General features: G+C 59.9%; 158 protein-coding genes, 2 tRNA genes and 2 pseudogenes (1 of these 162 running past the window's edge). 101 read left to right on the top strand and 61 right to left on the bottom strand.

All coding sequences use genetic code 11. From position 1 onward, the window contains the following. A partial coding sequence (locus V6F91_RS15555) for a retention module-containing protein (protein WP_332765870.1) occupies window positions 1-2,596 on the bottom strand: 2,596 nt, incomplete at its 3' end. Between the two features lie 359 nt (window positions 2,597-2,955). On the opposite strand from V6F91_RS15555, the gene V6F91_RS15550 reads away from it, so the two are divergent. From V6F91_RS15550 to pgaD, 23 genes are all read left to right on the top strand, one after another. Further along, on the top strand, window positions 2,956-4,308 hold the full coding sequence (locus tag V6F91_RS15550; protein WP_332765868.1) for a TolC family outer membrane protein: 1,353 nt from the start codon (window positions 2,956-2,958) through the stop codon (window positions 4,306-4,308). A gap of 33 nt (window positions 4,309-4,341) precedes the next feature. Continuing rightward, window positions 4,342-6,498, top strand: a complete 2,157-nt coding sequence (locus V6F91_RS15545) for a type I secretion system permease/ATPase (protein ID WP_332765867.1) — start codon at window positions 4,342-4,344, stop codon at window positions 6,496-6,498. Then, window positions 6,488-7,855, top strand: a complete 1,368-nt coding sequence (locus V6F91_RS15540; protein ID WP_332765865.1) for an HlyD family type I secretion periplasmic adaptor subunit — start codon at window positions 6,488-6,490, stop codon at window positions 7,853-7,855. The genes V6F91_RS15545 and V6F91_RS15540 overlap by 11 nt, the downstream gene beginning before the upstream one ends. 371 nt (window positions 7,856-8,226) lie before the next feature. Further along, complete coding sequence (locus V6F91_RS15535) at window positions 8,227-9,123, top strand: TauD/TfdA family dioxygenase (protein WP_332765863.1); 897 nt, start codon at window positions 8,227-8,229, stop codon at window positions 9,121-9,123. A 21-nt stretch (window positions 9,124-9,144) separates the two neighbouring features. Beyond that, entirely contained in the window at window positions 9,145-10,005 is an 861-nt protein-coding gene (locus V6F91_RS15530) for an ABC transporter ATP-binding protein (RefSeq protein ID WP_332765861.1), read from the top strand. Between the two features lie 20 nt (window positions 10,006-10,025). Next, window positions 10,026-10,892 (top strand): ABC transporter permease, encoded by an 867-nt coding sequence (locus V6F91_RS15525; RefSeq protein ID WP_332765859.1) that lies wholly within the window; start codon window positions 10,026-10,028, stop codon window positions 10,890-10,892. A 175-nt stretch (window positions 10,893-11,067) separates the two neighbouring features. Next, window positions 11,068-11,985, top strand: a complete 918-nt coding sequence (locus V6F91_RS15520; protein WP_090288096.1) for a LysR family transcriptional regulator — start codon at window positions 11,068-11,070, stop codon at window positions 11,983-11,985. A 220-nt stretch (window positions 11,986-12,205) separates the two neighbouring features. Then, window positions 12,206-13,744, top strand: a complete 1,539-nt coding sequence (locus V6F91_RS15515) for an MFS transporter (protein WP_332765856.1) — start codon at window positions 12,206-12,208, stop codon at window positions 13,742-13,744. A gap of 26 nt (window positions 13,745-13,770) precedes the next feature. Then, complete coding sequence (locus V6F91_RS15510; protein ID WP_332765853.1) at window positions 13,771-14,838, top strand: HlyD family secretion protein; 1,068 nt, start codon at window positions 13,771-13,773, stop codon at window positions 14,836-14,838. Next, window positions 14,835-16,412, top strand: a complete 1,578-nt coding sequence (locus tag V6F91_RS15505) for an efflux transporter outer membrane subunit (RefSeq protein ID WP_332765851.1) — start codon at window positions 14,835-14,837, stop codon at window positions 16,410-16,412. The genes V6F91_RS15510 and V6F91_RS15505 overlap by 4 nt, the downstream gene beginning before the upstream one ends. Window positions 16,413-16,490: 78 nt before the next feature. Further along, window positions 16,491-16,736 carry a DUF2789 domain-containing protein gene (locus tag V6F91_RS15500; RefSeq protein ID WP_332765849.1) on the top strand — a complete coding sequence of 82 codons (246 nt, stop codon included), beginning with the start codon at window positions 16,491-16,493 and terminating at the stop codon, window positions 16,734-16,736. A 100-nt stretch (window positions 16,737-16,836) separates the two neighbouring features. Further along, window positions 16,837-18,306, top strand: coding sequence for a Fic family protein (locus tag V6F91_RS15495; RefSeq protein WP_332765847.1), 1,470 nt, complete (start codon window positions 16,837-16,839; stop codon window positions 18,304-18,306). A 176-nt stretch (window positions 18,307-18,482) separates the two neighbouring features. After that, window positions 18,483-18,911: a MarR family winged helix-turn-helix transcriptional regulator gene (locus tag V6F91_RS15490; protein ID WP_332765889.1), complete on the top strand. Its 429-nt coding sequence runs from the start codon at window positions 18,483-18,485 to the stop codon at window positions 18,909-18,911. Next, window positions 18,908-20,971 carry an FUSC family protein gene (locus tag V6F91_RS15485; protein ID WP_332765845.1) on the top strand — a complete coding sequence of 688 codons (2,064 nt, stop codon included), beginning with the start codon at window positions 18,908-18,910 and terminating at the stop codon, window positions 20,969-20,971. Before V6F91_RS15490 ends, V6F91_RS15485 begins: the two co-directional genes overlap by 4 nt. After that, entirely contained in the window at window positions 20,968-21,177 is a 210-nt protein-coding gene (locus tag V6F91_RS15480) for a DUF1656 domain-containing protein (RefSeq protein WP_016772264.1), read from the top strand. The genes V6F91_RS15485 and V6F91_RS15480 overlap by 4 nt, the downstream gene beginning before the upstream one ends. Next, on the top strand, window positions 21,174-22,064 hold the full coding sequence (locus tag V6F91_RS15475; protein ID WP_332765843.1) for an HlyD family secretion protein: 891 nt from the start codon (window positions 21,174-21,176) through the stop codon (window positions 22,062-22,064). Before V6F91_RS15480 ends, V6F91_RS15475 begins: the two co-directional genes overlap by 4 nt. Continuing rightward, complete coding sequence (locus V6F91_RS15470; protein ID WP_332765841.1) at window positions 22,061-23,503, top strand: TolC family protein; 1,443 nt, start codon at window positions 22,061-22,063, stop codon at window positions 23,501-23,503. Before V6F91_RS15475 ends, V6F91_RS15470 begins: the two co-directional genes overlap by 4 nt. Before the next feature lie 93 nt (window positions 23,504-23,596). Continuing rightward, entirely contained in the window at window positions 23,597-24,232 is a 636-nt protein-coding gene (locus tag V6F91_RS15465) for an NADH:ubiquinone oxidoreductase subunit N (RefSeq protein WP_332765840.1), read from the top strand. 282 nt (window positions 24,233-24,514) lie between these two features. Then, window positions 24,515-26,020 carry a YdgA family protein gene (locus V6F91_RS15460; RefSeq protein ID WP_332765838.1) on the top strand — a complete coding sequence of 502 codons (1,506 nt, stop codon included), beginning with the start codon at window positions 24,515-24,517 and terminating at the stop codon, window positions 26,018-26,020. A gap of 258 nt (window positions 26,021-26,278) precedes the next feature. Beyond that, window positions 26,279-28,759: a poly-beta-1,6 N-acetyl-D-glucosamine export porin PgaA gene (gene pgaA, locus V6F91_RS15455; RefSeq protein ID WP_332765836.1), complete on the top strand. Its 2,481-nt coding sequence runs from the start codon at window positions 26,279-26,281 to the stop codon at window positions 28,757-28,759. A 12-nt stretch (window positions 28,760-28,771) separates the two neighbouring features. After that, window positions 28,772-30,769: a poly-beta-1,6-N-acetyl-D-glucosamine N-deacetylase PgaB gene (pgaB, locus tag V6F91_RS15450; protein WP_332765834.1), complete on the top strand. Its 1,998-nt coding sequence runs from the start codon at window positions 28,772-28,774 to the stop codon at window positions 30,767-30,769. Window position 30,770: 1 nt separating this feature from the next. Next, window positions 30,771-32,126, top strand: a complete 1,356-nt coding sequence (pgaC, locus tag V6F91_RS15445; RefSeq protein WP_332765832.1) for a poly-beta-1,6-N-acetyl-D-glucosamine synthase — start codon at window positions 30,771-30,773, stop codon at window positions 32,124-32,126. Further along, window positions 32,123-32,650, top strand: a complete 528-nt coding sequence (pgaD, locus tag V6F91_RS15440) for a poly-beta-1,6-N-acetyl-D-glucosamine biosynthesis protein PgaD (protein WP_332765830.1) — start codon at window positions 32,123-32,125, stop codon at window positions 32,648-32,650. Before pgaC ends, pgaD begins: the two co-directional genes overlap by 4 nt. 140 nt (window positions 32,651-32,790) lie before the next feature. Here pgaD and V6F91_RS15435 read toward each other — a convergent pair whose 3' ends face one another. Beyond that, window positions 32,791-34,314, bottom strand: coding sequence for an FAD-dependent oxidoreductase (locus V6F91_RS15435; RefSeq protein WP_332765828.1), 1,524 nt, complete (start codon window positions 34,312-34,314; stop codon window positions 32,791-32,793). A gap of 137 nt (window positions 34,315-34,451) precedes the next feature. Between V6F91_RS15435 and V6F91_RS15430 the strand changes: the two genes are divergently transcribed. The 8 genes from V6F91_RS15430 (at window position 34,452) to V6F91_RS15395 (ending at window position 40,320) form a co-directional block, all read left to right on the top strand. Next, complete coding sequence (locus V6F91_RS15430; protein ID WP_332765826.1) at window positions 34,452-35,012, top strand: YbhB/YbcL family Raf kinase inhibitor-like protein; 561 nt, start codon at window positions 34,452-34,454, stop codon at window positions 35,010-35,012. Between the two features lie 64 nt (window positions 35,013-35,076). Beyond that, the gene (locus V6F91_RS15425; protein ID WP_332765824.1) at window positions 35,077-35,256 is read left to right on the top strand and encodes a hypothetical protein; all 180 of its coding nucleotides are present in this window, start codon (window positions 35,077-35,079) and stop codon (window positions 35,254-35,256) included. A 94-nt stretch (window positions 35,257-35,350) separates the two neighbouring features. Next, window positions 35,351-36,376, top strand: coding sequence for a glycosyltransferase (locus V6F91_RS15420; RefSeq protein ID WP_332765822.1), 1,026 nt, complete (start codon window positions 35,351-35,353; stop codon window positions 36,374-36,376). Then, the gene (locus V6F91_RS15415) at window positions 36,376-37,524 is read left to right on the top strand and encodes an FAD-dependent oxidoreductase (RefSeq protein WP_332765820.1); all 1,149 of its coding nucleotides are present in this window, start codon (window positions 36,376-36,378) and stop codon (window positions 37,522-37,524) included. The genes V6F91_RS15420 and V6F91_RS15415 overlap by 1 nt, the downstream gene beginning before the upstream one ends. Continuing rightward, window positions 37,525-38,307: a pyridine nucleotide transhydrogenase gene (locus tag V6F91_RS15410; protein ID WP_332765818.1), complete on the top strand. Its 783-nt coding sequence runs from the start codon at window positions 37,525-37,527 to the stop codon at window positions 38,305-38,307. After that, the gene (locus V6F91_RS15405; RefSeq protein WP_332765816.1) at window positions 38,304-39,140 is read left to right on the top strand and encodes a sugar phosphate isomerase/epimerase family protein; all 837 of its coding nucleotides are present in this window, start codon (window positions 38,304-38,306) and stop codon (window positions 39,138-39,140) included. Before V6F91_RS15410 ends, V6F91_RS15405 begins: the two co-directional genes overlap by 4 nt. Then, the gene (locus V6F91_RS15400; RefSeq protein WP_332765813.1) at window positions 39,137-39,493 is read left to right on the top strand and encodes an EamA family transporter; all 357 of its coding nucleotides are present in this window, start codon (window positions 39,137-39,139) and stop codon (window positions 39,491-39,493) included. The genes V6F91_RS15405 and V6F91_RS15400 overlap by 4 nt, the downstream gene beginning before the upstream one ends. Window positions 39,494-39,504: 11 nt before the next feature. Beyond that, complete coding sequence (locus V6F91_RS15395; RefSeq protein ID WP_332765811.1) at window positions 39,505-40,320, top strand: glycosyltransferase family 2 protein; 816 nt, start codon at window positions 39,505-39,507, stop codon at window positions 40,318-40,320. A gap of 92 nt (window positions 40,321-40,412) precedes the next feature. Here V6F91_RS15395 and V6F91_RS15390 read toward each other — a convergent pair whose 3' ends face one another. Together V6F91_RS15390 and V6F91_RS15385 are read right to left on the bottom strand one after the other, a co-directional pair. Beyond that, window positions 40,413-42,200 (bottom strand): hypothetical protein, encoded by a 1,788-nt coding sequence (locus tag V6F91_RS15390; protein WP_332765810.1) that lies wholly within the window; start codon window positions 42,198-42,200, stop codon window positions 40,413-40,415. Between the two features lie 325 nt (window positions 42,201-42,525). After that, window positions 42,526-42,602: transfer RNA gene (locus V6F91_RS15385), tRNA-Arg, on the bottom strand. Between the two features lie 430 nt (window positions 42,603-43,032). Here V6F91_RS15385 and gabD point away from each other — a divergent pair. The 3 genes from gabD to V6F91_RS15370 all read left to right on the top strand — a co-directional run bounded on the left by gabD (window position 43,033) and on the right by V6F91_RS15370 (window position 47,289). Beyond that, window positions 43,033-44,475, top strand: a complete 1,443-nt coding sequence (gene gabD, locus V6F91_RS15380; protein WP_332765809.1) for an NADP-dependent succinate-semialdehyde dehydrogenase — start codon at window positions 43,033-43,035, stop codon at window positions 44,473-44,475. 185 nt (window positions 44,476-44,660) lie between these two features. Beyond that, entirely contained in the window at window positions 44,661-45,938 is a 1,278-nt protein-coding gene (gabT, locus tag V6F91_RS15375) for a 4-aminobutyrate--2-oxoglutarate transaminase (RefSeq protein ID WP_332765807.1), read from the top strand. 139 nt (window positions 45,939-46,077) lie between these two features. Further along, window positions 46,078-47,289, top strand: a complete 1,212-nt coding sequence (locus V6F91_RS15370) for a response regulator (protein WP_332765805.1) — start codon at window positions 46,078-46,080, stop codon at window positions 47,287-47,289. 137 nt (window positions 47,290-47,426) lie between these two features. Here the strand turns inward: V6F91_RS15370 and V6F91_RS15365 are convergent, their stop codons facing one another. Together V6F91_RS15365 and desA are read right to left on the bottom strand one after the other, a co-directional pair. Beyond that, window positions 47,427-48,416 carry a sensor domain-containing diguanylate cyclase gene (locus V6F91_RS15365; protein ID WP_332765803.1) on the bottom strand — a complete coding sequence of 330 codons (990 nt, stop codon included), beginning with the start codon at window positions 48,414-48,416 and terminating at the stop codon, window positions 47,427-47,429. A 145-nt stretch (window positions 48,417-48,561) separates the two neighbouring features. Continuing rightward, entirely contained in the window at window positions 48,562-49,746 is a 1,185-nt protein-coding gene (gene desA / locus V6F91_RS15360) for a delta-9 fatty acid desaturase DesA (protein WP_090288158.1), read from the bottom strand. A gap of 146 nt (window positions 49,747-49,892) precedes the next feature. On the opposite strand from desA, the gene dibA reads away from it, so the two are divergent. The 6 genes from dibA to V6F91_RS15330 all read left to right on the top strand — a co-directional run bounded on the left by dibA (window position 49,893) and on the right by V6F91_RS15330 (window position 56,121). Beyond that, window positions 49,893-51,815, top strand: coding sequence for a phosphodiesterase DibA (gene dibA, locus V6F91_RS15355; protein WP_332765802.1), 1,923 nt, complete (start codon window positions 49,893-49,895; stop codon window positions 51,813-51,815). Window positions 51,816-51,940: 125 nt separating this feature from the next. Continuing rightward, window positions 51,941-52,123, top strand: coding sequence for a sulfur starvation response protein OscA (gene oscA / locus V6F91_RS15350; RefSeq protein ID WP_007917682.1), 183 nt, complete (start codon window positions 51,941-51,943; stop codon window positions 52,121-52,123). Between the two features lie 133 nt (window positions 52,124-52,256). Continuing rightward, a complete protein-coding gene (locus V6F91_RS15345; protein WP_332765798.1) occupies window positions 52,257-53,270 on the top strand; it encodes a sulfate ABC transporter substrate-binding protein in 1,014 nt (337 codons plus the stop codon). 154 nt (window positions 53,271-53,424) lie between these two features. Then, the gene (cysT, locus tag V6F91_RS15340; protein ID WP_090288164.1) at window positions 53,425-54,243 is read left to right on the top strand and encodes a sulfate ABC transporter permease subunit CysT; all 819 of its coding nucleotides are present in this window, start codon (window positions 53,425-53,427) and stop codon (window positions 54,241-54,243) included. Window positions 54,244-54,255: 12 nt separating this feature from the next. Further along, the gene (cysW, locus tag V6F91_RS15335) at window positions 54,256-55,128 is read left to right on the top strand and encodes a sulfate ABC transporter permease subunit CysW (RefSeq protein ID WP_090288166.1); all 873 of its coding nucleotides are present in this window, start codon (window positions 54,256-54,258) and stop codon (window positions 55,126-55,128) included. Window positions 55,129-55,131: 3 nt separating this feature from the next. Continuing rightward, a complete protein-coding gene (locus V6F91_RS15330; protein ID WP_332765794.1) occupies window positions 55,132-56,121 on the top strand; it encodes a sulfate ABC transporter ATP-binding protein in 990 nt (329 codons plus the stop codon). A 91-nt stretch (window positions 56,122-56,212) separates the two neighbouring features. Here the strand turns inward: V6F91_RS15330 and V6F91_RS15325 are convergent, their stop codons facing one another. Then, on the bottom strand, window positions 56,213-56,737 hold the full coding sequence (locus V6F91_RS15325; RefSeq protein WP_332765792.1) for a DUF962 domain-containing protein: 525 nt from the start codon (window positions 56,735-56,737) through the stop codon (window positions 56,213-56,215). 85 nt (window positions 56,738-56,822) lie between these two features. On the opposite strand from V6F91_RS15325, the gene V6F91_RS15320 reads away from it, so the two are divergent. Further along, the gene (locus V6F91_RS15320) at window positions 56,823-57,500 is read left to right on the top strand and encodes a Crp/Fnr family transcriptional regulator (protein ID WP_332765790.1); all 678 of its coding nucleotides are present in this window, start codon (window positions 56,823-56,825) and stop codon (window positions 57,498-57,500) included. Window positions 57,501-57,623: 123 nt separating this feature from the next. On the opposite strand, the gene uraH is transcribed toward V6F91_RS15320, so the two are convergent. Together uraH and V6F91_RS15305 are read right to left on the bottom strand one after the other, a co-directional pair. Next, window positions 57,624-58,034 carry a hydroxyisourate hydrolase gene (gene uraH, locus V6F91_RS15310; protein WP_332765788.1) on the bottom strand — a complete coding sequence of 137 codons (411 nt, stop codon included), beginning with the start codon at window positions 58,032-58,034 and terminating at the stop codon, window positions 57,624-57,626. 11 nt (window positions 58,035-58,045) lie between these two features. Continuing rightward, window positions 58,046-58,531: a heme-binding protein gene (locus tag V6F91_RS15305; RefSeq protein WP_332765786.1), complete on the bottom strand. Its 486-nt coding sequence runs from the start codon at window positions 58,529-58,531 to the stop codon at window positions 58,046-58,048. A gap of 136 nt (window positions 58,532-58,667) precedes the next feature. Here V6F91_RS15305 and V6F91_RS15300 point away from each other — a divergent pair, with 136 nt between their 5' ends. The 3 genes from V6F91_RS15300 to V6F91_RS15290 all read left to right on the top strand — a co-directional run bounded on the left by V6F91_RS15300 (window position 58,668) and on the right by V6F91_RS15290 (window position 61,080). Continuing rightward, a complete protein-coding gene (locus V6F91_RS15300; RefSeq protein ID WP_090288178.1) occupies window positions 58,668-59,348 on the top strand; it encodes a heavy metal response regulator transcription factor in 681 nt (226 codons plus the stop codon). After that, window positions 59,338-60,726: a heavy metal sensor histidine kinase gene (locus V6F91_RS15295; protein WP_332765783.1), complete on the top strand. Its 1,389-nt coding sequence runs from the start codon at window positions 59,338-59,340 to the stop codon at window positions 60,724-60,726. The genes V6F91_RS15300 and V6F91_RS15295 overlap by 11 nt, the downstream gene beginning before the upstream one ends. 108 nt (window positions 60,727-60,834) lie before the next feature. After that, entirely contained in the window at window positions 60,835-61,080 is a 246-nt protein-coding gene (locus V6F91_RS15290; protein ID WP_186632139.1) for a helix-turn-helix domain-containing protein, read from the top strand. 37 nt (window positions 61,081-61,117) lie between these two features. Here the strand turns inward: V6F91_RS15290 and V6F91_RS15285 are convergent, their stop codons facing one another. Then, window positions 61,118-62,122: an AraC family transcriptional regulator gene (locus V6F91_RS15285; RefSeq protein WP_332765778.1), complete on the bottom strand. Its 1,005-nt coding sequence runs from the start codon at window positions 62,120-62,122 to the stop codon at window positions 61,118-61,120. A gap of 100 nt (window positions 62,123-62,222) precedes the next feature. On the opposite strand from V6F91_RS15285, the gene V6F91_RS15280 reads away from it, so the two are divergent. After that, window positions 62,223-63,293, top strand: coding sequence for a fatty acid desaturase (locus tag V6F91_RS15280; protein ID WP_332765776.1), 1,071 nt, complete (start codon window positions 62,223-62,225; stop codon window positions 63,291-63,293). A gap of 177 nt (window positions 63,294-63,470) precedes the next feature. Here the strand turns inward: V6F91_RS15280 and V6F91_RS15275 are convergent, their stop codons facing one another. The 3 genes from V6F91_RS15275 to V6F91_RS15265 are packed head-to-tail and all read right to left on the bottom strand — an operon-like array spanning window position 63,471 to window position 67,506. After that, complete coding sequence (locus V6F91_RS15275; RefSeq protein WP_332765774.1) at window positions 63,471-65,081, bottom strand: arylsulfatase; 1,611 nt, start codon at window positions 65,079-65,081, stop codon at window positions 63,471-63,473. Window positions 65,082-65,095: 14 nt separating this feature from the next. After that, a complete protein-coding gene (locus V6F91_RS15270) occupies window positions 65,096-65,911 on the bottom strand; it encodes an ABC transporter ATP-binding protein (protein WP_332765772.1) in 816 nt (271 codons plus the stop codon). Then, window positions 65,908-67,506, bottom strand: coding sequence for an ABC transporter permease (locus V6F91_RS15265; RefSeq protein WP_332765770.1), 1,599 nt, complete (start codon window positions 67,504-67,506; stop codon window positions 65,908-65,910). The genes V6F91_RS15270 and V6F91_RS15265 overlap by 4 nt, the downstream gene beginning before the upstream one ends. 293 nt (window positions 67,507-67,799) lie before the next feature. Between V6F91_RS15265 and V6F91_RS15260 the strand changes: the two genes are divergently transcribed. Then, window positions 67,800-68,813, top strand: a complete 1,014-nt coding sequence (locus V6F91_RS15260) for an ABC transporter substrate-binding protein (protein ID WP_332765768.1) — start codon at window positions 67,800-67,802, stop codon at window positions 68,811-68,813. A gap of 96 nt (window positions 68,814-68,909) precedes the next feature. On the opposite strand, the gene V6F91_RS15255 is transcribed toward V6F91_RS15260, so the two are convergent. Continuing rightward, window positions 68,910-69,830, bottom strand: a complete 921-nt coding sequence (locus V6F91_RS15255) for a LysR family transcriptional regulator (protein ID WP_332765766.1) — start codon at window positions 69,828-69,830, stop codon at window positions 68,910-68,912. A gap of 180 nt (window positions 69,831-70,010) precedes the next feature. On the opposite strand from V6F91_RS15255, the gene V6F91_RS15250 reads away from it, so the two are divergent. Next, entirely contained in the window at window positions 70,011-70,919 is a 909-nt protein-coding gene (locus V6F91_RS15250; RefSeq protein WP_332765764.1) for a TauD/TfdA family dioxygenase, read from the top strand. Window positions 70,920-71,129: 210 nt separating this feature from the next. Here V6F91_RS15250 and V6F91_RS15245 read toward each other — a convergent pair whose 3' ends face one another. Further along, window positions 71,130-72,746 (bottom strand): alkaline phosphatase family protein, encoded by a 1,617-nt coding sequence (locus tag V6F91_RS15245; protein WP_332765762.1) that lies wholly within the window; start codon window positions 72,744-72,746, stop codon window positions 71,130-71,132. A 145-nt stretch (window positions 72,747-72,891) separates the two neighbouring features. Continuing rightward, entirely contained in the window at window positions 72,892-73,836 is a 945-nt protein-coding gene (locus V6F91_RS15240) for a LysR family transcriptional regulator (RefSeq protein WP_332765760.1), read from the bottom strand. Between the two features lie 165 nt (window positions 73,837-74,001). Between V6F91_RS15240 and V6F91_RS15235 the strand changes: the two genes are divergently transcribed. The 20 genes from V6F91_RS15235 to V6F91_RS15140 all read left to right on the top strand — a co-directional run bounded on the left by V6F91_RS15235 (window position 74,002) and on the right by V6F91_RS15140 (window position 94,177). Continuing rightward, window positions 74,002-76,362 carry a TonB-dependent receptor gene (locus V6F91_RS15235; protein ID WP_332765758.1) on the top strand — a complete coding sequence of 787 codons (2,361 nt, stop codon included), beginning with the start codon at window positions 74,002-74,004 and terminating at the stop codon, window positions 76,360-76,362. Between the two features lie 196 nt (window positions 76,363-76,558). After that, complete coding sequence (locus V6F91_RS15230; RefSeq protein WP_090288206.1) at window positions 76,559-76,885, top strand: hypothetical protein; 327 nt, start codon at window positions 76,559-76,561, stop codon at window positions 76,883-76,885. A 384-nt stretch (window positions 76,886-77,269) separates the two neighbouring features. Beyond that, entirely contained in the window at window positions 77,270-78,079 is an 810-nt protein-coding gene (locus tag V6F91_RS15225; RefSeq protein ID WP_332765755.1) for an energy transducer TonB, read from the top strand. A 45-nt stretch (window positions 78,080-78,124) separates the two neighbouring features. Further along, the gene (locus tag V6F91_RS15220; protein ID WP_332765753.1) at window positions 78,125-78,850 is read left to right on the top strand and encodes a MotA/TolQ/ExbB proton channel family protein; all 726 of its coding nucleotides are present in this window, start codon (window positions 78,125-78,127) and stop codon (window positions 78,848-78,850) included. A 1-nt stretch (window position 78,851) separates the two neighbouring features. Next, window positions 78,852-79,253, top strand: coding sequence for a biopolymer transporter ExbD (locus V6F91_RS15215; protein WP_332765751.1), 402 nt, complete (start codon window positions 78,852-78,854; stop codon window positions 79,251-79,253). Between the two features lie 351 nt (window positions 79,254-79,604). Next, complete coding sequence (locus V6F91_RS15210) at window positions 79,605-80,186, top strand: alpha/beta hydrolase (RefSeq protein WP_332765749.1); 582 nt, start codon at window positions 79,605-79,607, stop codon at window positions 80,184-80,186. A 53-nt stretch (window positions 80,187-80,239) separates the two neighbouring features. Beyond that, complete coding sequence (locus V6F91_RS15205) at window positions 80,240-81,172, top strand: sigma 54-interacting transcriptional regulator (protein WP_332765747.1); 933 nt, start codon at window positions 80,240-80,242, stop codon at window positions 81,170-81,172. 167 nt (window positions 81,173-81,339) lie between these two features. Next, complete coding sequence (locus V6F91_RS15200; protein WP_332765745.1) at window positions 81,340-82,137, top strand: MetQ/NlpA family ABC transporter substrate-binding protein; 798 nt, start codon at window positions 81,340-81,342, stop codon at window positions 82,135-82,137. A 338-nt stretch (window positions 82,138-82,475) separates the two neighbouring features. Further along, window positions 82,476-83,276: a cystine ABC transporter substrate-binding protein gene (tcyJ, locus tag V6F91_RS15195; protein WP_332765743.1), complete on the top strand. Its 801-nt coding sequence runs from the start codon at window positions 82,476-82,478 to the stop codon at window positions 83,274-83,276. Beyond that, window positions 83,276-83,941, top strand: coding sequence for a cystine ABC transporter permease (gene tcyL / locus V6F91_RS15190; RefSeq protein ID WP_320329434.1), 666 nt, complete (start codon window positions 83,276-83,278; stop codon window positions 83,939-83,941). Before tcyJ ends, tcyL begins: the two co-directional genes overlap by 1 nt. Window positions 83,942-83,945: 4 nt before the next feature. Continuing rightward, a complete protein-coding gene (tcyN, locus tag V6F91_RS15185; protein ID WP_258450911.1) occupies window positions 83,946-84,695 on the top strand; it encodes an L-cystine ABC transporter ATP-binding protein TcyN in 750 nt (249 codons plus the stop codon). Between the two features lie 461 nt (window positions 84,696-85,156). After that, window positions 85,157-85,921: a hypothetical protein gene (locus V6F91_RS15180; protein ID WP_332765737.1), complete on the top strand. Its 765-nt coding sequence runs from the start codon at window positions 85,157-85,159 to the stop codon at window positions 85,919-85,921. 232 nt (window positions 85,922-86,153) lie between these two features. Further along, entirely contained in the window at window positions 86,154-87,395 is a 1,242-nt protein-coding gene (locus V6F91_RS15175; protein WP_332765736.1) for an SfnB family sulfur acquisition oxidoreductase, read from the top strand. 38 nt (window positions 87,396-87,433) lie between these two features. Continuing rightward, window positions 87,434-88,627 carry an SfnB family sulfur acquisition oxidoreductase gene (locus V6F91_RS15170; RefSeq protein WP_332765734.1) on the top strand — a complete coding sequence of 398 codons (1,194 nt, stop codon included), beginning with the start codon at window positions 87,434-87,436 and terminating at the stop codon, window positions 88,625-88,627. Beyond that, the gene (locus V6F91_RS15165) at window positions 88,627-89,985 is read left to right on the top strand and encodes an LLM class flavin-dependent oxidoreductase (protein ID WP_332765732.1); all 1,359 of its coding nucleotides are present in this window, start codon (window positions 88,627-88,629) and stop codon (window positions 89,983-89,985) included. The genes V6F91_RS15170 and V6F91_RS15165 overlap by 1 nt, the downstream gene beginning before the upstream one ends. 119 nt (window positions 89,986-90,104) lie before the next feature. Next, window positions 90,105-90,914 (top strand): MetQ/NlpA family ABC transporter substrate-binding protein, encoded by an 810-nt coding sequence (locus V6F91_RS15160; protein WP_134176188.1) that lies wholly within the window; start codon window positions 90,105-90,107, stop codon window positions 90,912-90,914. A gap of 2 nt (window positions 90,915-90,916) precedes the next feature. Further along, window positions 90,917-92,038 carry a methionine ABC transporter ATP-binding protein gene (locus tag V6F91_RS15155; RefSeq protein WP_332765730.1) on the top strand — a complete coding sequence of 374 codons (1,122 nt, stop codon included), beginning with the start codon at window positions 90,917-90,919 and terminating at the stop codon, window positions 92,036-92,038. Beyond that, window positions 92,028-92,672, top strand: a complete 645-nt coding sequence (locus V6F91_RS15150; RefSeq protein WP_332765728.1) for a methionine ABC transporter permease — start codon at window positions 92,028-92,030, stop codon at window positions 92,670-92,672. The genes V6F91_RS15155 and V6F91_RS15150 overlap by 11 nt, the downstream gene beginning before the upstream one ends. Window positions 92,673-93,085: 413 nt before the next feature. Then, window positions 93,086-93,442 carry a DUF6124 family protein gene (locus tag V6F91_RS15145; RefSeq protein ID WP_332765726.1) on the top strand — a complete coding sequence of 119 codons (357 nt, stop codon included), beginning with the start codon at window positions 93,086-93,088 and terminating at the stop codon, window positions 93,440-93,442. A gap of 108 nt (window positions 93,443-93,550) precedes the next feature. Further along, entirely contained in the window at window positions 93,551-94,177 is a 627-nt protein-coding gene (locus tag V6F91_RS15140) for a class I SAM-dependent methyltransferase (RefSeq protein ID WP_332765724.1), read from the top strand. Between the two features lie 199 nt (window positions 94,178-94,376). Here V6F91_RS15140 and V6F91_RS15135 read toward each other — a convergent pair whose 3' ends face one another. Genes V6F91_RS15135 through V6F91_RS15125 form a run of 3 tightly spaced genes read right to left on the bottom strand, consistent with a single transcriptional unit; the run spans window position 94,377 to window position 99,585 of the window. Next, entirely contained in the window at window positions 94,377-97,424 is a 3,048-nt protein-coding gene (locus tag V6F91_RS15135; protein WP_332765722.1) for an efflux RND transporter permease subunit, read from the bottom strand. Next, window positions 97,421-98,485 carry an efflux RND transporter periplasmic adaptor subunit gene (locus tag V6F91_RS15130; protein WP_090288229.1) on the bottom strand — a complete coding sequence of 355 codons (1,065 nt, stop codon included), beginning with the start codon at window positions 98,483-98,485 and terminating at the stop codon, window positions 97,421-97,423. Before V6F91_RS15130 ends, V6F91_RS15135 begins: the two co-directional genes overlap by 4 nt. Then, a complete protein-coding gene (locus tag V6F91_RS15125) occupies window positions 98,482-99,585 on the bottom strand; it encodes an efflux RND transporter periplasmic adaptor subunit (protein WP_332765719.1) in 1,104 nt (367 codons plus the stop codon). The genes V6F91_RS15130 and V6F91_RS15125 overlap by 4 nt, the downstream gene beginning before the upstream one ends. 145 nt (window positions 99,586-99,730) lie before the next feature. On the opposite strand from V6F91_RS15125, the gene V6F91_RS15120 reads away from it, so the two are divergent. Next, on the top strand, window positions 99,731-100,927 hold the full coding sequence (locus tag V6F91_RS15120) for an AAA family ATPase (protein ID WP_332765717.1): 1,197 nt from the start codon (window positions 99,731-99,733) through the stop codon (window positions 100,925-100,927). Between the two features lie 213 nt (window positions 100,928-101,140). Here the strand turns inward: V6F91_RS15120 and V6F91_RS15115 are convergent, their stop codons facing one another. From V6F91_RS15115 to V6F91_RS15095, 5 genes are all read right to left on the bottom strand, one after another. Beyond that, window positions 101,141-102,013 (bottom strand): transporter substrate-binding domain-containing protein, encoded by an 873-nt coding sequence (locus V6F91_RS15115; RefSeq protein WP_332765715.1) that lies wholly within the window; start codon window positions 102,011-102,013, stop codon window positions 101,141-101,143. Next, complete coding sequence (locus V6F91_RS15110) at window positions 102,010-102,792, bottom strand: amino acid ABC transporter ATP-binding protein (RefSeq protein ID WP_332765713.1); 783 nt, start codon at window positions 102,790-102,792, stop codon at window positions 102,010-102,012. Before V6F91_RS15110 ends, V6F91_RS15115 begins: the two co-directional genes overlap by 4 nt. Further along, on the bottom strand, window positions 102,789-103,448 hold the full coding sequence (locus V6F91_RS15105; protein ID WP_332765710.1) for an amino acid ABC transporter permease: 660 nt from the start codon (window positions 103,446-103,448) through the stop codon (window positions 102,789-102,791). Before V6F91_RS15105 ends, V6F91_RS15110 begins: the two co-directional genes overlap by 4 nt. Beyond that, window positions 103,429-104,094, bottom strand: coding sequence for an amino acid ABC transporter permease (locus V6F91_RS15100; protein WP_332765708.1), 666 nt, complete (start codon window positions 104,092-104,094; stop codon window positions 103,429-103,431). The genes V6F91_RS15105 and V6F91_RS15100 overlap by 20 nt, the downstream gene beginning before the upstream one ends. Before the next feature lie 418 nt (window positions 104,095-104,512). Beyond that, the gene (locus tag V6F91_RS15095; protein WP_332765706.1) at window positions 104,513-105,505 is read right to left on the bottom strand and encodes a D-cysteine desulfhydrase; all 993 of its coding nucleotides are present in this window, start codon (window positions 105,503-105,505) and stop codon (window positions 104,513-104,515) included. Window positions 105,506-105,694: 189 nt separating this feature from the next. Between V6F91_RS15095 and epsC the strand changes: the two genes are divergently transcribed. Together epsC and betT are read left to right on the top strand one after the other, a co-directional pair. Further along, the gene (gene epsC / locus V6F91_RS15090) at window positions 105,695-106,621 is read left to right on the top strand and encodes a serine O-acetyltransferase EpsC (protein ID WP_332765704.1); all 927 of its coding nucleotides are present in this window, start codon (window positions 105,695-105,697) and stop codon (window positions 106,619-106,621) included. A gap of 401 nt (window positions 106,622-107,022) precedes the next feature. Then, entirely contained in the window at window positions 107,023-108,984 is a 1,962-nt protein-coding gene (gene betT, locus V6F91_RS15085) for a choline transporter BetT (protein ID WP_332765887.1), read from the top strand. Window positions 108,985-109,007: 23 nt separating this feature from the next. Here the strand turns inward: betT and V6F91_RS15080 are convergent, their stop codons facing one another. After that, window positions 109,008-109,268, bottom strand: a complete 261-nt coding sequence (locus tag V6F91_RS15080) for a hypothetical protein (protein ID WP_332765702.1) — start codon at window positions 109,266-109,268, stop codon at window positions 109,008-109,010. Between the two features lie 397 nt (window positions 109,269-109,665). Here V6F91_RS15080 and V6F91_RS15075 point away from each other — a divergent pair, with 397 nt between their 5' ends. Both V6F91_RS15075 and V6F91_RS15070 read left to right on the top strand, forming a co-directional pair. Beyond that, window positions 109,666-109,848: a type II toxin-antitoxin system HicA family toxin gene (locus V6F91_RS15075; RefSeq protein WP_332765700.1), complete on the top strand. Its 183-nt coding sequence runs from the start codon at window positions 109,666-109,668 to the stop codon at window positions 109,846-109,848. Beyond that, entirely contained in the window at window positions 109,845-110,309 is a 465-nt protein-coding gene (locus tag V6F91_RS15070; RefSeq protein WP_423815330.1) for a type II toxin-antitoxin system HicB family antitoxin, read from the top strand. The genes V6F91_RS15075 and V6F91_RS15070 overlap by 4 nt, the downstream gene beginning before the upstream one ends. Before the next feature lie 15 nt (window positions 110,310-110,324). Here the strand turns inward: V6F91_RS15070 and V6F91_RS15065 are convergent, their stop codons facing one another. Further along, window positions 110,325-111,362, bottom strand: coding sequence for a LacI family DNA-binding transcriptional regulator (locus V6F91_RS15065; protein WP_332765698.1), 1,038 nt, complete (start codon window positions 111,360-111,362; stop codon window positions 110,325-110,327). A gap of 206 nt (window positions 111,363-111,568) precedes the next feature. Here V6F91_RS15065 and V6F91_RS15060 point away from each other — a divergent pair, with 206 nt between their 5' ends. The 3 genes from V6F91_RS15060 (at window position 111,569) to mgrA (ending at window position 116,262) form a co-directional block, all read left to right on the top strand. Further along, the gene (locus V6F91_RS15060; protein ID WP_332765885.1) at window positions 111,569-113,794 is read left to right on the top strand and encodes a TonB-dependent receptor; all 2,226 of its coding nucleotides are present in this window, start codon (window positions 111,569-111,571) and stop codon (window positions 113,792-113,794) included. A gap of 1 nt (window position 113,795) precedes the next feature. Continuing rightward, entirely contained in the window at window positions 113,796-115,115 is a 1,320-nt protein-coding gene (locus tag V6F91_RS15055; protein WP_332765696.1) for an LLM class flavin-dependent oxidoreductase, read from the top strand. Window positions 115,116-115,224: 109 nt separating this feature from the next. Beyond that, window positions 115,225-116,262: an L-glyceraldehyde 3-phosphate reductase gene (mgrA, locus tag V6F91_RS15050; RefSeq protein ID WP_332765694.1), complete on the top strand. Its 1,038-nt coding sequence runs from the start codon at window positions 115,225-115,227 to the stop codon at window positions 116,260-116,262. A 201-nt stretch (window positions 116,263-116,463) separates the two neighbouring features. Here mgrA and tauD read toward each other — a convergent pair whose 3' ends face one another. The 7 genes from tauD to V6F91_RS15015 all read right to left on the bottom strand — a co-directional run bounded on the left by tauD (window position 116,464) and on the right by V6F91_RS15015 (window position 124,961). Next, window positions 116,464-117,306 carry a taurine dioxygenase gene (gene tauD / locus V6F91_RS15045; protein ID WP_332765692.1) on the bottom strand — a complete coding sequence of 281 codons (843 nt, stop codon included), beginning with the start codon at window positions 117,304-117,306 and terminating at the stop codon, window positions 116,464-116,466. A gap of 141 nt (window positions 117,307-117,447) precedes the next feature. Continuing rightward, window positions 117,448-118,287: a taurine ABC transporter permease TauC gene (gene tauC / locus V6F91_RS15040; RefSeq protein ID WP_332765690.1), complete on the bottom strand. Its 840-nt coding sequence runs from the start codon at window positions 118,285-118,287 to the stop codon at window positions 117,448-117,450. After that, on the bottom strand, window positions 118,284-119,078 hold the full coding sequence (gene tauB, locus V6F91_RS15035) for a taurine ABC transporter ATP-binding subunit (RefSeq protein ID WP_332765688.1): 795 nt from the start codon (window positions 119,076-119,078) through the stop codon (window positions 118,284-118,286). Before tauB ends, tauC begins: the two co-directional genes overlap by 4 nt. Window positions 119,079-119,094: 16 nt before the next feature. After that, window positions 119,095-120,072 (bottom strand): taurine ABC transporter substrate-binding protein, encoded by a 978-nt coding sequence (tauA, locus tag V6F91_RS15030; RefSeq protein WP_332765686.1) that lies wholly within the window; start codon window positions 120,070-120,072, stop codon window positions 119,095-119,097. 327 nt (window positions 120,073-120,399) lie between these two features. After that, window positions 120,400-121,983 (bottom strand): glutamate--cysteine ligase, encoded by a 1,584-nt coding sequence (gene gshA / locus V6F91_RS15025; RefSeq protein WP_332765684.1) that lies wholly within the window; start codon window positions 121,981-121,983, stop codon window positions 120,400-120,402. A gap of 270 nt (window positions 121,984-122,253) precedes the next feature. Next, window positions 122,254-122,637 (bottom strand): PaaI family thioesterase, encoded by a 384-nt coding sequence (locus V6F91_RS15020; protein ID WP_332765682.1) that lies wholly within the window; start codon window positions 122,635-122,637, stop codon window positions 122,254-122,256. Next, window positions 122,637-124,961 carry a Tex family protein gene (locus V6F91_RS15015; RefSeq protein WP_332765680.1) on the bottom strand — a complete coding sequence of 775 codons (2,325 nt, stop codon included), beginning with the start codon at window positions 124,959-124,961 and terminating at the stop codon, window positions 122,637-122,639. The genes V6F91_RS15020 and V6F91_RS15015 overlap by 1 nt, the downstream gene beginning before the upstream one ends. Window positions 124,962-125,319: 358 nt before the next feature. Here V6F91_RS15015 and ompR point away from each other — a divergent pair, with 358 nt between their 5' ends. Together ompR and V6F91_RS15005 are read left to right on the top strand one after the other, a co-directional pair. Next, window positions 125,320-126,060 (top strand): two-component system response regulator OmpR, encoded by a 741-nt coding sequence (gene ompR / locus V6F91_RS15010; protein ID WP_332765678.1) that lies wholly within the window; start codon window positions 125,320-125,322, stop codon window positions 126,058-126,060. 112 nt (window positions 126,061-126,172) lie between these two features. Next, the gene (locus tag V6F91_RS15005; protein WP_090288293.1) at window positions 126,173-127,486 is read left to right on the top strand and encodes an ATP-binding protein; all 1,314 of its coding nucleotides are present in this window, start codon (window positions 126,173-126,175) and stop codon (window positions 127,484-127,486) included. A gap of 96 nt (window positions 127,487-127,582) precedes the next feature. Here V6F91_RS15005 and rimK read toward each other — a convergent pair whose 3' ends face one another. The 3 genes from rimK to V6F91_RS14990 are packed head-to-tail and all read right to left on the bottom strand — an operon-like array spanning window position 127,583 to window position 129,760. After that, a complete protein-coding gene (gene rimK / locus V6F91_RS15000; protein WP_007949201.1) occupies window positions 127,583-128,488 on the bottom strand; it encodes a 30S ribosomal protein S6--L-glutamate ligase in 906 nt (301 codons plus the stop codon). Next, complete coding sequence (locus tag V6F91_RS14995) at window positions 128,485-128,946, bottom strand: ATP-dependent zinc protease (protein ID WP_172833355.1); 462 nt, start codon at window positions 128,944-128,946, stop codon at window positions 128,485-128,487. Before V6F91_RS14995 ends, rimK begins: the two co-directional genes overlap by 4 nt. 34 nt (window positions 128,947-128,980) lie before the next feature. Further along, a complete protein-coding gene (locus tag V6F91_RS14990; protein ID WP_332765883.1) occupies window positions 128,981-129,760 on the bottom strand; it encodes an EAL domain-containing protein in 780 nt (259 codons plus the stop codon). A 119-nt stretch (window positions 129,761-129,879) separates the two neighbouring features. Between V6F91_RS14990 and V6F91_RS14985 the strand changes: the two genes are divergently transcribed. Then, window positions 129,880-130,287: an RNA-binding S4 domain-containing protein gene (locus V6F91_RS14985; RefSeq protein ID WP_332765674.1), complete on the top strand. Its 408-nt coding sequence runs from the start codon at window positions 129,880-129,882 to the stop codon at window positions 130,285-130,287. A gap of 144 nt (window positions 130,288-130,431) precedes the next feature. Here V6F91_RS14985 and V6F91_RS14980 read toward each other — a convergent pair whose 3' ends face one another. Further along, on the bottom strand, window positions 130,432-131,232 hold the full coding sequence (locus V6F91_RS14980; RefSeq protein WP_332765673.1) for a phosphatase PAP2 family protein: 801 nt from the start codon (window positions 131,230-131,232) through the stop codon (window positions 130,432-130,434). 105 nt (window positions 131,233-131,337) lie between these two features. On the opposite strand from V6F91_RS14980, the gene hslO reads away from it, so the two are divergent. Both hslO and V6F91_RS14970 read left to right on the top strand, forming a co-directional pair. Further along, window positions 131,338-132,240 (top strand): Hsp33 family molecular chaperone HslO, encoded by a 903-nt coding sequence (gene hslO, locus V6F91_RS14975; RefSeq protein WP_332765672.1) that lies wholly within the window; start codon window positions 131,338-131,340, stop codon window positions 132,238-132,240. Between the two features lie 181 nt (window positions 132,241-132,421). Further along, window positions 132,422-133,963: a phosphoenolpyruvate carboxykinase gene (locus V6F91_RS14970; RefSeq protein ID WP_090288305.1), complete on the top strand. Its 1,542-nt coding sequence runs from the start codon at window positions 132,422-132,424 to the stop codon at window positions 133,961-133,963. Window positions 133,964-134,023: 60 nt separating this feature from the next. On the opposite strand, the pseudogene V6F91_RS14965 reads toward V6F91_RS14970, so the two are convergent. The 6 genes and pseudogenes from V6F91_RS14965 to V6F91_RS14940 all read right to left on the bottom strand — a co-directional run bounded on the left by V6F91_RS14965 (window position 134,024) and on the right by V6F91_RS14940 (window position 137,591). Then, window positions 134,024-134,504: pseudogene (locus V6F91_RS14965) on the bottom strand (helix-turn-helix domain-containing protein). An 82-nt stretch (window positions 134,505-134,586) separates the two neighbouring features. Beyond that, entirely contained in the window at window positions 134,587-134,859 is a 273-nt protein-coding gene (locus V6F91_RS14960; protein ID WP_206414664.1) for a type II toxin-antitoxin system RelE/ParE family toxin, read from the bottom strand. Further along, complete coding sequence (locus V6F91_RS14955) at window positions 134,859-135,302, bottom strand: hypothetical protein (RefSeq protein ID WP_332765669.1); 444 nt, start codon at window positions 135,300-135,302, stop codon at window positions 134,859-134,861. The genes V6F91_RS14960 and V6F91_RS14955 overlap by 1 nt, the downstream gene beginning before the upstream one ends. Before the next feature lie 131 nt (window positions 135,303-135,433). Next, on the bottom strand, window positions 135,434-135,733 hold the full coding sequence (locus V6F91_RS14950) for a hypothetical protein (protein WP_332765667.1): 300 nt from the start codon (window positions 135,731-135,733) through the stop codon (window positions 135,434-135,436). A 345-nt stretch (window positions 135,734-136,078) separates the two neighbouring features. Then, on the bottom strand, window positions 136,079-137,221 hold the full coding sequence (locus tag V6F91_RS14945; RefSeq protein WP_332765665.1) for a hypothetical protein: 1,143 nt from the start codon (window positions 137,219-137,221) through the stop codon (window positions 136,079-136,081). A gap of 94 nt (window positions 137,222-137,315) precedes the next feature. Beyond that, the gene (locus tag V6F91_RS14940; protein WP_332765882.1) at window positions 137,316-137,591 is read right to left on the bottom strand and encodes a hypothetical protein; all 276 of its coding nucleotides are present in this window, start codon (window positions 137,589-137,591) and stop codon (window positions 137,316-137,318) included. Between the two features lie 447 nt (window positions 137,592-138,038). On the opposite strand from V6F91_RS14940, the gene V6F91_RS14935 reads away from it, so the two are divergent. The 3 genes from V6F91_RS14935 (at window position 138,039) to V6F91_RS14925 (ending at window position 141,897) form a co-directional block, all read left to right on the top strand. After that, window positions 138,039-139,973: an ATP-dependent DNA helicase RecQ gene (locus V6F91_RS14935; RefSeq protein WP_332765663.1), complete on the top strand. Its 1,935-nt coding sequence runs from the start codon at window positions 138,039-138,041 to the stop codon at window positions 139,971-139,973. A 127-nt stretch (window positions 139,974-140,100) separates the two neighbouring features. Then, window positions 140,101-141,327 carry a 3-hydroxyacyl-CoA dehydrogenase gene (locus V6F91_RS14930; RefSeq protein ID WP_332765661.1) on the top strand — a complete coding sequence of 409 codons (1,227 nt, stop codon included), beginning with the start codon at window positions 140,101-140,103 and terminating at the stop codon, window positions 141,325-141,327. Between the two features lie 138 nt (window positions 141,328-141,465). Beyond that, entirely contained in the window at window positions 141,466-141,897 is a 432-nt protein-coding gene (locus V6F91_RS14925; protein ID WP_332765658.1) for a thioesterase family protein, read from the top strand. 55 nt (window positions 141,898-141,952) lie between these two features. Here V6F91_RS14925 and V6F91_RS14920 read toward each other — a convergent pair whose 3' ends face one another. The 4 genes from V6F91_RS14920 to V6F91_RS14905 form a co-directional block, all read right to left on the bottom strand. Beyond that, complete coding sequence (locus V6F91_RS14920; protein ID WP_332765656.1) at window positions 141,953-142,435, bottom strand: glycine zipper domain-containing protein; 483 nt, start codon at window positions 142,433-142,435, stop codon at window positions 141,953-141,955. Between the two features lie 331 nt (window positions 142,436-142,766). After that, window positions 142,767-145,115 carry an FdhF/YdeP family oxidoreductase gene (locus V6F91_RS14915; protein ID WP_332765654.1) on the bottom strand — a complete coding sequence of 783 codons (2,349 nt, stop codon included), beginning with the start codon at window positions 145,113-145,115 and terminating at the stop codon, window positions 142,767-142,769. Continuing rightward, complete coding sequence (gene fdhD, locus V6F91_RS14910) at window positions 145,112-145,951, bottom strand: formate dehydrogenase accessory sulfurtransferase FdhD (protein WP_332765652.1); 840 nt, start codon at window positions 145,949-145,951, stop codon at window positions 145,112-145,114. The genes V6F91_RS14915 and fdhD overlap by 4 nt, the downstream gene beginning before the upstream one ends. 92 nt (window positions 145,952-146,043) lie before the next feature. Next, on the bottom strand, window positions 146,044-146,931 hold the full coding sequence (locus V6F91_RS14905; RefSeq protein ID WP_332765650.1) for a LysR family transcriptional regulator: 888 nt from the start codon (window positions 146,929-146,931) through the stop codon (window positions 146,044-146,046). A 138-nt stretch (window positions 146,932-147,069) separates the two neighbouring features. On the opposite strand from V6F91_RS14905, the gene lysM reads away from it, so the two are divergent. Continuing rightward, the gene (gene lysM, locus V6F91_RS14900) at window positions 147,070-147,510 is read left to right on the top strand and encodes a peptidoglycan-binding protein LysM (protein WP_332765647.1); all 441 of its coding nucleotides are present in this window, start codon (window positions 147,070-147,072) and stop codon (window positions 147,508-147,510) included. 93 nt (window positions 147,511-147,603) lie between these two features. Here lysM and yrfG read toward each other — a convergent pair whose 3' ends face one another. Beyond that, entirely contained in the window at window positions 147,604-148,266 is a 663-nt protein-coding gene (yrfG, locus tag V6F91_RS14895; RefSeq protein WP_332765645.1) for a GMP/IMP nucleotidase, read from the bottom strand. 88 nt (window positions 148,267-148,354) lie between these two features. Between yrfG and nudE the strand changes: the two genes are divergently transcribed. Further along, the gene (gene nudE / locus V6F91_RS14890; protein ID WP_090288331.1) at window positions 148,355-148,924 is read left to right on the top strand and encodes an ADP compounds hydrolase NudE; all 570 of its coding nucleotides are present in this window, start codon (window positions 148,355-148,357) and stop codon (window positions 148,922-148,924) included. 1 nt (window position 148,925) lies between these two features. Then, window positions 148,926-149,759, top strand: a complete 834-nt coding sequence (gene cysQ, locus V6F91_RS14885; RefSeq protein ID WP_332765881.1) for a 3'(2'),5'-bisphosphate nucleotidase CysQ — start codon at window positions 148,926-148,928, stop codon at window positions 149,757-149,759. Between the two features lie 205 nt (window positions 149,760-149,964). On the opposite strand, the gene V6F91_RS14880 is transcribed toward cysQ, so the two are convergent. From V6F91_RS14880 to rfbC, 4 genes are read right to left on the bottom strand one after another with little or no spacing between them, the layout of a single operon-like run. Beyond that, window positions 149,965-150,420, bottom strand: coding sequence for a YiiD C-terminal domain-containing protein (locus tag V6F91_RS14880; RefSeq protein ID WP_332765643.1), 456 nt, complete (start codon window positions 150,418-150,420; stop codon window positions 149,965-149,967). Beyond that, the gene (locus V6F91_RS14875) at window positions 150,417-151,799 is read right to left on the bottom strand and encodes a sigma-54 dependent transcriptional regulator (protein WP_332765641.1); all 1,383 of its coding nucleotides are present in this window, start codon (window positions 151,797-151,799) and stop codon (window positions 150,417-150,419) included. The genes V6F91_RS14880 and V6F91_RS14875 overlap by 4 nt, the downstream gene beginning before the upstream one ends. Then, a complete protein-coding gene (locus V6F91_RS14870; RefSeq protein WP_332765639.1) occupies window positions 151,796-153,604 on the bottom strand; it encodes a sensor histidine kinase in 1,809 nt (602 codons plus the stop codon). The genes V6F91_RS14875 and V6F91_RS14870 overlap by 4 nt, the downstream gene beginning before the upstream one ends. Window positions 153,605-153,646: 42 nt before the next feature. After that, window positions 153,647-154,192, bottom strand: coding sequence for a dTDP-4-dehydrorhamnose 3,5-epimerase (rfbC, locus tag V6F91_RS14865; protein ID WP_034151902.1), 546 nt, complete (start codon window positions 154,190-154,192; stop codon window positions 153,647-153,649). A 166-nt stretch (window positions 154,193-154,358) separates the two neighbouring features. Here rfbC and V6F91_RS14860 point away from each other — a divergent pair, with 166 nt between their 5' ends. The 9 genes from V6F91_RS14860 to V6F91_RS14820 all read left to right on the top strand — a co-directional run bounded on the left by V6F91_RS14860 (window position 154,359) and on the right by V6F91_RS14820 (window position 164,208). Next, window positions 154,359-157,271 carry an aminotransferase gene (locus V6F91_RS14860; protein WP_332765636.1) on the top strand — a complete coding sequence of 971 codons (2,913 nt, stop codon included), beginning with the start codon at window positions 154,359-154,361 and terminating at the stop codon, window positions 157,269-157,271. Window positions 157,272-157,575: 304 nt separating this feature from the next. Further along, on the top strand, window positions 157,576-158,454 hold the full coding sequence (gene aguB / locus V6F91_RS14855) for an N-carbamoylputrescine amidase (protein ID WP_332765634.1): 879 nt from the start codon (window positions 157,576-157,578) through the stop codon (window positions 158,452-158,454). Between the two features lie 5 nt (window positions 158,455-158,459). Next, the gene (gene aguA / locus V6F91_RS14850; RefSeq protein ID WP_090288348.1) at window positions 158,460-159,566 is read left to right on the top strand and encodes an agmatine deiminase; all 1,107 of its coding nucleotides are present in this window, start codon (window positions 158,460-158,462) and stop codon (window positions 159,564-159,566) included. Between the two features lie 246 nt (window positions 159,567-159,812). Beyond that, window positions 159,813-160,025: a hypothetical protein gene (locus V6F91_RS14845; RefSeq protein ID WP_332765631.1), complete on the top strand. Its 213-nt coding sequence runs from the start codon at window positions 159,813-159,815 to the stop codon at window positions 160,023-160,025. Between the two features lie 453 nt (window positions 160,026-160,478). Continuing rightward, window positions 160,479-161,765 carry an OprD family porin gene (locus V6F91_RS14840; RefSeq protein WP_332765629.1) on the top strand — a complete coding sequence of 429 codons (1,287 nt, stop codon included), beginning with the start codon at window positions 160,479-160,481 and terminating at the stop codon, window positions 161,763-161,765. A 230-nt stretch (window positions 161,766-161,995) separates the two neighbouring features. Beyond that, complete coding sequence (locus V6F91_RS14835) at window positions 161,996-162,742, top strand: 2OG-Fe dioxygenase family protein (RefSeq protein WP_332765627.1); 747 nt, start codon at window positions 161,996-161,998, stop codon at window positions 162,740-162,742. Between the two features lie 79 nt (window positions 162,743-162,821). Next, entirely contained in the window at window positions 162,822-163,199 is a 378-nt protein-coding gene (locus tag V6F91_RS14830) for a GNAT family N-acetyltransferase (RefSeq protein WP_093107005.1), read from the top strand. Then, the gene (locus V6F91_RS14825; RefSeq protein WP_332765625.1) at window positions 163,196-163,912 is read left to right on the top strand and encodes an AzlC family ABC transporter permease; all 717 of its coding nucleotides are present in this window, start codon (window positions 163,196-163,198) and stop codon (window positions 163,910-163,912) included. The genes V6F91_RS14830 and V6F91_RS14825 overlap by 4 nt, the downstream gene beginning before the upstream one ends. Next, complete coding sequence (locus tag V6F91_RS14820) at window positions 163,891-164,208, top strand: AzlD domain-containing protein (RefSeq protein WP_090288359.1); 318 nt, start codon at window positions 163,891-163,893, stop codon at window positions 164,206-164,208. Before V6F91_RS14825 ends, V6F91_RS14820 begins: the two co-directional genes overlap by 22 nt. Here the strand turns inward: V6F91_RS14820 and V6F91_RS14815 are convergent. Continuing rightward, window positions 164,125-165,051, bottom strand: coding sequence for a LysR family transcriptional regulator (locus V6F91_RS14815; RefSeq protein ID WP_332765621.1), 927 nt, complete (start codon window positions 165,049-165,051; stop codon window positions 164,125-164,127). The two genes, V6F91_RS14820 and V6F91_RS14815, sit on opposite strands and share 84 nt — an antisense overlap. A gap of 444 nt (window positions 165,052-165,495) precedes the next feature. On the opposite strand from V6F91_RS14815, the gene V6F91_RS14810 reads away from it, so the two are divergent. The 6 genes and pseudogenes from V6F91_RS14810 (at window position 165,496) to V6F91_RS14785 (ending at window position 168,992) form a co-directional block, all read left to right on the top strand. After that, complete coding sequence (locus V6F91_RS14810; RefSeq protein WP_332765617.1) at window positions 165,496-166,005, top strand: PBECR2 nuclease fold domain-containing protein; 510 nt, start codon at window positions 165,496-165,498, stop codon at window positions 166,003-166,005. A 307-nt stretch (window positions 166,006-166,312) separates the two neighbouring features. Continuing rightward, a complete protein-coding gene (locus V6F91_RS14805) occupies window positions 166,313-166,723 on the top strand; it encodes an MbcA/ParS/Xre antitoxin family protein (RefSeq protein ID WP_332765615.1) in 411 nt (136 codons plus the stop codon). Window positions 166,724-166,734: 11 nt separating this feature from the next. Then, the gene (locus tag V6F91_RS14800; protein WP_423815335.1) at window positions 166,735-167,400 is read left to right on the top strand and encodes an RES family NAD+ phosphorylase; all 666 of its coding nucleotides are present in this window, start codon (window positions 166,735-166,737) and stop codon (window positions 167,398-167,400) included. 84 nt (window positions 167,401-167,484) lie between these two features. After that, window positions 167,485-167,910, top strand: a complete 426-nt coding sequence (locus V6F91_RS14795; protein ID WP_332765610.1) for a type II toxin-antitoxin system HicB family antitoxin — start codon at window positions 167,485-167,487, stop codon at window positions 167,908-167,910. A 104-nt stretch (window positions 167,911-168,014) separates the two neighbouring features. After that, window positions 168,015-168,113: pseudogene (locus V6F91_RS14790) on the top strand (helix-turn-helix domain-containing protein); the annotation flags it as partial. A gap of 237 nt (window positions 168,114-168,350) precedes the next feature. Beyond that, on the top strand, window positions 168,351-168,992 hold the full coding sequence (locus tag V6F91_RS14785) for a BRCT domain-containing protein (RefSeq protein WP_332765608.1): 642 nt from the start codon (window positions 168,351-168,353) through the stop codon (window positions 168,990-168,992). A 147-nt stretch (window positions 168,993-169,139) separates the two neighbouring features. Here the strand turns inward: V6F91_RS14785 and V6F91_RS14780 are convergent, their stop codons facing one another. From V6F91_RS14780 to V6F91_RS14745, 8 genes are all read right to left on the bottom strand, one after another. Further along, window positions 169,140-170,297, bottom strand: a complete 1,158-nt coding sequence (locus tag V6F91_RS14780; protein ID WP_332765606.1) for an AAA family ATPase — start codon at window positions 170,295-170,297, stop codon at window positions 169,140-169,142. A gap of 222 nt (window positions 170,298-170,519) precedes the next feature. After that, window positions 170,520-170,595: transfer RNA gene (locus V6F91_RS14775), tRNA-Thr, on the bottom strand. 75 nt (window positions 170,596-170,670) lie between these two features. Beyond that, the gene (locus V6F91_RS14770) at window positions 170,671-171,507 is read right to left on the bottom strand and encodes an FkbM family methyltransferase (protein WP_332765604.1); all 837 of its coding nucleotides are present in this window, start codon (window positions 171,505-171,507) and stop codon (window positions 170,671-170,673) included. 344 nt (window positions 171,508-171,851) lie between these two features. Next, window positions 171,852-173,087, bottom strand: a complete 1,236-nt coding sequence (locus tag V6F91_RS14765) for a methyltransferase (RefSeq protein ID WP_332765602.1) — start codon at window positions 173,085-173,087, stop codon at window positions 171,852-171,854. Next, window positions 173,068-173,757, bottom strand: coding sequence for an ABC transporter permease (locus V6F91_RS14760; RefSeq protein WP_332765600.1), 690 nt, complete (start codon window positions 173,755-173,757; stop codon window positions 173,068-173,070). The genes V6F91_RS14765 and V6F91_RS14760 overlap by 20 nt, the downstream gene beginning before the upstream one ends. After that, entirely contained in the window at window positions 173,754-174,449 is a 696-nt protein-coding gene (locus V6F91_RS14755) for an ABC transporter permease (RefSeq protein WP_090288376.1), read from the bottom strand. The genes V6F91_RS14760 and V6F91_RS14755 overlap by 4 nt, the downstream gene beginning before the upstream one ends. 77 nt (window positions 174,450-174,526) lie before the next feature. Beyond that, the gene (locus V6F91_RS14750; RefSeq protein ID WP_093106037.1) at window positions 174,527-175,279 is read right to left on the bottom strand and encodes an ABC transporter substrate-binding protein; all 753 of its coding nucleotides are present in this window, start codon (window positions 175,277-175,279) and stop codon (window positions 174,527-174,529) included. 13 nt (window positions 175,280-175,292) lie between these two features. Then, a protein-coding gene (locus tag V6F91_RS14745) for an ABC transporter ATP-binding protein (RefSeq protein WP_039756564.1) crosses the window boundary here: on the bottom strand, window positions 175,293-175,378 show its 3' portion. It continues 688 nt past the right edge of the window; 86 of the gene's 774 nt are visible here — the last part of the coding sequence; the start codon falls outside the window, past its right edge — the gene reads right to left on this strand; it ends in the stop codon at window positions 175,293-175,295.

Below are 175,378 nucleotides of genomic sequence, written 5' to 3'. Positions count from 1 at the left end.
TCACCGCTGGGGTCGGATTCGGCACCAGGTTTTCGAAGTTGCCGCCGGTAGCACCGGTGATGGTGGTGCTGACGGTGCTGCCGTTGTTATAGACGTCATTGGCCGCAGTCGGCACGTTGACGGTGCCAACGGTTTCGCCAGCCGCGATGGTGATGGTCGAACCGTTGGACAGGGTGACGGTCACCGGAGTCTGTGCCGGGTTGGTCAGGGTCGCGGTGTAAGTGATCTGGCCGCCTTCAACGATGTTGTTGGTCGCGGTCAGGGTCAGACCGGTGTTGTCGACCGAGTCGGTGATGGTGGTCACGGCTGGCGTGGTGTTCGACACCAGGTTTTCGAAGTTGCCGCCGGTAGCGCCGGTGATGGTGGTGCTGACGGTGCTGCCGTTGTTATAGACGTCATTGGCCGCAGTTGGCACGTTGACGGTGCCGACGGTTTCGCCAGCCGCGATGGTGATGGTCGAACCGTTCGACAGGGTGACGGTCACCGGGGTTTGCGCCGGGTTGGTCAGGGTCGCGGTGTAGGTGATCTGGCCGCCTTCAACGATATTGTTGGTCGCGGTCAGGGTCAGACCGGTGTTGTCGACCGAATCGGCAATAGTGGTTACCGCAGGTGTGGTGTTCGGCACCAGGTTTTCGAAATTACCGCCGGTAGCGCCAGTGATCGTGGTGCTGACGGTGCTGCCGTTGTTATAGACGTCATTGGCCGCAGTCGGCACGTTGACGGTGCCGACGGTTTCGCCAGCGGCAATGGTGATGGTCGAACCGTTGGACAGGGTGACGGTCACCGGAGTCTGTGCCGGGTTGGTCAGGGTCGCGGTGTAGGTGATCTGGCCGCCTTCGACGATGTTGTTGGTCGCGGTAAGTGTCAGGCCTGTGTTATCGACCGAATCGGTGATGGTGGTCACCGCTGGGGTCGGATTCGGCACCAGGTTTTCGAAGTTGCCGCCGGTAGCACCGGTGATGGTGGTGCTGACGGTGCTGCCGTTGTTATAGACGTCATTGGCCGCAGTCGGCACGTTGACGGTGCCGACGGTTTCGCCAGCGGCAATGGTGATGGTCGAACCGTTGGACAGGGTGACGGTCACCGGCGTCTGCGCCGGGTTGGTCAGGGTCGCGGTGTAGGTGATCTGGCCGCCTTCGACGATGTTGTTGGTCGCGGTCAGGGTCAGGCCGGTGTTATCGACCGAGTCGGTGATGGTGGTCACCGCTGGGGTCGGATTCGGCACCAGGTTTTCAAAATTACCGCCGGTAGCGCCTGTGATGGTGGTGCTGACAGTGCCGCCGTTGTTGTAAACGTCATTCGGCGCAGTCGGCACATTGACGCTGCCAGTGGTCTGGCCAGCGGCAATCGTGATCGTCGAACCGTTTGACAGGGTGACGGTCACCGGGGTTTGCGCCGGGTTGGTCAGGGTCGCGGTGTAGGTGATCTGCCCGCCTTCGACGACGTTGTTGGTCGCGGTCAGGGTCAGGCCGGTGTTATCGACCGAGTCGGTGATGGTGGTCACCGCTGGGGTCGGATTCGGCACGAGGTTTTCGAAGTTGCCGCCGGTAGCGCCGGTGATGGTGGTGCTGACGGTGCTGCCGTTGTTATAGACGTCGTTTGCCGGTGTCGGCACGTTGACGCTGCCAGTGGTCTGACCGGCGCCGATGGTGATGGTCGAACCGTTCGACAGAGTGACGGTCACCGGGGTTTGCGCCGGGTTGGTCAGTGTCGCGGTGTAGATGATCTGCCCGCCTTCGGTAACGTTCGGGGCCGTCGTCAGTGTGACGGTGGTGGTATCGACGGTATCGGTGACCTGGGTGGTAGCCGGAGTGGTCGGCGGCGTCACGGTGATGCCGTTGCCGCCGGTGGTACCGGTGACCGTCACGTCGATCTGCGTCGGGTCGTTGTAGACCGTGTCGTTCGGCGCCAGCGGCACGTTGACGCTACCGGTGGTGGAGCCGGCCGGAATGATGATCACCGAGCCGTTGGACAGGGTGATGGTCAGGTCAGTCAGCGGCGCCTGGGTCAGGGTCGCGGTGTACACCAGCACGCCGCCGGCTTCGGTAATGGTCGGCGTGGCGCTCAGGCTCAGGGTCGAGGCGCGCAGGGCGTTGGTGGTGGTATCAGTGGTCAGGCCACCGGTGGTGTCCTGGGCGACTTGCCCGGCAGCGTTGATCCCGGCAGTCGGGAAGCCAATGGTCGGGTCGACGCGGCCAGCGGTGGCGTCGAGCATGACAAAGCTGTGACCGCCTCCGGCTGCACCACCGGTACCCGCGGCGCTTGGGCCGGCAGCGGTGGATTCAAGGGCGGTGGTCGGGTCGACGCCGGCGGCGATCGCTTGCTGCAGTTCTTCAACCGACGGCGCAGCCTGGGCGGTGGCTTCAGCCAGGTCGGTGCTGGAGTCAGGCGCGCTGGCGCTCCACTGCGTATCGCGACCCAGATCCAGGGTACGGCCATCGGCCAGTTCCAGCGATACGGCGCCGGACAGACCGGTGTCGATCTGATCGCCGACGTACAGCCGATCGCCTTCAACGAGTACGCGTCGCACGCCCTCTGGGGACACCACGAAAACCTGACCGACAATGCTTTTGACGATGGCAACAACACTGCTCATTGAAGACTCTCCGGGGTGTCGCGTTCAGTTGACTTCCATGGACCTGACGGGCGTCGGCGCCACTTCAGTCTGGACGTGTTTCTATAAAATGGATAACTTGTTGACGCTGTATTTAGTCAATAAATTGGCTATAAATTTTCGCGATTAACTTAATGCCAAACTATTGACCTTCTGGGTGCCATCCTAAACAATCGTCCCACTAATGTCACATTGATATTTCCGCGGCGACCTGTCCTTCAGCCTGTCATCCAGTTCCTCTTTTGAACTTTCCGACATACGGTCTTTCGGGTTGCCATCATCCGACGCAGCGCCACGTTTTTGCTGTGATTCAAGACAAGAAGTTCTGGGAAATTCCAACCATGCGTTCGCTTTTGCTCCTCGTTGCTCCCTTCGCTTTCGCCGCTTCATTCGTACAAGCACAATCCTTACCAGAAGCCATGCAACAGGCACTGGATGTCCATCCGGAGATTCAGGCGGGGGTCAACAGTCGTTTGGCGGCGGATTATCAGTTGAAAGCGGCGAAGGGCGGATACCTGCCCAAGGTCGATTTGCTCGGCGGTTACGGCCGTGAAGGCACTGATAGCGTGACCACTCGCGCCAACGGCGGTGGCAATCACTGGGAGACCTTGAATCGCAGCGAGTCAAGTTTACGTCTCTCGCAAATGGTTTTTGACGGTTTTGCGACCTCCAATGAGGTTGCGCGTCAACAAGCCAACGTCAGCTCACGTGCCTACTCGTTGCTCGGCACGTCCGAGCGCACCGCGCTGACCGTCGCTCAGGTTTATCTGGATGTGCTGACACGCCGTGAATTCGTGCGTCTGGCCGAGGAAAACCTCAAGAGCCACCAGCGCATTTACGACCAGATCCAGTTGCGCACCCAGCGCGGCGTGGGCAGCGGCGCTGACCTCGATCAGGCCGAAGCGCGGATGGCCCAGGCCCGCAACAACCTGATCACCGAGCAGACCAACCTGGCCGACTCGGAAACCAACTTCCTCAGCGCCGTCGGCCAGATGCCCGATCAACTGGAGCGCCCGGCGCCGTTCATGGCGATGATGCCGGCCAACCTTAATGAGGCCCGTGCGCAGATGCTGGAAAACAGCCCGATCCTGCGTTCGGCCGAGTCCGATATTGCCGCTGCCGAGAAGCAGTACGCCACCGCCAAGTCGACCTTCTATCCACGTTTCGATGCCGAGCTGGGCCGCACCGCCGACAACGACCTCGATGGTCAGAACGGTCATAATAATGAATGGCAAGCCATGCTGCGCATGCGCTTCAACCTGTATTCGGGTGGCAGCAACAAGGCTGATCTGGAATCCAAGTCGTACCTCGCCAACCAGGCGCTGGACATCCGCAACAACGCCCTGCGCCAGTTGAACGAAGAGCTTGGCCTGGCCTGGAACGCGCTGAACAACGCCAATGCGCAGGTGCCGATCGCCCAGCAATACGTCGATCACAGCACCTCGGTGCGCACCGCCTACCAGCGTCAGTTCAGCCTCGGCGAACGGACCCTGCTGGACTTGCTCGACAGCGAAAACGAGCTGTTCACCGCGTCGCGCCGTCTGGCCGAAATCAAGAACATTCAGTTATTTACTCAATACCGAATCAAGGCGACCATGGGCGAATTGCTCAGAAGTCAGGGCGTGGTCGCGCCGTTGGCATCCGTTGTGCAGAACGATGTGAAGCCCAAGGTCCAGCTGCCTGGGATGAATTGAGTTATCCCTTTCAACTGTCAAAGAGTGTCGAGCGTGGAATCAGAAGTCAGTCGAGTTCAACTCAGCCATGATCCACGCGCGTTGCATGACGATCCGTTGCTGGACGGTCTGCTCGCCCTGTGCATGCTGCACCAGAAGCCGGCCAGCGCAGCGATGCTGACCACCGGCCTGCCGCTGCCCAAACAACGCCTGAGTGTCGAGTTGCTGCCGCGTGCGGCGGCTCGCGCCGGCCTGCAAGGGCGGGTGCTGCAGCGCAAACTCGAAGAAATCCCGGCGATCGCCATGCCGGCCTTGCTGCTGCTCAAGGACGGCCGCAGTGCCGTTCTGCTCGGCTGGCAGGGTGACAACGACGCTCGGGTACTGCTCAGCGAAAGCGATGGCGGCGAGTCGGTTGTCAGCCGCGAAGTGCTCGCGGACGACTACATCGGCAAAGTCTTCTTCGCTCAGCCGCAACATAAATTCGACGTCAACCACGGCACGCTGATCCCGCGTGCGCGCTCGTGGTTTCGCGACACCCTAAAGCGCTCGCGCTGGCTCTACGCCGACGCGATCGCCGCGAGTTTCCTGATCAACATCATCGCCATGGCCGCGCCGCTGTTCGTGATGAACGTGTATGACCGCGTGGTGCCGAACCAGGCCGAAGCGACCCTGTGGGTGCTGGCGCTGGGCATTACCGGCGCGTACATCTTCGATCTGATCCTGAAAAGCCTGCGCAGTCTGTGCCTGGACCTGGCCGGGAAGAAAACCGACCTGATCATCTCGGCGACGCTGTTCGAACGCATCGTCGGCATGGCGATGAAGTACCGCCCGGCGCGGGTCGGCAGCTTCGCCCAGAACATCCATGAGTTCCAGAGCCTGCGCGACTTCCTCGCCTCGCTGACCCTGACCAGCCTGATTGATCTGCCATTCACCATCCTGATCTTCATCGTGATCGCCATTCTCGGCGGGCATCTGGTGTGGATCCCGGTGCTGGCCTTCCCGATCGCCTTGCTGATTGGCTACGCGTTGCAGAAGCCATTGGTCGCGACCATGGAGCGCACCATGGCCCTCGGTGCCGAGCGCCAGTCGAGCCTGATCGAAACCCTCGCCGGCCTCGACGCGGTCAAGGTCAACAACGCCGAAAGCGAGCGTCAGTATCAGTGGGAGCAGACCATCGGCACCCTTAGCCGCCTCGAGCTGCGGGTGAAAATGCTTTCCGGTCTGGCGATGAACATCACCCTGCTGATCCAGCAACTGGCCGGGGTGATCATGATCGTCTTCGGCGTCTACCAGATCATCGCCGGCAACCTGAGCATGGGCGGGCTGATCGCCTGCTACATGCTCAGCGGTCGCGCGCTTAGCCCGTTGGCCTCGCTGTCCGGTCTGCTCACGCGTTACCAGCAGGCACGGGTGACCATGACCTCGGTCGACCAGATGATGGAGCTGCCGCAGGAACGCAATTTCGAAGAACGCCCGCTGAGCCGCAAGGTGCTGCAAGGCGCCATCGAGTGCCGTCAGCTGAGCTTCACCTACCCGGAGCAACAGAACCCGGCGCTGAAAAACATCAACCTGGTGATCCGTCCCGGCGAGAAGATCGGCATCATCGGCCGCAGCGGCTCGGGCAAGAGTTCACTGGCCAAACTGTTGGTCGGCCTCTATCAACCGGACGACGGCGCGCTGCTGGTCGATGGCGTCGACATCCGCCAGATCGACGTCAGCGAACTGCGCTACAACATCGGCTACGTCCCGCAAGACATCCAGCTGCTGGCCGGCACCTTGCGCGACAACCTGGTGTCCGGCGCGCGTTATGTCGAAGACGAACTGGTTTTGCAAGCGGCCGAACTGGCTGGGGTTCACGAATTCGCTCGTCTGCATCCGCAAGGTTACGAACTGCAGGTCGGTGAGCGCGGGCAGAACCTCTCTGGCGGCCAGCGGCAGAACGTTGCCCTGGCCCGGGCGCTGCTGCTCAATCCGCCGATTTTGCTGATGGATGAGCCAACCAGCGCCATGGACAACACCGGCGAAGAACGCCTCAAGCAACGCCTCGCGGCGGTGATCGAAAACAAGACCGTGGTGCTGGTGACGCACCGGGCCTCGCTGTTGTCGCTGGTTGATCGCCTGCTGGTGGTCGATCGCGGGCAGATTCTCGCCGATGGCCCGAAAGCCGCGGTGATGGAAGCGTTGAAGAAGGGGCAGATCAGTGTTGCTTAAGTCCGGTGTCAAGGAATCGATCCGTCGTTACTTCAAGGGTTCTGCTTCGCTGCAGGGCCAGCCGCTGCCTGAGGTCAACAAGGCGCTGATCGAAGACGCCCCGCGCGTCGTGCGCCTGACCATCTGGGCGATCATCGGCTTCTTCGTGTTCCTCATGCTCTGGGCCAACTTCGCCGTGATCGACGAAGTGACCAAAGGCGACGGCAAGGCGATTCCGTCGTCGAAGATCCAGAAAATCCAGAACCTCGAGGGCGGCATCGTCTCGGAGCTGTTCGTCAAGGAAGGCCAGATCGTCGAAGCCGGCGCGCCGCTGATTCGTCTCGACGACACGCGTTTTGCTTCCAACGTGGGCGAAACCGAGGCCGATCGCCTGTCGATGCTGCTGCGTGTCGAACGCTTGAGCGCGGAAGTCGACGACCGTCCGCTGAGTTTCCCCGAGGACGTGCTCAAAGCCGTGCCGGGTCAGGCCAAAAGTGAAGAGTCGCTGTACATCAGCCGTCGCCAGCAGCTGCACGACGAAATCGGCGGCTTGCAGGAGCAGTTGATCCAGCGTCAGCAAGAGCTGCGTGAGTTCAGCTCCAAGCAGGCGCAGTATCGCCAGCAACTGGGCCTGCAACGGCAGGAAATCAACATGTCCGAGCCGTTGGTGGCGCAAGGTGCGGTGTCGCCGGTGGAAGTGCTGCGGCTCAAGCGCGCGGAAGTCGAAACCCGTGGTCAGCTCGACGCAACCACCCTGGCCATCCCGCGTGCCGAATCGGCGATCAAGGAAGTGCAGCGCAAGATCGACGAGACCCGCGGCAAATTCCGCAGCGAAGCGCTGACCCAGCTCAACGAAGCGCGCACCGATCTGAACAAGGCCCAGGCCACCGGCAAGGCGCTGGAAGACCGCGTCAGCCGTACGCTGGTTACCTCACCCGTGCGCGGCATCGTCAACAAGTTGCTGGTCAACACCATCGGCGGCGTCATCCAGCCGGGCAGCGACATGGTCGAAATCGTACCGCTGGACGACACCCTGCTGGTCGAAGCGAAGATCCGTCCGCAGGACATCGCCTTCCTGCATCCGGGACAGGAAGCGATCGTCAAATTCACCGCGTACGACTACACCATTTATGGCGGGCTCAAGGCGCAGCTCGAGCAGATCGGCGCCGACACCATCACCGATGAAGACAAGAAAACCACCTATTACATGATCAAGGTGCGCACCGAGCGCAGCCATCTGGGCACCGATGAAAAGCCGCTGCTGATCATTCCGGGGATGGTCGCTTCGGTGGATATCATCACAGGCAAGAAGTCGGTGTTGAGCTACCTGCTCAAACCGATCATTCGCGCGCGGGCAGAGGCGTTGCACGAACGCTAGGTCTTCAGCGCGGCTTGCGGCCTCTTCGCGAGCAAGCTCGCTCCCACATTGGTCCTTTACCGAACACAAAATGTTCGGTCACTGGAGATCCACTGTGGGAGCGAGCTTGCTCGCGAAGGCGTCAGTCGGATCGATGCATCTGTCAGTAAGTGACAAAAACCGTCACTCATCATTCCATCCATTCCTCACCATTCGCCATATCGTTATTCTCTAACGGTATTTAATTTCCAATTCTTATATCTATAAAGTCATCCCCCTGCGTACCTGCCGACCAATCGGCGCGCCGCACGACCTGCACCGACACGCAATCAAGCGTAAGTGTCTGATCGACGAGCGCGCCCCTGAGCGCGCCGTGCGTGGGAGATGGAAAGATGTCCGCAGCTACTGCCACCCCGAGCGCCGCGACCGCCGCGCCGCAAACTTTTGAAATTCGCCCGTTCAGCGGTGCCGTCGGCGCCGAAATCGTTGGCCTCGACCTGAGCCGACCGGTCAATGATGAGGATTTCGCGCGCATTCATCGCGCGCACCTCGATCACCATGTCGTGGTGTTTCGCGACCAACAGATCAGCCCGCAACAGCAGATCGATTTCAGCCGCCGCTTCGGTGTGCTGCAGATCCACGTGCTCAAACAGTTCCTGCTGGCCGATCACCCGGAAATCCTCATCGTCTCCAACATCATCGAGAACGGCCAGAACATCGGCCTCGGTGACGCCGGCAAGTTCTGGCATTCCGATCTCTCCTATAAAGAGCTGCCGAGCCTCGGTTCGATGCTTCACGCTCAGGAGTTGCCAGAGGAGGGCGGCGACACGCTGTTCGCCGACATGCACAAAGCCTGGGACAGCCTGCCCGCCGCGTTGCGCAAGGCTGTCGAAGGCCGCTTCGCTGCGCACTCGTACACCGCGCGTTACAGCGAAACCAGGTTCGAGGGCAACTGGCGCCCGACCCTGACTCCGGAACAACTCGCTCAAGTCGCCGAAGTCGTGCATCCGGTGGTGCGCACCCACCCGGAAAACGGCCGCAGGGCCCTGTTCGTCAGCGAAGGCTTCACCACGCGCATCGTTGGCCTGCCGGAAGACGAAAGTCAGCAACTGCTGAGTGAGCTCTACGCCCACAGCGTGCTGCCGCAAAACATCTACCGCCATCAGTGGCAACCCCATGACCTGGTGTTCTGGGACAACCGCTCGCTGATCCACCTCGCTGCCGGCTGCCCTGCACACCTGCGCCGCAAGCTGTATCGCACGACCATTCAGGGCGATGCGCCTTTCTGATTCGCGGAGATTGATCAAACCATGAACGCTCCCTTGCCAGGCCACGCGGCCAGCAACCCGGTCGCCCGCAGCGAAGTGCTGCTGGCGGTCGATCACGTCAGCCTTGAATACCGCACGCCGCAACGCGTGGTGCGCGCCACCCATCAGGTCAGTTTTGAAATCGACCCGGCCGACCGCTACGTGCTGCTCGGCCCGTCCGGCTGCGGCAAGTCGACCTTGCTCAAAGCCGTCGCCGGTTTCATTCAGCCGTCTGAAGGCGAGATTCGCTTGCAAGGCCAGCGTGTCGATGCGCCGGGGCCGGACCGGATTGTGGTGTTCCAGGAATTCGATCAACTGCCGCCGTGGAAAACCGTCAAACAGAACGTGATGTTTCCGCTGCTGGCCTCGCGAACGTTGAACAAAAAACACGCCGAAGAACGTGCGCGGCACTATCTGGAAAAGGTCGGGCTGGCGGCGTTCGCCGATGCCTACCCACACACCCTGTCCGGCGGCATGAAAGCACGGGTGGCGATTGCCCGGGCGCTGGCGATGCAGCCGAAAATCCTCCTGATGGACGAACCGTTCGCTGCGCTGGACGCGCTGACGCGGCGCAAGATGCAGGAGCAATTGCTGCTGCTCTGGGAAGAAGTGCGCTTCACCTTGCTGTTCGTCACGCATTCGATCGAAGAGGCGCTGGTGGTCGGCAATCGCATTCTGTTGCTGTCGCCCCATCCGGGGCGCGTGCGCGCCGAAGTGCACAGCCATCAATACGATCTGCACAGCCTTGGCGGTGTGGCGTTTCAGGAGTCGGCGCGGCGCATTCACCGGCTGCTGTTCGATGAAGGCCAGTCGCCCGACACCGACCGTGATCACGACTTCAACGACATTCGCATCGCCTATTGAGCGGCCAGGAGGATTACCCGATGAGCCATTCATCATCCGTGCGGGAAGAATTCGAAATCGAGCTGGAGCCGCTGACGGCAGTGCCGGTCGAGCGTGAACTGGCGCTCGGTACGCGGCTGTGGCAACAGGGCTGGCTGCGCAAAGGTTTGATCCTGATCGTTCTGGCGATCATCTGGGAAGTGGTTGCGCGGATCCAGAACAACGACCTGATGCTGCCGAGTTTTCTGCAGACCAGCCATGCGCTGCTCGACGGCTTGCTCAGCGGTGAGCTGTTGGCCAAGGTATGGATTTCCCTGGTGGTGCTGATCAAGGGTTATCTGATCGGTATCGTCCTCGCCTTCGCCCTGACCACGCTGGCGGTGTCGACGCAGTTGGGCCGCGATCTGCTCAGCACGATGACTTCGATGCTCAATCCACTGCCGGCGATTGCCCTGTTACCGCTGGCGCTGCTGTGGTTTGGCCTGGGGCAGAACAGCCTGATTTTCGTGCTGGTGCATTCGGTGCTGTGGGCGTTGGCGCTGAATACCTATGCCGGGTTCATGGGCGTCTCCGAAACCCTGCGCATGGCCGGGCGCAATTACGGTTTGAAGGGCTTGCGCCTGGTGCTGTTCATTCTGATTCCGGCGGCGCTGCCGTCGATTCTGTCTGGGCTGAAAATCGGCTGGGCGTTTGCCTGGCGCACCCTGATCGCGGCAGAACTGGTGTTCGGCGCCACCAGCGGCAAGGGCGGGCTCGGCTGGTACATCTTCCAGAACCGCAACGAGCTGTACACCGACAAGGTGTTTGCCGGGTTGGCTGTGGTGATTCTGATCGGCTTGCTGGTGGAAAATCTGGTGTTCGATTCGCTGGAGCGGGTGACGGTGAAGCGTTGGGGTATGCAGCGCTGAAATTTGCGATAGCAGGGCCGGCCCTTTCGCGAGCAGGCTCGCTCCCACAGGGAAACGCATTCCAAAGGTGGGAGCGAGCCTGCTCGCGAAGGCGTCAGTCCTGCCACCGCCGAACATGAAGGATATTTGCTAGCATTGCGCCCAGATCAATCCCGATCAGCCAAGAGTGCTCAGCATGCAACTCCCGGACATGAACCTGCTGGTCGCCCTCGACGCTCTGCTCGACGAGGGCAGTGTGGTCGGTGCGGCGCGGCGAATGAATCTCAGCCCGGCGGCGATGAGCCGCACGTTGACGCGGATCCGCGAAGCCATCGGCGATCCGATTCTGGTGCGCGCCGGCCGCGGTCTGGTGCCAACGCCCAAGGCGCTGGAGTTGCGCGAACAGGTGCGCGACGTCGTCGAGCAGGCCGCGCTGCTATTCCGTTCTGCCGACAGCGTCGAGCTGGGCACCCTGCGTCGGCGCTTCAGCATTCGCGCCAATGACTTTTTCGTCGGCGTCTACGGCGGCAAGTTGTTCGACACCCTCGACAAACTCGCCCCGCACTGCGAACTGCGCTTCGTCCCGGAAGGCGACGGCGACGACGAGGCGCTGCGCGAAGGACGCATCGACCTGAGCGTCAGCAATACCCGGCCGGTGACCCCGGAAGTGAAAGTGCAGAACCTGTTCTCGACGCATTTCGTCGGGCTGGTGCGCGAAGATCACCCACTGCTCGACGGTGAAATCACCGCTGAGCGCTACGCCGGGTTTTCCCATATCAGCATGTCGCGCCGGGGCATCGCGCGGGGGCCGATCGATACGGCGCTGAATGCGCTGGGCCTGGAGCGGCGGGTGGCGGTGATCGCACCGAGCTTCCATGCGGCGATGTTCGCCCTGCCGGATTCCGACCTGATTTTGCCGGTGCCCAAGGAAGCCCTGCTGAGCGTCCGCCGCCTGGGCCTGAAGCTGCGCTCGTTCAACCTGCCGATCCCCTTGCCGATGCTGATGCTGACCCAGGCCTGGCACCCGCGCTTCGACAAGGACCCGGCACACCGCTGGCTGCGCGAAACCCTGAAAACCTGCTGTGATGAAACGTGGCTGGCGGCGCAGCCCTGATTCACGAACCCACATCAAACCCTGTGGGAGCGAGCTTGCTCGCGAAAACGGTGGATCAATCACAAATGATGTTGGCCTGACGCCTTCGTGAGCAAGCTCGCTCCCACAGGGAAGTTAATTACTGCACCAGATGCACTTATAACCTGCCAATAAGTCAATTTTCGGCATTGCCAAGCCCCACTAAAATGCTCCGGTATTTTTCTCTCCGGAGTGTGTATTCATGACATCCCTGACGGCTGCGGCGCCTATCGCGGCGGCCACTCCGGCGACGGCGGCCGCGCCACCGGTGTTCGGGGCGCGGATCATCATCGGTCTGGTCGGTGTGCTGCTGGCGGTGCTGGTGTCGGGCCTCAACGAAATGGTGACCAAGGTCGCCCTCGCCGATATTCGCGGCGCGCTGCACATCGGTTACGACGAGGGCACCTGGCTGGTCGCCAGTTACACCGCCACCTCGGTCGCGGCCATGGCGTTTGCGCCGTGGTGTTCGGTGACTTTCTCGCTACGGCGTTTCACCTTGTGCGCGATCAGCCTGTTCACCTTGCTCGGTGTGCTGTGCCCGTTCGCGCCGAACTATGAAAGCCTGTTGCTGATGCGCACCTTGCAGGGGTTGGCGGGCGGGGCTTTGCCGCCGATGTTGATGACCGTCGCGCTGCGCTTTCTGCCAGCGAACATCAAGCTGTACGGACTGGCCGGTTATGCGCTGACCGCGACCTTCGGCCCGGGACTGGGCACGCCGCTGGCCGGTTTGTGGACCGAGTACGTCGGCTGGCAATGGACGTTCTGGCAAATCGTGGTGCCGTGCGTGATCGCCATGGCGGCGGTGGCCTATGGTATTCCGCAGGATCCACTGCGCCTTGAGCGCCTGAAAACCTTCAACTGGAAAGGCTTGCTGCTGGGGTTTCCGGCGATCTGCATGCTGGTCATCGGCCTGCTGCAAGGCAATCGCCTGGACTGGTTCGAATCGAACCTGATCTGCGCCTTGCTCGGCGCCGGCTCGCTGTTGCTGGTGGCGTTTCTGATCAACGAGTGGTCGCAGCCGATTCCGTTTTTCAAATTGCAGATGCTCGGCATTCGTAATCTTTCGTTCGCCCTGATGACCTTGGCCGGTGTGCTGGTGGTGTTACTCGCCGTGGTGCTGATTCCGTCGAGTTATCTGGCCCAGGTGCAAGGTTATCGCCCGGTGCAGACCGCGCCGATCATGCTGATCGCAGCGTTGCCGCAGTTGCTCGCGCTGCCGCTGGTGGCGGCGCTGTGCAACCTGCGCTGGGTCGATTGCCGCTGGGTGCTGGGGATCGGTTTGAGCCTGCTGGCGCTGTCGTGCCTGGGCGGGTCGCACCTGACTTCGGCGTGGATTCGCGATGATTTTTATGTGCTGCAGTGGTTGCAGATTTTCGGCCAGCCGATGGCCGTGCTGCCGTTGCTGATGTTGTCTACCGGCAGCATCACTCCGCTGGATGGGCCGTTCGCCTCGGCGTGGTTCAACACCGTCAAAGGGCTATCGGCAGTGATCGCTACCGGGGTGATCGAGGCGCTGACCACTTCGCGCCTGCATTTTCATTCGAGCATGTTGGTCGACAGCCTCGGCAATTCGCCGCTGGCCGATCATAGCGATCCGGGCCTCGCCCATCGCCTGCACGAACAGGCCGTGGTGCTGACCTCGTCGGATCTTTACATATGCATGGCCGGCGTCGCGCTGGCGCTGATTCTGCTGATTTTCTGGCTGCCGACGCGGATCTATCCGCCGCGCGCGCCGACTTGATTGCTGCACTGGAACTGAAGGTTTTTATGACGACTCAAGCAAAGCAAAAACTCGCAGTGGCTGTCGCCGCTGCGCTGGCCGTCGGCGTGCTGGTGTACCTGGCGCTGCCCGGCCTGTTTGGCAAACGGACCGAGCAAAGCACCAACGATGCCTTTGTCTCGGCGGATTACACGCTGGTGGTGCCACGCGTCGCCGGGTTCATCAAGCAAGTGCTGGTCGAGGACAACCAGCAGGTCAAGGCCGGGCAATTGCTGGCGCTGATCGATGACCGCGATTTACGTGCCGCGGCTGAAGCGGCGGACGCGCAAACCCTGGTCGCACGGGCGCAACTGCAAAATGCCCAGGCGACGCTGGAGCGCCAGACCTCGCTGATCGCCCAGGCCCAGGCATCGGTGGTGTCGGCCAAGGCTGAGATGGCCTTCGCCCAGCAGGAACTGAACCGCTACAACCACCTCGCCGGTGTCGGTGCCGGCACGGTGCAGAACGCGCAACAGGCGCGTACGCGGATCGATCAGGCCTCGGCGCGGCTCGACACGGCGACGGCGAAACTGGCTGCCGAGCGCAAGCAAGTGGAAATCCTCGCGGCCCAGCGTGACGCCGCCGAAGGCAGTCTGAAACATGCGCAAGCGGCGCTGGAAATCGCCAGTTTCAACCTCTCCTACACGCGCATCACCGCGCCGCAGGACGGCATGATTGGCGAGCGCGCGGTGCGTGTCGGTGCCTATGTAACGCCGGGCAGCAAACTGCTGGCGGTGGTGCCGTTGCAGCAGGCCTACGTGGTGGCGAATTTTCAGGAAACCCAGTTGACCGACGTGCAGCCGGGGCAGGACGTACAGGTGCGCGTCGACAGTCTTGGCGGCGAGGCATTGAGCGGTCGCGTCGAAAGTATTGCACCGGCGACCGGTGTGACATTTGCCGCGGTGAAGCCGGACAACGCCACCGGTAACTTCACCAAAGTCGTGCAGCGAATTCCGGTGAAAATCATGCTGGAGCCGGGCCAGCCATTGGCCGAACGGTTGAGGGTGGGGATGTCGGTGGAGGCGAGGATTCATACCGCGGATGTGAAGGCCGATCGCGAGGTGGTACAGCGATGATTTGCGTTGAATCGACTGCCGCTTTCGCGAGCAGGCTCGCTCCCACAATTAATCTCGGCAACACCACAAAACCCCTGTGGGAGCGAGCCTGCTCGCGAAGAGGCCAGTGGCAGCGAATCACTTCAAGTGCCTTGCTCACCCTGTGCCTCAGCGCCTGCACCGTCGGCCCCGATTTCCAGAAACCCGAAGCCACGCAAATCGCCGACTGGGCCAAACCCGCCAAATCCGCCCCCAGCCAGGCCGTCAGCGAACCGCTCAACGAACGCTGGTGGGAGGTCTTCAACGACCCGCAACTCTCGGCACTCACCCAGCGTGCTGTGCGCAGCAACCTCGATCTGCAACTGGCCAGCAGCCGCCTGCAGCAAAGCCGCGCGGCCCGTCAGGTGATCACCGCCGAGCGTTACCCGAACACCGCCGCCAGCGGCAGCTACGCACGCAAGCGCAACAGTGGCAAAGGCCTCAACGATCCTTCCGGGCATGACGGCGATTCGGCTTTCAACCTGTGGGACGCCGGGTTCTCTGCGTCCTGGGAGCTGGATTTCTGGGGCCGCGTGCGCCGCGAAACCGAAGCCGCCGACGCCAACCTGCAAGTCGCCGAAAACGACCGCCGTGGCGTCTTGCTGACTGTGCTGGCCGATACCGCGCAAAACTACATCCAGTTGCGCGGCGTGCAGAATACCCGCGCCGTCACCGAACAGAACCTCGACGTCGCCCGCCATAGCCTCAAGCTTTCGCAACTGCGGCTGGCCGACGGCGTGGCAACGGATCTGGACGTCGCCGAAGCCGCCGCGCAAGTCGCCGCCATCGAGGCGCGCCTGCCGGCGCTGGAGCAGCGTCAGGCGCAACTGATCAACGCAATCAGCCTGTTGATGGGTGAGCCGCCGCAGGCCTTGGCCGAAGAGTTATCCACCGACGCAGCGGTGCCGCAGTCGCCGTTGCAAGTGGCGATCGGCCTGCCATCGCAACTGGCCGAACGACGCCCCGACATCCGCCAGGCCGAAGCACGCTTGCACGCCGCCACCGCCACTATCGGCGTGGCCAAGGGTGATTTCTATCCGCGGATTACCTTGTCCGGCAACCTTGGCTCGCAAGCTATGCAACTCAGCGATTTCGGTTCATGGGGCTCGCGCGCGTTCGGCATTGGCCCGCAATTCAGCCTGCCGCTGTTCGACGGCGGACGCCTGCGCGGCATGCTGCAACTGCGTGAAGCGCAACAGCAGGAAGCGGCCATCGCCTATCAGCAAACCGTGCTGCGCGCCTGGCATGAAATCGACGATCAGCTCACCGCGTACAACGCCAGCCAGCGCCGCCGCGACAGCCTCGCCGAAGCCGTGCGCCAGAACCAGATCGCCCTGCGCACCGCGCAGCAACAATACGTCGAAGGCGTGTCCGACTTCGTCAACGTCCTCACCGTGCAGAGCGCCTTGCTGGCGACCCAGGAACAGTGGGTCGAAAGCTCCACTGGCGTCTCGCTGGCAATGGTTGGCTTGTACAAGGCGCTGGGCGGCGGATGGCAGTCGGTGTATCAGGCGCAGCAGATGGCTGAGGCCACGCCGGACGTCGCAAAGCCCTGAACCAACAGCGCCAGCTATGCTCAACTCCACTGGATCAAGCGGTTCAACGCCGCGCCTGAATGCCAGAGGAGTTGCAGCATGGAAAATCCACAACACAGCCTCCCGGCCTTGTTCAAACAGCTCGGTCTGGCTGACGACCCGATCAGCATCGACCAATTCATTGCCAGCCATTCCCCGCTCAAGCCGGATTTGCATCTGGCCGATGCATTTTTCTGGTCGCAGAGCCAGGCGCAGTTCTTGCGCGAAGACATTCTAGAGGATGCGGATTGGGCGGAAGTGGTGGATCAGTTGGATGTGATGTTGCGTAAGGGGCGTAGCGTGTAAAAAAAATTGTAGGAAAGGGCTGAAATGTAAAAAAAACATGCGCGATGTAAAAAAAACTGGGCTTTAATCGTCGCAATGAATTTTTCTGCGGTAGACGATGATGCCAACTGTTGGATATGCCCACCTGCGTGATTCGCTAAAGCTAAGGGCGTTTACCCCCAAGCGCATTGCGATGGTGAAACCGGTCACCCGCATCACCTTGATCGGTGAGTGTCTCGCAGTCCCTGGCGCCGTCGCGCCAATGCAAGGTTCAACGCTTGAGCACATCCTGTTTGCGTTGAAACATGAAGGAATAAACCTGTGCATCCTTGCTCAGGCGCTTGAATACGTTGATGCAAAGGAGTTGTTACGTGAGCTAGGAAGATCCCCAAACGGAGTTTTTATCCGTAAGGCCTGTTTTTTATGGGAAAGCTTTACTGGGAAAGAGCTGAAATATTCCGTCCCGGTTCGAGGCAGCGTGGTCGCCTTATTTGATCCCAAGCGTTACGTCACCGGGCCTGCGATTCGAAATAGTCGTTGGCGAGTCGACTTCAATGGCTTGGGTTCATTGCGCTATTGCGCCACCGTAGAACGGACGGCGAAGCTTCAGGAGCTCCTCGATCTGGACATTATCGGGCGAGCCCGGAATTTCATGGCGACGTTGCCGCCGGAGATGATGGATCGCGCGATCAGTTGGGCCTATCTGCATGAGACTCGCGATTCTTTCGCTATCGAAAAAGAGGAGCCAAGCGAAGAAAAGTCCCAGCGTTTCGTGCGACTTTTGCGTCAAGCCCATGAGCGGACAGAGTTGAGCGAAGACTATCTGGTCGAATTGCAAAACAGCACGGTATCGAACCCTTTCGATAAAGCTGTGCTTTTCAGGCACGAACAGAACCATCTACATAACGGCTTGAGAGGCGCAGCGGGAGTCAGCTATGTGCCGCCAGCTGCGCAATTGTGTCGTGAACTCATGGACGACTTGATGGCGTTCGCCAATCACTCAGCAAAGCAGGTCGATCCGTTGATAGCGGCATCAGTTGTGGCTTTCGGATTTGTTTTTCTTCACCCGTTCATGGATGGCAACGGGCGACTCTCACGTTTCCTGATTCACCAGATCCTTTGCCAGTCCGGTGCTCTGCAAAATGGCTTGTTGTTGCCGGTTTCGGTAGCGATGAAGCACGAGGAGTCCAGCTATCTGGAAGCGCTAAAGGAGTTCTCGAAACCAGCAAGGGAGTTTTGGAATGTCACTTGGCTGGACTCCGACCAACTGACGTTTGACTTCATCGGTCACGACGCTATCTATCAATTTTGGGACGCTACCCAGTGTGCAGAATTTACCCTGCAGATGGCCCTGCGAGCATTGGAAGTGGAGCTACGCGAGGAAACCGAATTTCTTGAAAAATACGACTTTGTGATCAAAGCGGTGAATGACCGTTTTGACGTTCGGGGTAGCGACCTCTCGAAGCTGGTGATGATGTGCCTGGACAACGAAGGCAAGGTTTCAAAGCATCGCCGCAAGCAATTTCAGTACAGCGTGCCCGAGGAGGTGTTCAATTATATCGAGCGGCTATCCGAGGAGTTCGGAAGGTAATGGATTGCGGGCTGACAGCGTGTCATTCCGTACGAAGGCGTGACTAATGGATAAGCAAGCTGCAGTTCGGAAGATTTGTTTCAAAACTTGACTGAATTTCCTCTCCAATGCGATATTGATAGTTAGCAAACTAACAGTGTCCGTTTCCCGTGTCCGATTCCCTCGACAATCTCCAGATGAACATCAGCAGCGCCATGGTGGTGGCCGCGCGGCATTGGCGGAAAATCTGCCAGACCACGCTGGTGAACTATGGAATTTCCGAAGCCTGCGCCGTTCCATTGTTGATGATCGGGCGTCTTGGCGAAGGTGTGCGCCAGGTTCAGGTGGCTCAGGCCGCTGGCATGGAGAGCCCGTCGCTGGTGCGCCTGCTCGATCAGCTGTGTCATTCCGGTTACGTCTGCCGTACTGAAGATGCCCAGGATCGCCGCGCCAAATGCCTGAGCCTGACCGACCGCGGTCGCGAGCTGGTGCAAGCGGTGGAGGTCGAGCTGGTGCGCTTGCGCCATGAAGTGCTCGATGGCATCGAGCGCAGTGATCTGGAAGCTACGCTTCGGGTACTCAGGGCTTTTGAGGCGGCCAGTCCGCCTGTGGTGGTCAATTCTTGAACGGTTTTTTCACTGGCATTCCGCCGGCCCGGGACTGGTTCTACGGGGTCCGTACCTTTGCAGCGTCGATGATTGCGCTGTACATCGCCCTGCTCATGCAGATGCCGCGTCCGTATTGGGCGATGGCTACGGTGTATATCGTCTCCAGCCCGTTCCTCGGGCCGACCAGTTCCAAGGCCCTATACCGCGCGATCGGCACGTTCCTCGGTGCGACAGCGGCGGTGCTGTTCGTGCCGATGTTCGTGCAGAGCCCGTATGTGCTGGTAGTGGTGATCGCCTTGTGGACCGGGATCCTGCTGTTCATGTCCCTGCACCTGCGTACCGCCAACAGCTACGCGTTGATGCTCGCCGGTTACACCCTGCCGCTGATCGCCCTGCCGGTGGTCGATAATCCACTGGCGGTGTGGGATGTGGCCGAGGCGCGGACTGAAGAGATTTTTCTCGGCATTGCCGTTGCTGCCGTGGTCGGTGCGATGTTCTGGCCGCGTCGTCTGGCACCGGTGTTCAACGATGCGGTGGGCAAGTGGTTTGCCGACGCCACCACCTACAGTCAGAAGTTTCTCAGCCGTGATGTGCAGCCCGAAGAAGTTACGGCTTTGCGCATGGCCATGGTCGCCAGTTTCAACAGTCTTGAATTGATGATCGGCCAGTTGCCCCACGAAGGCGCGCGTGCGCAGACCGTGCGCAACACCAAGGAACTGCGTGGGCGGATGATTCACTTGTTGCCGGTGATCGATGCGCTGGAAGATTCGCTGTATGCCCTCGAGCGGCGAACCCTGGAACTGGTCGAGCAATTTCAGCCGCTGCTGACGGCGACCCGTGAATGGCTGAGCCATGCAGATGCTGACCTCGGTCGCTGGCAAGCGCTGAAAGATCAGCTCGACGCGTTGCAGCCGAGCGCTGAGGCGCTGGAGGACCGCAAACAGTTGCTGTTCTCCAACGCGCTGTATCGCCTCGGTGAATTCATCGACCTGTGGCAGGACTGTCGCAGTCTGCAGGACGCGATTCTGTACGAACGCCAGGACAGCTGGCGCGCGGTGTATCGCCACTGGCGCCTCGGCCGGTTGACGCCGTTTATCGATCGCGGGCTGATGCTGTATTCGGCGGCTTCGACGATTCTGGCGATCATCGTCGCATCGGTGCTGTGGATCCTGCTCGGCTGGCCAGACGGCGGCAGCGCGGTGATTCTGGCGGCGGTCGCGTGCAGTTTCTTCGCCTCGATGGATGACCCGGCACCGCAGATTTACCGGTTCTTTTTCTGGACCGGCATGTCGGTGCTGTTCGCCAGCCTTTATCTGTTTCTGATCCTGCCCAACCTGCATGACTTTCCCATGTTGGTACTGGCGTTTTCCGTGCCGTTCATCTGCGTCGGCACGCTGACCGTGCAGCCGCGTTTTTATCTCGGCATGCTGCTGACGCTGGTCAATACCTCGTCGTTCATCAGCATTCAGGGCGCTTACGATGCCGACTTTTTCGCCTTCGTGAATTCCAATCTGGCGGGGCCGTTGGGGCTGTTGTTCGCATTTATCTGGACCCTCGTGGCGCGGCCGTTCGGCGCGGAGCTGGCGGCCAAGCGCCTGACCCGTTTCAGCTGGAAGGACATCGTCCGTATGACCGAGCCGGCCAGCCTCGCCGAACACCGGCAACTGGGCGTGCAACTGCTCGATCGACTGATGCAGCATTTGCCGCGTCTGGCCCTGACCGGCCAAGACACCGGCATCGCCATGCGCGAAGTGCGCGTGGGGCTGAATGTGCTCGACTTGCTGGCCTACACCCCGCGGGTGAGCGGTGCGCCCAAGGCCTTGCTGCAGCAAGTGGTCAGCGAGGTCGGCGAGTATTTCCGCGCCTGCCTCAAGGCTGGCGAGCGCTTGCCAGCGCCGAGTGGTCTGCTGATGACGCTAGACCGTACCCGCCGTGCGCTCAATGGCCAGGGCGACGATGAAACCCGCCTGCACCTGCTGCACGCCTTGAGCGGTTTGCGTCTGGCGCTGCTGCCGGGCGTCGAATTCGTCTCCAGCGCCGAGCCCGAAGAACCGCTGCCCGATGGAGCGCCCCTATGATCGGTGATCTGGACATCAGCGGCATTTTTCTGCCGACGCTGCTGGTGTTGATGGGCATCACTTACGTGTTGTTTTTGCTGGTGCATGGCGTGCTGCAACGCCTGCACTTTTACCGTCTGGTCTGGCACCGGGCATTGTTCAACGTGGCGCTCTATGCCGTGCTGCTGTACGGCGTGGACTCACTCAGTCGATACCTGATGACATGAAAAAACCGTTTCTGACTATTGGTCGCGTGGTCCTGACCCTGCTGATCGTGACGTTTGCCGTGGTTCTCGTCTGGCGCATGGTGATGTATTACATGTTTGCGCCGTGGACCCGCGACGGCCATATCCGCGCCGACATCATCCAGATCGCCCCGGACGTGTCCGGGCTGATCCAGCAGGTGGAAGTGAAGGACAACCAGCTGATCAAGCGCGGGCAGGTGTTGTTCAGCATCGACCAGGACCGTTTCAAACTGGCCCTGCGCCAGGCCAAGGCTGCTGTCGCCGATCGCGAAGAAACCCTCGCCCAGGCGCAGCGTGAAGCCAAGCGTAACCGTGGCTTGGGTAATCTGGTGCCGGCCGAGCAACTGGAAGAAAGCCAGTCGCGCGTGGCCCGTGCGCAATCGGCGCTGGCCGAGGCGTTGGTGGCGGTGGACAGCGCGCAGCTCAACCTCGACCGTTCGGTGATCCGCAGCCCGGTCGACGGTTACGTCAACGACCGCGCGCCGCGTCCACAGGAATTCGTCACCGCTGGGCGTCCGGTGTTGTCGGTGGTCGACAGCAATTCTTTCCACATTGACGGCTACTTCGAAGAAACCAAACTCGACGGCATTCATGTCGGTCAGTCGGTGGATATCCGCGTGATCGGCGACCGCGCCAGGCTGCGCGGCCACGTCGAAAGTATCGTTGCCGGCATCGAAGACCGCGACCGCACCAGCGGCAGCAACCTGTTGCCCAACGTCAACCCGGCGTTCAGCTGGGTGCGTCTGGCGCAGCGGATTCCGGTGCGTATCGCGTTTGATGAGGTGCCTGCGGATTTCCGCATGATCGCCGGGCGTACCGCCACCGTATCGATCATTGAGGATGATCAACAGCAGGAGCCTGCGCAATGAACAGGGCGCTGATCATCGCCGGGCTGGGCCTGATGCTCTCGGCGTGTCAGATGGTCGGGCCGGATTATCAGGTGCCGGGCGACGCGGCGATTCAGCGCAAGGACATTCAGGGCGAACTGGCGGTGGCCGGCAAACCGGTGGTGTCGGCGCCAGTGCCGGCGGACTGGTGGCGGCTGTATCAGGATCCGCGGCTGGATCAGCTGGTGCAGCAGGCCATGGCTTCCAATACCGATTTGCGCGTGGCGGCAGCCAACCTGCAGCGCGCGCGTGCGCAGGTCGATGAGGCCGAAGCTGCGGGCGGCTGGAGCGGCGGGGTGAAAATGGGCGCCCAGCGTTTGCAGGAATCCGGACAGGCATTCCTGCTGCCGGAAAAAGTGCCAGTGGCCAACATTGCCGATATCGGCATCAGCGCCTCGTATCAGTTCGATCTGTGGGGCACGCTGCAACGTGGCATCGAAGCGGCAAAAGCCAATGCCGATGCGACTCAGGCCGCCGCCGATACCGCGCGCATCACATTGGTAGCGGATGTTGTGCGCGCGTACACCCAGGTCTGTGCCGCCAACGAAGAGCGCGAGATCGCTCAGCATTCCCTCGACCTGCAATCGCAAAGCACGTCGTTGATCCAGCGTTTGCGTGATGCCGGGCGCGGCGATGAAACCCAGGTCACCCGTTCGCAAACCCAATTCAAATCCCTGCGCGCCGATATGCCGCGCTACGAAGCGGCGCGTCAGGCCGGTCTGTTCCGGCTGTCGATGCTGCTGGCCAAACCGGTCGATCAATTGCCGGCGGGCACCGCCAGTTGCGCCGAGCTGCCGAAAATCGCTCAGCTGCTGCCAGTCGGTGATGGCGCCGCGTTGCTCAAGCGGCGCCCGGATATCCGTCAGGCCGAACGGCGTCTGGCCGCGGCCACGGCCGGCATTGGCATCGCCACCGGCGAGTTGTACCCGGACATCAGCATCGGCGCGACGATCGGCACGGTCGGCATCATCGATGACCTCGGTGATCCGTCGACCAACCGCTGGGGCTTCGGTCCTTCGCTGAACTGGAAAGTGCCGACCAACGGCGCTCGCGCGCGCATCCGCGAAGCCGAGGCCAACACCCAGGGCGCGCTGGCGCATTTCGATGGCGTGGTGCTCAACGCCATCCGCGAAACCCAGACCGGCCTGGCTCAGTACAGCGCGCTGCTGCAACGCCGCGACGCCTTGGCCGAGGCCGAGCAATCGGCAAAGCTGGCTGCCGAGCAGACTCACCGCTTCTTCCAGGCTGGCCGCGAGTCGTTCCTCGCCGACCTGCAAGCGACCCGCACTTATACGGATGTCACGGCGCAACTGGCCGCCGCCAACACGCAAGTCGCCATGAGCCAGATCGATTTGTTCCTCGCCTTGGGCGGCGGCTGGGAAAGCGGACGAACGCACGCTCCAAGACCCGGCAAACCCTGAGGTCATTGCTATGCTTTGAAGTGTGGGAGGGGCGCCCCGTGCAACGCGCTCCTCTCACAGGCATCGCTAGCGCTGGTCCGGGGGAAACCAATAATGAAAAACCCTTATGCTCTGGGCTTCTGGTGCGCCTTGATAGCGCTGGTGCTGCTATCGGCCACCTATTTCTACGGCATCATGCTGGCCCACCAGATCGACACGGCCATGATCTTCCTCGACAGCGCCGTGGCGCTGATCGCGGTGATGGCGATCGTCGTGGTCGCGTGGGCCTCGGTTCAGGTGCAGCGGGTCAAGAAACGCCAGCTGGAACGAGGCAAGGTCCTGGTGCTGATCTGGGACACCAAAGTCGCCCTGCGCCGGGTCGAAACCGTGTTCGACCGGTATTTCTGGGGCAGCTACTGGCAGCCCGGGCGCACCTTCGCTGAAGTCATGGGCGAACTCACCGGCACTCCGCTGGAAAAAAGCCTCGAAGCCCTGAAGAAACAGTGTCTGGAACTCGACAAGCAGATCGCCGACGAGGGCTGGCACTGGCTGAGCAACGCCCGCGAACTGTCCGACGTTGCTACCGCCATGGCCCGCGAACGCTATCAACTGGATTTCTGCGACCCACGCGCCGAGGGGCCAGAGGGTGCGGTGATCGATCGTGACTTTGAAGTGCTGGTTTATACCTGGACGGCGCGGCTCAAGAGCTTTGATCATCAACTGGATGAGATCGAGGCCGAGTATTCCTGATCTTCGCCGGCCCCTTCGCGAGCAGGCTCGCTCCCACAGGCTCAGCGCTGGCCTTGTGGGAGCGAGCCTGCTCGCGAAGGCGGCGTGACAAACGCTGAAACTCTCCAACCTTGTCAGCGGTCAATTTCCCCCATGGACACTCTTTAACCTTTAAACATTGGGCCCAACCCCGTGCCCGGTGCTAATCTCCATCGCTGAATTCAGCGCAGTCGAGCCGCGACCCGGTCACGGGTTCAGGGAAGACGACCACACTCACAGCCACGGAAATCGATCAGGTCATTCATGAATAAATCAGCAGGCGTGCTTCTCGGAATTGTTGTTGCCATCGGCGCGATCAGCGCGGGCGGGGCCTGGTACACCGGGACCAAGATCGAGGGCGTGTTGAACAACGCCGTCAGCAACGCCAACAAAGAGCTGCAGACCGCCATGGCCGGCTCCAACGGCACGGCGTCGCTGGAACTGGTGTCGCTGGAGCGCCACACCTTTACCAGCACCGCGCACTACCGTCTCAAAGGTGAAGGCGAGATGTTTGGCGATGCGCCGGTCGAGCTGCTGTTTGTCGACCACATCGAGCACGGCCCGCTGCCATTCTCGCGGCTGGTGTCGCTGAAGTGGCTGCCGGTCATGGCCACCAGCAACTACGAGCTGGAAAAAAGCCCGACCACGGAAAAATGGTTCGCCGCGACCAAGGGCGCCGCACCGCTCAAAGGCGTGACCAACATCGGCTACGACGAATCGACCACCAGCACGCTGGACCTGGTGCCGTTCGAAACCGCGCTGGATGCTCAGTCGAACCTGAAGTTTTCCGGCCTGACCATGGACATTTCCGCCAGCGCCCAGGCGCAGAAGGTCAAGGCGGACGGTTACATGGACAACCTGAAACTGGTCACCGTGGCCGAAGACCAGACACCGGTGCAGGTCGAAATCAACGGCCTGACCCTGGCCAGCAACCTCGCCAAGAGCAGCTATGGCTACTACACCGGTGAAAACACCCTGGAAGTGACCAGCAGCAAAACCACCTTCGGTGCGCAGCCGATGGTGCTGGGTATGAAGAACTTCGAAATGAAGAACCGCACCGAAGAAAACGCCAGCAATGCCTCCGGCCGCGCTGACTACAAGATTGGCGAAGTGACGCTCAACGACAAGAAAGTCGGCTCGGCAGCCATGGCCATGAGCCTGAAGAACCTCGACATTCCGTCGACGATGTCGCTGATGCAGATCTACCAGACCAAGTTGCAGCCTTATGAAAAAGCCGCCGCCGAAGCGGCCGCGCAGGGCTTGCCGGCACCGGAGCTGAACCTGACCGAAGCGGAAAATGCGCAGGTCAAAGCCGACCTGCAGAAACTGCTCGCGGCCGGCCCGCAACTGGCGCTGGAGAACCTTTCGTTCAACACCGCCAACGGCGAAAGCCGCGCCAATCTGGTCATTGACCTGACCAAGCCGCAGTCGATGGATCTGCCACCGGATCAACTGGGCAAGCAACTGATCGCACTGCTGGATCTGAATATTCAGGTATCGAAACCGATGCTGGTGGATCTGCTCAGCGTGCAGGCGCAACTGGATGGTCAGACCGACGCCAAAGCCATTGTCGATCAGTCCAAGGAAGCAGCAGACATGTTTGCTGGTATGGCCGTCGGTTCGCAATTGGCGGTGGTCGACGGCACCAACGTCGTAACCAAACTGCACTACGCCGCCAATCAGGTCGAATTCAACGGCCAGAAAATGACCGTTGAGCAGTTCGTCGGCTTCCTGATGAGCAAGTTCGCCGGCGTCACGCAAGTGCAGTGATCCAGCGGCATTAATAGAAACGCCCGGCCTCTGTCACCCACAGACGCCGGGCGTTTTGCTGTCTGGCGTTCGGGATTTGCGCAGCCTCCTACCCCGCATTACGTGGATTCTGAACAATTATTGCGTTGCGGAAACTGGTCTGCGCTTGCGTGCAACACTGCCTGACTAAGCGTGGCCATGGATGTTGCCATTGGCCACCGTTACGAATGGGCAAAGAGGGGCATCGCGACCCGGCTGGCCATGTAAGGATGCTGACGAATGCCGCGTATTGATGGTTCTGTATTACATCGTGGTTTACGCCCTTTGTTTCGAGTCGCGCTGTGCAGCCAGTTGCTCTGGCCGGCCCTGGCGTTCGCCGACACACCCTATGATCAGATGGTGCGCGACGCCCGTGTCGGGCATTACACGCCTGCGCTGACGCTGCTTCGCCAGATGCCGCCGGGTCAGGCGAGCACCGGGCAAATCAGCGATCACCTGCAAATCGCCAGTTGGGCCGGATTCGACGCCGAAGTGGTGCAGGTCTACGAGAGCCAGGGCCGCGACCGCGTGCTGCCGGTGCAGGCGCTGACGGCCACCGCGCGGGCCTATCGCAACCTCAAGCGCTGGGATAAAGCCACTGAGATCTACAACAAGGCCTTGGCCCTGGAGCCGGACAACGCCGACCTGCAACTGGGCCTGGCCCTGACCCAGGCGGATGCCGGCAAACCCGATGAAGCGGTGACACACGCCAAAGCGCTGGTCGCCGCCAAACCCGATGATCCTGCGCGGCGCCTGGCGCTGGGCTATGCGTTGACCCGCGCCGGCAAACAGTACGACGCCTTGTTCGAATACGATCAGGCGTTCATCCGCGCCGGCAGCAAACCGGAGGTCGCCCGCGAATATGTGGTCGCGCTGCAAAAGGCGCGCTTGCCAGAGCCGGCGCTACGCCTGGCCAGACAACGTCCGGGGCTGATCGATCCGGTCACCTTGCGCCGCCTCGAAGGCGATCTGGCTGCCGAACGCGTGCGCCTCGCCGAACTTGCCACGCGCAGCGAAAAAGAACGCTACGTCATCGCCGACCGCGCCTTGGCCGATTACGACCAGTTGCTCGCCACCTGGACGCCGGATGCTACGGCTCACGACGACGTGGTCCGCTGGCGCATCGACCGCATGGGCGCGCTCAAGGCGCGGGCACGCACGGCTGAGGTCATCAGCGAATACCAGAAGCTGCAAGGCGAAGGCGTGAAAATACCGACCTACGCGTTGCGCTGGGTCGCGGCGTCCTATCTTGATCAGCGTCAGCCGGAAATCGCCACCGACCTGTATCGCCAGGTGCTCTCGGCACCGGACGCCGATAGTGGTGATCGCCTCGAAGACACCACGGCACTGTATTACTCGTTGCTGGAAAGCGATCGCGCCGAAGAAGCGCGCAAGGTCGCCGAAGACCTTGCCAAATCACAGCGCCCGCGCGTCGAGCTCAAGGGCCTGCCGATTGGCAATCCCAACGATGAATGGATAGACGCCCAGCAACTGGCGGCGCAGGCCGGCACTTACAGTTCCGACCTGCCCCACGGCGAGGAACGCTTGCAGACTCTGGTCGATCAGGCGCCGGGCAATGTCGGGTTGCGTCTGGCCCAGGCCGACCTGTACCTGGCCCGGCAATGGCCGCGCCGCGCGGAAAACCAACTCAAGGAAACCGAGAGTATCGCCCCGCGCGACATCGGTCTGGAGGTTGCGCAAGCGCGCACCGCCATGGAATTGCAGGAATGGCGGCAGAACGATGCGCTGGTCGATGACGTGCTGGCGCGTAACCCGGACAACCGTCAGGTGCAGCGTCTGGCTCGTGAACGCGAAGTCCACGACATGGCCGAACTGCGCGTCGAAGCCTACGGCGGCAAGGCCAACGGCGGCGGCAGTGGCGATGCCGGCGCGGTCAGTGGCAGTCGCGACTTCGGCATCCAGAGCACCCTGTACAGCCCGCCGATCAATGAAGACTGGCGCGTGTTCGCCGGAGTCGGTTATGCCACCGGCGATTTCGCTGAAGGCACCGGCCATCATCGCTTTCAGCGTGTCGGTCTGGAGCGGCGCACCCGTGACATGACCCTTGAAGCCGAAGTGTCCAACCACGACTACGGTTTCGGCGACAAGCAGGGCGCACGGCTGGCGCTGGCCCGCGACATCAACGATCACTGGCAGTACGGCGGTAGCCTCGAATACCTGTCGGCCGAGACGCCTTTGCGCGCGCTCAACAGCGATATCAAGGCCAATGGCGGCAGCGCGTTCCTGCGCTGGCGCGCCAACGAAAGCCGCGAGTGGCGCCTGTCGGTGAGCCCGTCGCACTTCAGCGATGGCAACAGCCGCGTCGAAGCCTTGCTGACCGGTCGTGAGGGGGTCTATAGCTCGCCGAAACTGCAGGTCGATGCCGGTCTGGAAGTCGGCAGCAGCCACAACTCGAAATCCGATGACGTGCCGTACTTCAATCCCAAATCCGACTTCAGCGTGATGCCGCTGGTCAACGTCAATCACGTGCTCTACCACCGCTACGAAACGGCCTGGAGTCAGCAATTCCAGGCCGGTGCGGGGACATACAGTCAGCGTGATCACGGTACCGGCGCCATGGCCCTGCTTGGCTACGGCCAACGCTATGCATGGAACGACGTGTTCGAGGTCGGCGGCCTGTTCAGTGTTATCAACCGGCCCTACGACGGGGATCGAGAGACCGATCTGCGTCTGCTCGTCGACCTGACTTTGCGCTTCTAGAAGAGTTTTAAGATGCCTTTTACCTCGCGTTTGATCCTTCTGCTGGGAGCGCTGCTGATCAGCGCCTGTGCCCAGCAGGCCCCGGCCTTCACGCCGCCCTCCGAACGCCCGGTGGTCGCCAGTGAAAAGCCGTGGCCGAAAAACCATGTTTTCGGAATCGCCTATCACGATGTCGAAGACCGTGATCCCGATCAGGCCGTGGTGGCGGTACGCACCGAGCGCATGATCGAACAACTGGCGTGGCTGCGCGAAAACGGCTACCAGCCGGTGACGGTCGACCAGATCATGGCCGCACGCAACGGTGGCCCGGAGCTGCCGGCGAAAGCCGTGCTGCTGAGTTTCGACGACGGTTATGCGAGCTTCTACACCCGCGTACTGCCGGTGCTGCGCGCCTACAACTGGCACGCGCTGCTGGCGCCGGTCGGCAGCTGGGTCGACACGCCGCTCAATCAACCGGTGGATTTCGCCGGCACGCCGCGCGCGCGTTCCGACTTCCTGACCTGGGATCAGGTGCGCGAGATCTCGCAATCCGGTCTGGTGGAAATCGCCGCGCACACCGATGCCAACCACAAGGGCATCCTCGCCAACCCGCAGGGTAACCTGCAGCCGGCCGCCGCGGCCCGACGTTACGACCCGGTCACCAAGCGCTATGAATCCGAAGCTGAATTCCGCGCACGGATTCGCACGGACGTGAGTGATATTTCCGAGAAGATCCGCAAGACCACCGGCAAGAAACCGCGGGTGTGGGTCTGGCCGTATGGTGCGGCGGACGGCACGTCACTGGCGGTGGTCGGCGAGCAGGGCTACGAAATGGCCCTGACGCTGGACGATGGTCTCGACGCCCTCGACAATCTGATGAGCAGCCCGCGTTTCCTGGTCGCCTCCGACCCGGACGGCGAGCATTTCGCCAACAGCGTGGTCGGTGTGCAGGCGCAGCAGGCCATGCGCGTGGTGCATGTCGATCTGGACAACGTCTACGACCCGGACCCGGCACAGCAGGACATCAACCTCGGCAAACTGGTGCAGCGCATGGCCGACCTGGGCGCCAACACGGTGTTCCTGCAGGCCTTCGCCGATCCCAAGGGCGACGGTCTGGTGCACTCGCTGTATTTCCCCAATCGTCACTTGCCGATGCGCGCCGATCTGTTCGACCGTGTCGCTTGGCAGTTGCGTACCCGGGCTCACGTAAAAGTCTACGCGTGGATGCCGGTGCTCAGCTTCGAGCTGGACGCCGCGCTGCCGCGGGTGACGCGCTGGGACCCGAAAACCGCCACCACTTCGGTGGATCCGGATCAGTACAAACGCCTGTCACCGTTCGACCCCGAGGTGCGGCGGATCATTGGCGAGATCTACGAGGACGTGGCGCGACTAACCTCGGTCGACGGCATTCTCTACCACGATGACGCGGTGCTTTCGGACTTCGAAGACGCCGGTCCGCAAGCGCTGAACGCGTACGCCGCTCAGGGTCTGCCGGGTTCGATTGCCGCGCTGCGCGATGACCCGGCAGCGATGCAACGCTGGACGCGCTTCAAGAGCCGCTACCTCATCGATTTCACCAACGAGCTGACGGCCAAGGTCCGCGCTATTCGCGGTCCGCAAGTGCAGACCGCGCGCAACATTTTTGCTGAACCGATGCTCAACCCCGACAGCGAAGCCTGGTTTGCGCAGAACCTCGATGACTTCCTCGCGACCTATGACTGGACCGCCCCGATGGCGATGCCGCTGATGGAGAAGCAGACTCAGGCAGAGTCGGGCCCGTGGCTGGAAAGATTGGTCGCCACGGTCAGCAAACGTCCCGGCGCGCTTAACCGCACCGTGTTCGAATTGCAGGCGCGGGACTGGACCAGGAAGGACCAGGCCGATATCGACGCTGCACAGTTGGCCGACTGGATGGGCCGTCTCAAGCGTCAGGGTGCGACCAGCTTCGGTTATTACCCGGACAATTTTCTCGACAACCTGCCGGACCTGAAAACCGTACGGCCTGCACTCTCCAACAAATGGAATCCCTGAGATGCTGGATAGACTGTTAGCCCTGTTGGTTCTGGCGCTCGTCCTCGGCGTGCCGCTGGGCCTGATCTTCCTGGTCACCGGGCAGTTCCTGATGGACTTCGTGTTCTTCTACCCACTGTTCATGTCGGGCCTGTGGATTGCCGGCGGCCTGTATTTCTGGCTGCACTGGGAGCGCCACTGGCCATGGAAAGACGACACCTTGCCGCCGCCGCTGGCAGGCGAGCCGCTGATCTCGATCCTGATCCCTTGCTACAACGAAGGTGAAAACGCCGCTGACACCATTCACGCGGCGCTGGCCCAGCATTATCCGAACATCGAAGTCATCGCGATCAACGACGGTTCCAGGGACAACACCGCCGAAGTCCTCGATGCGCTGGCCAAGGAAGATCCACGCCTGCGCGTGCTGCATCTGGCGGAGAACCAGGGCAAGGCCGTGGCTCTGCGCATGGGCGCCATTGCCGCGCGCAGTGAGTATCTGGTGTGCATTGACGGTGACGCGCTGTTGGCGCCGAACACCGCAGCCTATCTGGTCGCACCGATGCTGGATAACGCACGCCTTGGCGCGGTGACCGGCAACCCGCGGATTCGCACGCGATCGACGCTGGTCGGGCGGGTGCAGGTCGGCGAGTTCTCGTCGATTATCGGCCTGATCAAGCGCACGCAACGGGTGTTCGGGCGGATCTTTACCGTGTCCGGTGTGATTGTCGCGTTCCGCCGCACGGCGCTGAACCGGGTCGGCTACTGGAGCCCGAACATGATCACCGAAGACATCGATATCAGCTGGAAGCTGCAACTCGATCACTGGAGCATCTTCTATGAGCCGCGAGCGCTGTGCTGGATTCTGATGCCGGAAACTCTCGCTGGTCTGTGGAAGCAGCGCCTGCGCTGGGCTCAGGGCGGTGCCGAAGTGCTGTTCAAGAACATTCGTGGCATCTGGCAGTACCGCCATCGTTATCTGTGGCCGCTGCTGTTCGAATACTGCCTGTCGACCGGTTGGGCATTCACCTTCCTGCTCTCGGTGATTTTCTGGGGCGTGGGCAAGTTCATGGTCTTGCCCGAAGCGATCGCGGTGCATCATTTGATGCCACCGGCGTTTACCGGACTGCTGCTGGCGTTCGTCTGCCTGGTGCAGTTCGCCGTCAGCATCATCATTGATCGCCGCTACGAGCCGGGTTTGGGCAAGACGATGTTCTGGGTGGTCTGGTACCCGATCGCGTTCTGGTTCGTCAGCCTGCTGACCACGCTGGTCAGCTTCCCCAAAGTCTTGTTCGGCCAACATCAGCAACGTGCGCGCTGGGTCAGTCCTGACAGGGGCATCAAACCGATCGGCGACGACGAAGAGGAGGTCATCAAATGAAAATCATCCGGACCCGCCAGCGACCTTTTTTGGTCGTGATCGATGTGCTGGTCACGCTGGTGGCGTGGATCGGCCTGCTGTTCCTGCTGATTCGCGGCCTGTGGCCGTTGGTCGAAACGCACGTCGGCGGGCCGCGCATCGACAACTCGGCATTCGATGCGCTGGGCACTCTGCAGATCTATTTATGGGTGGCGCTGGCCAATGCGGTGGTGCTGATTGGCTGGGCGCGTTATCAACAGCGAAAAAGCCGCAGCTTCGCCCAGCGCCGTTTGCCCTCGCCAGTGATCGACGATCAAGGGCTGAGCAAAAGCTTCAAGCTGTGTGATGATCGCTTGCAGAAACTGCGCACGCCGGGGGTGATGACCATCCACAACGATCAGGACGGCGACATCAGTCATGTGGAAACGCATTTCTGGCCGGTACAACCGGCAGAGCTGCCGCCACCGCTGGCGCCGCTGGAGCATCCGCGGGTGATCTTTTTGCATGCCGAAGATGACGACCAGCGCGAAACCCTGATCCATTAACCGCACCAACCTGATCGTTCCCACGCTCCGCGTGGGAATGCCTCCTGGGACGCTCCGCGTCCAGTGACGCGGAGCGTCACGGGCTGCATTCCCACGCAGGAGCGTGGGAACGATCAGTTCGCGAGAAACGATCGGTGCAGCTAATTGCGAATCAGCTTCCACGCTTCGGCCATTGAAAGCGGCTGTTTCATCCGCTCGGCAAGCAGCGCAATCGCGCGTTGCCTGTCGCACGCCACCGCCGCGACCACGACGCCGTCTTTGGCGAACAGGCCAATGAACGGTGGTTTCTCCGGCTCGCCATCAAACTCGACTTCCTCCCACGCCCCGGCGTGACCGAGATAGTCGTAGTTCTTGCCAAAGTGGAAGGTCCAGAAATACGGCACATCCAGGTAATGCTCATCGCCACCGAGCATGTTGGCGGCCGCAATACGCGCGTGTTGTTGCGCCAGGCGCCAGTGCTCGATGCGTTGCGGCTGGCCGTTCAACGGGAACGTAGCGATGTCGCCGGCGGCCCATAACCCCTCGCTAACGCGCATGCCGCCATCGACGCGCAATGATTGGTCGTCTTCCCTGGGCAATGACGCGAACGCTTCGGTGGCCGGGTGCACGCCGATCCCGGCGAGCACCAGGTCAGCCGCGAGACGCAGACCGTTGTCCAGCAGCACCGCCTCGACCCTGTCCTCACCAAGAATTTCCGTGGCCTCATGGTCAGTGATGAACTTCACCCCATGCGCCTCGTGCAACGCGCGAATCGCCTTGCCGACGGCTTCGCCGAACTGCTTGGCAAAAGGAGTCTCATGGCGGGCCAGTACCGTAACGTCGAGGCCGTGCTGACGCAGCGCCGAAGCGCATTCGAGGGCGATGAAGCTGTCGCCGATGATCACCGCGCGCTGATCCGCTTGAGCGGCGCCGATGATCTGTTCGGCGTGGGTTTTCGAGCGCAGCACGAAGACATTGGCCAGATCGGCGCCAGGCAGCTTCAGCGGGTTCGGCGCGCCGCCGGTAGCCAGTACCGCAGCGTCGTAACGCAGAACTCCGCCGTTATTCAGATGAAGGGTTTTATTCGGCGCCTCGAGTGAGCTGACTTCGCCTTGCACCCGTTCGATGCGCTGCGCTTGGTAGAACGCCTCATCACGCAAGGGCGGTACTTCTTTTGGCGACATCTCGCCGGCGAGAACGAATTTGCTCAGCACCGTACGGTCGTAGCCCGCATCCGCTTCGCCGTCGACCAGTACAATTCGTCCGCCAAAACCTTTCTCCCGCAGCGCGGCTGCACACGCGGTACCTGCCGCACCGGCTCCGACCACGACAAACGTTCTCGGATCGTCGGCAGGCGGCATGTGTGGATCGTGCAGCGGCTGGTCATCGACCCACACTTCATCGCCGCGCAACTCCAGAGGATAACGCTTGAGACTGTCGAGTGAAGGCGGCTCGCACAGGGCACCATCCTCGGCGCGGTACGCGGCTTTATGCCAAGGGCAGATCAACCGCCCATGGCACAACGCGCCCTCCGCCAACGGCGCACCGGCATGCGGACACAGCCCCTGAAACGCGCGCAATTGGCCGTTGGTCCGCAACAGCACGATCTTGCAGTCGCCGATTTCTACTTGCAGGCCTCGATCTTGCGGAACATCGGTGAAACGGGCGACACGGTGCAGGGGCATGGTGATTTCCTCACAGACGTTTTTGTTGTGAACGCGTGCGGCAATTCGAGGTTCAGCCATTTGCTACTGCCACGGCACGAACGGTACGGCTATAGTTTGCAGGCCGACGACGGCCCCACTGCACAAGGTGCTCCCGGATGACCCGATTGACCTCTATCAACCCTTGGCTGGCGGCGGCTGCCGTCGCCCTTTGCGTGCAGTTTCCGGCGCAGGCCCAGGAACGCTTTACCCTGAGCATTCCGGGGGTTTCCGATAACCGCCTGTTCACCTCGGCCGCCGCCAGCGACGCTCCAGGTTGCGGTGGCAAGAACCAGTCGCCCGCGCTGAGCTGGAACGCCGGCCCGGCCGGAACTCAGAGCTACGCCATCGTCATGCATGACCCGGACGGCCAGAAAGGCCTGGGCGTTGACCACTGGATTCACTACGGCATCAAACCGGCGACCCGCCAGATCGCCGCCGGCGTCGGCGCCAAATCCGCCCTCGAAGGCGTCGGCGGCACCAACAGCAAAGGCAACACCCACTACATGGGCCCATGCCCGCCTGTGGGCGACAGCGCGCACCATTACATCATCCAGATCTACGCTCTGGATCTGGCCCCCGATGCATTGCCCGCCGGCCTGACCCGCGCCGAACTGATGGAAAAAATCAAAGGCCATGTCCTGCGTAACAGCAGCGCGGTGCGGCGTTATCACCGCTGAGCATTGGCCTGAGCAGGAAAAAGCGCGCACTATTAAGATACTTTTCAGTGCGCCAGAGGCTGGCATGACACAACGAGTCGACCGAATTGCCCAATTGCTCAACTGCCCGGTCAAAGGCAAGGAGATTCGTCAGGCAATCCTCGAAACCCGAAAGGAAGCGGAGGCGACCGACGAGGAATCTGACGATGCTCAAGCCGGGCCAAACCTGGCGGATACAGGGCAGGACGGCGAGGATGACGTTTGAATCTGACTGCATTTGTATAAAATGCGATACTTCGATTCCGGCGCGTCAAAAGTTCCTCGTTTATTATCAGCCAGCTTAAAAAGTGAAAAATTAAATGGATTTTTATCCGTGCTTCCTTTCTGTCGTGTTTGTCGTTCGCAACCAGTCTCAATCCATCGAGTCGATTCTTACCAGGGCGACCTCGGTGATTGCGCCGATTGTCAGTGATTTCGAATTCATCATTGTCGACAATGCTTCCGAAGATGACACCATCACGGTCATGAAACGCCTGACTAGTGAGCAAGGCATGGCTAATCTGCAAGTTTACGCGCTGACCAAGGAAGTCGACGCCGATTCAGCTTCCTGGGTCGGCATGGAAAGTGCGTTGGGCGATTTTGTCGCAGTCATCGACCCACTGGCGGACGACATACGGTTCCTCCCCCAAATGCTCGACAAGTCGGTCAAAGGGGCCGACGTGGTTTTTGCCAACAATCGCGAAAAACCACAGCAGAGCCTGGCTTACCGTACGGCCTTCACCCTGTTTCATACGTTGTACAACTGGTGCAACGGAGTACATTTGGCCAAAGAGGCGCCGTCCTATCGCATTCTCAGCAAAACCGTAATCAACTACATTCTTCAGCATCCCCAGCCGACGCTTTCCTATCGTCACCTTCCGGCCACCGGTGGTTTTGCGCGCGCCTACCTTGAATACCATGCTGCCGCCCAATCCGCCCCGAAAAAAAGCCTGAGCGACAGTATTGATCGGGGGATGCGTCTTCTGGTGTCGACCACTCGGGCGCCCATGCGTCTGGTGACCGGACTCTCGATGTTCGGTGCCTTGGCGAATCTGGTCTACGGTGTCTATGTAATGATCATTGCCATGCTGAAAATCGATGTCGCGCCGGGCTGGGTCAGTCTTTCACTGCAACAATCGGGCATGTTCTTTCTGATTTCGCTGGTGCTGCTGGTATTGGGTGAGTACATCCTCAACATGGTCAGTCTTTCGAATGAGGGGCCGCGCTACCATGTTGGCCAGGAATTCACCAGCGCGCGCATGACCCGGCTGGAAAAGCTCAACATAGAAGAAGTTGCCGACAAGGCAGCCAAGTCGCCGTTCACTGTTAGCGAACAGGCCTCTTGATGGATCATCCTCATAAGGATGTGGTGGTCATCGGCGGCGGGTTCTACGGTGCCGCGATCGCGATTTATATGGCCAAACAGCGGAATCTGAAGAATGTGGTGTTGATTGAACGAGAGGAGCGTCTGATGCAACGCGCCTCTTACAACAATCAGGCCCGAGTGCATAACGGTTTCCACTATCCGCGCAGCTTCACGACGGCTTACCGCAGTCGTATCAATCTGCCCAGGTTCGTTCGCGATTGGCCAATGGCGGTGAAAACCGATTTCACCAAGCTCTATGCAATCGCGCGTCGTAATTCAAAATGCACGGCGGGGCAATTCGAGCGTTTCTGCCGCGAGATCGGCGCAGCCATCGAACCTGCTGCACCGCCATTGCGAGCGTTGTTCGAGCCCCGTCTCATCGAGGACGTGTTTCTGGTGGAAGAGCATGCGTTCGATTCCACCCGTCTGGCCGCCTGGGCAGAGCGGGAGCTTGCCGAGAGCGGGGTGAAAATTCGTTATCAGACGTGCGTCAAAGCCATTTCCAGAGCTACCGATGCGTTGCAGGTCACGTTGGCCAGACCCGACGGTGTGAGCGAGCAAATGACTGCTCGCTACGTGTTCAATTGCAGCTACAGCGGGTTGAACCAACTGGGTGGCGACTTTCCCGGCGTCAGCACAGGACTGAAGCAGGAAGTCACAGAAATGGCTCTGATGCAGATGCCCGACGCCCTGGTGAATCTGGGGGTTACCGTAATGGATGGGCCGTTCTTCTCGATGATGCCTTTTCCGGCGCGCGGTCTGCATACGCTGTCCCACGTCCGCTATACCCCGCATTTGCACTGGACCGACGCGAAGGGGATCGATCCATACCGGAAACTGGCGGAATACGAGCGCCTCAGTCGCGTAGACCGGATGGTTCGTGACGTCGCTCGTTATATACCGGCAGTGTCGCAAGCCAAGTACAAGGATTCGCTTTTTGAAGTAAAAACCGTGCTGGTTAAAAACGAAGGCGATGACGGTCGGCCGATTCTATTCGAACAGCATGTAGCATTGCCGGGATGCTTTTCGATCCTGGGCGGCAAAATTGACAATATTTACGACGTTCTGGAACGGCTCGATTCGCTTGTGTTCATTTCGAGCGAGCCCCGGAACATGCAGGAGCGGTAAATGAACAACGCACTGATTGGTTTTTCCGGATTCGTGGGCACCACTCTGCTCAAACAGGCGCAATTTCAGTCTCTTTATCGTTCGACCAATATCGCCGATATCGCAGGACAATCATTCGACACCGTCGTATGTGCCGGCGCGCCGGCACAAAAGTGGATCGCCAACCGAGAACCTGAAGCAGACCGCTCGAAGATCGAAGGGTTGATTGCGCACCTGAAGACGCTCAAGTGCCGCCGTTTTATCCTCATCAGTACGGTTGACGTCTTCAAGTCATCGGTAGGTGTCGATGAAGATTCCCCGGTGGACGAGTCCGGTTTGCACGCCTATGGCTTGAACCGTCGTCTGCTGGAAAAGTTTGTGGAGGCGCACTTTCCCGAGCACTTGATCGTACGTCTTCCCGGATTGGTAGGGCCAGGTCTGCGCAAGAATGTCATTTTCGACTTCCTCAATGATAACAATCTGCGTGCCATTGATAGCCGCGGCGTCTTTCAGTTTTACCCGATGATCAATCTCTGGTTCGATATTCAGCTGGCACTCGAGGCGGGCATCAAACTAGTCCATCTGACAGCGCAACCTGTCAGTGTGGCTGCCATTGCGAAGGACGGTTTTGCGCGAGAGTTCGCCAACGCCCTGGACAATCCCGTCGGCTTTTACGACATGCAGACCAAGTATGCGCATGTGTTCGGTGGCGAAGGTCGTTATCAGTACAGCGTGCGCGAGACCCTGTTGGCCGTCAGAGCGTATGCCCAATCCGAGCCGCGCGGGGCGGTTGTAAAACCATGAGACTGGCCATTTCCAACATCGCCTGGGATGTCATTGAAGACGATGCCGTTGCGCAGCTGCTGCGAGCCTATGGCATTGATGCAATCGACATCGCTCCTGGCAAATACTTTCCCGACTGCAGCAAGGCAACCGATGCGGATATTGCACGGGTGAAGGCCTGGTGGGCTCAACATGGCGTCGAGATTACCGGCATGCAGTCATTGCTATTCGGTACCAGTGGTCTCAACGTGTTCGGTGACCCGCAAAGCCAGTCGGCATTGTTGCAGCATCTGACCGGCGTATGTCGTGTCGCGGGACGTCTGGGCGCCACCCGACTGGTGTTCGGCTCGCCGAAGAACCGTGATAGAAGCGGTTTGACCGATCAGCAGGCGCTGGAGGCAGCGGTGGTGTTCTTCCGTCAGTTGGGCGATATCGCCAGGACATGCGGCGTATTCATCTGTCTGGAGCCGAATCCGACCTGTTACGGCGCCAACTTCATGACCACCAGTGCTGAAACGGCTGCTGTGGTCAGGCAAACCGCACACCCGGCCATCCGTATGCAATTGGATACCGGCGCTTTGACAATCAACGATGAGCGGCCCATGGCAGTGCTTGAGGACAGCGCCTCATTGATTGGCCATATCCATGCGAGTGAGCCGAACCTGCTGCCATTGGGCGATGGTTCTACAAACCACGAGAGCATGAGTGCCGCGGTACGGCAATATCTGCCGAATCATCTGGTATCCATCGAAATGGTCGCCACTTCTGCCGAGCCACACCTGGCTTCGATCGAGCGTGCATTGATCAAGGCCGTAGACTGCTACCGGGTCCGGGACGAGGAGCGCAGGCCATGAAATGGATGATCCTGTTGCTGGGAATCATGTCCAACGCGTCAGCGAGTGTCTTGATCAAGATTGCAATGACCCCGCCACGCCGCTTCCCTTCTCCAACCGATCCGCTGGGAGCCTTGAGCAATTGGCCGTTCTGGCTTGGACTGGGTTTGTACGGCACGGCGTTCTTGTTGTACGCCGCCGCGCTTGCACGTTTGCCCTTGAACGTTGCACACCCGGTGCTGACTGCAGGCGCCGTGGCGGCTGTGGCGCTGTCTTCGGTGTTGATTTTTCGAGAGCCCTTTCACTGGACAACCGGTGCAGGGATTTTATTGGTAATCGCCGGCGTGGCTTTGATCACTGCGCGCGTGGCCTGATGGAACACAAGATGACGTCCTCCCTGATTGATCCTGTCGTGCGTAGCTCCTGGCACGTACCCACTTTCGATACACCGCTGTGGCTGGGCCGGCAGCGTGATTTCTGCGTGGTTATTCCGCTGATCAACGAAGGCGAACGGATCAAGAATCTACTGGCGAGAATGGCCGCATGCGATATTCCTTCCCACGCTGACATCATTATTGTCGACGGGGGCAGCACCGATGGCTCGCTGGCGCTGGATGCGTTGCAGCAGGCAGGTGCGCGCGGGTTATTGGTCAAGACCGGTCCAGGCAAGCTCAGCGCGCAGTTGCGTTGCGCCTACGCTTTCGCTCTGGATCAGGGTTACGAAGGCATTGTAACCATTGACGGTAATGACAAGGATGACCCGGATGCCATTCCTCGCTTCATCGAAGCGATGAAGCAAGGGGTGGATTTTGTTCAGGCATCACGTTTCGTGGCAGGGGGCGTCGCAGAAAACACGCCTGCCTCGCGAGATTTTGCGATCCGTTTCATCCATGCGCCGTTGCTGAGCCTGAGCTCCGGGTTCAAATGGACCGACACCACCCAGGGTTTTCGCGCCTACAGCCGCAAACTGCTGCTCGATCCACGCGTGGCGCCTTTTCGTGATGTATTCATGACGTATGAACTGTTGGCCTATCTGTCCTATCGCGCTCCGAAGCTGGGCTTTCAGTGCGTCGAGTTGCCGACGGTACGTCGTTATCCAAAAGGTGAAGTGCCCACCAAGATCAGCGCCTTCAAGGGCAATCTGTCGGTATTGGAGATTCTGTTCAGGGCGTGCCTGGGACAATTCAACCCTAAAAGTTGAGTGCCGCAGCCGTCATCAACATTGAAAACAAAGACCCCGCCTATGGCGGGGTCTTTGTTTTTGTCAGTTGAACGCTTTAGCGGGTGTGCGAGTCATTTCTCCAGCAGTGTGGCAGTGCAATACTTCGAGTCTTTACGGACGACTTTATAGACATGGCCGCCAACAATATCGAAAGCTTCGCCATTGCGCTTCCAGAAATCTTCCGGGGGGCTGTCGGCATAAACGTAATCAGCCTGACAAAGCGTGCGTTTGAACAGATCAATGTTCTTGGCGTTGTCGGTCGTTGGCTGGTTCATGAACCATGTGCGGGTGTACGGCAAGTAGCGTAGCGGTTGAGTTTTCAATCTGAAAATGAAATGACCGAAGCTTGAATCCTTGCCATCAATGTAAATGATCAGCTCGGTACCGGTCGTGTATTTAAGCAACGGCGCTGCTTTCAACCGGTATTCTTCGTGAAGTGGAACGGGTGGTCGTTTTTCCTGAACGAAGAACGAGCTCAGTGGTGGAGCGCTGACATACGCGGCGCCAATCATGATGACTGCAATCAGCAGGCAGCGCAGGATTGAAAGGCCGTCTCTTGCAACGAAATATTGAAGAAAGAATGTGGCAAACAAGGTGACGATGAAGTATCTGGAAAACGACACATGGTCGTTGAACCATCCTGAGGCCACAGCTACATAAGACAGGAAAAGCAGATAGCCAACGGTGGTCAGCAAAAGGAAAGCGAATGTGAGCGCCAGTTCCTTTTGGCTACTGCTCCGGTTGTAAGTCAGCACCAGCGCGGCGGCCGCTGTGATGCAGATGAACATCCACAGCGGGATCCCCGGTGTCAAAAACTCCACTGGATAGGCGGGTGGCAAGAACGCTGAGTGGGGAAACAGGTTGCCCAGAACATGATGCAATCCGATGGAGACATTGCTTAGCAGCCCCGCGCCTGTAAGCATCACCGACATGCCTTCGAACTTAATCGTCAAGTCATGTATCGCGACATACCACTCCCAGGATAAATAAGTCAGCAGAGTCACTGCCAATAATCCCAGCGACCGAGGGAGAATGGTTTTGATCTCCAGTTTGTCGGCAAACATGCGCATGCCGACGTAATAGGCACATGCGAATACTGCGAGGATGATGCCGACATGTTTGAGCAGCACTACCGCTATGACCGCCAGCAAGGCAATCGTGAAGCTGTCGCGGTCATTTTTGTAGGCAAAGCGTAATGCGCACAAGAACAGTAGCGATTGCAACGGGTCAATCAGCAATGTCAGCGTCAATGCCTGATAAAAAGCCAGGTAGGCAAAAAACAGGGTAATGGTGGTGATTGCCCACTTGATACGAGACTCGGAGTTCGACACGCAGTAAATGGTGGAAAGACCCAGAAGCCAAGTAATGAAGTAGGCCGAGGCGACACCGCTACCATGTAGCAAGCTCTCGCCAAAATACCGCAGCAACGATATTCCTGGGATGTAGTTGGGGAAAACCTGGACTTCCTTGTTCGTAGGAAGATTATTCGTCAGAGACAGATACTCGGCTTCAGCACCCCAATGGGAAAACTCATCCCATACCCAGTACTGCGAACCCCATGACAGGACCAGCGCCAGTGCGAACAGTACCGCCAGTTCTATTGCCTGGCGCGCTATGGAAAAACGCTCTGCTCCTCCCCTCACCAGTGTCCATACGCCGGCAATACCGCCAATGGCTGCGCAGGCAAGCACTACCTTCACCCCGACGCCAAGCAGTTGAACACATCCGAAGAGGTAAAGAATGATCATCGCCAATATGAGCGACACAGGATGCTCGCCCCGAAATTTGTTGATGACAAATCTAGAGGTAAACGCTGTTAGTCCAAGAAACACAAAATATGTCAGCAGAACATATTGCACTGGTCCCTCCCTAGGAACTCCAGAGTAAAAATGCGGTGAGTGTTGTTCTCAAGAACCGATAGCCAAAAAGTCGGTTCGGTATTTTTATTATTTGATCACCCTCTGTGGCTGCTTGGTGAATGCACAGGCCCCTTGCGGAGTAACGAGGCTGCCATTAGCCCAGCCGCGCGTTGCGCAGGCAATCACATGGATGATATCGGGGCGGAATACTAACTTAAAACATTGGAGTATTCAGAGGGCGCCAGGCACTGACCGGCGTGTGCAGCAGAATCGTTCAAAAAAACGAAAAAAAACCTCCGGTGTGATCACCCGAGGCTTCGTTATATGGTGCACCAGGCGGGATTCGAACCCACGACCCCTGCCTTCGGAGGGCAGTACTCTATCCAGCTGAGCTACTGGTGCAGCGGGCGACATCATACCTAGGTCGACTCGGGGCGTCCATGCCGGGTTTCGGCGGGTTTTGTCAGGGGGCGTGTCGGTGAAATCGCTGCATTCCAGAAAGCGGTAACGTCCTGCAAAACCCTCGCTTGGCGCTTTGCCGGGGTTGATCTAAGGTTTTTCCTGCGGTACGGGTTTCTGGTGCGTTGATCTGAAAAACGGCGTTTTTGTTCTTTTTTTCGAACGACCTATTGTCCTTTAACCCCTTTGATCCTACGATCCGTTTGAGATTTCAAACGCTCTTTGCTGGGTGTCGAAGCGCTGGTGTATTGAATCGTGCACTGTTGATGCGCCACACCCGGTCACTGATTTCCCTGACGGCAGCCTCTCGAGGCGCCTTTCTACAATCATAATTTGCTCCGCGCTGGCCGCGGTGCTGTTAAGGAAAGCCGACATGCAGCTTAAAGACACCCAGTTGTTCCGCCAGCAAGCCTTCATTGATGGCGCTTGGGTCAATGCGGACAACGGTCAGACGATCAAGGTCAACAACCCGGCCACTGGCGAAATCCTCGGCACCGTGCCGAAGATGGGCGCTGCCGAGACCCGTCGTGCCATCGAAGCCGCTGACAAGGCGCTGCCGGCCTGGCGTGCGCTGACCGCCAAAGAGCGTGCCGGCAAGCTGCGTCGCTGGTTCGAACTGATGATCGAAAACCAGGACGACCTCGCGCGCCTGATGACCCTTGAGCAGGGCAAGCCGCTGGCCGAAGCCAAGGGCGAAATCGTTTACGCCGCGTCGTTCATCGAATGGTTCGCTGAAGAAGCCAAGCGCATCTACGGTGATGTGATTCCGGGCCACCAGCCGGACAAGCGCCTGATCGTGATCAAGCAGCCGATCGGCGTCACCGCCGCGATCACGCCATGGAACTTCCCGGCGGCGATGATCACCCGCAAGGCCGGTCCAGCCCTGGCCGCCGGTTGCACCATGGTGCTCAAACCAGCTTCGCAAACCCCGTTTTCCGCTTTCGCACTCGCCGAACTGGCCCAGCGCGCGGGCATTCCGGCGGGCGTGTTCAGCGTGGTGTCCGGCAGTGCCGGCGACATTGGCAGCGAGCTGACCAGCAACCCGATCGTGCGCAAGCTGTCGTTCACCGGCTCGACCGAAATCGGTCGCCAGTTGATGGCCGAATGCGCCAAGGACATCAAGAAAGTCTCGCTGGAACTGGGCGGCAACGCGCCGTTCATCGTGTTCGACGACGCGGACCTGGATAAGGCCGTCGAAGGCGCGATCATCTCCAAGTACCGCAACAACGGCCAGACCTGCGTCTGCGCCAACCGTCTGTACATTCAGGACGCGGTCTACGACGCGTTCGCCGAGAAGCTGAAAGTGGCCGTGGCCAAACTGAAAATCGGCAACGGTCTGGAAGACGGCACCACCACTGGCCCGCTGATCGACGAAAAAGCCGTGGCCAAGGTGCAAGAGCATATCGCTGACGCGGTGAGCAAAGGCGCGACCGTTTTGGCCGGCGGCAAGGCGATGGAAGGTAACTTCTTCGAACCGACCATCCTCACCAACGTGCCGAAAAACGCTGCGGTGGCCAAGGAAGAAACCTTCGGCCCGCTGGCGCCACTGTTCCGCTTCAAAGACGAAGCCGAAGTGATCGCGATGTCCAACGACACTGAATTCGGTCTGGCCTCGTACTTCTATGCGCGCGACCTTGGCCGTGTGTTCCGCGTCGCCGAAGCGTTGGAATACGGCATGGTCGGCGTCAATACCGGGCTGATCTCCAACGAAGTCGCGCCGTTCGGCGGCATCAAGGCTTCGGGCCTGGGCCGTGAAGGCTCCAAGTACGGCATCGAAGATTATCTGGAAATCAAATACCTCTGCCTGGGCATCTAAGCCCTGCAAGAGATCGTAGTAAACGCAAAGGGCACGAGAGCGCTGTCCCTTTGCGTGGTTTGAAACCTGCATTTTCTCTGCGGCCGGGAACGCCGTGGCAGTCGATCATCGCATGCTGCCACCGCCGATTCCTCCCGCTTCATCCTTGAACCACGCCGCCCGATGAGCGGCGAATGAGGACTGTAATGAGCAAGACTAACGCTGAACTGATGGCCCGTCGTACCGCCGCTGTACCACGCGGTGTTGGCCAGATTCACCCGATCTTCGCCGAGTCCGCGAAGAACGCGACCGTAACCGACGTTGAAGGTCGTGAGTTCATCGACTTCGCCGGTGGTATCGCGGTACTCAACACCGGCCACGTGCACCCGAAAATCATCGCCGCCGTGACCGAGCAGCTGAACAAGCTGACCCACACCTGCTTCCAGGTACTGGCCTACGAGCCGTACGTTGAGCTGTGCGAAAAAATCAACGCCAAGGTCCCGGGTGATTTTGCCAAGAAAACCCTGCTGGTCACCACCGGTTCCGAAGCCGTCGAAAACGCCGTGAAGATCGCCCGTGCCGCCACTGGCCGCGCTGGCGTGATCGCTTTCACCGGCGCCTACCACGGCCGCACCATGATGACCCTGGGTCTGACCGGTAAAGTCGTACCGTACTCGGCCGGCATGGGCCTGATGCCAGGCGGCATCTTCCGCGCGTTGTACCCGAACGAGCTGCACGGCGTGAGCATCGACGATTCGATCGCTTCCATCGAACGCATCTTCAAGAACGACGCCGAGCCGAAAGACATCGCTGCGATCATCATCGAGCCGGTACAGGGTGAAGGTGGTTTCTACGTCGCGCCGAAAGAATTCATGAAGCGCCTGCGCGCGCTGTGCGACCAGCACGGCATCCTGCTGATCGCTGACGAAGTGCAGACCGGCGCTGGCCGTACCGGTACGTTCTTCGCCATGGAGCAGATGGGCGTTGCTGCCGATCTGACCACCTTCGCCAAATCCATCGCTGGCGGTTTCCCGCTGGCCGGTGTGTGCGGCAAAGCCGAATACATGGACGCCATCGCTCCAGGCGGCCTGGGCGGCACCTACGCCGGTAGCCCGATCGCTTGCGCCGCTGCGCTGGCGGTGATGGAAGTGTTCGAAGAAGAACACCTGCTGGACCGCTGCAAGGCCGTCGGCGAGCGTCTGGTCACTGGCCTGAAAAACATTCAGGCCAAATACCCGGTCATTGGCGAAGTGCGCGCTCTGGGCGCAATGATCGCAGTCGAGCTGTTCGAGAACGGTGACAGCCACAAGCCAAACCCGACTGCCGTAGCGGCCGTGGTGGCCAAGGCTCGCGACAAGGGGCTGATCCTGCTGTCCTGCGGCACTTACGGCAACGTGCTGCGCGTACTCGTACCGCTGACCTCGCCGGACGAGCAACTGGACCAAGGTCTGGCAATCATCGAAGAATGCTTCTCGGAGCTATAAGCCCGGTATTGTGTGATCGGTTCGACAAAAAACCCGCTTCGGCGGGTTTTTTCATGCCGGCGCAAACATATCGGCGTTTAGCGCTGTCTCGATTGGCCAGCATTGGCTAAGGTTCAAGGCATTGCCAGGGAGTGCGTGCATGATTGCCGTTGAATTACCCGCCGTACCGCGCGTGTTGATTGCCGAGGCCGACCCATGGTCGCGCGATCTGCTTAAACAAGTGCTACTGAACGTGCGTTGCGATGCGCGGCTGGATCTGTGTGCCGATGGTCAGCAAGCGCTGTCAATGCTCACCGAAATTCCCTATGACCTGGCCATCGTCGATTGGGAATTGCCCGGCGTCGATGGTTTGAACGTGCTGCGCAGCGTGCGTCAGCGCAAGCGCAACCCGCCGCTGCCATTCATTTTGATGAGCAGCCGCAACGACAGTGCCAGCGTGCGCGAAGCCATCCCGCTCGCACCGACGGCGTATCTGACCAAACCATTGAACATGGAGGGCCTGACCGAGCGTCTGCAGGGTTTGCTGCTCAACGCCGGGCAGGAGGTGTTCTGTGAAGTGCCGGCCCTTGCGCCGGGCATGACCCTGGCGGTGTTTCTTGAGCGGCGCCGTGAGCAAACCGACGGCGCGCCGTTGATGACCGATGTGCAAGTGGCGGTGAAGCGCAGCCTCAATCCCGATGGCCTCGACCTGAAGCTGCTCGAAGAAGAGGTTCGCACCGATCCGCAGATCACGGCTGTACTGATCGCCGCGGCGAACAGCGCGGCGCAGCACCATGGCGCGCCGGTGCAGACACTGGCGCAAGCCCTGCATCGGCTGGGCACCGGGCAAAGCATGAATCTGATCCTCGGCCTGGCGCTCAAGCGCAGTGCCCGGCTCAGCGATCCGTGTCTGGCGGACTACGCCGAGCGTTATTGGGGTTTGTCCCTGCACACTGCTGAATATGCGCGCACTCTGGCGCGGTTGCTCGATCTGGATCAGGAGCGCTGCTATTGCGCCGGCATGCTGCACCGCCTCGGCGATCTGGCCCTGCTGCGCTGTCTGCAGGAGTGGCAGCAGTCGGGCGGGGCACTGGACGAGCAGGAGGAAGTCGGCGAAGCGCTGGCACAGTTCGGTGCGGCCTATGGCTCTGCGCTGCGCACGCGCTGGCGTCTGCCGCTGGAACTGCGCGAGCTGATCGCCTCGGTTTATCAACTCGGCGGAGGCGTGTATTCGCGCGAGGCGCTGGTGATGAACATGGCAGCGCAGATGGCGCGGCTGACCGAGCATGAGGGTGTCGAGGAACTGGCGAAGAGTCGTACCGCGCGGTTGTTGAAGATTGGTTTGCCGGAGCTGATGCGGATGCGCAAATAACCGGAGCGCATAAATCCCAATGTAGGAGTGAGCCTGCTCGCGATAGCGGAGGGTCAGTCGAAGGGTTATTGCCTGATACTCCGCTATCGCGAGCAGGCTCACTCCTACAGTTAATCCGGGTGGGGCTGTGTATTGCGTCAGGCAGAGATGATGCGGTTCTTGCCTTGGCGCTTGGCTTCATACATCGCCGCATCTGCACGGGCGAACAGGTTGTCGAGGCTTTTGTCTTCGTCGGTGAGGCTGGTCAGCCCTTGGCTCACGGTGATGCCGAACGTCTGGCCGTCATGGCTGAACCGTAAACGCTGAATCTCCAGCTGCAAGCGTTCCGCCACTTGCATGGCCATCTCTGGGGCGCATCCGGGGAACACCGCGGCAAACTCCTCACCACCAATTCGCCCGAACAGATCGCCCCGGCGCAATGAGCTGCGTCCGCACTCGGCTATCCGTTGCAACACGTTGTCGCCTTCCGGGTGGCCGTAGCTGTCGTTGATCGCTTTGAAGTCATCGATATCCAGCAGCAAAAACGCCATCGGCGTACCGCGCAGGCGTGCTTCTTCGAATTCGCGGTTGGCGCATTCGAAGAAGTGTCGGCGGTTACTGCTTTGCGTCAACACATCGGTGGTTGCCAGGCGTTGCAGCTCGGTTTCCATGTGCTTCTTGTCGGTGATGTCTTCGGCGATGCCGACGATGATCACTGGTTGGTCTGGATCGTCCTGGCGATTGATGAAGCATTTGTCGCTGAGCCAGCGCACCTGACCGTCGGCGGCGATGATCCGGTACTCGCGATCTTCCACCGCGCCCTTGTGCAGCACCTCGGCGAGGCTGCGCTCGGCATAGTCCAGATCATCGGGGTAAATGCTGTCGCGCCACTGGTTGTAGTCACCGAGCAGCAGCCCGGCAGAGCGACCGAAAATCCGTTCATAGGCGGGGCTGACGTACAGCACCTGACGGGTCTCCCAGTTGAATGCCCAGAGCACAGCGTTGACGCTGACCAGCAAGGAACTGAACAACTGTTCGCGCTCGCTCAGGCGTGCAACCTCACCTTGCGCATGCATCAGCGCCATCAGGGTTTGCGCGGCCTCGGGCCACTGCGGGACGGATGAGTCTTTTGGATTGTTGTTGACCATCGGCACAAATCTCAAAGGGCGTGCCGCGATTTCGACAGCGGCCACAATACAGCCCGCCGGGGTGGCGAAGTGTCTTTGAGATAGGTGATTTTCGGCGAAGTTCAAAACGGTGCACTCGCCTGGGCGAGTGCACCGATCAACGGTCTCAGACTGCTGCAGGACGCAGCGAGTAGGTTTTCAACTGGTCGGCGAATTCACGCAGGGACTGAATGCCGCTGGCCTCGGCCTCGTGAATCCAGTCCTTGATGGCGGCGAGCATGTCATGGCCATTCGAACTGGTCTTGACCCAGATCTGTTGCAGGGCCAGACGTTTTTCGTAAATGACTTTCAATGCCTGGCTGTGCTCGAGCATGGTCTGGATGCGTAGATGATGACGGTCTTCCAGCAGGCTGGTCTCGCGCGACAGCAGGCGCTTGGCGCGGTGGAACTGGTGGCGGACCGAGTGATCGACCTTGGCCAGCTCCTGCTTGACCAGCGGACCGATCACCAGCTTGCGGTACTGGGCCATGATCTGGAAGCGGTTGTTGAGGATCGCCATGGCGGTGTCCATGTCCAGGCTGCCCTTGCCTTCGACCCGGTGCGCGATCGGCGCAACTCGCTGAACCCTGGCCAGACCGAGGAAGCTGAAGACCTTGATCCACGCCCAGCCGAGGTCGAATTCCCACTTTTTCACCGACAGCTTGGCCGAGTTGGGGTAGGTGTGATGGTTGTTGTGCAGTTCTTCGCCGCCGATCAGGATGCCCCAAGGCACCAGATTGGTCGCGGCGTCGCGGCATTCGAAGTTGCGATAGCCGACCGCGTGGCCCAGACCGTTGATCACACCGGCGGCCCACACCGGGATCCACATCATCTGGATCGCCCAGATGGTGATGCCGATGGTGCCGAACAGCAGCAGATCGATAACGCCCATGATTGCCACGCCCAGCAGCGGGAAACGACTGTAGAGGTTGCGCTCGATCCAGTCTTCCGGGCAGTTCTTGCCGTAGATGCGCAGGGTTTCCGGGTTCTGCGCTTCGGCGCGGTACAGCTCGGCACCGGTGCGCAGCACCGTGGACAGGCCTTTGATTACCGGGCTGTGCGGGTCATCTTCGGTTTCGCATTTGGCGTGGTGTTTGCGGTGGATGGCCGTCCACTCGCGGGTGTTCTGCGCTGTGGTCAGCCACAGCCAGAAGCGGAAAAAGTGTTTCAGACCGGCATTCAGCTCCAGCGAGCGATGCGCTGAATAACGGTGCAGATAGACCGTGACGGCAACAATCGTCACATGAGTCATCAGCAGGGTGACCGCGACCAGCGACCAGGCCGACAAGCCAAGAAAACCTTCGTACCACATAGGCTATAGGGCCCTCGATAAAGATAAAAACAGCCGTTGCATTATCACCAAGCACACGGATAAAACCAGTCGCCCTTCAAGGAAAGCGTCGCTGGATGTTTCTTGACCTATAATTCCAACCTTTTTGTAGGGACATGGACAGTCGAATGCCTGCCACTTACCGCGATGCCTTGCGCGTAGCGCTGCTCTATCTCGTGATCGCTGCTGTTTGGCTGCAAGGTGTTGATCATTTATTAAACAGTTTCTTCAATGACTCCGTCGATATCGCGCGATGGAAACTGATCAACGGTTACCTGTTTGCCGCGGTGAGTGCCGGCTTGATCTTTCTGGCGCGGGCGCGCCTGTACGGTTTTCTCGGCATCGGCGCACGGTTGCGCGAGCGTCACGCCGATCGCGAGCGTTTGCGTCAGGCGGCAGCGGTGTTCGACTGCACTCGCGAAGGCGTGCTGGTCACCAATCATCAGGGGCTGATCGTCCACGTCAATCGCGCGTTCATGGCGATCACCGGTTATCAACGCGAAGAAGTTATCGGCCAGCAGCCGAGCCTGTTCAAGTCCGGCCATCATCCGCCGGGTTTCTATCAAGCCATGTTCGCCACGTTGCAGGCGCAGGGCGAATGGAGCGGGGAGATCTGGAACCGGCGCAAAAGCGGCGAAATTTATCCACAGTGGCAAACCATCCGCGTGATTCACGATGATCACGGTCGGCTCAGCCATTACGTCGCGGTGTTTTCCGATATCAGTGCGATCAAGCATTCCGAGGAGGAACTCAAACACCTCGCCCACCATGATCCGCTGACCGATCTGCCCAATCGCCTGCTGTTCGGCGACCGCACCGAACAGGCGCTGGCCTGGGCGCAAACCCACAAGCGCGGTTGCGCGCTGCTGATGCTCGATCTCGATCACTTCAAAATGATCAATGACAGCCTCGGCCATAACGTGGGCGATCGCTTGCTCAAGGCCGTGGCGGCGCGTTTGCAGGGGTTGTTCGGTCCTGGCATCACCCTGGCGCGGCTCGGCGGAGACGAGTTCGCCGTGCTCGCCGAAAGTTGTCCACAGCCGGTGCAGGCGGCGGCGCTGGCGCAACGCATGCTCGATACATTCAAGGACGCGTTCCGCGTGGATGTCCACGAATTGTTGATCAACGCCAGCATCGGCATCAGCCTGTTCCCCAGCGATGCCTTGAGCGCCGAGCAACTGCTGCGCAATGCCGATGCCGCTTTGTTCAAGGCCAAAAGCAGCGGGCGCAACGGGTACGCCTTGTACACCGAAGAACTCACTGCCCACGCCCAACAACGCGTGGAACTCGCCTTTGAATTGCGCCGCGCGCTGGCGCAACAGGAGCTGCGGGTTTACTACCAACCGGTGCATGACCTGCCAAGCGGCCGCCTGATCGGCGTAGAAGCCCTGGTGCGCTGGCAGCATCCGCAACGCGGTCTGGTCTCGCCCGCAGAATTCATCCCGATTGCCGAGCGCACCGGGCTGATTGCTGAAATCGATGCCTGGGTCATGCAGCAGGCTTGCCGGCAGATGTGCCAGTGGCAGCAGGCCGGCGTGGTGCTGTCGTTTGTCGCGGTGAATGTGTCGTCGCGACTGTTTGCCCGCCGCGAGCTGTACCAGCAGGTGGCGCAGGTGCTGCACGACACCGGACTGGAACCGGCGTTTCTGGAGCTGGAAGTGACCGAAAGTGCGGTCATGGACGATCCGGAAGTCGCGCTTGAGCAGATGCATCGTTTGCGTGAGCTGGGTATCCGCCTGGCGATTGATGACTTTGGCACCGGCTATTCATCGCTGTTGCGGCTCAAGCGTTTGCCGGTACAGAAACTCAAGATCGATCAGGGCTTCGTCGCCGGTTTGCCGTGGGATGAGGATGACGTGGCGATTGTCCGGGTGATCATCGCACTGGCGCGCAGCATGGGCATGCAGGTGCACGCCGAGGGTATTGAGCAGGTTGAGCAGGCGAAATTTCTGCTCGAACAGGAATGCGATCTGGGGCAAGGCTACTGGTTTGGCCGGCCAGTGCCGGCGCAGGAGATTGAGCATTCCCTCGGGATGGGTGGGAAGAGCTGATTTTCTGGTTATATAAACATTCTTAAATAGTCTTTTTAAGAATATCCGTACCTCTCTTATATTGCTCCCACGCCGAACGCAGTGCCGCCCACTGCCAGGCATATCCCCTTCAAAGGAGCAGCACCATGAGCGCATCCCTTCGCAGCGTTGACGGTCAGGACGAAAGCACGATCTTGCGGGAAATCCAGAGCGCCCTGCGCGATCTGCGTTTTGGCGCGGTGGAAATCACTGTGCACAACGCCCAGGTCGTGCAGATCGAACGCAAAGAGAAATTCCGCTTGCAGCAACCCGGCAAGCAACCGGGCTGAAAGATTGCAGCCTGCGTCAGCTCCTGCGGGGAGCTTCAGACAAGAGCTGGCGCAGGCGGCGATCTTTAACCGGCAGCCGATTACGCAGTCCATAAGAACAAAGCCACCACCGAGAACTCCAGGAGCTTTCACCATGTCGTCGATTCGCCGTTACGCTTTGGCCGCGCTGGCCAGTGCCGTGTTTGCCGGTTCCGCGGTTGCCAAGGATTACGAACTGCTCAACGTCTCGTATGACCCGACTCGCGAGCTGTATCAGGACTACAACGCCGAATTCATCAAGTTCTGGCAGAAAGATCACGCCGGCGACACCGTGAAAATCCAGCAATCCCATGGTGGCTCGGGCAAACAGGCGCGTGCGGTGATCGACGGTCTGCGCGCCGACGTCGTAACCCTGGCCCTGGCCGGCGACATCGACGAAGTGGCCAAGCTCGGCAAGAGCCTGCCTGCCGATTGGCAGAAGCGTCTGCCGGAAGCGAGCACGCCGTACACCTCGACCATCGTCTTCCTGGTGCGCAAGGGCAACCCGAAAGGCATCAAGGACTGGGGCGATCTGGTCAAGAACGACGTCTCGGTGATCACGCCCAACCCGAAAACCTCCGGCGGTGCGCGCTGGAACTTCCTCGCAGCCTGGGCCTACGGCCTGAAAGCCAACGGCGGTGACGAAGCCAAGGCCAAGGAATACGTACAGACCCTGTTCAAGCACGTGCCGATTCTCGACACTGGCGCACGCGGTTCGACCATCACGTTCGTCAACAACGGTCAGGGTGATGTGCTGCTGGCGTGGGAAAACGAAGCGTTCCTGGCACTGAAAGAAGACGGTGGCGCCGACAAGTTCGACATCATCGTGCCTTCGCTGTCGATCCTCGCCGAGCCGCCCGTGGCCGTGGTCGACAAGAACGCCGAGAAGAAAGGCAACGAGCAGATCGCCGAAGCCTATCTGAAGCACCTGTACAGCCCGGCCGGTCAGGAGATCGCGGCGAAGAACTTCTACCGTCCGCGTGACAAGGACGTGGCCGCGAAATACGCCCAGCAGTTCCCGAAACTGGAGCTGGTGACCATCGACAAGGACTTCGGTGGCTGGAAATCCGCGCAGCCAAAATTCTTCAACGATGGCGGCGTGTTCGACCAGATTTATCAGGCGCAGTAATCTCATCTAAACCGGCCTGATGTCTGGGCACATGACATGTGGGAGCGAGCCTGCTCGCGAAGGCGGTATTTCAGGCGGCAGGGATGTTGGCTGATACTGCCCCTTCGCGAGCAGGCTCGCTCCCACATTGATGCGTTTTTAACCAGGGACTTTTATGTCGCGTCGTATCTCCCCCGTCATACCCGGCTTCGGGCTGACGCTGGGCTACACCTTGGTGTACCTCAGTCTGATTGTGCTTATCCCGCTGGCGGCGATGTTCGTCCACGCCGCTCAGCTGACCTGGGAGCAGTTCTGGGCGATCATTTCCGCACCGCGGGTGCTGGCGGCGTTGAAGCTGAGCTTTGGCACGGCGCTGTGCGCGGCGATCATCAACGGCATTATCGGCACGTTGCTGGCCTGGGTGCTGGTGCGCTACACCTTCCCCGGGCGCAAGGTGATCGACGCGATGATCGATCTGCCGTTCGCGCTGCCCACGGCCGTGGCCGGTATCGCGCTGACCGCGCTGTATGCCCCGACCGGACTGGTCGGGCAGTTCGCCACCGATCTGGGTTTCAAGATCGCCTACACGCCGCTGGGTATCACCCTGGCGCTGACCTTTGTGACTCTGCCGTTCGTGGTGCGCACAGTGCAACCGGTGCTGGCCGACATTCCTCGCGAAGTCGAAGAAGCCGCCGCGTGCCTCGGGGCCAAGCCGATCCAGGTGTTTCGCCATATCCTCGTACCGGCGCTGCTGCCTGCATGGCTGACCGGTTTTGCCCTGGCGTTTGCCCGTGGCGTTGGCGAGTACGGTTCGGTGATCTTCATCGCCGGCAACATGCCGATGAAAACCGAGATCCTGCCGCTGCTGATCATGGTCAAGCTCGACCAGTACGATTACACCGGCGCCACGGCCATCGGCGTGTTGATGCTGGTGGTTTCCTTTGTCCTGTTGCTGCTGATCAACTTGCTGCAGCGGCGCATCGAAACCCCATAAGGAGGCGCGCACATGTCCCAATCGTCTATTGCGGCCGCCTCGGCGGCCAACGCTGCGCGGCGTGGCAGTGCCACTTCACGCAGAGTCCTGATCGGTCTTGGCTGGCTGATCTTTTTCCTGTTTCTGCTGCTGCCGTTGTTCATCGTCGTCTCGCAGGGTTTGAAGAACGGCCTCGGTGCGTTCTTCACGGCGATCTTCGAGCCGGATGCGCTGTCGGCGCTGAAACTTACGGTGTTCGCGGTGCTGATTTCGGTGCCGCTGAACCTGGTGTTCGGCGTCAGCGCCGCGTGGTGCGTGAGCAAATACTCGTTCCGCGGCAAGAGCATGCTGGTGACGCTGATCGACCTGCCGTTTTCCGTGTCGCCAGTGATCGCCGGTCTGGTCTACGTGCTGATGTTCGGCGCGCAGGGCCTGTTCGGGCCGTGGCTGCAGGATCACGATATCCAGATCGTCTTCGCCCTGCCGGGGATTGTGCTGGCGACGATTTTCGTCACGGTGCCATTCGTGGCTCGCGAGCTGATTCCGCTGATGCAGGAACAAGGTACCCAGGAAGAGGAGGCCGCGCGTCTGCTCGGCGCCAATGGCTGGCAGATGTTCTGGCATGTCACCGTGCCCAACATCAAATGGGGCCTGATCTATGGCGTGGTGCTGTGTACCGCGCGCGCCATGGGTGAGTTCGGTGCGGTGTCGGTGGTGTCCGGACACATTCGCGGGGTGACCAACACCTTGCCGCTGCACGTCGAGATCCTCTACAACGAATACAACCACGTGGCCGCGTTCGCCGTGGCGAGCCTGTTGCTGATCCTGGCGCTCTTCATCCTGCTGCTCAAGCAGTGGAGCGAAAACCGTATCAACCGCCTGCGCGCCAGCGCCGCGGAGGAATAATTCATGTCGATCGAAGTGCGTAACGTCAGCAAGAATTTCAACGCGTTCAAGGCGCTGGACAACATCAGCCTGGACATCCAGAGCGGAGAACTGGTCGCGCTGCTGGGCCCGTCGGGCTGCGGCAAAACCACTCTGCTGCGGATCATTGCCGGTCTGGAAACCCCGGATCAGGGCAACATCGTTTTCCACGGTGAAGACGTCTCCGGCCACGACGTGCGTGATCGCAACGTCGGTTTCGTGTTCCAGCATTACGCTCTGTTCCGGCACATGACGGTATTCGACAACGTCGCGTTCGGCCTGCGCATGAAACCGAAAAACCAGCGCCCGAGCGAAAGCCAGATCGCGACCAAGGTTCACGAACTGCTGAACATGGTGCAACTGGACTGGTTGTCGGATCGCTACCCGGAGCAACTGTCCGGTGGTCAGCGCCAACGCATCGCGCTCGCCCGTGCGTTGGCGGTGGAGCCGAAAGTGCTGCTGCTGGACGAGCCGTTCGGCGCCCTCGACGCCAAGGTGCGCAAAGAGCTGCGCCGCTGGCTGGCGCGCTTGCACGAAGACATCAACCTGACCTCGGTATTCGTGACTCACGATCAGGAAGAGGCGATGGAAGTCGCGGACCGTATCGTGGTGATGAACAAGGGCGTGATCGAGCAGATTGGCTCACCGGGCGACGTCTACGAAAATCCGGCCAGTGATTTTGTTTATCACTTCCTCGGCGATTCGAATCGTTTGCTGCTCAGCGACGACAACCACGTGCTGTTCCGCCCGCATGAGGTGTCGTTGTCCAGACATGAGCTGGAGGATCACCATGCCGCTGAAGTCCGCGATATCCGGCCGTTGGGCGCGACCACGCGGGTGACGTTGAAGGTTGAGGGGCAGAGCGATCTGATCGAGGCCGAAGTGGTGAAGGATCACGACAGCCTGATCGGCCTGGCCAAGGGTGAAACCCTGTTCTTCAAACCGAAGGTCTGGCAGAAAGTCGCCAACCTTTAAAGTCAAAAGCTTCGCGAGCAGGCTCGCTCCCACACTGGATCTGTGATCGCCACAAGTCCCCTGTGGGAGCGAGCCTGCTCGCGAAAGCGATTCAGACAGCCGCACGATTCGGATTGACCCGCACCCCTCCGGACCGCGCCTCGATCTGCGCTTTCAGTTCATGCCGCATCCCGAGCATGAACGCCAGCTCGGCCACCACAAACAACGGGCCGACAATCAGCCCCGACACATCATCGACAAACGCCGGTTTGCGCCCTTCATAGTGATGCCCGACAAACTGGATCACCCAGCCAATCACGAACATCCCCAAGCCGCTGCTCAGCCAGACCATCGTGCTCTGCTGCGCCAGTACATGCCCGGCCCAGACCGACAGCCCCATCAGCACCGTCATCAGTACGCCGAGCTTCAGTTCCAGGCGCAGATAAAACCACGCCGAGGCCAGCGCCAGCAGAACGGCGGGCGAGATCCACAAGCCGCCCAGCGACCATTCGGGGCGCGACAACAACACCGCCACCGCGACGACGATCAGCGGAATGCCGACAAAGTGGCTGGCGATGTTGCGCGGGTCGCGGTGGTAGGCGGCGTATTGGCTGAGATGGTCGACGAGGCTTTTCATTGTTGTTCCTCCAGTGGGATTAGTCGCATCATCCCTCGACAACAGGGTTCGCTCTGTCGGGCAGGCGACAATCCAGGAGGGTTTTATGCACATACGTTCACGGCTGCTGACCGGGCACTGGTTCAGTCATCTGCCGGCATCCTTTCAGGATAGTCTGCTGGCGGCGAGCCGTGAGCGGCGGCTGACGGCGGGACAGCGCCTGTTTCAGCGCGGTGACGCACCGTGCGGCTTGTACGCGGTGCTCGATGGCGCCGTGCGCATTGGCGCGGTGAGCGAGCAGGGCAAAGAGGCGTTGTTGAGTCTGGTCGAGGTGCCGCACTGGTTTGGCGAAATCTGCCTGTTCGATGGTCAGCCACGCACCCATGATGCTTATGCAGTCGGGGCCTGCACTTTGCTGAACATTCCGCAGGCGGCATTGTTGAAATTGCTCGACGAGCAACCCGTATATTGGCGGCATCTGGCGCTGCTGATGAGCCACAAGTTACGTCTGGCATTCATCAGTCTCGAACAGCTGAGCCTGCTGCCGGCCCCCGCGCGGCTGGCCCATCGTTTGCTGATGATTGCCGAAGGCTACGGCGAACTCGACGCACCGCGCCGAGTGCTGCAACTGCCGCAGGAGCAATTGGCCGCGATGCTGTCGCTGTCGCGGCAGACCACCAACCAGATCCTCAAGGATCTGCAGGGGCAGGGGGTCATTGGTCTGGCATACGGCGAGATCGAAATCCTCGATGTCGCGCGATTGCGTGCCTTGGCCACACTCTGAATAACACCAATTATCCGTGTGGGAGCGAGCTTGCTCGCGAATGCGGTGAATCATTCAACAGAAATGTTGACTGACCTGACGCCTTCGCGAGCAGGCTCGCTCCCACAGGGTTCTGTGCTGTTTTCAGGAACCGCGATAGGTCGAGAAACCATACGGGCTGAGCAGCAGCGGGATGTGGTAATGCTGGTCGGTCTGCTTCACTTGGAAGATCACCGGGATTTCCGGGAAGAACGTGTCGTGCTTGATCTTCTTGTAGTACTCGCCGGTCTTGAACACCACGCGGTATTCACCCGCTTCAAAGGGCTGCCTTGCCGGAAACAATTCGGCGATTCGCCCCTGTTCGTTGGTGGTGCCTTGCGCCAGCGGCTGCCAGTCCGTGCCGACATGCTTTTCCAGCGAGACGTTGATGCCCGGCGAGGGCAGGCCGTTTTCCAGGTTGAGCACGTGTACGCTCAACGGGTTGCCGGCGGCCAGCGCCAGGCTCGAAACAGCGCTCAGGCCAAGGGCGGCGAGGGTCATGCGCAGGGTGGTCATGGTGGTTCTCCTTAGTGGGAAGGGGTGATGCTCAGGCCAGCCTTGTCGGCGGCCGCGAGGGCACAGTTTTCGTCCTGCTCGCCGCCGCCGGAACCGGCTACGCCCATGGCGCCGACCAGTTCGCTGCCGGCGAACAACGGGATGCCGCCGCCCAGCAACAGCAGTTCATCGAGGGTGTTGAGGTTGGCGGTTTCCGGGTTGCTGCGGGCACGCTCGGCGAACAGTCGCGTCGGCGTCTTGGTCGACAGCGCGGTGTAGGCCTTGCGCTGGCTGGCGGCGGTGTTGTGCGGGCCGATGCCATCGCCGCGCAGGGTCACCAGCAGATTGCCGCCACGGTCGAGCACCGACACCGTGCCGGTACAGGTGCTCATCGCCTTGTCGGCGAGCCAGCGGGCGGTTTTCAGATCGAGGTCGGCGTGACGCGGCAATTCCGGGCTGGCGACAGCGGCGCCACTCAGGCCGATCATCAGGCTTGCAACGAGGTATTTGACGGTCATGGACAAGCTCCAGAAGCGAAGGTCGTCACCTTAACGGCCGGTCCTCGTCAGAACCTCGTCAGTTGGATTACAAGTTTGTAATGGGCAACGCCGCCGAAGGCGCCTAGCCTGTGTGCCTTAATGAACGAGGTGTGCCATGCGTTTGCTGGTTGTAGAAGACGAAGCCAAAACCGCGAATTTCCTCGCCAAGGGTCTGGGCGAGTCGGGTTTTGCCGTGGACGTGGCGCTCAATGGCCTCGATGGCCGCTACTTTATCGAGCAGCAGGAATATGACCTGATCATCCTCGACGTAATGCTGCCTGGTCTCAACGGCTGGCAATTGCTGCAACTGATCCGCCAGCGCGGCGCCACTCCCGTGTTGTTTCTCACGGCCAAGGACGCCATTGAAGACCGCGTACGCGGCCTCGAACTGGGTGCCGACGATTACCTGCTCAAACCCTTCGCCTTCGCCGAACTGCTCGCGCGGGTGCGCACCTTGCTGCGCCGCGGGCCGATGCGCGAGGCCGAGTCTTACCAGATCGCCGATCTGGAGATCGATGTGCTGCGCCGCCGCGTCAGTCGTGGTGGCCAGCGCATCGCCCTGACCAACAAGGAATTCGCTCTGCTGCAATTGCTCGCCAGCCGCCAGGGCGAAGTGTTGTCGCGCACGCTGATCGCCTCGCAGGTGTGGAATCTGAATTTCGACAGTGACACCAACATGGTCGAAGTGGCGGTGCGCCGTCTGCGCTCGAAGGTTGATGATCCGTATATGCCAAAACTTATCCACACCGTGCGCGGTGTCGGTTATCAGCTGGAAGCGCCCGACGATGTGGAGTAAGTCGATCGCCTGGCGTCTGGCGATGGCCTTCGCCATCGTCTGTGCCTTGGTGCTGAGCGCGATTGGCGTGTTCCTCTATCGTTCGCTGGCCTCGGAGCTGGCCTTCCGTGACGATATGGCCCTGCTCGGTCGCCTCGAACAGGTGCGCGCGTTGCTCGCCGACAGTGACAGCCTTGATGCCCTGCAAGCGCGGCCGCGGCTGTACCAGAACATGCTCGGCAATCTCGACAGCCTGCTGCTGGTGCGCCGCGCGGACGGCTCCAGCGTGATCGCGATCAACCCGCGTCAGCGCGAGTTGCCACGCTTGGAGGCGATTGCTCGCGAGCAGATGCCACAACGTCGCGACGTGCTGACGTGGCAGGCCGCTGACGGTGCCGAAGTGGCGCTGTTGTCCGGTCAGGCGCAGGGCCCGAACGGTGAATCCCTTACCGTAATCGCCGGCAAGGTGCTGAGCGAGCGTGAGCAGATGCTTTCCAGTTACCGCTTGCGCCTGTATCTCTCCGTCGGCCTCGGCGCGTTGCTCGCTTTTGCGCTTGGCCTGTTGCTGTTGCGCCGCGGCCTGCGACCGTTGCGCCAGTTGAGCGCAGCGGTGCGCGGCATCGATCTGCGTAGCCTTGATCAACGCTTACCTGCCGAGGGCACACCGACAGAACTGCGCGAACCGGTGCAGGCGCTCAACGGCATGCTCGCGCGGCTGGATGACAGCGTGCAGCGCCTGTCGCAATTCTCCGCCGACCTCGCCCACGAAATCCGCACGCCGTTGCACACCTTGCTGGCGAGCAATGGCCAGGCGCTGAATCATCCCCGTAGCACCGCGGAATATCAGGAAGTGCTGGCCTCGAACATGGAAGAGTTCGAACGACTCAAGCGCATGGCCGAGAACCTGATGTTCCTCGCCCGCGCCGAACAGGCCGAGCGCGCATTGAACCTGCAAAAGCTGGATTTACGCAGCGTTGGCGATGAGCTGTGTGATTACTTCGAAGCCCTGGCGGACGATCGCGACCTGCGCCTGGACAACCAACTGCACGGCGAACTGCTCGCCGATCAACAGTTGCTGCAACGGGCGCTTGGCAACCTGCTGGCCAACGCCGTGCGCCATGCCAACCCCGGCACCGTTATCAGCCTGCGCCGCCGCGACGAGCCAGGCCAGGCCTGGCTGCAAGTACACAACCACGGCCCCATTATCGCGCCCGAGCATCTAGGCAAACTGTTCGACCGCTTCTACCGCGTTGATCCGTCGCGGGCGGAACCGGGGGATTCGGGTGGGTTGGGGTTGGCGATCGTGCAGTCGATCATGCAGTTGCATGGGGGGCAGGTGGGGGTGAGGAGTGATGCGGCGGGCACTGTGTTTGAGTTGGGTTTTTTGGTGCGACATTGATCATTTGAAAAGAGGATGATGGTCATTTTTTCGCAAGAAAATGCATTCAATAGAATGCATATCGGCTGAAAATAAAAAAATGCATCGTAAATAATGCAGGCGGCTCAGATGGAAAACATAGGCAAATTAATTAGAACTCTCCGAAAAGCGAATGGGCTGTCTCAGCAAGCCCTCGCTCTGAAGTACGGTATGAGTCGCGCGACCATCTCCGGCATCGAGAACAACACGGTCTCTGACATTGGTCTGCGTAAGGTAGAGGTAATCTTGAATGGCTTCGGCTATGTACTAGACGCGGTTCGTCGACCAGCCCGTCCCACTCTCGATATGCTCAAGAAGGAAAATTTCCACACTTGAGTCCTTCCACTGACTCATAGCTTGTGCTGGTTGTAACTCAACGCAAGCCATCACGAAACTGCCCCGGCGTCATCCCGGTCCAGCGCTTGAAGGCGCGGCTGAAGCTGCTGGTGTCGGCGAAGCCGAGCAGATAACTCACCTCGCTCAACGAACACTGCGGATCGCGCAGGTGCAGCAGCGCGAGGTTTTCGCGGCTTTCGTTGAGCAGGGTGTCGAAGCGGCAGCCTTCATCGGCCAGATGCCGTTGCAGGCTGCGCAAGCTCAGGTGCAAGGCCTGGGCGATGCGCTCGGCGCTGGGTTCGCCTTCGGGCAATTGTTCTTCGATGGCGTCGCGGACCTTGCGCTCCCAGGTCAGCGGTTGCAGCTGGGCCAGGGTGCGCTTGAGTACCGCTTCGTTGTGTTCGGCCAGTTCCGGGTTAGCGTCGTCGAGGTGGCTGTCGAAGTCGGCGAGGGCGAACTCCAGGCGATCTTCGACGCAGCCGAAATGCACCGGTGCGCGAAAGACTTTGTGCCATTGATGGGCATCGGTCGGTTCAGGGCGGCGCAGATAAACCGCCAGCGGCGCGTAATCGCGGCCGAGGCGATTGCGGCAGGTGCGCACGTAGATCGCCGTGAAGGCATCGATGGCTTCGAAGGCCGGCGCCGGATTGCCCACAGGGACTTTCAAACGGAATTGATAGCGATCGTCACTGCGGCTCAGCTGCAGTTCCAGCGCATCGCTGACCACCGGGTGATAGCGCACGATACGTTCGAACACCTCGCGCAAGCTGCCGCTGGCGACCAATGCATAGCCGAGGGCGTGGAAAGTGGTCGGGCTGACGAAGCGCGACACGCGCAAGCCCAGCGCCGGATCGCCGCTGGCCTCAACGGCGAGCGCCCACAGCCGTGTGGTGCCGGACAACGGATAGCGCGCATTGGGATCGTCCATCAGGCTCGGGTCAAGGCCGGCCTGTTGGCACAGGGCGATGCTGTCCAGCCCCAGCGCATCGAGTTGCTTGCGCAAGGCACGGGTCCAGCTGGCGAGGGAGGTCGGTTCCTTCATGCTGATTGGCGCGTCCGGTCAACAGGTTGGCGTTCTTGGCTAGCGCGATTGGCGCCCCGGCAAGGCACGATTCACACATCTTAGACCCGAGGATGGAAGCATGGACGGTACTTCTGCAAGCCCCCAGCGGCTCAATGCGGCGCAGCGCTCAGCGCATATTCGCGAGGTGGTGCTGGCCAAAGGTGTGGAGCTGCGCGAGCGCTACCCGATTCTTCAGCATCAGGACGCCTTGGGCGCAGGGATTCTGGCGTTTGCTTTGGTCGGCATGATCGGCTCGGCTGCCTTGTATATCAGTGGTCACATGGCGTGGTGGGCGTGCCTGTTGCTGAACGCGTTTTTTGCCTCGCTGACTCATGAGCTGGAACACGACCTGATCCACAGCATGTATTTCCGCAAGCAGCGCGTGCCGCACAACCTGATGATGGGCCTGGTGTGGCTGGCGCGGCCGAGTACGATCAACCCGTGGATTCGGCGCCAGTTGCACCTCAATCACCACAAGGTTTCCGGCACCGAAGCCGACATGGAAGAGCGTGCAATCACCAACGGTGAGCCTTGGGGTTTTGCGCGGTTGTTGATGGTGGGCGACAACATGATGTCGGCCTTTATCCGCCTGCTGCGGGCCAGGACCTGGGCGCACAAGCTCGGCATACTCAAGCGGGTGTTCAAGGTCTACGCGCCGTTGGCGCTGCTGCACTGGGGCGCGTGGTATGTGTTTCTCGGTTTCCACGCAGCGAACGGCGTTGCCGCTCTGCTGGGGGCGCCGATCGAATGGTCGGCGAGCACGTTGGCGGTGATGCAGGTCATCGATATTGCCGTGGTGGTGATCATCGGCCCGAATGTGCTGCGCACGTTTTGCCTGCACTTCATCAGTTCGAATATGCATTACTACGGCGACGTCGAGCCGGGCAATGTGCTGCAGCAATGTCAGGTGCTGAACCCGTGGTGGCTGTGGCCGTTGCAGGCGTTCTGCTTCAACTTCGGCAGCAGCCACGGGATCCATCATTTCGTGGTCAAGGAGCCGTTTTACATCCGCCAGATGACCGTGCCGGTGGCGCACAAGGTGATGCGCGAGATGGGGGTGCGGTTCAATGATTTCGGTACGTTTGGGCGGGCGAACCGGTTTGTGCGCCGGGAAGAAAGTGCGGCGTCCGGGGAGGCGGTGCAGGCCTGACAGATTTCCCTCACCCTAGCCCTCTCCCAAAGGGAGAGGGGACTGACCGAGGTGTTTGTGCGTGTTACATCGACCTGAAACCCCGAGCCGAACTCAGGTTTGAAAAGCTTGAAAATCTGCTCCCTTTCCCCCTCTCCCTCTGGGAGAGGGCTGGGGTAAGGGGCTTTTGATCTTGTTTCAATCGGGCTGAAACGGCGAAGCACTCAAGATCACCCCGGTCTCCTCCACATACCGCTGCCAATGCCCGATCAACTCAGCGAGCTTGCCCGGCTGACTCAACGCCAGATCGTGGATCTCCCCCGGATCACTGCTCAAATCATAGAGCTGCCACGTCGCTGGCCCCACCGGCCCAGGAATCCAGACCGCTTTCCACGACCCTTGCCGAATCGCCCGGCGTCCGAACAGTTCCCAACCCGTGACCGTGTGCTCGTCATGCACCTGCGCGGTCTCGCCGGACAAAAAGCCCAGCCACGATTTGCCGCGCAACGACGCTATCGCTTTGCCTTTCCACTGTTTGCCCGGGTGACGCACGCCAGCCAGATCAAGAATCGTCGGAGTGATGTCCATCACCGTGCCGAAGCCGTGGCTGATCTGCCCTTTGAGCGCCAGTTGTGGATAGTGCAGCAACGCCGGCACACGAATGCCGCCCTCGGTGGTGAAGGCCTTGAACAACCGCGACGGCGCGGTCGCCACCTGTGCCCAGTTCGGCCCGTACCAGACGTAGGAGTTGGCGCGGCCAATGTTGTCGAGGCTGTTGTCGTAATGCTGGTTCAGATAAGTCATCAGTTCCGGGCCGAACTTGGGGAACGCTTCCAACAGCGCGCCTTCGGCACCGTTGTCGGACATGAACAGAATGAACGTATTGTCGAGCTGGCCCTGCTGGCGCAGGTAATCGACGACGCGGCCGATGTTCCAGTCCATGCGCTCGACCATCGCCGCGTAGACCTCCATGGCCCGCGCGGAAATCTGCTTCTGCTCCTCGCTCAACGCCTCCCACTGCGCGCTGAGCTGAATCAACGGATGCGGCTCGACGTCCGCTTCGATCAGGCCGAGGACCTTGAGTTTTTCCAGGCGTTCGAGGCGCAGCACGTCGGGGCCGGCGTCGTAGCGGCCGCGGTATTTCTCGACGATTTCGGCAGGCGCTTGCAGCGGCCAGTGCGGGGCGGAGAATGGCAGATAAGCGAAGAACGGTCGGGTCTGGTCGCGCTCCTTGAGGTACTGCAGCAGCTTGTCGCCAAAGGCATCGGAGGAATAGAAATCCTTGGGCAGTTCGTCGATGAATCGATCGTCTTCGATGTACAGCGCCGGGGTGGATTTCAGCAGGCCCGGCGTTTGCTCATCGTAGGTCGGCTCGAAACCATAGTGGTTGGCCGCGCCCGGCAACAGCGAAAACGAGCGCTCGAAACCGCGCGCATGCGGCGCCAGTTCGGCCGTCAAGCCGAGGTGCCATTTGCCGCTCATCAATGTTTGATAACCGGCCTCGCGCAGCAACTCCGGCAACGCCACCACGCGGTCGTTGAGATAGCCTTCGTAACCCGGTTTGCCGATCAGTTCGGGCGTCAGGGCTTCGGCCATCGTGCCGATGCCGGCGATATGGTGGTCGGTGCCGGTGAGCAGCATCGAGCGGGTCGGCGAGCAGGTCGGTGCGGTGTGAAAGTCGGTCAGGCGCAAACCGTTTTGGGCCAGCGCGTCGAGGTTCGGTGTGGCGATTTCGCCGCCGAACGCACCGATGTCGGAAAAGCCTAGATCGTCGGCCAGAATCACCAGAAAGTTGGGACGTTGCGGCATTGCAAAACTCCTGTTCAGCAGGCAATGAACGTCAGCGGCAGATCGCGGATCTGCACCGGTACGCTCGCTTGGTAATGGTCATTACGGGTCAGTTCGTGCAGCAGCTCTTCACGCAACTGATGAAAATCGAAACTGCTGCGCTGGCGCGGATGCGCCAGGGCAACGTCGACCACTTGCTTGATCCGCCCCGGACGCGGCTCCATCACCACCACGCGGTCAGCGAGGAAGATCGCTTCTTCGACGTCATGGGTGACCAGAATCGTGGTGATTTTTGCGCGTTCGCGGATCGCCAGCAGTTCGTCCTGCATCTGCTGGCGGGTCAGTGCGTCGAGGGCGCCGAAGGGTTCGTCGAGCAGCAGAATCCGTGGGCTGGCAACGAGTCCGCGGGCGATCGCCACACGCTGCGCCATGCCGCCGGACAACTGGTGCGGATAGGCGCGGGTGAAGTCGCGCAGGCCGACCAGATCGATGAAGTCGTTGATCCGCTGTTGCTTCTGAGCGGCGCTCAGCGGCTCGTTGACCAGGCCCAGACCGATGTTGTCGGCGACGCTCAACCAGGGAAACAAACGGTGCTCCTGAAAGACGATGCCGCGTTCGCGGCCGATGCCCTCCACGGGCTGGCCGTCCACGCTGATCTGCCCGCGAAACTGCGTGTCGAGTCCAACCAGCAAGCGCAGCAAGGTCGATTTTCCGCAGCCGCTGGAACCGACGATGGCGACGAATTCGCCCTCGGCAATGTCCAGATTGAATTCACGAATCGCCTCCAGTTCGAAGCCATCAACGTCGAAAGATTTGCCTACGTGGGTGAAGCTGACAATCGGTGCGTTCATGCGTGTCTCCAGCGGGTCGCGCGAATTTCCAGGCGTTGGCCGATCAGGTTGAGCAGGGCGCCGGTAAGGCCGACCAGCAGCATGCCGGCCATGATCAGGTCCATGCGCAGCAGTTGCTGCGCGCCGATCATCTGGCTGCCGATGCCACCGTTGGACGGCATGAAATATTCGGCGCCGATCGTGCCGAGCCAGGCGTAGATCAGGCTCAGCCTGAGGCCGGCGAAAATGCCCGGCGCAGCGCCGGGCAACACCAGGCGGCGCAGGCGTTGGCCGAGGCTCAGGCGCAACACGTGCGCGGCTTCGTTGAGTTGCGGCGAGAGGTTGGCGACGCTGCGTTGCGTGGCGATGAACAATGGAAAGAACGCGGCGAGGGCAACGAATACCCACTTGGCCAATTCACCGAGGCCGAACCACGCCGTGAGCAGCGGCACCCAGGCAAAAATCGCAATTTGCCGGATCGCCGCCAGCGTCGGGCCGAGCAAGCGTTCGCTGGTGCGCGACAGGCCCAGCAGCAAGCCGACGGCGAAACCGAGCCCGCCGCCGAGCAGCAAGCCGCCGACTGTGCGACCGAGGCTCAGGGCCAGGCCGCTGCTCAGCGTGCCGTCGCGCAGACCTTCCCATGCGGTGAGCACAACCGTCAGTGGGCTGACCAGAATATTGCTGTCGACCCATTGCTGCTCAGTCGCCAATTGCCACAGCGCCAGCAAGCTCAGCGGCAGCAGCCACGGTTGCAGTCGTTGCCAGCCTTCGTAACGCGGGCCTCGACGAATTTCGGCAGTCGCTGGATGCGGCCAATGCACCAGTTTGCGATCGAGCAGCCCGATACCGCGGTCCATGGCTACGCCAATCAAACCGATGACCACGATGCACACGGACACGATGTCGAGCATGAACAACTGCCGCGCCCAGACCATCAGGTAGCCGATGCCTTCGCTGGAAGCCAGCAGTTCGACGGCCAGCAGCGAGGTCCACCCGGCGGCCAGTGCCAGACGTACACCTGCCATGAACGCGGGCAGGGCGGCGGGCAAAACCAGGCGGCGGATCAACAGGTGTGGCGGCAGGCGCAGGACCTCTGCGGCTTCACGCAGTTTCGGTTGCGCATCGCGCACCCCGACCAGCGTGTGCAAGGTCACCGGCACTACGATTGCTTTGATCAGCACCACCAGTTTCAGCACTTCGCCAATGCCGAAAAACACCATGAACAAGGGAATCCAGGCCAGTGTCGGCACCTGCGCCAGTCCGGCAAATGTCGGCAGAATCAACCGCTCCAGCCGTTGGCTGAAACCCAGCGCAGCGCCTAGCGCGGCACCCATGGAAATCCCTGCGAGCAGGCCCCAGATCAAGCGTTGCAGACTGATCCACAGATGACTCCAGAGTTCGCCTTGCGCCAGCTCGACGGCGCTGTCCCAGACCAGCGAAGGCGCCGGTAAAATCTGCTCGCTCATCCAGGCGTTGCGTGCGGCCAGCCACCACAGCGCGAACAGAGCGAGCGGCAGCAGCCACGGCAAAACACGCTGGTTGAGACCAGGCCATATCGGTTGACGCTTGAGCGGTGGCGCCGGTAGCGGCAGGCTGAGTTGGGAGTGTCGGGCCATGGTTGACCTCCGTTGTCGGATGCAGACGGACCGTATGCAAAATTGATCTAACAAATAACGAGTCAATGCTATTGGGAGATAAGCCAGACCATTTAAGGCCTCCAGCACAGGCGCATCCAATGCATTCGAAGAATATTTTCGATGCTGCCCATGCATACACCGCTGCAAGCCTTGGCCGTGCTCGCTTAGCTCTTAAAGTTATAAAAATGTGCATTTATAGTATTTAAGCGCAGGTCCTGCTTCGGCCTACTTTCGGCTCCTCAACGCCCAGTCGTGATCAAGGAGCTGCATCCATGAACCTTCCCTTCAAACGAGTTTTCAGTCTGATTGCCGTTCCCGCGCTGGCTGGCCTGCTGGCGTTCAGCGCCCACGCGGAAGAGCTGAAGGAAATCCGCATTGCCGTGCCTGACCTGAGCGCCGGTACCCAGCACAGTGGCGGCGGCGTGGTCGATGTGCTGCGCGATCAGCAGATCTTCGAAAAGGCCTTTGCCGAACAAGGCATCAAGATTCAGTGGAGCTTTTTCAAAGGCGCAGGGCCGGTGATCAATGAAGCGTTCGCCAACGGTCAGGTCGATCTGGCGTATCTGGGCGATCTGGCGGCAATCATTGGCAAATCCAACGGGCTGGACACCCGCCTGCTCAGCGCCACGGCGCGCGGGGTCAAGCAGTACCTTGGCGTGGTGCCGGGGTCGGGGATCAAGACCCTGCAGGATCTCAAAGGCAAACGCGTGGCGATCTTCCGTGGCACCGCGACACAGCTTTCCTTCGACGCGGCGCTGGCCAGTCAGGGCTTGAGCGAAAAGGATTTGAAGGTCATCAATCTGGACTTCAACGCGGCGGTCGCAGCGTTGGCGGCCAGGCAGATCGATGCTTCATGGGGCAGCTCCGCGCTATCGGCGCTACAAGCCAAAGGACTGGCGGAGTTGCCGCTCAATACCAAGGACCTGGGCGGGGCCGGGAGTGTGCAGGCCGTGCTGCTGGGCACGGCAAAGTTTGTCGACGCGCACCCCGAGGTGGTGGCGAAACTGCTCAAGGCACAGCAGCAAGCATTTGCGTGGCTGAGCGAAGAAGGCAACAAGGGCGCTTACGTGCAACTGGTGTCGGGGCTGGCCAGTTACCCGCCGGTGATCCTCACCCAGGATCTGCAGGATCAGAATTTGAGTGAAGTGTTCCAGTCGACGCTTGACCCGGTGTTCCTCGGCAAACTGCAGGATTCGGTGGACCTGGCGGCGCAGCAGAAGCTGATTCGCAAGCCGTTCAAGGTGAGCGATTGGGTGGCGCCTGAACTCTCTGCCGCCAGGCTCTGATTATTCAGCGGCTGATCGGACGCTTTCGCGAGCAGGCTCGCTCCCACCTGGAAATGCATTTGAAGGGTGGGAGCGAGCCTGCTCGCGAAGAGGTCCTCAAACAGCGACGCTTATCTGTTGGTTATCCACCGCCACCAGCGTTTCGATCATCGCCCTTGCCGCCGGCGACAGGCGAAACCCGGTGCGGCTGACGATGCCGCAGCGTGCGTTCATGCTCTCCAGGTTATGCGGCAAATTCCGCCAGTGCAGCAGCACCAGCGAACCCTTGGCAATGTCCTCGACAAACGCCTCCTCCGTGCCCACGCCGATCGCATTCGATTGCAGCACCACTTTGACCAATGCCGGGAAATGCTCGGTTTCGATGGTCGGGGAAAAATCGGTGCGTCCGCTGAGGTTCGCCAACAGTTTGCGAATCCCCGGCGGGATCAGCGTGGTCGCCAGCGGATAGTCGAACATGTCGTTGGTCGACAGGCTTTCCTTGGCTAGCAACGGATGCCCCGGACGGCAGAAAAATACCCCGCGTTTGGGGGTCAGCGCCTGGGTCTGAAAATTCGGGTCGGACTCGAAATGACGAATGTCGGCGATGAAAAATTCGATCTCCTCGCGGCTCAGCGCGCGGCTGAGCTTTTCCCAGTTATCTACCTGAAAACAGGTGCGCACTTTCGGGTGCGCATTGATGAATTGCGCCACCGCATCCGGCACCAGTTTCACCGCCGGCGCCGGGCCGCAACCGAAGTGCACTTCACCGGCATCGAGCTTGGTCATTTGCGTCACTTCGGCGCTGAGCAGAGCCGCGCCCTGCACCAGGCTCAGGGCGTGCTGCAGCACTACCTGGCCTTCGGGAGTGGGGCGCAGATCCTTGTTGCCGCGGTCCACCAGCACACAGCCGAATTCCTGCTCCAGCCCCTGAATGCTACGGCTGAACGCCGGTTGAGTGATGCCCATGGCGTCCGCCGCACGGACAAAACTGCGGTGTTCGTTAAGGGCGATGAAGTAGCGCAACTGGCGAAGATCCATATGCTTTTCCGGCATCCTAAAAATAGCTCGAAGGCATTTGCGGCGAGGGTTGCCTGAGGTTTTAAATGCAAGCTCTTATTCCGTCAACGAAGCATACGAATATCTGTTAGATGTAAATAGCATATAGATAGAGCGTTGTTTCGCTGCCGCCAACCGCAAGCAGTCGATGAGGGTCTACCCATGAGCAATGCCGCACTCGCTGTAAAACCCGCTGTCCACGCGCTGGAAATCCACCCGGTGGCCGGTCGTATCGGCGCCGAGATCCGTGGCGTGCACCTGTCCGGTGAGCTGGACGCCGCCACGGTCGAAGCCATCCAGCAGGCACTGGTCGAGTACAAGGTGGTGTTCTTCCGCGAGCAGACCCAGCTTGACGATCAGCGTCAGGAAGCCTTCGCGCATTTGCTCGGCGAACCGGTGGCGCACCCGACCGTGCCGTCGCGCGAAGGCACCCGTTATCTGCTCGAACTGGACGGCGCCGAAGGTCAGCGCGCCAACTCCTGGCACACTGACGTGACCTTCGTAGATGCTTACCCGAAAGCCTCGATCCTGCGCTCGGTGGTGGCCCCGGCGTTCGGTGGCGACACGCTGTGGGCCAACACCGCCACGGCGTACAACGGCCTGCCGAGCGAGTTGCGTGAACTGGCCGACAAACTGATCGCCGTGCACAGCAACGAATACGATTACGCCAGCGCCAAGCCGGACGTCTCGGCAGAGAAGCTTGAACGCTACCGCAAGGTCTTCACCTCGACGGTGTACGAGACTGAGCACCCGGTCGTCCGCGTGCATCCGATCAGCGGTGAAAAGAGCCTGCTGCTGGGGCATTTCGTCAAACGCATCAAGGGTTATTCGCAGGCAGACTCGGCGCATCTGTTCGGGCTGTTGCAAAGCCATGTGATCCGCCAGGAAAACACCGTGCGCTGGCGCTGGAAGGCCGGTGACGTGGCGATCTGGGACAACCGCTCGACGCAGCATTATGCGATCGATGATTACGGCACGCAGGATCGGGTGGTGCGTCGGGTGACGCTCAAGGGTGAAGTGCCGGTGGGCGCGAATGGGCAGCGCAGTCAAACCATCAAAGGTCGTGACTGAAGATCAACAGCCCCTCATCGGAACGCCGCCCGCCCAGCCCTCTCCGAGAGGGAGAGGGAGCCGACCGAGTTGTCTCGCGTTATGCATCGACCTGAAAGACCTTATCGATTATGGATTGGTGAAGCTGGATCAGGTCGGTGCACCTCTGAAATATCCCCCATTCAGTTCCCTCTCCCTCCGGGAGAGGGTTAGGGTGAGGGGCTCTTCCCGCTACCAGACCCCAATCTGAACAACCTTTTCGGTCTCCGGCTCTCCATAACGAAACCGTTGCCCGCGCAAATCGATCTCCTCATGGCTGATCGTCGTGCGCCGCTTCAACCCGCGCAGCCATTCAAACAAATACCCCGCATGCTCCTCGCGCACGGCCGCGTACGCCGGGTCATCGCCCAGATCGCGCAGCTCGTGCGGATCATTCAGCAGATCAAACAATTGTGGCCGGAAGCCGTCGTACGCCAGGTATTTCCAGCGCTCGCTGCGCACCATGGTCATGCGGCAGCGGTCGATCAGTTGGCCCAGACGCTCGCGCGCCGGCGCCTGGAAGGCGTAGTCGTATTCGCTGATTGCATAGCGGCGCCAATCGGAATTCTCCCCGTGCAGAAGGGGAATCAAGGAGCGCCCTTCAAGACGATGCTCAGCGCCCGGCAATCCCAGCGCAGCAAGAAATGTCGGCAGTGCATCGATGGTTTCCACGAGTCGCTCATCAACCGTGCCGCGGGTGACATTCGCCGCCGCGCGCGGATCGCGCACGATCAGCGGCACGCCGACCGCTTGCTCGAGCAAAAACTCCTTCTCGCCCAGCCAGTGATCTCCGAGAAAATCGCCGTGATCGCTGGTGAACACGATCAGCGTGTCGTCCCAACGGCCGTTGCTCTGAAGAAAATCGAACAGCTTTCCGAGTTGGTCATCCACCTGCTTGATCAGGCCCATGTAGGTAGGGATTACAGTCAATCGTACTGAGTCCCGGGATAAGTTGAGGCTTTCCTCATGTTGACGAAACGCCTTGTATACCGGGTGTTTGCTGGCTTCGGAGGGTGCTGCGCGGATCGGTTCGAGAATCGATTTCGTACTGTACAAGTCATGGTATGGCGCCGGTACGATGTAAGGCCAGTGCGGTTTGATGTACGAGAGGTGTAAACACCACGATTTCTCGCCTTGCTCGGTGATGAAGTCGATGGCTCGATTGGTAGTGTAGACAGTCTCTGAGTGTTGCTCGGGAATTCGTGCTGGCAAATTCGCATGACGCATTTTCCAGCCACTGAGGATTTCGCCGTTCGCGCCTTCAGCAGCGTTGGCCCAGTCATGCCAAGGATTGCGGCCGTCGAAACCCTGTTCGCGCAGGTAACGGGTATAGGGGGCGGATTCCCGTTTGTCGTCGAACTGCGGATCGTCGGGGTAGATGCCGTCATGACGCATGAACGGTTCGAATCCGACTTCGTTGAGGATTTCGGCCTGTTGGCTGTCCGGGTTGATTGCCAGGCGCTGCAAGGCGTCGATGTTTGCGGTCGCGTGAGTCTTGCCGACCAGAGCGGTACGAATGCCGTGCGGGCGCAGGTAATTGCCGATGGTCAGTTCATCCAGCGGCAACGGCACCGCGTTCCACGCTACTTGATGGCTACTGACATAGCGCCCGGTGTAGGCCGACATTCTCGAAGGACCGCAGATCGTGCCTTGGGTGTAAGCGCGGCTGAACCGTACGCCGGCGGCAGCGAGGCGATCGATGTTCGGCGTGTGCAGATGCGGATGGCCGTAGCAGGACAGGTAATCGCGGCGCAGTTGGTCGCACATGATGTACAGCACGTTGCGCACGGGGTTGGGCGGGGTGGGCATGAGGTTCACCGGTCAATGGGACAGGTGAGGGTTTTCGCTGTCGGCGAGGGTGTTCGGCAAGTGCGTTTGGGGAATGGGTTTTATGCAGGGCATGCATCGCGGCCTGCACTGACGCCATCGCTGGCTTGCCAGCGATGGCGGTAAATCAGACTGCAAAATTCTCCAGCGAACACACCTCTTCATCCACCGTATCAATCGCCTTGATCTGCTCAATCATCGCCTCCGCCAGCGGCGATAACCGGTACCCGGCGCGGCTGACAATTCCGTAGCGGGTATACAGCTCCTCAAGATCATCAGCCAAGCCTTCGATTTTCAGACACACCAGTTCACCCTTGGCCAGATGCAACGCATCGGAATAGGCCCCGACAATCCCGATCGCATCCGAGCGCAACACCACGCTGAGCAGGCTCGAACTGTTCTCACATTCGACGCTCGGGGTGAAATCCTGCCGACCGCTAAGGTCAACGATGACTTTGCGCAGGTTTGGCGGACGAATGCTCACTGCCAGTGGATAGCTCATCAGTTGCTTGGCGCTGATCCGTTCAAACGCCGCCAGCGGATGCCCCACCCGGCAGCAAAAATGCCATTTGCGCGCGCGCAGGCGATGGGTCAGGTAGTCCGGGTCCGCCTCGAACTGCCGGGTGTCGGCGACGAAGAATTCGAACTCCTCATTCAACAGTCGCTTGCTCAGGCTCTGCCAGTCATCCACCTGAAACTGCACACGCGCTTTCGGGTAGCGCCCGATGAACGCGCCGATCGCCCGCGGAATCAGCCCCGCCGCGGGCGCCGGCCCGCAACCGAAACGTAACTCCCCGGCTTCGAGCCCGTTGAACTGGTTGATCTCGTTGGCCATTTGCTGTGCGCCACTGACCAGCCGCCGCGCATGTTCGAGCAAGACCTGGCCCTGTTTGGTCGGCGGCAATTCCTTGCGCCCGCGATCGACCAACTGACAGCCGACACTGTGTTCCAGCGCTTGAATGCTGCGGCTGAACGCCGACTGCGACAGGTTCACCGCCTGCGCGCCAGCAACGAAGCTGCGTTGTTCAGCCAAGGCGATGAAGTGACGAAGTTGGCGCAGATCGATATGCATTTTTCACATAAAAAATATCCGGGAAATGCATTGGATATGCATTAGGTCGACTCCTTATAAAGGCAATCTCTTATGCAGTAAATATTTGTGAATCCATAAATAAATAACCTAAAAGAATATGCAGTGCTGATGAAGCCCGTGTGTTTTTTGACCAGGAGCCGCGCCATGAGCCCGTTGAACCACGTTTCAACCCAACCACCCCGACGGCTCAAACGCCTGCCCCTTGCGCTGTTTCTTGCCGGCAGCGCGAGCTGGACTCACGGCTACGCCGCCGAAGCCGAAACCCCGACGCCTGTTCCTCCGGGCCAAGCTTCGGCCAGCAGTTCGCAGTTGGAAACCGTGACCGTGACTACCCGTCGACGCGAGGAAAGTTCGCAGGATGTACCGACGCCAATGAGTGTGGTCAGCGGACAGAATCTGGAGACTCAGCGGGTCTATCGGATTCAGGATCTGCAGCAACTGGTGCCCAGCGTCAACGTCGCCTACATGCATGCGCGGCAGTCCAGCGTGTCGATTCGCGGTCTGGGCAACAATCCGGCCAGTGATGGTCTGGAAGGCAGCGTCGGCCTGTACATCGACAACGTTTATCTGGGCCGCCCGGGGATGGCGGTGTTCGACTTGATGGATATCGAACAGCTCGAAGTCTTGCGCGGGCCGCAAGGCACGCTGTTCGGTAAAAACACCACCGCCGGGGTGATCAATATCAGCACTCGTGCGCCGACCTTTACCCCTGAGCGCAGCATCGAAACCTCGGTCGGCGAGGACGGTTATTTCCAGACCAAGGGCACAATTTCCGGGCCGCTGAATGATCAACTGGCCGGGCGTTTTTCCGCGTATCGCACACGCAGCGACGGCGACATCAAGAACGAATACGACGGCCACGACTTGAATGGCGGCTCGCGCGAGGGCTTTCGCGCGCAACTGCTGTTCAAGCCCAACGAAAATTTCAACCTGCGCTGGATCGGTGACTACAACGAAGAGGATTCCAGCGCCGGCACTCGCGTGCTGTACAACACCGGCCCGACCATCAACGGCGTCAACCTTTATCAATCCCGCGCCAGCGCGGCCGGCGCGACGCTGGTCAACGGCACACATCGCAAGGTTAATCTGGATAACGATCAGCACGTCACCGTGCATCAGGGCGGCACTTCGGTAGAAGCCAACTGGACGTTGCCAAGCGATTTCACCCTGACCTCGGTCAGCTCGTATCGCTTCTGGAATTTCACCCCGCGCAACGACGACGGCCTCAACGTGCCGGCCAGTTACAACGCTGGGGTTTCGGTGGAAGACAAACAGTATTCGCAGGAATTTCGCCTGGCCTCGCCCAAGGGTGAATTCTTCGATTACGTGGTCGGTGCCTACTATTTCGGTTCTGATCTGGATAACAAATCCTTCGCCTATTACGGCCCGCAGGCGGACATCTGGAACGGCACGCCGGCGGGTGCGCTGGCCAATGTCACCAGCGTTGGCAAGGGCCACATCAAGACCGACAGCTTTGCTCTGTTTGCCCAAGGCACCTGGCACCTGACCGAGCGGCTGGATTTCACCGCCGGGGTGCGTGGCACCTACGAAGAGAAAAATGCCTGGGTCAACCGCAATGCCCCGGTTGGCGGTACGGCCGTGGCCGGCGCGGCAGCCAATGCGCGTCGCGGCCGCGCCGGCGCCTACGATTCCGGAGACTTGAATCAGTACAGCTCAAGCCCGTCGGGGCTGCTTAATCTCAGCTATCGCATCACCGATGACGTGCTGGGCTACGCGACATTGTCCCACGGCGAAAAGTCCGGCGGGGTCAACCTTGCGGTCGGCTCCGCGCCAACCGCGGGTGCCGACTCGCTGCTGATCGGCACTGAGCGCGCCAACAACGCCGAGCTTGGCTTCAAAAGCACCTTGTGGGATCACCGTTTGCAGCTCAACGCCAACGTGTTCTGGACTCAGGTCAACGCCTACCAGACCAACGCCTATGACGCCGACAACCGCGTGCAATACCTGACCAACGCCGGTTCCGTGCGCTCGCGCGGCATCGAGTTCGAAAGCACCGTGGTGCCGCTGCGTGGCCTGACGCTGAACTTCAACGGCTCGTACAATGACGTCAGCTATCTCTCCTACAAGGATGCGCCGTGCCCGCCGGAAGTCAGCCAGGCGCCGGGTGCGCCGGCCTCTTGCGACCTCAGCGGCCATCAAGTGGTCGGCGCATCGAAATGGATCGGCAACGCCAACGGCGAATACAAATGGAATCTGGACAACGGCTTCGAACCTTATGTCACTGGCAGCTATGCGTTCCGCTCCAAAGCCGTGGGCACGGTTGAAGACTCCGACTACGGCCAGATCCCAAGCTACGCCGTGGTCAACTTTTCCACAGGCCTGCGTGGCGATTTCAATCAGGGCCAGTGGGATGTTTCGTTGTGGCTGAAAAACGCCTTCGACAAAACCTACTACACGACCCTGTGGACCGGCGGCAATGGCGGTTATGAAGGCCTGCTCGGCACGCCGCGTACGCTTGGGGTTACTGGGCGTTATGATTTTTAATCGTAACCAATCGGAATATGCTTACAGTTATTTCGCAATAACTTAGACGTCTCTTGAATAGTGTTTATGCCGATTCAGTTAGTTGCTCCCGTGGACAATCAATCGATGTCGAACCATGATCTGTGTCGCGAGTTTCCAGGAAAGAAACTTGCTCTCATCGGAAGATACCCATTTAAACGATAAAGGAAATCGCATCATGTCGAGCATCAATGGCAATTATGTAAACGCCAACGCGGGCGCCAAGCTGACAATTACCGATGGCAACGATTCCAACGGCACATTCAGCGGGAAATTCAGCCAGAACGGCGTGAACTACGACATCGCGTATGGCCATTACCATTTCCAGAACAGCACGGGGCAGCCTACGGTCATCACCTTCGCAGCTTTGAACGAGGGCTCGGGTTATCAGGCATGGACATTGTTTTCGCCAGATCACAATTATTCAAAAGTTCGCGCGGTTGGCGCGCGCACCAACTTTGACGGTGATGTGGTAGGTCTGGCGGGAGAATTCATCAAGCAATAACAGCTGATCAAACAAAAAGGCCGGTACGCGAAAGTGTATCGGCCTTTTTTGTTGCTCGGATGAATGTAATTTTTAGACTAACAACGCTGTTTTGGTCCTGTCCTTTGAAACCGGGTCAGCTGAATCCGATGCGCTGAATGAATACTTTCAATGCCGGCAAGGCATGCGATTTTTTACGCCTCGCTGCAGCCCGCGTGGCGCAAGGCTTTGGCGAAAATGATCGTTTTTCATATTCCATACAGACCTATCCATAACATTAAAGATTACTTTCGGAGATAAGCAGCAAGACCAATGATTCACCCAGCGCTCAACCGTGAGGGGATTCAACAAACGGTTGTTCAGCTGTTGTGCAAGAACCGTAAAAAGACCGCAGGGAGTCAAACAATGGGCAATGTCCAGACCGCCGCCAGCGCAGGGGAATGGCTGTGGCGGCAAACGCCGGGTGGCGAACTGATCGACCTCGGCCGGCCGCACCGTGTGCCGTTGGGGCAGCTGCGTTTGCAGCGTGCGCCCAAGGGCGTTCTGAGTCGCCGCGAAACCGTTTTGCTCGCGGTGCTGGCGTTGGTGGTGCATGGCGCGGTGATCTACTGGATCAATCAGCACCCGACCCCTGCGCTGCCAATCGTGCCGCCAGAAATTCCGCTGATGACCATCGAATTCTCACGCCCGGCACCGCCCGCGCCGCCGGTTGTGGTGCCGCCGCCACCCGCACCTGTGGTCGAACCACCGCCGCCGGTGGAAGACGAGTTGGCGGTGAAGCCGCCACCGCCCAAACCCGTGCCGAAACCCAAACCGGTGGCCAAGCAGCCACCCAAACCGGCGCCTAAAGCGGTCGAGCAAGCGCCGGCGCCGCCCAAACCGACAGCCCCGGTCGCCGCGCCAGCGCCACCGGCGCCATCCGCTCCGGCCCCGGTCACCCCGGCCTCGGCCAGCGCCGCTTACCTGAAAAATCCGGCGCCGGAATATCCGTCGCTGGCCCAGCGTCGCGGTTGGGAAGGCACGGTGTTGTTGCGCGTACACGTGTTGGCCAGTGGCAAACCGGGCGAGATCCAGATTCAGAAAAGCAGCGGTCGCCAGCAACTCGACGATGCGGCACTCAACGCCGTGAAACGCTGGAGTTTCGTCCCGGCCAAGCAGGGCGATGTCGCCCAGGACGGTTGGGTCAGCGTGCCCATCGATTTCAAGATTCACTAAACCGCAATCAAATTCGCGCGAAACGTTTACACGAGGGAATACATCATGACGTTACTGGCTTCTCCACTGGAATCCATCGAAAGCGCGGTGATCTGGCTGCTGGTGGTGTTTTCCGTCGCCACCTGGGGGCTGGCACTGCTCAAGGCGTTGCAGTTCGGGCGTTTAAAGGCGCAGGACCGCCGTTTCCATAAACGCTTCTGGGCGGCGTCGAGTCTTGATGCGGCCGCCGAGTTGAGCGAAACCCAGCCCGGCGCTGCGGCGCGTGTGGCGCAGGCCGGTTACGCAGCGATTCAGGTGGGCGAGACGCCACAGGCCAATGACCTGAGCCAGGCGATCAACCATCAGGATCGTCTGGAGCGTGCCCTGCGCCAGCAGATCGTCCGTGAGCGGCGTTCGCTGGAAACCGGTCTGGCGGTGGTCGCGAGTATTGGCAGCACCTCGCCGTTCATTGGTCTGTTCGGCACGGTGTGGGGAATCATGGAGGCGTTGAAGGGCATCAGCGCGGCGGGTTCAGCGAGCCTGGAAACCGTGGCCGGGCCGATCGGTGCTGCATTGGTTGCAACCGGTGTGGGCATCGCCGTCGCGGTACCGGCGGTGCTGGTTTACAACTACTTTTTGCGCCGTCTGAAACTGACCGCGGCGGACCTGGACGACTTCGCCCACGACTTCTATAGCCTGGCGCAGAAGAGCGCGTTTCGCGTGTTGATTCACCCGACCGCACACAAAGCTTCTGCGCCGGGCAACACGGCAAAAGTGAAGGAGGCCTCCTGATATGGCGTTCTCCACGCAAGACACTGATGAGGTACTCAGCGAGATCAACGTGACGCCGCTGGTGGACGTGATGCTGGTGCTGCTGGTGGTGTTTATCGTTACTGCGCCGCTGCTGACCAACGCGATACCGATCAACCTGCCCAAGACCGAAGCGGTGGCGCCGGTCGAGCAGAAGGACCCGCTGGTGGTCAGTATCGACGGAGCCGGCAAGCTGTTTATCAACAAGGACGAAATTCAGCCGGAGGTGTTGGAATTCAACCTCAAGTCGGCCAAGGCCGAGGACCCGGAGGTGCGCGTGCAACTGCAGGCCGACGACGGGGTGAACTACGGCGAAGTGGCGCGGGCCATGGCTTCGATTGAGCGGGCGGGAATTACCAAATTGTCGGTGATTACTGCGCGGTGACAGATTCAACAGTTTTCCGGGGCCGTTTCCTTGGCAGGGTGCGGCCCTTTTTTTGTATATGACTTTAGAAGAGCCCCTCACCCTAACCCTCTCCCAGAGGGAGAGGGGACTGACCGTGAGGGATGGGAGAGTTACGCCGACGTGGAATACCGAGTCGTACGCAACTTCAAAGCCCACGCAAATCGGCGCCCTCTCCCTCCGGGAGAGGGCTGGGGTGAGGGGAAAAAACAAAAGCCATGCGAAAATCTGATATTCAATTTGGGTATTAATAAATAGCTTCTTATTCCTTAACGAATATAAATCCCGTCCCTATACTCGACCGAGAACAGACACGACGCAGGAGAGCTTCCCATGCGCAACGAATCAATCCGCTACCTGATTGTGCCGGGCTGGCAAGGATCGCCAGAAGATCATTGGCAGACCCACTGGCAGAACAGCCTGCCGAACAGTGCGCGGGTGGAGCAGGCCGACTGGCTGACGCCGCGCCGTGAAGACTGGGTCGCGGCGCTCGCCGAGGCGATTGCCGCCGACAGCACGCCGGTGATCCTCATCGCTCATAGCCTGGGTTGCATCACCGTTGCGCATTGGGCGGCGACCGCGCCCCTGCAATACCTGCGTCAGGTGCGCGGTGCGTTGCTGGTCGCCCCTGCGGATGTGGAGCGTCCTGCATGCTCACCGGCGCTGCGCAACTTCGCGCCGATTCCCACCGATCTGTTGCCGTTCCCGAGCCAGGTCGTCAGCTCCGATAACGACGCTGCCGTCAGTGCGCCGCGCGCCTTGGAGTTGGCACGCAACTGGGGCGCGGAAGCGGGGATTCTCGCCGGCGCCGGGCATATCAATGTCAAATCCGGACATCAGCGCTGGGAGCAGGGTTTTGCCTATCTGTATCGCCTGCAAAATCGCTTGGAACATCACGCCCGCCGTCGCGCCTGACTTTTATATTTCAACGCCCCCGTCTGCCAGGCGGTTCAGGGCGGGAGCCTGCCATGAGTTTCGAAACTTTCGGTCAGCCATTGCTGACCTTTCCCGATGCGGAAAAAAGCCCGCTGAGCATTCGCGCCAAAGCGTTGGTGTTCGTCGATCCACGCTCGCGCCAACTGCGTGAAGAGCTGGAGCAACTGGCGCCACGCGCGATATCGGTATTGATCCGTGGCGAGACGGGCACCGGTAAGGAGCTGCTCGCGCGGCATATCCATCGCGCCAGTGATCGCAGCGGGCTGTTCGTGTCGGTGAACTGCGGTGCGATCAGCCCAACGTACGCCGACGCTGAACTGTTCGGCTACGCGGCCGGCAGCTACAGCGGTTCGGCCAGCAGTCGCGCCGGCTGGTTCGGCTCGGCCAATGGCGGCACGTTGTACCTCGACGAAATCGGCGATTTGCCGCTGCCGATCCAGGTCAAATTGCTCGCCGCGCTGGAGAATCACGAAGTCACTCGCGTCGGCGCGCATCAACCCAGCCCGGTCGACGTGCGTCTGGTGGCTGCGACCAGCATCGATCTGGCACAAGCCGTCGATGCGGGGAAATTCCATGAGCGGCTCTATCACTATCTCAGCGAGGGCCAACTCGAGCTGCCGGCACTGCGCGCGCGAACGGGCGATATCCTGTCGCTGGCCGAATATTTTCTCGGCATCTACAGCCAGCGTCTTGATCTGCCCGTGCCCTTGATCAGCGAAGCCGCGCAGCATGCGCTCGAACAGCACAGCTGGCCGGGCAATACGCGAGAGCTGGAAAATGTCATCCACTTTGCCCTGCTGGTCAGCACCGGCGAAGAAATCCTGCCGCAGCATCTGAACCTGCCCGAGGTGTCTGGGCCGCAGCAGCAGATCGAACGGCTGGCCGCGCAAATCCATATCGGCGGCAGCCCGGCGGAACGTAAAACCTTGAAAGATTTGCTGATTCGCTTGAGCGACGGGTTATAGCCATCTTGTTCAACATGAACGAAATGGAATATGAAGCTGAATAAACGTTATTGTCCGGGAATAAAAAATCCGGGTATTGTCCGCCTCACGCCAGCGATATCACTTCACTGGCACACGTATTAGATGCCGTCGTCGATGACGACCGTGATTTTCGATAAGGACACTGCATGAAAAAGGTTCTGTTGTTTACCGCATTGGCGGCTGCTTTGACTGCTTCTTTCGCACACGCCGGTGAAAAACTGGTGGTCGCCGCGACCCCGGTTCCGCACGCTGAAATTCTTGAGCTGATCAAACCGACCCTGGCCAAAGAAGGCGTGGATCTGGAGATCAAGGTTTTCACCGACTACGTGCAGCCGAACGTGCAAGTGGGCGAGAAGCGTCTGGACGCGAACTACTTCCAGACTCTGCCGTACCTGAACAGCTTCAACGAGGGTAAGTACAAGGACGACAAGTCCAAATACCTGGTGACCGTGCAGGGCGTACACGTTGAACCGTTCGGTGGCTACTCGAGCAAGTACAAGACTCTGGCTGAATTGCCGGACGGCGCCACCATCGCCATCCCGAACGAAGGCAGCAACAGCGGCCGTGCGCTGATCCTGCTGCAGAAGGCTGGCCTGATCGAACTGAAAGATCCGAAAAACGCCTTGGCAACGCCAAAAGACATCGCCAAGAACCCGCACAACTTCAAGTTCAAGGAACTGGAATCGGCCCTGCTGCCGCGCGTGCTGAAAGAAGTTGATCTGGACATGATCAACACCAACTACGCGCTGGAAGCCAAGCTGAACCCGCAAAAAGATGCGCTGGTGATCGAAGGCGCTGACTCGCCTTACGTGAACTTCCTGGTTGCCCGTGAGGACAACAAGAACAGCGACGCCATCCAGAAACTGGCCAAGGCGCTGACCAGCCCTGAAGTCAAAGCGTTCATCGAGAAGAAGTACAGCGGCGCGGTATTGCCGGCGTTCTGATTTGACGCTCGATTAATTCGCTGCAGATATGAAAACGCCGAGGGCCAGTGATGGTCATCGGCGTTTTTGTGTGTGCCTTGAAAAGCCCCTCACCCTAGCCCTCTCCCAGAGGGAGAGGGGACTGATTGGGGGGCGTGGGAACGATCCATATACTAAAAAAGAATAACAATTAAAATATCGAGTATTTTCAAGTCTATATCCGACATCCTATAGTCACGCCGCAGGCGAATTTCGGCGAGACGCATAAGCTGCTTTGAGGCAGGATAGCGCTGTCGTCAAATTCCCGAATGTGCCTACATTCCTTAAGCGTCTTCCATAAGAAAACACAGGGGCTTGTCATGAATTTTTCCGCACTACGTCGCACTCTGCTGGTCGGTTCGCTGGGTCTTGCGCTGGGCGCCGGTCTGATCGGCCAGGCCGTGGCCGGTGAGCAACTGCAACAGATCAAGGACAAAGGCGTGCTCAACGTCGGCCTGGAAGGCACTTATCCACCGTTCAGTTTCGTCGACGAGAACGGCAAACTGTCCGGCTTCGAGGTGGAACTGTCCGAAGCGCTGGCGCAAAAACTCGGCGTCAAAGCCAAGGTTCAGCCAACCAAGTGGGACGGCATTCTCGCCGCGCTGGAATCCAAGCGTCTGGACATCGTGGTCAACCAGGTGACCATCTCCGAGGAGCGCAAGAAGAAGTATGACTTCTCCAAACCGTACACCGTCTCCGGGATTCAGGCGCTGGTGCTGAAAAGCAAAGAAGCCGCGCTGAACATCAAGACCGCCGCTGACCTGTCCGGCAAGAAAGTCGGCGTCGGCCTGGGCACCAACTATGAACAATGGGTTCGCGCCAACGTGCCAGGTGCTGACGTACGCACCTACGATGATGATCCGACCAAGTTCGCCGACCTCAACAACGGCCGCACCGATGCGATCCTGATCGACCGTCTGGCCGCGCTGGAATACGCCAAGAAAGCCCCGAAAACCGTCGCCGCCGGTGAAGCGTTTTCGCGCCAGGAATCCGGGATTGCCCTGCGCAAAGGCGAGCCAGAACTGCTGGCGGCGGTGAACAAGGCTCTCGACGAACTGCGCGCCGACGGCACGCTGGAAAAGCTGTCGAAGAAATACTTCAACGCTGACGTCACTCAATAATGGAAGAAGCTTTCCAACTCGCCCTGGATTCCGCGCCCTTCCTGCTCAAGGGCGCGTATTACACGGTAATCCTCAGCCTCGGCGGCATGTTTTTCGGCCTGCTGCTGGGCTTCGGTCTGGCGCTGATGCGCCTGTCACGCTTCAAATCGGTCAGCTGGCTGGCGCGCATCTACGTGTCGTTCTTTCGCGGCACGCCGTTGCTGGTGCAATTGTTCGTGATCTATTACGGCTTGCCGCAATTGGGTCTCGAGCTTGATCCGCTGCCGGCGGCACTGATCGGCTTCTCGCTGAACATGGCCGCCTATGCCTGTGAAATCCTCCGCGCCGCGATCGGTTCGATCGAACGTGGTCAATGGGAAGCGGCTGCGAGCATCGGCATGACCCGCGCGCAGACCTTGCGCCGGGCCATCCTGCCGCAAGCGATGCGCACGGCGCTGCCGCCGCTGGGCAACAGCTTCATTTCGCTGGTCAAGGACACTGCGCTGGCCGCCACCATTCAGGTGCCGGAGCTGTTTCGCCAGGCGCAACTGATCACCGCCCGGACTTTTGAAGTCTTCACCATGTATCTTGCCGCCGCGCTGATCTACTGGATTCTGGCCACGGTGCTGTCGCACCTGCAGAACAAGCTGGAAGAGCGGGTCAATCGGCACGACCAGGAGTCCTGAGCCCATGATTGTCGTGGAAAAACTGACCAAGCAATTCAAGCAGCAGGTCGTGCTCAACGGCATCGATCTGGAGGTCAAGGAAGGCGAGGTCGTGGCGATCATCGGCCCCAGCGGTTCGGGGAAAACCACGTTCCTGCGCTGCCTGAATTTCCTTGAACAACCCACCAGCGGCCGGATCAAGGTTGGCGACATCGAAATCGATACCAGCCGCCCGCTGAACCAGCAACAGAGCCTGGTGCGCAATCTGCGCCAGCACGTGGGTTTCGTGTTTCAGAACTTCAACCTGTTCCCCCATCGCACCGCACTGGAAAACGTCATCGAAGGCCCGATCGTGGTCAAGAAGATCCCGCGCGACGAGGCTGTTGCGCTGGGCAAAAAACTCTTGGCCAAGGTCGGACTCGCCGGCAAAGAGGATGCTTACCCGCGTCGTCTTTCCGGTGGGCAGCAGCAGCGCGTCGCGATTGCCCGGGCACTGGCGATGGAGCCGGAAGTGATCCTGTTCGATGAGCCGACCTCGGCGCTCGACCCGGAACTGGTCGGCGAAGTTCTAGCGACCATCCGCGGCCTCGCTGAAGAGAAACGCACCATGGTCATCGTCACACACGAGATGGGTTTTGCTCGCGACGTGGCCAACCGTGTGGTGTTTTTCGACAAGGGCGTCATTGTCGAACAAGGTGAAGCCAAGGCATTGTTTGCCAATCCGAAAGAACAGCGCACGCAACAGTTTCTCAGCAAGTTTCTGAATCACGCCTGAGTCTCTATTAATTGCGTTGCGGCAACTTCCAGGGATGGAAGATGCCTTATCCAGCTTTATACAAAGCAAATTAAAAAACCTGTAACAGGCGCATTTGCATACATTACGCAACAGTTGAGTTGCGCCTGTAACTCGATCCCTTCGGTTTGATTAACTACCCCTAAAGCCAAGCAGAAACGGGCAAAAAAGCCATAGGGCTCGTGGCCCGATTCGCCTCGCCGGCTAGGCATTCGGAGTCCGCACCGTAGGAACTTTCTGATTAACTTGTAATTCACGGATTAACTAAGCTCGTCTATTGACACTCCTCCCGACACCCTCTTATCTAGTCGATAACCGGCGCCATCCAGTTCAATAACCCCGTCTTCAACTTGAATGAAAGTTCGACGCTTTTTTGCCGGTTTGTCACGCCTTTTGTTCTTTCAGAAACGGACTTCGCTGCAAGGCTTCAAGGAGAGAAATCGATGACCCGCACTTCGCATACCCCCGAACTGGCAGCGCCGAGCCTGGCGCCCGCGCAGAAAACCGGCATCAATCTGGCCGCCGCTGCCCATCTGTTGATCGAGGTCGCGCCCTACCCCGACATGGACAGCGGCGACCTCATCGAGTTGTTCTGGAACAAGTGTTACGTCGCCTCCAGAGTTCTGACCGCCGAGGATGTCGGCGCGGCGGTCAGCCTGCGTGTACCGGAGAGCTTCATTGACAACGGCACTGCGCGCATTCATTACCGCGTGATGCAGGTCGGCCAGGGCCCGGCGTTCTCGGCGGCGACACGAGTGTTGGTCAAACTCGATTGCCCCGGCGGCCAGCCATCGGCCCTGAGCGCAGACGAAAACCAGCAACTGGCGCCGGTGACGATCCCCGAGGCCATACGCCGCCAGGGCGTCAATCCGAACCAGATCAAACGCGGCGTGCCACTGAGCATCGAGCCGTACCTCAACATGGCTGAAGATGACGCCATTACCTTGCGTTGGGGTGATGTGCGGATGGACCTGGCACCGGTCACCGCAGCTGACATCGGCTTGCCGATCCAGGTCTGGGTGCCGCCAGCGGTAATTGTCGAAGCGGGCGAAGATCTGCGCCTGGACGTGACCTATTGCATCCTCGATCGGGTCGGCAATAACTCCCGCTGGGCACCGCCGCGAACGCTGAAGATCGGCTGCGTCAATCCTTACCTGACCGTCCCGTTGAAACAGGAACTCAAAGCGGCCGAAGCACGCGAGCATTGATGCTGTCGAGAGGTGACGGGGGTTCGCTCCCGCCTTCTATGCTTATTCCTAAAAGTTAGTTTATTTAATATTTATACGCGCTTAGGGTATATGCACCGGACCACCGGACATTCTATCGTTCGCCGCACCTTGCGGCGTTTTCAATGAAATGTGAGGTAGGTCGTATGGTCCGGAACACAATCACCCCAGTGCAGATCGCCAGGGCATTGCGTGCAGCCAGGGAGTGGCACTGATGTCCAGTCTGGCCGATGCAAACGTCCAGTCGGATCTGGACATCGCCCCGCTGTTGTTGCCCGCGCAGGTCTTGCGCAACGATGCCCAAGCCATCAAGGCTGCCCGTGAACTGGCGCAGGTCGCCCGCGTCCAGGCGGCGAAACGCGATCGTCAGCGCAAGTTGCCGTGGTCGGAAATTGAACAGTTCACCCGCAGTGGCCTGGGCAGCATTGCCATCCCGCGCGAATACGGTGGCCCGCAGGTTTCGTTCGTCACGCTGGCGGAAGTCTTTGCGATCATTTCCGCTGCCGATCCCGCGTTGGGGCAGATTCCGCAGAACCAGTTCGGCATCATTCACCTGATTCTTGGCTGCGCCAGCGAGGCGCAGAAACAACAGTTGTTTGACAGCGTTCTGCAAGGCTGGCGCATCGGCAACGCCGGCCCGGAACGCGGCAGCAAAAACACCCTGGAACTGAAAGCGCGGATCAGCGCCGATGGCGATGACCATGTGATCAACGGCCAGAAGTTCTATTCCACCGGCGCGCTGTTTGCGCATTGGGTGGCGGTGAAAGCGCTCAACGATGAAGGCAAGCAAGTGCTGGCGTTCGTCCGGCGCGGCACGCCGGGTTTGCGCATCGTCGACGACTGGTCGGGCTTCGGTCAGCGCACCACCGCCAGCGGCACGATTTTGCTCAACAACGTGCGCGTCGAGTCGAGCCTGGTCATCGACAACTGGAAGATCAACGAAACGCCGAACACCCAGGGCGCCGTTTCGCAATTGATTCAGGCGGCCATCGATGCCGGCATCGCCCGTGGCGCGATTGACGATGCCATCGACTTCGTTAAAACCCGGGCACGGCCGTGGATCGATGCCAAGGTCGATCGCGCCAGCGATGACCTCTACGTGATCGCCGAAATCGGCAAGCTGAAAATCGAATTGCATGCCGCCGAAGCGCTGCTGCGCAAGGCAGGCCAAGTGCTCGATCAGGTGCATGCCGCACCGATCACCGCGGCCTCCGCCGCGCGTGCCTCGATCGCCGTGGCCGAAGCGAAAGTGCTAACCACCGAGATTGCCTTGCTCGCCAGCGAAAAGCTTTTCGAACTGGCCGGCAGCCGCGCGACCCTCGCCGAATTCAACCTCGACCGCCACTGGCGCAACGCTCGGGTGCACACCCTGCACGACCCGGTGCGCTGGAAATATCACGCGGTCGGCGCGTATCGCCTCAACGGCACGCTGCCTGCCCGTCACTCCTGGATCTGACGACCAGAACACTTTTGACCAGATCTCTGGAGAAGCACATGACTTTTTCCCAACCCGTCGCGCTCATCACCAGCGATGAGCAAGCCCTGATCGTCGCCAGCGACCTGGCCGAAGATTTCCAACGTGACAGCGCCCTGCGCGATCGTGAACGGCGCCTGCCGCTGCCCGAACTTGAAGTGTTTTCCCGCTCCGGCCTGTGGGGCATCAGCGTGCCCAAGGCGTACGGTGGCGCGGGGGTGTCCAACGTGACCCTGGCCAAAGTCATCGCGCTGATCGCTCAGGCCGACGGTTCGCTCGGACAGATTCCGCAAAACCATTTCTATGCACTGGAAGTGCTGCGGGTCAACGGCAGCGAGCAGCAGAAACAACGCCTGTACGCCGAGGTTCTCGCCGGCCAGCGTTTCGGCAATGCCTTGGCCGAACTGGGCACCAAAACCGCACACGACCGCGTCACCCGCCTTACGCGCGACGGCGACGGCTATCGCATCAACGGCCGCAAGTTCTACGCGACCGGGGCGATTTATGCGCAGCGCATTCCGACCTCGGTGGTGGATGAAAATGGCGTGCAGCAACTGGCCTTTGTCCCGCGTAACAGCAAAGGTCTGAGCGTGATCGACGACTGGAGCGGTTTCGGCCAGCGCACCACTGGCAGCGGCTCGGTAGTGTTCGAAGATGTTTACGTCGCCGCTGAAGACGTGCTGCCGTTTCAAAGTGCCTTCGAACGGCCGACCACGGTCGGGCCGCTGGCGCAGATCCTTCATGCCGCCATCGATACCGGTATCGCCCGCGCCGCTTATGAGGACGCTTTGCATTTCGTGCGCAGCAAGACGCGGCCGTGGATCGACTCCGGCAACGACAAGGCCAGCGAGGACCCGCTGACCCTGAAGAGCTTCGGTCACCTGAGTATCCGTCTGCACGCCAGCGAAGCCCTGCTTGAACGTGCCGGCGAATTCCTTGATGCCGCACAGGCTGACACCACTGCCGAAACCGTTGCAGCGGCCTCGATCGCCGTCGCCGAAGCACGCGCGATCAGCACGGAAATTTCTCTCGCGGCGGGTAGCACCCTGTTCGAACTGGCCGGCAGCCAGGCCACCCTCGCCGAGCACGGCCTCGACCGTCACTGGCGCAACGCCCGGGTGCACACGCTGCATGACCCGGTGCGCTGGAAATATCACGCGGTTGGCAATTACTACCTCAACGATGAAAACCCTCCGCTGCGAGGGACAATCTGATGGGCGCTGCGAAAAAGAAGATTCTGCTCAACGCGTTCAACATGAACTGCATCGGCCACATCAATCACGGCTTGTGGACGCATCCGCGCGATACCTCGACCCGTTACAACACCCTCGAATACTGGACCGAACTGGCGCAGTTGCTTGAGCGCGGCCTGTTCGACGGCTTGTTCATCGCCGACATCGTCGGTGTGTATGACGTCTACCAGAACTCGCTCGACGTCACGCTGAAAGAGTCGATCCAGTTGCCGGTCAACGACCCTTTGCTGCTGGTATCGGCAATGGCTGCTGTGACCAAAAACCTCGGCTTCGGCCTCACCGCCAATCTCACCTACGAAGCGCCGTATCTGTTCGCCCGGCGTCTGTCGACGCTCGATCATTTGAGCCGTGGCCGGGTGGGCTGGAACATCGTCACCGGCTATCTGGACAGCGCCGCCAAAGCCATGGGCCTCGGCGCGCAGGCCGAACATGACCGGCGTTACGATCAGGCCGATGAATACTTGCAGGTGCTTTACAAACTCTGGGAAGGCAGCTGGGAAAACGACGCGGTGCTCAACGACCGCGAGCAGCGCATCTACGCGCAGCCGGACAAAGTCCATAAGGTCGAGCACAAGGGCGAGTTCTACCAGGTCGAGGGTTATCACCTGTGCGAGCCATCGCCGCAGCGTACGCCGGTGCTGTTTCAGGCCGGCAGTTCCGAGCGCGGTTTGCAGTTCGCCGGACGCCACGCCGAGTGCGTGTTCATCAGCGGCCAGAACAAGCCATCGACCAAGGCGCAAGTGGACAAGGTCCGTGCCAGTGCCGTTGCGGCGGGGCGCAACCCCGAGGACATCAAGGTGTTCATGGGCCTCAATGTGATTGTCGGCGCCAGCGAAGAAGACGCCTGGGCCAAGCATGCCGAGTACCTTGGCTACGCCAGCGCCGAGGCCGGTGTTGCGCATTTTTCCGCGTCCACCGGCATCGACTTTTCTCGCTATGAAATTGACGAACCGATCCAGTACGTGAAAAGCAACGCCATCCAGTCGGCCACCAAGACCCTGCAGAACAACGACTGGACCCGACGCAAATTGCTCGACCAGCACGCACTCGGTGGCCGCTACATCACGGTGGTCGGCTCGGCCGAGCAAGTGGCCGATGAACTGGAGTCGTGGATCGCCGAAACCGGACTGGATGGCTTCAACCTGACCCGCATCGTCACGCCGGAAAGCTACGTGGATTTCATCGATCTGGTGATTCCCGAACTACAGCGGCGCGGTTCGTACAAGACCGCGTACGACAGCGGCACCTTGCGCGAAAAGCTGTTTCACGGCGAGGCGCAGTTGCCTGAGCGACATACAGGCTCCGCGTTTCGCCGCTAAAAGCATCGCGAGCAGGCTCACTCCTACATTTGGAATGCGTTCCCCCTGTAGGAGTGAGCCTGCTCGCGATGAGGCCACAACGGACACCACAAATCCCAAGCACTGACTGGATACTCATCATGACCAAGAAACTGCTCTCCCACCCAGTCAAAGCACTGGCCCTGGCCCTCGGCCTGTTCAGCTCGGCAGTATTTGCCGCCGACGCGCCGTTGAAAATCGGCACCACCGCCGCCTTCGCCATTCCGCTGGAAGCGGCCGTCGAAGAGGCCTCGAAACAAGGCCTGAAGGTCGAACTGGTGGAGTTCACCGACTGGATCGCGCCGAACGTCAGCCTCGCTGCCGGCGATATCGACGTGAATTATTTCCAGCACATTCCGTTTCTGGAAAACGCCAAAGCCGCGTCGGGTTTTGACCTGGTGCCGTTCGCGCCGGGGATCATCAACAACGTCGGCCTGTACTCGAAAAAATACAAAAGCTTCGACGAATTACCGGAAGGCGCCAGCGTTGCCATCGCCAATGATCCGATCAACAGCGGCCGCGGTCTGCAACTGCTGGCCAAGGCCGGTTTGATCACGCTCAAACCAGGCGTCGGCTACAAGGCCACCGAGGATGACATCGTCGCCAATCCGAAAAAGATCAAGATCCTCCAGGTCGAAGCCGTGCAATTGGTGCGCGCCTACGATGACGCCGATCTGGTCCAGGGCTACCCGGCCTACATTCGTCTGGCGAAGACCTTCGATGCCGGTTCGGCGCTGCTGTTCGACGGCCTCGATCACAAGGAATACGTGATTCAGTTCGTCATTCAGCCGAAGAGCAAAACCGATCCGCGCCTAATCAAATTCGTCGACATCTACCAGCATTCGCCAGCCGTTCGCGCAGCGCTGGACAAAGCTCACGGCAAGCTCTATCAAGCCGGTTGGGAAAGCTGAGCATGACCGCCGCGATCCAACGGCGACTGGAAACTCCAGAGCCACACACTGCGAAACAAACCGAGCTGCATCCCGAACTGAATCGCGCCCATGTGCGCTTCATCGGGCTGGGCAAAACCTACAACGGCCGGCAAGGCCCTGTCGCCGCCTTGCAGGGCATCGATCTGGCGATTCAGCGTGGCGAGGTGTTCGGCATCATCGGCCGTAGCGGCGCCGGCAAGTCGTCGTTGATCCGCACGATCAATCGCCTTGAGCAACCAACATCGGGGCGCGTTCTGATCGATCAGGTCGACATCGGCGAGTTCGACGAAGACCGTCTCGTTGCGTTGCGTCGGCGCATCGGCATGATCTTCCAACACTTCAATCTGATGTCGGCCAAGACCGTTTGGCAGAACGTCGAGTTGCCGCTGAAAGTCGCGGGCGTACCGAAACAGCAACGCGAGGAAAAGGTCCGCGAACTGCTCGAGTTGGTCGGTCTGCAAAGCAAGCATCAGGCGTATCCGGCACAGCTTTCGGGGGGACAGAAACAGCGCGTCGGCATCGCCCGTGCGCTGGTGCACGACCCGGATATTCTGCTGTGCGACGAAGCGACTTCGGCGCTCGATCCGGAGACCACGCAATCGATCCTCGCCCTGCTGCGCGAAATCAATAAACGCCTGGGCCTGACCATCGTGCTGATCACCCATGAAATGGCGGTGATTCGCGAGATTTGCGACCGCGTCGTCGTGCTTGAGCATGGCCGCATTGTCGAGCAAGGCCCGGTCTGGCAGGTGTTCGGCAATCCGCAGCACGAGGTCAGCCAGACCCTGCTTGCGCCGCTGCAACACGCCTTGCCGGAAGAATTGCACAGCCGTTTGCTCGCGCAACCCACTTCTGCCAACGACGCTGTAGTGCTGCGCTTGCAGTTTACGGGCAGCGCCAGCGACGAACCGGATCTCGCAGCGCTGTTCGCTGCACTGAGCGGTCGGGTCAACCTGTTGCAGGGCGGCGTGGAGCGGATTCAGGGGCATGCATTGGGACAACTGTTATTAGCGGTCAGCGGTTCTTCGTTCAGCGCCGAGCAATTGCGCGAGCGCGCCGCGCCATGGGCACAACGCGTGGAGGTATTGGGTTATGTGGTTTGATCGCTTGCTGCAGGGTTTTATCGACACCTTCCTGATGGTTGGCGTGTCCTCGCTGATCGCGTTGCTGGTGGGGATTCCCATGGCGGTGATTCTGGTCACCAGCGACAAGGGCGGGATCTATGAGGCGCCCCTGTTGAACCGGGCATTGGGCGCCTTCGTCAATCTGTTCCGCTCGATCCCGTTCCTGATTCTGATGGTCGCGCTGATTCCGTTTACCCGCATGATTGTCGGCACCACCTACGGTGTCTGGGCCGCTGTCGTACCGCTGACCATCGCCGCGACGCCGTTCTTTGCGCGGATCGCCGAGGTCAGTCTGCGCGAAGTGGATCATGGCTTGATCGAAGCCGCGCAGGCGATGGGTTGCCGACGCTGGCATATCGTCTGGCATGTGCTGCTGCCCGAGGCGTTACCGGCAATTGTCGGTGGTTTCACCATCACCCTGGTGACGATGATCAACTCGTCGGCCATGGCCGGGGCGATTGGCGCAGGGGGCTTGGGGGATATCGCTTATCGCTACGGCTATCAGCGCTTTGACAGCCAGATCATGTTGACGGTGATTGTCTTGCTGGTGGCATTGGTGGCGGTGATTCAGTTAGGGGGAGACAGGCTGGCGCGCGGGCTGAATAAGCGCTAAGGTCGATAGCGGCAGGTGGCCATCAATCTGATCCAGGTGATCGCAAACATTTAGGCAATATCCTTAGTGAAAATCAGACGCTTCCTACGCGAAACTTATCGTTTCGCCAGCCCGATCCACGCGGGTTTGCAGGACGCTTCCTAGAATGATTTGCCCGCTTGTACCCGAAATATCCTGTAGCTAATCTCCGCTCGTCACTGCTTGGCGGTGACCGGATTCAGTTGTCCGGATTCGCTGGGCGTGCGGTCAGGCCTGACCTGGGCAGAGCTTCAAGCTGCCCGATGTTGGCTGTGCGCAGGGCACTTTCGGGTGCGCCGATAACCGGCGGCCGGCGACTGATCCGCGTGCCGCCGCCGTCCTGCTCGTTTAGTCGCGAAATGGTTGGCTCCCCACTTGAAGTCAGGAGTTTACCCGTGGAAAAAAATCTTGCCGATCCGCCACTCAGCCTTACCTCCACCAAGCGGTTCACCGAGGATTTGCTCAAGGATCGCTCTGCACTGTGCCGCGCCGTTGACTCACATCTGGCCGGCAATCACGTCACAGCGGCGGGACAGAAACGTGTCTACAGCATCAGCGAAGACGTGACGCTGGAGGATGCCCAGTTGTATGTCGCCGATCTGCTGCGCTGCGCTTCGGTGACTGTGCATCAATGCGGCGATCAACTTGGAGGCGCGGATCGAGCCATGGTGTTCTCGGTCTGGCATCTGCTGGAAATGGCCAAAGCGATGATGGACCGCTCGATCGATTGCCTGGGTGCGAAGCAGCACTGAGTCCAGTCATCTATCACCGCCTGCGCTGGCAGCAGCGCAGGCGGCGTTTTTTTACCGGCGAAAAAGCTTATAGTCCGCTATCTCCCTCCGCCAAAAACAGCATCGATGATGAAGCAGACGCCCAGCGACCTCGAACAGATCACCGCCATCACGCTCGGCCATTACAACACAGTGGCTGAGGACTTCCGTGAAGGCACCCGCGATCACGATGTCAGTCAGAACATCGATGCGTTGCTGCGGCATATTCAAGGGCCGACGCCGTTTACCCTTCTGGATTTCGGCTGCGGGCCGGGGCGGGATTTGCAGACGTTTACGCGCATGGGTCACCTCGCCGTCGGGCTGGACGGTTCTGCAGAATTTGCGCGGATGGCTCGCGAGGACAGCGGCTGCGAGGTATTGCAGCAGGATTTCCTCAAGCTGGATCTGCCGGCGGAGCGCTTCGACGGGATCTTCGCCAACGCGGTGTTGTTTCATGTGCCGTTGCAGGAGTTGCCGCGGGTGCTCAGGCAATTGCACGGAGCGTTGAAACCGGGTGGGGTGTTGTTCAGCTCCAATCCACGCGGGGACAACCGTGAGGGCTGGAACGGGCCGCGCTATGGCTCGTATCACGATCTTGAGGCCTGGCAAGGTTTGCTGACGGCGGCGGGGTTTGTCGAGCTGGAGCATTACTACCGGCCGGCGGGATTGCCGCGGGAGCAGCAGCCTTGGCTGGCGAGTGTCTGGCGTAAATGTTGAGCCAGTAAGAGCCCTCACCCCAACCCTCTCCCAAAGGGAGAGGGGGCCGATGGGGGGATGCTCAAGCATGGCGCCGACCTGCTCGATCATCGCTGAATCCTCAATCAACCCGGTGGCACAGGTCGATGTAGAGCTACAGACACCTCGGTCAGTTCCCTCTCCCTTCGGGAGAGGGCTAGGGTGAGGGGCTGTTTTTGAATCAGTCCTTCTGCGGCTCGCGAATCTTGTACCAGGCCACATACAGCGCCGGCAGAAACAGCAGCGTCAGCAACGTCGCCACCACGATCCCGCCGATCATCGCGTAGGCCATCGGTCCCCAGAACACTTCGCGAGCGATCGGGATCATGCCCATGCTCGCCGCGGCGGCGGTCAGCAGGATCGGCCGGCGGCGGTGCTCGGTCGCTTCCACCACCGCATCCCACGGCGCATAGCCCTTCTGCTCGAACTCGTCGATCTGCGTCACCAGAATCACCGAGTTGCGGATGATGATGCCGATCAGCGCGAGAATCCCCAGAATCGCCACGAAGCCCATCGGTGTGCCCGTCGGCACCAGCGCCAGCACTACGCCGATCAGCCCCAGCGGCGCGACGCTGGCCACCAGGAACATCTTCTGCACGCTGTGCAACTGGATCATCAGGAAGGTCGCCATGAGGAACAGCATCAACGGCAAGACCTTGGCGATCGGCCCTTGGGCCTTGCCGCTTTCCTCGACCGTCCCGCCGGTGGCGACCTTGTAGCCGACCGGCAGTTTCGACGCGAAAGCGTCAATCGATGGCTTGAGCAATTTCACCAGATCGGTGGGCTGGATCTCGTCGCGCACCGAGGCCTTGATGGTGATCGTCGGCAAACGATCACGTCGCCACACCAGCGGCTGCTCCAGTTCGTAACGCACGGTGGCGAACGCCAACAGCGGAATCGAGGTGCCGCTTGGCGTGACGATCTGCAGGTTCTGCAGGGTTTCCGGCGTGCCGCGTTCGGAATCAACGGCGCGGCCGACCACGTTGATCAGGTAGATATCATCATCGACCTGAGTCAATGGCGAGCCGCTGACGATGCTGTTCATCAGGTTCGCCACGTCTTCTGACGACAACCCGAGCTGGCGCGCCTTGTCCTGAGCAATGTCGACGCGCAGGACTTTGCCCGGTTCGTTCCAGTCGTAGATGATCTCGCCGATGTGCGAGTTCTTGTCCAGCTCGGTGGCCAGGGCGATGGCATGTTTGCGCACCTGATCGACGTCCTTGCCGCTGACCCGGTACTGAATCGGCCGCCCGACCGGCGGGCCCATTTCCAGCGCCTGCACGTAGCTGCCGATACCGACGAAGTCCTTGTGCAAACGCTCGCGCAGGCGCTGGCTCAGCGCTTCGCGGGCCTCGAAATCCTTGCTGACGATGACCAGTTGCGCGTAGTACGGGTTCTGCAATTGCTGGTCGAGGGGTAGGTAGAAACGGATCGCGCCCTGGCCGATGTAGGTGCTCCAGCGCACGATGTCAGGGTCGCCCTTGAGCGTGGCTTCGAGCTTGTCCACCGCTTTGCGGGTTTCGTCGATCGAAGCGTTCTGCGGCAGGTTCAGGTCGACGAGAATTTCCGGACGGTCCGACGCGGGGAAAAACTGGTTCTGCACGAAGCGCATGCAGAACACCGCCAGCACAAACAGCAGTACGGTGACGCCAATTGCCCACCAGCGATTGCGCATGGCCCAGAGCAGGCCGCCGTTGAACGCACGACCGATGCGCCCCGGTTCGGCGTCATGCGCCTTCACCTTGTCGCTGAGGATGTGCACGCCGATTACCGGTGCGAAGAACACCGCTACCACCCACGAGACGATCATCGCCACAGCGATCACTGCGAACAGTGTGAACGTATATTCACCGGCCGAGCTGGCGTTGAGGCCGATCGGCACGAACCCGGCGACCGTCACCAGCGTACCGGTGAGCATCGGAAACGCCGTCGAGGTGTAGGCGAACGTCGCCGCCTGCTCCTTGCTCTCGCCCATTTCCAGGCGCGTGACCATCATCTCTACAGTGATCATTGCATCGTCGACCAGCAGGCCGAGGGCGATGATCAACGCACCGAGAGAAATCCGCTGCATGGTGATGCCGCTGTATTCCATGAACACGAACACCATCGCCAGCACCAGCGGAATCGAGCACGCCACGACGAGACCGGCGCGCACGCCAAGGCTGATGAAGCTCACCACCAGCACGATGATCACCGCTTCGAACAAGGCGCTGGTGAAGCCACCGACGGCTTCCTCCACCACTACCGCCTGATCGGACACCGTGTGCACGCCGACGCCGACCGGCAAGTCTGCCGTCAATTCGTCTATGCGCTGGTGCAAGGCCTTGCCGAACTCCTGAACGTTGCCGCCCTTCTGCATCGCAATGGCCAGACCGATGGCCGGTTTGCCGTCGAAGCGGAATTCAGGCGTGGCCGGGTCGACGTAGCCACGACGGATATCGGCGATATCGGCCAGACGATAGAAACGGTCGTTGAGCTTGAGATTGACCTCGGCCAGATCCTTCTCCGAGGCGAACTGCCCCGACGTGCGCACGGAAATCCGCTCGGGCCCGGCCTCGATCACCCCGGCCGGCGTTACCGCGTTCTGCGATTGCAGGCTTTGCACCACCTGACGCTGATCGATACCCAGCGCGGCGAGTTTGCGCGTGGAGAAGTTCAGGTAAATCGTTTCGTCCTGCTGGCCGACCATTTCGACCTTGCCCAGCCCCGGCACGCTGCGGATCTCGGCGCGGGCCTGCTCCACGTAATCGCGCAACTGGCGCATGGTCAGGCCATCGGCGGTAAACGCATAGACCGAGCCGAACACATCGCCAAACTCATCGTTGAATCCCGGCCCTTGAATCCCTTGGGGAAACTGCCCGCGAATGTCGTCGATCTTCTTGCGCACCTGGTACCAGATTTGCGGAATGTCCTTGGCGCTGGTGGTGTCGCGCAGGTACACGTACACCGTCGATTCGCCGGGGCGCGTGTAGCTTTTCACGTAATCGAGCGAGTCGAGTTCTTCGAGTTTTTTCTCGATGCGGTCGGTGACCTGCTTGAGGGTTTCGTCCTGGGTCGCGCCGGGCCATTTGGTCTGGATGACCATGGTCTTGATGGTGAACGACGGGTCTTCTTCGCGGCCCAGATTGAAATAGGAAAACACGCCCATGAGCAATCCGACGAACATCAGATACCAGACGAATGACTGATGCTTGAGGGCCCATTCGGAGAGGTTGAAAGAGCCTTTCATTGACTGTCCTCGTCAAGTTTTACCGATTGTCCGGGTTTGAGGCTGTTGACGCCGGCGCTGACCACGCGCTCGCCGTTCTTCACGCCGCCGGCCAGCACCACGCTGCTGTCGGTGCGGCTGATCACCGTGACGTCGCGGGGGCTGACGGTTTTGCTTTGCGTGTCGATCACCCAGATCCGCGGTTTGCCTTCGACCTCCTGCAACGCGGTGGCGGGCAATTCGATGCGCGGTTTGATCGCCGAACTGAGGGTCACGCTGATCGCCGTGCCGAGGCGAAAACCGTCCGGCGTGTCGGTCAGCGTCAAGCGTGCCCGGCGGGTGCGCGTGGCGCTCTGCGCCTGGGGTTCGATTTCACGGATGATCGCCGTGGTGTTGATGCTCGGGTCGAGTTGCGCGGCCACTGAAAACACCACGTCGGGCGGAAGCTGATCAACCAGGGTATCCGGCAGATCGATCACCGCTTCCTTGATGTCTGGCTGGGCCAGCGTCACGACTTGCTGGCCGGCGGTCACCACCTGCCCGGCTTCGGCGTTCCACGCGGTGACCACGGCTTTGTGATCGGCGCGCAGTTCGGTGTAGCCGAGTTGATCCCGGCTCTGGTTGACCGCCGCGCGCGCCTGATCCAGCGAGGCCTGGGTGGTTTTCAGATCAGTCGTGGCAACGTCCAGTTGCGCCTGTGCGCCCACGCCGCGATCGAACAGCGCCTGCTGTCGGCGCGCGTTGGCCTGCGCATTGATCAATTGCGCCTGAACCCTGGCCAGATCGCCCTCGGCCGAACGCAATTGGTTTTGCTGGTCGGACGGGTCGAGGGTGGCGAGCAGCGTGCCTTTCTGGACTTCGGCGCCGACATCGACGTTGCGACTGGCAATGCGCCCGCCAACGCGGAAGCCAGTGTTGCTCTCGTAGCGAGCCTGAATGCTGCCGGCGAAACGCCCGAGGTTTTCTTCACTCAATGCTTCGACCTTGACCGACAACACCGGACGCACCGGTTCCGGCGGCGTTTCCTTTTCCGAGCAGGCGCCCAGCAGCAACGCGAGGCAAAACAGTCCGAGACGCTTCATGGCTGCGCTCCCGGTTGCAGGTCTTTGTAAGTGTTTTCGGCGATCTCGACCTTCATCCCGGGGTGCAACAACTGTCCTCCGGCGACGATGACTTTTTCGCCGCCCTTCAGACCTTCGCTGATGATGACTTTACCGGTCAGATAGCGACCGACCGTGACCGTGTGCAGCTGCGCCTCACCCTTGTCATCGACCATCCACACCGCCGGCTCACTGATGTTTTTCGTCAGCGCCGACCACGGCAGTTCCACCGCCGACTTGCCCGAACCTTTTGCCGTGGCGCTGACTACCGAACCGAGTTGCATGCCCGGCGGCAGCTTGTCGAGGCTGACCTTGACCTGCACGGTGCCGGATTGCGCCGACACCGCCGGGGTTATTTCACGCACAGTACCGGTGGTTTTGATCTCGGGGTTATCGAGCAGGCTGACCACGATCGAATTGTCCGCCGGGCGTTCGGCGAGCAGCGATTCATACACGTTGAACACTGCATCACGGTCGCCGTCACGGGCCAGACTGAAAATCGGTGCGGTGGCCTGCACCACTTGCCCGACTTCAGCCTGACGTTCGGTAATTACTCCGGGCGCATCGGCAATCAGCGCGGTATAGCTGAGCTGGTCCCTGGCGTTGGCCAGTTGTGCCTGCGCGGCGCTCAGGGCGCTCTGGCTGCTGCGCAAGGCTGCCTGGGCGGAATCGTATTCGCTCTGGCTGGTGTAGCCCTTGGGCAGCAGTTTTTGCTGGCGGACGAAGGCCGCCGCGGCCTGTTTCACGCGGGCCTGTTCGGCGAGGACCTGAGCCTGGGCAGAATCGACATTGGTCTGCAGATCCTTGGGGTCGAGCTTTGCCAGCACTTGTTTGGCGGTGACGCGGTCACCGACGTCGACCATGCGCTGGATGATCTTGCCGCCCACGCGAAATGACAACTGCGTCTGCACGCGCGCCTGCACGTCACCGGTGAGGGTTACCGCTGCCGCGTAGTTCTGGGGTTTGACCTCTTGCACAAAGACCCGTGGCAAGTATTCCTGAGCGGGTTTCTTGTCGCCGCAAGCGGTGAGCAAGACCATGGCGCCCAACGCCATCAGCACTTTAAATCCGGGACCCGCCATGCACACTCCTTGGCCTTTAACGCTGCTGTCGAGACGATACGACTTCAGAGCTTAGAACAGGGTTCCACGGTTGCGGGGGTCAAGCACAGATTTATCTCATTGCGGGTATGCTGCAGACGTTTTGCAGTAACCGGAGAAGGATTTCATGCTCAACACCCTCGCGGTGGCCAACTACCGTTCGATCAACAAGCTGGTGATCCCGCTCGCGCGTCTGAACCTGATCACCGGGCCCAACGGCAGTGGCAAATCCAACCTCTACCGCGCACTGCGCCTTCTGGCGGAAACCGCGCAGGGCGGCGTGGTCAATGCGCTGGCCCGCGAGGGTGGGCTGGACTCGACGTTCTGGGCCGGGCCGGAAACCATCAGCCGGCGCATGCGCAACGGTGAAGTGGCGATCGAGCCGACGGTGCGTCAAGGCGTGAAGCGATTGCGCCTGGGCTTTGCCGGGGAGGATTTCAGTTATTCGATCAGCCTTGGTCTGCCTGATTCCAATGGTCATTTCATGCTGCCCGAGCATTCGCTCCCAATTCCCTCGCGTTTCAGCCTCGACCCGCAAATCAAGCGCGAATGCATCTGGGCCGGACCGCTGTATCGCCCGGCGAGCCTTTTGGTGGATCGCGATGGGCCGATGATCCGCGCGCGCAGCGAGCGCAAATGGGATGTCCTGGCGCAACACACGCCGAACTTCGACAGCCTGTTCGATCAGATCGGCAGCCTGCGCAGCTCGCCAGAGGTGTTTCAGATGCGCGAGTTCATTCGCCGCTGGCGCTTTTACGATCACTTTCGCAGCGATACCGACGCGCCGGTGCGCCAGCCGCAACTGGGCACGCGCACGCCGGTGCTGCACCACGACGGGCGCGATCTGGCGGCCGCCTTGCAGACCATCATCGAAATCGGCGACCCCGAAGCCTTGCGCGCGGCGATCAGCGATGCCTTTCCCGGTGCGCGGCTGAACATCGCACCGCTCGCCGGTGGACGCTTCGCCATCGAGTTCTATCAGGAAGGCTTGCTGCGGCCGTTGTCGGCGGCAGAGCTGTCGGACGGGACCTTGCGTTATCTGCTGCTGGTGGCTGCGCTGCTGACGCCGAGACCGCCGTCATTGATGGTGCTCAACGAACCGGAAACCAGTCTGCACCCGGATCTGCTGCCGGCACTGGCACGGCTGATCATTCGTGCCTCGGAGCAGTGTCAGGTGTGGGTGGTGTCACATGCACGGCGGTTGATTTCGGCATTGCAGGAAGACCCTGAATGCAATTGCATCGTGCTGGAGAAGACGCTGGGGCAGACCGAGATGGTTGGGCAGCGGGTGCTGGATGAGCCGGCGTGGAACTGGCCTGACTAGGCGCTACAGCCAAAAGCCCCTCACCCTAGCCCTCTCCCGGAGGGAGAGGGAACTGACCGAGTTGTTTATAAGAACTACGCCGACTTTAGACGGCTTTACCGACTCCGCAATCGACTCAGGTCAATGCAGGACGCAAGTCACCGCGGTCGGCTCCCTCTCCCTGGGGAGAGGGCTGGGGTGAGGGGCAAGCCTCACCGCCAATCCAACAGGCAGTCACCCCTGCCACTTGCCCCCTTCAACGATCACACTCTCAGGCCGGGTGTCATCGCTCAGTTCCTTGCGCACATACTGGTCATACAGCTTGAGCAGGTATTTCTCCTCGCCCAGCTTCGCCAGCTCGCTGTTCACCCAGTCGCGCAGTTCGAGATTGCCCTTCTTCACCGCCGGCGCAATCGGCGCTTCGGCCCCGAGTTTTTCTTCCAGCACGCGATAGCCCGGATTCTGCTTGGCCCAGCTGAACAGCACCAGATTGTCCTGCGCGTAGGCATCGCCACGACCATTGGCCAGGGCTTGCAGCGACTCGGAATTCTTTTCGAACTTGAGTAGCTTCCAGTCCGGATGAGTCTTGGTCAGCCAGATATCGGCGGTCGTACCGGTGGTGACGATGGTGGTGCGGGTCGCCAGATCATCGAGCTTTTGCACCGAGCTGCCCTGCGGCACCAAGGCCTGCACGGCGACCTTGAGATTGGGGTTGGTGAATTCCACCGCTTCCTTGCGCTCCGGGGTCACCGTCATGTTGGCGAGGATCAGGTCGACCTTGTCGCTTTGCAGAAACGGAATACGACTGGCCGGTTCCACCGCGACGAATTCGACCTTGTTTTCATCGCCGAGCAGATCCTTGGCAAACCGCCGGCCGATGTCGGTATCAAAACCGACGTAACGGCCGCTCTCATCGACAAAGCCGAACGGCGGTTTATCGGTGAACACGCCAACAATCAGCTTGTCGCGAGCCTTGATCTTCTCCAGATAACCGGCGGGCGCAGCACGCTCGCTGGCGACTTTCGGCTTCGTGGGTTCTTCGGTTTTGCTGCAACCGGCCAGCAAGGCCAGGCTCAAAAGGGGCAGTAACAAAGCGGCAGTTTTCATAGCGGTTCCAGTTCCTTGGTCGGTTTCGTTTTCGGCAGGGTTGCCACGAAGGAGAACTTCTCCAGAAACTGCTGCGCGCGTGCGGTTTGCGGGTTCGTAAAGAAAATCTCGGGCGGGGTCTGTTCGAGGATGCGCCCGGCATCCATGAACACGATGCGGTCGGCCACCGCGCGAGCGAAGGCCATTTCGTGAGTGACGATCAACAGGGTCATGCCTTCGCGGGCCAGACCCTGAATCACCTGCAGCACTTCCTTGACCATTTCCGGATCAAGGGCCGCGGTGACTTCGTCGAAGAGCATTACCCGTGGGTTCATGCACAGCGAGCGGACGATGGCGATGCGTTGCTGCTGGCCACCGGAGAGCTGACGCGGGAAGGCGTCGCGCTTGTCCGCCAGGCCTACCCGCGCGAGCAAGGCTTCGGCCTGCTGCTGCGCTTCGCCGCGCTGACGTTTTTGCACTTTGAGCGGGCCGAGCAGCAGGTTGTCGAGCACGCTCATGTGCGGAAACAGGTGATAACTCTGAAACACCATGCCGATCTGCTGGCGGATTTCGCGCCAGTCGGTGGCCTTGTCGAGCAGCTCGCGCCCGACAAATTTCAGGCTGCCGCTGTGGGCTTGTTCGAGACCGTTGAGGCAACGCAGCAAGGTGCTTTTGCCGCAGCCGCTGGGGCCGAGAATGACGATGACTTCGCCGCTCTGCACGCGTAGGTCGATGCCATCGAGTACCTGCTGCTCGCCATAGTATTTGTTGAAGCCATGAAACTCGATCAGTGCGCTCATGTTTGCGTCCAGCGCCGCTCCAGCACGCGCGAAGCGGCCGAGAGCGGGTAGCAGATGAAAAAGAAAAACAGAAACAGCGCGCCATAAATCAGCACCGATTCGTAGGTGCGCTCGATGATCTGCTGGCCGACCTTGATCACATCGACCACACCGATCAGCACCGCCAACGAACTGGTCTTGATGATCCGTGTGTAGACATTGATGGTCGGCGGTGTCATGCGCTTCAGCGCTTGCGGCAGCAGCACGTAACCGTACAGTTGCACGGCGTTGAGACCGATCGACAGACCCGCTTCACGCTGGCCGCGTGGCAACGAATGCAACGCACCGCGCGCCACTTCACCGACCTCACTGGCGCCCCACAGCGACAGCACCAGCACTGCACACCAGAAGCTTGGCAGGCTCAATCCAAAGAAAATCGGCAAACCGAAAAACAGCAGATAGAGCCAGACCAACACCGGAATCGCCCGGAACAGCTCCAGGTACACCCGCAGAATCGCGTTGAGCCAGCCCACGTTGAGCGTGCGCAACACGCCGTAGAACACGCCGCCAACCGTGCTGATGGCGATACTCAGAAACGAGATCGACAACGTTTGCCCGGCGCCCTTGGCCAGTTGCGGCAACGACACCCAAAGCAACTCAAGACCCGAACTGGCCATGCTGGAGCCTCCTTTCCAGACGGCTGAGCAACAGCGAAAGCGGCAAAAACAGCAGCACGCAGATCAGCGTCAGCACGGCGAGCATTTCGTAGGTTTTGTAGTAGAGCGCGATGTAGCTTTTGGTGGTGTAAAGGATTTCCGGCACCGCCACTGCCGAGACGATGGTGGTTTCCTTGAGCAGGAAGATGAAATTGGCGAACAGCGACGGCAGGCTGAGAATGCCCGCCTGCGGCAGAATCACGTAGCGCAGCAACTGGCCGTGGGACAGGCCGATCGAACGCCCCGATTCGAGCTGCGCCTGCGGCACGGCATCGACGCCGGCACGCAGCACTTCGGTGAGATAGGCGCCGCCGAGAAAGGTCATGGTGATGATCGCCGCAGTGAAACCGGAGACTTTGATCCCCAGTGCCGGCAAGGCGAAGTAGACGAAGAACAACTGGATCAGCAGCGGCGTGTTGCGCGCCAGTTCCACGTAAAGACCGACCAGTTTGCGCAGGTACGGCGTGCGAAACACCAGGATCGTCGCGTTGAGCAGCGCCACCAGCAACGAGGTGCCAATGGCGATCAAACCGACCTGCAGCGTGACGCCGACGGCTTTGAGAAACGCCGGCAGCGTGCCGAGGATGAATGCGTAATCGAAAGTCATGCCGTGTCCTGACGTCGCTTGGTAAACGACGGTGAAGCAATCCATGGACAGCGGGTTGGCTGTCCGGCAGGCACTGACTTTATAGGTATAAAAACTGGAATTTAAATACCGTTAAAGCATATTGATATCACGCAAAAAACTATCTTGTCGGTTTGCCGGGAAGGAATAAGAAGGCTATTTTCCTTTGCGCTGTAGGACGGATCTTTTTTTAACGAAAGGCCTCCAAGGACGGGCAGCTTTTGGCCAGACTCCCTCGGCCAAACCACAACAAGGAAGATGACATGGACGTAAAAACACCGCAGCGACTGGATCCGCAGGATATTTTGAAATTGCTGGTGGCGTTGCGCAGGGCGTTGAACGCCCAGGTGGCCTGATCCGTTGCGCCGCTCGTTCCCACGCTCCGCGTGGGAACGATCAGTTATAGAAAATCCTTGTAGGCAAACAACGCTGGCGACCCGCCGGTATGGAGGAAAATGATCGGTCCCTCATCAAAGCGCTGGCGCCCGATGCCATCGAGCAATCCCGCCATGGCCTTGCCGGTGTAGACCGGGTCAAGCAACAGACCTTCCTGACCCGCCAGCAGTTTCACCGCTGCCAGGGTTCCGGCGTTCGGCTCGCCGTAACGCGGGCCGAAATACTCGTCCCACAACTCGACTTTGAAGCTGGCCGGCAACTCGACACCGAGCAGCTCCGCGGTGCGCTCGGCAAGGCTTTGGACCTTCGGCCGCTGATCTTCTTCGCTGCGCGAGACGGTCACGCCAATCACCGACAGTTGTGGCAGCACTTCGCTCAGTGCGAGGGCCAGACCACTATGCGTGCCGGCGCTGCCCGAGGCCAGCACGACGGCGGCGAACTCCAGTCCGGTGTCCTTGATCTGCTCGGCCAGTTCCAGCCCGGCGCGCACGTAACCCAACGCACCGAGCGCATTGGAACCGCCGATCGGCACCAGATAGAGCTTTTTGCCGTTGCTGCGCAGACGCACGGCGAGGGCGGCCAGTTGTTCGTCAGCATTGTCGAGATTGTCGACCAGCTCGATTTTGGCATCGAACAGGTCCAGCAGCAGGCGGTTGCCGTTGCCGGTGTAATTGCTGTCCTCGGTGCCCAGCGGATTTTCCAGCAGTGCCACGCAGCCGAGACCGAGTCGGGCGGCCAGCGCAGCCGTCTGACGAACGTGGTTCGATTGCAGCGCGCCCGCGGTGATCAGCGTGTCGGCGCCTTGTGCCAGCGCATCGGCGGCGAGGTATTCAAGTTTGCGCAGCTTGTTGCCACCCATGGCCAACGGCGTCAGGTCATCGCGCTTGATGTACACCTCGCGGCCGAGCCATGTGGACAGACGCTCGAGTTTTTCCAGCGGCGTAGGGTGGCCGAGCAGGTCTAGACGGTTAAAGCGTTCCAGCTGATTCTTGATCATGGTTCGTACTGGCGGAGAAAGATGAAACGACTATAGGCACGCGCTTTTGCAGGGGCAACCGCCAATCGCTTATAGCCAGGTGGACTTACGTCAGCACTATCGGTTCTTAATTTGCCATCGTAGTCATGCCGTAAAGTGGGCGCCGTTGACGCGGCCAGACAGTCCGGCCGCCCGTGAGGAGTCTCTACCGTGAGCGAGCGTTCCAGTCATTGGCAATTGCACACCATCGTCGGACAGTTGCGCAGCGCACGCGACCAGTGGCGGGCACAGAATGGCCGGGCTTCCGGCGAGCAGGGTGGTCGCGAGTTGCCTTCGCGCGCAGCGATGGCGCAGATTCTTGAAACACTGTGCGGCGCGCTGTTTCCGATGCGTCTGGGGCCGGTGGACCTGCGTGAAGAGAGTGAAGATTTTTACGTCGGCCACACCCTCGACGTCGCGCTGAATGCCTTGCTCACGCAGACCCGTCTGGAACTGCGTTACGCAGCGCGGCACAGTGCCCAGGACGACAGCGAGGTCGAAGCCCGCGCGATTCAGATCGTTCAGGATTTCGCCCTGGCTTTGCCTGGCCTGCGCACCTTGCTCGACACCGATGTGCTGGCGGCCTATCACGGCGACCCGGCTGCGCGCAGTGTCGACGAAGTGCTGCTGTGCTATCCGGGGATTCTGGCGGTGATTCACCATCGCCTCGCCCATCATTTGTACCGCGCCGGTTTGCCGCTGCTGGCGCGGATCAGCGCGGAGATTGCCCACTCGGCGACGGGTATCGATATCCATCCGGGCGCGCAGATCGGCCGCAGTTTCTTTATCGACCACGGTACGGGTGTGGTGATTGGCGAGACGGCGATCATTGGCGAGCGGGTGCGGATTTATCAGGCCGTGACGCTGGGGGCCAAACGCTTTCCGGCGGATGAGGACGGCCAGTTGCAAAAAGGCCATCCGCGCCATCCGATCGTTGAGGACGATGTGGTGATTTACGCCGGGGCGACGATTCTCGGGCGAATCACCATTGGCAAGGGCTCGACCATCGGCGGCAATGTGTGGCTGACGCGCAGCGTGCCGGCGGGGGCGAATCTGACGCAGGCGAATCTGCAGCATGATGACGGGACGCAGAAGTAGGCCTCTGAATTTGCTTCGCGGCTACTGTCCTCTTCGCGAGCAAGCTCGCTCCCACAATGGAATGCATTTCAAATGTGGGAGCGAGCTTGCTCGCGAATGGTTTTCAGGCCAAATCGAGATAATGGCCTTCAGCCAATTCTCCAGTGAACGAATCCCCTGAAACCCGCGTCATACCCCTCCTCGGGCCGCGGTAGGAAAACTACCGCCCAGCCCTGCGATTAGTCCTTACCACCCTATCCATGTTTAACTTGAACGTTCATTCAAGTTAAACCGGTGGTTCGCTGCCCGCTCACAACAGGAGGCTTGCCTTTGCTGAGTCCGATCATTTCAGCCATGTTTCAACCCCTCGAGGTGCACGTTTCATGAGTGCATCGTCCACCCCCGCCAGCGGTCTGGTGCGGATGAATCCGCCGGTGTTCTACTTCGCCGCGACGGTCATTCTGCTGTTTGGTCTCGTTGTTATCGCGATGCCCGAGCAGGCCGGCGCCTGGTTGCTGCAAGCGCAGAACTGGGCAGCCAACACGGTCGGCTGGTATTACATGCTCGCGATGACGGTGTATCTGATCTTCGTGGTGGTCACTGCCTTGTCCGGCTACGGCAAGATAAAACTCGGTGCCGATCACGACGAGCCCGAATTCAGTTACCTGTCCTGGGCCGGCATGCTGTTCGCCGCCGGGATCAGCATCACGCTGTTTTTCTTCTGCGTTTCCGAGCCACTGACGCACATGATTCAGCCGCCCCAAGGCGAGGCGGGCACCGCAGAGGCGGCGCGTCAGGCGATGCAGATTCTGTTTCTGCACTGGGGCCTGCACGGCTGGGGCGTGTTCGCCTTCGTCGGCATGGCGCTGGCCTATTTCGCCTACCGTCACAACCTGCCGCTGGCGCTACGCTCGGCGCTGTATCCGCTGATCGGCAAACGCATCAACGGCCCGATCGGTTACGCCGTGGATGGCTTCGGCATCATCGCCACGGTGTTCGGTCTCGGTGCCGACATGGGTTTTGGCGTGCTGCACCTCAACTCCGGTCTCGACTATCTCTTCGGCATCGCTCATACCCAGTGGATTCAGGTCGGCCTGATCACGCTGATGATGGGCGCAGCGATCATCGTTGCTGTTTCCGGCGTGGATAAAGGCGTGCGGGTAATGTCCGACATCAACATGCTGCTGGCCTGTGCGCTGCTGCTGTTCGTGTTGTTCGCCGGGCCGACTCAGCACCTGCTCAACACCTTGATCCAGAACCTCGGCGATTACCTCGGCGCCCTGCCGATGAAGAGTTTTGACCTGTATGCCTACAACAAACCGAGCGACTGGCTCGGCGGCTGGACGGTGTTCTACTGGGCCTGGTGGATCGCATGGTCGCCATTCGTCGGCCTGTTCATCGCACGGATTTCCCGTGGCCGCACCATCCGCGAATTTGTCTTCGGCGTGCTGTTGATTCCGCTCGGTTTCACCCTGGCGTGGATGTCGATATTCGGTAACAGCGCCCTCGATCAAGTGCTCAACCATGGCATGAGCGCGCTGGGTATGTCGGCCATCGATAACCCGTCGATGAGCATTTATCTGTTGCTGGAAACCTATCCGTGGAGCAAAACCGTGATCGCCGTGACGGTGTTCATCAGCTTCGTGTTTTTCGTCACCTCGGCGGACTCCGGCACCGTCGTGCTCTCGACGCTGTCGGCCAAGGGCGGCAACCCTGACGAGGACGGGCCGAAATGGCTGCGGGTGTTCTGGGGCGCGATGACTGCGCTGATCACCAGCGCACTGCTGTTTTCCGGCAGCATCGATGCGCTGAAGTCAGCGGTTGTACTCACATCATTGCCGTTCTCGCTGATTCTGCTGCTGATGATGTGGGGCCTGCACAAGGCGTTCTACCTGGAGTCGCAGAAGCAGATTGCGCAGTTGCATTCGCTGGCCCCGGTTTCCGGCTCGCGGCGTGGCACCGGGGGCTGGCGCCAGCGCTTGAGCCAGGCAGTGCACTTCCCGTCGCGCGACGAGGTATATCGCTTCATGGACACCACGGTGCGCCCGGCGATTGAAGAAGTCACGGCGGTGTTCGTCGAGAAAGGCCTGAACGTGGTCACCCAGCCGGACCCGGCGCATGACAGCGTCAGCCTGGAAATCGGCCACGGCGAGCAGCATCCATTCATCTATCAAGTGCAGATGCGCGGCTACTTCACGCCGTCGTTTGCCCGTGGTGGCATGGGTTCGAAGCAACTCAACAACCGCCGCTACTATCGCGCCGAAGTGCATTTGAGCGAGGGCAGTCAGGATTACGATCTGGTCGGCTACACCAAAGAGCAGATCATCAACGACATCCTCGACCAGTACGAACGGCACATGCAGTTCCTGCACCTGGTGCGTTGACGGCGGCTGAGCGTCGGGTCTGTTCAGGACTCGGCGCTCAGCACCATGAACAACACCATCGCCGCCATCGGCACGCCGAACACCGCACTGCCAATCGCTATTTCCGAACCAACGGACTGGCCGGCATGCACCACCCCCACCGCGCCGTTGATCAACGTCAACGCCAGCCACAGCGCGGCGAAGCCGTAGGCCATGGTTTGCCGACTGAAGCCGATGCGCTCACCGATGTAGAGCATCAGCGCGAGCAGGACCAGGCCGAAGAAAATGATGATGGCGGTGTGCATGGCGGGTTCTGTCTGGTGGATGTTTATTGCCTGAAAGAGCGCTATCGCGAGCAGGCTCGCTCCCACAATGGACCTAGGCTGAACATAAATCTATGTACGCACGAAATCCCTGTGTGCGAGCCCGCTCGCGAATGGGCCGCTTCAGTGTACTTAGAGCATAGCCAATCCCGCCCTTGCTTTTGCGCACAGGGTTGCCCTGTCGACACATTTTGCGACTCGTTTAGTAATGCCTGACGGCTGAGATGTTTTGCTTGCTGGTCCGCACCTACCGATGATCTCCCCCATGAGCGCACGCCTGCTCCATAAGCTAATATTTGTCAGCGTGTGTATGGTGTGTATATAAACCGCCTGGGCCACCTATTGTAAGAAGCTCTAGCTGTCGAACAGGGCGAAGGAAATGCGCAGTCGGGAAATGATCAGGATGATCGAAAATGATGGTTGGTATCTGGTGGCAGTGAAAGGCAGCCATCATCAATACAAGCATCCGTTCAAGCTGGGAAGGGTAACGATCAAGCACCCTGACTCAGATCTGCCCACGGGGACGATCAACAGCATTTTGAAACAGGCGGGCTTGAAATGAGGCTCACCATTGAAAACGAAGGCCCTTTGATTGGCCTGTCAGAGGAAGGACTCACCCACATGAAATTCCCGGTCGTTCTGCACAAGGATGCCGACTCGGACTACGGAGTGATTATCCCGGATGTCCCCGGCTGCTTCTCCGCGGGCGCTACGGTTGCTGAGGCTTTTGAAAGTACTCGGGAAGCGTTGGCGCTTCACTATGAAGGTCTGGTTGCCGACGGAGCGCCGCTGCCGCAGGTGCAAGACATTGATGCGCATCTTGATAATCCGGATTACGCAGGAGGAATCTGGGGCGTGGTCGATTTTGATATCACGCCATATTTCGGCAAGTCAGTGCGGTTCAACGCCACACTGCCTGAGCAACTGTTGGAGCGTATCGATCAAACAGTCAGGCGAGATCAGCGCTACAACTCGCGTTCAGGGTTCCTGGCTGCGGCTGCCTTGCGCGAATTGTCGAGCTGAGCGAGATCCTGGAGATCAGGTGCTTTCCCGCTCGATAACCTGGCAGTGCAACAGATTCAGCCGCTGTATTTCGTCGCACGGCAGTACCCCGAGGCTTTCCAGTACGCGGGTTGCGGCGAGCACGCCGATTTCCAGTGCCGGTGGTTTGATCGTGCTCAGGCTGGGCAGGAGCATTTCAGCGAAGGGGTAGTCGCCGAAGCCGAGCACGGCGCAGTCTTCGGGGATTTTCAGGCCTGCGCGTTGCCCGGCGAGCAGGCCGCCGGCGGCGAGGTTGTCGTTGGCGAAGAAGATTGCGTCGGGGCGTGGTGAAGCGTTCATCAGCGCCTCCATTGCCTGTTTGCCGGCATCGAACGGTGCGCGGTCGGCGTCGGGCGCGAAGACCCACGGTTCCAGGCCCGATTTGCGCAGGGTCGCGGCATAGCCGTCGCGGCGTTCCAGTGCACTGAAATCCCCCGGCGCACTGTTCTGCACGAAGGCGATGCGCCGGTAGCCTTTTTCGAGCAGATGCGTTGCTGCCGTCACCCCCACCTCGAAGTGCGAAAAGCCAATCTGCATCGGCTCGCGATCCGGCTGATAATCCCAGGTTTCAATCACCGGGATATCCGCTTCGGCGATCATCTTTTCCGTGCCTGCACTGTGAAAGTGACTGGTCAGCACCAGCGCGGCCGGCGACCAGCCGAGAAACGCGCGCACGGCGTTTTCTTCCTGTTCGACATCGAAGTAACTCGACGCCAGCAACAGCTGATAACCGTGGCGGCTGAGGGTGTCGCTGAAGCCTTGCAAAGTATTGGCGAAGATTGGCCCGGAGATGTTCGGGATGACCATACCGACAATTTTTCCGCGCGCTGAAGCCAGACCGCCGGCGACCAGATTCGGCACGTAACCCAACTCGGCCACCACTGCCGCAATGCGCTCGCGGCGCTCGGGCGAAACCTGCTCGGGCTGGTTGAAATAGCGCGATACGGTGATCGCCGAAACGCCAGCTGCGCGCGCGACGGCATCAAGGGTCACACGGCCGGCGCCACGGCGTTTGCGGGGCTTGTCTGCGCTCACGCGTCGCTCCTCATTAAAAACCAAATCGCATATAAAAGTAATTTTTCATTATTGGAAGTTCTATGGCCTCCTTGCCAATACTGCCGATGTTAGCGCTAACACAGCGCATTGTCTGCTACTCGCTCGAGCGAATGCCCAAGACACCGAATCAGGCGCTGTCGTCGCAGAACGGCAGCGGATCAGGGCCAATTTCGAGCGGGCAGAACATGCACAACATTCCTGAGGCGACACACAAACTGGCGCAGTCGATTCGCGCCGCAGGCTGGTTATTGACAGGGTTGGCGGCGCTGCCGTTGCCCAACGCACTGGCGGCTGACAGCAGCGATCAAGAGCCGACGCTGAAGTCGGTGACCGTTACCGCGACCCGCCGCGAGGAGTCGCTGCAAAAAGTCCCGGTCGCAGTTTCGGTGATCGACGGCGAGCAGCTTGAGCGCGATAACCGCAACGGCGTGGCGAGCATCGTTCAGCAGGTGCCTTCGTTGAATTTCCGCACCGGCGCCTCGAACAAGGACACCTCGTTATTCGTGCGCGGCGTCGGCACGATTTCCACCTCGCCGGGTGTCGAGCCAACCGTGGCAACGGTGATTGATGGCGTGGTGTATGCGCGTCCGGGTCAGGCCACGCTTGATCTGCTTGATCTTGAGCGCGTCGAGGTGTTGCGCGGCCCGCAGGGCACATTGTTCGGCAAAAACGCTTCGGCCGGCGTTCTCAACATCACCAGCAAGGCGCCGACTAACGAGACGCATGGCTACGCTGAGCAGTCGTACTACAGCGGCAACGAAAGCCGCACGCGTTTCGGCATTGGCGGCAGCCTGATCCCGGACACCCTTAAAGGCTCGATCAGCACGCTGTTCGGCACCTACGACGGCAACGTCGATAACCAGCACAACGGCCAGGAGGTCAACGGTTACAACCATCGCGGCGTGCGCGGCAAGCTTGAATTCACGCCGAATGACGACGTCACGTTCACCCTGATCGCCGATTACATGCAGTCCCACGACGATGCGCCCAATGGCGTGGTCAGCCAATCCCTGACGCCGGCCTTCAGCAATGCGCTGAGCCCGGTGAATGCGACCAGCCACAACCGCGACATCAACACCGACACCCGCTCTCACATCGAAGACATCAACAAAGGCCTGTCCGGCCAGCTCGACTGGCAATTGGGCGACTACACCCTGACGTCGATCACTGCATGGCGCGGCTGGGACAACACCCAATATCAGGACGGCGACCGTCTCGGCAGCGTGACCGCGGCGTTCCCTGGCACGGCGGACAAGGGCGATCTGGCGTTCGACCAGTATTCGCAAGAGCTGCGTCTGGCCTCGCCGAAGGGCGAATTTCTCGAATACGTGGGCGGCCTGTTCTACATGCACGGCAAGGACGACGAGAGCTATCAGCGCACGCTGACGACCACCACGCGCACCGACCGTGGCGTCGCCGATTACAGCACCACCAGCGACAGTTATGCGCTGTTCGGCGAGAGCACGCTGAACTTCACTTCCGACTTTCGCGGTATCGCCGGGTTGCGCTATACCCATGATGATCTGGAATATGATCATCGTCGCGTTTCCACTTCGCCGACCACGGTCAGCGGTATCCAGCCGGCGACCCGCAGTTCAGGATCTGTCGATGAAGACGGCTGGTCCGGGCGTCTCGGTGTGCAGTACGACCTGAGCGATACGGTGACCACTTACCTGACTTATTCGCGCGGCTACAAAGGCCCGGCCTACAACGTGTTCTTCAACATGCAGCCGCGCGACACCGAAGCGCTGAAACCGGAAACCTCCAACACTTGGGAGGCGGGCATCAAGGCGACCACCTGGAACAATCGCCTGACGACCAACCTGGCGATATTCCACAGCGACTACGACAACTATCAGGCGAACTTCTTCGACACCGTCGCCGGGCAGGTGGTGACGCGCCTGATCAACGCCGGCAGCGTCAGCACCGAAGGCGTCGAACTCGATTACACCGTGCAGGCCACTCAGCAACTGAAGTTTTCCGGCGCGCTGGCCTACACCCGCGCACGCATCGACGAATTCGCCTGCCCGGCCGGCGCGGCGGCGTCGTGCAACGTCAACGGCAAACCGCTGCCCTTCAGCCCGGACTGGAAAAGTTACGTGCGCGCCGATTACGCCATCCCGCTGGACAACGGCCTGGACATCGAACTGGGCACCGATTACAGCTGGCAAAGCGAAGTGCAGTACGACATCAGCCAGAACCCCGATACCAAACAGGGCGCCTATGGGCTGTGGAACGCCAGCGTTGCACTGGCCGATTACAGCAATGGCTGGCGCGTTGCGGTGCTCGGCAAAAACCTCGCCGACAAGTCCTACTCGCCGTTGCTCGCCAGTGGCGGCAGCTACATCTACCGCGCAGTGCCACGGGACGACGAGCGCTATTTTGGCGTGCAACTGCGCAAGGATTTCTGAGATGAGCAGACAGATGAAACTCGGCGCGTTTCTCATGGCTACCGGGCACCATGTAGCCGCCTGGCGGCATGCGGATGTGCCGGCGAATGCCGGGCTGGATTTCGCCCATTACAAGCGGCTGGCGCAGATTGCCGAAGCGGCGAAATTCGATGCGCTGTTCGTCGCCGACAGCGTCGCCGCACCGACTCACGACATCGCCAGTCGCATGGCGCGCTCCGATCACTTCGAGCCGCTGACCTTGCTCTCGGCCCTCAGTGCAGTGACCGAGCACATCGGCCTGATCGCCACGGCGACCACCAGTTACAACGAGCCGTACCACGTCGCGCGCAAATTCGCTTCGCTGGATCATTTGTCCGGCGGGCGAGCGGGGTGGAATCTGGTCACTTCGGACAACGCCGCCGAAGCGCTGAATTTTGGCCGTGACGAACATATCGGCCACGCTGAACGCTACAGCCGCGCGCGCGAATTTCATCAAGTGGTCACCGGCCTGTGGGACAGCTGGGAGGACGACGCCTTTGTGCGCGACAAGGCCAGCGGCGCGTATTACCAGCCGGAAAAACTGCATGTGCTGGATCATGTCGGCGAACACTTTCGGGTCAAAGGACCGTTGAATGTCGCCCGCTCGCCGCAGGGGCAACCGGTGATCATCCAGGCCGGTTCGTCCGAAACCGGACGTGAGCTAGCAGCGCAGACGGCTGAAGTGGTATTCACCGCGCAGACTTCTCTGGCCAACGCGCAGGCGTTCTACGCCGACCTCAAGGGGCGCCTGCCTCGGTACGGTCGCAATGCCGATTCGCTGAAAATCATGCCCGGTGTCTTCGTTGTGGTCGGCCACACCAAAGCCGAAGCGCAGGAAAAATGTGAAACGTTTCAGCAATTGGTCGAACCCGAGGTGGGCGTGGCCTTGCTTGGGCGTATGCTGGGCAACTTCGATTTGTCGAAGTATCCGCTGGACGGGCCATTGCCGGAGTTGCCGCTGACGCAAAGCGGTCAGCAGAGCCGGCAAAAATTACTCACTGAACTGGCGGGGCGCGAGCACCTTAGTCTTGCTGAACTGGGTCGTAAAATTGCCGGCGGGCGTGGGCATTACAGCCTGGTCGGAACGCCCGGGCAGATTGCTGATCAGTTGCAGGAGTGGTTTGAACAAGGCGCTGCGGACGGTTTCAACGTGCTGGTGCCGCACCTGCCGGGCGGGCTGGAAGACTTCGCCAACGGCGTGGTTCCGGAACTGCAGCGGCGTGGACTGTTCAGAACGGAGTATGAAGGCCGGACGTTGCGCCAGAACCTCGGTCTGGCGCGACCGAAAAACAGATTTGCGTAACGCCCTTCGCGAGCAGGCTCGCTCCCACCTTTGAAAGGCATTCACTTGTGGGAGCGAGCCTGCTCACGAAGCAGTCGACACCCATTCAAGACAGACAAGAGAGGATTCGATGACCTACACCGCTGCCGAAAACCGCTACGACTCCATCCCTTACCGCCGCGTCGGTCGCAGCGGTCTGGTGCTGCCGGCATTGTCGCTGGGCCTGTGGCACAACTTCGGCGACAGCACGCCGATCGACACCCAGCGTGCACTGTTGCGCACCGCCTTCGATCTGGGCATCAACCACTTTGACCTGGCCAACAACTACGGCCCGCCGTACGGCAGCGCTGAGATCAATTTCGGTCGTCTGCTGCGTGAAGACTTCAAGCAGTACCGCGACGAGTTGATCATCTCCAGCAAGGCCGGTTGGGACATGTGGCCCGGCCCTTACGGCCAGGGCGGCGGCTCGCGCAAGTACGTGCTGGCCAGCCTCGACCAGAGCCTGCAACGCCTCGGTCTGGACTATGTCGATATCTTCTACTCGCACCGCTTCGACCCGGACACGCCACTGGAAGAAACCGCCAGCGCTCTCGCCACGGCGGTGCAGCAGGGCAAGGCTCTGTATATCGGCATCTCGTCGTACTCCGGGGTGAAAACCCGCGAAATGGCCGAACTGTTGAAAGAGTGGAAAGTACCGCTGTTGATCCACCAACCGGCGTACAACCTGCTCAATCGCTGGGTGGAAAAAGATCTGCTCGACACTACCGAACAACTCGGTACCGGCGTGATTGCGTTCACCCCGCTGGCGCAAGGTCTGCTCACCGACAAATACCTCAACGGCGTGCCGGCGGATGCACGAGTCAATCGTCCGGGCGGCGGCTCGTTACAGGCTTCGCACCTGTCCGAGGCCAACATTGCTCACGTGCGGGCGTTGAACGAGATCGCCAAGCGTCGCGGCCAGAGCCTGGCGCAACTGGCGCTGGCGTGGACGCTGCGCGATTCACGGGTGACTTCAGCACTGATCGGCGCAAGCCGGCCGGAGCAGATCATCGAAAACGTCGGCGCGTTGAAGAATCTGAATTTCAGCGCGGAAGAGCTGGCGGAGATTGATCGGTTTGCCCAGGAGGGCGGGATCAATCTGTGGGAGAAGCCTTCGACGGCGGAGTGAGTCACCCTCACCCCAGCCCTCTCCCGGAGGGAGAGGGAGCCGACCGGTGTGTCTTGCCCAATACATCGACCCGAAATACCGAGTCGATTATGAGTTCAGCATGGCAGGATCAGGTCGGCGCACTTCTAAAGCACTCCCCCGATCAGTCCCCTCTCCCTCTGGGAGAGGGTTAGGGTGAGGGGCTTTTGATCTTGAACGGGCTCAGCGAAAAAACGGCACATCCCCCAACACCGTCGCCCGCTGCATCACCCGCCGCGCCGGGCGGTAATCGTCTACCGCGTAATGCTGGGTCACGCGGTTGTCCCAGAACGCAATATCGTCTTTCTGCCAGCGCCAGCGAATGGTGAACTCCGGCCGCGTCGCATGGGCGAACAGAAATTTCAGAATCGCTTCGCTTTCGGTCTCCGCCAGTTCATTGATCTTCGAGGTGAAGCCCTCGTTGACGAACAGCGAGCGTCGGCCGCTGACCGGGTGCGTACGAATCACCGGATGCGACAGCGGTGGATTCTTGCGCCGCGCTTCTTCCCACTGTGCCAGCGCCTCGGGCGTGTTGCCGTAGCGTTCCAGTGGAAACGAGCGAGTGAAATCGTGAGTCGCGGTCAGTCCTTCGAGCAAGGCCTTCATCGGCGCCGACAGCGCCTCATATGCAGCAATGCCGCTGGCCCACAGGGTGTCGCCACCAAACTCCGGCAGCAACTTGGCGCTGAGCACCGCGCCCATCGCCGGGGTCGGCAGGAAGGTCACGTCGGTGTGCCAGATCGCGTTGTCACGTACGTCGGTGACGGCGGTGTCGAGGATCAGCACTTCGGGCTGCTCGGGCACGTTCGGGTAGATCGGATGAATGTGCAGGTCGCCGAAATAATGCGCAAAACGTGCCTGCTGCGCCGGCTCGATCGGCTGATTGCGGAAGAACAGCACTTGATACTTCAGCAACGCCTGCTCAATAGCATCGCGATGTTCCAGGCTCAGTGGCTGGCTGATGTCGACGCCACTGATCTGCGCGCCGAGTGCCGGGCTTAGCGGGGTTATGTTGAGGCTGCTCATGGTCGTTCTCTTCAATTCGGGGTTCAAGCTTTTGTAGGCCTTCGCCTGCTCGCGATTGCAGGCTGGCAGTCAACGCTGTGGTGAATGACACACCGCAATCGCGAGCAGGCGAAGGCCTACAGGGGATTCGCGGGAAATTTGTCAGTGCGCCTGGCCGTGCCATGGCACCAGCTTGCGCTGCAGGGCGCGCAGGCCCATTTCCATGGCGAAGGCGATCAGGGCGATGACCAGAATCCCCAGTACCACCACATCGGTGACCAGGAACTGCGCGGCCGACTGCACCATGAAGCCCAGGCCACTGGTGGCCGCGATCAATTCAGCGGCGACCAACGTCGACCAGCCAACCCCCAGGCCAATGCGTACACCGGTCAGAATGTCCGGCAGGGCGCTGGGCACAATCACATGGCGAATCAATTGCGCGCGAGTCGCACCCAGAGACTGCGCCGCGCGCAACTTCGCCGGGTCAACGGTGCGTACGCCGGTCGCGGTGGCGATGGCAATCGGCGCGAAAATCGCCAGATAGATCAGCAGTACTTTCGACAACTCGCCGATGCCGCACCAGATCACAATCAGCGGCAAATAGGCCAGCGGTGGAATAGGGCGGTAGAACTCGATCAGCGGGTCAAGCACGCCCCTGGCGATGCGGTTGGCGCCGATGGCGATGCCTACCGGCACGGCGGTCACGATGGCAAAGCCCAGGCCCAGACCGATGCGGCCGAGGCTCGCGCCCAAGTGTTGCCACAGCGTCGAATCCATATAGCCGCTGGTCGCCAGCAACCAGCCTTTTTGCAATACCGCAGAAGGCGGCGGCAGAAATAGCGGTTCGATCAAACCCGTGGCCGTTACCGCCCACCAGATCGCCACCAAAGCGAACAGCGTCAAAAAGCTGATCCAGCGCGTGCTGAGGCTACGACGCACGGGAATCACCACCGATGCGCTGACCGGTTTTACCGCAGCCGAAGAAACGTCGTAACTGCTCATGCGCGCTCCTGCCGTTGTCCGGCGCTGCGTTGCGAGAACACCTTGCTCAACACGTGTTCACGGGTTTCGATAAAACGCGGATCGGATTTGATCGCGCGGGCGGACTCGCCAGCAGCGTAACGCTGACCAAAATCAAGCTGCAGGCGCTCAACGATCTGCCCCGGATTCGGTGCCAGCAGAATCAGGTCAGTGGCGAGGAACACCGCTTCTTCAATGTCATGGGTAATCAGGAAAACCGGTTTGGCCGTGCGCTGCCAGACTTGCAGCAACAGCTCTTGCATCTGCTCGCGAGTGAACGCGTCGAGAGCGCCGAAGGGCTCGTCCATCAGCAACACGCGCGGGTCAGCGGCAAGAGCGCGGGCGAGGCCGACGCGTTGTTTCTGGCCGCCGGACAGTTGCCAGATACGGCGGCTTTCAAACCCCGAGAGATCGACCAGCGCGAGCATTTCACGGGCGATTTTTTCGCGTTTGTCCCAGGCGACACCGGCCAGTTGCAGACCGAACGCAACGTTGGCCAGCACGTCCTGCCATGGCAGCAAGGCGTCGTCCTGAAACACCACGCCACGCTCGGCGCTCGGGCCTTTGACAGGTACGCCGTCAAGGGTGATGCGCCCGGTACTTGGTTCAACGAAACCGGCAATCAGGTTCAACAGCGAAGTCTTGCCACTGCCGGACGGGCCGAGGGCGACCAGCAACTGCTGCGGCCCCAGGGTCAGAGAAATATCCGCCAGCACAGGTGTAGGGCTGCCTGGGTACTGTGCGCTGATGCGCTCCAGCTGTAGCAAGGCCATCGCTGTAATCTCCCGATCAGTTGGTGATGTATTTGGCACTGACGTACGGCGCGTAGTCCGGCAGCACGGCTTCGACCTTGCCCTGTTCCTTGAGGAACGCGGCGGTGTCGGTGATGGCTTTGGTGGTCGGCGCGCCGAGGTCGCTGACCTGATCCGCCGCCAGCGGGTAAACGTTGCCCTGCAGCAGCAATGGAATGTCGCTGGCCTTGGCGCCGGACAGCTTGACCAGCTTGTCGACGTTGGACTGAGTCGCCAGCCAGGCTTGCGGGTCCTTGCGGTAATCGGCGTAGGCGTCGAGGGTGACCTTGGCGAATGCGGTGACGATTTCCGGGTGCTTCTCGGCGAAGTCTTTGCGCACGATCCACGCATCGAAAGTCGGCGCACCAAACTTGGCCAGCTCGCCGGACGTGATCAGCACTTTGCCATTCTCCTTGGCCACGCCGAGTGCCGGATCCCAGACGTAGGTGGCGTCGATGTCACCGCGTTTCCAGGCGGCGATGATCGCGGGCGGGGCGAGGTTAAGTACGGTGACTTTCGACGGATCGATGTTCCAGTGCTTCAGCGCGGCGAGCAGGCTGTAGTGCCCAGTGGACACGAACGGCACGGCGATTTTCTTGCCGATCAGATCCTGCGGCGTCTTGATGCCGGAGCCATCGCGCGCCACCAGTGCTTCAGCGGCGCCGATCTGCGTGGCGATGAGGAATGTTTGCACCGGGACTTTGCGGGTGATCGCGGCGGTCAGCGGGCTCGAACCGAGGTAGCCGATCTGCACGTCACCGGAGGCGATGGCGGCGATGATGTCGGCGCCGTTGTCGAACTTGCGCCAGGCGATGTCGGCTTTGGTGGCTTTTTCATAAGCGCCGTCGGCCTGGGCGACTTTCGCCGGGTCAACGGTGGTCTGGTAGGCGACGGTGAGGTCGGCAGCCTGCGCCAGAAAGCTTGCGGCAGCCAGAGTGGCGGCGGCGAGCAGGCGAAGCGGGACATTCAGTTTCATTGAAGAGCTCCATATCAGGCGACCGAACGTCGGCGTGGATGGAGACTAAATGATCTAAGAATCGGTAAATAAATAACTTTTTAGAATGAGCTTATGAGCGGAAAAATCTAAGGCACGGGGGATTGTGGATATTTCGGAAGTTGCGTTCGACGTTAGATCTTTGCCCTCTCCCCCAAGGGGGCGAGGGGGAAAGGGAGCCGATCTTCATGTTTTTCAAGTCTTGAGTTCGGCGCGGTATTGCAGGTGTGCGTACCTCGCACCCATACCGCGGTCAGTCCCCTCTCCCTCCGGGAGAGGGTTAGGGTGAGGGGCTTTTAAAGGGGCTTTTCAGTTACTGATCGCCAGAATGCTCGCCTGATACGCCCCGACAAACACATCGAAATCACCGACCTCGCTCTGCTCAAGCTCTGCCTGTTGCGCCAGTGACGAGCGCGCCACTTCCTCGAACTTCGCCTGCTCATCCGCCGCCAACGGCTCGCTACGGAAAAACTCGGCATGGGCCTGGCTCTGGCGTAGCGAGAACTGCGCAAAGCTTTCCTTGTGCTCGGCCATCGCCGCCAGCACCTGCGCCGACGGTGTCAGCGACGGATCGCCGACTTTCGCCAGTTGTGCATCCAGCGCCTTGCTGTGCGTATCGCCGCCATGGCTTTGATCGAGCAGTGCGGCCAGCGGAGCGATCTGCTCAAGCAACTCAGCCGCCCAGGTCTTCATCTCGACCGCTTGGCCGTCGCGCTGCAATTGCAGGCCCGGACGCCGGCCTTCCTTGACCACGCTGAGGAAGTTCGACGTAGCGTTGCCGCACGAAGTATTGGTCAACAACGGGCTGTCGTTTAACGCGCAGTACAGCAGGAACGCGTCGAGGAAGCGCGATTCGGTCAGGTCGATGCCCATCGGCAGGAACGGGTTGATGTCCAGGCAACGTACTTCGACGTACTGAATGCCGCGCGCCATCAAGGCCTGAATCGGCCGCTCGCCGGTGTAGGTCACGCGTTTCGGGCGGATATTGGAGTAGTACTCGTTTTCGATCTGGAGGATGTTGGTGTTGAGCTGCACCCACTCACCATCCTTGTGCGTGCCGACCTCTACGTACGGCGCGTACGGCGTGGCCACGGCTTTGCGCAGGCTGTCGGTGTAGCTCGCCAGATCGTTGTAGCACGGCGTCAGACCGGCCTGGGCGTTGCTCTGGTAACCGAGGTCGCTCATGCGCAGGCTGGTCGCGTACGGCAGGTACAAGGTGTCCGGATCGAGCTGTTCGAGCTGATGTGAACGACCGCGCAGGAATCCCGCATCCAGCGCCGGCGAGGCACCGAACAGGTACATCAGCAACCAGCTGTAGCGACGGAAATTGCGGATCAGCGCAATGTAGGAAACCGACTGGAAATCGCGATCGGTGCCGACAAAGCCCTCGGACTCGCGCAGCAGCGGCCAGAGCTGTTCCGGCAGCGAGAAGTTGTAGTGAATCCCGGCGATGCATTGCATGGTCTTGCCATAACGCAGGGCCAGACCCTTGCGGTAGACGTACTTGAGCTGACCGATGTTGGAGGTGCCGTAATAGGCGATCGGGATGTCTTCCTCGGCCGGCAACGGGCACGGCATCGACGGACTCCACAGGTACTCGTCGCCAAGTTTGCTGTAGGCGAAGCGATGAATCTTGTCCAGGCTCGCCAGGGTGTCGGCCGGGTCGGGCAGGGCGGGCGTGATGAATTCCAGCAGCGACTCGGAGTAGTCGGTGGTGATCTGTTCGTTGGTCAGCGCGGAACCCAAGGCTTCGGGGTGCGGCGTTTGCGCCAGGCGACCTTCGCTGGTCACGCGCAGGCATTCACGTTCGATACCGTGCAGGCACTGCTCGAGCAGAGAGAGGTTAGCGCGCTCGCCGAGCAGAGCCAGGCGGCGGTTGAGAAGTTCGCTCAATTTGGATTCCTTCACGCGTCAGTCGCCCCAATATGGGGGTGGGCAGGACGGTCTACAAGGGTGAAGTTGAAACTGGCGTTATCGCCTGGTTTTGTAGCGGCAGGCCATTTGCCGGTCAGTCAGGAACTGCACAATCCTTGTGGGAGCGAGCTTGCTCGCGAAGAAGGTTTATCAGCCAACATTTCGGTTGCCTGACACACCGCCTTCGCGAGCAAGCTTGCTCCCACAAGGTTCGTTGCGCCGAAATTAACTCAAATTGATGGCGTCTAGCTACAGGACAGCGAAGGTGCCTTGCGCTTTTGCGACCAGTTTGTCGCCCTGCATCACGTCGGCCTCGACCACCAGCGTGCGGCGGCCCGGGTGGATCACCCGCGCCGTGCACAGCACCTCGCCGTCGGAAACGGCGCGGATGTAGTTGATCTTGCATTCGATGGTCGCGCTCTGCTGATCGAAACCGTGGCTGCTGGAACAGGCCAGCCCCATGGCGATGTCGACCAGGCTGAACAGCGCGCCGCCGTGGAGTTTGCCGCCGCGATTGCGCAGCTGCGGCTCCAGCGCCAGGGCGACTTGCGCCACCCCGGTTTCCAGGCTGTGCAGGCGGCAGCCCAACAGCTTGAAAAACGCGCTCTCGACAAGCCCGGCCGGCAGCTCCATCAGCGTTTCTTCAACTGCTTGGCGTTGGCGAACAGCGAGGCCATCGCATTGTTCACCGGCGCTGCGCTGACGGTTTCCTTGCGTGGCGCATTGTTCGACGGCTGGCGTTGTGCCGAGCCCGGACGCGAGCCACGGGCACCGTCGATTTTCTCGCCTGGCGTGTCGCCCATGCGCATCGACAGGCCGACGCGTTTGCGCGGGATGTCGACTTCCATGACCTTCACTTTCACCACGTCACCGGCCTTCACCGCTTCGCGTGGGTCCTTGATGAATTTCTCCGACAGCGCCGAAATGTGTACCAGACCGTCCTGATGCACGCCGATATCAACGAACGCGCCAAACGCGGTCACGTTGGTCACCACGCCTTCGAGGATCATGCCCAGTTGCAGGTCTTTGAGGTCTTCGACGCCTTCCTGGAACTCGGCGGTCTTGAACTCCGGACGCGGATCGCGGCCGGGTTTTTCCAGTTCCTGAAGGATGTCGGTCACGGTGGGCAGACCGAAGGTTTCGTCGGTGAATTTCTTCGGATCGAGACGCTTGAGGAACGCGGCATCGCCGATCAGCGAACGAATGTCACGGTCGGTTTCGGCGGCGATACGCTGCACCAGCGGGTAGGCTTCCGGGTGCACTGCGGACGAATCCAGCGGGTTGTCCCCGTTCATCACGCGCAAAAAGCCGGCGGCCTGTTCGAAGGTTTTCTCGCCCAGACGCGCGACTTTCTTCAGCGCCGCACGGGTCTTGAACGCACCGTGTTCGTCGCGGTGCGCGACGATGTTTTGCGCCAGTGTGGCGTTGAGACCGGAGATGCGCGCCAGCAGTGCCACCGAAGCGGTGTTCACATCCACGCCCACGGCGTTCACACAGTCCTCGACCACCGCGTCCAGACCCCGCGCCAGCTTCAGCTGCGAAACGTCGTGCTGATACTGGCCGACACCGATGGATTTCGGATCGATCTTCACCAGCTCCGCCAGCGGATCCTGCAAGCGGCGAGCGATCGACACCGCGCCACGGATCGATACGTCCAGATCGGGGAATTCCCTGGCCGCCAGTTCCGACGCCGAGTACACCGATGCGCCGGCTTCGGACACCATGACTTTGGTCATTTTCATTGCCGGGTATTTTTTGATCAGCTCGATCGCCAGTTTGTCAGTTTCGCGGCTGGCGGTGCCGTTGCCGATGGCGATCAGGTCCACCGAATGCTTGGCGCACAGGGCGGCCAGGATGGCGATGGTCTGATCCCACTTGTTGTGCGGCACGTGCGGGTAAACCGTGGCGTGATCAAGCAACTTGCCGGTCGAATCGACCACGGCCACTTTGCAGCCAGTGCGCAGGCCCGGGTCGAGGCCGAGGGTAGCGCGCGGGCCGGCCGGTGCGGCCAGCAGCAAGTCGTGCAGGTTGTGAGCGAACACGTTGATCGCTTCGGTTTCGGCGCCATCGCGCAGCTCGCCCAGCAGGTCGGTTTCCAGATGGGTGTAGAGCTTGACCTTCCAGGTCCAGCGCACCACTTCGCCGAGCCATTTGTCTGCCGCACGGTTCTGGTTCTGGATGCCGAATTGCTGGGCGATCATGCCTTCGCACGGGTGCATGGTGCCCGGCAGTTCGTCGCCGACTTTCAGCGCGGAGCTGAGGATGCCTTCGTTGCGGCCACGGAAAATCGCCAGCGCGCGGTGCGACGGCATGCTTTTCAGCGGTTCATCGTGTTCGAAGTAATCGCGGAACTTGGCGCCTTCCTCTTCCTTGCCGGCGATTACGCGGGCACTGAGGGTGGCTTCCTGTTTCAGGTAGTTACGCAATTTTTCCAGCAGGCTGGCGTCTTCGGCGAAGCGCTCCATGAGGATGTACTTGGCGCCTTCCAGCGCAGCCTTGACGTCCGCCACGCCTTTTTCGGCATCGACGAAGCGCGCGGCTTCGGCTTCGGGGGCCAGAGTCGGGTCGTTGAACAGACCGTCAGCCAGCTCGCCAAGGCCGGCTTCGAGGGCGATCTGGCCCTTGGTGCGGCGCTTCTGCTTGTACGGCAGGTACAAGTCTTCGAGTCGCGTTTTGGTGTCGGCGAGCTTGATGTCACGCTCAAGCGCCGGTGTGAGTTTGCCTTGCTCTTCGATGCTGGCGAGGATGCTGATACGCCGTTCGTCGAGTTCTCGCAGGTAGCGCAGGCGCTCTTCCAGATGACGCAACTGGGTGTCATCGAGGCTGCCGGTGACTTCTTTCCGGTAACGGGCGATGAAGGGAACGGTAGAGCCTTCATCGAGTAGCGCGACGGCCGCTTCGACCTGTTGTGGGCGTACACCGAGTTCTTCGGCGATGCGGCTGTTGATGCTGTCCATAAAACCACCTGACATAGTGTGAAAGCAGGCCCGCGGGCACGGAAATAAAGGCCCGGAGTCTGGTTGAGCGGCTAGAGAATTGCCGCTGCCTGGATCAAGAGGCAGCCCATTGACCCGTGAAATCGAACGATTACTGCGCGAGGCGAGGAAAAAAGCCTGCCACCTGCGGTAACGATTCAGACGTTGCCTGGCACAAAACGCCGCGCATTATAACCAGCGTTCTGTCATTCGGGGGCGTTGCAGTCTGTAGGCATAAACCCCGGTTTTCTGGCAGTGAAGGAAAAATCTGCTAACAATGCACACGGTGCGTATAACGGCAGCTACGCCATAATGCGCGCCGAGCTAAAAGGAGCATCCAATGAGCAGCACTGCACAAACTGCTGAAGGCGAAAAAATTCTCATCGTTGACGACGATCCGGGGCTGAGCAGCCTGCTGGAACGTTTTTTCGTCAGCAAGGGCTACCGTGCCCGAACCGTACCGAACACCGAACAAATGGATCGTTTGCTGGCGCGTGAAGTGTTCAATCTGGTCGTGCTCGACCTGATGCTGCCGGGCGAAGATGGCCTGACTGCCTGCCGCCGCTTGCGTGGCGCGAACAACCAGATCCCGATCATCATGCTCACCGCCAAAGGCGACGAGCTGAGCCGCATCAAGGGCCTGGAACTGGGCGCCGATGATTACCTGGCCAAGCCGTTCAACCCGGACGAGCTGATGGCCCGGGTCAAAGCCGTGCTGCGTCGCCAGGCTGCCCCGGTACCGGGCGCGCCGGGCAGCGAAGACGAAAACGTCACCTTTGGTGATTACGTGTTGTCGCTGGCGACCCGCGAACTGAAGCGCGGTGACGAAGTGCACATGCTCACCACCGGTGAATTCGCAGTGCTCAAGGCGCTGGTGATGAACGCCCGTCAGCCACTGACCCGCGACAAGCTGATGAACCTGGCCCGTGGCCGCGAATGGGATGCCCTCGAGCGTTCCATCGACGTGCAGATCTCGCGTCTGCGCCGGATGATCGAACCTGATCCGTCCAAACCGCGCTACATCCAGACTGTCTGGGGCGTTGGTTACGTGTTCGTACCGGATGGCACCGCCAGCAAGTGATCGGTGATTTGTAGGAGCGGGTCTGCAGGTTTTGGTCGAACGGCCAGCCCGCAGACTCGCAATCCGCAATATGCGAGCATTGCTCGCTCCTGCAAGTGTGTAGCGGTTAAAGATGAAAACCCCCGTCTGGTTCCCCCAAAGCTTTTTCTCCCGCACCCTCTGGCTGGTGCTCATCGTCGTGCTGTTTTCCAAGGCGCTGACCCTGGTTTATCTGTTGATGAACGAGGACGTGCTGGTGGACCGTCAATACAGCCACGGCGTCGCCCTGACGCTGCGCGCCTATTGGGCCGCCGATGAAGAAAACCGCGCGAAAATCGCGGATGCCGCGACCCTGATTCGCGTGGTCGGCGCCGGTGTGCCGGAAGGCGAACAGCATTGGCCGTACAGCGAAATCTACCAACGGCAGATGCAGGCGGAACTGGGCGCCGATACCGAGGTGCGCTTGCGTATGCATTCGCCGCCGGCGCTGTGGGTGCGCGCGCCAAGCCTGGGCGATGGCTGGCTGAAGGTGCCGTTGTACCCGCACCCGTTGCGCGGCCAAAAGATCTGGAATGTGCTCGGTTGGTTCTTGGCCATCGGTCTGTTGTCGACGGCCTCGGCATGGATTTTCGTCAGCCAGCTCAATCAGCCTCTGAAACGTCTGGTCTACGCCGCGCGCCAACTCGGTCAGGGCCGCAGCGTGCGGCTGCCGATCAGTGACACGCCAAGTGAGATGACCGAGGTTTATCGCGCCTTCAACCAGATGGCCGAAGACGTCGAACAGGCCGGACGCGAGCGTGAGCTGATGCTGGCCGGCGTGTCTCATGACTTGCGCACACCGTTGACCCGGCTGCGGCTGTCGCTGGAGTTGATGGGCGACCGCAACGACCTCACCGATGACATGGTCCGCGACATCGAAGACATGGACGCCATTCTCGACCAGTTCCTCGCGTTCATTCGTGACGGTCGCGACGAGTCGGTGGAGGAGGTCGATCTCAGCGATCTGGTGCGTGAAGTCGCGGCGCCGTACAACCAGAATGAAGAGAAGGTGCGCTTGCGCCTGGAGCCGATCCAGCCGTTTCCGCTGCGTCGGGTATCGATGAAACGCCTGCTCAACAACCTGATCGGCAACGCCTTGAACCATGCCGGCGGTCACGTCGAAGTGGCGGCTTATGTGTCCGGAGACGTCAGCGCGCCGTATGTGGTGCTGAGCGTGATGGACCGCGGCGCGGGGATCGATCCGTCGGAGCTGGAGGCGATCTTCAATCCGTTCACTCGTGGCGACCGTGCGCGGGGTGGCAAGGGTACTGGCTTGGGTTTGGCGATCGTGAAGCGGATTGCTTCGATGCATGGCGGCAATGTTGAACTGCGCAATCGGTCCGGAGGTGGGCTTGAGGCGCGGGTGAGATTGCCGTTGGGGTTGATGTTGCCGCGAGACGCGGTATAGAAGCAGCTGCAAGTTTCAAGCTGCAAGCTGCAAGCTGCAAGCAAGAGCGACTTTACTTGTCGCTTGGGGCTTGCCGCTTGAAGCTTGAAGCTGGCTTTAGCCCTTACCTTTGGTGCGGGTCATATTCGGCCCGCCATTCTTCTCCAGATGCTCAATGATGATCCCCGCCACGTTCTTGCCGGTGGTGGTCTCGATCCCTTCCAGTCCCGGCGACGAATTCACTTCCATCACCAGCGGCCCATGGTTGGAGCGCAGGATGTCCACACCCGCCACCGCCAGGCCCATGACCTTGGCCGCACGCAAGGCGGTCATGCGTTCTTCCGGGGTGATCTTGATCAGGCTGGCGCTGCCGCCCCGGTGCAGGTTGGAACGGAACTCACCCGGTTTGGCCTGGCGCTTCATTGCCGCGATGACCTTGTCGCCGACCACGAAACAACGAATATCCGCACCGCCCGCTTCCTTGATGTACTCCTGGACCATGATGTTCTGCTTCAGGCCCATGAACGCCTCGATCACCGACTCGGCAGCGGTCGCGGTTTCACACAGCACCACACCGATGCCCTGAGTACCTTCCAACACCTTGATCACCAGCGGCGCGCCGTTGACCATGTCGATCAAGTCGGGAATGTCATCCGGCGAGTGGGCGAACCCGGTCACCGGCAACCCGATACCACGACGCGACAGCAGTTGCAGCGAACGCAGCTTGTCCCGCGAGCGGGCGATGGCCACCGATTCGTTGAGCGGGAACACCCCCATCATTTCGAACTGGCGCAACACCGCGCAGCCGTAGAAAGTCACCGATGCGCCGATCCGCGGAATCACCGCATCGAAGCCTTCCAGCGGTTTGCCGCGATAGTGGATCTGCGGCTTGTGGCTGGCGATGTTCATATAGGCGCGCAAGGTGTCGATCACCACCATTTCATGCCCGCGCTCGGTTCCGGCTTCGACCAGACGGCGGGTGGAATACAGACGCGGATTACGCGACAGCACAGCGATCTTCATGCAACACCTGTGGAAAAGGTAGATACCGGGAACACCGGCTTGTCTTGTACATATTTGATGCCCGGATTGACCACCAGGTGGCCATCGATCAGGGCTTTGGAACCGAGCAACAGGCGATAGCGCATGGACTTGCGGCAGGCGAGGGTGAACTCGACCCGCCACACTCGATCGCCCAAGGCCAGGGTGGTGCTGATCACGTAGCGCACCTGCGCATGGCCGTTGGAGCTTTTGATGGTCTTGCGCGTTACCAATGGCGCTTCGCAGCGGCGATGACGCAACTGCACCACCGTGCCGAGGTGCGCGGTGAAGCGCACCCACTTCTCGCCGTCACGTTCGAACGGCTCGATGTCGGTGGCGTGCAGGCTGGAGGTGCTGGCGCCGGTGTCGATTTTCGCCCGCAGGCCGGCGACTCCCAAATCCGGGAGCGCCACCCACTCGCGCAGACCGACAACGGTCAAATGATCAAATGTCTTCAAAGAAAGAAACCAACGATTAACGTGCCCAGGCCTCAGGCGACACCTGGGCCAACGCTTTGAATGCAGGCCTGGCGAACCAGTAGCCCTGCATCAGAAATATTCCACAGTCCGCCAGGAAATCCCGTTCACCGGCGCTCTCGATGCCTTCGGCGATGACTGTAACGTTCAACTCCGCACAGATTGTGACAATCCCCCGAACGATCGCCTGACGAACACGGTCACGATCGACATCGCGAATCAACGCCATGTCGAGTTTGATCAGGTCCGGTTGGAAATCAGCCAGCAGATTGAGCCCCGAATACCCGGCACCGAAGTCGTCGATGGCGGTCTTGAAGCCGAATTCGCGGTATTCACGCAGAATATTGGTCAAATGGCGATAGTTATCTACGTGCTCGCTTTCCAGGGTTTCGAAAATCAGCCGGTCGATCGGAAAATTATGTTTCTTGGCGGCCTCCAGGGTGCTGCGAATGCATAACTCTGGACGATAGACGGCGTTGGGCATGAAGTTGATCGACAAGTATGTCTGCATGTTTAGCGCGGCCGCGCCTTCGATGGCGCGGGTCCGGCAGAGCTGGTCGAAACGGTAGCGGTTTGCTTCTGTAACCTGATCTAACACGGACATCGCGCCTTCACCGGCCACGCCGCGCACCAGCGCTTCATGGGCGAACACCGATTGGTCGCGCAGGTCGACGATCGGTTGGTAGGCGAATGCGAAATCGAAGTCCAGCGGCTCGCTTTGCTGGCAGCCCTGGCAACCGCTTTTGGGCGCGGTCAACGAAGAGGGGAAAATTGTAATCACTCGAACACTCCATGCCGCATAGCCGGCCTAGATCACAGTCTATCTGGAGGGCCGGATTCTTGCGCCCGACAGAAACGGTAGTACAGTTCCGACTACTGGCTGAACGAGGAATTCATATGGCGCAAAAACAGGAAGAGGACGACAAGGTCCGTCTCGACAAATGGCTGTGGGCCGCGCGTTTTTATAAAACTCGCGCCTTGGCCAAGGCGGCGATTGAAAGCGGCAAAGTGCACTGTCGCGGAGAGCGCTGCAAGCCAGGCAAGGAGCCGCGTATCGGCGACGAATTCGAAATTCGTACCGGTTTTGAAGAGCGCACGGTGCGGGTTGAGGCGTTATCGATTGTGCGGCGCGGGGCGCCGGAAGCGCAGACGCTGTACAGCGAGACCGAGGCGAGCATTGCCAAGCGCGAAGCCGCTGCGGCGATGCGCAAGGCGGGAGCGCTGGGCGTGAGCACCGATGGCAAGCCGAGCAAGAAGCAGCGGCGGGATCTGTTCAAGTTTCGAGGTAGCAGCAACAGCGAGTAAGTCTGAGTGTGCTGCCAGTGCCGGCCTCATCGCCAACAGGCTGGCTCCCACATTGACCGCATGATGCTCAAGCAACTCGGTTTACTGTGGGAGCCAGCCTGCTGGCGATTCGAGTGCGCAGCACTCGCTGAAGGCGACGCGGTATCAGGCGCGACGCACAACACTCATCCGCGACACCATCGGCAATTTGCTCAGCAGCGAAAAAAACGGCGCAGTCACCTTCAACCAGAAATTCGCCGCATGATAAGCGAACGGCGTGTAATAACCCCAACCCAACGCCCACACCGCCAGCAACACGCCGCCGATGTAATCGTCCTGGCCCCAATGCGCACCGGCCACCAGGCGCGGCAGCATGAACAACAGCGCCAAGCCCCAAACGGTCAGAAACTGACCGGTCGTGCGACTGAACACCGCCATGAACAACGCCCAGATCAACAGCACCGAAGCATGATCACCGGGGAAGCTCTGGCCTGAGCGATCCTTCAGCTCCCAGGTTTTTTCCAGGTGCGGAAAGTAATCGCTGATATGCACCGCGCCTTCGAGGACCATCGACGGGCTGCTGTGTTGCCAGCCCATGTGATCGGCGAATTTGGAAAACAGCGCGCGGATCACCACCATCAGCAGCAGTATCGAGAAGAACCCAAAAAATGCGCGGCGCACGTCGATCGCCTTGAACACCCAGTCGCCCTTGATAAGCAGCGTCAGCAAAATCAGGCCGACAACAATGTCGAACGGGCGCAGACTTGCAATTGCCCAGATGTGGAGCCATATCGGGTTGCTGGCCAGCGGTGCGTTGAGCGAGCGGAACAGCCACTCGTCGAAAATCACACACAGCATCTGGCCCGTAGGCCATAACCAGAAAGCCAGTAGCGCCAATGGCACTACGTTACAAAGAACCAGCCGGCCGAGGTTCCACCTTGATTGGAACAAACCCGGATTGTTCATAAAATGCCTCCCATGGCCAAAACGCCGGCACCAAAAAGGGTGCCAAGAACCGCAAATTTTCACGTTTTGTAATCATTTTGTCATCACTTTCAGATACCCGAACCTATGACCGACCTAACGGATACCGATTTCACCCAACGTTTCATCTTCGACGACAGCGACACTCGCGGCGAACTGGTCGCGCTTGAGCGCAGCTACGCCGAGGTTCTTGCCAAGCATCCGTACCCGGAGCCGGTGGCGCAGCTGCTCGGCGAATTGATGGCGGCGGCCTCGCTGATGGTCGGCACTTTGAAGTTCGACGGGCTGCTGATTTTGCAGGCGCGCTCCGAAGGGCCGATTCCGCTATTGATGATCGAATGTTCCAGCGAACGCGAGATTCGTGGCCTGGCACGCTACGACGCCGAGCAGATTGCCGCCGGCGCTACCCTGGCTGATCTGATGCCCAACGGAGTGCTGGCCCTGACTGTCGACCCGACCGTTGGCCAGCGTTATCAGGGCATCGTTGATCTCGACGGCGAAACCCTGTCGGACTGCTTCACCAATTACTTCCTCATGTCGCAACAGGTCGGTACTCGCTTCAAGCTGTTCGCCGACGGCCGTCGTGCCCGCGGCATGCTGCTGCAGCAATTGCCTGCCGATCGCTTGAAGGATGAAGAAGATCGCGCCGCCAGTTGGCAGCATCTCACCGCGCTGGCCAGCACTCTGGGTGCCGATGAACTGCTGAGCCTGGACAACGAAACCGTGCTGCATCGCCTCTATCACGAAGAGCAAGTGCGCCTGTTCGATGTGCAGCATTTGCGCTTCAACTGCAGCTGCTCGCGGGAACGCTCCGGCAATGCGCTGGTCAGTCTTGGGCTGGAGGATGCGCTGGCGCTGGCGGCTGAACAGGGCGGCAAAGTCGAGATCGACTGCCAGTTCTGCAATCAGCAGTACGTGTTCGACTCGGCCGATATCGCTCAATTGTTCGCTGGCGCGGGTGTCGACACGCCGTCAGATACCCGGCACTAAAACGGTTCAGCGCAGGTAAATTCACTGCGTAGCGACGGAATTTCGCCGTTACGACGGGAGGACCCTACTCTTTTTGGGCTTTTCTGGCATAATCCGGCCCACTTTTTTCGCGGTAGTAGTGCACGACTTTCTACTACAAAACGTTTGGAGCACACTCGGCCACTGGCCGACGGGGAACCTCATGACGCAAGCCAATAACGCCGTGTACACCGATCTGAGTGTTGATGATCTGGTAAAAGAAGCCCTGCAACGCGGTGAGGGCGAGCTTGCCGATACCGGCGCTCTGGTAGTCCGCACCGGTCATCGCACCGGCCGTTCGCCAGTCGACCGTTTCATCGTTGAAGAGCCTTCCACCCAGGCCGCTATTGCCTGGGGCCCGATCAACCGCAAGTTCCCGGCCGACAAGTTCGATGCTCTGTGGGCTCGCGTTGAAGCCTTCAACAATGCGCAAGAGCACTTTGTCTCCCACGTGCATGTAGGCGCTGCGGAAGATCACTACCTGGCCGTGAAAATGACCACCCAGACTGCCTGGCAGAATCTGTTCGGTCGTTGCCTGTTCATCAATCCGGCCCAGTACAACCCGGCTGGTCGTGATGAGTGGCAAGTGCTCAACGTGGCCAACTTCGAGTGCGTGCCTGAGCGTGACGGCACCAACTCCGACGGTTGCGTGATCATCAACTTCGCGCAGAAGAAAGTGCTGATCGCCGGCATGCGTTACGCCGGTGAAATGAAGAAAGCCATGTTCTCCGTGCAGAACTTCCTGCTGCCGGCCGCTGACGTGCTGCCAATGCACTGCGCCGCCAACATCGGCGAAGAAGGCGACGTGACCCTGTTCTTCGGTCTCTCGGGCACCGGTAAAACCACCCTGTCGGCCGATGAAAGCCGTTACCTGATCGGTGACGACGAACACGGCTGGGGCGAAGGTGTGGTGTTCAACATCGAAGGCGGCTGCTATGCCAAGTGCATCGACCTCTCCGAGAAGAACGAGCCGGTCATCTGGAAAGCCATCAAGCACGGCGCGGTGCTGGAAAACGTCGTCATCGACGACGCCAAGCACGCCGACTATGCCGATGTCAGCCTGACCCAGAACAGCCGTGCCGCCTACCCGCTGGAGCACGTGGCCAAGCGTTCCGAGAAGAACCTCGGTGGCGAGCCGAACGCGGTGATCTTCCTGACCTGCGACCTGACCGGCGTGCTGCCGCCAGTGTCGATCCTCAACGAAGAACAAGCGGCGTACCACTTCCTGTCCGGCTACACCGCACTGGTGGGCTCGACTGAAATGGGTTCGGGCAGCGGCATCAAGTCGACCTTCTCCACCTGCTTCGGCGCACCGTTCTTTCCGCGCCCGGCCGGCGAATACGCAGAGCTGCTGATCAAGCGCATCCGCGGCTTCGGCTCCAAGGTCTACCTGGTCAACACCGGCTGGACCGGCGGCGGCTACGGCGTCGGCAAACGCTTCAACATCCCGACCACCCGCGCAGTGATCGCAGCGATCCAGAGCGGCGCACTGATCGGTGCCGCCACCGAACACCTCGACACCATCAACCTCGACGTGCCACTGGCCGTCCCGGGCGTCGACACCGTTCTGCTCAACCCACGCAACACCTGGGCTGACAAGGCCGCATACGACGAAGCCGCTAAAGCACTGGCCGGTCTGTTCATTGAGAACTTCAAGAAGTTCGAAGTGAGCGACGCGATCAAGGCTGCAGGGCCGAAGTTGTAAGCATCGGTTGTTGTGAATGAAAAAGCCGCCCTTTGGGGCGGCTTTTTTGTGGTTCAGTTCTTAGTCTTCCTTCTTCAATTTATTCACATCGTTTAAAAGCTCGGACAGAGAAAAAGTATTGAGTGGAAACTTGCGGCTGGACTCAATGGATAGCTCTCCATAACTCGAGTTTTGCTCCGTTGAGCCACAAGCATTGACGCTGCCGCCGCTGGCAATGACTCGTGCTCGCTTCCCGTTGTTTGTATGTTTGGAACCGGTCAGTCGTGCATCCTGCATAGAGCGGCCCAGGTCATCTGCAGATGCCAGCAGGTTCAAGTCTTGTTCCAAACCCAGAACCTGCATTACTGACACATAAGCCCCTATCGTCACCCCCGTAGCACCTGTTTCCAGAGACTGTAGTGTCATGACTGACATTCCGGCTCGTTCGGCGACCTGTTTTGGCAGTCAGCTTTCTGCGCAAACGTGCCAATCTCAGACGGTCGCCCAGATTGCTCAGCAGCGCTGCAGTTTTCGGAAGCAGGGGCGCGGTCTTTTTGGCCATAACGCTGATATTCCTTCACTCGAGTAGTGATGGCGCCAGAATAATTGCACTTCCCGCTCGATATAGAGGCTCCAGTACGCCATCACGGCCATTGCTGCCGGGCATGAATAATTCGCAACACCTCCACGTATTCATCTTTGATCGTGTAGACGATGACGTAGTTGGAGGCAGCGACTATTTCCCTAGTGCCTTCAACTTTGCCCTTTTTGTATAAGGTGGGACGCTGTCGGGCGATGTCCCCTTTTGATTCGAAAACGTCGTCCAGATCCGCAGCCGCTTCAGGATTGTCTTGCCCGATGCGATTCATGATTCGGTCTCGGTCATCAAGCGCTTGTTGGCGCCAGACCAGCCTCATCAGCGTGCTCGTTGACGCAAGGCATCACGCTTGGCAGCGAATATTCGGCGAGCATCTTCATCGCTAACGCTTGGTCTTGGATCGTCGATGCTGATCTGAACTTGCTGCTTGAACCATTCTTCATACGCAGCGGCTTCATGTGCCTGTTTCAGAGCTTCGGAGCGATCCGGACGAGCATAGGTTTTAAGTTGCAGCGGATCGTAGTTTGAAGCATCCACTCCAAAGCGGCTGATACCTAAACCCTGCAGATAGCTGACTAGGGTTTCAAGTCGTTTGAACAGACGCACCTGACCGCTGCGTTGCGCTGCCAGTGCAAATGTTTTGCTTCCTTGCTGAATTTGGATCGACCAGCCACCGGGTTTGGCGATGATGCTTGTGCTGCTAACAGAACCGTTATCAATCAGGTGGGTAAGGGTGCTGTGATCGATGGTTTCAATGATCATGAAGACAAGTCCTTGGCTGAACAATGGCTTCCATCGTACGCAATCAATAGTAGTTTGCAAAATTCACTCCTTGGGCTGGACGCCGGGTGTCCAGCAATCATGTTCTTAAGTTAAAGGCAGGCAGCTTGTTATCAGGTCGGTTCTTTCCAGTTGAGCATCCGCTGCTGCGCGACCTGCAGCAGGTCACAGCCGTCCTGCGTCAACAGATATAGCGCGTGGGTGATGTGGGGGATGTCTTCGACGTCGGCTTGTTTGAAGTTGAGGCAGTACAGGGTGCGGAGCAGGTCGCTGGAAGCGCGCAGACGCTGGACAGCACATTCGAGGATGTCCTGCGGGTTGGCGGCGGTGTCGATGAGCAGGGGCTTGGTGTCGTTGAGGCTGGATTCGAGTGGGTGGTAGCGATCGGTGAGAAACTGGTTAAACGTTTTCAATTGATGGATCCTCAAATGCTTCAAATGAAGCCACCACATCGTGACCAAGCGACAGGAGGCAACTGTGTTCGGGTTGGTCAACCGGTGAGGATCGTGCACATACCCGGCACACCCGAAGGTGTCCCAAACACAGTCACCATAAACTGCAGGCAATTGAGTGCCCGCAGCATACAGCGCATGCGTATACACGATCCAATCGGGTGACCAAGCCCGAGCCGCTGATTTGGCAGCGACAGCCACGACTATAGGTTTCCTCCCCAAACCCCGATAGAAGACAAAGAGTCTGCCTGCGTAGGACCGGTATGAAGATCTCATCGGACGTTGCTATCAACGGCTCTTCACTTTTCAACGCAGATGTTTATACGCCGCCAACTCCAGCACGCTGGTCGTCAATCCCGTTGCCGGCGTGTAGATCGAACCCTTCACCGCCGAGAACGGCACGCCTTTGCTGCCCAGCGACACATAGCGTTCGCCTTGATCGAGTTCGGTGAAGTAGGTGTAGGAAACCTTGTGCATCAGTTTGTAGCGCGCTTCGTCGCTGGCAATGGCGCCGGTGAGGCGCAGCAGGTCGGTTTCGCTGAGGTTCAGGGTTTTGTTCAGTTGCACGCCCCAGCGTGTGAGGCAGGTTTCGGCGAAGTGGCGGACGACGCGGCCCGGTTCGATGAAGGTTTTCAGATCGCTGCTGCTGGTCGGTACGCCACCGGCGGCGGTGGCGTTGCCGGCCATGGTCGCGTGGCGGCCGGCCATTGGGTAGATGGAGGTTTTGGTGCCGACCGTGGTCTGTGGAATGACGCAGCTGAAGCCTTTGGAGCGCTCATCGCGGGCATAGAACGCGACGTACTCTTTAACGTTGGCACCGAGCCTGACGCGTTGGTCCTGGAAGTTGCCAATGCCCGGCACAGGATCAAGCGCAAAGACATTCACCGGAATATGTTTCAGCTGTGGATCATTCAACATCGCGTTCGCCAACATATGGCAGCTGATCCCGCCACGGCTCCAGCCCACCAGATTGACCTGGGTCGGGATTACGCCGTCCTTGCGGAATGTCTTGATAATTTGCTCTTGTAACGTTTGCTGGGTCACGCTGCGTTCGCCGTAGTTATATTTACGCCAGAGCCACGAGCCTTCGACTTTTACATCGTCGATAGGAATGCCGGCGGCTTTCAGACGGTTGTATTCTTGTTCGGTAAGTTGTTCGCGCTGCCAGCTGCATTTGCCCTTGATGATATTCATGGCATGCTGCACGTTTTCTTCCCAGCCTTTGCCAAACAGCGTGCCGGTGAGGCCATATTCCACGGTTTTGGTGAACAGATCGTCGGCTTGCAGGTTACCGCTGCCCGGTCCGTCGACGACGATCCATTCGGCGAACTCGCGGCCCGCATGGTTGGCGGCCAGTGTCGAAACCAGTTCGCCGTCCCAGAAGTTTTCATGGGTGACATCAAACTTGTTCGAGCCGGTGCCGCAGAAGAAGATTGTTAAAACAGTCATTGTGTTGCCCTTGGTTAGTTGTAAGAGCAAACAAGTTAGTGGTGGTTGGGTTAATAAATAAAGCGTTCTGTTGTTTCTGCGTTTGTAGTGCTGTTTAGTTATAAGTTGTTTGTGGTGAGTTCTGTTTGGCGACTTCAAGCAAGTCGCAACCGTCCTGTACCAATAAATAAAGTGCGTTGACGATATTGGGAATGTCTTTCACATCGGCCTGTTTGAAACACAGGCAGTAAAGTGTTTCCAGCAGGTCACTGGCGGCGCGCAAGCGCTGATCGGCGGCGTCGATAAGGTCGCGCGGGCTGGCATGGCTGTCGATAAGCAGGACGGGGTTTTCGCTGTAACGGGTCTTGAGCGGGCGGTAGCGGTTGATCATGGTCAGGCGTGTCCTGTGCTGAGGCGTCCGGGCGGGCTGGTGGTGTGTCAGGCCGCGCCGGTCACTATAGAAGGACGTTTTACGGTGAGACAAGACAGCCGCAGTGGACAGCTTTCGTAGGGACTTTTTCGTCAATTGAGCGATCATTCCTACACGTTTTCGCGGTTTGTTTTGCCAAAGAATCGACCAGTGAATATTCCTACTTGTGAGGCAGACGATTCGTGATCGACCTTCATAACGTGTGCCTCGGATCCAGTAGGAAGTGTCCAGGCGTCTGACACTCGCTTGAACGGAATCGGCTCTTTTTAATCGCGTTCCGCGTGCGCTTGCGTTGAGCGTTTCACCACGCGGTATCATTCCGAATCGATTTGACCCCGACCTTTTCTCGACTCGCTGCAATCGCCCGCTAGGCTGTTGGCATGGCAGCAGTCAACGGAGTGACAGCGAATGCACAACACCCTGGAACAGGTTTTTGGTTTCTCACAGTTTCGACCCGGACAAGAAGCCGCGATCAGTGCGGTGCTGGCCGGGCGCTCGACGGCGGCTATTTTCCCCACCGGTTCCGGCAAGTCGATTTGCTATCAACTGCCGGCGCTGTTGTTGCCGCACCTGACGCTGGTGGTGTCGCCGCTGCTGGCGTTGATGCAGGATCAACTGGCCTTTTTGCAGCGCCATGGCATCTCGGCCGGCAGCATCGATTCGGCGCAGAACCGTGATGACGCCAGTGCGGTGATGGCTCGCGCCCGCTCAGGTGAATTGAAGATCCTCATGGTCTCGGTAGAGCGCTTGAAGAACGAGCGCTTTCGCAACTTTCTGCAGCAGGTGCCCATCTCGTTATTGGTCGTGGACGAAGCGCACTGTATTTCCGAGTGGGGCCACAATTTCCGGCCCGACTACCTCAAGCTGCCGGACTACCAACGTCAGTTCAACATCCCGCAAGCCCTGTTGCTGACGGCTACGGCAACGCCGAATGTCATCGCCGACATGCAGGCCAAATTCAATATCGCAGAAGAAGATGTAGTAACCACCGGCTTCTACCGGCCCAACCTCAATCTGCTGGTCGAACCGGTGCGCGGTGAAGACAAGCGCCGGCGTCTGGTGGAGTGGATGAACGCGCGAGCGGGGCAGCCAAGCATCGTCTACGTGACCTTGCAGAAAACCGCCGCAGACATCGCCGAGCACCTTGAACGCAATGGCATTCAGGCCGAGGCGTATCACGCCGGTCTGCCTCATGACAAACGCGAAGCGATCCAGAAACGCTTCATGGCCGGGCAGTCCAATTGCATCGTGGCAACCATCGCGTTCGGCATGGGCATCGACAAGAGCGACATTCGCAACGTGGTGCATTTTGACCTGCCCAAGTCCATCGAAAACTACAGTCAGGAAATCGGCCGCGCCGGTCGTGACGGGCAGCCATCCGATTGCCTGGTATTGGCCAATCGTGACAGCCTCAACGTGCTGGAAAACTTCGTCTACGGTGACACCCCGGAGCGTGAAGGCATTCGTTACGTGCTGGATGAAATCAAGGCCTCGGCAGTGCAGGAGCAGTGGGAGTTCATGCTCGGACCGCTGGCGGATCAGAGCAACATCCGCTCGTTGCCGCTGAAGACCTTGTTGGTTCAGCTGGAGCTGCGCGGTTTGATCGCGCCGCGCTACGCCTATTACGCCGACTACCGCTTCAAATACTTGCTGGAGCCGGAGGTACTGCTTGAGCGTTTCGACGGCGAACGCCGGGACTTCGTTGCCGCACTGATCCAGACCTCAACCCGTGCACGTTCGTGGGCCACGGTGAATTTCGACGCGATGTATACGCAATATTCCGCCGAGCGCAGCCGGGTGGTGAAGGCGCTGGATTATTTTCAGGAAAAAGGCTGGATCGAGCTGGAAAGCAAGCAGATGACCGACGTCTACAGCCTGCTGCGCAGCGATTTCGACAGCGAAGACTTGAGCGCAGAGTTACACGACTATTTCACCCGCCATGAACACGCTGAAATCACTCGCATTCACGCCATGCTTGCGATGTTCGCCAGCGAACGCTGCCTGGGTTATCGCCTGGCCGAATACTTCGGCGACCACAATGCTCCGCAACAGTGTGGGCATTGTTCGGTGTGTCACGGCCACGTTGCACGGTTGCCAGCAGTGCCGGAACTGCCAGCGCTTGTGGATGAAAAATTTGCGCAGCTGTGTGGCGAATTTATCCACAAGCACGAGCAGCACACCGGCTCAGTGCCAACGGCCGAGCGGCTGACGCGATTCTTGTGCGGGATCAGCGTGCCGCTGTTCACCAAACTCAAGGCGCGGACGATTTCCGGATTCGCGGCGCTGGAGGAGTATCCCTACGCTGAAGTGCGCAGTTGGGCCGCTGACAATCTAACTGGGTGACCGGGACGTTGTGGGAGCGAGTCTGTATCCATGCGCTGAATACCAACCATCACGGTAATAAACTTCAAAAAGCGTCATCGGCTGACTATGGTGAATCCAGTCTTTGGATCGCCAACAAGAGAACAACATGAGCCAGACATCCTTCGATATTCAGCAAGCCGCGGTGATCGGTGCGGGTACCATGGGCCGCGGCATTGTCATGTGCCTGGCCAATGCCGGCGTTGCGGTGCAATGGGTGGATAACAATCCACAGATGCTCGAACAGGCGCTCGCCGCTGTCGCCGAAACTTACGCGCACAACGTGCGCCAGGGACGGATCGATCAGGCCGAGGCTGACGCGCGCATCGCCCGGGTCAGTGCCGCCGCCGACTATGCGGCGATACGCAATGTCGATCTGGTAATCGAAGCGGTGTACGAAAATCTCGAGCTCAAGCAGAAAATCTTTCGCGAGCTGGATGGCCTGCTCAAACCTGAAGCACTGCTGGCCAGCAATACTTCGGCGCTGGATATCGATGCGATCGCTGCGGCCACCCGCCGTCCGGAGCAAGTGCTGGGCCTGCACTTCTTCAGCCCGGCGCACATCATGAAACTGCTGGAGATCGTCCGCGGTGCGCAGACCTCGCCAGCCGTGCTGCAGGCGGCACTGGCGCTGGGCAAGCGCATGGGCAAGGTCAGCGTGGTATCTGGAAATTGCCATGGCTTCATTGGCAATCGCATGTTGCATCCGTACGTGCTGGAAGCGCGCAAGATGCTGCTCGAAGGTGCCTACCCGCATCAGGTTGATGCAGCGCTGCAGGGTTTCGGTTTCGCCATGGGGCCGTTCCGCATGTACGACGTGGTCGGCATCGATCTGGAATGGCGTGCCCGCGAACTGGCGGGCAAGGGTCAGGATGCGCCAGAAGTGCAGGTCGATAACCGTCTGTGCGAGCTGGGCCGCTTCGGGCAGAAATCCGGCAACGGTTATTACCATTACGAACCCGGTAGTCGGCAGGCTGAGCATGACCCTGAAGTCGACGCACTGGTGTTGCAGGTCAGCGAAGGGCTGGGTTTCCAGCGCCGCGACATCGGACCTGAGGAAATCCTCGAGCGTTGCCTGTTGGCGCTGGTCAACGAGGGCGCGAAGATTCTTCAGGAAGGCATTGCCGAGTCGGCCCATGACATCGATCTGGTGTACCTGAACGGTTACGGCTTCCCGGTCGACAAGGGCGGGCCGATGGCCTGGGCGGATCAGCAAGGGCTGGCGGATATTCATCAACGCCTGCTGGCGCTGGAAACGCGCCAGGGTGATCAGTGGAAGCCGGCGCGGTTGATTGGCGAATTGGCGGCGCAGGGCAAGAGGTTTGCTGATCACTGAATAATAGGGCGCAGATAATCGCCTTCGCGAGCAAGCTCGCTCCCACATTGACTCTCGGTTTCTTGTGGGAGCGAGCTTGCTCGCGAAAGGGGCGCTTCGGTTTTAATACCAGCCACACTATTTGGGAATTGCTGATCAATGTCCAACCCGACCCCCCAACGCACCGACTATCCGCACTTCCAGCCCATCACCACGCGCTGGCACGACAACGACGCCTACGGCCACGTCAATAACGTTACTTACTACAGCTTCTTCGACACCGCCGTGAACACGTATCTGATCCAGGTCGGCGGTCTGGATATCCATGATGGCGAAGTGGTCGGTTTTGTGGTCAGTTCAGCCTGCGATTATTTCGCCTCGATCGCCTTCCCGGACCTGATTGAAATCGGACTGCGCGTCGGCAAGCTGGGCAACAGTTCGGTGCAGTACGAATTAGCCGTGTTCAAGGTCGGCGAGGCAGAGGCCTGTGCGGCCGGACGCTTTGTTCATGTTTTCGTGGATCGGGCGAGCAATCAGCCGGTGCCGATTCCGCCCGGTTTGCGCACAGCGCTTGAGCGATTGGACGTTTGAAACGGGCAAAAAAAATCGCAGCCCTCGGGCTGCGATTTTTGTTCAAGCCTGCGCCTTAGCGGTGGCGATAGTACTTGTGATGCTTGCGGTGGCCGTAAGCGTGGCCACGGCCTGGGTGACCACGATCGCGATAGTAACGGCGATCATCGCGACGGTCGTAATGACGATCATCGTCATCGCTCTTGTTACCCATGTAGTTGCCCAGCGCGCCCCCTGCACCGCCACCTGCCGCGGAGCCGATCAGGCTGCCGGTGGTGCCACCCAGACTGCGACCAACGACGTTACCACCGGCCGCGCCCAATGCACCGCCAATGGCGGCTTCGCCACGGCTGCGTTTGTCGGCGCCGACCGCGCTACCACCCGCGCCGCCCAGGGCTGCGCCGATGGTGGAACCTGTATTGCCGCCTAGAGATTGACCGACGACCGAGCCAAGAACCCCGCCCAATGCGCCGCCCACACCTGCTTCGGTGGTGCCGCCGGCAGAAGCGAAGCCACTGACCAGGCCAAGGGACAACAAGAGAATCGAGGAGAACTTCATAGAGGATGAGCCTCAAAGGGATGACGGCGCCGATCCTGAGGCTCTGCAATGGGCATGACAATCAAAATCCGACGAATAACACGACTTGTATACAATATCGCAAGTTACTGTTTTTTCACCGGAACTTAACCGATTTTCGCCGGTCTTTAGCTACTTCGGACAGGTCGTTTTAATGCAAAAACGGCCTTTTTTGTGGGCGTTCAAAACTTGCAGGCAGGAAGAAATGTATTGAATGTCCCAGCGCCTTCGCGAGCAAGCTCGCTCCCACATTTGAAACGGATTCCAATGTGGGAGCGAGCTTGCTCGCGAATAGGCCGGTACTGACACCCCTTCAGGCCGATTTAGCCATGATCAACCCAGTCTCACTCGCCGCTTCCAGCCGGATCGCAATGAACTTCGACGTCGGCGTGTGGCTGCCATCACCGGTACTTTCCAGCGGCACCAGCGGATTGACTTCCGGATAGTACGCCGCCGCTTGCCCGGCAGGAATATCGAACGCCAACAATGTAAAACCTTTCACCCGGCGCTCGCGGCCATCGTCCCACAGCGACACGATGTCAGCCTTCTGCCCCGGACGGAAGCCCAGCCTAATGATGTCGGCCTCATTGACGAACAACACGTCGCGTTGGCCTTTGACGCCGCGATAACGATCATCGAGACCGTAAATGGTGGTGTTGTACTGGTCGTGGGAACGCATCGATTGCAGGATCAGGTCAGGCAGCTGTCCGGTAGCACGGGTGCGTTCGTGCACCAGATCCACGGGCAGCAGGTTCGGACGGAAATTGGCCCTGCCCGACGGCGTGTTCCACTTGCGTGCGCCGGCGCTGTTGCCGAGGTAGAAACCACCCGGGTTTTTCACCTTCTCGTTGAAGTCCTTGAAGTTCGGAATGGTGTCGGCAATCAGTTCGCGAATGCGTGCGTAATCGGCGACCAGCCAGTTCCAGTCCACCGGCTTGCTGCCCAATGTCGCGGCGGCGATGCCGGCAATGATCGACGGCTCCGAGCGCATCTGGTTCGACAGCGGCTGCAACTGGCCGTTGGAGGCGTGAACCATGCTGAACGAGTCTTCCACGGTGACCGCTTGCGGGCCTTCGCTCTGGATATCGATGTCGGTACGGCCCAGGCACGGCAGGATCAGCGCGTCTTTGCCGTGAGCCAAGTGGCTGCGGTTGAGCTTGGTGCTGATCTGCACGGTCAGGTCGCAATTACGCAGCGCCTGGAAGGTGCGTGGGCTGTCCGGCGTGGCCTGGGCGAAGTTGCCACCCAGACCGATGAACACCTTGGCGCGGCCTTCGGCCATCGCATGGATCGCCTCGACCACGTTGTGCCCATTGTGGCGCGGCACCTTGAACTGGAAGCGTCGCTCCAGCGAATCGAGGAACGCCACCGGCGGACGCTCATTGATGCCCATGGTGCGGTCGCCCTGCACGTTACTGTGGCCACGCACCGGGCACAGGCCGGCGCCCGGCTTGCCGATGTTGCCGCGCAGCAGCATCAGGTTGGCAATTTCCTGGATGGTCGGCACTGAATGGCGATGCTGGGTGATGCCCATCGCCCAGCACATGATCACGTTTTTGCCTTTGGCGTACATGCGCGCGGCTTGTTCGATTTCGACCAGGGTCAGGCCCGATTGCTCGACGATCTGCTCCCACGATGTGTCATCGACCACACCGAGGTATTCGAGCACATTGGCGCTGTGTGCATTGAGGAAGTCGTGATCGAAAATCGCCGGCTCGCCGGCCTTCTGCGCGTCGCGTTCCCATTGCAGCAGAAACTTGGCCATGCCGCGCAGCACCGCCATGTCGCCGCCCAGTGCCGGGCGGAAATACGCGGTGTTGGTCGGCTTGTCGCCGTTGGTGAGCATTTCGATCGGGTGTTGCGGGTGCTGGAAACGTTCCAGGCCGCGTTCCTTCAACGGGTTGATGCACACCACTTGCGCGCCGCGCTTCACCGCTTCACGCAATGGCTCAAGCATCCGCGGATGGTTGGTGCCAGGGTTCTGACCCCAGACGAAAATCGCATCGGCGTGCTCGAAATCATCGAACGTCACCGTGCCTTTGCCGACGCCGACACTTTGCGCCAGTGCGACACCGCTGGCCTCGTGGCACATGTTCGAGCAGTCAGGGAAATTGTTGGTGCCATAAGCGCGCACGAACAGCTGATACAGGTACGCCGCTTCGTTGCTGGCACGACCGGAGGTGTAGAACTCGGCCTGATCCGGGCTCGGCAGATTGCGCAAATGCTTGCCGATCAGGGCAAAAGCATCTTCCCAACTGATCGGCTTGTAGCGATCGGTTTCAGCGTCGTAGACCATCGGTTCAGTCAAACGGCCCTGATATTCCAGCCAGTAGTCGCTCTGCTCCAGCAACGCAGTGACGCTGTGTTTGGCGAAGAACTTCGCGTCCACGCGGCGCTTGGTCGCTTCCCAGTTCACCGCTTTGGCGCCGTTTTCGCAAAACTTGACCATGCCGCTTTCCGGCGAATCGCCCCACGCGCAACCGGGGCAGTCGAAGCCGCCGTTCTGGTTGGTCTTGAGCATCATGCGCAGGTTCTTCAGCGCATTGTCGCTGGTCAACCAGGCCTGGGCCACGCTGATCAGGGCACCCCAGCCGCCGGCGGCACCTTTGTAAGGCTTGTAGCGCGGGACAGGTTTCTGGTCGGCTTGATGATGTTGGCTCACGCTTGATTCTCCATCGCGGGGCTGTACACCCGCGGCGCACTTTTCTGCGGCAGGTGGATGAGATTGAGGTTGTGGCGCCGTGCCCATTGCACGGCAAGCCCGGTCGGTGCCGACAGACTGACAAGGGTCTGGATACCGGCACGAAGGACCTTCTGGATCAGTTCGAGACTGCAACGGCTGGTGACGATCGCCAGCCCGCCCTCGGTGGAAATCTTCTGCCGAATCAGTCCGCCGATCAGCTTGTCGAGTGCGTTGTGCCGGCCAATGTCTTCGCGACCGAGCAGCAACTCGCCGCTGGCATTCATGAACACCGCGGCATGCACCGCACCACAATGTTGACCCAACGGCTGAAACGCGCCGATGCGCTGGCGCAGGCCGTCGAGCCAGGCAATCGGCGGCAGCGGCGCGCCGGGCAAGACCTTGAGATCCGGCAGCGCCTGTTCCACCGCTTCCACACCGCACAAACCGCAACCACTGGTGCCGGCCAATTGCCGACGCTGTTGCTTGAGGTTCCAGAAGGCGCGATTGGCGATGGTCACCTGCGCGTATTGCGCCGAGCCTGAGCCGGTCAGTTGCAGATCGTAGATATCGCTGTCGTCGGCGATGATGCCGCTGCCGAGGCTGAAGCCGACGATAAAGTCTTCCAGATCCGTCGGCGTCACCAGCATCACCGCCTGGCTGATGCCGTTGTAGGCGATCGCCAACGCGACTTCTTCGGCCAGCGCAGTGCTGGCCGATTCCTCGCGGGGCAAATCGCTGTAGCTGTAGGTCTGGCTGGCGGCAGGCGCGGGCGTTTCGAGGGCTGGCGCCGCGCAGGCTGGGCGCTTGGCGTTCATGGCATCACCGACGGTTTGATCTAGGTCAAGACTAGGCGCGGCAAGATGTCGCGTCTAATCGCTATTACCGATCTACCGATAGATGCCGTCGATCAAGCCTGTTTTGGCGATTTTTGATACAGCGCGAAACAGGCTTCCGCCAGCGCCGAACGCGGCGCGCCACGACGCATGATCAGGCCCAGCGGCGCCAGGGTGCGTGCATTTTCGATCGGTTGCAGGCGCAGGTGATCGGCCAGGGTTTCGGCACCGCCATCCAGCGGCATGATCGCGCAGCAAAAGCCGCCATGTACGGCCTGTAACAATTGGTGCACGGCGTCGGTTTGCAGCAATGGCTTTGGGGTCAGGCCGCGGCTGTGGAAGTTGTGGTCGATGGACTGGCGAAAATGCATGCCGCTGGTGAGCATGCACAGCGGCAGTTCGATCAGCGCTTCCCAGCTCAGCGGCTCGTCGCCAAAGGTGAAAGAACGCTGATCGTAAAGCAGGCCCATGCGCGTTTCGTCGAAGGCCAGCGAATCAAAGCGCTCGCTGTCCAGGCGCTCTAGATACGACACGCCGATGTCGATGCGATTGTTGGCCAGATGCTCGAGGACCTGCTCGGAACTCAGCGATGACAATTCAAAACGCAACTCCGGGTGCGCAGCGTGCAGGCGTTGCATCAACGGCAGCGGATCGAAACTCGACAGCGGCACGACGCCCAGGCGCAACGTGCCGATCAGATTGCCGCGACACGCCGCTGCTTCCGCCTGCAAGCCGTCATAAGCCGCCAGTACCGTGCGCGCCCACGCCAGCACGCGTTCGCCCGGCGCGGTGAAACCTTCAAAGCGCTGACCACGATTGACCAGCGGCAGGTCGAGTTCCTCTTCCAGGCTGCGCAGGCGCATCGACAAGGTCGGCTGGGTGATGTGGCAACGTGCAGCGGCTTGGCCGAAGTGACGGGTTTCGTCGAGGGCGATGAGGAATTTCAGTTGCTTGATGTCCATCTTCGCTCCGGGAAAGGTTGGCGGGGTAGGCGATTCTACCGCGTGCGTGCGCACAGGGTCATTGGTCGGACTGGAATCGGGTTTGGCCGGGGTGGTCTAGGCTTGGGCGTCTGGAACCCAAATCAAGGAGTGTGCGCTATGAGTCTTTTGAGCTTTGTGAAGGAAGCCGGTGAAAAGCTGTTGGATCTGCTGACACCCGGCAATGCCAATGCCAGCGAGCAGTTGAAGGAACACATCAGCAAGGTCGGGCTGGGCAATCCCAACGTACAGGCGACCGTGGACGGCGACAAGGTTACGGTGACCGGTGAAGTCGCCAGTCAGGAAGAGAAAGAGAAGATTCTGCTGGCGGTGGGCAACATTGAAGGGGTTGGCAGCGTCGATGACCAGATCACTGTGACCGGGCCGGTGGTTGCGGCGGCGCGATTTGTCGTGGTGAAGAAAGGCGACACCCTCAGCGCGATTTCCCTCGCGGTATATGGCAACGCCAACCAGTACAACAAGATCTTCGAGGCCAACAAACCGATGCTCAAGGATGTGGACAAGATCTATCCAGGCCAGACACTGCGTATTCCTGAATAACTTTCGAAACCGCTTTCGCGAGCAGGCTCGCTCCCACTGGGAAACGCATCTCCCTGTGGGAGCGAGCCTGCTCGCGAAGGGCGCACTGCCGTTTCACAGCCCGGCAATCAAATCCCGATAGTCCTCGACCGCAGCAAACTCGGCGGTGTCCTTCGGTCCCTTGCGACTGTCCGGTTGTTTCACTGCGAGCAGATGCGCCACGCCAAAATCCCGCGCACTGCGCAGAATCGGCAAGGTGTCGTCGATGAACAAGCTGTGTGCCGGGTCAAAACCGATGTCCGCCTGCAAGGCATTCCAGAACTGCGGATTTTCCTTCGGGTACCCATAATCGTGGGAGCTGATCAGCCGTTCGAAGTACGGCGCCAGTTCGATCCGCTCCAGTTTCAGCGACAGCGAGTCACGGTGCGCATTGGTGATCATGATCACTCGTTTGCCGGCGCGTTTGATCGCCTCGAGAAAGGTGTCGGCATCCGGGCGCAAAGCGATCAGATGCGCGGTTTCCTGTTTCAGTTCGCGCACCGACAGTTTCAGTTCGGCGCTCCAGAAGTCCAGGCAGTACCACTGCAACTGGCCGGCGTGGCGCTCGAACAGCGGCTGCAGTTCCATCTCGGCCATGGCCCGGCTGACCCCATGCAGTTCGGCGTAACGCTGGGGCAGATGTTCGAGCCAGAAGTGATTGTCGAAGTGCAGATCCAGCAACGTGCCGTCCATGTCGAGCAGGACGGTATCGATGTCGGACCACGGTAATGAAGGCATGGCAACGTCTCGAGCGGTAGAAGGATATCCGAGGTAAACAATCGGGAAAGCCGCGTTATAGTAGCGCGTTCACGCCAAGGAGCTTTGCATGCGCCAGAAACCCACCGTACTCGCCCGCGAGATCGTCGCCACCAGTCGTCTGTTCGCGGTCGAAGAACTCAAGCTGCGCTTTTCCAATGGTGTGGAACGCACATACGAGCGGCTGGTCGGCAAAGGTGCGGGCTACGGCGCGGTGATGATCGTGGCGATGCTCGATGCCGAACATGCGGTGCTGGTCGAAGAGTATTGCGGCGGTACCGATGCCTACGAATTATCCTTGCCCAAAGGCCTGATCGAGCCGGGCGAGGATGTACTGGCAGCCGCCGAGCGCGAGCTCAAGGAAGAGGCCGGTTTCGGCGCGCGGCAACTGGAACATCTGACCGAGCTGTCGTTGTCGCCCGGTTACATGAGCCAGAAGATTCAGGTGGTGCTGGCCACTGATCTGTACGAGGAGCGCCTGGAGGGCGACGAGCCTGAGCCGATGCGCGTCGACAAGGTCAACCTGCGCGAGCTGTCGGCACTGGCGCTCAATCCGCAATTTTCCGAGGGGCGCGCATTGGCGGCGCTGTATCTGACGCGTGACCTGTTGACTCAGCGCGGCTCTTTTAATCTTGAGTGAGATGACGATGAATTTCCCCCACCCGTTGATGGCACCTGTTGTTGCCCTGGCATTACAGGCTGGCGAGGAGATTCTGCCGTTCTGGCGCGCGGGCGTTGAAGTCACGGCAAAGTCCGACGATTCACCGGTGACCGCAGCCGACATGGCCGCGCATCACGTGATAGTCGATGGGCTGACCGCGCTGGACCCGAGCATTCCGGTGTTGTCGGAAGAAGACGCCAATATCGCGCAAAGCGTGCGCGCCGGCTGGCAGCGCTGGTGGTTGGTGGACCCGCTGGACGGTACCAAGGAATTCATCAGTGGCAGTGAAGAATTTACCGTCAACATTGCCTTGATCGAGAACGGCCGGGTTGTGTTTGGTGTGGTGTCAATGCCGACCAGTGGTCGCTACTACGTCGGCGGCACCGGGTTGGGGGCGTGGCGTTGCGACAAGCACGGTACGCCGGTGGCAATCCAGGTGCGTGAAACGCTGCAACCGGGCGAAGCCTTCACCGTGGTTGCCAGCCGCCGACACTCGAGCCCCGAGCAGGAGCGATTGCTGGCCGGGCTGAGTGCCAGTCTGGGCGAGTTGCAGCTGGCCAACATTGGCAGCTCGCTGAAGTTCTGTTTGCTGGCGGAAGGCGCAGCGGATTGTTATCCGCGACTGGCGCCGACTTCGCAGTGGGACACGGCGGCGGCACAGGGCGTGCTGGAAGGCGCGGGGGGCGAGGTGCTGGATCTGCGGGGCGAAGCGTTTTGTTATCCAGCGCGGGAATCGCTGTTGAATGAGTTCTTTTTGGCGTTGCCGGCGAAGGCTTCGTGGCGTGGGCGGTTGTTGGAGTTGGCTCGAGGTTAAGGTTCTGATCCGGGATTGCCCTCACCCCAGCCCTCTCCCCCAGGAGAGGGAGCCGATCGAGTTGTCTTGCGTCATACATCGACCTGAAAGATCACGTCGATTGTGGATTCAGCAAAGCGCCTTCCAGGTCGGTGTACTTCTGAAGCATCCCCCAATCAGTCCCCTCTCCCTCGGGGAGAGGGTTAGGGTGAGGGGCTTTTGATCTTCAGCGGTGCAAAACGTACTGCCCGGTAAACGTCACGGCATGCTCTTCACTGCCCTGATTGACGATCCGCGTATCAAGCGTCAGCCGCGCCCGTCCATAGCGCTGATACATCGCCAGAAACTTCTTCCAGACTTTCGCTTCGGGGGCCGGACAAATCGCCGTGGCATCGCCGGTCACCGGCAGTGGATAACTGATCTGCCCTTCCTGAATCACAATGTGCCCGTCGGTAATCCCTTCTTCTTTCAAGCGCAAATGCAGCCAGCCCCAACCGGCCAGCACCGCGCCGCAGTAGAGGCTGCCACCAAACATCGTGCTCTTGTGATTGACGTTGGGCGCGAGCGGCAAGTGCAGGCTCAGTTGCTGTTCGCGCCACTCGAGTACCGTGAGGCCCATCTCGGCGGTCAGCGGGATGTCGTGGTGCAGAACCGATTGCAGATAGTCAGTGTTACCGCTCATTCGCTTTCGTCCCCCTGGCTGCTGTCACCGAAGTTGAGGCCATGTTTGCGCAACTTGTCGTGCAGCGTCTTGCGCGGAATGCCCAGGGCTTCGGCGAGGCTGCGCACCGAGCTGTGTGAGCGTGCCAGTTCTGCGGCGATCAGGGTTTTTTCGAAGTTTTCCACTTGCTCGCTAAGCCCGCCGCTGACGACTTCGATCGGTGCGCCGGCGCTGCCTTCGGCGCCGTTGTCCAGCGCCAGTTCCAGACCGAGGGCAAAGCGTTCGGCGGCGTTTTGCAGTTCACGCACATTGCCCGGCCAGGTGTGACGCAGCAGCAAGGCGCGTTGTGCCGGTTGCAGTTCATGGGGTGGCAGACCGTGGCGGGCGCTGGCTTCATCGGCGTAGTGCTGGAACAGCAGCAGCGCATCTTCGCCGCGTTCGCGCAGCGGCGGAATGCGCAGCGGCGCAACGTTGAGGCGGTAGTACAAATCGGCACGGAAACGCCCCTGATCGGCAGCCTGGCGCAGGTCTTCCTTGGTTGCGGCGATGACGCGGATGTCCAGCGGGATCAGTTGATTGCCACCGAGTCGTTCGACGACGCGCTCCTGCAACATGCGCAGCAATTTGACCTGCACGTCCAGGCTCATGCTCTCGATTTCATCGAGAAACAGCGTGCCGCCGTTGGCGAATTCGAACTTGCCGATCCGGCGTTTTTGCGCGCCGGTGAACGCGCCGGGTTCGTGGCCGAACAGTTCGCTTTCCACTACCGATTCGGCCAGTGCGCCGGCGTTGATCGCCACGAAAGGGCCGTTGCGGCGGCTGGACAAGTCATGCAGGGCGCGGGCGACCACTTCTTTGCCGGCGCCGGTTTCGCCAAGAATCAGCACGTCAGCTTTGGTCGCCGCCAGCGCGCCGATCTGCTCGCGCAGACGCAACATCGGCGTCGAATGCCCGACCAGCCGCGCGCTCAGTTCATTGCGATCGCTGAGGGCCAGACGCAGGCTGCGGTTATCCAGAACCAGCCGACGCAGGGCGAGCGCACGGCGGACGCTGTCGAGCAGAGCGTCGCTGGCGAAGGGTTTTTCGAGAAAGTCATAAGCGCCGGCACGCATCGCCTGCACCGCCAGCGGCACGTCGCCATGGCCGGTGATCAGCAACACCGGCAGCTCCGGGTCCTGTGCGTGCAATTCGCTCAGCAGTTCGAGGCCGTCCATGCCCGGCATGCGAATGTCGCTGACCACCACGCCCGGCCAGTCGCGCTCCAATTGCGCGGCCAGACCCTTGGCTTCAGACAAGGGCAGAATTTTCAGGCCGGCCAGATCCAGCGTCTGGCCGAGGGCCTGACGCAGGTGCGGATCGTCGTCGATCAACACCACCTGAATGCGATTGTCGATGGTCATGCACTTCGGTCCTCGGAGGGTTGCAGGCTGACCCCGGGCGCGCCGGCGCGCAGCCGCAGGGTAATCAGGGCGCCACCTTGCTTGTGGTTGGCGAACGACAGTTCACCGCCGAAGGCGCGCATCAGCGTTTCACAAATGGCCAGCCCCAGGCCCAGACCCTGCGTGCGGGTCTTGGTGGTGTAGAAGGGCTCGCTGGCCCGGCCAAGGGCTTCCATGCAGAACCCCGGGCCGTTGTCGCGAATGTACAGATTGACGCCGTCGGCAGTGGATTCGGCACTCAGCCACAGTTTGCGCGGCGGACCTTTTTCCGTCAGGGCGTCGAGGGCGTTGGCGAGCAGGTTACCGAGGACTTGGCGCAAGCGGGTTTCACCAGCCTCGACCCACAGCGTGGCGGCGGGCAGATCGCGGATCAGTTCGACTTCCATGCTGCGCCGACGCTTGGCCAGCAGGGCCAGCGCATCGTCCAGTGCCGGTTGCAGGGCGACGCTTTCCGGGGCGTGGCGGTCGCGCCGGGCGAAGGCGCGCAGGTGAGCGATGATCGAGGCCATGCGCCCGGTCAGTTCGCTGATCAGTTTGAGATTGCCGCGCGCGTCGTCGGTGCGCTGATGATCGAGCAACACCTCGGCGTTTTCCGCGTAGCTGCGGATCGCCGCCAGCGGCTGATTGAGTTCATGGCTGATGCTCGCCGACATCGTACCCAGCGCCGACAGTTTGCCGGCCTGAACCAGATCATCTTGCGCGCGGACCAACTCCTGCTGCGCGGTTTCACGTTCGAGCACTTCCTGCTTCAGGCGTCGGTTGAGGCCTTCGAGGTCGCTGGTGCGCTCGGCAACCCGACCTTCCAGCTCGCGCCGTGCCTTGGCCTCGAAGGCGATGCGCTCCAGATAATGCCGCCGACGCTGCATCATCAAACCCACCAGCAGCATCACCACCAGCAGCGTCGCCCCGCCAATCGCGACGACGGTGCGCACCGGGCGGTCGATCAGCGTGCGCGGTGCGAGAATGCTGACGCTCCAACCGGTTTCGGCGATGTCATGAGTCTGGATCAGCCAGGCGTCGGCGCTGAGATTCAGCGGCCGCGGCTCACGCGTCGGGTACGGCTGGATCGCGGTGATCGCCGAGCGTTCGCTGTCGCTCAGATTGCGTGTCGAGCGGAATCGCCATTCCGGCCGCGAGGTGAGAATCACTACACCGTTGTGGTCGGTGACCAACAGTTGTTCCGGGGTTTTGCCCCACAGGCTTTCGGTATGGTCGAGGTCGACCTTGATCACCAGCACGCCAATGACTTTTTCACCGTTGCGCACAGCGGCAGCGAAGAAGTAACCGCGCTTGGCAGATGTCGTGCCGAGACCGAAGAAACGCCCGAGGCGCCCGGCCATGGCTTCACTGAAGTACGGGCGGAAGGAAAAATTACGGCCCACGAAGCTGTCATGTTTGTCCCAGTTCGACGCCGCCAGCGTCTGGCCGCTGGTGTCCATCAGGTACATCACTTCTGCGCCGGTCTGCGCGGCGATGTTCTTCAGCAGGCGATTGGCATTGCCTTGGCTGACGCCATCATCCGGCGCGCCAAGCACGGCCCGCAGCGCCGGCAAGTCGCCGAGAATCTGCGGCAACACTTCGTAGCGGTGCAGGGTGCCGAGCAGGTTGGCGACGTACAGGTCAAGGGTCTGACGGTTCTGCCCGGCCAGCTCGCTGCGGTAATAGCGCTCGGCCAGATGCTCCAGCGGCCACAACAGCGGCGCCAGACACAGCGCGAGCAGAGCAAGGCTGCGCCAGCGGGGTCTGCGGGGAAGATTCGGTTTCATGAGCCGGTTGCGCCTGAAGTAACAGGCGCATTATGCCCGGCCTCAAGCGAAGACGTCAGCGTCCTTGAGCAGAGCAGCGGCCTGGTCCTTGGCCGACAGTTTCGGCGCTTCGTCCAGTTGCCAGTCGATGCCCAGCGCCGGATCGTCCCAGCGGATGCTGCGTTCGGACGACGGGTCGTAATAATTGGTGGTCTTGTAAAGAAATTCGGCGAACTCGCTCAACACCACAAAACCATGGGCAAAACCTTCGGGCACCCACAGCTGGCGATGATTTTCCGCCGACAGGCGCACCGCCACCGATTTGCCGAAGTGCGGCGAGCTGCGACGAATATCCACGGCCACGTCCAGCACCTCGCCGACCGTCACCCGAACCAGTTTGCCCTGGGTGTTCTGCAGTTGGTAATGCAGGCCACGCAGCACGCCTTTTTGCGAGCGCGAATGGTTGTCCTGGACGAATTGCGTATCGAGGCCGGTCGCGTCCTGGAACGCCTTGGCGTTGAAACTCTCGTAGAAGAAACCGCGCTCGTCACCAAACACCTTGGGTTCGATGATCAGAACACCGGGCAGATCGGTGGTGATTACATTCATGAGGATTTCCGTAGTCAGGTGTGAATGGCCGCCATTCTTGCGCAAAGTGCCGGATGGCGCGAGTGCTGGCATTCAATTCGCCGTGAAGCCTTTGTGCGCTTGGGGGTTGCGCAACCTTTGAAGCAATGGCGATATAAGCGCCTAATAAAATTTCAGGGGTCGTTCCATGCCGCTAGCCACGTTGATTCACCGCGCCAGTTTGCCCAGCCCGCAGGTTTCGCAGGCGCAAGCGCAGCAATGGCTGGCGGAGCATTACGGGCTCAGCGGCGCACTGCACGCACTCGGCAGTCAGCAGGATCTCAATTACCGTGTCGACAGCCCGCGTGGGCGCTTTGTGATGAAAGTCTGTCGGGGTGATTACGCACTGCTGGAGCTGCAAGCCCAGCACGCGGGTCTGAAATATCTGGCCGAGCACTCGGCGATTACGGTGCCGCGCGTCATTGCAGCGAGAAACGGCGAGGACTTGCTGACGCTGCAGGCCGACGGTGAAGCGGTGCACGTGCGGCTGCTCGATTACATCGAGGGCCAGTCGCTGACGCATCTCGAGCATCTTGGCCACAAGGTAGTGGCAGACTTCGGCCGGCTGTGCGGTGAGATGGATTTAGCCCTCGCCGGATTCGACCATCCCGGCCTTGCGCGTACCTTGCAGTGGGACGCGCGCCACGCCAGCGCGCTGATTGCGCATCTCTTGCCGGTGATCAAGGACGAACAGCAACGCAAATTGATCGCCGAGGCTGCCGAACAGGCCGGGCGCCGTTTGCAGCCGCTGCAAGACAAACTGCCGGTGCAGGCGATCCACATGGACATCACCGATGACAATGTCGTCTGGACGCGCAATGCCCAGCGTCACTGGCTGTTGCAGGGCGTGATCGATTTCGGCGATCTGGTGCGCACCTGGCGCATCACCGATCTGTCAGTCACTTGCGCCGCGTTGCTGCATCACGCCGACGGCGATCCGTTTGTCATCCTCCCGGCGGTGCAGGCCTACCATGCGGTCAATCCGCTGCAATATGAAGAATTGCAGGCGCTGTGGCCGTTGATCGTCGCGCGCGCGGCGGTGCTGGTGCTCAGTGGCGAGCAGCAGGTCAGCATCGATCCAACGAATACCTACAGCCGCGACAACCTCAGCCACGAGTGGGAAATTTTCCATGTCGCCACTTCGGTGCCGTTGGCGCTGATGGAAGCGGCGATCCTGACCTCGTTGGGGCACAGCCTGCCGGCGATCAACAGTGGCGATTTTGCAGCGCTGCTGCCAAGCCTGGTCGGACGCGAGTTTGCCCTGATCGACCTGGGTGTACTGAGCCCGCATTTCGAGGCCGGCAACTGGCAGCAAACGGGTATTGATCAGCGTCTGTTGGACGAAGCCGCGGCCGTGCATGGCCTCGCGGCGAGCCGTTATGGTCAGTATCGGTTGTCCCGTACACAGCCTGACAGCGCCGTCGAGCCGCAGACTTTCCCGTTGCACGTTGAACTGCGTGTTCCCCATGGCAGCGTCGTGCAAGCGCCGTTCGCCGCTGTCCTGCGCGAGACGGCTGACGGCGCGCTGTGTCTGGACAGCCCGCTGCTCAGCGTACGTCTGTGGGGCGTGACGGCCTCGTTGCCAAGCGGTTCGACGCTGGCCAAAGGTCAGGCGCTGGGTTCGGTCAGCGGCCCGTTGATGGTGCAATTGTGCCGAGACGCAATGGTGCCGGCGCCGTTGTTTTGCAGTCCTTCGCGGGCAGCCGCTTGGCAGGCTCTGTGCCCGTCGCCGGCCACGGTGCTGGGGCTGGCCTGTGATGCCGAGCCGGAACTGGACGGCAAAACCCTGCTCGAACGCCGCGATGCCAGTTTCGCCCGCACGCAAAAACACTATTACGTCGACCCGCCGCGTATCGAGCGCGGCTGGCGCAATCATCTGATCGACATGCACGGTCGTTCCTATCTCGACATGCTCAACAACGTCGCGGTGCTCGGTCACGGTCACCCGCGCATGGCGGCGGTGGCGGCGCGGCAGTGGTCGCTGCTCAACACCAATTCGCGGTTCAACTATGCGGCGGTCGCCGAGTTTTCCGAACGCCTGCTGAAGCTGGCGCCGGAGGGCATGGACCGGGTGTTTCTGGTCAACAGCGGCAGCGAGGCCAACGATCTGGCGATTCGCCTGGCCTGGGCCTACAGCGGCGGGCGCGACATGCTCAGCGTGCTGGAGGCCTACCACGGTTGGACGGTCGGCGCCGATGCGGTATCGACTTCGATCGCCGACAACCCCAAAGCCCTCGAAAGTCGCCCGGACTGGGTGCATCCGGTGACCGCGCCAAATACTTATCGTGGTGAATTCCGTGGTCTCGATTCAGCGCCGGATTACGTGCGCAGCGTCGAACAGCAGTTACACAAACTGGCTGAGAAAAAGCGCCAATTGGCCGGGTTCATTTGCGAGCCGGTGTACGGCAACGCCGGTGGCATCTCGCTGCCGCCGGGGTATCTGCAACAGGTCTATGCATTGGTGCGCGCCCGAGGCGGCGTGTGCATCGCCGATGAAGTGCAGGTCGGTTACGGGCGCATGGGCCATTTCTTTTGGGGCTTTGAAGAACAGGGCGTGGTGCCGGACATCATCACCATGGCCAAAGGCATGGGCAACGGCCAGCCACTGGGCGCGGTGATCACGCGGCGGGAAATCGCCGAGGCGCTGGAGGCCGAGGGCTATTTTTTCTCATCCGCAGGGGGTAGCCCAGTCAGTTGCCAGATCGGCATGGCAGTGCTGGATGTCATGGAAGAAGAAAAACTCTGGGAAAACGCCCAGGTGGTCGGTGGCCATTTCAAGGCGCGGCTCGAAGCGTTGATCGATAAACATCTGCTGGCGGGAGCGGTGCATGGTTCGGGGTTTTATCTGGGGCTTGAACTGATCCGCAACCGCGACACGCTGGAACCGGCGACCGAAGAGACCGCGCTACTGTGTGATCGCCTGCGTGAGCTGGGCATCTTCATGCAGCCGACCGGAGATGATCTGAACATTCTCAAGATCAAGCCGCCGATGGTCACATCGCGCCAGAGCGTGGATTTCTTCGTGGACATGCTTGACCGGGTGTTCAGCGAAGGCCTGTAAATATTGCAGATCCCCTGTGGGAGCGAGCCTGCTCGCGAAAGCTATCGATCAATCGACATCGTTGTTGACTGTGAGATCGCCTTCGCGAGCAGGCTCGCTCCCACAGTTATTTTAGGTTGTAAGTTCGATTTATATCGGTATTTTGTGGTTTTATTTAGACGTATGGCGTTTATAGTGCTTCTAAAGCCGATATTTATCGGCTATAAAGTCGCCATTGCTCCGGCATGGCGATTTCTTGTCCGGCGCGCGCGTTTACTTTTCGGTCGACTTTCCGACCGTCGAAGCACCTGCCCGGAGATGATTCATGAGCCGTATCGTTACCGTTGCCGCCACTCAAATGGCCTGTTCGTGGGATCTGCACGCCAACCTCGAAATCGCTGAAAGACTGGTGCGTGAAGCTGCTGCCAAAGGCGCGCAGATCATCCTGATTCAGGAGTTGTTCGAGGCGCCGTACTTCTGTCAGAAGCCCAACCCGGATTACCTGCAATTGGCGACGACGGTCGAGGACAACGTTGCGATCAAGCATTTCCAGAACATCGCCAAAGAGCTGCAAGTGGTATTGCCGATCAGCTTCTACGAACTGGCCGGCCGCGCGCGGTTCAACAGCATTGCGATCATCGATGCCGACGGCAGCAACCTCGGGATTTATCGTAAGAGCCACATTCCGGACGGCCCTGGCTATCACGAGAAGTACTACTTCAACCCCGGCGATACCGGTTTCAAAGTGTGGAACACCCGCTACGCGAAAATCGGCGTGGGTATCTGCTGGGACCAGTGGTTCCCGGAAGCGGCACGTAGCATGGCTTTGCAGGGCGCGGAGATCCTGTTCTACCCGACCGCAATCGGCAGCGAACCGCACGATCAGACGATTTCCTCGCGCGACCATTGGCAGCGTGTGCAACAGGGCCATGCCGGCGCCAACCTGATGCCGCTAGTCGCCAGCAACCGCATCGGCCGCGAAGAACAGGACGGCTATGACATCACGTTCTACGGCTCATCATTCATCGCCAACCAGTTCGGCGAAAAAGTGCAGGAGCTGAATAAAACCGAAGAAGGTATTCTTGTGCACACTTTCAACCTCGACGAGCTCGAACACATTCGCAGCGCGTGGGGTTCATTCCGTGACCGCCGTCCGAACCTGTACGGTGCGTTGAAAACCCTCGACGGTTCCCTGGAGTCCTGATCCCGATGACCACCTTGAAAAGTACCCCGCGCGCCGACGGCTTCTACATGCCGGCCGAGTGGGCAGCGCAAACCCAGACCTGGATGATCTGGCCCGAGCGCCCGGACAACTGGCGGCTGGGCGGCAAACCGGCGCAGGCCGCCCACGCCGCGGTGGCCAAAGCCATCGCCCGTTTCGAACCGGTGACGGTCGCCGTGTCTGCCGGCCAGTATGAAAATGCCCGCGCGCGCCTCGACGTACCGAATATCCGCGTCGTCGAGATGTCCAGCGACGATGCGTGGGTGCGCGACAGCGGCCCGACGTTTGTCATCAATAACAGCGGTGAAGTGCGCGGCGTGAACTGGGATTTCAACGCTTGGGGTGGCTTCGATGGCGGCCTGTATGCACCGTGGAATCGTGATTCGCAGGTCGGCGGCAAGATCCTCGAGATCGAACGCAGCCCGCGTTACCGCACCGAAGGGTTTGTGCTGGAGGGCGGTTCGATTCATGTCGACGGCGAAGGCACGCTGATCACCACTGAAGAATGCCTGCTCAACCGTAATCGCAATCCACACCTGAGCCGTGAAGAAATCGAAGCGGTGCTCAGCGCCAATCTGGCTGTGGATAAGATCATCTGGCTGCCGGACGGTCTGTTCAACGATGAAACCGATGGCCATGTGGATAACTTCTGCTGCTACGTGCGCCCGGGCGAAGTGTTGCTCGCCTGGACTGACGATCCGCAGGATCCGAACTACCCGCGCTGCCAGGCTGCAATGAACGTGCTGCAAAGCAGCACCGACGCCAAGGGCCGCCCGTTCACGGTGCACAAGATGCCGATTCCGGGGCCGCTGTATGCGACCGAGGAAGAGTGCGCCGGCGTCGATCCGGTGGACGGCACCCAGGAGCGCAACCCGTCAGCGCGCCTGGCCGGTTCCTACGTCAACTTCCTGATCGTCAACGGCGGCATTATCGCGCCGAGCTTCGACGATCCGATGGATGCGCCAGCGCGGGAAATCCTGCAGAAGCTGTTCCCGCAGCACGAAGTGGTGATGGTGCCGGGCCGCGAACTGTTACTGGGCGGCGGCAATATTCACTGCCTTACCCAACAACAACCGGCGCCGCACAAAGAATGAGTTGAGTCGTAACAGCCTGAGTTGGCAGGAAAAAAAGCCTGACGTTTTTTAACGTAGCGGTCAGGAACCCAAAGCCCGCGGCCCAAAAGGACCGCGGGCTTTTTTTGCCTGCGCCGCTCACCCGGGCCGAAACCTTGGCATAGCTCTTGTATTGTTTCTGTTGCACTAGGGAGGGAGAAGAACTTCAACAGTTCTGTCATGAATCTTGGATAACGTAGCCGCTCACGAACGGGAGAGAGCGCTGAAATGAACGCCGAAGTGAACGTAATCAGCGAGCGGACTTTGCATCCCATGGCCGTTAACGGCGAAACGCTTAAGCGTGTGGCGCACTGGTTGAAATCCAATGGAACGCGTCAGATCAGAGAGCCTGATCCGCGCCGGATGATGATCGAGCGCTATCCGGCTGACCTGTTCAGCGATGCCGAACTGGATGCGTTGTGGGCTGTGATGGAAGGATAAGAAAGACAACAGGGACTGGAAAAAGCGCTGCCGGGAAGGCGGCGCTTTTTTATGCCCGACCCAAAACGAGTGCAGGAATGAGCCTGCTCGCGATAGCGGTATGCCAGTCGACGATATTTGCAACTGACAGACCGCTATCGCGAGCAGGCTCACTCCTACAGTTCAAAACTACCTGTCTAACCCTCGTTTTCTGCAACAGCGGAGCTAAGAATTTGCGTTTCTTAGACGATTTCTGCCTATTTAAAGACGATTCTTGAAATTGACACACTGTTCAGGGCGCGGCTACGATTCGGCCCAACGCCTGTGGCTAACCGCCATGACTCAAAACAAGGAGCAGGCCCGCCATGACTTATCGTCGGCGGGTCTTTTTGTTTCGGGGTGAATACAAGAGTGCAAAAGCGCCGTTTCAGCCGTTCGACACAGCGCGTTTCAACCCGTAATAAGGAAAACAAAATGTTGAACAAGCGAATCAGTCTGATCGCACTGGGGATGTTGAGTGCTACACAGGCCATGGCTAACGACCAGGCCGAATCCAAGGGTTTCGTTGAAGACAGCAGCCTGAAAGTGCTGTTGCGCAACGCCTACATCAATCGTGATTACAAGGACGGTCGTGCGGACAAAGCCGAGTGGGGTCAAGCGGCGATCGGTACGTTCTCGTCCGGCTTCACCCAAGGCACCGTGGGTGTCGGTGTCGACGCGTTTGGTCTGTACGCGCTGCGTCTGGACGGCGGCAAGGGCCGCACTGGCGCGCAAGGTATCGACTTCTTCAAGCAGGAAAACGACGGTCGCGCGGCCCATGACATCGCCAAGGGCGGCGCAGCGGTCAAATTCCGGGTGTCCAACACTGTGCTGACTTACGGTGACCAGATGCCGGCCCTGCCGGTGCTGAGCTACGACAACGTGCGTCTGCTGCCGGAAAGCTACACCGGTACTTTGATCACTTCCCGTGAAATCAAAGGCCTGGAACTGAACGCCGGGCGTTTCACCGCCGAATCGCGCAAGAGCGATGAAGGCCGTGACAGCGGTGGTCTGAAAGCGATCAACGTGTTGGGCGGCAGCTATCAGTTCACCGAACACTTCAAGGGTGCGCTGTACGCCTCCGACGTTGAAGACGTTTTGAAGAAACAGTACGTGAACGCCAACTACGTGATTCCGTTTAACAAGGACCAGTCACTGACCCTGGACTTCAACGGCTATCGCACCAAGCTCGACAACTCGTACGTTCGCGAAAACGGTGTTACCGGCGACGACAACAAGATCTGGAGCCTGGCAGCGACTTTCGCCACCGGCCCGCACTCGTTCACCGTGGCGCACCAGCGTTCTACCGGCGACAGCAACCTCGGTTACGCCTATGGCGGTTACCAGAAAGATCAGGGTCGTGTCGGCGACGGTGGTAACTCCATCTACCTGGCCAACTCCTACTGGTCCGACTTCAACGCCGAAGACGAACGTAGCTGGCAGTTGGGCTACGGCCTGGACTTCGGTTCGTTTGGCGTTCCGGGTCTGAGCTACAACTTTGCCTACGTGCGTGGCGACAACATCACCACGTCGACCAGCGAAGGCGGCACCGAGCGCGAGATCTTCAACCAGTTCAAGTACGTCGTGCAAAGTGGCCCGGCCAAAGACCTCAGCGTGAAATTGCGCAGCTCGATCCTGCGGGTTTCGCAGAAATCCAGCGAATACAACGTCAGCGGCAACGAGCTGCGTGTATTCGTCGATTACCCGATCAACATCTTCTGATGACCGGGCAGCTGTAACGAAAATGAGAAAACCCCGATTCGCTCGGGGTTTTTTTTCACCGGTTTTTCGACGAAAACCGGAAAAACCCGTGTTTTTGTCATGTAAAAGTTGCTTTTCAAGCGCTGCAAACGCCGTTTCAAACAGCGCTTCAAATGCCTGAAATTCTTTCTCATGGACGCAAATTCTCCACCTAATAGATTAGGCCGCTCAACGCAGCGGAGATTTGAGTAATGATCGTTTTGAATAGAGAAGTGGGCGAATCGCTACGGCGCGACAAATATGTCAACGTCCAGGGTGGTGACTTCAATCTCTACGGTCATTTTGCCGACTTCGTCAGATTGACCAAAAGTTGGGAAAACATGGAGCCTGACAGTTACTACGGTCAGGCCGAAGCCGGCATGCGTTACCGTCGTTACAGCGACTTCGAATACAACCCGAAGACTCGCGAACTGAAGCAACTCGAACATCGTGCTTACGTGCAGTCGAAGGAAAACAATGCCTATGTCGGCGGCGTCGTGCGGCACTTCCAGGATTTCTCTGAAGAAGTGATGAATTCGCCGGTGATGCGCAGCCTGATCGACACGGACTTCGAAGTGTATAAAAGCGTACTGCCGGAAGAGCTGCACGATGACATCTGGCAGTGCCAGATCCATCAGATCCGCATCGAGATCAAACCCGGCAAACAGCTGGAAATCACCCCGGAAGGCATCCACTGCGACGGCTACCCGTTCAGCGGTGTGCACTTCTGGGGGCGCAATAACGTCGAGGGTGCGGAGAGTCGGCTGTATGACATCCACGAGCATCAACTGGCGTCGACCACTTACCAGGAAATTCTCGACACCACGTATTTCCTCGACCGTGACATGCGCCATTACGTGACCCCGGCGCGCAATACGCACACCCATGCCATGGCATTCCGGCAGATTCTGGCGATTTCCTTCTCGCGGCCCGGGACCGCTTTCGACATTGTTCGCTAATCAGATCACCCCAATCGATGGCGTCGAATGCTCGACGCCCGTAGTGCTGCGCCGCGCCACCGCCAAGGATGCGCAGCGCATGGAGCGCTTCTTCCGTCAGTTCGACGAAGTGTCCTTCTGCGAATGGCAGGACGCCAAATGCCTGCGCGGCGTATTGATCCAGAAAACCACCACGGCCTATCTGGCCTTCGACATTGCCGGCGAAATCGTCGGCGCGGTGCTGGGTGGCATGCTCGGCAGTCGCGGCACCATCAATCATCTGGCGGTCAGTCCTCGTTATCGCAGCCAGGGCGTCGGTCAACGCCTGGTTGAAGCGGCGTCATCCGACATGAAACGGGTCGGGGTGTTGCGGATGTTTCTGTTCGTCGACGATGCTAACCTCGCGGGCAAGCGTTTTTGGGCCGCCCAGGGTTTTTGCGAGCCTCACGGCGAACGGACATTTGAGAGGGACCTATGAATGAAACGTCCGGCAGTGCGCCGTTGATGGCCGAACATCAGCCGTCGCGCACGTTTGCCGAAGCCAGCCCGGTGGTCGCCGGGTATTTCACGGTGGCGTTCGTGTTCGGCCTGATGGCCGTGAATGCCGGGCTGCCGATGTGGCTGCCGGTAGCTATGTGCTTGTTCGTCTATGCCGGCGCTTCGCAATTCGCCGCGCTGGCGCTGATCTCCAGCGGCGCATCGCTGACCACCATCGTGCTGACGACTTTTCTGATCAATGCGCGGCACATGCTGATGTCGGTGTACATGGCTAAGGCCTTGCGTGCGCTCGGCCTGAGCCGCTTGGAGCGCTGGTGCTACGCCGGTGGCCTGACCGATGAATCCTTTGCGTTCCACAGCGTCAAGCTCGGCACTGGCGCCCCGGTCAACGTGCGTTATCTGATTGGCTTCAACCTGTTCTGCCACACCTCTTGGGTGCTCGGTGGCCTGCTCGGCGCGGTGTGTGCGCAATACGCCGCGCACCTGATCAAATATCAGCTGGACTACGCCCTCACGGCGATGATGCTGTATGTGCTGGTATCGCTGTGCAACACGCGCAACAAACTCATCGCTGCCGCCGCTGCGGTAGTTTGCATGGGCGCGTTGAGCCTGATGGGCAGCTCGCCGTTCAATGTGTTTATCGCCACGTTTGTGGGCTGCGGAGTCGGTGTATGCCTGACCAAACGTTCCTGATACTGGTGGTGGCGCTGATGATGGCGGTAACGTTCCTGCCACGCGCGCTGCCGCTGCAGATCAACACCGAACACTGGCCGCCGTTTATCGCGCGGGCGCTGGAATACTTGCCGGTGGCGATCGTCGCCGCGATCAGCCTGACCCCCTTGTTGATCAAGGACCGGCAGATACAGCTCGATCGCCCGGAATTCTATGCCGCGATTCCGACCCTGCTATGTGCGTATTTCAGCAAAAACCTCTTTCTCAGTGTGGCGGTGGGGACGGCCGCGTACATTGCGCTCGGCTCGTTCATGTAACGGCAAGTCGACGACATCGCTCAACGCCTGGCTCGACAACTCCGGATTGTTCACCGCCAGGCGCACTTCGAGGAAATCCTCGAAACCGGGGAAAATCGTCAGGCCGTTTTTCTGCGCGGCCTCACGCGAAACCATGCCCACCGCGTCCATCTGCGTGATCAACGACAGCGTCAGGGTTTCACTGCACGAATAAACCATGCGCTGACCATTCTCGTGATTGCCCAGCCCGGCATCGAGAAAGCGCAAAAAGCTGTGGGAATACGGACAATCTTCCGCAGGACGCACCTGAAACTTGTTGCCCAGCAACGTCAGCGGATCGTTTTCCTGGCCACAATGCGCACCGACCACCTGGACCTGCACGTCCGGCAGCACAATGCTCGGCAAGCCCGGGCGCTGCGGACCGATCAATACCGCTAGGTCGAAATCCTCATTTTTCAGCTTGCTGAGATTCTCCATCGACTCGGCGTAGCTGAACTCCATCTGATAATCCGGAAACACCTCGATCAGCCGCCCGATCATGCGCCGGTTGAAGTCAGGCGCCAGGGTATTGTTCAACGCCACCTTCAACGTGCGCTGGCCCGGAACTTTCAAGGCCTCGACTTTTTCTTCCATCTGTCGCGTCGCAATCAACACTTTGTCGATGTAAGGCGTGAGCTCGGTGCCCTGCGGCGTCAGCGTCAGACCTTTGTTGGAACGTCGAAACAAACGAAAACCGAACTGTTCTTCGACCTTGTTCAACTGCGCGGCCAACGCCTGCACGGTCAGACACGAATGCTCCGCCGCCGCCGACAACGAGCCGGTCTGCACGATGCGCATCAGGTTGCGTAAGGTTCTGCTATCCATGGGTAATGCCCTCTGAAGTGGGCTGGGTATTGTTGTTTACGAGACGACCGAACCGGCGCCATATGCTGGCTATATTCCCGTACCTGAGCATAGTTGTCGCGGACTTGGTAGCGAATTGATTTCCCCGCCGATGGCTGGAGGCTGACAGAGGATCGGGGTTTTTGGTGGGGTGGGGGTGATGGGGGTCAAGAAAGTCGATGTCTCGAGTGCGACTGAAACGGTTTTTTACGCGCAAGGATTACAGCATTTCGAGTTTTTTCCCACACCGATACGTCGCTGTTTTGTATCTCTGACGGAAGCGTCCTATCGAAAAAAGCGAACGGGCTGATTTACCGCCAAAGCAAAAATAGCTGGAATGTCAGGCAGTTATTTTTCGGGACTTTTAGTCCGAGGCGATGGATATCCAGGCAATGCCGGCATCCGCGAAGCTAGCGAGTCGATGCCATGGGTTTGCAGGTAAGCAGGGCGTTACCCGATCAAAAAAACTGGAAAGACCTAGGGTTGCCGGACATTCGAGATATTGACCCAGAACTACTGTTTTCTTCGGTGAGTGAATTACCGAGTGCATCGAGCCTGAATGCAGCGTGGGAGCAAGTAGCCAGAGGCTTTGGTCTTGATCATGGTCTAGACGCCGTTCTGATCGAAACGCCTTACGAGCCGATTCTGGTGAAGCGTGAACATTTGCTTCATGCGGTGGAAAAGCGCCCGAATGCGCGTGAGCGGTTCACCTTATTTGCACGAGATACCCTGACGAAACCCTTTGAGATATGGAAGGTTCGCTACGACGACGCTTCGTTTCGACTTTCCTTCATCGGGGCCTACGACACTAAATATCAGATGCTGGTAGTGATCCACATCGAGCGCGGAAACGTGCTGTGGAATTTCATGAACTGCGACAGGAAAAGCTTGAACAAGCATCGGCACGGTGAACTGTTATATCAGCGTTACGAATAGCAAAAACGAAAAAGGGCAGCCGTTTAAGGCTGCCCTTTCATGTATGTCGCTTGATATTGTGCTCCCTCAAGCAGGGGAGAAGAGGTCTCACCCGAGCGCTGATTTTCAGGTCATCAACGGGGTTCCTAACGCCGACTATAGCCACCTGAAGGCAGTCGGTTTCGCGCTCTTGGGCTCGATTTTGTGCTGGAAACACTGAGGTGTCAACCTGAGGTTTAGAATTAAAATTCCGTATGTGGACCATTCAATTGAATCTATTCATATTTGTACTAAGCTCACTTTGCTGATCAGCCACGAAGGATTAGACATGCCGACCTCTTCCACAGCCCTTACACCCCGGGAACAACTCGACGCCCCCGAAGCCGGCCGCGTTGCGCTGAAGTTTTTCTTCAACCTCATGGAGCACTGGGGCTGCAGCGCCGAGCAGCAACGCACCTTACTTGGCGGCGTCGGCAATACCACGTTCTACAAATACAAACACCTGCCGCCTAACATCCGTTTGCCTCATGATACCCTTGAGCGCATTTCATACCTGATGGGCATTCACAAGGCGTTGAGCATCATCTTCAGCAACAGCCGCGAACGCGCTTACACCTGGGTCAGCAGCCCGAACACGGCAGCACCATTCAATGGCAAGACGGCGCTGGATTACATGCTGGCGGGGAGGGTGATCGACATCGCCGATGTGCGCCGCTACCTCGACGGAGTGCGCGGTTGAAGACCCCGGCGCTGGTCGATGTGCCGTGGCCGCGGGCGTATCGCATCGTCAACAGCAGCTTCCCGCCGATTGCCCTCTTCGAAGACGTGCTCGACCCCGAAGACCTCGAAATCGCCTACGCCATCGAAGCGCTGACCAACGATCGCCTGATCGAACAGGCCGGCGTACTCGCCCGGGTACGCCCTGAAGATCGCCTGTCCGGCCCCGGCTCCAGCCCGGTAATGGCCGCCTTCACCCACGTCGGCAAACGCAGCCGTTTCAGCGACGGCACCTTCGGCGTCTACTACGCCGCGAGCAGCCAGGCAGCGGCGATTGCCGAGACCTGTTTTCATCAGGAGCGTTTTCTCGCTGCGACGCAGGAAGCCGACCTTGAGTTGACCATGCGCACTTACGTCAATCGAGTGGTCAAGCCGCTGCATGATGTTCGCCAAGGCTTCGAAAGTCTGCATCAGCCTGACCCGGAAGCTTACGGCCCATCGCAAGCGTTCGCGCGGCAGCTGCGCGACGCCGAGTCGTGGGGCTTGCTCTATAACAGCGTGCGATTGGCTGGGCACGAGTGTATTGCAGCGCTTCGGCCGCCGGCGGTTTCGATTCCGAAGCAGGGGAAGCATTTGCGGTATGTGTGGAATGCGAGCGAGCGCAAGATTTCGATTGTGTTTGAGATTAATCAGGTTTGAGAAATGAAATGCCTTGCGTCAAAACGATAACGGAACAGCTGGTGTTCAATTGAGGCCTCGGCTGTACACATGAGAGGAAGCGTGATGTTCGAATACGCCTTGGATGTTCACGAAGAGCCGGGAAGCGTCTGGCTGACTTGTGCTGCTATTCCAGAGATGCACGCTGTCGGCGACACTCTGGGGGAGGCATTGGCTACCGCCATCGATGCGATTGAGACGGCATTTTCCATCTATGTGGATGATCGCCGGTTGATCCCAACTGCTCACACAGAAGAGCAGGAAAACGGTGTTGTATTGCGCCTTCCTGCACTGACTGCCGCGAAAGTTGCGCTTTGGAATTCGCTATTGGAGTCAGGTGTAAGCAAAGCCGAACTGGCGCGTCGTCTTGGTGTGCAACGGCCCCAGGTCGATCGGCTAGTTGATTTCCTGCACCACTCTAAAATCGAGAATGTCGAGCGCGCCTTGCAGCAGTTAGGGCGGCGGATTTCTTTATCGGTGGAGGCGGCGTAGTTCAGCATTTACATTGGAAGGATCGTCATCTGAAGCAGTTCGGAGCGCAGCGTCCAAATATGACGCGGTCTCTGTTCACAAGCGACTTGTAAAAGGGAGAAACGATGGACCGTGAGAAAGAACAATTTCAGCAGGATTTGCTGGAGTCTGTACGGCAAATGAATACTGGAAAAGCTGCACGCGTCACCGAAGTGACGCTTTCACCACCAGTCGGAACACCAGATAATGCGGGTGAAGTATCCACACCCGAGAATTAACAAAGCCCCTGCATTTTCCGTAAGGGCTTCGCTTTGTATGGGAAAGCAGGGCCGGGGCCAGATCTATTTTTTCTCATTTCAAAAGCGGTGTCTGCGCGCAGTGATGCTAGCTTTGAATACCACATCAACTTGCTTGCATATGCTTCGGTATCGAGCCAGTGCACTATTCAAGGAAAGCGCGTAATGGATCTACACCGTGAGTTTGAGAACAGCCAATTCTTCCACCGATCCCGTATCGATCGTCGCGCCGCCGATGCTTTGGTCGGGTTGGCCGCTGGGATTACAGCCGACGGTATCGTGAACATCACTGAGGCGGTTTTTCTAAAGCAGTGGTTGGAGGACAATCTCGCTCATTTGAACGACCCGGTGATCAATCTGCTCTATTCGCGTTTGGCGTGCATGCTTCAGGACAATGCTCTAGACGTGGATGAGTCCCAAGAGCTGCTGAACATTCTGCGTAGTTTCTCTGGAGTGGGTATTGAGAGGCCGAAGGATGGCGGTACTGCGGCCATTACTCCTACAGATCTTCCTTTCAACTCACCGGTCCCCGATCTGGTTTGGGATGGCCGAATGTTCGTCTTTACCGGCGTGATGGCCTTCGGGCCGCGTAAGGATTGCCAGGCGCTGGTCGAAGAGCGAGGCGGTCTGATTGGGGGCAGCATCAGTAAAAAGGTGCATTACCTGGTGGTTGGTAGCGTGGGTAATGAGCAGTGGCGCCATAGTACTTATGGAACGAAGATCATGAAGGCCGTCGAGCTGCGTGAGGCGGGAGCGTCGATTGCCATTGTGGGTGAGGATCATTGGCAGAAGATGCTATTTGGCTGAGGTTGTTTCGTTGTAGGTGGTTTGGGAAACACACCTTTGTTTTTGGCGCGTCGATCGTGTGCATCCATCATATCGCTGTGATCGCGCGAGTCGAAGGGCGCCAATCGTACTTGGCGCAAACCACAACGATGTGGACCAGCCCGTAACCTAACTCCCCTCTATCAAAGCCCGCTCTTCCAGCCAGATCTCTTGAACAAACTGATCTGTAATCGCATAAATTCCGTGCCCGCGTCGCATGATGATGTTCTCGGCAACCAGCGCAATCACCACTGGTTGAATCTCCTCGACACGCACCTCTCGCCCTACTGATTTTGAATACTCCGCCGCTGCGTCAGTGGAAAAAATACCCCGAGCGTCGCCTTCCGTTGAGGCGATTTTGTTGAAGATGGCTTGGGCCAGGCTGCCCAGTTGTTCGACTTTTTCCAGCTCAATGCTCGCCGCTGCCGAGCGTAACGTGCTGGCTATTACGGGCAGAAAAAGATCGGGTTCACCCTCTTGCTGCAATAGTTGACGCAGGGCTTTGAGCATCTCTTCAGGTCTGTTTCCCAAGGTATCGAACGCATCGATGGCGACTTCGAGGGAAGGCAGTTTCTCCTTTTTCACTGTCATTGCGAGTCGGTTGAGCAGGAATTCAACGTAATCGCCTTTGAGCAACGGGTAGGCGGCTGACGTGGCGCCGGAGAAGGCGTGGTTGCGTTTGGCGGTCAGTTCGCTGACTTGCGCCCTGTGGGAGCCGTTCCCGATGAACAGAAAATAGCCTGGTGTATGTGGGCGTGGGTTGATTGCGTCTCGAGCGGCTTTGAGCGCCAGCAATAACTGGTTGCCGTCATCGGAAGAAATGGCGTGTTGCACTTCATCGATGATCAATACCAGATCTGTCTTTGCTTGATCCACGACTTCTGTGAGTGCTTGCGCCAGTGTCGGTCCGTGGGCGCTGCCAATGCTGTCGAGTTTGAAGCCGAACTTGAATCCTGCGGCGCCAATTTCGACATTGCTGACGCGTCTGAATGTCTCTAGAACCGAGGAGCCCGGCGTTTGCAGATCTTTCAGGGTTTTTTGAATGGCGTTGTGCACGAGCGTGGCTGGGTTGGCGAGGGTGTCGCTCCACAAGTCAACGTAGATGACCAAAGCCCCCGCTTCCTCAAGGGCCGGGATAAGGTCATTCCTCAGGAACGTCGTTTTACCGGTGCGGCGCAAGCCAGATAGAAACAAGCCTGAACGCAGGCCTTCATCGAGCACGCCCGGGTTGAGAAGCTGATTTGCCATTGAGTCTGCCAATTCTGGACGCTGAAAAATGCTACTCATGCGATTACACCTTTTTATGTGTACGCCATAATTATTGCTATTTCATAATTTAGCATAAAGACAGAAAGCTGCTTGCGACAAAACGCTTAGCTTTGACAGGGGAGGAGAACGGGTGAGTTGCTTGAAGTCCTAGAGGGCAGAACATACAAATGGGGGTGTGCTAAATAATAAAACCCCAGAAACAACGAAGCCCCTGCATTTCTGCAGGGGCTTCGTTTTGTATGGTGCCGGCACCAGGAGTCGAACCCGGGACCTACTGATTACAAGTCAGTTGCTCTACCAACTGAGCTATACCGGCGTGTGGGCGACGATTATAGCGATTGGGAAGATCCTGTAAACCCCTGAATTCAGACTATTTTTGCGTTGTCGCAACTCAGGCTCTGCGCAGTACGTTTCGCAGCTTCTGCACGGCTCGCACTGTGCGGCTGTTTTGCAGTGTATGCAGTTGGCTTTCAGCCTGTTCGGCGCGGTGCAGGGCGTCGGCGAGTCGTTTGGCGGTGTCGGGTGCGTCGACGCTGAGCGGATGCGCAAGGGCGTGGCCGCGGCAGAGCTGGAAATTGTCGAGGGTGCAGGGTGGAATCTCGAACGCCGGTTTGAGGTTGAGGTGCTCGTCGGCGAGGAACCAGGTGTTGAGGCCGTCGAACATGACGGACTGATAGCCGGCGTCGGTGACCAGGTGCTCCCAGGTGGGGTCGCGTAGCCATGGGGTTTCGATCAGGATGATCCATGGGCGAAAGCGGCTGAAGTCCATGCCGCGCAGGACGGTTTCTTCGTGGCCTTCGACGTCGATCTTGAGGAAGTGGATGGGCCGGTCGGCGGCGTGTTGTTCGCAGATCGAGGTGAGGGTGCGGGCCTCGACCGTGAGATCGTGCACGTTCATGCCGAGATCTTTGCGTTGCTGGGCAACGACGGGGTCGGCGGTGGACAGGCCGGTGTCCGGGATGCCGTAGAAGGTTACGGCGCCGGGCTGGTCGCTGGCGATGCATTGCACGGTGGTGTCGCGCGGGCGTTGCTGGCGGAGCGCGTCGTAGTAATTCTGCATCGGTTCGACGTTGATGCCGTGCCATCCATGATCGTAGAACGCTTTGGTGACCGAGTCGTGGCTCGGGTCGTTGGCGCCGACGTCGATGTAGAAACCGTGTTCGAACTGCTTGAGCGCGCGCCACAGGCGGACGTCTTCAAAGTTCTGTGCATAAGAGATGAACGTCACGGTCGCTTCCTGTCGGTCGGTTTTTATTGTTCAGGCATGTGCCGGCGAGGCGGTGAGGCCTTGTATAGCAAGGCTGGCAGATGCTCGCAACTATTCGCTTTGGATGCCCGGAATTCGGCGGTTATGCCGTTTTGATTGACGGCTTATGCACAACGCGAAGCCTTGATCGTCTGCTTAGGCCGGTTTTCTAGCAGGAATTCTCATTTTGTATGCAAATCGCTGTTTTGCCGGTTTTTTATTTATGTGAACAAAAAATGACCACAGCATCAGACAGGTCGAAACATGCGGATATGTTGGATCCACGAAAATTTCATCAACAGAGTTATCCACAGGTTGACGGGCTGTTATTCGCGCTCGGCCAAGAGCAGCAAGTTACGCGGCGTCAGCGGCGTTTCGCAGAAAGTGCCGAGACGAACGGCATAGCCTTGTTCGACCAGAAAAAGCGCTCGATCCAGATTCAGCCATAGCTCTAGTGGTCGGCGGAATAGCCCGCGCAGTAATTCCAGGTTTCTGACTTCAGCCAGTCGCTGCCAGCCGGCGGCTTCCAGACTAGCCCAATCCGTCGAGCCGACTGTGGATAAGTTTTTGAGTGCTGCCAGATCGCGGCAATAATCGGAGAACGGTTTATCCAGCCAGGCGCTCGGCAATGACGGGGTGGGCAAGTATTCGTCGACGCCGCGCAACTGCCGTTGCAGCAAGTCGAAGGCCAGGCGTCGCGCCATCGAGGTGTCGCGCTGGCGTCGGACCCGTGCACCAGCGGTGACGGTTTCGCTCATGGGCAGGGCCAGATCTTCCAGCGATAGCCGTAGGAAAGATCGCAGGCCGGGCGACGACAATGCCTGATATTCGCTGTGATCGGTGCGGTTATAGCAACACGGCGCAATCGCCATCTGCTGGCACCCGGTCGCGCTGGCCAGTTGCATCAAGCGGACATGCAGATCGCCGCAAGCGTGGAGCGCGACGGGGGTGTGCGCAGCGTTCAACACGGCGGATGCGTCGGCCGCCAGCGCGTCCTGTTCGATGTGCAGAGCATGCAAATGGTGACGCTGACTCAATGCCTGACCGCTGGCGACCAGCGCAGGATCGTACTCAATACACGTCAGTTGCTGTTTTGCGTTGAGCAACCGCCGGCCCAGATGACCTTTGCCCGAACACCAGTCCAGCCAATGCGTCGGCGGCAATGAAAAAGCCAAACGGCTGGCAAACGCCTCGATCTGTTGCCATTTGCGCCCCGGTACATCGACATTCAATCGATGGCCGGCAGTTTCCAGCGCATGCCCCGGCAGCGAACCGACTGCGCTCAATTTCGCCGATAACGTTGCCAATGAGGCAAACGGTTCAGGCGCATCGGCAAGGTCAGCGGGTTGGTTATGAGCGTTCTCTGCGTCGTCCAGTGACCGCCCGCGTAGCCATGAAGCCAATTTGGGGTAGGACACTTCCCAAGGAAGCGAAAGATGAGTGAACGGACGAGGTTTCCAAAGCGCCTGATGTTCAATCAAAAAGGCATCCAGCGCGGTGAAGCGGGCGAGTAGGCCCTCGCCCGTCAGCACGCCGGAAGATTCAGCGGCCCTGACAGGCATCGACGCGCAACCAGCGCTCCAGCAGCTTGAAGCCGCGCACCAGCACGTAGGCCATGACCAGATAGAACACGCCGGCGGCGAAGAAGATCTCCACCGGCAAATAGGTGCGGGCAATGATCGTGCGCGCCATGCCGGTCAGCTCGAGCAAGGTCACGGTGCTCGCCAGCGCGCTGGCCTTGAGCATCAGGATCACTTCGTTGCTGTAGGCCGGCAGGCCGATGCGCGCGGCACGGGGCAGGACGATGTAGAACATTGCTTTGGGTCTGGACATGCCCAAGGCCCGCGCGGCTTCGATCTCGCCGGGTGGAATCGCCTGAATCGCGCCGCGCAGAATCTCGGCAATGTACGCCGCCGTGTGCAGCGTCATGGTCACGGTCGCACACCAGAACGGATCGCGCAGGTACGGCCACAACGCGCTTTCACGCACCGCGTCGAACTGCGCCAGGCCGTAATACACCAGGAACAGTTGCACCAGCAGCGGCGTGCCACGGAAAAAGAAGATGTAGGCGTAAGGCAGCGAGCGCACGTACCACCGCTTCGAAGAGCGGGCGATGCCCAGCGGAATGGCGAGCAGCAAGCCGGCGATTACCGCAATGGCGACGAGCTCCAGCGTCAGAGTAGCGCCTTGCGCCAGTTTCGGCAGCCACTTGATGATCACTTCCCAGTTCATTGGGCGCTCCTCGCAAAGCCGCGCGCGGCGCGTTTTTCCAGGAAGTGCATGCCGGTCATCGCCAGCACCGTCAGGCCCAGATACATGACGGCAGCGACCATATAAAAGGTGAACGGCTGTTTCGACACGGTCACGCCGATCTGTGCGTGACGCATGATTTCTTCCAGGCCGATCACCGAAACCAGCGCGGTGTCTTTCATCAGGATCATGAACAGATTGCCCAGGCCCGGTAGGGCGATGCGCCACATCTGCGGCATGATCAGGCGGGTGAAGATCCGCCATTTCGACAGGCCCAGGGCCTGGCCGGCCTCACGATGGCCCTTGGGAATGGCGAGGATCGCGCCGCGAAACACTTCCGTCGCGTAGGCGCCGAAGCACAGGCCCAGGGCGATCACGCCGGCGGCGAAGGCATTGAGTTGCAGGTCGGGGTTGCCAAAGTACTCGCCGAGGGCGCGCATCAGGTTGACCGTACCGAAGTAGATCAACAGCACCCAGAGCAATTCCGGAACGCCGCGTACCAGCGTCGAATAAGTGCCGCCAAGCCATTGCAGCGGCTTGTACGGGGAAGTCTTGGCCAAGGCGCCGAGCAGGCCGAGCACCAGGCCCAGGCACAAGGCGGTGAGCGCCAGTTGGACGGTCATCAGCGCGCCGGCAGCAAGCGCCGGGCCGAATCCGTAGAGGTCGATAATCATGGATTTCTGTTCAAATTGCGGCAGGCAAAGTCGGGAGCCGGCGCCGCTTGGTCACAGCGCCAGTCCCACAGGTCAGATCAATAGATGCTGAACGGGAAGTACTTGTCGTTGATTTTCTTGTAGGTTCCGTCAGCGACGATTTCCTTTAGCGCGGCGTTCAGCTTGTTGCGCAGTTCGTTGTCACCCTTGCGCACGGCGATGCCGATCTTGTCACTTTCGACGACCGGGTCGCCCTTGAACTCGTAGTTCTTGCCAGCGTCGGTTTTCAGCCAGTCGTAGTTGGCGTATTTGTCGGCGAGGATTGCGTCGACACGACCGGAGGTCAGGTCGAGATAGGCGTTTTCCTGGGTGTCGTAGAGGCTGACCTTGATGTCGTCACCGTAGGTGTCTTCCAGCCAGGTACCGGCCAGGGTCGCACGCTGGGTACCGATGGTCTTGCCTTTGAGCGAGTCCTTGTCGGTTTTGAAATCGACGTTTTTCGGCGCGATGAATTGCAGCTTGTTCGAGTAGTACGGGTCGGTGAAGTCCACAGCGCCCTTGCGCTCTTCGGTGATCGACAGCGAGGAGATCAGGAAGTCGAACTTCTTCGCGTTGAGGGCCGGAATGATGCCGTCCCAGTCGGAGGTAACGACAGTGCACTCGACTTTCATCTTCGCGCACAGGGCATCGCCGATTTCCTTGTCGAAACCGACAACCTGGCCACTAGCGTCTTTGTTGTTGAACGGCGGGTAGGCCGCTTCGATGCCCATCTTCAGGGTTTCAGCCATGGCACCGGCGCTGAACGCCAGGGTGACGGCGGCAGCGAGGAAGACCTTTTTGAAATTCTGCATGCATGTTGCTCCGTTAGCGGTTGCTGGACATGAATTGTTTGCAGCGCGCCGAAAGCGGGTTTTCGAACACCTGCTGTGGCGATCCTTGCTCTTCTATAA

Source organism: Pseudomonas koreensis, from assembly GCF_036668835.1.
GTDB lineage: Bacteria > Pseudomonadota > Gammaproteobacteria > Pseudomonadales > Pseudomonadaceae > Aquipseudomonas > Aquipseudomonas koreensis_I.
This window is presented reverse-complemented; position numbering and strand designations above follow the sequence as displayed.

What these genes read in the sequence shown, in the direction of transcription:
- V6F91_RS15410 (WP_332765818.1), top strand. Translation starts at nt 37,525, where the DNA reads ATGAACAACGCACTGATTGGTTTTTCCGGATTCGTGGGCACCACTCTG.
- V6F91_RS15120 (WP_332765717.1), top strand. Translation starts at nt 99,731, where the DNA reads ATGCTCAACACCCTCGCGGTGGCCAACTACCGTTCGATCAACAAGCTG.
- tauA (WP_332765686.1), bottom strand. Translation starts at nt 120,072, where the DNA reads ATGAAACTGAATGTCCCGCTTCGCCTGCTCGCCGCCGCCACTCTGGCT.
- V6F91_RS14785 (WP_332765608.1), top strand. Translation starts at nt 168,351, where the DNA reads ATGGATCTACACCGTGAGTTTGAGAACAGCCAATTCTTCCACCGATCC.
- uraH (WP_332765788.1), bottom strand. Translation starts at nt 58,034, where the DNA reads ATGACCACCCTGCGCATGACCCTCGCCGCCCTTGGCCTGAGCGCTGTT.
- yrfG (WP_332765645.1), bottom strand. Translation starts at nt 148,266, where the DNA reads ATGCCTTCATTACCGTGGTCCGACATCGATACCGTCCTGCTCGACATG.
- V6F91_RS15020 (WP_332765682.1), bottom strand. Translation starts at nt 122,637, where the DNA reads ATGGAGCTGCCGGCCGGGCTTGTCGAGAGCGCGTTTTTCAAGCTGTTG.
- V6F91_RS15420 (WP_332765822.1), top strand. Translation starts at nt 35,351, where the DNA reads ATGGATTTTTATCCGTGCTTCCTTTCTGTCGTGTTTGTCGTTCGCAAC.
- V6F91_RS15515 (WP_332765856.1), top strand. Translation starts at nt 12,206, where the DNA reads ATGACATCCCTGACGGCTGCGGCGCCTATCGCGGCGGCCACTCCGGCG.
- V6F91_RS15285 (WP_332765778.1), bottom strand. Translation starts at nt 62,122, where the DNA reads ATGAAGGAACCGACCTCCCTCGCCAGCTGGACCCGTGCCTTGCGCAAG.
- V6F91_RS15500 (WP_332765849.1), top strand. Translation starts at nt 16,491, where the DNA reads ATGGAAAATCCACAACACAGCCTCCCGGCCTTGTTCAAACAGCTCGGT.
- mgrA (WP_332765694.1), top strand. Translation starts at nt 115,225, where the DNA reads ATGACCTACACCGCTGCCGAAAACCGCTACGACTCCATCCCTTACCGC.
- V6F91_RS14955 (WP_332765669.1), bottom strand. Translation starts at nt 135,302, where the DNA reads ATGATCATTGAAACCATCGATCACAGCACCCTTACCCACCTGATTGAT.
- cysQ (WP_332765881.1), top strand. Translation starts at nt 148,926, where the DNA reads ATGACGATGAATTTCCCCCACCCGTTGATGGCACCTGTTGTTGCCCTG.
- V6F91_RS14795 (WP_332765610.1), top strand. Translation starts at nt 167,485, where the DNA reads ATGTTCGAATACGCCTTGGATGTTCACGAAGAGCCGGGAAGCGTCTGG.
- V6F91_RS15430 (WP_332765826.1), top strand. Translation starts at nt 34,452, where the DNA reads ATGACCCGATTGACCTCTATCAACCCTTGGCTGGCGGCGGCTGCCGTC.
- V6F91_RS14860 (WP_332765636.1), top strand. Translation starts at nt 154,359, where the DNA reads ATGCCGCTAGCCACGTTGATTCACCGCGCCAGTTTGCCCAGCCCGCAG.
- V6F91_RS14750 (WP_093106037.1), bottom strand. Translation starts at nt 175,279, where the DNA reads ATGCAGAATTTCAAAAAGGTCTTCCTCGCTGCCGCCGTCACCCTGGCG.
- V6F91_RS14805 (WP_332765615.1), top strand. Translation starts at nt 166,313, where the DNA reads ATGCCGACCTCTTCCACAGCCCTTACACCCCGGGAACAACTCGACGCC.
- V6F91_RS15130 (WP_090288229.1), bottom strand. Translation starts at nt 98,485, where the DNA reads ATGAAGCGTCTCGGACTGTTTTGCCTCGCGTTGCTGCTGGGCGCCTGC.
- V6F91_RS15125 (WP_332765719.1), bottom strand. Translation starts at nt 99,585, where the DNA reads ATGGCGGGTCCCGGATTTAAAGTGCTGATGGCGTTGGGCGCCATGGTC.
- V6F91_RS15245 (WP_332765762.1), bottom strand. Translation starts at nt 72,746, where the DNA reads ATGCCCACCCCGCCCAACCCCGTGCGCAACGTGCTGTACATCATGTGC.
- V6F91_RS15370 (WP_332765805.1), top strand. Translation starts at nt 46,078, where the DNA reads ATGATTGCCGTTGAATTACCCGCCGTACCGCGCGTGTTGATTGCCGAG.
- V6F91_RS14870 (WP_332765639.1), bottom strand. Translation starts at nt 153,604, where the DNA reads ATGAAACCGAATCTTCCCCGCAGACCCCGCTGGCGCAGCCTTGCTCTG.
- V6F91_RS15400 (WP_332765813.1), top strand. Translation starts at nt 39,137, where the DNA reads ATGAAATGGATGATCCTGTTGCTGGGAATCATGTCCAACGCGTCAGCG.
- fdhD (WP_332765652.1), bottom strand. Translation starts at nt 145,951, where the DNA reads ATGAACGCCAAGCGCCCAGCCTGCGCGGCGCCAGCCCTCGAAACGCCC.
- V6F91_RS15055 (WP_332765696.1), top strand. Translation starts at nt 113,796, where the DNA reads ATGAGCAGACAGATGAAACTCGGCGCGTTTCTCATGGCTACCGGGCAC.
- V6F91_RS14880 (WP_332765643.1), bottom strand. Translation starts at nt 150,420, where the DNA reads ATGAGCGGTAACACTGACTATCTGCAATCGGTTCTGCACCACGACATC.
- V6F91_RS15070 (WP_423815330.1), top strand. Translation starts at nt 109,845, where the DNA reads ATGAGGCTCACCATTGAAAACGAAGGCCCTTTGATTGGCCTGTCAGAG.
- V6F91_RS14925 (WP_332765658.1), top strand. Translation starts at nt 141,466, where the DNA reads ATGTCCAACCCGACCCCCCAACGCACCGACTATCCGCACTTCCAGCCC.
- V6F91_RS14935 (WP_332765663.1), top strand. Translation starts at nt 138,039, where the DNA reads ATGCACAACACCCTGGAACAGGTTTTTGGTTTCTCACAGTTTCGACCC.
- V6F91_RS15160 (WP_134176188.1), top strand. Translation starts at nt 90,105, where the DNA reads ATGACCAAGAAACTGCTCTCCCACCCAGTCAAAGCACTGGCCCTGGCC.
- V6F91_RS14960 (WP_206414664.1), bottom strand. Translation starts at nt 134,859, where the DNA reads ATGAGGCTGGTCTGGCGCCAACAAGCGCTTGATGACCGAGACCGAATC.
- V6F91_RS15060 (WP_332765885.1), top strand. Translation starts at nt 111,569, where the DNA reads ATGCACAACATTCCTGAGGCGACACACAAACTGGCGCAGTCGATTCGC.
- tauB (WP_332765688.1), bottom strand. Translation starts at nt 119,078, where the DNA reads ATGGCCTTGCTACAGCTGGAGCGCATCAGCGCACAGTACCCAGGCAGC.
- V6F91_RS15530 (WP_332765861.1), top strand. Translation starts at nt 9,145, where the DNA reads ATGAACGCTCCCTTGCCAGGCCACGCGGCCAGCAACCCGGTCGCCCGC.
- V6F91_RS15015 (WP_332765680.1), bottom strand. Translation starts at nt 124,961, where the DNA reads ATGGACAGCATCAACAGCCGCATCGCCGAAGAACTCGGTGTACGCCCA.
- V6F91_RS15210 (WP_332765749.1), top strand. Translation starts at nt 79,605, where the DNA reads ATGCGCAACGAATCAATCCGCTACCTGATTGTGCCGGGCTGGCAAGGA.
- V6F91_RS14945 (WP_332765665.1), bottom strand. Translation starts at nt 137,221, where the DNA reads ATGACTGTTTTAACAATCTTCTTCTGCGGCACCGGCTCGAACAAGTTT.
- V6F91_RS15175 (WP_332765736.1), top strand. Translation starts at nt 86,154, where the DNA reads ATGTCCAGTCTGGCCGATGCAAACGTCCAGTCGGATCTGGACATCGCC.
- pgaA (WP_332765836.1), top strand. Translation starts at nt 26,279, where the DNA reads ATGCCGCGTATTGATGGTTCTGTATTACATCGTGGTTTACGCCCTTTG.
- V6F91_RS15480 (WP_016772264.1), top strand. Translation starts at nt 20,968, where the DNA reads ATGATCGGTGATCTGGACATCAGCGGCATTTTTCTGCCGACGCTGCTG.
- V6F91_RS15250 (WP_332765764.1), top strand. Translation starts at nt 70,011, where the DNA reads ATGAGCAATGCCGCACTCGCTGTAAAACCCGCTGTCCACGCGCTGGAA.
- V6F91_RS14760 (WP_332765600.1), bottom strand. Translation starts at nt 173,757, where the DNA reads ATGAACTGGGAAGTGATCATCAAGTGGCTGCCGAAACTGGCGCAAGGC.
- gabD (WP_332765809.1), top strand. Translation starts at nt 43,033, where the DNA reads ATGCAGCTTAAAGACACCCAGTTGTTCCGCCAGCAAGCCTTCATTGAT.
- aguA (WP_090288348.1), top strand. Translation starts at nt 158,460, where the DNA reads ATGACCACCTTGAAAAGTACCCCGCGCGCCGACGGCTTCTACATGCCG.
- V6F91_RS14985 (WP_332765674.1), top strand. Translation starts at nt 129,880, where the DNA reads ATGGCGCAAAAACAGGAAGAGGACGACAAGGTCCGTCTCGACAAATGG.
- V6F91_RS15295 (WP_332765783.1), top strand. Translation starts at nt 59,338, where the DNA reads ATGTGGAGTAAGTCGATCGCCTGGCGTCTGGCGATGGCCTTCGCCATC.
- V6F91_RS15095 (WP_332765706.1), bottom strand. Translation starts at nt 105,505, where the DNA reads ATGATCAAGAATCAGCTGGAACGCTTTAACCGTCTAGACCTGCTCGGC.
- V6F91_RS15180 (WP_332765737.1), top strand. Translation starts at nt 85,157, where the DNA reads ATGACCCGCACTTCGCATACCCCCGAACTGGCAGCGCCGAGCCTGGCG.
- V6F91_RS15155 (WP_332765730.1), top strand. Translation starts at nt 90,917, where the DNA reads ATGACCGCCGCGATCCAACGGCGACTGGAAACTCCAGAGCCACACACT.
- V6F91_RS15170 (WP_332765734.1), top strand. Translation starts at nt 87,434, where the DNA reads ATGACTTTTTCCCAACCCGTCGCGCTCATCACCAGCGATGAGCAAGCC.
- tcyJ (WP_332765743.1), top strand. Translation starts at nt 82,476, where the DNA reads ATGAATTTTTCCGCACTACGTCGCACTCTGCTGGTCGGTTCGCTGGGT.
- pgaD (WP_332765830.1), top strand. Translation starts at nt 32,123, where the DNA reads ATGAAAATCATCCGGACCCGCCAGCGACCTTTTTTGGTCGTGATCGAT.
- V6F91_RS15395 (WP_332765811.1), top strand. Translation starts at nt 39,505, where the DNA reads ATGACGTCCTCCCTGATTGATCCTGTCGTGCGTAGCTCCTGGCACGTA.
- V6F91_RS15550 (WP_332765868.1), top strand. Translation starts at nt 2,956, where the DNA reads ATGCGTTCGCTTTTGCTCCTCGTTGCTCCCTTCGCTTTCGCCGCTTCA.
- V6F91_RS15165 (WP_332765732.1), top strand. Translation starts at nt 88,627, where the DNA reads ATGGGCGCTGCGAAAAAGAAGATTCTGCTCAACGCGTTCAACATGAAC.
- rfbC (WP_034151902.1), bottom strand. Translation starts at nt 154,192, where the DNA reads ATGAATGTAATCACCACCGATCTGCCCGGTGTTCTGATCATCGAACCC.
- pgaC (WP_332765832.1), top strand. Translation starts at nt 30,771, where the DNA reads ATGCTGGATAGACTGTTAGCCCTGTTGGTTCTGGCGCTCGTCCTCGGC.
- V6F91_RS15300 (WP_090288178.1), top strand. Translation starts at nt 58,668, where the DNA reads ATGCGTTTGCTGGTTGTAGAAGACGAAGCCAAAACCGCGAATTTCCTC.
- V6F91_RS14930 (WP_332765661.1), top strand. Translation starts at nt 140,101, where the DNA reads ATGAGCCAGACATCCTTCGATATTCAGCAAGCCGCGGTGATCGGTGCG.
- V6F91_RS15490 (WP_332765889.1), top strand. Translation starts at nt 18,483, where the DNA reads ATGAACATCAGCAGCGCCATGGTGGTGGCCGCGCGGCATTGGCGGAAA.
- V6F91_RS15100 (WP_332765708.1), bottom strand. Translation starts at nt 104,094, where the DNA reads ATGACTTTCGATTACGCATTCATCCTCGGCACGCTGCCGGCGTTTCTC.
- desA (WP_090288158.1), bottom strand. Translation starts at nt 49,746, where the DNA reads ATGTGGTACGAAGGTTTTCTTGGCTTGTCGGCCTGGTCGCTGGTCGCG.
- V6F91_RS14835 (WP_332765627.1), top strand. Translation starts at nt 161,996, where the DNA reads ATGATCGTTTTGAATAGAGAAGTGGGCGAATCGCTACGGCGCGACAAA.
- aguB (WP_332765634.1), top strand. Translation starts at nt 157,576, where the DNA reads ATGAGCCGTATCGTTACCGTTGCCGCCACTCAAATGGCCTGTTCGTGG.
- tauD (WP_332765692.1), bottom strand. Translation starts at nt 117,306, where the DNA reads ATGAGCAGCCTCAACATAACCCCGCTAAGCCCGGCACTCGGCGCGCAG.
- V6F91_RS15415 (WP_332765820.1), top strand. Translation starts at nt 36,376, where the DNA reads ATGGATCATCCTCATAAGGATGTGGTGGTCATCGGCGGCGGGTTCTAC.
- tauC (WP_332765690.1), bottom strand. Translation starts at nt 118,287, where the DNA reads ATGAGCAGTTACGACGTTTCTTCGGCTGCGGTAAAACCGGTCAGCGCA.
- V6F91_RS14940 (WP_332765882.1), bottom strand. Translation starts at nt 137,591, where the DNA reads ATGATCAACCGCTACCGCCCGCTCAAGACCCGTTACAGCGAAAACCCC.
- ompR (WP_332765678.1), top strand. Translation starts at nt 125,320, where the DNA reads ATGAGCAGCACTGCACAAACTGCTGAAGGCGAAAAAATTCTCATCGTT.
- V6F91_RS15200 (WP_332765745.1), top strand. Translation starts at nt 81,340, where the DNA reads ATGAAAAAGGTTCTGTTGTTTACCGCATTGGCGGCTGCTTTGACTGCT.
- betT (WP_332765887.1), top strand. Translation starts at nt 107,023, where the DNA reads ATGAATCCGCCGGTGTTCTACTTCGCCGCGACGGTCATTCTGCTGTTT.
- V6F91_RS15275 (WP_332765774.1), bottom strand. Translation starts at nt 65,081, where the DNA reads ATGCCGCAACGTCCCAACTTTCTGGTGATTCTGGCCGACGATCTAGGC.
- V6F91_RS15150 (WP_332765728.1), top strand. Translation starts at nt 92,028, where the DNA reads ATGTGGTTTGATCGCTTGCTGCAGGGTTTTATCGACACCTTCCTGATG.
- V6F91_RS15255 (WP_332765766.1), bottom strand. Translation starts at nt 69,830, where the DNA reads ATGGATCTTCGCCAGTTGCGCTACTTCATCGCCCTTAACGAACACCGC.
- V6F91_RS15265 (WP_332765770.1), bottom strand. Translation starts at nt 67,506, where the DNA reads ATGGCCCGACACTCCCAACTCAGCCTGCCGCTACCGGCGCCACCGCTC.
- dibA (WP_332765802.1), top strand. Translation starts at nt 49,893, where the DNA reads ATGCCTGCCACTTACCGCGATGCCTTGCGCGTAGCGCTGCTCTATCTC.
- V6F91_RS15320 (WP_332765790.1), top strand. Translation starts at nt 56,823, where the DNA reads ATGCACATACGTTCACGGCTGCTGACCGGGCACTGGTTCAGTCATCTG.
- tcyL (WP_320329434.1), top strand. Translation starts at nt 83,276, where the DNA reads ATGGAAGAAGCTTTCCAACTCGCCCTGGATTCCGCGCCCTTCCTGCTC.
- V6F91_RS15205 (WP_332765747.1), top strand. Translation starts at nt 80,240, where the DNA reads ATGAGTTTCGAAACTTTCGGTCAGCCATTGCTGACCTTTCCCGATGCG.
- V6F91_RS14820 (WP_090288359.1), top strand. Translation starts at nt 163,891, where the DNA reads ATGCCTGACCAAACGTTCCTGATACTGGTGGTGGCGCTGATGATGGCG.
- V6F91_RS15425 (WP_332765824.1), top strand. Translation starts at nt 35,077, where the DNA reads ATGACACAACGAGTCGACCGAATTGCCCAATTGCTCAACTGCCCGGTC.
- V6F91_RS14970 (WP_090288305.1), top strand. Translation starts at nt 132,422, where the DNA reads ATGACGCAAGCCAATAACGCCGTGTACACCGATCTGAGTGTTGATGAT.
- V6F91_RS14755 (WP_090288376.1), bottom strand. Translation starts at nt 174,449, where the DNA reads ATGATTATCGACCTCTACGGATTCGGCCCGGCGCTTGCTGCCGGCGCG.
- V6F91_RS15115 (WP_332765715.1), bottom strand. Translation starts at nt 102,013, where the DNA reads ATGAAAACTGCCGCTTTGTTACTGCCCCTTTTGAGCCTGGCCTTGCTG.
- V6F91_RS14765 (WP_332765602.1), bottom strand. Translation starts at nt 173,087, where the DNA reads ATGCCTGTCAGGGCCGCTGAATCTTCCGGCGTGCTGACGGGCGAGGGC.
- V6F91_RS14920 (WP_332765656.1), bottom strand. Translation starts at nt 142,435, where the DNA reads ATGAAGTTCTCCTCGATTCTCTTGTTGTCCCTTGGCCTGGTCAGTGGC.
- V6F91_RS15260 (WP_332765768.1), top strand. Translation starts at nt 67,800, where the DNA reads ATGAACCTTCCCTTCAAACGAGTTTTCAGTCTGATTGCCGTTCCCGCG.
- V6F91_RS14825 (WP_332765625.1), top strand. Translation starts at nt 163,196, where the DNA reads ATGAATGAAACGTCCGGCAGTGCGCCGTTGATGGCCGAACATCAGCCG.
- V6F91_RS15470 (WP_332765841.1), top strand. Translation starts at nt 22,061, where the DNA reads ATGAACAGGGCGCTGATCATCGCCGGGCTGGGCCTGATGCTCTCGGCG.
- V6F91_RS15510 (WP_332765853.1), top strand. Translation starts at nt 13,771, where the DNA reads ATGACGACTCAAGCAAAGCAAAAACTCGCAGTGGCTGTCGCCGCTGCG.
- V6F91_RS14905 (WP_332765650.1), bottom strand. Translation starts at nt 146,931, where the DNA reads ATGGACATCAAGCAACTGAAATTCCTCATCGCCCTCGACGAAACCCGT.
- cysW (WP_090288166.1), top strand. Translation starts at nt 54,256, where the DNA reads ATGTCCCAATCGTCTATTGCGGCCGCCTCGGCGGCCAACGCTGCGCGG.
- V6F91_RS15405 (WP_332765816.1), top strand. Translation starts at nt 38,304, where the DNA reads ATGAGACTGGCCATTTCCAACATCGCCTGGGATGTCATTGAAGACGAT.
- V6F91_RS15240 (WP_332765760.1), bottom strand. Translation starts at nt 73,836, where the DNA reads ATGCATATCGATCTGCGCCAACTTCGTCACTTCATCGCCTTGGCTGAA.
- V6F91_RS15220 (WP_332765753.1), top strand. Translation starts at nt 78,125, where the DNA reads ATGACGTTACTGGCTTCTCCACTGGAATCCATCGAAAGCGCGGTGATC.
- V6F91_RS15235 (WP_332765758.1), top strand. Translation starts at nt 74,002, where the DNA reads ATGAGCCCGTTGAACCACGTTTCAACCCAACCACCCCGACGGCTCAAA.
- V6F91_RS14840 (WP_332765629.1), top strand. Translation starts at nt 160,479, where the DNA reads ATGTTGAACAAGCGAATCAGTCTGATCGCACTGGGGATGTTGAGTGCT.
- V6F91_RS15230 (WP_090288206.1), top strand. Translation starts at nt 76,559, where the DNA reads ATGTCGAGCATCAATGGCAATTATGTAAACGCCAACGCGGGCGCCAAG.
- V6F91_RS15330 (WP_332765794.1), top strand. Translation starts at nt 55,132, where the DNA reads ATGTCGATCGAAGTGCGTAACGTCAGCAAGAATTTCAACGCGTTCAAG.
- pgaB (WP_332765834.1), top strand. Translation starts at nt 28,772, where the DNA reads ATGCCTTTTACCTCGCGTTTGATCCTTCTGCTGGGAGCGCTGCTGATC.
- hslO (WP_332765672.1), top strand. Translation starts at nt 131,338, where the DNA reads ATGACCGACCTAACGGATACCGATTTCACCCAACGTTTCATCTTCGAC.
- V6F91_RS15135 (WP_332765722.1), bottom strand. Translation starts at nt 97,424, where the DNA reads ATGAAAGGCTCTTTCAACCTCTCCGAATGGGCCCTCAAGCATCAGTCA.
- V6F91_RS15525 (WP_332765859.1), top strand. Translation starts at nt 10,026, where the DNA reads ATGAGCCATTCATCATCCGTGCGGGAAGAATTCGAAATCGAGCTGGAG.
- V6F91_RS15505 (WP_332765851.1), top strand. Translation starts at nt 14,835, where the DNA reads ATGATTTGCGTTGAATCGACTGCCGCTTTCGCGAGCAGGCTCGCTCCC.
- V6F91_RS15520 (WP_090288096.1), top strand. Translation starts at nt 11,068, where the DNA reads ATGCAACTCCCGGACATGAACCTGCTGGTCGCCCTCGACGCTCTGCTC.
- lysM (WP_332765647.1), top strand. Translation starts at nt 147,070, where the DNA reads ATGAGTCTTTTGAGCTTTGTGAAGGAAGCCGGTGAAAAGCTGTTGGAT.
- V6F91_RS15535 (WP_332765863.1), top strand. Translation starts at nt 8,227, where the DNA reads ATGTCCGCAGCTACTGCCACCCCGAGCGCCGCGACCGCCGCGCCGCAA.
- V6F91_RS15495 (WP_332765847.1), top strand. Translation starts at nt 16,837, where the DNA reads ATGCCAACTGTTGGATATGCCCACCTGCGTGATTCGCTAAAGCTAAGG.
- V6F91_RS14845 (WP_332765631.1), top strand. Translation starts at nt 159,813, where the DNA reads ATGAACGCCGAAGTGAACGTAATCAGCGAGCGGACTTTGCATCCCATG.
- V6F91_RS14780 (WP_332765606.1), bottom strand. Translation starts at nt 170,297, where the DNA reads ATGAGTAGCATTTTTCAGCGTCCAGAATTGGCAGACTCAATGGCAAAT.
- gabT (WP_332765807.1), top strand. Translation starts at nt 44,661, where the DNA reads ATGAGCAAGACTAACGCTGAACTGATGGCCCGTCGTACCGCCGCTGTA.
- V6F91_RS15365 (WP_332765803.1), bottom strand. Translation starts at nt 48,416, where the DNA reads ATGGTCAACAACAATCCAAAAGACTCATCCGTCCCGCAGTGGCCCGAG.
- V6F91_RS15080 (WP_332765702.1), bottom strand. Translation starts at nt 109,268, where the DNA reads ATGCACACCGCCATCATCATTTTCTTCGGCCTGGTCCTGCTCGCGCTG.
- nudE (WP_090288331.1), top strand. Translation starts at nt 148,355, where the DNA reads ATGCGCCAGAAACCCACCGTACTCGCCCGCGAGATCGTCGCCACCAGT.
- V6F91_RS15215 (WP_332765751.1), top strand. Translation starts at nt 78,852, where the DNA reads ATGGCGTTCTCCACGCAAGACACTGATGAGGTACTCAGCGAGATCAAC.
- V6F91_RS15280 (WP_332765776.1), top strand. Translation starts at nt 62,223, where the DNA reads ATGGACGGTACTTCTGCAAGCCCCCAGCGGCTCAATGCGGCGCAGCGC.
- V6F91_RS14830 (WP_093107005.1), top strand. Translation starts at nt 162,822, where the DNA reads ATGGAGCGCTTCTTCCGTCAGTTCGACGAAGTGTCCTTCTGCGAATGG.
- V6F91_RS14810 (WP_332765617.1), top strand. Translation starts at nt 165,496, where the DNA reads ATGGGTTTGCAGGTAAGCAGGGCGTTACCCGATCAAAAAAACTGGAAA.
- V6F91_RS15290 (WP_186632139.1), top strand. Translation starts at nt 60,835, where the DNA reads ATGGAAAACATAGGCAAATTAATTAGAACTCTCCGAAAAGCGAATGGG.
- V6F91_RS15345 (WP_332765798.1), top strand. Translation starts at nt 52,257, where the DNA reads ATGTCGTCGATTCGCCGTTACGCTTTGGCCGCGCTGGCCAGTGCCGTG.
- V6F91_RS15140 (WP_332765724.1), top strand. Translation starts at nt 93,551, where the DNA reads ATGAAGCAGACGCCCAGCGACCTCGAACAGATCACCGCCATCACGCTC.
- oscA (WP_007917682.1), top strand. Translation starts at nt 51,941, where the DNA reads ATGAGCGCATCCCTTCGCAGCGTTGACGGTCAGGACGAAAGCACGATC.
- V6F91_RS15435 (WP_332765828.1), bottom strand. Translation starts at nt 34,314, where the DNA reads ATGCCCCTGCACCGTGTCGCCCGTTTCACCGATGTTCCGCAAGATCGA.
- V6F91_RS15105 (WP_332765710.1), bottom strand. Translation starts at nt 103,448, where the DNA reads ATGGCCAGTTCGGGTCTTGAGTTGCTTTGGGTGTCGTTGCCGCAACTG.
- tcyN (WP_258450911.1), top strand. Translation starts at nt 83,946, where the DNA reads ATGATTGTCGTGGAAAAACTGACCAAGCAATTCAAGCAGCAGGTCGTG.
- V6F91_RS14815 (WP_332765621.1), bottom strand. Translation starts at nt 165,051, where the DNA reads ATGGATAGCAGAACCTTACGCAACCTGATGCGCATCGTGCAGACCGGC.
- V6F91_RS15475 (WP_332765843.1), top strand. Translation starts at nt 21,174, where the DNA reads ATGAAAAAACCGTTTCTGACTATTGGTCGCGTGGTCCTGACCCTGCTG.
- V6F91_RS15110 (WP_332765713.1), bottom strand. Translation starts at nt 102,792, where the DNA reads ATGAGCGCACTGATCGAGTTTCATGGCTTCAACAAATACTATGGCGAG.
- V6F91_RS15225 (WP_332765755.1), top strand. Translation starts at nt 77,270, where the DNA reads ATGGGCAATGTCCAGACCGCCGCCAGCGCAGGGGAATGGCTGTGGCGG.
- cysT (WP_090288164.1), top strand. Translation starts at nt 53,425, where the DNA reads ATGTCGCGTCGTATCTCCCCCGTCATACCCGGCTTCGGGCTGACGCTG.
- rimK (WP_007949201.1), bottom strand. Translation starts at nt 128,488, where the DNA reads ATGAAGATCGCTGTGCTGTCGCGTAATCCGCGTCTGTATTCCACCCGC.
- V6F91_RS15005 (WP_090288293.1), top strand. Translation starts at nt 126,173, where the DNA reads ATGAAAACCCCCGTCTGGTTCCCCCAAAGCTTTTTCTCCCGCACCCTC.
- V6F91_RS15270 (WP_332765772.1), bottom strand. Translation starts at nt 65,911, where the DNA reads ATGAACGCACCGATTGTCAGCTTCACCCACGTAGGCAAATCTTTCGAC.
- V6F91_RS15460 (WP_332765838.1), top strand. Translation starts at nt 24,515, where the DNA reads ATGAATAAATCAGCAGGCGTGCTTCTCGGAATTGTTGTTGCCATCGGC.
- V6F91_RS15325 (WP_332765792.1), bottom strand. Translation starts at nt 56,737, where the DNA reads ATGAAAAGCCTCGTCGACCATCTCAGCCAATACGCCGCCTACCACCGC.
- V6F91_RS15465 (WP_332765840.1), top strand. Translation starts at nt 23,597, where the DNA reads ATGAAAAACCCTTATGCTCTGGGCTTCTGGTGCGCCTTGATAGCGCTG.
- V6F91_RS15075 (WP_332765700.1), top strand. Translation starts at nt 109,666, where the DNA reads ATGCGCAGTCGGGAAATGATCAGGATGATCGAAAATGATGGTTGGTAT.
- V6F91_RS15305 (WP_332765786.1), bottom strand. Translation starts at nt 58,531, where the DNA reads ATGACCGTCAAATACCTCGTTGCAAGCCTGATGATCGGCCTGAGTGGC.
- V6F91_RS14875 (WP_332765641.1), bottom strand. Translation starts at nt 151,799, where the DNA reads ATGACCATCGACAATCGCATTCAGGTGGTGTTGATCGACGACGATCCG.
- V6F91_RS14980 (WP_332765673.1), bottom strand. Translation starts at nt 131,232, where the DNA reads ATGAACAATCCGGGTTTGTTCCAATCAAGGTGGAACCTCGGCCGGCTG.